A 225,854-nucleotide genomic window follows, 5' to 3' on the forward strand; every position below is an offset into this window, starting at 1 on the left:
GTAATCGCAGATCGCCGGCCCGGGCAGGCCCTTGAAGGTCACCATGCCATCCTCGATGACATGGCTCAGGTCGATCAGCGCGCCGTCCGCATCCGCCATAGCGCATAGACCCCAATGAACAGCCAGATCACGTTGAGCGTCGCCGAGGGCAGCGCATGGTTGGCGACGCCGTTGACGATGAACCCCGCCGCCCCGACGATGTTGAGCAGCTGATAGGTGACCGACTTCGCGGCGATCTTCTCGAGCGACAGCAGCACATACGCCGACAGGATGAGCACCGCGCCCATCCACCCGACGACCTCGACGAACAGCGTCTCGGGGCTCAGGCCTCGCCTACCGTGTCGAGCAGCGCCGCCGCCATCGCGTCTGCCGGGGACTTGCCCGCCCACAGCACGAACTGGAACACCGGGTGATAGCGGTCGCACTCGTCGATCGCCGCCTCGACCAGCATCTCGGCCTGGCCGATGGTCAGGTCGATGTCCTCGTCCTCGTCCTGGCTGTCGAGCAGTGTGGCGTGGCGGAACAGGAGCGCGCCGTCAGCGGACCACATCTCGAAATGGCCGAGCCAAAGCTGCTCGTTGATCAGGCCCAGCGTCTCGTAGATCGCGGCGCGCTTGGCGTCGGGGACCTTGACGTCGGGCAGCGCGATCAGCTGGAGGACGCGCTCTTCCTCGCGCCACAGCGCGCGCAGCTCATAGGTCGTCCACTCGCCCGCGACGGTCGCGGTGATTTCCTCGTCGCCGGTGCGCTCGAAACTATGCCCGTGCAGGTTGAAATAATGCTCGAGCATGTCGATCGGCGCGGCGGGCGGCGCGGTGAACCCCAGATCGATGGCAGTCGTCATGGGCGGCTCCCCCTCAGCACAGGGCAACGCTGACGCGAGTTCGTGGCACGCGCAACCACGCGACTCGGCGCGCCTGCGCAATAACTGTGGATAAGCCTCACGCCGGGGGCACCGGTGCGGCGGACGCCTTCATCGCGGCGATTTCGGCGCGGAGCAGGTCGACTTCGGCACGCGCGTTGGCGGCCATCGCCTTGACCGCTTCGAACTCGTCACGGCTCACCATGTCGAGGCCGCCGACCGCCTCGCGCAGGCGAGCGCGGGTCGCGGTCTCGATCTCGCGGCCGATGCCGGCAAAGGTGCCCATCGCCGATGTCGCGACCTTCGACAGGTCGGCGAATACGCGGTTCTCGGTCTGCATCAGTTACGCTCCTGTGCCAGCACGGTCGGACCGCCGTGCGGATTATCCTGTAGGATCTGCCAGTTGAGCCCGCTCGCGAAGGTCAGCCAGATAAGGTACGGCACCATCAGCCATGCCGCGAGCCGGTTGACCCGCGCGAACGCGAACGTCGTCACCACGCTCGCCAGCCAGATGCAGCCGAGCAGCACCAGGCTCCACAGGATCTGGTGCTCACGGAAGAACAACGGAGCCCAGGCAAGGTTCATCGCCATCTGCGCCGCGAACAGCAGCAGCGCGATCGTCCGCCCCGGCACCTTCGTCGCCCAGACCAGACCGGCGGCGGAGGCGATCAGTGCGTAGAGAATGGCCCAGGCGATGCCGAACACCGGCCCCGGCGGCTGCAGCGCCGGCAGGGTCAGCGCCTCGTACCACGGATTGTTCTGCGCCGATCCGACGCGCGCCGACGCACCACCCAATAGTTCGAGCAGCGGCACGAGCACGATGATCGCGCGGAAAGCAGGGCCGCGAGCGGCTTTGGCAGGCATCGCGCCTCTCTACGCTATCGCTGCAGTGCCGCAAAGTGCACGCGATGCCCCAGCCGTACCCCCTACCCCAGCTGCGCGCGCAACATCCACGCGGTCTTCTCGTGGACCTGCATGCGCTGGGTCAGCAGGTCGGCGGTCGGCTCGTCGTGCGCCTCGTCGGCGGCCGGGAAGACGCCGCGCGCGGTGCGCACCACGGCCAGCTGGTCCTCGGCGAGCTGGCGGACCATCTCCTCGGCGGTCGGCACGCCGTCGGCTTCCTTGACGGTGGCGAGCTTGGCGTACTGCGAATAGCTGCCCGGTGCGGGCTCACCCAATGCGCGGATGCGTTCGGCGATCATGTCGACCGCCAGCGCGAGCTCGGTGTACTGTGTCTCGAACATCGTGTGCAGCGAGTTGAACTGCGGGCCGGTGACGTTCCAGTGGTAGTTATGGGTCTTCAGATACAGCGTGTAGGTGTCCGCCAGCAGGCGTGACAGGCCGTCGGCAATGGCGCGGCGCTGGTCGTCGGGAAAGCCGAAATCGGGGGCAGTTGCCATGGGTGTGCATCTCCTGTTGCGGAGACGTATCTAGGGTCTCGATGCCTCACGAAAAAGGGCCCCGGCGAACCGGGACCCTTCTGTCACATCAGCGCTGCAGGCTTAGCGGCACTGAATATTGTTGCGGTCGATCGAGCGACCCAGCACGCCGCCGCCGACGGCGCCGAGGATCGTGCCGAGCGTGTTCGACCCGCCCGACGTGATCGCGTTGCCGAGCACGCCGCCACCGATCGCGCCGATGATCAGGCCCGTCGTGCCGTCCGGGCGACGGCAATAATAGCGGTTGTCGCGGCCACGATAGATCCGGTCGCTCGCGCTCAGGCGGCGCGGCTGGTAGTAGCGGCCATCACGATAATACTGGTCGGCATAGTAGGCCGACTGGCCGCGGCCCGGACGGTTGTGATCGTAGTTGCGGAAGGTGCGCCAGTCGCGATTGTCCTGACGGTCGTTGCGCAGCTCGTTGCGCGCGTCGCGGACTTCGCGGCGCTCCTCGCGGACATCGCGGCGGTCGCCGTAACGCTGCGCGTCACGCAGTTCACGGCGCTCCTCGCGCAGATCCTGACGGCTGTCGCGGACCTCGGCACGGCTCTGTGCGGTCGCGGCGATCGGCATGGCGAGGATCGAAAGGGCAGAAACGCCCAGAGTGATGGTCTTGAACATAGGGTCCTCCAGATTTGACCTGGAAGTGTAACGGACCGTACCGATCAAGGGTCCATGAACCCAAAACAACATGGTGGGCGCGGCAGGGTTTGAACCTGCGACCCCTCGCGTGTGAAGCGAGTGCTCTACCACTGAGCTACGCGCCCGGGTGCCGGGAGGGGGCCGTCTATGCCGCACGGGCGCGGCTGTAAAGGCCGCCTAGCGCTGGCGCGCCTGCTGCGGCGTCTGCGAGGTTTCGCGTTCGGCCTCGGCGGCCCGCTTGCGCGCTGCCGCCGCGCTGCGCTCACGCGCCTGTTCGGCGCGCCTCAGCCGATCGCGGTAGATGGCCGTCTTGTCCTGCCGCTCGTAGCGCACCTGTTCGTTGATTGTGTTCACGCGGCCGCCCTGGGCCGCAGCACTGCCGCCGGTCGCCAGCAGTGTCAGCCCGATGACCAACCGCAAGCTCATCCAGCTTCCTAGTTGACCGCGTCCTTCAGCCCCTTGCCGACGCGGAACTTGGGCACGGCGCTGGCCTTGATGTCCATCGGCTCGCCGGTGCGCGGGTTGCGGCCCGTCGAGGCCTTGCGCCGCGTCACGACGAAGCTGCCGAAGCCGACGAGCCGCACTTCCTCGCCACCCGCCAGGCTGGCGGTGATCGCATCGAACACCGCCTCGACCGCACGGCCCGCGTCGCCGCGCGCCAGTCCGGTGCGCTCGGCGACGGCGCCGACGAGTTCCTGCTTGTTCATGCGTCGCCGCCCTCGCCCGCGCGTTAGCCCAAGCCGCACATAAGGCGCGGAATGCACCCCCCGGTCAATGCCGCAGCACGACCTCCGCGGCCGCCGGGTCGGGCACCACCGCGAGTTCGGCAGGCTCGACCCAGTCGATCGGGATCAGCGGCGTGACCAGCGCATATTCGAGAACCTGGTCGGCATGCGCGACGGGGATGATGCGCAGCCCTTCCTTGACGTTCGCCGGGATGTCGGCGAGGTCCTTCTCGTTCTCGGCCGGGATCAGCACCGTGGTGATGCCACCCCGCAGAGCCGCCAGCAGCTTCTCCTTCAAACCGCCGATCGGCAGCACGCGGCCACGCAGCGTGACCTCGCCGGTCATCGCGACGTCCTTGCGGACCGGGATGCCGGTCAGCGTCGAGACGATCGCCGTCACCATGCCGACGCCGGCGCTCGGCCCGTCCTTGGGCGTCGCGCCCTCGGGAACGTGGACGTGCAGGTCCTTCTTCTCGAAGATGCTCGGCTTGATGCCGTACTGCACCGAGCGCGCCTTGACGAACGACAGCGCGGCGGCGATCGATTCGGTCATCACGTCGCCCAACTTGCCGGTCGTCTTGATCAGCCCCTTGCCGGGTGCGGTGACCGCCTCGATGGTCAGCAGCTCGCCGCCGACCTCGGTCCACGCCAGGCCCGTCACCGCGCCGATCTGGTCATCGACCTCGCCGACGCCGAAGCGGTATTTCCGTACGCCCGCGAACTCGTGCAGATTGTCGCTGTCGACCGTGACCGTCGTCGCCTGCTTCTCGAGAATCCGCCGCAGCGACTTGCGCGCCAACTTCGCCAGTTCACGCTCGAGCGTGCGGACACCCGCCTCGCGCGTGTAATAGCGGATCAGGTCGCGCAGCGCCTCGTCGGTCACCGCGAACTCGTGCGGCTTCAGGCCGTGGTTCTCGTACTGCTTCGACAGCAGGTGGCGCTTGGCGATCTCGACCTTTTCGTCCTCGGTGTAACCCGACAGCGTGATGATCTCCATGCGGTCGAGCAGCGGCTGCGGCATGTTGAGGCTGTTCGCCGTGGTCACGAACATCACGTCCGAGAGATCATAATCGATCTCCAGATAATGGTCGTTGAACGCCTTGTTCTGCTCCGGATCGAGCACCTCGAGCAGCGCCGACGACGGGTCGCCGCGGAAATCCGCGCCGAGCTTGTCGATCTCGTCGAGCAGGAACAGCGGGTTGGACGTGCCCGCCTTCTTGAGGTTCTGAATCACCTTGCCCGGCAGCGAGCCGATGTACGTTCGGCGGTGGCCGCGGATCTCGGCCTCGTCGCGCATGCCGCCCAGCGACTGGCGCACGAACTCACGCCCCGTCGCCTTCGCGATCGAGCGGCCAAGCGAGGTCTTGCCGACGCCGGGTGGGCCGACGAGGCAGAGGATCGGGCCCTTCAGCTTGTTGGTCCGCACCTGGACACCGAGATATTCGATGATCCGGTCCTTGACCTTCTCCAGCCCGTAATGGTCGTCGTCGAGGATCTTCTGCGCGAGCGCGATGTCCTTCTTGACCTTGGAGCGCTTGCCCCACGGCAGGCCGAGCAGCACGTCCATATAGTTGCGCACGACGGTCGCTTCCGCCGACTGCGGCGCCATCGCCTTCAGCTTCTTGAGCTCGCTGATCGCGCGCTCGCGCGCCTCCTTGGGCAGGCGCGCGCCGGCGATCTTCTCCTCGATCTCGGTGATCTCGTCCTTGGCGTCCTCGCCCTCGCCCAGCTCGCGCTGGATCGCCTTCATCTGCTCGTTGAGATAATACTCGCGCTGCGTCTTCTCCATCTGGCGCTTGACGCGGCTGCGGATCTTCTTCTCGACCTGCATGACGCCCATCTCGCCTTCCATGAAGCCGAAGACGAGCTCGAGGCGCTTGGCGACGTCGGCCTCGCCCAAGATGGTCTGCTTGTCGGCGATCTTCAGGTTGAGGTTCGCCGCCACCGTGTCGGCAAAGCGGCCGGCGTCGTCGATCTGGCCGATCTGCACCGCGATCTCGGGCGCGGTCTTCTTGTTGAGCTTGACGTAGCCCTCGAACTGCTTCGCCGCCGAGCGCACCAGCGCCTCGATCTGCGTCGCATCGCCGAGCACGTCCTCGACCGCCTCGATCTCGGCCGACAGGTAATCGGCACCGGCATCGAGCGAAGTCAGCCGCGCGCGCGACTGCCCCTCGACGAGCACCTTGACCGTGCCGTCGGGCAGCTTCAGCAGCTGCAGCACCGTCGCGACGGTGCCGATGTCGTACAGTTCGTCGGCCTGCGGATCCTCGTCGCCGGGGTTCTTCTGGCTGAGCAGGAAGACGGTCTTGTCGCCGTGCATCACGGCTTCGAGCGCCTTCACCGACTTGTCGCGCCCGACGAACAGCGGCACGATCATCTGCGGGAAAACCACGATGTCGCGCAGCGGCAGGACGGGCAGGGTCTGGGTATCGGTCATTCGAGAAATACTCCCACGCCCGAAGATACGGCGGGCGTCACGAAACTGATATGGGTATTGTGCACGCGCTCATCAATCGGGGGATTTTACGGCTCCGGCGGCGAGCAGCGCGGCGATCGTTTCGTCGTCGCGGCCCAGCTCGCGCAGGATCGCGACCGAGTGCTCCCCAAGGTGCGGCGCCGGTCGGGGAGCCAGTTGCGCGGTCGCCCCGAAGCGCGCCGCACCGCGCGGGGAGCGCACGCGGCCCGTCGCGCCATGGTCGATCTCGGCGACGATGGCATTGTGCCGCACCTGGGGATCGCCGGGCACCTGCGCCAGAGCGTTGACTCGCCCGCCAACCGCGCCTTCGCGGACGAAGCCCGTCATCAGCGTGTCGAGGTCGGTCGCCTTGAGCGCCGCCGACAGGCGCGGCGCCCATTCCTTCTGCAACGCCATGCGCCCCGCGACGCCGCGCAGCCGCGGGTCCTCAGCGAGATCGTCGAGCCCGACCGCCCGCATCAGTGCTGCGAACTCGGCATCCTGCAGCGAGCCGATCGCGACCTGCCCGTCCGCCGCCGCCCATAGCCGCATCATCGCGCCATATTCGGGAAAGGCCGGCGGCGGATCGTCGGCGAAGCCGTGGTTGTACATCCCGTCGGGCCAGTTGAACGCGACCGCCGCGTCGAGCATCGCGATGTCGACGCGCTGCGCCTCCCCCGTCCGCTCGCGGACGAACAGCGCCGCGGTGATCGCCTGAGCGGCGGTCAGTGCGGTGACCTTGTCGGCGATCAGCGAGCGGATCAGCCCCGGCCGCCCCTCGCCGTCGACCTGCGTCGCCGCCAGCCCCGACACCGCCTGCACGACGGGGTCGTAGACGCGGATATTGCTGTACGGCCCGTCGGGGCCGAAGCCCGTGATCGACGCGAACACGAGGCGCGGGTTGAGTGCGCGGCACGCCTCCCATCCGAACCCCAGCCGGTCGATGACCCCGGGGCGGAAATTCTCGATCAGCACATCGGCGCGCGCGATCAGGTCGCGCAACACGGCGCAGGCGGCCGGTTGCTTCAGGTCCAGGGCAATGCCCTGCTTGCCGCGATTGACGGCGATGAACATCGCCGACAGGTCGCCCTTCTTCGGCCCCAGCCCGCGCACCGGGTCACCGCCCGGCGTCTCGACCTTGATGATGTCCGCCCCTTGGTCGGCGAGGATGCACGCCGCCATCGGCCCCGACACGATCTGGCTGAGATCGACGACGCGGATGCCCGCGAGGGGTGGGGTCACGAATGTTTCCGCGGATTGCGACAGACTGCACGAGGTATGAGCCGCATAAAGTGCGCGCGCAATATCGACCGGATCTGATGCGCCTCGACCCGTCAGGCGGCGGTCGGACCGACCCTGCCGAACTCCCGCGGTGCCGTGCCGAACTTCGCCTTGAAGGTACGCGCAAAGTGCGAAGGATCGCGAAAACCGCAGTCGAAGGCGATCGTGCCGAGGCGGTCGCCGCGGCCGTCGAGGATCGCCTGACGCACGGCCTCCAGCCGCGTCGACAGCAATAATCGCCCGAAAGTCGTGCCCATCTCGGCGCAGATCATGTGCACCTGCCGGAGCGAACAGCCCAGCGCGGCGGCGGCATCGGCAGGTGCCAGGCCTTCGGCGCGGAAATTCTCTCGAACGAAACGCCGCATGCGGTCGCCGCGCCCGAAAGCGCGCGCGCCGTCGCCCTCCCTACCGCGACGCGCCCAGTCAAGACTGCGGCCGAGCGCATCGAGAAACAGTCCGGCGACGAACGGATCGTCGCCGCCCTCGGGCTCGTCGAGCAGCGCCTGCGTCGCCGCACCGAGCACCCGCAAAGAACCGAGCGACGCCGCAAGCCGCTGGCCGATCATAGGATCGAGATGATGCCCCGCACTGCCGACGAGGCAATGCCGCGGAACCTTGACGCAGACCTGGGCGAAATTGCCTTCGAACGCCAGCGCATGAGGCCGGTCGGGATCATAGATGACGATGTCGCCGGGACGGAGCCATGCGGTGCCGAGTTCGTTTTCGACACACCCGCGACCTTGGCGCTGCCACACCAGATAGAGATGGTCCGATGGCGAGCGGCGGATCGCGCTGTAATGGCGCTCGACGCGCTGTCCGGCCGCCCGAATGTCGGCGACTTCGAGGTCGGCTCGCCCGGCCATCGTCAACGATCCGCGAAAGCCGCTACGATCGACCGGTTCGACGTGCAACTCGACGAATGCCGACCGGACTGCGGCGCGCCAGGTCTCGACGCGCTCGTCGATCGGCTCACCGGAACCGGGCTGGTCGTACCCCATGCTGCTCCCCCGCGCTGGGGTAAATCCGCCCGATAATCGAGTCAAACCGCGGTTTGCGCGGACAGTCGACTTTCCTGCGCGCGCAGTCGCGCGCCTCGCCCAGGGCACGACTAGAGGGGCGCAGCGCGGACACAGACCGCCAACCCCTAAAAGGAAAGATCATGCACCGTTTGACACTCATCCCGCTTGCCTATCTCGCGATGGCCGGCACCCCCGGACTTGCGCAGACGATGACCGGACCGCGGGTCGAAGCGACGATTGGCTATGACCGCCTGTCGAGCCACGACAATTTCGAGGACCTTCCCGACACGCTGAACGGTGCACGCCTCGGCGGCGCCGTCGGATACGACTTCCCGCTTGGCAGCCGGCTGACGCTCGGCGTCGAGGGCGGCGCGGCGTGGACGGTCGGCGCGGGCAAGACCACCGCGCTTGCCGGCGACCGCCTGCACCAGGATCTCGGACGGGACCTCGACGTCGCCCTGCGCCTTGGGCTTCTGCTGTCGCCGCGCACGCTCGGCTACGTCAAGGCGGGTTATGCCAACAGCCGCTTCGATATTCGCTACGACGTCAAGGTAGCCGGCGGCTTCGAGTCCGAGCGGCTATCCGCCGACCGCGGCGGGCTGAGGCTTGGACTGGGCGTCGAGCGGAACCTGGGCGGGCGCCTTTTTGCGAAGGCCGAGTATCGCTTGACCCGCTATGGGAACGACGGCCCCTATATGGAGGACGTGACGCGCAACCAGCTGCTGATCGGCTTCGGAACGCGCTTTTGAGCAGGCCTCGGCCGCTGGGCGATCGGGCGTCCGATTGCCCAGCGGACACTCACTTGGTGATGTCGCGATGTCGCGTTTCAGGCAGGAAGAACACCGTGACCACCAGCGCCACCGCGACCACCGCAAAAGTGTACCACAGCCCGCCAAAGACATCGCCGGTCGTCACGACGATGTACTGCGCGACAAAGGGCAGGAAGCCGCCGAAATAGCCCGTCCCGATGTGATAGGGCACCGACAGCGACGTGTAGCGAATGCGCGCCGGGAACATCTCGACGAGGATCGCCGCGACCGGGCCATAGGTCATCGCGCTGAGCAGGCCGAGCATGACGCAGCCGAACAGGATCATCAGGTCGTCGCGCGCCTCCGGGTCGGCACGCAGGTCCCACTTGCCCGTCGCGGGGTCGACCGAGCCCGGATAGCCCGCGTCGCGCAGCGCCTCCTGCAACGCCTCCGGGTTCAACCCCTCGACCAGCGTGCCGCCGACCGCGACGGTGGTGCGGCCCTCGCCCGGCAGCTTGGTATAGCCGACGCCCTTCTTGGTGAAGAAGTCGAGCACCTGCGCGCACTCGCTCTCCTGCTTGCCGCTGGCGAACGGGTTGTAGCTGCACGACGCGTTGGCGACCGTCACCGGTGCGCGCTCGGAGGCCTTGGCGAGCGCCGGGTTGGCGGCATCGGCGATCAGGTGGAACAGCGGGAACAGGAAGATCAGCGTCAGGCCGTAGCCGACGACCATCAGCGGCTTGCGCCCGACCTTGTCCGACAGCCAGCCCGCCAGCACGAACAAAGGCGCCGAGATGCACGCCGCGATGCCGAGCAGGATCTGCGCACTAGTCTGGTCGACGCGCGCCGCCTGCTGGAGGAAGTACAGCGTCTGGAACTGCGCGGTGTACCAGATCACCGTCAGGCCTGCCGCGACACCGATCATCGCGATGAGGATCGGGCGCAGATTGCCGGGCTCGCGGATGCTGTCCATCACCGGGTTCTTCGACGTCGTGCCCGCCGACTTCATCGCCGCGAAGATCGGCGATTCCTTGAGCTTGAGGCGGATGTAGAGCGAGATTGCGAGCAGCAGCAGCGAGAACAGGAACGGGATGCGCCAGCCCCAGGCAACGAAGTCCTCCTTGCCGACGATCGCCGTCACCCCGAGCACCACCGCGATCGACAGCAGGAAGCCGCCGACCACCGACGCCTGGATGAAGCTGGTGTAGAAGCCGCGCTTGCCGGGCGGCGCATGCTCGGCGACGTAGATTGCCGCGCCGCCGTATTCGCCGCCGAGCGCGAGGCCCTGCATGATCCGCAGCACGAGCAGCAGGATCGGCGCCCAGATGCCGATCTCGGCATAGGTCGGCAGCACGCCGACGAGAGCCGTGGCGACACCCATCAGCGTGATCGTCGCGAGGAAGGTATATTTGCGCCCGACCAGATCGCCGAAATGGCCGAACACGATCGCACCGAGCGGCCGAACGCCGAAGCCGACGCCGAACGCCGCGAGGCTCTTCAGCAGCGCCGCGCCTTCGTTGTCGGAGGGGAAGAAATAGTTGCCGAGCAGCGCCGCAAGCGTGCCGTAGACGAAGAAGTCGTACCATTCGAACACGGTTCCGAGCGACGACGCGATGATGACCAGCCGGTCGCGCTTGGGATCGAGAACGATACCGTCTGTCGCCGCTGCCGATGCCGTTGCCATGTCGTGTCACGCCCCCCGCCGTCATGCCGGTGTAACCGGTGCGGCGGGGGGGCGACAAGCCTTACAGGCGAACGGGCCGTCCGGTACGCGCCGCCTCGCCGATCGCCGCAATGATGCGCTGGTCGGCCAGCCCCATCTCGCCGGGCGTGCGCACCGTGCCGCCGTCGAGGACGACGTCGGAGAAATGGTCCATCTCGGCGGCGAACTGGTCGATCGCCCGGATCCGCGGTATCTGCGTCCCGTCCTTGGCCGTAAGGCGGAGCTGCTGGCCGTGATAGCTGAAGGCGCTGTCCATATGGACAACGCCGTCGGCACAGGTGACGCGATAGAAGCGGCTCTCGGCAGCGTTGAAGCTGGTATCGCAATGCGCGACGACGCCGCTGGGGTAGCGCAGCGTGTAGCTGACCGACGCCGGCACCTCGCGGAAGCGCGGATCGCCGGCGGGCCGCCATTCTCGCGCGGTCACCTCGACGGGCTCCTCGTTCAGGAACATGCGCGCGGTGTTGAACGAGTAGACACCGGTGTCGCCGACCGGACCGCCGCCGAGCGCCTTCGACAGGCGGATGTTCGGCGCGGTCGTCGTCTGGGCATTGGTCGAGGCGAAGCTGCGGATGCCGCCCATTCCCTTCGCGGCCTCGACGGCGCGCAAATTGTGCGGCTCGAAATGGATGCGGTAGGCGATCATCAGCTTGCGGTTGGCGGCCTTGGCGGCGGCGATCATGCGCTCGCATTCGGCCGGCGTCGTCGCCATCGGCTTTTCGCACAGCACGTGCTTGCCCGCTTCGAGCGCCCGGATCGTATGGTCTGCGTGCATCGAGTTGGGCAGGACGATGTAGACAATGTCCACGTCCTTGTCGTCGCGCAGGCGGCGGTAGTCGTCGTAGCCATAGAGCGACCCCGGCGCGACGCCGTAGACCTGGGCGAGCTGGCGGGCCTTGTCGGGGTGGCCGCTGATCAGCGCGGCGGCGCGCGAGCGCCTGGCGCTGCCGAACGCGGGCAGGATTTCCTCGACCGATAATTTGCCAAGTCCGACAATGGCGTAGCCTGCCTTGCGGACCGGCTGCGGCAGTTTCAGGTCGGGCGGCTGGCGGTCGGGCGGTGCGAGCGGCGGCCCGGGGGTCTCGGCGGCGGCGGCGACGAGGACGCCGCCGGCAGCGGCGGCGGCGAGTTCGCGGCGGTTGAGTTCGGGCATGACAGGGGCTCCTTCGCGGGCCTCAACCCGCGCAGGCCCCGCCCGGGCCCCTCAGAGCAGGCCGAGTGCGACCAAACGCGCCCGCAGGCCGGGCTCGCCGTCGAAGACATGGCCGATCAGGCCGACGCTCTCCCCGCCGCGCACGTTGTCAGCGCGGTCGTCGACGAACAGCGCCTCGCCCGGAGCCAGCCCGAAGCGCCGCATCGCGAGCTCGAAGATCGGCCGGTCGGGCTTGACCATCCGTTCGGTGCCCGAGACGATCACATCGAGGAAGTGGTCGAAGACCGGCGCGGTCGGGCGGAACATCGCCCAGAATTCATCGCTGAAATTGGTGATCGCGAACAGGGGCACGTCGCGCGCGGCTAGTTCCTCGACCAACTCGAGCATGCCCGGCATCGGCCCAGGGATCGTCTCCAGCCAGCGCGGGCCGTACGCGGCGATCAGCGGGGCATAGGCCGGATATTGTCCGGACAACTCCGCAGAAGTGTCGGAAAACGCACGACCGGCATCGTGCTGGAAATGCCACTCGCGCGTCACGACAGTCGCCAGGAACCACTCGAGTTCGGCGGCGTCGGGAATCAGCTTCGCGTAGAGGGTGAGCGGGTCCCAGTCGTACAGGACATGACCGACGTCGAAAACGACGGTCGTAACAGGCACTTAGCCCTGGCGCGCCTTAAAGCGGCGGTTGGTCTTGTTGATCACGTAGGTCCGGCCACGGCGGCGGATGACGCGGCAGTCGCGGTGACGCCCCTTGAGCGACTTGAGCGAGTTACGAACCTTCATGGGGGCACCGGTGCTGTAGGATTGGTCGGAAAGGTCGCGCTCCCTACGGTCGGAGGCCGCGCAAGTCAAGCTGGCGCTCCCATTCGAGCGCATGGGCGACGATGGTCTCGAGGTTGTCGTGCTGCGGCCTCCAGTCGAGTTCGGCGCGGATGCGGTCGGTGCCCGCGACCAGCGTGTCGGGATCGCCGGCGCGGCGCCCAGTGATGGTGCGCTTCAGCTTCATGTTGGTGACCCGGTCGACCGCATCGAGCACCTCCAGCACCGAGAAGCCGCGCGAATAGCCGCAGTTCATCGCGAACGACTTGTCCGGCGCGGCGATCAGCGCGTCGAGCGCCGCGACATGCGCAGCCGCGAGGTCGCTGACGTGAATATAGTCGCGCACCCCGGTCCCGTCGGGCGTATCGTAGTCGGTACCGTACACCATGACGCCGTCGCGCAGGCCGCGTGCGGCCTCGGCCGCGACATGGATGAGGTGGGTGGCGCCCCGCGTCGACTGGCCCGACCGCGCCTGCGGGTCGGCGCCCGCGACGTTGAAGTAGCGGAGAGCGCCGTAGTTGATCGGATGCGCCCGCGCGACGTCGGCAAGCATCATCTCGGTGATCAACTTGGTGTTGCCATAGGGGTTGATCGGCGCCTTGGGCGCGTCCTCGGTGACCGGCACGACCGCGGGAATGCCGTACACCGCTGCGGTCGACGAGAAGATGAAGTGCGGCACGCCGTTCCGGACCGCGCTCTCGACCAGCGAGCGCGAGGCGACGACGTTGTTGAGGTAATATTTGAACGGCTGCTCGACCGATTCGGGCACCAGCAGCGAGCCCGCGAAGTGCAGGATCGCCTGCACCCCCTGCTCGGCATGGATGCGGTCGATCAGCGCCGCGTCGGCGACGTCGCCGTGGTAGAAGGGCACATCGTCGGGCACCGCCCAGCGAAAACCGGTGGCCAGAGTGTCGATGACCGCGACCTTGCGGCCCGCATCGCGCAGCGCGAGCACCGCGTGGCTGCCGATATAGCCGGCGCCGCCGGTGACGAGTACCGTATCCCTGTCCATGCCTGTCCTTGCGAATGCGTCCGTATCATGCGGCGCGCGTTGTAACGGGTACGACAAGAAGTTTTGAGGGCCCAAGTTCCATGACCGTGCGTAACATCCTGATCCCCGCCCTGCTGCTTGGGCTTGCTGCCTGCACCACGAGCAACCCCGGCACCGAGGTGAAGCGCTTCCACCTCGGCCAGCCGATCGCGCGTTCGACGATCCAGCTCGTCCCCGCGGCGGGCCAGCCGTCGGGCCTCGAATTCCGCACCTATGCCGATGCGATCGGCCGCGAACTGTCGGCGCAGAGCTTCGTGCCGACCGCCACCGACCCCAACGCGGCCTATGTCGGGATTATCGAGATCCGCCAGCAGGCGCGCCCCGCACCGCGCCGCGGCGGGCTGTCGATCGGTCTGGGCGGCGGCAGCTTCGGCCGCGGCGGCGGTGTCGGCGGCGGCGTCAGCTTCCCGGTCGGCCAGTCGCGCCCCGGCGACATCGTGACGACCAGCCTCAGCCTGCAGATCAAGCGTCGCGCCGACAGCTCGATCATCTGGGAAGGCACGGCCACGGGTGCCGGGGACAGCCGCGACGGCGGCGGCGACCTGGGCCGGCAGATCCCCGAACTGGCCCGGGCGCTGCTCGCGGGCTTCCCGGGCACGCCGGGGCAGACGGTGCTGGTCAAGCCGCCGCGGCGCTAGGCCTTACTTCGGCATCCCCTGCAGCCCGCTCGCCGTCCTGAGCGCGTTACCGTCGAGGCGGTAACCGCCCAGGAAGACGGTGTGGACGTGGCGCAGGTTGCCGAGGTCCTTCGACACATCGCCCTCGACCAGGATGATATCGGCGGTCTTGCCCGGCGCGATCGACCCCGTGGTGTCGGCCATGCCGACCATGCGCGCGGGCACGATCGTCGCGCTCTGCAGCGCCTGCACATTGGTCATGCCGACCTGCTGGTAGAGTTCGAGTTCGCGGACGAGCTCGAGGCCGTAGCCGTCGGTGCCCGCGACGATCGGTACGCCCGCCTGGTACAGCTTGCCGACGACGCCCGCCATCTTGGCGAAGCTCTTGCGGAAGTCGTCGCGGGTGACGTTGCCGAACAGGGGATAGCCCCCGGTGCGCCAACCGCGCGCGACGCTGGGCGGCGAGACGTCGGCAAACGGCGCGTAGGAGGGCGAGATCGCGCTGCCGTCCGAGGTCATCAGCGATTCCCACACGACGAGCGTCGGGTCGATGATCGTCTTCCTTTTCGCCAGCTCGGCATAGAAGGCCTTCATCGCGGGCGAATCGAGATCGACGTCCTTCGCGTACTGCGCCGGGCCCTCCAGCCGGGCCGCGGTGTTCGCCTTGTCGACGACCGCCTGCGGCATCGCCTGCATCATGATGAAATTGATGTGGGTGATCTCGTCGTAGCCCGCGCGCACTGCCTCGATCGGCCGCATGCCGGCGGGAATATGGCCGTGGACGTGCAGGCCCAGCTTCTTTGCATGCGCCGCCGCCGGGGCGATCCACGCCGGGGTCATCGAGGTGTAGAATTTCACCCCCCACATCCCCGCCGCCTTGATCCGGTCGACCGCGGCGATCGTCTCCGCGAGCGACGAGACCGTCTCGGCACCCTGCGCCGCGAGCGGGTTCTTGCCGTCGACGATCACCGAAACCTTGCCGTCGGGGGCGACCAGCTCGCCCGCCGCGCGGCGCTTGGCCATGCTCTGCGCCTCGTCGATCATCGAGCCCGGGCTGCGGAAATTGGTGATGCCGGTCGCGACGTTCTGCAGCAGGTTCCAGTCGTCGCCGCCGATGTGCAGGTGCGAATCCCACAGGCCCGGGGTCAGCGTCTTGCCGCGCCCGTCGATGACCACCGCACCCGCCGGCGCCTTGATGCTGCCCGCCGCCCCCACCGCGGCGACCTTGCCGTCGGCGATCAGCACCGCGCGGCCGGGCAGATACTTGCCCGCCACCGCGTCGAACATCAGCACATTGTCGACCAGCGTCGGGGTGCGGTTGGCGGGGCTTAGGAAGGTCCGCGCCACGGTGCGCACGGCTTCGGCAATGGCGGCGTCCTGCGCGTCCTTCAGCTTCGGACCGTTCGCCTCATAGCCTTCGGGCAGCAGCGAGACGATGCCGGCGCGCCCGAACATGCCGTTGTCCTTGTCGAGCCACACCGGGAACGGCGAGAAGCCATAGCCGCTGACGAAGCCCAGCCGCACCTGCTCGGGGCCCTTCGGCCCGGTCACCTCGACCGCCTGGCCGATGGTGATCGAGGCGCGGCCCGACGGCAGCATGTCGATCCCCTTGTCGCCCGCCGCGACGAGGGCGCCGATGTCGAGCTCCGACATCAGATAGGGGCCGCCATAGGTGTTGTAGCGCTTGCCGGCGAAGGGTGCCGAGCCCTTATCGACGACGGTCTGCCAGCGCGCGGTGCCGCTCGCATCGACGTTGAAGGTCTCGGTCGCATCGCCCGAATCGGTGAAGCCGCGGATGGCGATCGCGGTCGGCCGCTTGTCGGCGCCCAGCGTGACCAGCGCGTCGACCTCGGTGATCCAGCCGCGCAGGTTCATCGACATGCGGTAGGCGGTGCGCCCGTCGGGCATTGTCCACGCCCAGTTGTCGCCGTGCTTTCCCGCGACCGAGCTCAGCGTGTAGTGGCGCGCGCCGGCGGGCGGGGTGAGCAACTGCTCCTTGGTCGCCGGCCCCGGAGTCGCGGTCGGCGCGGCCTGGTGCGCGGACACGGCGGTCGCCCCCCCGGAAGCCAGCAGAGCAGCAAGCAGCATCAGGCGCATGGATCATCCCCAGGTCGTAACGGCGGCACAATGGCGAGGCGTTTCCACCATGGCAATACTTGCCGCGGCGCCTGCCACGCGCCATTACCCGGGGCATGACCATCGCCGTCTCCGCCGCCTTCGACAGCGGCAATATCGACGTCCTGCGCATCGCGGGGCCGGGCGCCATCGAGCTTGCGATCCGCAAGGACGCGCACAGCGAGTTCTACCAGTGGTTCCACTTCCGCCTGACCGGCGCACGCGGCCAGGCGTGCGCGATCCGCATCACCAACTGCGGCGGCTCGGCCTATCCGGGCGGCTGGACCGACTATCGCGCGGTTGTCAGCGACGACCGCCAGAGCTGGACGCGCGCGCCGACGAGCTACGAGGACGGCGTGCTGACGATCCGTGTCACGCCGCGCGGCGACAGCCTGTGGATCGCCTATTTCGCGCCCTATTCGATGGAGCGGCACCACGACCTGATCGCGCGCATCGGGCAGCGCGAGGGGGTGACCACCGACGTGCTCGGCACCTCGATCGAGGGCCAGCCGATCGACCGCGTGCGGCTCGGCACAGGCCCGCGCATCGTCTGGCTCTACGGCCGCCAGCACCCCGGCGAGAGCATGGCCGAGTGGTGGATGGAGGGGGCGCTCGAGGCGCTGACCAGCGGCGACGACCTCAGCGTCGCCCTTCGCAAGGCGTGCAGCTTCCACATCGTGCCGAACATGAACCCCGACGGGTCCTGCCGCGGCCACCTGCGGACCAACGCCGTGGGCACCAACCTCAACCGCGAATGGGCCGCCCCCAGCGCCGAGCGCTCGCCCGAGGTGCTGTGCACGCTCGCGGCGATGGACGCGACCGGCGTCGACTTCGCGATGGACGTCCACGGCGACGAGGCGCTGCCGCACAATTTCATCGCCGGGTTCGAGGGGATTCCGTCGATCACCGACCGCCAGATGGGCCTGCTGACCGAGTACAAGGAGACGCTGGCGCGGCTCAGCCCCGACTTCCAGACCCGCATCGGCTACCCGGCATCGGCGCCCGGCAAGGCCAATCTGACGATGAGCACCAACCAGCTGGCCGAGCGTTTCGGCAGCCTCGCGACGACGCTGGAGATGCCCTTCAAGGACGTCGCCGAGAACCCCGACGCGCAGGCCGGCTGGTCGCCCGAGCGGTCGAAGGTACTGGCGCGCGACTGCCTGCGCGCGCTGCTGGAGGTCGTGGAGCGGCTGCGGTGATCGTCCGCCGCGACGATGTGACGAGCGACGCCGTGCTGGCGCTGCTCGACCTGCACCTCGCCGACATGCACGCGAATTCGCCGCGCGAGCATGTCCATGCGCTGCCCGGCGACGCGCTGCGGGCACCCGACATCATGGTCTGGACGGCATGGGACGGCGACGAACTGCTCGGCATCGGCGGCCTGCGCTGCGGCGACGGCATGGGCGAGGTCAAGTCGATGCGCACCCACCCGGGCCATGTCCGTCGCGGCGCGGGGGCGGCGATCCTGACGCAGGTCATCGCCGAGGCACGCGCCCGCGGTTACACGCGGCTCAGCCTGGAGACCGGCACGGGCCCGCGGTTCGAGGCGGGGCATGCGCTGTACCGGCGCTTCGGCTTCGTGGACGGCGGGCCGTTCGCCGACTATCAGGCCAACGCCTTCAGCCGCTTCATGCACCTGGATCTTTAGACCCATGCCCAGCCTCGTCCTGATCCGCCACGGCCAGTCGGCGTGGAATCTCGAGAACCGCTTCACTGGCTGGTGGGACGCCGCGCTGACCGACAAGGGCCGCGCCGAGGCGGCCGCCGCGGGCAAGCTGCTCGCCGAGAAGGGCTTCGACTTCGACCTGGTGTTCACCAGCGTCCAAAGCCGCGCCATCCTGACCGCCAACCTCGCGCTGGAGGCGATGGACCGCCTCTGGCTGCCGATGGTCAAGGACTGGCGCCTGAACGAGCGCCACTACGGCGGGCTGACGGGGCTCAACAAGGCGGAGACCGCGGCCAAGCACGGCGAGGAGCAGGTCCTGCTGTGGCGCCGCAGCTTCGACGTGCCGCCCCCGCCGATGGCCGCGGACTCCGAATTCTCGATGACCCGCGACCGCCGATACACCGGGGTGCACATCCCGGCGTCGGAAAGCCTGAAGGACACGATCGCCCGCGTCCTGCCCTACTTCCAGGCCGCGATCGTCCCCGAGCTCGAAGCGGGAAAACGCATCTGTATCGTCGCCCACGGCAACTCGCTCCGCGCCCTCGTCAAGCACCTCTCGGGTATCAGCGACGCGGACATCCTCCACGAGGAAATCCCGACGGGCCAGCCCCTGGTCTACGAACTCGCCGACGACCTGCGCGCGGTGCGGCGGGATTATCTGCGCGACATGACCTGATCTTCGCCGCCTAGCCGATGATGCGCGCCTCGCGAACGTAGGCGAAGTCGCCTGCACCGCCCCACGCTCGCCCATCAGGATAGCGCACTTCCACGCCAGCCAGATCGCGCTCGTCCGCCAGCTGCATGTTCACGCCCATCATGGTGTCGCCGAACTTCGCGACCGCGCGCGCCGTCAAAATGAAGTGCGTCGTCGACCCGCAGGTCGCACAGAAGCGGACTTCAGCCGACGCCTCAGCCTTGTCGGCGCGGGCGTACCCCGTCGTTGCGCCTTTGACCGTCACCTCGGATGGGTGGAAATAGCCCCAGTGCGCGCCGGTCTTGCTGCACAAGGTGCAGTTGCACGCGTGGATGAAGTCGGGGCGCTTGTTAGCATGGACAAGAACTTGGCCGCAAAGGCAGGACATGGTGAGCATTGCAGCGGCATAGCGAACCGGCGGTCTCGTGTCGCGCCTGCGAGCTTGGCGGCTGCGCCCACCACCCCGGCTTGCTCTCTCGACCCGATCCGGGACATTCTGCGCCGGAGCGAAATCTGGACGGTAGGGAGGCCCAAGTTCCAATGCGCGCCAGCATCTTGTGTGCAGCGGCTGCACTGTTCGCAGCCGCGCCTCTCGCCGCGCAGGCGCCGGGCCCGGTCGCGCTTTCACCCGGTGAGGTGCTGGCACAGGTTTCGGGGTCGGGGCAGGTCCGCAGTCGTCCGGACGAGGCGCGCATCCGATTGACGCTTTCGGCGCGCGCCGACACGGACGCCGCGGCACGCCAGGCTGGCCAAACCGCGCTACGCGACCTTCGGGCCAGGCTGCGGGACGCCGGCGTCCCGGAGGCCGCGATCACCGTTTTGCCGTCCGCGGAACAGATGGGCTTCGTCGGCAACGAAGCTTACGGCGATGACGACACCGCCGATACGAGGGCTCTTATGGCCGTGGTGCAGAGGCGCAAGACGGCGAAAGTCGGGGTCCAGATCGGGTTGACCGACATGAGCCAGCTGGCCGCCGTGCGCCGGATCTTGCTCGAGATGGACAACGTCATCGCGCAGCCGGCGATGCTGTCGCTGCGAGACGAGAGGCCCGCACGAGGCGCCGCCATCACCGAAGCGATCGCGAAGGCGCGCGCCGAGGCAGATGCCTATGCCAGCGCGCTCGGCCTTCGCGTCGGCCGCATCGTGCGGGTCTTCAACCCGGCGGCAACTGTCGAACAACCGCCGGTATGGGCTCAGATGGCGGCTTTGGTGAACGGCAGCCGGGGCGACGAGGTGGTGACCGACGCTCGCGTCGGCATGGACGTGGTGCTGGTGGCCCGTTGAGGGCTAGGCCATGTCCCGCACGTACACCCCGCCGCCGTCCGTCCGCCGCACTTCGAAGCCGCCCGACTTTTGCACCAGATCGACGAGCTTGGCGTGCCCATAGGTGCGCGGGTCGAAGTCGGACGCGAGTTCCAGCAGCCGCTTGCCGAGCACGCCAAGCGACACCCAGCCATCCGCGTCTTCGAGCTGCGCGAGCGCGGTGCGGACGAGGCGCATCGCTTCGGCCGGCGGCTGCTTGGTCGCGGCAACGGCGACGGTAACCGGTTTCCCTGGTGCGGGGCGAGGTTCGGGGAGCAGGTTCTCGGTGTAGATGAAGCGGCGGCACGCCTGACGAAAACTCTCTGGGGTCTTCTGTTCGCCGAAGCCATAGACGTCGACGCCCTGTTCGCGGATGCGCGACGCCAGGCGGGTGAAGTCGCTGTCCGACGACACGAGGCAGAAGCCGTCGAAACGCCCGGTGTGGAGCAGGTCCATCGCGTCGATGACCAGCGCGATGTCGCTGGCGTTTTTCCCTGCGACGGCAGCGACATTGTGGTGCGGCAGGATCGCGTGGGTGGCGAGGATGCGCGACCAGGACGCCAGCTGCGGGCCCGAGAAATCGCCGTAGATGCGCCGCACGCTCGCCTCGCCGATCTTGGCGATCTCCTCGAACAGGCCGGTGGCGATTTTCGCCGACGCATTGTCGGCGTCGATCAGCACGGCGAGGCGGGTTCTGTTGTCGGTGGCCATGCTTCGGCTTTTCGGCGCAAAAGCGCGGCGCGGCAAGGTTGCCCCTGCCCTGCCCGCCCCCTAAGGTCCGGCGCTTCCTGCACGGGGGGGCACGCGTGGACGCACCACTGGTCGGCATCATCATGGGCAGCCAGTCCGACTGGGCGACGATGCGCGGCTGCGCCGACACGCTGACGGCGCTGGAGATCGCGCACGAGGTGCGGATCGTGTCGGCCCACCGTACCCCGCAGCGCCTCTACGACTATGCCACGACTGCCGCCGGGCGGGGCCTGCGCGCGATCATCGCGGGCGCGGGCGGAGCAGCACACCTGCCCGGCATGGCGGCGGCGATGACGCGCCTGCCGGTATTCGGGGTGCCGGTCGAATCCAAGGCGCTGAGCGGCATGGATAGCCTGCTCTCGATCGTCCAGATGCCCGCGGGCATACCGGTCGGCACGCTCGCGATCGGGCATGCGGGGGCGGTCAACGCCGCGCTGATCGTCGCGGCGCAGCTGGCGACGACCGATGCAGCGCTCGCCGAGCGGCTCGACGCCTGGCGCGCGGCGCAGACCGCGGCCGTTGCCGAGACCCCGGCGTGACCCCGCCGGGTTCGACGATCGGCATCCTCGGCGGCGGCCAGCTCGGGCGGATGCTCGCGCTGGCGGCGGCGAACATGGGCTACCGTGTCCATATCCTCGCGCCCGAGGACGAACTGCCCGCGGGCGACGTCGCAGCGGAAGTGACGCGCGCCGATTACACCGACCGGGCCGCGCTCGACGCTTTCGCAGCGTCGGTCGACGTCGCCACTTACGAATTCGAGAACATCGATGTCGACGCGGTCTGCTACCTGAGCGAGCGCGTCCCCGTCCTGCCCCACCCCCGCGCGCTCGAAGTCGCGCAGGACCGGCTGGCGGAGAAGCGCTTCGTCGCGGACCTCGGCGGCAGCCCGGCGCCCTACCGCGCGGTCGACAGCCTCGCCGACCTCGAAGCGGCGTTCGGCGCGCTCGGCAGTCTGGTCCTCAAGACGCGCCGCATGGGCTACGACGGGAAGGGCCAGGCGCGCGTGCGGCACGTCGAGGACTGCGCTGCGGCGTGGGAGGCGATCGCCCACGCGCCCGCCGTCGCCGAGGCGCTGGTGGCGTTCGACTGCGAGTTCTCGGTCGTGCTGGCGCGCGGGGCCGACGGCGCGGTCGCCGTCTACGAATGTCCGGACAACCGCCACGACGCCGGCGTGCTCGGTGAGAGCGTCGTGCCCGGCGGCGCCATCGTGGCCGCGCAGGCCCCCGCTGCAGTGGCGCTGGCGCGGCGCGTCGCCGATGCGCTCGACTATGTCGGGGTGCTGACGCTCGAATTCTTCGCGAGTGCCGAGGGCCCGGTGTTCAACGAGATGGCGCCGCGCGTCCATAATTCGGGCCACTGGACGATCGAGGGCGCGCGCGCCTCGCAGTTCGAGAACCACATCCGCGCAATCTGCGGCCTGCCCTTGGGCTCGCCGGCGCTGACCGCGCCGGGGGTGCGGATGCGCAACCTGCTCGGCGACGACGTCCATGATTGGGCGACGATCCTGGCAGACCCCGCCGCGCATTTGCACCTCTACGGCAAGTCGGAGGTCAAGCCGGGGCGCAAGATGGGGCATGTGACGTGGCTGGATTAAGACACGCAGTCGCGATATCCTAGCCACATGGCCACCCAGCTTTCAGATAAGGCAGAGCGCCAGATTGCCGACCGCGTTGCGGCAGGCAAAAGTCCCGATTCCCGTACTGTGGTCGATGAGGCGCTGAGTGCGCTCGACTGGTTCGAGAAGCGCAAGGCGTATGAGCGCGCCTGGTTAGACGAGAAGCTGGCCAGCGCGGTGGAAGCAGCGGACAGAGGCGACGAGTGGCTTAGGGCTGAGGATTTCGAAGCGCGGATGGATGCTCGTCTGAAATCACGAGGTGGCATCGCTGCGTGACCTATCGTCTGCTCGAACGAGCCGATCTGGACATTGCAGAGATTCTCGATTTCATAGCCAACTTCGATGAAGCTGCCGCGGACCGATTAAACCGTCAGATCGTGCGAGCTTTTGCCATCCTCGGCGACAGCCCGATGCTGGGTCACACGCGCACCGACCTGACCACACAGGACCTGCGCTTCTGGCCGGTGCGGCACTGGTTGATCGTGCACCGCGGCCGCAACCCGGTCGAGATCGTCGCCGTGTTGGATGCGCGGCGTGACCTCTTCAGTCTGTTGCCCTGACCGCCCGCTCGTACAGCCACACCCGGATTGCCGAGCACAGGTTTGTCGTGCGCGCCTCGTCGATCTCGGCGACCAGCCCCGCCAGCGGCACGCCGCGCGCCGCTGCGGCGCGCTTGAGCGCGTCCCAGAACACCGGTTCGAGGCTGATCGACGTCGCGTGGCCGGCGATGGTCAGCGAATGCTTGGCGAGGCCGCCCGATCGAGCCTGGCCGACCATCAGTACATGTGCTGCCCGCCGTTGATCGACAGCGTCGATCCATTGACGAAGCCCGCATCGTCGCCGGTCAGGAACACCACGCCGCGCGCGATCTCGCTCGCCTGGCCCAGCCGCCCGGCGGGGATCTTCGCCACGATCTTCTCCAGCACGTCGGCCGGCACAGCGGCGACCATGTCGGTGTCGATATAGCCCGGCGCGATGGCGTTGACGGTGATGCCGAACTTGGCGCCTTCCTGCGCCAGCGCCTTGGTGAAGCCGTGGATGCCTGACTTCGCGGCGGCATAATTGACCTGGCCGTACTGCCCCGCCTGGCCGTTGATCGAGCCGATATTCACCACCCGCCCGAAGCCGCGGGAGCGCATGCCCGCGAAGGTCGCCTTCGCCATGTTGAAGCAGCCGCCCAGGTTGACGCGGATGACCTCGTCCCAAGCTTCATAGGTCATCTTCATCAGCGTGCCGTCGCGCGTAATGCCGGCGTTGTTGACCACAACGTCGACGGGGCCCAGGTCGGCCTCGACCTGCTTGACGCCGTCGAGGCAGGCCTGATGGTCGCCGACGTTCCATTTATAGGCCGCGATGCCGGTGCGCTCGGTGAAGGCCTTCGCCTTGGCGTCGTCGCCGCCGTAGTTCGCCGCGACGGTCATGCCGGCATCCTTGAGCGCCAGGCTGATCGCCTCGCCGATGCCGCGCGTGCCGCCGGTAACGATCGCTACCCGTGCCATGTGTCACTCCCCAGTGATTGATTTCGCGCAAGCCTAGGCGGGGGACACCCAGCCCGCAAGTTCCCGCGCCAGTAAAGCGCGCAGCATCGCGACGCCGCCGTCGTCGGCATTGAGGCACGGCAGATAGGCGAAGTCGGTGCCCCCGGCTTCGGCGAAGATCTCGCGCCCCTCGCGGTCGATCTCGTCGAGGGTTTCCAGATTGTCGGCGCTGAACCCCGGCGACACGACTGCGATGCGCGTGATGCCCTCGCCCGGCAGCTTCGACAGCGTCGCGTCGGTATAGGGCTTCAGCCATTCGGCACGGCCGAGGCGCGACTGGAAGCTGATGCGCAGCGGCAGGTCGAGTTGTTCGCCCAGCAGCCGCGCGGTCTTCTGGCACTGGCAGTGATAGGGGTCGCCCTGTTCCAGCGTGCGACGCGGCATGCCGTGGAACGACGCGAGGATCAGCTGCGGCTCGGAGGGCAGCGCAGCGACGCCCGCGCGCACCGACGCGGCGAGCGCATCGATATAGGCGGGATCGTCGTGGTACGGCGGCATGGTGCGCAGCGCCGGCTGCCAGCGCATCGCCGACAGCGTCTCGAAGACCTGCGCGTTGACCGTGCCCGTCGTGGCGTTCGAATATTGCGGGTAGAGCGGCGCGATCAGGATGCGGTCGCAGCCTGCCGCCTTAAGCGCGGCGAGGCGCTCGGGGATCGACGGCGAACCGTAGCGCATCGCCCAGTCGACGGTGACGCCCGGGAACGCGCCTTGCATCGCCGCCGCCTGGTCACGCGTGATCGTCGCGAGCGGCGAGCCTTCGGGCGTCCAGATGCGGGCGTAGTTGGCGGCGGTCGCCTGCGGGCGGGTGCGCAGCACGAAGGCGCGCAGCACGATCTGCCACAGGATCTGCGGCAGTTCGACGACGCGGCGGTCGGACAGGAACTCCTTCAGATAGGCACGCACGTCGCCAACCTCGGTCGACGCAGGCGTGCCGAGGTTGACGAGCAACAGCCCGACGCGCCCGTACGCGACGGGGGGGTGGTCGGCGGGAAGGACGCTCACGCCAGTGCGAACGGCAGGTCGCGCAGGCGCTTGCCCGTCGCCGCAAAGATGGCGTTGCCGACCGCGGGCGCGATTGGCGGAGTGCCGGGCTCGCCGACACCGCCCAGCGGTCCGGCAGACGGCACGAACAGCACCTCGATCTCCGGCGTGCTCGCGAGGCCCGGCAGCGGGTAGGCGTCGAAATTGCGCTGCTCGACCGCGCCGTCCTTGAAGCTGATCGCGCCGCTCATCGCTGCACTGAGGCCGTAGATGATGCCCCCCTCGATCTGCGCGCGGACGATGTCGGGGTTGACCACCGCGCCGCAGTCGATCGCCGCCCAGACGCGCGTCACCTTGATCGTGGTCCCGGTGACCTCAACCTCGGCGACCTGTGCGCAGACGCTGCCGAAGCTCTCGACCACCGCCAGTCCGCGCCCGACGCCGGGTTCGACCTGGCCGACGGGACCGCTCGCATCGAGCACCGCGCGGATGACGGCGGCATGGCGCGGGCTGTCGCCCAGCATGGCGAGGCGGAAGGCACCCGGATCAGCGTTGGCGGCATGCGCGAGCTCGTCGACGAAGCTCTCGACGAAGAAGCCGGAAAAGCTGTGCCCGACCGACCGCCAGAAGCCGAGCGGCACGGCGGTGTCGACGTACGCATGCTCGGCGACGAACGACGGCACCGCGTAGGGCAAGCCTTGCGTTCCGTCGACCGCCGATGCCCCCGCCTTGCCGTCGCCGCCCATCGCGGGGAGGTTGCGGCGCATGAAGCTGGCGCCGGTGCAGTCGATCGCAACGCGGCTGCCCCAGGCGTCGATGCGCCCGACCTTGACCCGGCCCTGCATGCGCGCCGCGGCGGCGGGGCGGAAGCGGTCCTGCGCGAAGTCCTCCTCGCGCGTCCAGATCAGCTGGACCGGCGCGTTGGTGGCGCGTGCGATCAGCGCCGCCTGCACCGCGACATCGGCCTCTGCCTTGCGCCCGAAGCCGCCGCCGAGCAGCGTCGGGTGGACGGTCACCGCGCCCTCGTCGATGCCCAGCGCCTTGGCGACCGCCCAGGCGGTGAGCGTGATCGACTGGGTCGGCGTCCACACCTCGGCCCGGCCGTCGCCGACGCGCGCGGTCGCGGTCATCGGCTCCATGCAGGCGTGCGCGGCGAACGGCACGCTGTAGTCGGCGGTCAGCGTCCCCGCGCCGAACTCGACCGCGTCGCCGCCGACGACCTCGCCCGGCTTGGCGATCGCGGCGCGCAATGCCGGCTCGATCCACGGCCCCGCCGGTCGCGCGCGTTTGGCAAAGGTCGCGGTGACCTTGTCGAGGCCCGTCTTGGCACCCCAAAAGGTGTCCGCGACCGCCGCGACCCAGGTCGGGCCCTTGACCAGCCGGACGCCCGCAGGCGCGGTCGCCGAAACCAGCGCCGGGTCGCCCGCCGGGCCCGACCGCACACTCGCGTACTTCATGCCCGGCAAGCGGACATCGGCGCCGAAGCGCGCGCTGCCGTCGACCTTCGACGGGATGTCTAGACGCGGTACCGACCTGCCCGCCAGCGTGCGCGACGCCACCGGGCGCAATGTCGGCGACGGCGCGGACTCGGCGCTCGCCTTGGCTGCAAGCTCCGCAAAGCGCGCGCGGTTGGCCTTGTAGGTGACGAAGCCGCCCTTCGCCTCGCACTCGGTCCAGTCGACGCCCCAGTCGCGTGCCGCCGCGCGGCACAGCAGCTCGCGTGCCGCCGCACCCGCCAGTCGGACGGTGTCGTGGAAGCCGCGCACTGAGGTGCTGCCGCCCGTCATCTGCATGTCGAAGCGCTCGATCAGCGCGCCCATCGCCCAGCCGCCGACGCCGCGCAGCGCCGCGGGCATCGCCTCGACCGCGTCGAGCGCCATGCCCTTGTTGGCATAGATCGGATGCAGCGGCGCGGGCTCGACCCCGACCGTCGCCCAGTCGGCGCCCAGCTCGTCGGCGAGGATCTGCGGCAGGCTGGTGAACACCCCCTGCCCCATCTCGGCCTGCGGTACCGCGACCGTCACGCGCCCGTCGGCACCGACCTTGACCCAGCCGTTGAGCAGCGTCTCGCCGTCCGCGGTCGCCCAGTTCAGCGCGCGGTCGCGCGGCCAGGCGGCATAGCCGACCACCAGGCCCACGCCGATGCCGCCGCCGATCAGCAGGCGGCGACGCGTCAGTCCACGCCTCGGCGCAGGCGACGGTTCGGGATCGGAACGAGCCATGCCCCTGACTAGCGTGGCTGCGTCCACTTGTCGAAGGCCCGCGGTTGGCAATTCGTCGCGGCCCGTTCTACATGCCCCCGTAATGGGAAATACCGAATTTGTGGACCTTCCGAGCGGCTTGACGCCGGTCGACGGCCTGCGCCCGCAGACCGAGGCGTCGTTCGCCGCCGATCCCAACGCGGGGCTCGACTTCCGCCTGATGGCCGACCTGATGCCGACACCGTGCTGGATGGCGAACGCCGACGGCTACATCTTCTGGTACAACCGGCGCTTCTACGATTACACCGGCACGACGCCCGACCAGATGGCCGGCTGGGGCTGGCGGTCGATTCATGACCCCGACATGCTGCCCGCCGTGATGGCCAAATGGACCGGCGCGATCGAGCGCGGCGAACGGTTCGAGATGACCTTTCCGCTGCGCGCCGCCGACGGCTCGTTCCGCCCCTTCCTGACGCGGGTCGAGCCGGTGCGCAACGCGAACGGCACCGTGGTGCGCTGGTACGGCGTCAATTCGGATGTCAGCGGCGAGGTCCAGCTGGAGACGCGGCTGAGCGAGAGCGAGGCGGCGCTGCGCGCCTTCTTCGAGACGACGGGCATCTACACCGCGATCATCGACCTCGATCCGGACGATTTCACCTTCGTGCTGGCAAACCGCCGCATGGCGCGCTTCTGGGGCGCCGACGGCGTCACCGGGCGCACCGCGCGCGACCTGTCGGGCGGCCGCCTGCCGCGCAGCATGATGCCCGCGATGCATGCCGCGCATGTCTCGGGCAAGCCGACGACGCTCGAATATCCGTTCAACGGCCCCGACGGCGACCGCTGGTTCACTGCGACGCTGACCCCGATGCCGACGGGCCGCGGCGGCAAGCCGCGCCTGTCGATCGTCAGCCTCGACATCACCGCGCGCAAGGATGCCGAGGCCGCGCTGGCGCAGGCGCTCGAGACCAAGGACACGCTGCTCCACGAGGTCAATCACCGCGTCAAGAACAGCCTGCAGCTGGTCACCGCGCTGCTGTCGCTGCAGGCGGCACAGGCGCGCGAGCCCGCGTTGCGCTCCAGCCTGATCGAGGCACGCGGCCGCGTTTCGGTCGTCGCGTCGATGCACCAGCGCCTCTATTCGACAAGCGCGCACGACCGCGTCGACCTCGTCTCCTACCTGCGCGAGCTGAGCGTCGAGAGCGCCGCAGCGCACGGCTCGGGCATCGCGCTCGACTTTACCGCCGACGACGAGCTGGTGCTGCCGCTGACCATCGCGGTGCCGCTCGCTCTGGTGGTCAGCGAGCTTCTGACCAACGCCTTCAAATACGCCTTTCCGGGCGCCGAGCGCGGTACCGTGCGCGTCACGGTCCATGTCGTCGACGGCAAGGTCTGCCTGATCATCGCCGACGACGGCGTCGGCCTGCCGCCCGATTTCAACCTGGCTCGTGCCGGGTCGCTGGGCATGAAGATCGTGCGGTCGCTGACGCGCCAGGTCGGCGGCACGGTCGAGATCGAGGACAATGCGCCGGGTGCCAAGTTCACCGTCTGCGCGCCGACCGGGATCGTAACAACACCTGCCGCCTGACGCTTGCCGTCGGCTCCGATGTCCCCATATTCGGGGCATGAACATCGAAAAATTCACCGACCGCGCCAAGGGCTTCCTCCAGTCGGCGCAGACCGTCGCCATTCGCATGGACCATCAGCGCGTCACCCCCGCGCACGTTCTCAAGGCACTTCTGGAGGATGACCAGGGTGCCGCATCGGGCCTGATCCGCGCCGCCGGCGGCGACCCCGCCACGGCGACGACCGCCGTCGATCTTGCGCTAGCCAAGCAGCCCGCGGTGACCGGCAGCGGCGCGCAGCAGCTGCAGTGGGACAACGACACCGCCAAGCTGCTCGACAATGCCGAGCAGATCGCCACCAAGGCCGGCGACAGCTTCGTCACCGTCGAGCGGCTGCTGCTGGCGTGCGTGCTCGCGACCGGCACCGATGCAGGCAAGGCGCTGGCGAGCGCCGGGGTCACCGCGCAGGGGCTGAACGCCGCGATCGAAAAGCTGCGCAAGGGCCGCTCGGCCGACACGGCGGGGGCAGAGAACCAGTTCGACGCGCTCAACAAATACGCCCGCGACCTGACGCAGGCGGCGCGCGACGGCAAACTCGACCCCGTCATCGGGCGCGACGAGGAGATCCGCCGCACCGTGCAGGTGCTGGCGCGGCGGACCAAGAACAACCCCGTGCTGATCGGCGAGCCCGGCGTCGGCAAGACCGCCATCGTCGAGGGCCTCGCGCTCCGCATCGCCAACGGCGATGTCCCTGACGGTCTCAAGGACCGCCGCCTGATGTCGCTCGACATGGGCGCGCTGATCGCCGGCGCGAAGTACCGTGGCGAGTTCGAGGAGCGGCTGAAGGGCGTGCTCGACGAGGTCCGCGCCGAGGGCAGCGACGTCGTGCTGTTCATCGACGAGATGCACACGCTCGTCGGCGCCGGCGCGTCCGAAGGGTCGATGGATGCGTCGAACCTGCTCAAGCCCGCGCTCGCGCGCGGCGAGCTGCACTGCATCGGCGCGACGACGCTCAACGAGTATCGCAAATACGTCGAGAAGGACGCCGCGCTCGAACGCCGCTTCCAGCCGGTGCTGGTCGGCGAGCCGACGGTCGAGGACACGATCTCGATCCTGCGCGGGCTAAAGGAGAAGTACGAGCTCCACCACGGCGTGCGGATCACCGACGGCGCGATCGTCGCCGCGGCGACGCTGTCGAACCGCTACATCGCCGACCGTTTCCTGCCCGACAAGGCGATCGACCTGATGGACGAGGCCGCGTCACGGCTGCGCATGGAGGTCGAGAGCAAGCCCGAGGAGATCGAGAACCTCGACCGCCGCATCATGCAGCTGCGCATTGAGCGCGAGGCGCTGAAGCGCGAGAGCGATGCCGCGTCGAAGGAGCGGCTGACCGCGCTGGAGGCCGAGCTGGCGAACCTCGACGAGCAGTCGGGGGCGCTGACGGCGCGCTGGCAGGGCGAGAAGGACAAGCTGGCGGGTGCCGCGGCGTTGAAGGGCCAGCTCGAAGCGGCGCGGCTCGAGGTCGAGCAGGCGCAGCGGTCGGGCGACTATGCCAAGGCGGGCGAGCTGACCTATGGCCGCATCCCCGACCTCGAGCGTCAGCTGACCGAGGCCGAGGGCGCGACCGCGAGCGCGATGGTGCGCGAGGAAGTAACCGGCGACGACATCGCCGCAGTCGTCTCGCGCGCCACGGGCATCCCCGTCGACCGCATGCTGGCGGGCGAGCGCGAGAAGCTGCTGAATATGGAGACCGCGCTGTCGGCGCAGGTCATCGGCCAGGCGGCGGCGGTCAAGGCCGTGTCGGCGGCGGTTCGCCGTGCGCGTGCCGGGCTGCAGGATCCCAACCGGCCGCTCGGGTCGTTCCTGTTCCTCGGGCCGACCGGCGTCGGCAAGACCGAGCTGACCAAGGCGCTCGCACGCTTCCTGTTCGACGACGCCGCCGCGATGGTGCGCATCGACATGAGCGAGTTCATGGAGAAGCACGCCGTGTCGCGCCTCATCGGGGCGCCCCCGGGCTATGTCGGCTATGACGAGGGCGGCGTGCTGACCGAGGCGGTGCGGCGGCGGCCGTACCAGGTTATCCTGTTCGACGAGGTCGAGAAGGCGCACCCCGATGTCTTCAACATCCTGCTGCAGGTGCTCGACGACGGTCGGCTGACCGACGGCCAGGGGCGGACGGTCGACTTCACCAACACGATCATCGTGCTGACGTCGAACCTCGGCTCGCAGTACATCGCGGGCCTGCGCGACGATCAGGCGGTCAGCGAGGTCGAGGCGCAGGTCATGGAGATCGTGCGCGGGCATTTCCGGCCGGAGTTCCTGAACCGGCTCGACGAGATCGTGCTGTTCTCGCGTCTGGCGATGGCCAACATGGGCGCGATCGTCGACATCCAGCTGAAGCGCGTCCAGGCGATGCTCGGCGACCGCAAGATCGGGCTCGATCTGACCGACGCCGCCCGCCGCTGGCTGGCGCGGGTGGGCTATGACCCGGTGTACGGCGCGCGGCCGCTCAAGCGCGCGGTGCAGCGCTTCGTCCAGGACCCGCTCGCCGATCTAATCCTTGGCGGCGAAGTCCCCGACGGATCGACCGTCCACGTCGACGAGGGCGACGGCAAGCTCACACTCAGCGTCGCCTGACCCATCTGCCGCGGACAAAAAAAGGGCGGGTCCCGCAGGACCCGCCCCGATTTGTGGTGCCTTGAAGGCTTAGAAGCTGACTTTCGCGCCGGCACGGAACTGGCGACCGAAGATGCCCTCGCCGCCCTGCACCGCGTTGTACAGATACGCGCCGTAGGTGACGGTATCGACCGGCGGCAGGCGGTTGAACAGGTTCTGGACGTTCACGTAGAAGTTGAAGCGGTCGTTGACCTTGAAGTTCACGTTGGCATCGACCGTCACGTAGCTCTTGACCTTGCAGTCGTTGTAGACCTCCGCACGGCCGCAATCCTTGTAGTCGTCGCCCTGGTCCTGCGCCGACAGGTCGTAGCCCGACGTGTAGTTGACCGTCGTGCTGAGCGCGACGTCGCCGAAGTCGAAGGTGTTGAGCCAGTTGCCCTTCCACTCGAAGGTCCCCGAACCTGCGGTCAGGTTGAAGTTGCCGAGCGTGCCCTCGTAGCGCTGCTTCACGCCGTCGATCGTCGTGCTCAGCTCCAGGATGTAGCTGGCGGCGAGGTTCGACGTCCACTTCACCGGACCGAAGTCGTAGGCGCCGTTGATGCCGAAATCGATGCCCGACGACTTGATCGTGTCGGCATTGATCAGCTGCGAGCGGACGAAGGCGATACGCGGACGGGCGTTCGGGTTGTTGGTATCGACCGCGTCGGCGATGACCTCGAACCCGGCCGGGATGTCCGCACCGGCGTAATAGGCGGCGATCGCCGGCGAGTTGTCGGGCGTGGTGATCGCGCCCGTCTTCTTGATGTTATAGTAGTCGACCGTCAGCGAGACGTTGCGGATCGGGTCGAACTTCACACCTCCGGTGAAGCTGCGCGACTTCTCCGGCTCGAGGTCCGGCGACGCCAGCGTGGTCTGGCCGATCGAGTAGCCGGTCAGGTACGCCGGGCAGCCGTTCGGGGTCGCCTGCGAGCAGCCCGCGCCGTACTGCGCCAGGAAGGCGTTGGGGATGCTCGTGATCGACTGGGTCACGTAACCCGTCGTCGGCAGTGCATTGGCCTCGCCGAAGCTCGGGATGCGGAAGCCGCGCGAGTAGGTACCACGGATGGTGACCTGATCGATCGGGCTGAAAATCGCGCCGATCTTCGGCGAGAAGTTGCTCTGGCCGCTCGAGTAGTTGTCGTAACGGCCCGAGGCGTTGAGCGTCAGCGACTCCAGGATTGGCGCGTTGATCTCGGCAAAGCCCGAGGTGACCGTGCGGTTACCCTTCGTGCCGAAGGCGTTCAGCGTGAAGTAGCGCTGCGTCGGCCCGTTATAATCGTCGTTGGCGCTGGGGGCATCGACCGCTTCGTAGAAGATCGAGCCGCCAACCGCGAGACGCAGGTCACCGCCGGGCAGGGTCGCGAGCGACTTCTGCACCGTCAGCTGCGCCTGATACAGGTCCGACGTGGTGTCGGTGACGTTCTCGGGCGACAGATAATCGCGCGTCGCCTGCGAGTTCAGGCTCGGATTGACGAAGTTGTAGCTGCCGTCGGCGATCACGTTCAGCAGGTTCTGGATGTAGACGTAACCGTTGGTCTTCAGGCGCAGGTCGGTGTGCATCGCCGTCGCGTTGAAGTCATAGTCGACGTCGTCGAAGATCGTGCCCTTCAGGCCGAAGGCCGCCCGGTACACGCGGCTGCGCGTCGAGTTCTCGGTCACCGTGTCGGGCAACGCGCCGACGATGCGGGCGACCTGGCCCTGTGCCGCGAACGGGTTGTTCGGGTTCAGCGTGCCGTTGGTCGCGTTGCAGTTAACCCGCGCGGCGCAGACGAAGACCGGCAGCGCCAGGACGGCCGAGCCGGGCGCCAGCGCCGGCGTCTGGTTCTGCGAGGTCGAGAACTGCGGGAAGAGGATGCCCGCCGGTGCGTTGCCGCGGATCGTCGCCGGGCGCCCCGTGTAGTCGGTCGACGACTGCGCGAAGTTGAACAGCAGATACGCTTCCGAGTTGTCGCCGATCGTCGCGGTGAAGCGGGCCGAACCGCCGAAACGCTCGAGGTTCGGGGTTACCATGTCGTACTGCTGCGTCCCGTCGATCTGGCAGACCGTCGTCGGCGCGGTGACGTTGTTCGCCTGGGCGAGCTGCGCGGCGGTCGGGTTGTACGCCGTGCCGTTGAGGCAACCGGCGCCCGGGTTCAGCAGCTGGTAGCGGCCCGATGCGACGGTGTTCTCGGCGTTCGCCGGACGGACGTAGAAGTTGGCCGTGCCGATAGCGAAGGCGCTGAGGGCCCCGTTGGCGTCGACACTGTTCGCGATGTTGTTGGGACCGCACTCGCGGGCGCCCGTCCGCTCCGAGCAGATGCCGGTCAGGTTGTCCGAGTTGAACGGCGCCGGCAGGTCGCGCTGGAACGTGCCAGCGCTGCGGTAGTAGAAGCCGCTGATATAGGCGTTGTAGCCCTGGTCATCGAGGTCGCCGGTGCCGGCGGTCAGCGTCACGCGCTGGTTGGCGTTGACGCCGTCCTGCGAGATGCCGGCCTCGGCGCGGGCCGAGACGCCGACGAACTGGCGCTTGGTGATGACGTTGACGACGCCCGCGATGGCGTCGGCGCCGTAGCTCGACGAGGCGCCGTCGCGCAGCACGTCGATGCGCTCGACGATGTCGTCGGGGATGGTGTTCAGGTCGACGAAGTTGCGCGAACCGTCATCCGACAGCGGGTAATAGGCGGCGCGCAGGCCGTCGAACAGCACCAGCGTCGAGTTGGTCGACAGGCCGCGCAGCGAAACCGACGAGGCACCCGCCGCGAACGCGCCGTTGGCGGTGAACGAGTTGGTCAGCGCCGGGCCGTTGTTCGACGACAGCGCCTGGATGCCGGCCTGCACGGTGTTGATGCCGCGCGCTTCGAGGTTCTCGGTGGTGACCGTCGTGACCGGCGAGATGCCGGTGTCGGTGCCGCGGATGATCGAGCCGGTGACGACGATCTCGTCGAGATCCTCGGCGCTGGCGGTCTCAGTGGCACCGGCCTGGCTGGCAGCAGCCGGCGGCGTCGGGCCGTTGGCCACCGGCGCGGTGGGCGCGGTCTGCGCGAAGGCGGGAGCGGCGAGCAGCAGCGCGCTGCCGATGATCGTGGAAGCCAGCAGATTGTCTCGAACCGAATAAAACTTACGCATACATAATCCCCTACGCCACAGACGCGACTTGATACCGACGGAGCCGTTGACGACCGGGTGGACCCTCCCCCCCGGCGATGCGGTGCTGGTAGGACCGCGGCGCGGGCGGCGGCAATGGCTGGAAAAGTATCGTCGAGGCAACGACTTAGCGTTGTGACGGAAATACCACGCTTCGAACCGGCGGGACGGCGGCGAGCCTGCAACTGGACAGCGGCGGCACCACGCGGCAATTGCGTGGGCGATGGCCACCGACTTCAACGCGTTGTTCGCCCGCGCCGAAGCGGCGTTTCGCGCCGCACGCTGGGAAGCGGCTCGCGCCGATCTTCACACCGTCTTACGCGGCGTCGGCGACCATCCGGCGGTGCTGCATCTGCTGGCGCTGGTCGAGCAGAATGCAGGTCGCCTTCCCGCGGCGCGCACCATGTTCGAGCGTGCACTGGCGGTCGCCCCCGACGACCCGCAGATCAACAATAACTACGGCAATCTGCTCGACGCGGTCGAGGAGTATGACGCCGCGCTGCGCCATTACGGCCGGGCAATCCTAAAGGCGCCCGACTTCCTCGACGCGCGCCTCAACCGCGCGACGACACAGCAGAAGCTGGGCAACTACACGGCCGCGCTGATCGATCTCGACGTCTTCGTTGCGCGGCATCCGGACGATGCGCGGGTCTGGGAGGCGCGCGGCGCTGTCCAGCGGCTCGCCGGCAATCGCCTCGCGGCAAGGACCGATTTTCAGCGTGCGCTCGATCTCGATCCCGGCCGGCCGACCGCGCTCCATGGCGTGGCCCGGACTGCGCTCGAGCTGAGCGACGACGCCGCCGTGCCGCTGTACCGGGCCGCACTCGCCGCCGATCCAAACGACCCGGAAGTCGCGCTGGGCCTTGCCGAGGCGCTCGAGGCGGCGGGCGATGCCGATTGTGTGCCGACGCTCGAGGCCGCGGTCGCCCGGAACCCGCAATGGGTCGCCGGACAGGACAGCCTGTCTCGCATGCGGGCGGAGGCCGACGCGCCCGGCGACTACGTGGCGTATTATGCAGCGGCGGCGCAGCAGTTCCCCGCCGACCGGGACCTTGCCCTCGGCTATGCGCGCGCCCTGGCGCGCGGCAACCGGCGCACCGAAGCGCTGGCCTTCCTCGATGGCGCCGCCGGACGGATCGGAGCCGATGCAGAGGTCCGGTTGATGCAGGCCGTTCTGGCCAGCGAGGCGGGCGACCTCGACCGGGCCGATGGCGAATTCGCGCGCGCCGGCAGCGACACCCAGGCGCAACTGGCGCGCGGCCGGCATATGCTGCGGCGCGATCCCGAAGCGGCGGCGCGGATCCTCGAGCCGTTGACGCGTGCCGAGCCGGGGCTCGTCGGTGCATGGGCGCACCTCGGGCTGGCGTGGCGGCTGATCGGCGATCCGCGTTTCGACTGGCTGTGCCGGCCCGGCATGTGGCGGGCGCACGACCTCGAGATCGGCGACGAGCGGCTGGCGCGGCTGGCCGACGTGCTGCGCGGCCTGCACCGGACCCGCGCGCATCCGATCGGCCAGTCGCTGCGCGGCGGCACGCAGACGCGCGGGCGGCTGTTCGACCGCCCCGAGCCCGAACTGAAGCTGCTCCACGACGAGCTCGACGCGGCGGTCGCGGCGCATTTCGCCGCGCTGCCGCCGCATGACGCGAGCCACCCGCTGCTCCGCCATCGCCACGACGCGCTGCGGATCGAAGGCAGCTGGTCGGTACGCCTGACCGGGGGCGGATTTCACGTCAACCACATCCATCCGCTCGGCGTGCTGAGTTCCGCATGCTACATCGGCCTGCCCGCGGCCGATTCCGGAGATCCACGCGCGGGGTGGCTGAGCATCGGCTCACCGCCCGATGAGCTGGCGCTCGACCTGGCGCCGCTTGGCTTGGTCGAGCCGCGGCCCGGGCGGCTCGCGCTGTTCCCGAGCTACTTGTTCCACGGCACCCTGCCGTTTGCGACCGGCGAGCGGCTGACGGTCGCCTTCGACGTCATCGCTTGACCCCGCGCGGCGCCTGGTCCGACTTCTGGGCGAGCGCGAGCAGCGACGCCTGCCTGCCCAATGCCCCCCCGCCGGTACGCACCGCGCTGGCGACGGCCTGGGCGGACTTTGCCACGATGCTGCCGTCCGCGGGGCGGGTGCTCGACATCGCGTCGGGCAACGGCGCAGTCCTGCGTGCCCTGCGCGAGGCGCGGCGCGATCTCGTGCTCGAAGGGATCGACTATGCCGATGTCGGCCCGGCGGCGCGTGGACTTGGGATACGCGGCGGGATCGATGCCGACGCCCTGCCCTTTGCCGAAGCCAGCTTCGACGCCGTGACGAGCCAGTTCGGCATCGAATACTGCCCAGCCGGCGCGGTTGCCGAGGCAAGTCGGGTCCTGCGCGTCGGCGGGTACCTGCTGCTCATCATCCATCATGCCGCCAGTCCGGCGATCGCGCATAACCGCGCACGTCACGCGGCGATGGCGGCGCTGGATGAAGCTGGCCTGTTCGCGCTCGCGCAGAGGGTCGCGGCCGGACAGCCGGAGGATCCCCGCACCGCGGAGGCAATCGCGCTCTCGCGCCGTAGGCACGCAGCGCAAAGCATCAGCGACGAACTGCCGATGGCGATCGGTCAGGTGCTGCAGCGTGGTGGCGGTATCGCCGGGGTCGCGACGATAGAGGCGCGCGTGCGTGCCGAGCTCGCGCGCCTGGCGGCAATGATCGCGGCCGCGCGCAATGACGACGGGATCGCGGTGATCGCCGATGGCCTGGGAGCCGCGGGCTGTGTCGTGCATGCGGCACCGCTGCGCACCGCCGCGGGCGAAATCGTCGCTTGGCAGGTCAGCGGGACGCGCGACCGCTAGGGTCAGGCCTCGCCATGGACGGCATCGAGACACGAAAAAGGGCGGCCCGCGCGTGCGGACCGCCCCAATTCGTCGACTGCTTCTCAGCTTAGAACTTGAAGTTCACCGAGACGAAGAAGTCGCGGCCCAGGGTGTCGAAGGTCCCCGGATAGGTGTTGGCCTGCTCGGCGTTGCTGCCGATGACCGGCGGCTTCTTGTTGAGCAGGTTGTTGACGCCCGCGGCCATCGTGAACTGATCGTTGATGTCGAACGAGGTCGACAGATCGAACAGGCTGTAGGCCTTGAGGGTTTCGACGAAGTAATCCGTCGTGTCGTCATCATCGCGCGTCTTCGAGATATAGCGCCAGCGGCCGCTGATCGTCAGAGGTCCACCGACCAGTGTCGCACGGGTCGTGAACTTGTACTTGCCCTGCGGATTACCGCAGTTCAGGCCGAAGAAGCCAGCGCACTCGATCACGTCGGGCAGGCCGTTCACCGGAACGAAGGTGTTACGGTCAGTCCAGGTGCCGAGGAAGTTCAGGTTCAGCTTCGACTCTTCGCTGGCGATCCCGAAGTTCAGCGGGATCGTGTAGTTGACCTCGAGATCGATACCCTCGGTCGACAGCGACGACAGGTTGGCGGCACCGGCGAACACGACGGCGACGCTGCCATCAGGGTTGGTGACGCCGTCGATCGCACCCGTTGCCGAGTTACGCGTGATCAGCTGGCAGAAGCCGTTCGAAGCGTCCCGGAACGTGTTGTAGCAGAGGCTGACGATGTTGGCCGGACCACCGCCCGCGGTGGCGATGGCGTTGCCGATCTCGATGTTGAAGTAGTCCGCCGAGATCGTCAGGCCGGGGATGAAGGTCGGCTGGATCAGCGTACCGAAGGTGTACGAGGTCGACTTCTCGGCCACCAGGTTCGGGTTACCACCGGTCTGCGACTGGATCTGGTCGTTCGGCTGAACAGACGCCTGGAAGACCTGCGAGGCCGGCACGCCGGTTGCGACGCAGAGCGCGCGGAGTGCCGCGGTCTGGTTGGCCACCGCGTTACGCGACGAGCAGGGATCGGTCACGGCCGGGAAGCCCTGCTGCAGACCACCGAACAGCTCGCCGACGTTCGGAGCACGGACGGCGCGGCTGTACTGGCCGCGCAGCGTGATGTCCTTGATCGGCGCCCACTGGACGCCAGCAGCGTAGGTCGAGACGCCGCCCACCGCTTCGAGCGAGTAGTCGGAGTAACGGCCGGCGACGTTGACTTCCAGCTTGTGGAAGAAGGGCTGGTCGGCCGCGATCGGGATGTTGAGCTCTCCGAACACTTCCTTGACGTTGTACTTGCCCTGCGTCGGGTTGCCGGCGTTGAAGCCGATGACGTCACCCGACGACAGCGCGGTGTCGGGGATGAAGCGCGACGCGAGACGGCGATACTCGGCGCCGACCGCGATGCCGACATCGTCACCACCGAGGCCGAAGTTGAACAGCGACCCGTTGACCGAGGCCTGAGCGACCTGCAGCACCGAGATGTCGTTGTTCTGCGCCAGAATGCTGATCTGGCTCACCGAAGCGGGGCTCAGCGCGTCCGGCCCGAAGATGTCGATCGCAGCAGCCGTGCCGTCGAGGCCGGCCTGGAAGGCGCGGCGCGAGATGTTGCCGGCCTGGACGTTGGCGTTCCGGGTGCGGGCATAGCTGTAATAGGCGTCGTAGTTGAAGCCCGACTCGCCGATTGCGCCCTTGACGCCGATCAAGGCACGGAAGGCGTTACGCTCGTCGAGCGTGTTCCGCGAACCGGTCTCGGTGATGCGGCGATTGACACCGATGTTGACAACACCGGCGGCATTCGACGCGGCGTTGGTGCCGGTCAGGAAGTTGCCAAGCCCGTTCGCTGCACGGGCGGCATTAATCGCCGTCTCGTTGGCGTCGATCTGCTGCAGAGCGGCAATGTCGCTGGCCGCCAGGAAGGGCGACACGGCGGCGATGTTGACGTTGAAGTTGCCGGTCACCGGGGTGGCGGCGAGCTCGTTCGGCACGCGGTTGTTGACGAACGTCACTTCCATGTAGGCCGACAGCGAGTCCGAAACTTCGTAGTCGCCGTAGGCACCGATCAACCAACGCTCCTGCGGAACCTGCAGGTAGTTCGCCGGGGCGTAGTTATAAGCGTCGGCCGGGTTGTTGTAGTTGCGGCTGGCACCGGTGGCGCTGCTGAACGTGGCACCGAACGGCGAACCGAAGGTCGTCCCGGCGCCGCGGTTGAGCGTCGGCGCCGTCAGCGGCCCAGCACCATCCGGATCGAGACCGATAACGGCCGTGCCCGGAACCGCGAAGCGGCCCGCAGGGGTAGTCGCCGAACCGCCGGGGACGAGGCCGCCGGCGAAGTTGTCGCTGAGCGCGAATTCCGAGCGAGCACGAGCGCCCTGGAAGATCGACTTGCGCTTGTAGTACTCGGCGAACGCCGTGATGTGGCCCTTGCCGTCGGCGAACTCGGTGCCCATCGCGGCATGCGTCTGCCAGCGTGCGCCGTCGCCCTCTTCGGTGATCGAGTACTGGCTGCCGATCTCGAAGCCGTTGAGGTTGTTGCGCAGGCGGAAGTTGACGACGCCAGTGATGGCGTCCGAACCGTAGATTGCTGAGGCGCCGCCGGTGACAACGTCGACCGCTTCGATGAGGAACTGCGGGATGGTGTTGAGATCGACGATCTGGCTGGTGTCGAAGAACATGTAGCGGCGGCCGTTGACCAGCACGAGGTTGCGGGTCGTGCCGAGGCCGCGCAGGTTCAGCGTCGCGACGCCGCCGCCGGGGTTGTTCGAGAACGACGTGGTGCCCGGCAGGACCTGCGGCAGCACGTTGAGCACCTGCTCGACGTTGACCGCACCGGCGAGCTTGAACTCCTCGGCGTTGACGACCGCGAGCGGCGCGGCGGTGTCGAGGTTGCGGCGCGCGATGCGCGAACCGGTGACGACGATGGTGTCGCCCGCGTCATCCTCGGCAGCGGCCGACGCCTGCGGCGTCACCGAAACGGGGTCGCCCTGCGCGCCCGGACCCGAGGTCTGCGCGAAGGCCGGCGACGCAGCAACGAAGAAGCCCAGCGCCAGTGTCGCGGCAGTGCTGCTGAGCGCAGTCCGTCCGAGAAAATTCTTCTTATCAATCACAATGACTTCCCCTTGTTTGCGTCGGACCCATCGGCCCCGGTCGAAGAGCCAGGGTCCGAAGTAAATTCGCCGGTCCCCTTCGGCATGACTGGGTGATGCATGATTGGCGTTCGTGCTGTAAAGCCATGCGCTCCGAGGCGGTGCGGTTAACCGGCGGTTGTCGCCGAAATGCAACAGGTCTATGCCCGGGCCCTGCCCCTCGGCGCCCAAGGAGACTATCTTGCGTACAGTCCTGCGAATTTCGTTTCTGGCACCACTGGTTGCTTTGACCGCGCTTCCCGCGGCGGCAGCGCCGGTCGCCGAGGCTCCGCCGGCGATCTTCCAGAAGCTGCTCGATTGCCGCGCGATCACGGGGAGCACCGAGCGGCTGGCGTGCTTCGACGCGCAGGTCGCGACGATCGACACCGCGGTCGGCAAGAAGGAACTGGTCATCGCCGACCAGGCTCAGCTGCGCAAGGCGCGCCGCTCGCTGTTCGGCCTGTCGTTGCCGCGGCTGGGGCTGTTCGGGGGCGGCGACGACGACAAGCAGGAGGAGGCCGAGTTCGCCGAGCTGGAATCCACCATCGTCTCGGCGAAGAAGCGGCTCGACCGCAACTGGGCGTTCGTGCTGGAGGACGGTGCGCGCTGGGTGCAGATCGACACGAAGAACATCCCCAGCGATCCGAAGCCGGGCCAGCCGATCCGCATCCGCCGCGCCGCGATGGGCAGCTATCTCGCCAACGTCAACAAGCAGATCGCCGTGCGTGTGCGGCGCGAGAACTAGCGGCTGCGCAGCCAGCCCGTCACGGCGTAGCGCCGGAACGCCGCCGCCGCGGTGACCTGCGTGACGCTGTGCAGGCGCGGCACCGCGAACAGGTCGAGGCTGTTGTAGCCGGGCGACACACCTGTGACCTTATTGCCGGGCTCGTGGAAGAGCAGCAGCCCGCCCCATTCGACGCGCCAGGTCGGGGTCAGCCCCATGACATAGGCGGCGTGGCGCTGCTTGCCGGACACCGCGTCGTCGTGGCCGGTCAGGAAGTCGCCCGGGGAATAGGCGGTCGCCTGCCCGTCGGCGAAATCGATCGGCGCACCGACGATCTGCCGCAGCATGGCGAGGCCCGCACCTTCGGATAGGCTCCGGGTCACTGCCGCGAGCGGCTCGCCGATGTCGGCGGCGTCGCCGTCGGGCAGGCGGATCGTCTCGTAGCGATACTGAAAGCCTTCGCGCGCGCCTGCCATGACGGCGGCGTCGAGCGCAGCCAGCTGCTCGGGTTTCATCGCGGCGCGGTCGGCGCGGCTCAGCTCGAACACTTTGTCGCCGCTGTTGACCACCTGGCGCCAGTCCTCGCGACCACGCAGCTGCGTGTGCAGCGTGGCGGCGACGGCATCGGTGAGGAAGGGCGTCAGCCGGACGTGCCCCGTCTCGGCGAAAACCCGGTGCGCCGTCGCCGCATCGAGGCGCGGGTCGAACGCCGGCGTCATGCGTCGCGGAACCATCCGGTGATGGCGAAGCGCTCGACGGGCGCGAACGGCGGGACGTAGCTGACGCTATGCAGCTGCGGCACGGCGAACAGCGACAGCGAATTGAAGCGCGGCCGCCACCCGGCGATCACGTCGCCCGCGTCGTCGTGGAACAGCAGATAGCCGCCCCAGTCGGGCCGCCAGTCGCGGCACAGGTTCAGGACATAGGCGACGCGCCGGTTCTCGCCCGCCTGGTCGTCGCTGTGCTGCGTCAGGAAATGGCCGGGGGCATAGAGCGTCGCCTGCGCGTCGGCCTTGATCACCGCTTCGCCGGTCACCGCGCGGATCAGGTCCAGCAGCGGCTCGGCATTGATATGCTCGAGCAGCAGGTCGAGCGGATGCCCCGGGTCCCAGCCTTCGCGATAGGCGTCGAGCATCGGGTAGCGGCCGTAGACGAAGGCGAATTCGCCGCGCCGTGCCCGCTGAGGCGCCGCCTCGCCGAGCGCCGCACGCGCCGGCGGCGCGAGGGCGCGCAGCGCCGCACCGCGGATGTTCGCGGCCTCGCCGCCCGCGCCGGTCCAGCCGAGGCCCCAGTCCGTCTCCCGTGTCAGTACGTCGTGAATCTCGGCAGCGGTCGCGTCGGTCAGCACGTCGTCGATGCGCACCCGCCGCTCACGGGCAAACGTCTCGGCAAGCGCCGAGCGATCCGCGCGCGGGGCGAGATCGAACAGCGATTTCATGCCTGGCCATGGGCGTCGAGGCCGACCGTCAGTGCGCGCAACAGGTCGCGCTCGACCGGGTCGATCGCAGGGTTCCAGACATCGAGGATCAGGACCGCGCGCGGCTGGTCGCTGTCGTTCCACGCCTCATGCTCGATCGTGTCGTCGAAGGCGAAGGCGGTACCAATCACCCATTGCCGGGTCAGTGCGCCGATCCGGATGCCGCAGCCGTCGGGCACGACAAGTGGCAGATGAACGACGGCGCGAATGTTGGTGACCCCGACATGGGGCGGAATATGCGTGCGTGGCCGCAGGACCGAGAAAAATGCGGCCGGGCCGCGGCCGGGAACATCGAGCAGCGGCAGCCGGTCGAGCAGTGCCGCCGTCGCCGGACAACGCGCGCAATTGGCGTCGTTGCGGATGCCGTCCTGCCACAGGAAGAGCGCGCTCCAGTCGAGCGAATGGTTGAGTGCCTCCCATTGGTTGACCGGCGTTCCGGCCGGCATCGCGACATAGGGTGCGAAGCCACCTTCGAGCGCTGCGAACTCGCGCTGAATGTCGGCGGTCGCCGCTTCGAGCTCGCTCAGCCACGGCATCAGGGCGCGCGGGAAAATCTCGATGAGCGGCAGGCCGGGATAGCTCAGCCCGGTCGGCTGTGACGGGTAAACGCGGCGCCTGCCGAGCAGCTGCTCGACACAGGCATCGAAGCGCCACGCCGCCTCGTTTTCGACGGCCGCGCGTGGGTCGGCGAGATGGCGGGCCAGCGTCGTCCCAAGCGCCGCGATATTCGCATTGACCACCGCACGCCCGTGTTCGACCTGCGCCGCCAATTCCGGCGGCAGCGGGTTCGAAGCGACGATGTTGAGCACGGCGCCATAGGATTTGGCGGCGTCGGACAGCCGGCCTCGCCGCTCCGCGAACTGCGCTTTGCGCAGCAGCGCGATGACCGCATAAGGCTCGATCGCGAGCGCCGCGTTGAGGCTTGCCAGCTCGCCTGCATCGTCGCCGAGGCGGCGCTGAGCATCGGCGAGATTGAGCCTGAGCTCGATCGCCTGGGGTGCCGCGGCGGCGGCGCGGGTCAGCATTTCGACGGCGGTCTTTGCGTCGCCTGTGGTGAGCGCCTGCAGCCCGAGCATATTCAGCGCCCGCGGCTGGCGCGGATCGATGGCGAGAACGGCCTGAAGGTGGCGCGTGGCGTCGTCGGGGCGGCGCGCCGCACGCGCGGCATCGGCCGCGGCGTAGAGTTGCGCGATCCGCCCGTCAGCCATGGACGCGCTCCGACGCCGGCATGTCCCACGGCTCGGGCGCGGTCGGCGCACCGACCAGCAGGCCGGGATCGACCTTCACGTCGCCCCAGCTGAGTGCCCAGTGCAGGTGCGGGCCGGTGGAGCGGCCCGTCGTGCCGATCGCGCCGATCTGCTGCCCGCGCGTCACGCGCTCCCCCACCACCACGTCGTTGCGCGACAGGTGCAGGAAGGACGAGGTCAGGCCGAAGCCGTGATCGACCATCACCAGATTGCCTTCGAGGCTCATGCGGTCGTTGGCCAGCCGGACGACGCCGTCGGCGGGGCTGAGCACCGGACTGCCTGACGGGGCTGCGATATCGAGCCCGGCATGCGGGCTGCCGGGCACGCCGCCCAGGATGCGCTGCGAGCCGTAGACGCCGCTGATCCGCCCCTTCGCGGGCCAGGCGAAGGCCTGCGTCCAGCCGGTCTCATTTGTCGAGCCGGCGCGCGCGGCGGCGATGCGTGCGAGCTCGGGGGCGCGGATCGCCTCGTACTCGGGGCTCGGCCCGCCCGACGGACGGCGCAGGCCGGGGATGGATTCGATGTTCCAGGCGCGCGGGCGGACGGCGATTGTCCGGACAACTTCGCGTCCGTCGTTCAGCTCGGCGCGCACCTCACCCGCCACCGCGTCACGCCCGAAGCCGATGACGAAGCGCCCGTCGCCCGCCAGCCGCACCGGCCGGTCGTCGAGGGTCAGGCGCGCGGTGCCCGGCGGCGCGGTGCCGAACATCAGCCCGCCCTGCTGCGCGCTGCCCGTCAGCAGGATCGGCCCCGCCGGCGCAGGCTTGGCGCAGGCGGCCGCCAGCAGGCCGAGTGCGACCGCTGCTCCCTTCAAATTCGTCCCTTGGCGCGCATCTCGCCGTAGCGGCGCACGGCGATCTCGGCGCTGGCATAGGCTTCCTGCAGCTCAGCCGACCAATAGCGCAGGCGGTCGAGCGCGACGCGGTTGCCGGTGACTGCGCAGGTGACGTGATCGCCGGGCGCAAGCACGTCGAACGAGCCGGGAAGATAGCGCAAACGTGCCTGACGACTGCCGGTGAAGTTCAACATCACAATAATCTACCCTGCCGCGGAAGGTTCGTCGACACCGTGACTTCGCCGTCATGAAATGCCAGCGTCAGCGCCGGTTCGCTGCGCGCCGCCGCCGCCGCGGTGACGGGGGTGCGGTCGCCGCGCAGCACGATCGCATAGCCCCGCGCCATTACCTGCCGGGGGCCGAGCGTGTCGAGCAGGCGCGCTGCCGCAGCCAGCCGCGTCGTGCTCCGCGCCTGGGTGTTGGCGAGCAGCAGCGGGCGCAGCCGCGCCTCGGTGCGCGTCAGCTTCTGGCGATCGGCTGCCACCAGCCGCGCCAGCGCCGCCGTCAGCCGCGTGTCGAGCCCCGCCAGCCGGTCGCGCGCGGCGGCGACGCGCCGGTCGAGCAGCGCCGGGCGCAGGCTCGCGGTGCTGCGCTCGACGCGCAGGCGCCAGCGCTCGGCTCCACCCCGCAGGGCGCGCGGCAGGCGGTCGGCGAGGTCGTCGTAGCGCTGCTGGCGCAGGCCGAGCAGGACGCGCGGCCCCGGCAGGCGACGCGCCAGCGCTGCGACACGCTCGCCGCGGTTCTCGACCCCCTTGCGGACGCAGCGGTCCTGCCGCAGCCCGAGCGCACCCAGATTATAACGCAGGTCCGCGAGCACCGGCACGGCGCGCTCGGCGGCGGCGGTGGGCGTCGGGGCGCGATGGTCGCTGGCGAAATCGACGAGGGTCGTGTCGGTCTCGTGGCCGACCGCGGTGATGATCGGGATGCGGCTCGCGGCGACGGCGCGCACCACCGCTCCCTCGTTGAACGCCGCGAGATCCTCGATCGACCCGCCGCCGCGCGCGAGGATCAGCAGGTCGGGACGCGGCACCTTGCCCCCGGGCGCAATCGCGTTGAAGCCGGCGAGTGCGGCGACGACCTGGCCCGCCGCCGCATCGCCCTGCACGACCACCGGCCAGACCAGCACGTGACGCGGGAAGCGGTCGGCGAGGCGGTGCAGGATGTCGCGGATCACCGCCCCGGTCGGCGAGGTCACGACGCCGATGACGCGCGGGATGTACGGCAGCGCCCGCTTGCGCGCGGCATCGAACAGCCCCTCCGCCGCGAGCCGCCGCTTCCGCTCCTCGAGTTGCGCGAGCAGCGCGCCGACGCCCGCGGGTTCCATGCGCTCGATGACGATCTGGTACTTCGACCGGCCCGGGTAGGTCGTCAGCTTGCCGGTGACGATGACCTCCAGACCGTCCTCCGGGCGGAACGGCAAAGCGCCCGCGGTCGCCTTCCACATCACCCCGTCGATGACCGCGCCGTCGTCCTTCAGGCACAGGTAGCAATGCCCCGACGCGGCGCGCTTCCACCCGCTGATCTCGCCGCGCACGCGGACATAGCCGTACGCCGCCTCGACCGTGCGCTTGAGCGCGCCGGCGAGTTCGGAAACCGAATATTCGGGCGTGTTTGGAGACGGAGCGTTCACCAATGCCGGTCTAGGGTCGCGTCGGCACGCGTGCAACCGGCGCGGCGCTTGGCCACCCCGCAACGATAGGTTAGGACTTTGTCCACAGGGAGTGGCGCCGTGTCGGAAAAGAGCGGTCTGATCGCAGTCGTCGTCGCACTGATCGGTGCCGGCGGCATCATCGGGGCCAAGTATCTGGAGGTCGGCGCCAAGGCCCCGGTCGCGCCCGCGCCGCAGCCCGGCCCGTCACCGGCCCCGACGCCGACGCCGACCCCCGCGCCGGTCAACGTCGACCCGGCGCCGCGTCCCATTTCGGTCGACCCGGTCGTCAGGCCCGAACCCGCGCCCACGGTGGTCGACATCTCGGGCCCGTGGCACGATTTCCAGCACGCGACCTACGTGATCCAGCAGCAGGGCAACGCGATGCGCATCAGCAGCCCGCAATACCCCGCCGGCATCGGCGCCGGGACGATCATCGGGACCGCCGTGGCGTGGGAGTATCGCGACAACAACGGCGTGCCCGGACGCTGCACCGGCACGGCGACGGGGGACCAGCTGCAGATGATCTGCGCGCAAATGGGCGGCGCGCAGCCCTTCCCGCTCCACCGCCCGAGCAGCGGTTGAGGCGCGGCCAATGGCGACGAGCGGCGAGGCGACCGCGATCAAGGTCGCGCTGATCTCGATGGTCAGCGCGATCGTCGTCGCGCTGATCGCCAACGCCGACAAGTTCATGCCCAGGGCGCCGCCCGCCGCGACGCCGCCAACGGTAGTCGCGGCGCCGCCAAGCGAGATGGCCGTCGCCGACCCCGAACCGCCGCGCGCCGAGCCTCGGGTCGCCGCCGACCCGCCGCCCCGTGCCCAGCCGCAACCGGTCGTTCGCGAGGCCCCGCCGACCCAGCGCGCGGTGCCCGACGCCGCGCCTGCGCTCGCGCCCGGCGACCGGCGGCTGATCGCGGCGTGGGGCCGGTCGAACGACGGCGTCGTGCGGCGCTTCATCATGCGCAACGACACGTCGCAGCCGATGGTCCGCCTGTTCGTCTCGTCCGCCGACGACAGTGCCGATGGCCCCGACCGGCTGGGCGGTGTCGCGGTGCCGCCGGGCGTCTCTATCAGCGTCGACGCCGACGACGGCAGCAAGCGCTGCACCTACGACATGCGCGCGGTCTTCGCCGACGGACGCGAACTGGCGCAGGGCAGCTTCGACGTCTGCAGCGGCCTCAACTACATGTGGCAGTTCGGCGGCGAGCGGCGCTGACGGCGCCTCAGCGTCCGCGCAACAGGCGGCGCGTCGCCTCCAGCACGAGGCCGAACACCAGATGCGAGGCGATGGCATAGGCGTGCGTCGCGGGCGGCGTCTCGGTCGGCGGACCACCGAGGCCGAGCGCCGGGACCATGATATCGTCGGCGATCAGCGCAGTGGCCGCCCCGAACAGCGTGCCGCCGCCCGTCCTGACCGCGTCGCCATATTCGGCGGCGATGCCGTAGGCCGCGCCGAGCGCCGCGCCGAAGCCGTAGTGGACGGCCTCCCCTGCCGCGGGCTTGACGTCGTCGGGCACGTCCTCGCCGGTTGCCGCGCGACTGACCTTGTCGGCCGCCTTCTCGGTCGCAGGCTCGCCGCCGCCGCCGAGCGCATCGGGGAACATCTCGGCGACGCCCGCCTGGAAGCCCGTCATCGCCAGCGACGCGACGAGCCCGGCGAGGACGCCCGCGAGAGCGCCGCGAACGGGATCGGCAGTGGTGCGGTGCATGGCGGGTCTCCTCGGGCAGCGAAGCGCACAGCGTGCCGCCGCACCCGGGGTTCCCCCTAGTGCAGCTTCAGCTTCGGCCGCACGACCTGGTTCACATGCCCGATCAGCAGCAGCGACAGGCCTTTCAGCCAGCCGTGGATCGCCAGCAGATGCATGCGGTACAGCGACGTATAGACCAGCCGCGCCAGCCGGCCTTCGATCGCCATGCGCCCGCCGACGAGGTTGCCCATCAGGCTGCCGACCGTCGTGTACTTCGCCAGGCTGACCAGCGAGCCGTTGTCCTTGTAGACGAAGTCCTTCATCGGCTTGCCGTCGATCGCGGCGCGGATGTTACGGTACGCTGCGCTCGCCATCTGGTGCGCGGCCTGGGCGCGCGGCGGGACCGGGCGCTCGCCGGGGGCGGGGATGAAGCTCGCGCAATCCCCTATGGCGAAGATGCGCGGGTCGCGCGTCGTCTGCAGCGTCGGGCCGACTACCAGCTGGTTGCCGCGCGTCGTCTCCAGCCCGCCGATGTGCGCCAGGAACTCGGCGCCCTTGACGCCTGCCGCCCAGACTTTCAGGTCGGCGGGGATGCTCTCGCCGCCGCTCGTCTCGATCGTGTCGGCGGTTGCTGCGATGACCGGCGTCGCGACCAGCACGCGAACCCCAAGCGCCTCGAGCTCGGCATGCGCGGCGGCCGCGAGCTTCTCGGGTAGCGCCGGCAGCAGGCGCGGGCCTGCCTCGATCAGCGTCACCTGCAGGCGTTTGCTGTCGAACACCTCGAGCCCATAGAAACCCAGCGCATCGGCCGCCGAGTAGAGTTCGGCAGCCAGCTCGACCCCCGTCGCGCCGCCGCCGACAATGGCGACGCGCGCATAGGCGTCGGCGGACGGGTCGGCGGTCATCGTCCGCGAGACGCGCAGGCACTGGTTGAGCAGGCGGCGGCGGAAGCGGTCGGCCTCGGCGCGGCTGTCGAGCGCCAGGCAATGCTCGCGCACACCGGGTGTGCCGAAATCGTTCGACACCGAGCCTACGGCCAGCACCAGATAGTCGAAGCGGATGCGGTGGCGGCCGATGACCTCGACCCCGTCCTCGTCGAGGATCGGCGCGACGACGATCTGCCCGGCGTCGCGGTCAATCCCTTCTAGCGCACCATCGAAGTAACGATAGCCCCAGCGATAGGCATGCCCGCGGTAGCCGACCTCGTCGAGGTTGGCGTCGAGCGACCCGGCGGCGACCTCGTGGAGCAGCGGCTTCCAGATGTGCGTCGGGTTGGGATCGACGAGGATGATGTCGAACTCACGTCGCGGCAGCCGCCCGCCGAGCTTGGCGACGAGCTCGAGCCCACCCGCGCCGCCGCCGACGACGACGATCTGCGTCTTGCGCCCGTCCGCGCGCCGTCCTGCCATTACATCCCCTTGCTCTGCCCGGGGCCAGCCTAGCGGGCGCGGGGCGAAAGCCAAGGGCGTGGACAGGCGGTCCGGTTCGGCTATGTCGGCGACCCATGAATATTCTCGTCATCGGGGGCGGCGGGCGCGAGCATGCGCTGTGCTGGAAACTGCGCCAGTCGCCGCGCTGCGACCGGCTGTTCGCGGCACCGGGCAACCCGGGGATGGCGCGCGAGGCGACCTGCGTCGCGCTCGACCCGGCGGATCATGCGGCCGTGCTGGCGTTCTGCGCGGCGGAAGCGATCGGGCTGGTGGTGATCGGCCCCGAGCAGCCGCTCGTCGATGGCCTCGCCGACGCGCTGCGCGGCGCGGGGGTGCGCGCCTTCGGGCCGAGTGCGGCGGCGGCGCAGCTCGAGGGGTCGAAGGGCTTCACCAAAGCACTCTGCGCGGCGAACGGCATCCCGACGGCGGCCTTCGCGCGCTTCGACAGCGGGGAGGCGGCGCGGGGGTATGTGACGGATCAGTCGTTGCCGGTGGTGATCAAGGCCGACGGGCTGGCAGCGGGCAAGGGGGTGGTGATCGCCGCGACCCGCGCCGAGGCCGACGCGGCGCTCGACGCCATGCCCGGGCCGGTGGTCATCGAGGCGTTCCTGACCGGGCCCGAGGCGAGCCTGTTCGTGCTGTGCGACGGCGCGCACGTGCTGCCGCTCGCCAGCGCGCAGGACTACAAGCGCGTCGGCGACGGCGATACGGGGCCGAACACCGGCGGCATGGGGGCGGTCTCGCCTGCCCCCGCCCTCACCCCCGACCTGCAGGCACAGGCGATGCGCGAGATCGTCGAGCCCACCGTGGCGGCGATGGCGGCGGCGGGGACGCCGTTCCAAGGCGTACTCTACGCCGGGCTGATGTTGACCCCGACGGGGCCGCAGCTGATCGAATACAACGTCCGCTTCGGCGACCCCGAGTGCGAGGTGCTGATGGCGCGCCTCGACGCCGACCTCATCGAGCTGCTGGTTGCGACGTGCGACGGAGCACTTGCCGACATGAAGCCGCAGTGGCGCGGCGGCGCGGCGGTGACGGTCGTGATGGCCGCCGAGGGCTACCCCGGCACACCACGGCGCGGCACCCCGATCGGCGGCATCGTGGACGCCGAGGCGACGGGGGCGATCGTCTTCCACGCCGGCACCTCGCGCGATGGTGACACGCTCGTCGCCGCCGGGGGTCGCGTGCTGGCAGTCACCGCGACCGGCCAAGATGTTGGCGAAGCACGCGCCCGCGCCTATGCAGGGGTCGACAAGGTCGAATGGCCGGGCGGGTTCTGCCGCCGCGATATCGGGGAGGTCTGATGGCGACACGCCAGGAGCAGATGTCGGGCGCGGGTGCCGTGCGCGAGGGGCTGGGCTTTGACGAGGGCGCGCTCGATGCGTGGCTGCGTGCGAATGTCGAGGGCTATGCCGGGCCGCTGACGGTGCGCCAGTTCAACGGCGGCCAGTCGAACCCGACCTACCAGCTGCTGACGCCGACCCGCAATTATGTGCTGCGCCGCAAGCCACCGGGGCAGCTGCTCAAGTCGGCGCATGCCGTCGATCGCGAGCACAAGGTCATCACCGCACTCCACGCCGCGGGCTTCCCCGCGCCGCGCACCTTCGGCCTGTGCACCGACGACGCGGTGATCGGGACGTGGTTCTACGTCATGGACTGCGTCGAGGGACGGATCATCTGGGACAACGCCTTCCCCGACGTGACCCGCGCCGACCGCCCGGCGCACTTCGACGCGATGAACGCGACGATCGCCCAGCTTCACAACTTCGATCCCGAGACCATCGGCCTCGGCGACTTCGGCAAGTCCGGCAATTATTTCGAGCGCCAGATCGGTCGCTGGTCGCGCCAGTATCTCGAGGACACCGACGCCGGGCGCGTGCCGTCGATGGACCGGCTGGTCGAATGGCTGCCCGCCAACATCCCCGCCGACGACGGCCGCGTCAGCATCGTCCACGGCGACTATCGCTGCGACAACATGATCTTCGACGCCCACGAGCCCAAGGTGTTGGCGGTGCTCGACTGGGAGCTGTCGACGCTGGGCCATCCGCTGGCGGACTTCAGCTATCATTTGATGATGTACCGCATGCCCCCCGTCGGCACGCCGGGCCTCGTCGGCCACGACCTCGCCGCGCTCGGCATCCCCAGCGAAGATGAGTATATCGCCGCCTATTGCGCGCGCACCGGGCGGCCGAGCGGCATTCCCGACATGGATTTCTATATCGCCTACAACATGTTCCGCCTCGCCGCGATCATCCACGGCATTCGCGGCCGCGTGGTGCGCGGCACGGCGGCGAGTGCACACGCGAAGAAGACCGCGGAAGGCGTCGAGATCCTCGCCGACCACGCCTGGACCCAGGCGCTCCGCGCGGGGGCGTAAGGCTCAGTCCGCGCGCAACGCCGCCAGCGTCGCCGCCGCGTCGCGGGGGGCGCCGTACAGCGGGCCCTGGGCGAACATGCAGCCGAGGTCCTTCAGCTTCGCCGCCTGCACTGCGGTCTCGACGCCCAGCGCGACGCTGTTGAGGTCGAAGCTCTGCGCGAGGCCGATCACGGCGCGCACGACGGTCTGCTCGCTGCCCGGCGTGGCGACACCCGCGACGAACTGCGCGTCGACCTTGATCGCCGCGAGTCTGAGGCGCGTCAGGTGCGACAGCGACGCCGCCGCGGCACCGAAGCGGTCGATGCCGACGCGCACGCCGTTGCGGCTGAGTTCGTCGATCGTCGCCTCGGCGCGGTCGGCACCGCGACCGCCGTTGAGCCCCGCGTCGAGGATCTCGATGCGCAGGCAGGTGGGCGGAATGCCGTACGCTGCAAGCCGGCCGAGCAGCCGCTGGGCAAAGCCCGCACGGCGCAGTTCGGGCAGCGCGACGTTGATAGAGACGAATTCGGGGGCGAACCCCGCCGCGCGCCAGCCCGCGAAATCCTCCAGCACGCGGTCGAGCAGCAGTTCGCCGAGGCGGATCGCGACCGCCGCGTCGCCGATCACGATGCTGTCGTGCGTGTCGACGATGCTGTCGCCGGGGATGTGTGCGACGGCCTCGAAACCTGCCAGCGCGCCGTCGGACAGGCGGACGATGGACTCGTAGCACGGTTCGATCGTTCCGGCGTCGAGCGCCTCGCGCAGCGCGACGAGCCGCGACGCTTCGTGGCGGACACGCTCGCCGAGCATCGGCTCGAACAGCGCGACGCCGCCGCGCCGGGCATGCTTGGCGCTGTACATCGCGATGTCGGCGCTCTTGAGCAGGGTCGAGGCATCGTCGCCGTGATCGGGCGCGATCGCGATACCGATGCTCGAGCGGCAGCTGAGCAGATAGCCGTCGTGGTCGAACGGCGCGTCGAGTTCGCGGCGCAGCGTGTCGAGCCGTGCCAGCAGCCCGACCGCGTCGCCGCAATCGGGAATGATCAGCGTGAACTCGTCGCCACCCAGCCGCGCGACGGTCTCGCCGGGGCCCGCGAAGGCGCTCAGCCGCTCGGCGAGCATGCGCAGCAGCGCATCGCCGGTGCCATGGCCGCAGACGTCATTGACCGCCTTGAAGTCGTCGATATCGAGCAGTGCCAGCGCGCAGCGCCCGTGCGCGACCGCCTCGTCGAGGCGGCGGCGGAACAGCGTGCGGTTGGCGAGGCCGGTCAGTGCGTCGTGGTCGACCGCCCATTCCAGCTCGGCCTGCGCGCGCTTGCCCTGGTCGATGTTGGTCAGCGTGCCGACCATGTGGGTCGCACGGCCATCGGCATCGCGCGCCGTCGCGGTACCGCGGTCGAGCACCCAGACCCAGCCGCGGTCGCTGGTGCGGACCCGCATCTCGACCGCGAACTCCTTGCTGCGGCCAGCGACGTAATCGTCCATCGCCGCCAGCAGCCGCGGCCGGTCGCCGGGATGGATTGCGCCGCGATAGTCGATCGGCTGATAATCGACGTCGAGGTTGCGGAAGCCCGAGATTGCAAGCGCGCCGCCACTGATCACCACCGTGTCACTGACGCTGTCCCACTCCCAGACGCCGACTCCGGTGCCGTCGAGCGCGCGCGCCAGGCGCATCTGCATCGTCGCGACCTCACGCTCGGCGATCTTGCGCGCATGGATGTCGGTCAGCGACCCGGCATAGCCGATGATGCTGCCGTCGGGGCCGAAGCGCGGCAGACCGGCGCTCATCACCCAGCGCGCCTCGCCGTCGGCACGGCGGACGCGGAAGTCCAGCTCGAAGGGCCGGCCCGCCCTGATCATCCGGCGGATCGGCGCAAGGCGCGGCCGGTCCTCGGGCAGGATCGCGTCGACCCAGCCCAACCCCATCGCCTGCGCCTCGGTCTGGCCGGTGAATTCGTACCAGCGCCGCGACATGTACGTCGTCTGGTTGTCGGCGTCGGTCAGCCAGACCATTACCGGCATGTCGTCGACCAGGCGCTTGAAGCGCATTTCACTCTCGGCCAGCGCAATGCCGGCGAGGTGGCGGTCATGGACATCCTCCGACGTGCCGTACCAGCCGACGACACGGCCGTGCGCGTCGTGGTCGGGCGACGCGCGCAGCCGCGTCCAGCGATACGGCGCCCCGTCGAGCCCGCGCGCGCGGACCTCCAGGTCATAGGCCATCCCGCTGGCGATGGCGTGCTGCCAGGTCGACACCGCCAGCGCGCGGTCGTCGGGGTGGATCAGCTCGGCCTGCGCCGCCTCGTCGTCGAGCGCGACATCGGTGCCCAGCCGTTCGGCTATGCGGCGGCTGGAAAAGATCATCCGCCCTTGCGCGTCGGCGGTCCAGAAGGCGACGTGGCTGATCTCGAAGAAGCGCGCGTGATGCGCCTCCGCGTCGGTGCGCGGCGCGGCGGACGTGGCTGCGGTCAGGTCGACGACGAACGCCGTCGGCGGCCCGGCATCGAGCGTGTAGCCGAATAGCACGGGCATGCGCGAACCATCGGCGCGCCACAGCTGCTTCTGATAGACGACGGCGAAGCCTGTCGTGCGCGAGACGGCAAGTCGCCTGCGGTCCTCGTCGTGCCAGTCGGCGGGCGTCAGGGTGGCCCAGTCGAGCCGCCCCGTTGCAATGTCTTCCCGGCTGTAGCCCGACATCGTCAGGAAACTGTCGTTGGCCCAATCGATCGCCGTGCCGATGCCACCGGTGACGATCCCGATACCGCCACGCAGCATGAACCCGAGCGGATGCCGCACGTCCGCGTCGACGGGCAGTTGAAGCGGCAGGCTGGTGGCAGCCGACCACGCCGTCGATCGTGACATGACGCGCAGGATGCGCCTGTCCTCGGAATCGAGACGCGTCGCCATTGCCCCCTCGTCGCCCCTCCCCAAGTTACGACCGTCGCGTTCGCGACCTGCGTCGGGGTCCTGGCGATCTGCGCGGTGCCCGGCGGCATGGCCTTTCCGGCCGCCCGCATCACTAGTCATGGCAAGAAATGTTTAACAAAGCCCTGTGATCGATGGGCTATACGCGCGAACGGCATCGACAGTTGCGTGAACGGCGCTAGACTGACGCTTTACCGGTCTGGGGAGGTCGGCCTTGCGCATCATTCTATCGTGCATCCTGTTGGCGGCACCGGCGTCCGCACGCACCATCACGATCGCCGCGGGCGATGCCGCGCAGGAGCGGCTGCAAGGTGCGCTGGTCGACGCCAAGCCGGGCGATATCGTTGCGCTCGGCGCGGGCCGCTTCGTGCTGACCGACGGCCTATCGCTCGACGTCGACGACGTCACGGTGCGCGGCGCCGGGGCCGACAAGACCGTGTTGTCGTTCGACGGCCAGAAGGGCGAGGGCGAGGGGCTGCTGGTGACCAGCGACCGCGTCACGCTGAAGGACTTCGCGGTCGAGAATGCGCGCGGCAACGGCATCAAGTCGAAGGGGTCCGACGGCATCAGCTTCGTATCGCTGCGCGTCGAATGGACGGGCGGGCCGAAGGAGACCAACGGCGCCTACGGGGTCTATCCGGTATCGTCGTCCGACGTGCTGATCGACCGCGTGACCGTCCGCGGCGCGTCGGACGCGGGCATCTATGTCGGCCAGTCGAAGAACATCGTCGTCAAGAACAGCCGCGCCGAGTTCAACGTCGCCGGGATCGAGATCGAGAACAGCTACAACGCCGACGTGTTCGACAATGTCGCGACGCGCAACACCGGCGGCATCCTGGTCTTCGACCTGCCCGGCCTGCCGCAGATGGGCGGCCATTCGATCCGCGTGTTCAGGAACGAGGTCGTCACCAACGACACGCCGAACTTCGCCGCGAAGGGCAATATCGTCGCGCAGGTGCCGACTGGCACGGGCATCATGGTGATGGCCAACCGCAACGTCCACGTTTTTGACAACCGGCTCGACGGCAACGGCGGGACCGCGGTGATGCTCGTCGCCTATCGCGCGGCGTTCACCGACGCGACCTACAATCCGCTGCCGCGCGAGGTGGTGGTCCGCGACAACCGCTACGGCCGCAACGGCTTCGCCCCCGCGTTCGAGGGCGGCGCGCAACTTGCTGCAGCCGTCGGCGGCACTCTCCCCAACGCGATGTGGGACGGCGTGACGGGCTACACCGTCCCCGGCGGCGCGCCGGTCACGGGTGCCGCAGCACCGGTCGTTGCCGACACGCCGACACTGACGCTGGGCCTCCTCACGCAGGGCACGCCGGTCAGCGCCGCCAAGCCGGGCATCGCGCCGCCGTCTGCCAAGGGCGCGGTGAAGGAGCCCGCAGCGGTGGTCTTGCCGCCAGCGCAGTTCAAGCGCGCGGCTGGATGAGCTTGCGGGCGCCGCGTGCTGCGCTCGCGGCGCTGCTCTTCGCCCTGACCGGCGTCGCCCCTGCCCCTGCCCCGGTCGATCTCGCGCGCGTCCTCGCCGCCGACCCGGCGCCCGCGCTCGCCGACTACCGCCTGTTCACCGATGCCGGCGCGCGTACCCCCAACACCGGCCTGACGCCGTATGCCCTCGCGACGCCGCTGTTCAGCGACTACGCCGACAAGGCGCGGCTGGTGTTCGTGCCGCCGGGGACTGCGGCGACCTATACCGCGACCGGCGTGCTCGAATTTCCGGTCGGCACCGTGCTGGTCAAGACCTTCGCCTATGGCGCGCGCAAGCTCGAGACGCGGCTGCTGATCCGCAAGGCCGACGGCTGGGTGCCCAACACCTATGTCTGGAACGACGCGCAGGATGCGGCGACGCTAAAGCGCACCGGCGCGCGGATCGCGGTCAGCTGGCAGGGCCGCACGATCGATTATGCGGTGCCGAACGCGAACCAGTGCAAGCAATGCCATCTGAGCGGCGACGCGGTGACCCCGATCGGGCCACGCGCGCGCAACCTGAACGTCGCCTTTGCCTACGCCGGCGGCCGCGAGAATCAGCTCGCGCACTGGACGCGCACCGGCGTGCTGCGCGGCAGCCCGGCCCCCGCACAAGTGACGCGCACGCCGGTGTGGGACGACGCGCGCGAGAGCCTCGATGGCCGCGCCCGCGCCTATCTCGACGTCAATTGTGCCCACTGCCACTCGCGCAAGGGCTTCGCGTCGAACTCGGGGCTGTACCTCGACCTCGAGGAGACCGACCCCGCCGCGCTCGGCGTCGGCAAACGGCCCGTCGCGGCAGGGCGGGGGTCGGGCGGGCACCAGTTCGCGATAGCGCCCGGCGACGCGGCGGCGTCGATCCTAGTCCACCGCATGGCGTCGACCGAGCCCGGGGTGATGATGCCGCAGTTCGGGCGCACCGTCCCGCACGCCGAAGGCGTCGCGCTGATCCGCGACTGGATCGCGAAACTGCCGCCGGGCTAAAGCTCGAGCTCGGCAGGCCGCAGCGCAAATCCGAGCTGCTCGCACCCGCACTGGCGCGGCGCCTTGTCGGGGCGCCAGCGGACGAAGCCGGTGCCGTGGCGGAAGCGTCCGGCGGTGACCTGGTCGAAGCGCACTTCGACGACCCGCTCGGGCCGCAGCGGAAACCACTCTGCCGAGCGGGCATTGGCCCAGCGGCTCGGCCCTCCCGGCGCGTCGCCGTCGAACCCCTCGCCCGCCAGCGCGTGGAGTTCGGCGGTCAGCGCGGCGCGGTCGACGCCGCCGAGCGCCGAGGTGTGCCCGACATGGTTGAGCCGCCCCTCTCCGTCGTACAGCCCGAGCAGCAGCGACGCGACGAGGTCGCCGCCGCTCTCCGCACGCCAGCCGCCGACCACGCAATCGGCGGTGCGGTGGACCTTGACCTTCAACATCGCGCGCTCGCCGCTGTGGTACGGGTCGTCGAGGCGCTTGGCGATCACCCCGTCGAGCGCCCCGCCGGTCGCCGCGAGCCACGCCAGCGCAGCATCGCGGTCGGTGGTAGCAGGCGACAGCAGCACGTCCGCGTCGCCGTGCCTCGCATGCCACGCCTCGAGCACGGCGCGCCGTTCGGCCAACGGCCGCGCGACGAGCGGCGTACCGTCATCGAGCAGGTCGAACGCCATGAAGCGCGCGGGTGTCGCTACCGACAGCTTGGTGATGCGACTGGCCGCTGGGTGCAGTCGCGCCTGTAACGCGTCAAAGGCAAGCGCGCCGCCGGTTTCGATGATCAGCTCGCCGTCGAGCACGAAGCGCTTGGCCGCCAAGCGCGCGAACCGCGCCGCGACCTCGGGAAAGAAACGCTGCAGCGGCTTGCCCGACTTCGACATCAGCTGGACGTCGTCGCCGGCGCGAAACACCAGGCAGCGAAACCCGTCCCACTTCGGCTCGAACTGCCAGCCGTCGCTCTCGGGCAGCGCCTCGACCAGCTTTGCCTCGACCGGCGCAAGGTCGATCGCAAGCGATGTCGGTGGTGCGGCCATGCGCTCACAACCGCTCGGGCGCGGCCCCCGTTCCTACATCGTCGCGCCGAGCCGCCACGGCTGGATCTCGTCGTCGCCGATGCCAAGTTCCTCGCTCTTCGTCAGGCGGCCCGACGCGGTGGCGACGAGCGCCTCGAAGATCTCCTCGCCCATAGCGTCGATCGACATGCCGCCCAGGATACGCCCGCAGTCGATATCCATGTCGCCCGCCATGCGGCGGAACAGGTCCGAGTTGGTCGCGAGCTTCAGGCTCGGCGCGGGGCGGCAGCCGAAGACCGAGCCGCGGCCGGTGGTGAAGGCGATCAGGTTCGCCCCGCCCGCGACCTGCCCCGTCGCGGCGACGGGGTCGTAGCCCGGCGTGTCCATGAAGCTCAGGCCCCGCGCCGTCACGGGCTCGGCATAGCCGTACACGGCGTTCAGCGGCGTCGATCCCGCCTTGGCGACCGCGCCGAGCGACTTTTCCAGGATCGTCGTCAGCCCGCCCGCCTTGTTGCCGGCACTCGGGTTGTTGTCCATCGACCCGCCGGTGGCGGCGACATGCGCCTCCCACCACGCGATGCGCGCCATCAGGGCGTCGGCGACCACAGGCGTGGCGCGGCAGGTCAGCAGATGCTCGGCGCCGTAGATTTCGGGCGTCTCGCTGAGGATTGCCGCACCGCCGTGCGCGACCAGCCGGTCGACCGCCGCCCCCAGGGCGGGGTTGGCGGTGATCCCCGAATAGCCGTCGGAGCCCCCGCACTGCAGCCCCAGCGTCAGGTGCGACAGCGGCATCGGCACGCGCTTCACACCGGTAGCAGCGGCCGCCATCGCCAGGATCCGCTCAAGCCCGGCGGCGATCGTCGCGGCGGTGCCCCCCTCGCCCTGGATCGTCGTCGCGCCGAGCGTGTCGGACTCGCGAAGGCCCTCGGCGGCGAGCAGGTCGGGCAGCTGGTTGGTCTCGCACCCGAGGCCGAGCATCAGCACGCCCGCGAAATTGGCGTGGCGCGCATAGCCCGCGAGCGTCCGGCGCAGCACGTCGATCGCTGCCCCGCGTCCGTCCAGCGCACAGCCGCTGGCGTGGGTGATCGGCACGACGCCGTCGATGCCGGGAAATTCGTGCAGCCGGTCCTCGGCACGCCGCGCCACCGCCCGCGCGACATGCGCCGAGCAGTTCACCGAGGTCACGACCGCGAGATAGTTGCGCGTCGCACCGCGCCCGTCGGCACGCAGATAGCCCTCGAAGGTGCGCGGGGTCACCGGCACCGGCGCCGTCGCGGTGCCACCGCCGGGCAGACGCGGCGCCGCGTCGCCGAGGCCGAGGTTATGGACATGGACCCATGCCCCCGCGGCGACCGCCTGCGTCGTGGCACCGATCGCCTGGCCGTACTTGCGCACGACGCTGCCCGCCGCGAGCGGGTGAAGCGCGACCTTGTGCCCCGCCGGGATCGCCTCCGCCGCGTGGCCGCCACCCGGCAATGCCGCGCCGGGCGCGAGCGCGACGACCGCGACCGCGACGTCATCGTGCGGGTGCAGGCGCAGGGCCGCGACGGCGCTCATGCGGCGCCGGGCAGCACGACCTGGCGGATGGCGTCGCCGCTCGCCAGCCGGTCGAACAAGGTGTTGATCTCGCTCATCGGGCCGACCGACGTCAGCAGCTTCTCGACGGGCAGCCGACCGGCGCGCCACAGGCCGAGATAGCGCGGAATATCGCGCGCCGGGATGGCCGAGCCGAGATACGACCCGATGATCGTCTTGGCATCGCCGACGAGGCCGACCGCGGGGATCGAGAAGCGCTCGCTGGGGTTTGGCAGGCCGACGGTCACGACGCGCCCGCCGCGCCGGGTCAGCGCATAGGCGGTTTCGAGGACACTCGCGCGGCCCACCGTCTCGACGACGACGTCGGGCTTGCCGCCGAGCAGTGCTTCGATCTGTGCTTCCTCGCCCGGCGCAAACGCCGCGGCTGCCCCCAGCTCGACCGCCAGCGCGCGCTTGGCCGGCACGGGGTCGATCGCCACCACCGGCTGACCGCCGCCCGCCACCGCACCGAGCAGCGCCGCCAGCCCGACCCCGCCGAGCCCGTAGACCGCGACGCTCTCGCCGGCCTTGAGCGCCGCCGAGTTGAGCACTGCGCCGACGCCGGTCAGCACCGCGCAGCCGAACAGCGCGGCGATCTCGACGGGCACGTCGGCATCGATCTTCACCGCGGCGCGCCGGTCGACGACGGCGTGCGTCGCGAACGCCGACAGGCCGAGGTGGTGGTGAACATCTGCGCCGCTGTCGTGCAGCCGCCGCCCGCCGCGCAGCATGGTGCCCGCGCCGTTCGCCGCCGCACCATTGGGGCACAGATAGGACTCGCCGCTGGCGCAGCGCACGCACTCGCCGCATGCCGGCATGAAGGACAGGACGACGCGGTCGCCGGGCGCGAACAGCGTGTCCGCCGGATCGCCGGCCTCGATCACCGTCGCCACCGCCTCGTGCCCCAAAGCCATAGGCATGGGCCGCGGGCGGTCGCCGTTGATCACCGACAGGTCCGAATGACAGATGCCGGCCGCATCGATGCGAACGAGCAGCTCGCCGATCCGCGGCGGGTCGAGATCGAGGCTGCGCAGGCTCAGCGGCGCGGTGTCGGCGTAGGGGCCGGGCGTGCCGAGCGTATCGAGTACCGCCGCGACAATCTTCATGCCCGTCTCCCCCGCCACGCGTCCGTCCAGCGAAAGACTCGGGTCGGGGCAGCGGATCGGCCATACGCCATGGCCGGGGCGATCAGCAATGTCGCGGCGGCTCGCGTTCGTCAGGCGGTTACGGCATGCTCCCGCTGGCGGCGGCGGCGGACCGCCGTACCGGCAAGGCCGAAGCCGACGATCATCATGCCCCACGTCGCGGGCTCGGGCACCGCAGCGTTGGCCAGCGTGAAGTCGAGCGACCAGCCCCCGGCGACCGTCCCGACGTCGGCGGCGAAGGTGTCCAGCACATAGAGACGCCACAGGCCATTGGCGCTGGTGCCGTTGAAGTCGGCGAACGCGGTGGCATTGTCGAAGGCGTTGAACGCGAAGCCATAGTAATTCGACGGCAGATAGGTGCCCGATGTCAGCGCCCCATCGACGAACGACTCAGGCGCGAAATCGCCCGCGGCGTCGCTGAACGTCACGGTGACGTTGCTGACTCCGGTGCTGCCGCCGACGCCGCTCATGAACACAAAGCCCAGGTTCGTCGTCACGTTGAGCAGCCCGAAGACAAGGTCATCGGGAAAGGTGTGGCTGAGATTGTTGAGCGTCAGCGTCAGACCGGTGATCGTGCCGGTCGTGCCCGCGACGGTGAGGTCGCTGGTCGTTTCTGCGTCGTCAGGAATGACAATTGGTGCCGGGTTGGTGAATGTCACCGCGCCTGCGGGAACCGCGAGAAGGCTGAGAAGCCCAGCCGAAATTAAGCCTGTCTTCATGTTTAACCCCTTGATTCTCCCCGCAGAAACAAGCTGGTGCGATTCGAGGACGGAGTCAATCTTTTGGTATAGACTTATTTTGCGTGAATTCGTTTCTTGGGCGACGAGGCCGGCTAGCGCGGGGCGCGGTTCCGTCTCAGGACGAAAATGCCGTAGATAATGGTCAGCGTCGTCGCGAAGGCGAACCACTGGAAGGCGTAGCTGAGATGACTGTCGGGCAGGTCGCCCGGCGTCGGCACGCGCGCCGGGGTCAGCGGCGCGACGGCGGTGCGCGGCATCAGCATGAACATCGGCCGGTCCTTGGCGTCGCCGTACGGCCGTTCGATCACCGTCCCCTCGAACTCCTCATCGATGGTCAGCGGGGCGACGTCGGGGCGCGGCGAGAAGCCGGCGACGACGACGATGTCGGGCGCGCGGCCGTTCTGCACCGCGGGCGTGCGGCAGGCGACGAGGACGAGGAAGCCCGATTGGCCGCCGGCACTGGCGCCGCCCTTCAGGTCGTAAGGCGCGACGCGACCCGGCCGGCAGGTGACGACCGCGCGGCGGTACTGGACGCTGCCCTCCCCGACCATCGCCTTGAAGAACTCGCGCGGGGTGACGGGCGGCAGGCGGGGCGCAAGCTCGAGCTTGGTGATCAGATCATGCTTCCACTCGCGGCGCTGGAGCTGCCAGAAACCCGCGCCGATCATGAAGGCGACCGCGACGAGGGTGAACAATGTCGGCCAGAGCGGCAGGCGCTTCACTCGTGGGTGCCCAGCCGCGCGTCGTTGCGGTACTCCTGCGCCGCCAGCACCGCCTTGGCGAACCGCAGCAGCGCGAGCGTGAGGATGACGGTCAGCGGCACCCAGATCAGGACGTGCACCCACCACGCCGGCTCACGCGCCAGTTCGAGCCAGATCGCGCCGACGACGACGACAGTGCCGACCAGAAAGATCAGGAAGGGCGCGGCTGCGTCACCGACATCGAATTCGGTGAAGTCGAGCGCGCAATTGGGGCAGGTCTTGCGGAACGTCGCGACGCGACGGAACAGCGTTCGCTCGCCGCACCGGGGACACAGGCCAAGCAGCCCGATCTTCGCCAGCGATGCGGCAAGCGAGCGCTTCACCCGCTGTGCGCTGCTGCCGCCACCGCCGCGCCGAAGTTCGAACCCCAGACGTAGATCGAGATGAACAGGAACAGCCACACGACGTCGACGAAATGCCAATACCAGGCAGCCGCCTCGAAGCCGAAATGCTGCCGGGGGGTGAAGTCGCCGCGATAGACGCGCGCCAGGCAGACCATCAGGAAGATCGTGCCGACGACGACGTGGAAGCCGTGGAAGCCCGTCGCCATGTAGAAGGTCGCGCCATAGATGCTGCCAGCGAAGCCGAACTCGGCGTGGCTGTATTCATAGGCCTGGACGGCGGAGAAGATCAGCCCGAGCGCGATCGTCAGCCACAGGCCCTGCTTCAGCCCCTTGCGGTCGCCGTGGATCAACGCGTGGTGCGCCCAGGTGACGGTGGTGCCCGACAGCAGCAGGATCAGCGTGTTGAGCAGCGGGTAGATGAACGGGTCGAGCACCTCGACGCCCTTCGGCGGCCAGACGCCGCCGACGACCTCGCCCGCATCGGGGTACAGCGCGGCGGCGAAATACGCCCAGAACCACGCAACGAAGAACATCACCTCGGACGCGATGAACAGGATCATGCCGTAGCGGTGGTGGAGCTGGACGACCGGCGTATGGTCGCCGGTGTTCGCCTCGTGCACGACGTCGGCCCACCAGATGTAGAAGGCGTAGAGGATCGCCGCGGTGCCGATGCCGAAGACCCACGGGCCCCACGCCATCTTGTGCATCCAGCCGATCGCACCGGCGGCCATCACCAGCGACGCGAAGGCGGCGTAGATCGGCTTCCACGACGGGTTGAGGATATGGAATGCGTGCGTCTTGCCGGCAGCCATGACTAGCCCTTGTTGCTTTGGTCGGTCTGTAGCTGCGACCGCTTGCTCTCGTCCACCGGGAAGAAGGTGTAGCTGAGCGTGATTTCGTCGATTTTGCGCGCCTGCGGATCGTTCAGGATCGCCGGGTCGACGTAGTAGGTGACCGGCATCTCGACCGTCTCGCCGGCCTTCAGCGTCTGCTCGTTGAAGCAGAAGCACTGGATCTTCATGAAATACTTGCCCGCGATGTCGGGCATGACGTTGAACGTCGCGGTGCCTGTGGTCGCGGCCGCCGAGAAGTTCGTCGCCTTGTAGAACGCGAGCTTGCGCTCGCCCAGGCGGACGTTGACCTCGGTCGTTTCGGGCTTGAACTTCCACGGCACGCCGGGCGAGGTGTTGCCGTCGAAGCGCACCTTGATCGTGCGGCCGGTCAGCGTACGCTGGTCGGGCACCGTCGACGCCTCGACGCGCATCGTCGTGCCGCCGAAACCCGTGGTCTCGCAGAACAGGCGGTACAGCGGCACTGCGGCGAACGACATCGCGACCATGCCGGCAGCGATCGCAGCGGTACCGACGGCGGTGCGGGTATTGCTCCGGCTCATGTCATGCGCACCACGGTAATGCCGTAGAACAGCAGCACCAGTGCGACCAGCACGAGGCCGAGCGCGAGGTTGCGCGAGCGGCGGCGCGCCTGGAACAGCTCGGATTCTTCGGGCGTCATGACAGGATCAACCGGTCGGCGACGAGGGCTGCGAACAGCAGGAACAGGTAGAGCAGCGAGAATTTGAACAGCCGCTTCTCGGGCGCCATGCCACTGGCGACGGTCGCGGTGTTGCGCGCCACGGCGAGCGCATCGACGATGAACACCGCGCCGAGCAGCGCCGTCACGACGCCGTAGATCCAGCCCGCATGGCCCAACGCGACGGGCGCCAGGCTGACCGGCACGAGGATCAGCGAATAGAGCAGCACCTGCCGCCGCGTCACTGCAGGTCCATGGGTAACCGGTAGCATCGGCACCCCGGCCTTCGAATAATCGGCCTCCATGAACAGCGCCAGCGCCCAGAAATGCGGCGGGGTCCACAGGAAGATGATAGCGAACAGGATGACCGGCATCAGCGTGATGTCACCGGTTACCGCGGCCCAGCCGATCACCGGGGGGAAGGCGCCAGCAGCACCGCCGATGACGATGTTCTGAGGCGTCGCGCGCTTCAGCCACACCGTATAGACGACCGCGTAGAAAAAGATCGAGAAGGCGAGCAGTGCGGCGGCGAGCCAGCCAACCGCCAGCCCCATGATCGACACCGATCCTGCACTGAGTGCGAGCGCGAAGGTCAGCGCCTCGTTCGGCGCGACGCGTCCGGCCGGGATAGGGCGGTTCGCCGTGCGCTTCATCACCGCGTCGATGTCCGCCTCGTACCACATGTTGAGCGCACCCGCCGCGCCCGCGCCGACCGCGATGCACAGGATCGCGACAAAGCCGAGGAACGGGTTGATGTGCCCCGGTGCCGCCAGCAGGCCACAGGCGGCGGTGAACACCACCAGCGTCATTACACGCGGCTTCAACAGCGCGAAATAGTCGCGCCATTCGGCGTAGTGCGCCGTGGAGAGGGCCTGCGTCGTCATCATTGTTCCTGATCGTCATCCCCGCGAAGGCGGGGACCCAAGGTCGCCAGTTCGGGACTTTGGGTCCCCGCCTTCGCGGGGATGACGAGCTTACTTGATCTGCGGCAGAGTCTCGAACTGATGGAACGGCGGGGGCGAGCTGAGGGTCCACTCGAGCGTCGTCGCGCCTTCGCCCCAGTAATTTCCCTCGACGCGGCGGCCGGCGAACAGCGACCAGCCGATGTTGACGAAGAAGAACACCATGCCGACCGCCATCACGGCGTAGCCGATGCTCGACACGTGGTTCCAGTAGGTGAACGCCTCCGGATAGTCGGGCAGGCGCCGCGGCATGCCGTCCTGGCCCAGGAAATGCTGGGGGAAGAACATGATGTTCACGCCAATGAAGAACACCCAGAAGTGCAGCTGGCCGAGGAGCTCGTTGTACGCCCGGCCCGACATCTTGCCGAACCAGTAGTAGAAGCCCGCGAAGATCGCGAACACCGCACCCAGCGACAGCACGTAGTGGAAGTGCGCCACGACGTAATAGCTGTTGTGCATGTACGTATCGACGCTGGCGTTCGACAGCAGCACGCCGGTGACGCCGCCGACCGTGAACATGAAGATGAAGCCGATCGCCCACAGCATCGGGGTGCGGAAGGTGATCGAGCCGCCCCACATCGTCGCGATCCAGCTGAAGATCTTGATGCCGGTCGGCACCGCGATGATCATCGTCGCGGCGGTGAAATACATCTTGGTATTCACGTCGAGGCCGCTGGTGAACATGTGGTGCGCCCACACGATGAAGCCGATGCCGCCGATCGCGACCATGGCGTAGGCCATGCCGAGATAGCCGAACACGGGCTTCTTCGAGAAGGTCGAGATGATCTGCGAGATCATGCCGAAGCCCGGCAGGATGAGGATGTAGACCTCCGGATGCCCGAAGAACCAGAACAGGTGCTGGTACAGGATCGGGTCGCCGCCGCCCGCGGGATCGAAGAAGGTCGTGCCGAAGTTGCGGTCGGTCAGCAGCATGGTGATCGCACCCGCGAGAACGGGGAGCGAGAGCAGCAGCAGGAAGGCGGTGACCAGCACCGACCACACGAACAGCGGCATCTTGTGCAGCGTCATGCCCGGTGCGCGCATGTTGAAGATCGTCGTGATGAAGTTGATCGCACCCAGGATCGACGACGCGCCCGCGAGGTGGAGCGACAGGATCGCCATGTCGACCGCAGGCCCCGGATGACCGCTCGTCGATAGCGGCGGATAGACCGTCCAGCCGGTGCCGGCGCCGTTGAAGCCCGCCGGGCCGGGCACGAACATCGAGCCCAGCAGCAGCAGGAACGACGGCACGAGCAGCCAGAACGACACGTTGTTCATGCGCGGGAACGCCATGTCGGGCGCGCCGATCATGATCGGCACGAACCAGTTGCCGAAGCCGCCGATCATCGCGGGCATGACGGTGAAGAACACCATGATCAGGCCGTGCGCGGTGATGAAGACGTTCCACAGATGGTACGAGGCATCGAGATTGCCCTGCGTCATCATCGTCAGATACTGGATGCCCGGCTGCGCGAGCTCGGCGCGCATGATGCCCGAGATGGCGCCGCCGATCGTCCCCGCGATGACCGCGAAGATCAGGTACAGCGTGCCGATGTCCTTGTGGTTTGTCGAGAACAGCCAGCGCTGGACAAAGCCGAGCTTCGGATGGTCGTGGTCGTGCGCATCGTCGTGCGCGGCGTGGGCGTCGAGGGCGTTGGTAGCCATTGTCGTGGCTCTTCCTTAAGCGGTCGGGGCGGCGGCGGCGGGCGCGGGTGCGGGCGCGACCGGCTCGGCGGGCGTGGGGGTGGTGGCGGCTTCGGCAGCGGCACTGCCACCGGCGGCGGCGGGTGCGGCCGCGGCGGGCGCGTCGGTGATGCCGTTCTCGCGCTTCTTGGCGGCGACCCAGGCGTCGAACTGCGCCTGGCTGACCACCTCGACGGCGATCGGCATGAAGGCGTGGCGCGTGCCGCACAGCTGATAGCACTGGCCGAAGTACACGCCGGGCTTGTCGGCCTTGAACCAGGTCTCGTTGATCCGGCCCGGCACGGCGTCCATCTGGACCCAGAACGCCGGGACCATCCAGGCGTGGATGACGTCGGCGCTGGTCGTCAGCACCTTGACCGTCTTGCCGACGGGCACGACGATGCGGTTGTCGACGTCGAGCATGTAGGGCGATCCGGCCTTCGCGGCCTCGGCCTTGGTCAGCATGATCGAATCGAAGCTGAAGCCGCCCTGGTCGGGATATTCATATTCCCAGTACCATTGATGCCCGGTCGCCTTGATCGTCAGGTCGGCCTTCTGCGGCGCATACTGGTTCGCCAGCAGGCGGAACGACGGCACCGCGATCCAGACAAGAAGCAGCACGGGAACGACGGTCCAGATCACCTCGACCAGCGTATTGTGGCTGGTCCGCGACGCGGTCGGGTTGCGGGCCGCGCGGTAGCGGAAGATCACCCAGCCAAGCAGCGCCAGCACGAAGATCGAGATGCCGATCATCAGCGGGTTCAGGATGCCGTTGACCATGCCGTAGCCGTCGCGGGCGATCTTGGTCACCGGCTGCTGCAGCTGCCAGCTGCCGTTAGGCTGGCCGAAGCCGCTGTCGGGCGCGACGCGAACCGGGGCAGCGGCGCCGGCGGGCACAGCGACAGTCTCGACCGGCGTGACGGGCGCGGCGGCAACCTGCGCGGCGACCGTGACAGGTGCCAGCGCCAATAGTGCTGCAACCAGGAATTTCATTCGAACCATCGTGCCCCTCGGCAGTGCGCGCCGGGTGGGCCCGGCGGAATTGCGACTGCCTATATGCGCCATGGTGCGGTGCGACAAGCGGCGTCGCGGTCGCAGTGATCCGCGTTATGCGTCAGCCGTTGAGGTCTCCGAAGCGTGCGGTCTCGCGCCGCATCTGCGCGCCCACCGCGGCGGGCACATCCTCGCCCTGCAGCATCGCGGCGTTCCACAGCGCGACATACTCCAGCCCGTCGTCGATCGAATGATCGCGGCCGTGGTCGAGCACCGCCTTGATCCCGGCGATGGCGAGCGGCGACTTGGCCGCGATCTCTGCCGCGAGCGCCTGCGCCGACGCGACCGCTGCGGCGTGGTCGGGCTCGACGCGGTTGAGGAAGCCGTAGCTCTTCGCCTCCGCCGCGCCGAACTTGCGGCCGGTGTAGGCCAGTTCGCGGATCAGCCCCTGCGGCAGCAGGTGCGGGATGCGCTGCAGAGTCCCGACATCGGCGACGATCGCGAGGTTGATCTCCTGGATCGTGAAGAAGCAGTCCGCCGTTCCGACGCGCAGGTCGCAGGCGGTGACGAAATCGACGCCCCCGCCGATGCAGCCGCCCTGGATCGCCGCGATCACCGGCACCCGGCACTTGTCGACCACCGTGAAGGTGCGCTGCATCGCGTGGATGTGCCTTCGGAAGGCCTCGCGCGCGCGGCCCGGGTCGCCCGGCGGTCCGCCCAGCCCCTCGGCCGCCAACCCCAGGTCGAGCCCCGCGGTGAAATGCTTGCCGGTCGAGGCGATGACCACCGCGCGGATGCTCATGTCGGCGGCGATCGCGTCGAACACCTCGATCAGCTCGGTCCAGAACGCCTTGTTCATCGTGTTGAGCGCGGGTCCCCGCGTTAGCGTCACCGTCGCCACCGCATCGGCGACGGCAAGGCTCATGGTCGACAGTTCCATCCCCGGCTCTCCTCGGCTATTGTCGCAATCGATGACCAAGTTCACCGTCAACGGCAACCCCGTCGAGTATCTGCTGCCGCGGGACACGCCGCTGTTGTGGGCGCTGCGCGACGCGTCGAACCTGACGGGCACCAAGTTCGGCTGCGGCGCCGGGCTGTGCGGGGCGTGCACGGTCCACGTCGACGGCGTCGCGACACGCAGCTGCCAGGCGACGATCGGCGACCTCGAGGGGACGCTGGTGACGACGATCGAGGGGCTGAGCGACGACCGCTCGCACCCGGTCCAGCAGGCGTGGATCGCCGAGGCGGTGCCGCAGTGCGGTTACTGCCAGTCGGGCATGATCATGGCGGTCGCGGCGCTGCTCAAGACCAACAAGAAGCCGAGCGACGACGAGATCGACGCGGCGATCACCAACCTGTGCCGCTGCGGCACCTACCCGCGCATCCGCAAGGCGATCCACCGCGCTGCGGCCGGCGGCGTCGATGCCGGCGTCGCGGCGCCGGGCACGACGATCAGCGAGGCCGCGCGCGTCGCGCCGTCGATGCTAGCGCGGCCGGAGGCCGCCCCGTCGATGGTCGCACGGCCGGTCGCATCGTGAGCGGCGCCTGGTTCGTCTATGCGAGCACCCCGGGCCGCGTCTCGGGCGCGCCCGCCAACTGGAAGGGCTGGGTTGCACTGCTCGCCTGCCTCGCGCTGACCCTTGTCGCGGCGATGGCGGCGGGCGGCGCGGCGGCCGAACTCCACCCGGTGGCGGGCATCGTCGCGCTCGTTGCGGTCAATCTGGCGGGGATCTACGGCATCGTCCGCCTTGTCCTCGCCAAGGGCCGCCGCGTCGACGTGAAATAAATTCGGCGCGGCGTGAGCCGTGACGCCCCGCGACGGAGCCTAACCCTGTCGACGCGAACCCCCGGCACGGGCGCCGGGAGCGCGCACAAGACAGGGGTGTCATCATGCTGAGAATTCTGGGGGCGCTCGGCCTCGCCATCGCGACGCTGACCGCCGGGGCCGTTCAGGCCGCGACCTACTTCCCGACCTACAACGTCACGTCGAACTTCCGCATCGACTCGATCGTCCTCGCCGGCCGCGGCGACGACGCCAACGAGGGCAAATATCTCGTCAACAGCTTCTCGACCGAACCGGGCTTCACCCAGATCGTCGATCCGTTCGACGACGATTATTTCCCGCTCGAGACCTTCTTCATGGGCGTCAGCAACCTGATCCCTGGCGAGGTCGAGGACAGCGGCGGCGAGCTGCACTTCGTCGTCGCGCTCAACAATTTCTACGCCGCCTCGACGATCAACCAGGAATTCGGCGACATCTTCACCGGCTTCGACGAAGCCAGCCTGATCGCCGCGGCGGGCGTGCTCGACAACCAGTCGTCCTTCACCGAGGAGGAAATCCAGCAGGCGGTCGGGCTGTTGTTCAGCTTCTCCGACTTCGTCAACGCGGCGAACGGCGACTTCCTGATCGGCGAGGGCTTCACGCTCGTCGCCTTCTCGATGGGCCAGGCGATCGGCACCGGCACCGCGACTGCGACCCCGGGCGTTGCCGCGGTCCCCGAGCCCGCCACCTGGGCCCTGCTGATCGGCGGCTTCGGCCTGGTCGGCACCGCAATGCGCCGCCGGCGCGTCACGACCGTCCTCGCCTGAGGGACATGGGGAGGGTGGCGCGACCCCGCCACCTTCCCCATCACCGTTTGCAGAGGAACTCGCCTTCCTTGCCGCTGATCTTGCCGTCCTGGTTCCAGTCTTCGGAATCGAAGTTGAGCGCCGCGACCTTCAGCAGCGCGGCCGTGCTGTCGGGGCCGAAGGTCTGGTATTTCTCGCAGCCCTGCATCTTGCTGAACACCTTGAGCGTCCCGCCCTTGGCGGCGCACAGCTTGGCGAAATCGCCGGCGCACGACGGATCCTTGGGATTGGCGAGGCAGAACAGCGCCTTGCCGACGCCCGCGTAGGGGTTCTTGGGCACCGGAATGCACGGCGCGTTCGGCTTCGACACGCACTGCGGAGCAGGCGGATTGAGTTGCTCGTACGTATAGGGCGTGTTTCCGACCAGGCATTTCGTGACGTCGACGACGCCGATCACCTCGCACTCGCCGCCCTCGAACTTGGTCTCGCCGAGTACCTCGAGGAAGGTCCGCCAGTCGATCGGTGAATGCTTGGCAGGCGTCGTGATCATCTGGCCGGGCTTGGTCTTGTCCTTGACGGTCGACGCCGGCGTGTACTGGTAATCGACGATCACGCACTTCGCGAAGTCGGCAAGGTTCTCCGGCGCGTTCGCCCCCTGCCACGACACGACGCCGTCCTGGTTCCAGTCCTTGTTGCCATGCAGAAACCGCATCTTGTCGAGATACGCGGCGCGCGTCAGCACCAACTTGTTCAGCGAACCGTTGCGGGCCGCCTCGAGGATCGGCTGGTTGCGGATGTTCCGCCGCGGGATGACGCGCTGCACCGGCTTCAAGTCGAGCTTCGCCGACGGCACGGTCGGTGCGGCGGTGGCGCCGACGCTCCCCAGCATCGCCAAGCCCATCGCGAGCATTATCCGGATCATCGCCTGCCCCGCCCTGCCTCTACGCGGAAGCAACCACGAATCGTTACGGAGGGCAAGCGAGCCTAGCGGCCGAGCCGCGCCACCGCAGTCTCGGCCTCGGCCATCGTCCGCCGCACGATCTCGGCGCAGGGCAGGATCTCGGTGATCGCGCCGCCCCCCTGCCCCGCCGCGAGGCACTGGGTGGCAGGGTTCACGTTCTCGACGATGCCCGCGATCGGCCCGAGGCGGTTGAGCTGGACCGACTCCATGACCTGCATCGCGAAGGGCTTGGCCTCCTTGCCTTCCCACTCCCGCGTCGTGTCGTTGGCGATGGCGCGCAGCGTCTTGCCGGTGAAGGCGCGGCTGATCACCGTGTCGCTCTCGCTCATCGCGACGATCGCATCCTTGTATTCCTGCGCGGCGTGCGCCTCGTCGCTGGCGATGAAGCGCGTGCCCATCCAGACGCCCTGGCACCCGAAGGCGAGCGCCGCCGCGAGGCCGCGCCCGTCAAAGAGTCCGCCCGCCGCGATTACCGGCACGTCGACCGCATCGACGATCTGCGGCCATAGCGCGACGCTCGCGACCGATCCGGTGTGCCCGCCCGCCTCGGTCCCCTGCGCGATCACCACGTCGCACCCGGCTTCCGCCGCCTTGACCGCGTGTCGGACGTTGCCCGCCATGCACATCACGACGACCCCTGCGGCACGCAGCCGGTCGACAATCGCCACCGGCACGCCGAGCCCGGCGATGAACGCCTTGGCGCCCTCCTCGATGATGATGTCGACGCTGGCGGTCAGCGACTCGGGCTGCGCGGTCAGCAGGTCGACGCCGAAGGGTTTGTCGGTCAGCTCGCGCACCCGGCGCATCTGGCGGCGAATGCCCTCGGGCCCGACGCCCGCCATGCCGAGCGAGCCGAAGCCGCCCGCTTCGCTGACCGCCGCGCAAACCTCGGCATAGGAGACGCCCCCCATGCCGGCGAGCAGGATCGGGTGCTCGACTCCCAGCATGTCGCAGATCGGCGTGCGCAGGCTCACGATGCCGCCTGCATGTCATTGTCCCGCATCATGTGCTCCCCAGGCTTGCTTTGCCCGAGGGTGTAGCGCGGCCCTGCCGACGCGGCTAGCTCGGCTCCGCCATGCCGGTCAGCGCGCCGACGGGCTGGCTGTCGCCGGTACCGCCCCATTTCTGCCAGGCGCGCTCGTGGAAGAAGAAGGCGACGGCGTTGCAGCACGGCTCGATCAGCGCGATGCCGCCCGCCAGCGCGATACTGCCGGTCATCGCATAGACCACGGTGAACCCGACGGTCAGGTGAACGGCGAGATAGGTCAGCGTCTTGGCGAGTTCGCGCGGCATCGGAAGTCCCTCTTCGGGGGTGCCAACGCGTGTGAGGCCATTCGGTCTCGCGGTCGCACGGGATAGAAACGCGTGCGACGTTGAAGGCCGGGCTATTGCCCTTCGTCCGTCATGCTGGCGAACGCCAGCACCCATCGCGGCGCGATTACAGAGAGTCGAGTTCGCCGGGCAGTGGGTGCTGGCGTTCGCCAGCATGACGAGGGTGGGGTGGCAGCGGGTCATGCCCAAACAGCAGCGCGAGATCGTCCCAGTGGGGATTCGCTTCCTCGATCAGCGCAACCTTCCACGCGCGCTTCCAGAATTTCATCGCCTTCTCGCGCGCGATGGCGGCAACGATTGTCTCATGGTGCTCATACCAGGCTAGGCGGTGAACCCCGTACTGCTTGGTGAAGCCGGGTTTCAGGCCGTGCCGATGCTGCGACAGGCGCAGCGGCAGATCCGACGTCACGCCAAGGTACAGTGTGCCGCGCGGCTGGCTGCACATCAGATAGACGTGTCCGCCCTGATCGAGGCGGCTGAGCGAGCGCATTTGGTAACCCCCGCCCCAAATCTAATCACGTCATGCTGGCGAAGGCCAGCACCCGCGGTGATGCCAACACGGACGTTCGAGTTCGCTCCAAAGTGGGTGCTGGCGTTCGCCAGCATGACGAAGAATTGGGGAGAGAACTCTACCTATTTCCCGACCACGCTCATCGCCGCCGCAGTCATCGCTTCCACCGCCGTCCTGATCGTCGGTGCGGGGTCGGGGGCGAATTTGGCGCTGTGGAGGCCCGGGAGCTTGCGGATGTCGCCGCCGGCGGCATCCCACACCGACTTCGGCTGCGCGCCGACCCAGAAGATCGTGCTTTCGATTGGCTGGTCGCGCGAAAAGGCGCCGAAGTCCTCCGCCGCCATCGACGCCGCGATGCGCACGACGCGGTCCTTGCCCAGCGCGGTCTCGAGCGCGGTGGTGACGGTGGCGGTCAGCTTTGGGGTGTTGAAGGTGGAGGCGCTGGGCTGGCTGGTGGTGACGATCGGCAGCAGCGCCTCGGGCACGCCTGCGGCCTCGGCCTCGGCCTTGGCGACGCGGCGGATGCCGTCGAGCAGCCGCGCGCGGACTTTCGGGTCGTAGCTGCGCACGGTGATCAGCAGCTTCGCCTCGTCGCCGATGATATTGTGCTTCGAGCCTGCGTGGAACGACCCCACCGTGATCACCGCGGGCTGGCGCGGGTCGTTTTCGCGGCTGATCAAAGTCTGCAGCGTGCCGACGATGCGTGCCGCGATGACGATCGGGTCGATGCCGTTCTGCGGCTCCGAGCCATGGCTGCCGATGCCGCGCACCGTCAGATCGATCGAATCGACGTTGGCCAGCGCATAGCCGTCGGTGATGCCGACCTGGCCGGCGGGCAGGCTCGCCGAATCGTGAAAGGCGAGCGCATGGGTCGGCCGCGCGAACTTCGCGTACAGCCCGTCGTCGAGCATCGCTTTCGCACCCCCGACGATCTCCTCGGCGGGCTGCGCGATCATCATCAGCGTGCCCGACCATTTCGCCTTGTTCGCCGCCATCCAGCGCGCCGTGCCGACCCAGCCCGCCATGTGGATGTCGTGGCCGCACGCGTGCATCGTGTTCGGGATCTTGCTGGCATAGGGCAGGCCTGTCGCCTCGGGCACCGGTAGCGCGTCCATGTCGGTCCGGATTAAAAGCACCGGGCCGGGGCCGTTAACCAACATCGCGACGACGCCGGTTTTGCCGACCTTCTCGGTCACGCTGAATCCGGCGGCGCGTGCTTCGGCAGCCAGGATCGCGGCCGAGCGGGTTTCGGCGAAGGCGAGTTCGGGATTAGTGTGGAGGTCGGTGTAAAGCGTGACGAGATCGCCCCCCGGCGCGGCCGATGTGGGCACTGCGGTAATCAATAGTAATGAAAGTGTAATTCCGCGCATGCTAGACACCCTGCCTTACCGATCGATGCCCGACGGTAGCAGTGCGCGTGCGCCTGCCGCCAGCGCCATTGTCACGGCGGCGTATGGGATTCCGGCCTTGCGAATACTGATCCCGACCCTTGCGCTGCTGGCCAGCGCGGCGAGCGCGCAGGTCACCCTGCCCGCCCCCGGCGGCGACCCGCAGCGCATCGATTTCGCGCGCGACGCGGTGCTGGGCTTCGGTCGCGGCGCGACCCCGACGCAGGCGTTCCTCGAGCGGCTGGGCAAGGCGGTCGAGACGCACCCGGCGGTATCGGCCGCGGTCGCCGACCAACAAGCCACCCAGGCGGTGCGCACCCAGGTTCGCGCCGGGCTGTTCCCGCGCCTCGACGCGCAGCTGGTCGGCGCCCGCGCGCTGGCCCGCGATTTCGGCGACCGCGACGCGGTTGTCGAGAGCCTGCAGCCGCGGGGGCGTACCGACGCAAACATCGTCGGCGACCAGCTGCTGTGGGACTTCGGCGCGACCGGCCAGCGCATCGCCGCCGCCACCGACCGCACCCGCGCCGCGCAGGCCGAGGTCGAGCGCGTCGCCGGCGAGACCGCGCTGCGCGCCGTCGCGGCATGGTACGACGTGCTCGGCTACCAGACCCTGTTCGAGATCAGCGAGGCGAGCGTCGCACGGCAGCGCGAGATCCTGGCCGACGTCAAGACGCGCGTCGCGCAGGGGCTCGGCGCCGGCGGCGACACGGCGCGGACCGAGGCGGTGCTCGCCGACGCCGAGGCGCAGAACGCGCGCTTCGAGCGCCTGCTCGCCCAGGCCCGCGCGCGCTACCGAGAGGCGTTCGGCGACGATCCGCCGCCGCGCCTGACGCGCAGCCTGCCGCCGACGAGCGCCGCGCAGAGCCTCGACACCGCGCAGGCACTGGCGCGCCAGTCGCCCGCCGTGCAGGTCGCGCTGCGCCGGGCCGAGGCGGCGCGCCGCGACTATCGCGCGGTCAAGGCGGACGGCCTGCCGCGCCTGTCGGCGGGGGTCAACGGCACCCGCTACGACGTGTTCACCGGATCGGACTACGAGGTGCGCGGCTCGCTGGTGCTGCGCCAGAGCCTGTTCGCCGGCGGGCGGCAGCGCGGGGCAGTCGCCGAGGCCGCGGCCCGTTCGCGCGGCGAAGCGTTCATCGCCGACCGCGTGACCGGCGAGACCGAGCGCGACGCCGGCGCGGCGTTCACCGACGTCCAGGCACTGGTCCGCACCGCGGGCACGCTGGAGACCGCGTACATCGCCAACCGCCGCGCCCGCGACACCTATGTCGAGCAGTTCCGCGTGTCGCGCGGCACGCTGATCGAGCTGTTGCGTGCCGAACAGGCCTATGTCGCCGCGGCGTCCGCCTATCTGCAGGGCATCGTCGAACTCGACGTTGCGCGCTATGCGCTGCTGGTGCGGACAGGGGAAATCCTGCCGGTCGTCGGCGTCAAGATCACCGCGCTTTGAGGGGGCACTGCATGACCGAACAGCCCATCGTCCTTCACAAGCCCCGCGTCGCGGCGTGGCTGATGGACCCGATCCGCGAGAACAAGTCGCTGTACCTGCAGGTCGCGCTGGCGGCGGCGCTGGTCAACCTGTTCGGGTTGGCGACCAGCCTGTTCTCGCTGACCGTCTACAACCGCATCGTGCCGAACAACGCGACCGACTCGCTGATCGCACTGTCGATCGGCGTCGGCATCGTCATGGTGTTCGACCTGATCCTGCGCCTGATCCGCGGCTATTTCATCGACGTCGCGGGCGCGCGGATCGACCGCACCGTCGGGGCGTCGATCTTCTCGCGCATGCTGACGATGCGCATGGGCGACCGCAAGGGATCGAGCGGCGCGTTCGCCGGGCTGCTGCGCGAGTTCGAGGCGCTGCGCGACTTCTTCGCGTCCGCGACGCTCGCGGCCGTGGTCGACGTGCCGTTCATCCTGCTGTTCCTCGTGGTTATCTGGATGATCGGCGGGCCGCTGGTCTGGGTGCCGCTGCTGATGGTGCCGCTGGTCATCCTGACCGGCTGGCTGTCGCAGCCGGCGCTCGCCAGGCTGGCGAGCCAGGGCCTGATCGAGGGCATGGGCAAGCAGGGTGTGCTCGTCGAGGCGATCTCGGGCCTCGAGACGGTCAAGTCGTCGAGCGCCGGGCCGCTGCTCGCACGCCGCTGGGCGCATGCCGTCGACGCGCACGCCGGATCGTCGCTGAAGCAGCGCCTGGTCGCGGCGATCAGCATCAACGTCGCCCAGTCGGCGCAGGGCATCTGCTACGTCGGCGTCGTCATCGTCGGCGTCTTCATGATCGCCAACCGCGAGCTGACGATGGGTGCGCTGATCGCCTGCTCGATCCTCGCCGGTCGCTGCGTCGCGCCGCTCAGCCAGATCGCCAGCCTGTTGACCCGCCTCAGCCACACGCGATCGGCCTACGCCCATCTCGACCGGCTGATGCAGGGCGGCGGCGAGGCGCGAGCCGAAGGCGACTATCTGCGCCGCGCCACGCTCGACGGCGGTATCGAGTTCAAGAACGTCACCTTCAAATACCCGGGCGTCACGGCGCGCGCGCTCGACGACGTCTCGTTCAAGATCAAGCCCGGCGAGCGCGTCGCGATCATCGGCCGCGTCGGCAGCGGCAAGTCGACGATCGCGCGCCTGATCCTCGGCCTCTACGAACCCAGCGACGGCGCCGTGTTCGTCGACGACGCCGACGTCCGCCAGCTCCACCCCGACGACCTGCGCCACAATATCGGCGCGGTGCTGCAGGACGTGTTCCTGCTGACGGGCTCGGTGCGCGAGAACATCAGCCTGGGCGAGCCGTCGGTCGACGACGCCGCGGTGCTGCGCGCGGCGAAGCTGAGCGGCACGCACGACTTCATCGGCCAGGTGCCCAACGGCTACGACCTCCGCCTCGCCGACCGCGGCGAAGGTCTGTCGGGCGGGCAGCGGCAGAGCATCGCGATTGCGCGAGCGCTGGCCCACGAACGCCCGATCCTGCTGTTCGACGAGCCAACCAGCGCGATGGACATCCAGTCCGAAAATGCGTTGATCGCCCGCCTCGAGCCCGAGCTGCGCGGCAAGACCGTCGTGCTGGTCACGCACCGCCAGTCGATGCTGCGGCTCGTCGACCGCATCATCATCCTCGACAAGGGCAAGATCGTCGCCGCGGGTCCGCGCGACGACGTGCTCAAGTCGGTCGCCGTGAACTAGGGGCAGAGCCATGACCTTCGCCGCCACGCTCGACACTGTCCCCGACGAGATCGACGCCTCGCGCGTTTCCAAGATCCTGCTGTGGACGATCGCCGCGATGACCGCAGCACTGCTGATCTGGGCGGCACTCGCCAAGGTCGACGAGGTCGCGACCGCGCAGGGGCGGGTCATCCCCAGCCGCCAGCTGCAGATCGTCTCCAACCTCGAAGGCGGGGTGGTCAAGGCGATCCTCGTCCGCGCCGGAGCGACGGTGAAGGCTGGCCAGCCTCTCGTCCAGTTGGACAGCACGCAGTTCACCGCCGAGTTCGGCAAGACCAGCGAGACCTACAAGGCGCTCGTCGCCCGCGCCGCGCGGTTGCAGGCCGAGGTGTCGGGCCGCGCGCCCGTCTTCCCGGCCGCACTCACCGCGAGCGCACCGCAGCTCGTCGCCACCGAGCGCTCGCTCTATTCGGCGCGTCTCGCCGAAATCGCGTCCGCCACAAGCGTCGAGCAGGCCAAGCTCGACCAGGCATCGCGCGCGCTGGGCCAGGCCGAGGTCGAGGCAGCGACCCGCGCGCAGGGCGCCACCCAGGCCGACCGCGAGGTCGCGATGATCCAGCCGCTCGTCGAGAAGGGCATCGAGCCGCAGATCGAGCTGATGCGCGCGCAGACCGCGCAGTCGCAGGCCCGCGGCGCCGCGCAGGGCACCGCGCTCGCCATCCGCCGCGCGCGTTCGGCGGTAGCCGAGGCCCAGTCGGGCCTACGCGCGGTCCGCGAACGCTACCGCGCGCAGGCGGTCGAGCAGCTGACCGCGACCCGCGCCGAGCTCGCGGGCCAGGGCGTGACGCTGCCCGCGCTGCAAGACCGGCTGACCCGCACCGAGGTCCGCGCGCCGATCGCCGGCACGATCAACCGCGTACTGGTCGCGACCGTCGGCGGCACGGTGCGCCCCGGCGAGCCGATCGTCGAGATCGTGCCGCTGGACGACGCGCTGGTCGTCGAGGCCGACGTCAAGCCCGCCGACATCGCCTTCATCCACCCCGGCCAGCGCGCGTCGGTAAAGCTGACCGCCTATGATTATTCGGTCTACGGCCAGCTTGAGGGCGTCGTCGAGCGCATCTCCCCCGACGCGATCGTCAACGAGCGCACGGGCGAATCGCACTTCACCATCCGCATCCGCACCAAAGATGCAGCGCTGAAGGACCAGGACGGGCGCAAGCTGCCGATCGGCGCGGGCATGATCGCGCAGGTCGACGTGCTCGGCCACAAGCGCTCGGTCCTCAGCTACCTTATGACCCCGGTGTCGAAGCTGAAGGACAACGCCTTCAGGGAGAAGTGAGGGGCTGCGTGGTTTAATCGTCATCCCGGCGAAAGCTGGGACCCATCACCGGAGTTTGAGAGATGGGTCCCGGCGTCCGCCGGGATGACGACCTGCTCTAGTCATCCTCGTCGTCCAGACCCACCAGATCAAGCGCCCGCGCGCGCATCTGGCGCGACTGGCACCAGTGCACCAGCGCCTCCTCGCGGCCGTGCGTCACCCAGACTTCGGACGGCGCGAGTTCGACGCAGGTGTCGGTCAGCTCGCCCCAGTCGGCGTGGTCGGAGATGATCAGCGGCAGTTCGACCTGGCGCTGCACCGCGCGCTGGCGGACGCGCATCCAGCCCGACGCCATCGCGGTGATCGGCTCGGGCAGGCGGCGGCTCCAGCGGTCGTTGAGGGCCGATGGCGGGCTCATCACCACCATGCCCTTCAGCTCGGCGGGCTTCATCCCCGCCGCGGGCCGCAGATCGCCGAGGTCGACGCCGAGCTGCACGTACAGGTCGCACAGCCGCTGCAGCGCACCGTGGATGTAGATCGGCGCATCGTGCCCCAGCGCGCGCAACTCGGCGATGACCCGCTGCGCCTTGCCGAGCGCGTAGGCCCCGATCAGCACGCAGCGTTCGGGGTTGGCGGCGAGCGCGGTCAGAACCTTCGCCGCCTCGCCCGTCGTCGGCGGGTGGCGGAACACCGGCAGGCCGAAGGTCGCCTCGGTCACGAATATGTCGCACGGCACGGGCTCGAACCCCGCACAGGTCGGGTCGGGGCGGCGCTTGTAGTCGCCCGACACGACGATGCGCTCGCCCTTGTGCTCGAGCACGATCTGCGCCGATCCGAGCACATGGCCCGCGGGCACGAAGCGCGCGGTGACGTCGCCGATGCGGTGGGTCTCGCCGTACGCGGCGGGCTGCGCGGTCTGCTGGCCGTAGCGCACGTCCATGATCGCCAGCGTCGCGGGCGTCGCCATCACCTTGCCGTGGCCGCCCCGCGCATGGTCGGCGTGGCCGTGGGTGATCAGCGCCGCGGGCTTCGGCGTCGACGGATCGATCCAGAAGTCGCCGGGCGCGACATAGATGCCCTCGGGGTGGGGCTGGAGCCAGGATCCTGCGGGCATTGCAACAATATAGGGTCGTCGCGCGGGAAGGCGAGGCTCAGGCCGCCTGGCGTAGCCGCCGGTGCAGATAGTTCGCGTCGAAGCCGGCGATCTGGATCAGCTTGCCCGGGTCGGCGATGATCAGGCTACCGCGCGCCAGCGTCATCGCGCCGGCGACGCGCAGCTCCTTGAGCACGCGGTTGAGGTGCACCGGCGTCATGCCGAGCGAGTCGGCGAGCAGCAGCTGCGACAGCGGCAGCGCGAAGGTTTCGCCGTCGGCCAGTCCGATGTTGCGCGCGCGCAGGTACAGCTCGCACATCAGATGCGCGACGCGCTCGATACTGGCCCGCCTGCCCATGCTGGTGATCCAGGCGCGCATGATGCCCTCGTCGACCAGCTGCGCCGTGTACATCGCCTTGGCGATACCGCGATGCTCGTCGAGCAGCGTATCCATCTCGGGGCGCCCGACCATTGCGACGAGCGAAGGGGTGATCGTCTGGATGCTGTGGTCCATCTCGGCGAGCAGACCGATGTGGAGGTCGCAGCAATCACCCGGCATCAGATAGGCGAGCACCTGGCGCGTGCCGCTCGGCAGCACCTTGTAGCGATAGGCCCAGCCTTCGAGCATGACGAACACCGGGCCAGGCCGGTCGCCCTCGCGGATCAGGTCGTGCTTGGCGGGCATCTTGCGGGGACGCGATGTCGCCTTGGCGAGCGCGGCGACAGCCTGGGCGCTCAGGGGGCCGAATGCCTCCAGCTTATCGATGAACCGGTTGGCCATGATCGACCCTCCCACATTGAAGTCCAAGATAACATTGTTCAAAGTTATTGTTCAAAGTTGACATATGTCGTTGTGACAGGCGAAATTTCTCTTAGAACGCAGCACGTCGGTGGCCTGAGAGTCAGGCGCCGGCGACAGAGAGACGCGATGCGCTCTTGCCCGACCGGAGCCGATATGACCGACGCATTTTCGAACGACAACGGCACGCCGCGTGCCGCCAACGACGCACGTGAGCCCGATGCCTATGGCCAGGCGGCACTATTCCTGGTCGAAAGCGTTTTGCATGGCCTGATCGAGCGCTCGGTGTTCTCGATTGAAGAGGCAATCCAATTGGTCGACATCGCTGTCGAAGTGAAAAGCGATCTGGCTGGAGACCTGGGGGATTCACCAGAGACGCTGGCCAAGTCATTGGCCCTGTTATCATCGATCAGTTCCAGCCTGCGTAATGACCTGAAAACGCGCTGACCTTCAAGATAGTTGCGCCTGCGTACGATTTTTGCGCAATATCGATTGATATATGTTCGATAGACTCGGTCGAGTCCGGGTTATCGTGATGGTGCAAGTGGGAGATGCGCCATGATCGACAACTCGCCGACCTATTATCAACACCGCAGCGAGGTTCAGCGCCGGCTCGCCGACGCTGCCGCAAGCCCGCAGATCGCCGAGATACATCGCGATCTGGCGACGCGCTATTCGATGCTGGCGCAGCCCGGCGGCAACCCGGGGTTCAATCGCGAGCAGGCCGACGCGCGCTGACTTTGCCCGTCAGTCCGCTTCGATCCGCCACTTCATGATCGCGAACCCCAGGCCCACGACTGCCGGCAAGCCGATCGCGAGTGCCACCTGCTCGACGCTGAAGTCCGTGCGGAACACCAGCGCTCCCGCGAGGGCAGCGACGACCAAGAACAGCTTGCCATAGCTCATGCGGCCGATGCGCCGGCCGAACACCTGTTTCCGCGACTTTCCCGGCTCGACCTCGGGCCGCCCGGCGAACGCACGCGCCGGCGCATGGCTCGCCCAGCGCAGGAAGAGATACAGGCCGCCCATCGTGATCGTCGCCATCACCACCGCGCCAGCGACCCCGACGGCATCGCTGTCGCTGGTGACAAAGCGGTCGGCGAGCCATGCCAGGCCGATCATGCCGCCGAAATAGAGAAAGAAGCCGAGCACCACCATCCAGCCCATCCAGCGGACATAGCCGTCGCGCTCAGCCGTGGTGGCCGGAATGGCGGCGCCGATCTGGTCGCGGCGGTACAGATAGCCGCCCTTCCCGTCGGGCTTGAACTGCAGCGCCATCCCAAAGCCGAGGCCGTCGATCATCCGATGTCTCCCTGCTTCCTCGACACTGCCTAGCGTAACGACTAAGCTGCTGAAATACATATCGACCTTGGTTAGTAGGCGTTCATGATGCAGTTTCAGCGTGCCCTTCTCCTCCTCGCCGCGGTCGCGGCCTCCCCTGCCGCGGCGCTCGATATCGCGCTCCCGCAGGTCAAGGGCTTCCAGATCGGGCATCAGCAGCGATCGGGGCGCGCCGTGCTCGTCGAGCTGGTTCCGGTCGGCCAGACCGTTCAGAAGTTCGACAAGATGATCACCCTGATGACGACCCCCGGCGCGGGGACGATGCCGAGCGCCAACTTCGTCGCGCTGTTCGCCAAGCGCTATGTCGCGACCTGCCCGGGCAGCATCGCGACGCCGGTGCCGATGGGCAAGGCAGCCGGCGGCATCCGCATCGACTGCTCGCGCCATCCCAAGACCGGCAAGGCGGAGACCGTGTTCGCGCGCGCCCTGCCCGTCGGCCCCGACATGGCGCTGGTGCAGTACATGACCGCCTATATGACCATGCCGGCGGAGGCGCAGTTCGCGCGCAACTATCTCGGCAGCGTGGCGCTGCGCTGATGCGGGCGGCTCTCCTGCTCGCAGCTGGGCTCGCTGCGACCGCCACAGCCGCCGAGGCGGCGGCGTGGAACTTCGCCTTCAACCAGGGCATCGCCGAATACAGCGCCGGATCGTTTGCCGAGGGCGGGAGCAGCGTCGCATTGTCGTGCGCCGAGAGCGGGGTCGCGCCGGGCAGCGTGTCGGTCAGCGTGCGGCGCGCGGGCTTTACGCCGGCGAAGGCCGAGCCCGTCACCTTCCGTGTCGGCACGCGCGAGGTCAGGATGTTCACTGATGCCGGCGGCTCGGTCAGCTATGGCAGCGTCGCCGTCGCCCCGCGCTTCCGGGCCTTGTGGCAGATGCTCGGGACCGGCCGCGGCACGCTGACGGTCAAGTACGGGCCCGGCGCGCCGATGTCCTTCCCGCTGACCGGTGCGGCGAAGCTGTTCGGGCCGGTGCCCTGTCCGAAGCAGCTGTCCTGACGACCTGTCCCTATTGCCGCGCCCCGGCGAGCGGGCGTTTCTGCTCGGCATGCGGCAAGCCGCTCGAGGTCGAGGCGAGCGAGACCGCCGTCGCGCGCGACCTGCTCGGCCTGAGGATGCAGAACCTGCGGCCGCTGGCGCACACCGCGTGGCTGGCGATCGCCGCGCCGCAGACATTGTCCCGCCGCTGGTGCGCGGGCGACCGTCACAATCTCGTCTCCCCCGTCGCGCTGCTGTCGGTGGTCAGTGCACTTGCGGCGACGGTCGCGGTGATCGCCGCGGGCGCGACCGGCAGCCATGCGGCCGAGCAGGCCGACACCGCAGCACTCGGCAATGTCCTCGACGCGCTGCCCTTCCTGAAGCGCTGGTTCCCGGCTGCAGCGGCCGAAGCGGCGGGCGACCCGGCGGCATTCGGCGGCCGGGTCAAGCAGGTCGGGTCATGGCTCGCTGCGATGTGGCCCCTGCTGTTCCTGATCCCCGGCGTCCTGGTGCTCGCCCCGTGGCGGCGCATCTCGCGGCACGACGCGCTGATCGTCGCGTGCGTCGAGACGGTGACGATCATGGCGCTGGCGGGCGTCTATACCGTCGTCCGCATCGTCGCGCCGGGGGTAGCCGCGAGCCCGTTGTTCTCGACCCCGGTCTGGCTGCTGCTGTGCATCCACACCGCGCGCCACGTGCGCGCCGTCGTGCCGGGCGCCAGCCTGCTCTACGCAGCGACGCGGCCCATCCTCGCGACTTTGCTGTTCCCGGCGGTCGTCTATTTCTGGATGGCGGCGGTCGTTGCGCTGACCCTCGCGCTGGCGCCCGCACTCAGGGCCTGACGCTTCAGGGGATCAGCCGGTCGGCGCGCAGCTGCTCGAACAGGTCATAGAAGGCATGATCGGTCGACTGATAGGCGGTGAAGCCCAGCCGGCGGCTCTTCGACATGTCGGTAACCACCTCGATCGGTCGCCCCAGGTCGGCGTCGGTGTGCCAGGCCGAGGCGAGGCGCGACAGGTCGGGCTCGGCCAGCCCCTCGCGCTCGGCGATCTCGCGCCACAGCGAGGCATCGTTCGCCATCTGCTGTTCGAGCGGCCGGACCACGCCGTCGAACGGCGCCGCCTCGACGCCGAACCAGCCGGCGATGCGCTCCCACATCCAGCTCCAGCGGAAGACGTCGCCGTTGACGACGTTGAACGCCTCATCGCGCGCGGCAGGCGTCGTCGCGGCCCATAGCAGATGCTTCGCGAGCTGACGCGCGTCGGTCATGTCGGTCAGCCCGTCCCACTGCGCCGCCGATCCCGGAAAGACGAACGGCCGCCCGGCCTCGCGGCACAGCACGGCATAGACCGCGAGCGTCGTGCCCATGTTCATCGCGTTGCCGACCGCCTTGCCGATCACCGTGTGCGGGCGGTGGACGCTCCAGCCGAAGCCGTCACGCTTCGCCGCCGAAAACACCTCGTCCTCCTGCGCGTAATAAAAATTCTCGACGTCGAGCCGCCCCTGTTCCTCGCGGAACGGCGTCTGCGGCAGCGCACCCTTGCCGTATGCCTCGAACGGCCCGAGGTAGTGCTTGAGCCCGGTGACCAACGCGACATGGGCGGTGCCGCTGCCCCGCAGCCCGTCGAGCAGGTTGCGCACCATCGCCGAATTGACGCGAATATTCTCCGCCTCGCTGTCCTGCCGCAGCCAGGTCGTGACGAACACCGCATCGGGGCGCAGCCCGGCCAGCGCCGCCGCGGTCGCGCCCGCGTCCTGCAGGTCGGCGGCCACCGGCAGCACGCCCGCCTGATCGACCGGCCGCCGCGCGAGGCCGTGGACCGTCCAGCCCTGTTCGAGCAGCAGCGCAGTGGTCGCGCTGCCGACGATGCCGCTCGCGCCGACGACGAGTGCCGTGCCGCTCATATCCGTTCTCCGATGTCGCTGTTCCCGTCCCAACGCGAGCCGGAGCTAAATCTTTCCGCTTGTCATCACTATATCGAGGCAGTGCCGCCACTTCCCCCCCAGATCACCGACTGGTTCGCCGCCAAGGGCTGGGCCGTCCGCCGCCACCAGCTCGAGATGCTCGCCGCCGCGCGCGCGGGCAGCCACGCGCTGCTCGTCGCGCCGACGGGATCGGGCAAGACCCTCGCGGGGTTCCTGCCCAGCCTGATCGAGCTGATCGAGACCCCGCAGGAGGGGCTGCACACCCTCTATGTCTCGCCGCTCAAGGCGCTGGCGGTCGACGTGCAGCGCAACCTGCTCGCCCCGATCGCCGAGATGGGCCTCGACATCCGCGTTGAGACCCGCACCGGCGACACGCCGTCGGATCGCAAGGCCCGCCAGCGCGAGCGCCCGCCGCAGATGCTGCTGACCACGCCCGAATCGCTCAGCCTGCTGATCTCCTACCCCGACGCCGCGCGCATGCTGTCGAGCGTGCGCACGATCATCGTCGACGAGGTCCACGCGTTTGCGACCACCAAGCGCGGCGACCAGCTCAACCTCGCGATGGCGCGGCTGCAAGCGCTGTGCCCCGACCTGCGCCGTGTGGGCCTCAGCGCCACCATCGCCGACCCCGAGGCGTACCAGGGCTGGCTCGCCCCCGACGCCGACGCCGACAGCGTGACCCGCGTCCAGGGCGATCCCGGCGCCGAGCCGCATGTCGACATCCTCGTGCCCGAGGGACGCATCCCCTGGGCCGGGCACAACGGCCGCTACGCCGCGAAGGAAGTCATCAAGCTCATCGGGTCGGCGCGGCTGACGATCGTCTTCGTCAACACGCGCGCGGTCGCCGAGCTGGTGTTCCGCGACCTGTGGGCGGAGAACGACGACGCGCTGCCGATCGGCATCCACCACGGGTCATTGAGCCCCGAGGCGCGGCGCAAGGTCGAGGCGGCGATGGCGTCGGGCCGCCTGCGCGCCATCGTCGCGACCGCCAGCCTCGACCTCGGAATCGACTGGGGCGACGTCGATCTCGTCGTCCAGATGGGCGCGCCGAAGGGCAGCTCGCGCCTGCTCCAGCGCATCGGCCGCGCCAACCACCGCATGGACGAGGTCAGCCGCGCCGTCGTCGTGCCCGGCAACCGCTTCGAATATCTCGAAAGCCTCGCTGCGCGCGACGCCGTCGAGGCGCACGAGCTCGACGTCGACCGCTTTCGCCCCGGCGGGCTCGACGTGCTGGCGCAGCACATCATGGCGTGCGCCAGTGCCGCCCCCTTCGACGCCGACGCACTGTACCGCGAGATCCGGTCGAGCGCGCCCTATGCCGGCCTCAAGCGTGCCGAGTTCGACCGCGTCATCGGCTTCGTCGCCACCGGCGGCTACAGCTTGCGCGCCTACGACCGCTACAAGCGCCTGACGCAAGGGCCCGACGGGCTGTACCGCGTCACCCACCCGCGCATGTCGGCGCAGCATCGCCTCAACGCCGGGACGATCGTCGAGGCGGCCGCCTTGAACGTCAAGTTCGGGCGCAACGGACGCTCGCTCGGCAAGGTCGAGGAGTGGTTCGCGTCGCAGCTGCGCATTGGCGACAGCTTCATGTTCGCCGGCCAGGTGATCGCGGTGACGGGGTTGGACGGCCCCGACATGCACGTCAAGCTGTCGCGCGGCGACCCGCGGGTGCCGACCTATGTCGGCGGGCGGATGCCGCTGTCGACCAACCTCGCGCGCCGGGTCCGCGAACTGTTCAACGCGCCGCATCGCTGGGGCGGCATGCCCGACGACGTTCACGAATGGCTCGACTGGCAGCGCGTCCGCTCGGCGCTTCCCGGGCTCGACGATCTGCTCGTCGAGACCTTCTTCCGCGAAGGCCGCTGGTACATGGTCGCCTACGGCTTCGAAGGCCGCAACGCGCACCAGACGCTCGGCATGCTGCTGACCCAGCGCATGGAGGCGGCGGGGTTGGAGCCGCTCGGTTTCGTCGGCAGCGACTACATGGTCGCGGTCTGGTCCCTGCGCGAAGTCCGCGACCCGAAGCCTTTGTTCTCCCCCGACATCTTCGAGGAGGAACTCGCCGAATGGATCGCCGCGTCGCCCTTCCTCCGCCGCGCCTTCCGCGAGGTCGCGATCATCGCCGGCCTGATCGACCGGCAGCAGCCGGGACAGCACAAGACCGGCAAGCAGGTCACCTTCTCCAGCGACCTGATCTACGACGTGCTGCGCCGCCACGAGCCCGACCACCTGCTCCTCACCGCCGCCTGGACCGACGCGCGTTCGAAACTGACCGAGGTCGAGCGCCTCGCCGGCCTGCTCGACCGCGCGCAGGCGAGCATGGTCCACATGTCGCTCGACCGCGTGTCGCCGCTCGCGGTCCCGGTGCTGCTCGAGGCGGGGCGCGAGCGGGTTTTCGGCCGCGCCGACGATGCACTGCTGCTCGAGGCGAGCGCACTGGCGGCGGAGGCGATGCCGCTGCCTGCGGAGATGGCGCTGCTACCCGGCTAGCCGGGCCCGGGCGTCGCTGATACGCTCGCGTCCGGGGCATTCGGGGGATCATCGTGTTCGCATCGCGCTGGCGGATCTTGGCGTGGCTGCTCGCCGCGGTCGCGTCCGCCCCGGCCGCCGCCGCACCCCGGCCGGCCGCCGATTTCGCCGAACTACCGTTCATCGAAGGGCCGGTGCTGTCGCCCGACGGCAAGAATTATGCCGCCAAGCTCGCGGTCAAAGGGGAATTCATCTTCGCGGTGGTGCCGCTCGACGGCAGTGCGCCGCGCTTGTCGAGAGTCGGCAGCCTCGACCTCAACTGGTGGCGCTGGGTCGACGACAACTGGCTGGTCGTCGGAGTCGGCGATACCAAGCCGATCGCGAGCGAGGACTGGTACTTCCGCCGCGCCGTCGCGGTCAGTGCCGATACCAAGACGATCCGCATGCTCGAACCTCGCGGCGGCACCGGCCAGAACGCCGACGACGTGCTGTGGACGTCGACCGCGACCGGCGAGACGCCGCGGCTGCTGCTCGCGGCGCAGCAGTCGATCTACTTCGACGACCCCGGCTTCTACCCGTCGGTGGTCGAGTTCGACCTTGCCAAGGGCACGCAGCGCACCGTCGTGCGGCCGGTCAACGGCGTCTCCAACTGGTTCGCCGATCCGCAGGGCGTCGTGCGCATGGGCATCGGCTATCTCGCCGACGGGCGCTCGTCGCGCCTGTTGTACCGCGCCCAGCCCAGCGAGGGGTTCCGCACCATCGACCGCGCCGACACGCGCAAGCGGACGACGCTGACCGCGCCGGCGCTGTTCCTGCCCGAACCCGGCAAGGCGCTCGCCTTTCACGACGACGACAAGGGCTTCACCACCCTCTACGAATTCGACCTGACCACCCAGACGCTCGGCAAGCCGGTGATCGGCGTGCCGGACTATGACCTGGCGAGGGTGACCGTCGCGCGCGGCGAGGCCAGGCTGCTGGGCGTCGCCGTCGAGACGACGCGTCCCGAGATCCGCTGGACCGACCCCGACCTCGCCACCCTGCAGGCCGAGGTCGACAAGTCGGTCGGCGCGGGGCGGCACGCCACCGTCATCTCGATGAGCCGCAACCAGCAGCGCCTGATCATCCACGTCGGCACGCCTGCCGAGCCGGGGCGCTATTACGCCATGGACCGCGGCGAGGGGGTGATGCGGCCGATCGGTCATGTTGCGATGAAGTTCAAGAAGCCGCTGCACCCGGTCCGCACCGTCCGCTACACCGCACGCGACGGCGTCTCGATCAGCGCGGTGGTGACCGAGCCCGTCGGCAAGCCGGCCAGGGCGCCACTGATCGTCATGCCGCACGGCGGCCCGTTCGCGCGCGACACCGAGGGCTGGGACTGGTGGGCGCAGTTCCTCGCCGACCGCGGCTATGTCGTCATCCAGCCGAACTATCGCGGCTCTTCGGGTTTCGGCACGGCGTTCACGCAGCTTGGCGAGGGGCAGTGGGGCCTCGCCATGCAGGACGACCTCGACGACGCCGTCGCCTGGGCGGGACGCGAAGGCGTTGCCGATGCGGCACGCGCGTGCATCGTCGGCGCCTCGTACGGCGGCTATGCGGCGATGCGCGCCGCCCAGCGCGGCGGCAAGCCGTACCGGTGCGCGGTCTCCTACGCCGGCGTCTCCGACCTGCCCCGCCTGCGCCGCTATGACAGCCAGTTCCTGCTGGGCGGGGTCAGGTCCGACTGGCTGGCGCGCCAGGCGCCCGACCTGCGGCTCGTGTCCCCGCTCAACTATCCCGAACAGGTATCGCTGCCCCTGCTGCTCGTCCACGGCAAGCTCGACAAGCGCGTGCCGGTCGACCAGTCGCGGGCGATGGCGAGCCGCCTCCGGAAACTGGGCAAGGACGTGACCTACATCGAGCAGCCACTCGCCGACCATCATTTCAGCCGCGCCGAGGACCGGCTGCAGTTTTTGGAGGCGATGGAGGCGTTTCTGAAGGTGCACAATCCGGCCTAATACCGGACAGCAAAACGCCGCCGGACCGTAACGTCCGACGGCGCTGTTGTGACGAATTCTTAGGCGGCGAGCGCGGCGCGGCGGCGGGCGGTGAAGCCGACCATACCGAAACCGGCGATCATCAGGCCCCAGGTCGCCGGCTCCGGGACCGCGGTGACCGAGATGTTGTCGAGGACGACGCCGCCGCTGTTGCCGCCGCCCGTCGCGGTAATCGCGAAGGTCACGGCGCTGCCTGTGCCGACGAAGCTGGTCGTGAAGGTCTGCCATGCACCGGTGCCGACGACACCGCCGATCGATCCACCGTTGACGCTCACGTCGGCGCTGCCGGCGCCGTTGACGGTATAGTCGAGCGAGACATTGTAGACGCGACCGAGGACGGTGCCGGTGCGGCGATGCCGAAAGTAGCCGTGGTGGCAAGCACCAGAACGCTCGCGAGACGGGGCAGCATACGCATCTGAAGATCCTTATGACGCAACGGCGGCGATCGCCCTCTGAAAATCCGATGCAACAGCCGTGCCAGACCGCAGCAGTTCGTTACGGGCAGTTACGGTCATGCGATCTGTAAAATATTCCGACACATTTCGGCCCCGTGACGATGCGAAGCCTTGCCCCGCGCCGTCTCCGCGCTATACCGCGCACATGTCCGCCGTTGCCTTTTCGTTCGCCGGCGAAACCTTTCGCCCGATGCCGTGCGGCGGGCTGTTCTGGGCGGCGCAGCAGGCGCTGCTCGTCGCCGACCTACACTTCGAGAAGGCGAGCTGGTACGCGACGCGGCAGCAGTTCCTGCCCCCCTACGACAGCGTCGACACGCTCAACTGCCTGATCGACTCGATCGAGGCGTCGGGCGCGGCGCGGGTCTGGTGCCTTGGCGACAGCTTCCACGATGCGGGCGGGCCGGCGCGGCTGGGGGACGGTCCGCGTGCCGCGCTGATGCAGCTGACGCGCGGGCTCGACTGGGTGTGGATCACCGGCAACCACGACCACGAGGCGGCGCGGTCGCTCGGCGGGCGGGTGATGGCCGAATGCCACGTGCAGGGCATCGCGCTGCGCCACGAGGCGATCCCGCACGACCCGACGCCCGAGATTTCGGGGCACTACCACCCCAAGCTGCGGCTTACGGTGCGCGGCCGCGGCATCGCGCGGCGCTGCTTCGCGGTGACCCCGACGAAGATCGTGCTGCCGGCGTTCGGCGCCCTGACCGGCGGCCTCGACGTCGGTGACCCGGCACTCGCCCGCGCCATCGGGCGGCCGCTGCAGGCACTCGTCGCGACACCGGAGCGGTTGCTCAGCTTCGCGGTCGCCTGATCTGGCTTGACTTTACGAACCGTATCGGTTAATAGTTGGCCGGTGAGGTGGGCGTGACTTTAGTGTAAATTTAGGGCGAGCAGGTTTTTTGCGAAAATGGGTCGTCATCCCCGCGTAGGCGGGGACCCAAAGTCACAATCGCGACCATAGGGCACCGAGCAACGCCCACGCGCCGTGACCTTGGGTCCCCGCCTTCGCGGGGATGACGAACTTAAGAGCCGCGAAGAGCCGATCGACGAAGTAAAACAAGCCGAAATAGCGTTCGCGACCGTCAAATTCGCTTACTTGTTCATCTTCGCGCGGGTCAGTCCTCGCCGAACTTGGTCTCGACCAGCGTGACGAGCGCCGCGAGCGCCTCGTCGGCCTGTGCGCCGGTGGCGGCGATCTCGACCGTGTCGCCGGTCGCGGCGGCGAGCATCATCAGCCCCATGATCGAGGTGCCGGTGACGCTCGACCCGTCCTTGCAGACGGTGACCACCGCGTCGAAGGTCGACGCGAGCGTGACGAAGCGCGCGCTCGCCCGGGCGTGCAACCCGCGGCGGTTGACGATGGTGACGTTGACCGGACCCGCCACTCAGGCCGCCTCGCCGAGGATCTTGGAAGCGACCGAGATATACTTGCGCCCCGCTTCCTGCGCCGCGACGACGGCCTCGCCCAGCGGGCAGGTCTTGCGGACGCTGGCGAGGCGGATCAGCATCGGCAGGTTGATGCCGGCGATGACCTCCACGGGGCCGCTGCCCATCAGCGAGATCGCGAGGTTCGACGGGGTGCCGCCGAACATGTCGGTCAGCAGGATGACGCCCTTGCCGGTGTCGACGTCGAGCACCGCCTGGCGGATGTCGGCGCGCCGCACCTCCATATCGTCGTCGGGGCCGATGCAGACCGCGACGATCCGCTCCTGCGGCCCGACGACATGCTCCATCGCCGCGACGAACTCGACCGCCAGGCGGCCGTGCGTGACCAGCACAAGTCCGATCATGCGGTGGCGAGCTCCAGCTGGGGGTCGGTCTCGACGGCGGGAAGGATCACGTCGGTCTTGTCGCGGTGGATGACGTGCGGCGCATAGCCCGCCGCCGTCAAGCGCTCCGCCACGCCGCGCGCCACGAACACCGAGCGGTGCCGCCCGCCGGTGCAGCCGAGCGCCACCGTCAGGTACGCCTTGCCCTCGCGGACATAGCCGGGAAGCAGGGTCAGCAGCAGGTCGACGATGCGGTCGAATGCCGGCTGGAACGCCGGGTCGGCGCGGATATGGTCGGCGACCGCAGCGTCCTCGCCGGTCAGCGGGCGCAGCGCCAGGTTCCAGTGCGGGTTGCTCAGGAAGCGCATGTCGAACACCAGGTCGGCATCGCGCGGCAGGCCGCGCGCGAAACCGAACGACAATATGGTCAGCGTCGGGGCATGGCCGGCGCCCGCGTCAAAGCGGTCGGCGATGTGCTGCCGCAGGTCGGCGGCGCGGAAGTCGGACGTGTCGACCACCACGTCGGCCCAGCGGCGCAAGGGACCCAGCAGGGTGCGCTCGGCGGCGATGCCGTCGGCGGCGGGCCGGTCGAGCGCGAGGGGGTGGCGACGGCGCGTCTCGGAGAAGCGGCGCGTCAGCTCGTCGTCGCTGCCGCAGTCGAGGAACAGCAGGCGGACGTCGACGCCCTCCTCGCGCAGCGCCGCAAGCCGTGCGACGATCGCGTCGGCATCGAAGCCGCGCGTGCGCGAATCGATGCCCAGTGCCAGGCGGCGCGGCGGGGTCTTGGTGTCGGGCCCAGCCTCGAGCAGCCGGTCGAACAGCGCCAGCGGAAGGTTGTCGACGACCTCGAACCCCAGGTCCTCCAGCGCGTGCAGCGCGGTCGACTTGCCCGCACCCGACAGACCGCTGACCACCAGCACGGGGGCGGAGTCGACGGACGGAGGCGCTTCGGCGGGCACGGGCGGGGTATCTAGCGCGACTCCCCACCGCGTCAAAGCGGCTTCGACCTTCAGCGGCGCGCTCGCCTCGAAGGGCGCGAGCGCCAGGCAGGGCAGCGCGACCCCGCCGATGGCGCGCGCCTGCGGCTCGGGCAGGCGTTCGGGCACCGCGGTCAGATCGAAGGCGAGCGCCACCGGCACGTCGCCCGTGGCCCGCCGCGTGACCAGCCCGACGCCGCGCATCTCGATCATCCCGGCGATCGTCGGCGGGCACGCGGCGAGCAGACGGTTGCCGTCGCGGCGCAGCTCGACCTGATCGTCGGCGATCAGTGTCCAGCCGCGGTCGATCAGGCGCAGCGCGAGGTCGGACTTGCCGCTGCCCGGCGGCCCCAGCAGCAGCACCGCGCGCTGGCCCCGCGCGACTGCAGTGGCATGGACGCGGATCATGCGGCCGGCAGGTGGACGAGGAAGCGCGCGCCGCCGCCGCTCTCGACATCGTCGACCTCGACATGGCCGTCGTGCGCCTCGACGATGGTGCGGACGATGGCGAGCCCCAGCCCCGAATGCCGCCCGAAGTCCTCGGCCTCGGGCCGCTCGGTATAGAAGCGGCGGAACACGTCGTCGCGGTTGGCGGGCGGGATGCCCGGCCCCGCGTCGTCGACGCGCAGCAGCACATGATCCTCGGCATGGACGACGGTGACCACCACGAGCCCACCGTCGGGCGAGAAGGAGATCGCGTTGTCGACCAGGTTGCGCACCACCTGCTCCAGCCGGTCGCCCTCCCCCATCACGAAGCAGGTCGCCGCCTCGGGCCGGGCATAGGCAAGCTGGACGCCGCGCGGCAGTCCGGCGGTGTCGTAGGCGCGCACCAGCCCGCCCGCGAGCTCGCCGAAGTCGATGCGCTCGAACCGCGTCCGCGACAGCTCGGCATCGAGGCGGCTAGCATCGCTGATGTCGGTGATCAGCCGGGCGATGCGCGCCACGTCGTCACGGATGACGGCGAGCAGCTGGCCGGTCTGGGTCTTGTTGCGTGCCTCTTCGAGCGCATCGACTGCACTGCGCAGCGAGGCGAGCGGGTTCTTGATCTCGTGCGCGACATCGGCGGCAAAAGCCTCGGTGGCGTCGATGCGCGCCCGCAGCGCATTGGTCATGTCGCTCAGCGCGCGCGCCAGCTGGCCGATCTCGTCGCGGCGGGTGGCGAAGCGCGGCACGGTGACCTCGCGGGCGCGCCCCAGCCGCACCCGCTGCGCCGACGCCGCGAGCAGGCGCAGCGGCCGCACGATGGTGTTGGCAAGGAAGTTGGAGAACACCAGGCTGAGCGCCAGCACACCCAGGAAGACCAGCCCCAACGTGCTGCGCTCGCGCCGCACCAGCTTGGTGATGTCGCGCGTGTCGAAGGTCAGCTGCAGCGCGGTCCCGGGGCCGGCGGGCGCGGCGGTGGTGATGATCACGGTGCGGTCGGGGGCGCGGCGGAGGCGGTCGGCGACGCGGCCTTGCAAGGCCTCGCGGACCTCAGGCCAGGCGGCGGCACTGTCGCGGCGCGGCTCGACATAGTCGGCCAGGTCGGGCCCTGATCCGAAGCCCTCGATGACGATGTCGAGGGCGCGCGCGACATCGCGCTTGAAAGGCTCGGTCTTGGGGTCGACGAGTTCGAACGTCGGCCCCGTTGCGGTCCAGCTGTCGCTGATCAGCCGTCCGTTGCGATCGTAGAGGCGCAGGCGCGTGCCACCGGCCTCGCCGTAGCGCGCCGCGACCGCCGCCTGCGCCGCCGGCGGCGACGCCGCGATCAGGTCGCCGATCAGCGCGACCTGGGTGCGCAGCTCGCCGCGCCGCTGCTCGATCAGCCGCTCGCGAAAGCTGTCGAGATAGATGACCGCCAGCGCCAGCGCGACCAGCGCGAAGCCGTTGACCGCAAGGATGCGCGGCGCCAGGCTGAACCACCAGCGCGCCGCCCGGGGCGCGACGGGCTCAGGCCTCGTTGAAGCGGTATCCGACGCCATACAGCGTCTCGATCCCCTTGAAGTCGCCGTCGACGGCGCGAAACTTCTTGCGCAGGCGCTTGATATGGCTGTCGATGGTGCGGTCGTCGACGTAGACATCGTCCTGGTACGCGGTGTCCATCAGCTGGTCGCGCGACTTCACGAAGCCCGGCCGCTGCGCCAGCGCCTCGAGGATCAGGAACTCGGTGACGGTCAATGCGATGTCGTGGCCGTTCCACGCGACGCGGTGGCGTGCCGGATCCATGCTCAGCCGCCCGCGCGCGATCGCCGGGCCGGGCGCGTCGTCGCCCTCCGCCGCAGGCTCACCTTTGCGGCTCGCGGCGCGGCGCAGCACGGCGCGGATGCGCTCGATCAGCAGGCGCTGGCTGAACGGCTTGCCGATATAGTCGTCGGCCCCCATCGCAAGGCCCAGCGCCTCGTCGATCTCGGTATCCTTCGACGTCAGGAAGATCACCGGCAGGTCGGTTTTCTCACGCAGCCGCCGCAGCAGCTCCATGCCGTCCATACGCGGCATCTTGATGTCGAGCACCGCGAGATCGGGCGGGCTGTCGCCGATCGACTTCAGCGCCGCCGCGCCGTCCGAATAGAGGCGCACCGCGAAGCCTTCGTTCTGCAGCGCGATCGACACCGACGTCAGGATATTCCGGTCGTCGTCGACGAGGGCGATCGTGGCGGACATGCGGTTGTCGCCATGCCCCGTGCCGCATCCGCTGGCAAGTATCGGAACATCGGACCGCCATTCGGGGTTGGGGCAATACCTACTAATTCAGGAGCTTAACCTATGATAAGACTGACACTTTTGGCCGCGACCGCCATGCTCGCGACTGCCCCCCTCGCTGCCCAGACCACCCAGGCACCCGAGTTCGTCAAGATGGCTGGCGCCAGCGACCTGTACGAGAAGACGTCGAGCCAGATGGTCCTCAAGACCGCCAAGAACGAGCAGGTTCGCGGCTTCGCGCAGATGATGATCGCCGACCACGGCAAGACCACCGCCCAGGTCAAGGCCGCCGCCAAGACCGACAAGGTCAAGGTTCCCGCCCCCAAACTGATGCCCGAGCAGGCGCAGATGATCGCCGAACTCAAGGCCGCCAAAGGCGCCGACATGGAGAAGGTCTACGTCCGCCAGCAGGTCATGGCGCACGAGAAGGCGCTGGCGCTCCACACCGCCTATTCCCAGGGCGGCGACAAGCCCGCGCTGAAGCAGGTTGCGACGGGCGCGGTGCCGATCGTCAAGACGCACCTCGACCAGGTCCGGTCGATGCAGTCGTCGATGGGCGCGATGTAACCATCAGGCTTAGATGCCCGGAGCGCGGCAATCCCGAGGTCCATGCGACCGATAGGCGGATAGTCGCGCGCCGGGCGTTTGCACCGAATGGTGCCTTGGCGCCGTAGACGCGTCCGATCTCCAGCCAGCCGCGATGACGCAATTCATCTTTGGCAAAGTCGTTTCGATTACTGCCGTTACTCAATCTTTACATGTTTTCAAAGCAGTCTGACCCGATGCGATTTTGACGCCCTGTTGTTCCGGCTGTATGCGGACCCGATCAGGCGGCGGTCCATGGATCGCCGCCGCCTTGCTTTCAGGAGCTTGAATTGACCGCTTCCCGCCACGGCCTCGACACGCAGGGGTTCTCGACTCGCGCCACGCTGCACTGGAACCTCGGCACCGCGCCGCTGATCGAAATGGCGGTGCAGCGCAGCGAGGGATTGCTGTCGAAGGACGGCGCGTTCGTCGTCGAAACCGGTGACCGGACCGGGCGGTCGGCAAACGACAAGTTCATCGTTCAGGACGATGTGACGAGCCCGGCGATCTGGTGGGGCAAGACCAACAAGCCGATCAGCCCTGAGCAGTTCGCCAACATCCGCGCCGACTTCGCAGCCGCGCTGGCCGCCAAGGAGACGCTGTTCGTCCAGGACCTGTTCGGCGGCTCGCAGCCCGAACATCGCGTCCAGGTCCGCGTGATCACCGAACTGGCGTGGCACTCGCTGTTCATCCGCACGCTGCTGGTGCGCCCCGACGCCGCCGACCTGGCGGACTTCCTGCCCGAGTTCACGATCGTCGACCTGCCGAGCTTCGAGGCTTCGCCCGAACGCCACGGCTGCCGCTCCAAGACGATCGTCGCGGTCGATTTCGAAGGCAAGACGATCCTCATCGGCGGTACGCGCTACGCTGGCGAGATGAAGAAGAGCGTCTTCTCGATCCTCAACTACCTGCTGCCGCTGAAGGGCGTCATGCCGATGCACTGCTCGGCGAACATCGGCCCGAACGGTGACACAGCAGTGTTCTTCGGCCTCAGCGGCACCGGCAAGACGACGCTCAGCGCCGACGCCAGCCGCACGCTGATCGGCGACGACGAGCATGGCTGGTCGGATACCGCGGTGTTCAATTTCGAGGGCGGCTGCTACGCCAAGGTCATCCGCCTGTCGGCCGAGGCCGAGCCCGAGATCTACGCGACGACGCAGCGTTTCGGCACGGTGCTCGAGAATGTCGTGATCGACCCCGTGACGCGCGAGATCGACCTCGACGACGCGACGCTGGCCGAGAACAGCCGCGCCTCCTACCCGATCGACTTCATCCCGAACGCCAGCCGCGACAATTTGGGGCCGGTGCCGAGCACGATCATCATGCTGACCGCCGACGCCTTCGGCATCCTGCCGCCTATTGCCGAGCTCACCCCGGCGCAGGCGATGTACCACTTCCTCAGCGGCTATACCGCGCGCGTCGCGGGCACCGAAATGGGCGTCACCGAGCCCGATGCGACCTTCTCGACGTGCTTCGGCGCGCCGTTCATGCCGCGCCACCCGTCGGTCTACGGCAACCTGCTCAAGGAGCGCATCGCCAAGGGCGGCGTCAACGTCTGGCTGGTCAACACCGGCTGGACCGGCGGCATCTATGGCGTCGGCAAGCGCATGCCGATCCGGGTGACCCGCGCACTGCTCAACGCCGCGCTCGATGGCAGCCTCGCCAAGTCCCCGATGCGCACCGACCCCAACTTCGGCTTCCGCGTGCCGACCGCGTGTGCCGGGGTCGACAGCCAGATCCTCGACCCGCGCTCGACCTGGGCCGACGGCGCCGAGTACGACGCCAAGGCGAAAGCGCTGGTCGGCATGTTCGTCGCGAACTTCGAGCAGTTCGAGGATCACGTCGACGCGGGCGTGCGCGAGGCGGCCCCGAAGGCCGCCTGACGCTACCCGCGGCTAGGCCGCCTTCGCGAAGTAATGCGCGTAGGCGGGCAGCGTCAGGAACGGCTCGAGCTCATCGGCCAGCACCAGCGTCGAGAAGATCTGGGCCGCTTCCTCGTACTTGCCGGCGGCGTAGAAATTGTCGCCGACTGCTGCTTTCCATTCGTCGAGCTGCTCGGCGGTGACTCGCTCGATCAGCGCTGCGTCGACCGCTTCGCCGGTGTCGAGCGTCGCGCCGGTCGTGCGCCACTGCCATAGCTGGGTGCGGCTGATCTCGGCGGTAGCGGCGTCCTCCATCATGTTGTGCAGGGGCGCCGCACCGACGCCGCGCAGCCACGACGCAATATAGCCGATGCCGACATTGACGTTGTTGGTCAGACCGGCGAGCGACTTCGGCCCCGGCGGTGCGGCGGTCAGTTCCTCCGGCTTCACCGTGCCGGCGGGCATCACCGACAGCTGGTTCGGGCCGGGCATGACCTTGTCGAACACCTCGAGCGCGACCGGTACGAGGCCCGGATGCGCGACCCACGTCCCGTCATGGCCGAAGTCCGCCTCGCGCTGCTTGTCGGCGCGCACTGCGGCGAAGGCCTTGTCGTTGGCGGCCTCGTCGCCCTTGACCGGGATGAAGGCGCTCATGCCGCCCATCGCGTGCGCGCCGCGCTTGTGGCAGGTGCGGATGACGTGCAGCGCATAGGCCTGCATGAACGGCACGCCCATATTGACCGCCGCGCGGTCGGGCAGGACGTGCGCCGCCGACTTCCGGAAGGTCTTGATGTAGCTGAAGATATAGTCCCAGCGCCCGCAGTTGAGCGCCGCGATGTGGTCGCGCAGCTCGTACAAGATCTCGTCCGCCATGAACGCGCCGGGCAGCGTCTCGATCAGCACCGTCGCCTTGATCGTGCCGAGCGGCAGCCCCATCACCGACTGGGCATAAACGAAGACGTTGTTCCACAGTCGCGCCTCGAGATAATGCTCGAGCTTGGGCAGATAGAAATACGGCCCCGACCCCTTCGCCACCAGCGCGCGGGCATTGTGGAAGAAATACAGGCCGAAATCGAACAGCGCCCCCGACACCGGCTCGCCATCGACGATCATGTGCGCCTCGGGCAGGTGCCAGCCGCGCGGGCGCGCGATCAGCACCGCGGGGTCGGCCTTCAGTGCGTAGGACTTGCCCCTGTCCTCCAGTGTGATCGTGCCCGCCACCGCGTCACGCAGGTTGACCTGGCCGTCGACCATGATCTCCCACGCCGGGGTCGAGGCATCCTCGAAGCACGCCATGAAGCACTTGGCGCCCGAATTGAGCGCGTTGATGACCATCTTGCGGTCGACGGGACCGGTGATCTCGACGCGGCGGTCCTGCAGGTCGGCGGGCGAGCCGGTGATCTTCCAGTCGCCATCGCGGACGCTCGACGTCTCGGGCGCGAAGTCGATGCCGTTGGCGTCATAGTAGTTCTGCCGATGGTCGCGGGCGCGCAGCAGCGCCTGGCGCGTCGGCTCGTACAGCCGGTGCAGATTGGCGACGAACAGCAGCGCGGGGTCGGTCAGGATGGTTTCGAAACCGGGCTTCATCGTGCCGGTGATCTGGACGCCGTCGACGCTCATGGCTGTTCTCCGAATCGGAACGGGGTGATGCCGCGCGTCGCCGCATCGATGACGAGGCGTGTCCCGCGCGGCGGCAGGCTGCGCTGGCGACATGCCGTGCGGCGGCACGATGCGCAACCCAGGCCGATCGGCGTCGCTGCCGTACGTTCGAGGTCGAGGCCGCTGGCATAGACCAGCGGCCGGGCGTGCGCCGCCTCGCAGCCAATCAGGCAGGCAAACTCTGGCCGCGCCTGGCCGAAGGGCATCGCATAGGTTCGCACCGTGCGCGTCACGGTCAGGTACGCAGCTCCATCCTCGGTCTCGACAAGCTGGCGCTGGATGACGCCCGGCCGGTCGAATGCTGCGTGCAGCGTCCACAGCGGGCAGCCGCCACCCCGCGCCGCGAGGGTCGAGCGCGCGCCGCTGAAACGCTTCGACACATTGCCCGCGCGGTCGACGCGCAGCATGAAGAAGGGCACGCCGCGCAGGCCCGGGCGCTGCAGCGTCGTCAGCCGGTGCGCGACCTGCTCGAACCCCGCGCCGAAGCGCGCCTGGAGCAGCTCGACGTCATAGCCGAGCGCCTCGCATGCCGCGTGGAAGCGCGCGTAGGGCATCATGATCGCGGCGGCGGCATAGTTGACGAGGCTTTGGACGATCAGCGCGCGGGTCGCGGGCTCGGTCACTCCGCTGCCCTCCGCGACGCTATCGATCGCGCCGCGCAGTTCGAGGCTCGCGAGCTGCCCCGCGACCGCGAAGGTGCGCGAGGCGGCGTCGAGAAGCTCGGACAACTGCAGTTGGCGCGCGTGCAGGTCGAGGCGGCGCAGCAGGTCTGGCATTGTTCGCACGGGCAGGATGCGGACCGTCAAGCCGTGGCGGACGCGCAGCCGGTCGGCGATCGCTGCCGCCGTATCGCCCGACGCCAGCCGCAGTTCATCGGCAAGCGCTTCGCAAGCCGCATCTAGTTCGGGGAAGTGATTGCGGCGGTCGAGGAGGAACTCGGTGACCGCCTCGATCGGACCCGCCGCCGCCGGGGCGCCGCCGAGCGCGGCGTGAAGGCGCAGCAGCGCCTGCGCGACACCCGGTGCCGCGGCCGCGACCTCGGCGAGTTCGGCGCGGCCGACTTCGATGCCCGCCAGCGCCGGCTCGGCAAAGACGCGCGCCAGCTCGGCGGCGACCGCATCGCCGTCGTCGCCGGTCAGCTGGCGGAGATCGAGGTTGTACGTCGCAGCCAGCTTGAGCAGGAAGGCCGCGGTCAGCGGACGCTGGTTGCGCTCGATCAGGTTGAGGTAGCTGACCGACACGCCGAGGTCGGCGGCCATGCGCGTCTGGGTGACGCCCTGGGCCAGGCGCAGGCGGCGCAGGCGGGCGCCGGCGAAGAGTTTGCGGTCGGCGGTCACGATGTAAAGATTTCGACAATCCTACAAGATTCAGATGACGGTTCTACACATCGTGACACGATTTCGACAAGCGCGCGATTGACCCGCGCCACCGCCCGGCGCACAGGCGCACCAATGGTTTGGGGGAGGATCGGCGGGAGAGGCTAAACAGTCCCCCGCCGCATCATTGTAAAGACCGGTCAAAGGGGTCACCCATGTATCAGGATCATATCGCCGCCGTCGGCGACCTCATCGCGAGCAAGGACGGCACGTGGGACGGCATCGGTGCCGAAGCCGTGGCGCGCATGCGCCTGCAGAACCGCTTCCAGACCGGCCTCGACATCGCGCGCTACACCGCGAAGATCATGCGCGCCGACATGGCCGCCTACGACGCCGATCCGGCCGACTACACCCAATCGCTCGGCTGCTGGCACGGCTTCATCGGTCAGCAGAAATTGATCTCCATCAAGAAGCATTTCGGCACCACCAAAGGCCGCTACCTTTACCTGTCGGGTTGGATGGTTGCGGCGCTGCGCTCCGAATTCGGGCCGCTGCCCGACCAGTCGATGCACGAGAAGACCAGCGTGCCCGCGCTGATCGAGGAGCTGTACACCTTTCTGCGCCAGGCCGATGCGCGCGAGCTGGGCGGCATGTTCCGCGAGCTCGACGCTGCTCGTGCCAGCGGCAACGCGCTGCGTGAGAAGGAACTGCTGGCCGCCGTCGACAAGTACCAGACGCACGTCGTGCCGGTCATCGCCGACATTGACGCGGGCTTCGGCAATGCTGAGGCCACGTACCTCCTCGCCCGCAAGATGATCGAGGCGGGCGCCTGTGCGCTGCAGATCGAGAACCAGGTCAGCGACGAGAAGCAGTGCGGCCACCAGGACGGCAAGGTCACCGTGCCGCACGAGGACTTCCTCGCGAAGGTCCGCGCCTGCCGCTACGCCTTCCTCGAGCTCGGGGTCGAGGACGGGATCATCGTGACGCGCACCGACTCGCTCGGCGCCGGCCTGACCAAGCAGATCGCGGTGTCCAAGACGCCCGGCGACATCGGCGACCAGTACAACAGCTTCCTCGACTGCGAGGAGATCGACCCCGCCACGGCGCGGAACGGCGACGTCATCCTGAACCGCGACGGCAAGCTGCTGCGGCCCAAGCGCCTGCCGTCGAACCTGTTCCAGTTCCGCGAGGGCACAGGCGCCGATCGCTGCGTGCTCGACTGCATCGTGTCGCTGCAGAACGGCGCCGACCTGCTGTGGATCGAGACCGAGAAGCCGCACATCGAGCAGATCGCCAGCATGGTCGACCGCATCCGCGAGGTCGTGCCAAACGCCAAGCTGGTCTACAACAACTCGCCGTCGTTCAACTGGACGCTCAACTTCCGCCAGCAGGTGTTCGATGCCTGGGCCGCCGAGGGCAAGGACGTGTCGGCGTATGACCGCGCGCGGCTGATGAGCGTCGATTACGACGGCACCGACCTTGGCGCCGAGGCGGACGAGCGCATCCGCACCTTCCAGGCCGATGCCGCCAAGCGCGCGGGCATCTTCCACCACCTGATCACGCTGCCGACCTACCACACTGCCGCGCTGTCGACCGACAATCTGGCGAAGGAGTATTTCGGCGACGCGGGGATGCTGGGGTACGTCAAGAACGTCCAGCGCGCCGAGATCCGCCAGGGCATTGCGTGCGTCCGCCACCAGAACATGTCGGGCTCCGACCTGGGCGACGACCACAAGGAGTATTTCGCGGGCGAGGCGGCGCTGAAGGCCGGTGGCGCGCATAATACGATGAACCAGTTCGCGGCGTAGGCCGCTGCGCGGCCGCGCCTAGCGTAGCGAGCGCGCGAGCGTTCGTGAGCTAGGCGCGGACTCGCGCAAGGCCGGCCGGCGGCCCGGGCGGCGCACGCCCGGTGCCGTCCGATGGCGCGGCTTTGCCGCGATGCCCCTACTTCATCGCCTTCGCCACCCCCGGCGCAAAAGTCTCCCCGAAGAAGTCCCCCGCATACCAGCGCGGCCGGTGCTTCGCGTCGGCGATCCGCCGCGTCAGCGCGACATTGAGGTCGGTGAAGCGCGCTGCCGCCTGCCAGTCGAAGGGCAGCGACATGTCGTCCGACGGCTCGTGATACTGGGTCGCGCGGAACGCCTTGTCGGCGGCGCCGCAGCCGTTGCCGCCGCGGTCATCCAAAGGCCCGGTCTTGATGAACAGCGCGGGGATGCCGGCGCGGACCAGCCGGTAATGGTCGGAGCGCGTGAAGATCGCCTCGATCGGCTGCGGGTCGGGGCTGATCTTGACGCCCATCTTCGCCGCGACCGCCGCGACGTCGCGGCCCATCGTCGAGTGCGACGCGCCGTAGGGCACGATGCTGCCGAAGCTGCACGTCAGGATCGGCATGTCGAGGTCGACCTCTGACACGATGCGCGGCAATGCGACGGTCGGGTGGCGTGCGAAGTAATCGGCGCCCTGCAGCCCGACCTCCTCGCCCGTCGTGGCGATGAACATCACCGAGCGTGCCGGGCGCTTGCCCGCCGCGAGATCACGCGCCGCTTCGATCAGCATCGCGACGCCGGTCGCATTGTCCTGTGCGCCGTTGTAGATCGTGTCGCCGCTCGGGTGCGGGCGGATGCCGAGATGGTCGGCGTGGGCAGTCAGCAGCACGACCTCGTCGCGCAGCACCGGCTTGCTGCCGGGCAGCACCCCGATGACGTTGGGACTGGTGATCCGGTCGAGCGAAGTGGCGCGGTCGAGACGCAGCGTACCCGCCAGTGCGAAGCCCTTCGGGCGTGCGATCGGCGACGCCGACACCTCGGCGCGCACCGCCGCGAAGGTCGTGGGCGCCCCGTCGAACAGCGCAGTCGCGAGCCGGTCGTTGGCGGTCGCGGCGAAGCGCAGCGCGGTCGCCGACGGGTCGATGCTGCCGTCGGGATTGAGCCAGTTGAATGCCGGGCGGCGCGCGCCCGGTCCGATCTTGTCCCACGGGCGGCGCACGACATCGGCGGCGCTTCGCACCTGCACCAACCCGATCGCACCGCGCTTCGCCGCCGCCTCGCTCTTCGACGCAGCGAGGCTGGCCCCGACCTCCGAATCGAGGCCCAGCGGCGCGCCCGAGATCGCGACCACGATCTTCCCCCGCACGTCGAGCCCGGCATAGTCGTCGATGCCCAGCGTCGGCGCGTCGAGGCCGAAGCCGACGAACACGAGGCTGCCCTGAATGGTCTCGGGCCCCGCCGCGGTGCCCGGGCCGACGGCGAGGTCGGGGCCGTTGACGAACACCGCTTCGGCGCCGCGCGCCAGGGTCAAAGTCTCGCGCTCGGCCGCCTGGCTGCGGCGCTGGAAGGTGATGCGCTGCATCCAGCCGTCGGTGCCGGCGGGCGTCAGGCCGATCGCGGCGAACTGGCTGGCGATGTAGGCGGCGGCGATCTCGTGCCCGCGCACCCCCATGCCACGCCCTTCGAGCCGGTCGTCGCTGAGGAAGCGGGTGTGTGCCTCGATCGCGCGGGTGTCCGCGGCGGAGGCCGGAGCTGCGACGATCAGGGCGGCGGCGAGGAGGGAGCGTGACACTGGCGCGACGCTAGACGCGCAGCTAGGACGTGTGAAGTCCGGACCACGCGAAGGAAACACATGCGTAACCTGCTGGCGCTGTTGCTCGCGCTGCTGCTGATCGGCGCCGCGCCCGCGCCGACGGCCGATCTGGTCCGGCAGGTCGATATCGCGCACGACAGCTTCACGCTCGACAACGGCCTGCGGGTCATCGTCCACACCGACCGCAAGACGCCCGTGGTCGCGGTCAGCGTCTGGTATCACATCGGGTCGAAGGACGAGCCGGCCGGCAAGACCGGCTTCGCGCATCTGTTCGAGCACCTGATGTACTATGGCTCGGAGAACAACAACGACGTGTTCTTCAAGAAGCTGGAGGAGGTCGGCGCGACCGACGCCAACGGTACGACCTATTTCGACCGCACCAACTATTTCGAGAACGTGCCGACCCCGGCGCTCGAGCTGGCGCTGTTCCTCGAGTCCGACCGCATGGGGCACCTGCTCGGCGCGGTCGACCAGAAGAAGCTCGATGCCCAGCGCGGCGTCGTCCAGAATGAGAAGCGGCAGGGCGACAACGAGCCCTATGGCCTCGTCAATTATGCACTGCTCGAGGGCCTGTTCCCGCCCGGCCACCCCTACCGCCACGATACGATCGGCAGCATGGCCGACCTCGACGCCGCGTCGCTGGACGACGTCAAGAACTGGTTCCGCGCCAACTATGGCCCCAACAATGCCGTGCTGGTGCTGGCGGGCGACATCGACGTCGCGACCGCCAGGCCGCTGGTCGCCAAGTATTTCGGCGATATCCTGCGCGGGCCGGAGCCTCGGCGCTTCGCGGCACCGGTGCCCAAGCGCACGGCGACGACGCGCGAGACGATGCGCGATGCGGTCGCGAACCCGCGGCTGATCCGCGCCTATGTCCTGCCCGGCCGTGCCGACCCTGCGGTGCCGCTGGTCGATGTCGCCGCGACCGTGCTGGCGGGCGGCCAGACCTCGCGCCTGTACGATGCGCTGGTCCGCAAGGAGCGGCTGGCGGTCGGTGTCAGCGGCGGCGTCAATGCGCTGGAGAAGGTCAGCTGGGCGCAGTTCAACATCGACGTCGCCCCCGGCGTCGACCCGGCGAAGGTCGAGGCGCGCGTCGACCAGCTGTTCGCGCAGTTCCTGAAGACCGGCCCGACCGCCGACGAGGTGCAGCGCGTCGCAACCCGTGCGGTGGCGGGTACGATCCGGGGCCTCGAGTCGGTCGGCGGCTTCGGCGGCAAGGCGGTCAGCCTCGCCGAGGGCGCGGTCTATATGAACGATCCCGGCTATTATAAGATCGAGCTGGCGCGCTACGCCGACGCCACCCCCGCGAGCGTCGCGGCGGCGGCGCGGACCTGGCTGGCGCGCGGCGACCATCGCATCGTCGTCCTGCCCGGCACGCGCACCGCGCGCGACATCGCCAAGGCGGTCGAGGGCAAGGCCGACGCCCCCGTCGGCGTCACCGCCCCGCCGGTGCGCGCGGCGAGCACCCAGCCCGGGGTCGACCGGTCGAAGCTGCCGACGGTCGCAGGGCTGCCCGACCTGGTCTTCCCGCCGGTCGAGCGCACGACGCTGTCGAACGGCATGCGCGTCACGCTGGCGCGCCGCACGACCATCCCCGTCGTCCGCGTGCTGCTGTCGTTCGACGCCGGCCTCGCCGCGGACGACCGCGCCAAGCCAGGCACGACCTCGCTGATGCTCGGGCTGCTCGACGAAGGCGCGGGCAAGCGCACAGGCGTAGAGATCGCCGCCGCCAAGGAGCGGCTGGGTGCCGGTATTGGCACGCCCGCGGGGCTCGACCGCACGCGCGTCACGCTCGATGCGCTGAAGCCCAACCTTGCCGCCAGCCTCGACCTGTTCGCCGACATCGTGCGCCGCCCGACCTTCCCGGCGGCCGAGCTCGAGCGGGTTCGCGGCCAGGCGCTGGCGGGCATCGCGCAGGAGCTGAGCGACCCCGGCGGCATCGCGCGCCGCACCCTGCCCGCGCTACTGTGGGGGCCGACGCACCCTTATGCGTCGCTGGGATCGGGGACGCCCGAGGGGGTGAAGGCGGTAACGCGCGCCGATCTGGTCGCCGCCCACGCCCGCACCATCCGCCCCGATACCGGCGAGATCTTCGTGGTCGGCGACACGACGATGGCCGAGCTGCGCCCGCTGCTGGAAGCGCGCTTCGGCGACTGGCGTGCGCCCACCGTGCCGCCGGTTAGCAAGACCTTCCCGACCGTCGCGCCGCCGGCCGCCGGGCGGATCATCCTGATCGACCGCCCGGGGGCGCCACAGTCGCTGATCCGCGGCGGCGTCGTGCTGCCGGTCAAGGGCACCGACGACCTGCTGGCACTGCGTATCGGCAACGACATCGTCGGCGGGCTATCGACCTCGCGTCTCAACACCGATCTGCGCGAGACCAAGGCGTGGGCGTACGGCGTCGGATCGTCGATCGGCGACGCGCGCGAGCAGGTGTCGTTCCAGGTGGTGGCGCCCGTGCAGACCGACCGCACGGGCGACAGCATCGCGGCGATCCGCGACATCCTGGCGAAGGCGAAGGGCGACCGGAAGATCGACGCCGCCGAGGTCAAGGCAGCGACCGAGAACAGCATCCGCACCCTGCCCGGCGACTTCGAGGGCGGCGATACGCTGCTGTCGGCGCTCGAGCGCAATGCGCTGCTGGGCCGACCCGACGACTTCTACACGACCCTGTCGGGGCGATACCGCAAGCTGGGCGCGCGCGACATCAACGCCGCCGCCGCCGCCGCGGTGCAGCCCGACCGGATCATCTGGGTGGTGGTCGGCGACCGGAAATTGGTCGAGCCGCAGCTGCGCAAGCTGGGGCTACCGGTCGAGGTGCGCTGAGCTGCGAAGATGAACAAGTAAGCGAATTTGACGGTGGTGAGGCGCGTTGACGCTTGCTGAGCAGTTGCTCGACTCCTGAAGTCGTCATCCCCGCGTAGGCGGGGACCCAAAGTCACAGAACTCGGTGACCTTGGGTCCCCGCCTTCGCGGGGATGACGGAACTTGGGAGGCCTTCCCCGCACTTCGCCTTAGGACACACTAAGTGAGGCCCACGCACGTACGCTGGCGCCGCCAAAGGCGACCCCAGAACACGTCCAGCCATGAGAAACAGCGAGCAGACCGACAACGATCCCACGTACCGTATTGGTACGTAATTGTCAAGGTCCCCCGCCTAGTTTAGCAATCTGCCCCGGCGGTTGTCGGCGCGGAAGGCATTGAGAAGCTTGATGATTGCAACGGCGCGATTGGTCAGGCCGCCGCGGGTGCGCAGCTCGGCAGGGGTGCTGGCCAGGACGATCTCGACATCGCCGAACTCGGCGAGCAGCCGGTCGACCAGCGGGCCGACGTGGCGGGTGCCTGCGAAGGTCAGCGCAAAGGCGAGCAGCTCGTTGTCGGCGAGATCGGCCTCGACGAGGCGCGGCGGCGTCGCGGGCGCCGGACGAATGATCTCAATCTCACGCATGGCACGGCCCCCCGGCAGCTGAAGTCGCGCACAATCACCGCGTTGCCGCCGATTCGGCAAGCGTCGAATCGCGGTACAGGCGAAACAATTGGCGGGTCAGGGCTCCGGCGTGGCGGGCGCGAACTCGGTCGCGGTCGGCGCACTCCCCTTCAGCGACGCCGCGACCCCCTCCGCCGCCGCCATCGCGCGGAGCAGATTGCCGCCCGCCAGCGCGGCGATGTCGGCATCGCTCCAGCCGCGGCGCATCAGCTCGGCGAGCAGCGCGGGATAGGTCTCGACCCCGGTCAGCCCCGTGGGCGTATCGGGAATGCCGTCGAGGTCGGCGCCGATCCCGACATGCGCATGGCCCGCGACCTTGGCGACGTGATCGATATGGTCGGCGACGACGGTCAGCGGCGTGACGGGGCGCGGGTTGGCGGCCTCCCACGCCTTGAGCGCCGCGGCGGCGCGCTCGGGCTGGCCCGGATAGCCCGTCTTCCCACGTGACTGCTCGGCGCTCTTCGCCTGCTCGTAGGCGAAGCGCGCGGGGTCGATGAAGCTGGGCACCCAGGTCACCATGACCACGCCGCCGTTCGCCGCCATGCGCTTCAGGATCGCATCGGGGACGTTGCGCGGATGATCGTTGAGCGCGCGCGCCGATGAGTGCGAGAAGATCACCGGCGCCTTGGTCGTGTCGAGCGTGTCGGCCATCGTCTTCTCGCTGACGTGGCTGAGGTCGACGAGCATGCCGAGCCGGTTCATCTCGCCGATGACCAGTTTGCCGAACGGCGTCAGCCCGTTGTGCGCCGGCGCATCGGTCGCCGAGTCCGCCCAGAAATTGTTGAGGCTGTGCGTCAGCGTCATGTAGCGCGCGCCGAGCAGGTAGAACTGGCGCAGCGCCGGCAGCGATTCGCCGATCTGGTGCCCGCCCTCGACGCCGATCAGCGAGGCGATGCGCCCCGCCTTGTGGATGCGGCGAATGTCGGCGGCGGTGTACGCCATCTCGAAGCTTGCCGGGTAGCGCGCCGTCAGCCCGCGGACGATGTCGATCTGCTCCAGCGTCGCCTTGATCGCTGCCGGGCCGCTCAGCGAGGCGGGAACATAGACCGACCAGAATTGCGCGCCGACGCGGCCTGCTTTCAGCCGCGGAATATCGGTGTGCATCGGACGCGGACGGCTACGCAGGTCGCTGTTCAGGTCGGCGGTCCACCAGCTCTCGGCGAAGTCGCCGCGCAACCGGCCGGGCCAGTCGTTGTGCCCGTCGATCAGCGGCGTCGCCTTGAGGACGCGGTCGATACGCGCGTCATAGGGGGTGGCAGCGGTCGCCCCGGTGGCGAGCAGCAGGGCAGTCAGGGTCAGGATGCGCATGCGGACACTTTCGGCACGCGGCAACGTAATGGCAAGCGTCAGCCGATCAGGCGCGTGACCGCGGCGGCGAGTTCGGCCTGGCGGAACGGCTTGCCGAGGCTGGGCAGCGTCAGGTCGAGGTCGCGGGCGTCGGCGTAGCCGGTCACCAGCATAGCCGGCAGGCCGGGCCGCAGCCCCTGCGCGGCGCGCGCCAGCTCGGCGCCGTTGGTCTCGGGCATCAGATAGTCGGTGACCAGCATGTCGATCGTCGTCTCGCTGCCGAGCAGGCGCAGCGCCGCCGCCGCCCCGTCGGCCTCGACGACGGTCAGCCCCAGGTCGGCGAGCATCGCCGCGGTCGTCGCGCGGACCAGCGGCTCGTCGTCGACGAGGAGCACCGTGCGCCCTTCCAGCGTGACGCCTGCCGGGCCGGCCGACGCGACCGGCGCCGACGCCGCGATCGGCAGCCACAATGTCGCGACGGTGCCCGCGCCGGGCTCGCTGTCGAGTTCGAGGCGGCCGTCCGACTGCGCCGCCAGCCCGTGCACCATCGACAGGCCGAGGCCGGTGCCGCGTCCGACGCCGCGCGTCGAGAAGAACGGCTCGATGGCGCGCTTGCGCGTCGTCTCGTCCATCCCCTCACCCGTGTCGGCGACGCCGATCTTGAGATAGGGGCGCGCCGGCAGCCCGGCCTCGGGCGGCGGCGTCTCGGCGGCGATCGCCAGCGTCAGCACGCCGCCGCCGGGCATCGCATCGCGGGCGTTGAGGGCCAAGTTGAGCAGCGCGAGTTCGAGCTGCGCTGCGTCGACCTGCGCGGGCGGCAGGTCGGGGGCGGCGTCGACCGCGACCGCGACATTGGGACCGACCGAGCGCACGATCAGGTCGCGCATCCCGTCGACGAGCTGCGGCAGGTCGGTCGGTGCGGCGCGCAGCTGCTGGCGGCGCGCGAAGGCGAGCAGGCGCTGGACCAGCGTCTTGGCGCGGTCGGCGGCGGTCAGCGCGCCCTCGACCAGCCGCGCGCTGCGCTCGTCGAGCCCGCCGCGTCGCTGCATGACATCGAGGCTGCCGATGATGGGGGTAAGCAGATTGTTGAAGTCGTGCGCGACGCCGCCGGTCAGCTGACCCATCGATTCGAGCTGGCGCATCTCCTGCACCTGCGCCTGCGCGCGTTCGAGCTCAATGCGATTGGCCTTGTCGGCGGTGACGTCGCGGCCGCTGGCGTAGATCGCGTCGCCCGCCGGTGCCGCGACCCAGGAGATCCAGCGGATCGACCCATCCTGATGGCGATAGCGCTTCTCGAAGGCCGGCAACGGCCCGTGAGCCGCATCGCCGAGCGAATAGGCGCTCGACGATTGGCCGTCGGTGACGACGAAGTCGGTGTAATGCCGTCCGACGATCGCCTCGACCGGCCAGCCGAGCGTCGCCGTCCACGCCGGGTTGGCGGCGGTGACGACGCCGTCCTTGTCGAGGATGAGCAGGATGTCGCGCGAATTGCTCCACGCGCTGTCGCGCTCCAGCGTGGCCTGCGCGACCCGCGCCTCGAGCGTCGCATTGAGATCGCGCAGCGCGCGTTCGGCGGCGCGCTGCTCGGTGACGTCGGTATGGACGCCGACCCATTCGCGGATCGATCCGTCGGCGGCGAGGGTCGGGATGGCGCGCACCGCGAAGTCGCGCCAGATGCCGTCGTGCCGGCAGACGCGATGCTCGACGAAATAGGGCCGGCGCGCCGCGACCGAGGCGTTCCACGCGTCAATGCTGCGCTGCGCATCGTCGGGATGGACCGCCGCAGCCCAGCCGAAGCCTTCGTATTCGGCGGGAGTCTGGCCGGTCAGCGCGCTCCAGCCGGGCTGGTCGCCGATCATCCGCCCCTCGGCGTCGTTGGTCCACACGACCCCCTCGGTCGCCGCGACCGCGGCGGCGAAGCGGGCGCTGGCGGCGTCGCGCGCGGCTTCGGCGGCCTTCGGGGTGGTCAGGTCGATTTTGATCCCGACGATGCGCTGGCGCTTGCCGTCGGGACCGCGCACGACGCGCGCCCGGGTCGCCAGCCAGCGCCAGCCGCCCGCGGCGGTCCGCACGCGGAACTCGCCGGTGAAGAAATCGGCCTCGGTCTCGCGGCCGAGGCGCAGCGCGGCGTCGCGGTCGTCGGGATGGACGTAGGTCAGCCACTCGTCGACATCCGCCGGGCCCAGCGCGCGGTCGCGGTCGTACAGCGCGAAAACCTCGTCCGACCACAGCATCTCGGGCGGGTCGTAGCGATACTCCCACGTCCCGGCCTGCGCCGCGGCGAGCGCGAGGTGCGAACGCTCGGCCTCCTCGGCGGCGCGCTGGGCCGCGGCGTGCTGTTCGGACAGGTCGTAGATCAGGTTGACCGCCCGCCGCGTCTCGCCGTCGGGGTCGGTGACCAGCGTCGCGTGGACGCGGACCCAGAGCTCGCGGCCGTCGCCGCCGATCAGCCGCGCTTCCTGCTGCGCCGTGCCGGTCGCCGTCAGGCCTGCGTAGAGGTCGTCACGCGCCGCGACGTCGCCTTGATGCACGAGATCGCTGGTCTTTTCGAGCAGCGTCGCGCGGTCGTAGGCCAGCATCGCGCACAGCGCGCCGTTGACCGCGACGAAGCGGCGGGTGGCGATATCGATCTGCGCGATGCCGATATCGGCATTACCGAACAGGGCGCGAAAGTCGGCTGCTAATTCGGCGTCGGTGCCCATCGGCTCACTGCCCCGCAAGGTCGGGTGCGCATGCAAGCCACTCATCAATCCGCCCCGATCGTCGAGAGGCGCCGGGCGCGTCGACTGGATCGCCCGGCAAGATAGCCGGTCGATCGGTGGTGAACGCCGACATGCGGATCTGGTTCCTGACCTGCATCAATGCGGGAACGACTGGCCCGGCCCGCCGTTCGTGACGCCGACGGTTCATCCTGCGGGAAAATGATAATGGCGGCGCGCGCGTATTGGTCCGGACAACTTCGTCTCGCTCTCGTTTCGATTCCCGTCGAGATTTATTCGGCGACACGGTCTGCGGCAACCATCGCGCTCAATCAAATCCACGAACCGTCGGGCAAGCGGATCAAGTATGAGAAGACCGTGCCCGGGATCGGCGCGGTCGACGCTGACGAGATCGTCAAGGGCTTCCAGGTCGAGAAGGGCCAGTATGTCCTGCTGACCGACGAGGAGATCGAGGGCGTCAAGCTGGAGAGCAAGCGCACGCTCGAGCTGGTGCAGTTCGTCGATGCGAGCGAGATCGACCCGATCTATTTCGAGAAGCCCTATTTCGTCGTGCCCAAGGACGAACTGGCCGAGGAGGCGTTCCGCGTCATCCGCGACGCGATGCGCGGCGCGAAGAAGATCGGGCTGGGCCAGCTGGCGATGCGCGGGCACGAGTATCTGGTCAGTCTAAAACCCTGCGGGCGCGGCATGATCCTCGAGACGCTGCGCTATGAGGACGAGGTCAACAAGGCGAGCGGCTTCTTCCGCGCGATCTCCGACGACGAGGCGCCCGAGGAGCTGATGGAGCTCGCCTCCGCGCTGATCGACAAGCGGACGAAGAAGTTCGACCCCAGCCTGTTCAAGGACCGTTACGACGACGCATTGCGTGCGCTGATCGACGCCAAGCGCGGCAAGAAGGGCGCAGTGGTCGAGACCGACAGCGGCGACAAGAAGCCGTCGAACGTCATCGACCTGATGGCGGCGCTCAAGGCCTCGATCGAGAAAGGCGGCGGCAGCGACGCCCCCGCCCCGCCCGACATCAAGCCGCGCGCCGCCAAGCCGCCGGCCCGGCGCGCCCCGGCGAAGGCGCCGGCGCGGAAGCGGGCGTAGGGCGTGGCGCTCGAAAGCTACAACGCCAAACGCGACTTCGCGAAGACGAAGGAGCCTGCGGGCAAGATCGGGCGCAAGACGGGCAACAGCTTCATGGTGCAGAAGCACGCGGCGTCGCGGCTGCACTGGGATTTTCGCCTCGAGCTCGACGGCGTGCTGCTTAGCTGGGCGGTGACCAAGCCGCCGAGCGGCGACCCGTCGGTCAAGCGCCTCGCGGTGCGGACCGAGGACCATCCGCTGAGCTACGCGACCTTCGAGGGGACGATCCCCAAGGGCGAATATGGCGGCGGCACGGTGATGCTGTGGGACCGCGGCAAGTGGGAAAACGAGGCCGACCCGCGCGAAGGCGTCAAGAAGGGCAAGCTGCACTTCAAGCTGACCGGCGAGCGCATGAAGGGCGAATGGGTCCTGATCCGCCTGAAACCCGAGGGCAAGGCGGAGAACTGGCTGCTGGGGAAGATCGCCGACGAGTTCGCGACCGGGGCGGACCTGGATTTCGATACCGGGGTCGCGAGTGGGCTGACGATGGAGGAGATTGCCTCTGGGATCGTGCCCACCCCTAACCCCTCCCGTACCGGGAGGGGAACCCGCCTGAAGGTGAACACTCCCCCCAAACAGATTCCCCTCCCGGTACGGGAGGGGTTAGGGGTGGGCAGTGCCCCGCGCGCGAAGACCAAGGGCAAGGGCACCCCCCCCGCCTTCGTCGAACCCCAGCTCGCAACCCTCGTCGACACGCCCCCCACCGGCAACGCGTGGCTGCACGAGACCAAGTATGACGGCTACCGCGCCGTCCTCGCCGTCGGCGGCGGCAAGTGCGTCGCCTACACCCGCTCGGGCCTCGACTGGACCGACCGCTTCCGCGCGGTCGCCGATGCCGCGGCCGCCCTGCCCTGCGACACCGCGCTGCTCGACGCCGAGATCGTCGCGCTCGACGAGCAGGGCAAGCCGAGCTTCAGCGCGTTGCAGGCGGCACTCAAGGACGGCGGGCCGATCATCGCTTTCGCGTTCGACGTGCTGCACCTCGACGGCGACGACCTGACGAAACAGCCGCTGACCGAGCGCAAGGCGGCGCTCAAGACCCTGCTCGCCGGCGCCCTCTCCCCGCTCCACTACGCCGAACATGTCCGCGGCGGCGGCGAGGCGATGTTCGCGGCGCTGTGCGCGGGCGGCTACGAGGGCGTCATCTCGAAAAAGGCCGATGCGACGTACAAATCGGGCCGCGCGGGATCGTGGCTCAAGGCCAAGTGCATCCAGCGGCAGGAATTCGTCATCGGCGGCTGGTCGAAGTCGGAAAAGGGTCGCGGCTTCGCGTCGCTGCTGCTCGGGGTGCAGGAGGAAGGCGGGCTGCGCTACGCCGGGCGCGTCGGCACAGGCTTCGACGACCGGACGCTCGAGGACCTGACCGAGCGCTTCTCGAAACTGGCCGCCGACGCGTCGCCCTTCGCGGCAAAGCTGCCTGCGCTGGCCAAGCGGGGCGCGCACTTCGTGCGCCCCGAACTCGTCGCCGAAGTCGCCTTCGCCGAGTTTACCGCCGACGGCCATGTCCGCCACGCCAGCTTCATCGGCCTGCGTGGCGACAAGCCAGCGAGCGAGGTGGTCGAGGAAAAGCCCGTCAAGGCGAAGGCCGCCGCCAAGCCCGCCAAGGCAAAGCCCGCGCCCGCCCCCACCCCCACCGGCGTCGTTATCTCCTCCCCCGACCGCATCGTCTTCCCCGAGCTTGGCCTGACCAAGGGCGCGCTTGCCGCCTATTACGAGACCGTCGCCGACGTCATGCTGCCCGACCTCGGCGGCCGCGCGATCAGCCTCGTGCGCTGCCCGCAGGGACGCGCCAAGCAGTGCTTCTTCCAGAAGCACGACAGCGGCATGTTCGCCGACAGCGTCCATTCGGTCGAGATCGCCGAGAGCGACGGCAAGACCGAGCCCTATCTCTACGTCGAGGACGCCAAGGGCCTGCTCGCGTGCGTCCAGATGGGGACGATCGAATTCCACGGCTGGGGCAGCCGCGTCGCCGACCTCGAGCGGCCCGACCGGCTGGTCATCGACCTCGACCCCGACGAGGCTGTCAACTTCGACGTCGTCAAGCTCGCGGCGGTACTGGTCCGCGACCGGCTGAAGGCGGCGGGGCTCGACAGCGCGCCGATGCTGACCGGCGGCAAGGGCGTCCACGTCGTCGCGCCGCTGACCCCCAAGGCCGATTGGCCGGCGGTCAAGGCGTGGGCGCGGGCGTTTGCCGAAAGCCTAGAGGCCGACGAGCCCGACGCCTTCGTCGCGAACATGAGCAAGGCGAAGCGCAAGGGCCGCATCTTCGTCGACTGGCTGCGCAACCAGCGCGGCGCGACCGCCGTGCTGCCGTTTTCGGTGCGGGCCCGCGAGGGCGCAGGCGTCGCGGTGCCGGTGACGTGGGACGAGCTGAAGTCGGTGACGGCGGGGAACGCCTTCAGTGCCGCCGATCCGGCCGCGGTGCTCGCGCACGCGCGGATTGCGCGGCCGAAGGTCAAGGCGAAGGTGCTGCCAAGCTCACCCTGAGCTCGTCACCCCGCCCACCCCCGCCACACCGCCGCGCCGACATCGACGCGCGCCGGGATGCTGGCGTCGCGGAACAGCGCGTCGGCGATCTCCTGCTCGCGGGTGATGATCGCAGCCGTGAGCGGTACCAGCGTCAGGTCCTGCCGCGCCGCCACCCGCGTCGCGACGTTGGGGTGGAGCTTGGCCGCGCGGGTGATCAGCGCCGCCAACGCCGGGCGGTTCGCCGCGGCCCAGCGCGCAGTGCCCGCCAGCGCGTCGAGCGCGGCGGTCAGATCGCGCGGATAGTCGCGCGCGAAATCGCGATTGGCGAGGATGAACGAATTGCTCGCCGCCAGCGGTCGCCCGGGTACGAGGACGCGCGCCCCTTCCGCCTCGGCCGCGGCGAAATACGGGTCCCACACCGCCCAGGCGTCGAGGCTGCCGCCCGCAAAGGCCCCCGCCGCGGCATCGGGCGCGAGGTTGACCGCCTCGATATCGCCGACCGTCAGCCCGGCGTCCGCGAGCACGCCAGCCACCAGCCCCTGCGCCGACGACCCGCGCAGCCACGCAACGCGCCTGCCGCGCAGGTCGGCCGCCGTGCGCAGGGCCGAGCCGCGCGGCACCAGGATCGCCGCCGCCGCGCCGCTGACCGGTTGCGCCGCGACATAGACGATGTTCGCCCCCGACGCCTGCGCGACGATCGGCGGCGTGTCGCCGGTGCCGCCGAGGTCGAGCCCGCCGACACTCATCGCCTCGAGCAGCGGAGGCCCGCTGGGAAACTCGCGCCAGTCGGCGGCGGGCGTCGCACGCTCGCGCGCGATCAGCAGCAGGCCGTTCTTCTGATAGCCGATGCGCAGCCGCGCGGGTCCGCCGCACGCCGCGAGCGCGAGCGGTGATCCGACGACGAGGCGGCGCGTCATCATGGTCCGCGTTTTCGGCGCGTTCGCCGTGCACCGCAACCCCGGCCCCGAACACGGCAAAGGGGGGACATATCGCACCGCCCCCGCTATCGTCGCCCGCGTGTCGATCTACCTCCCCATCGCCGAGATGTCGGTCAACGTCCTCGTCATCATCGGTCTGGGTGCGCTGGTCGGTTTCCTGTCGGGCATGTTCGGGGTCGGCGGCGGCTTCCTGACCACCCCGCTGCTGATCTTCTACGGCATACCGCCCGCCATCGCGGTCGCATCGTCGGCGACGCAGATCACCGGCGCGAGCGTGTCGGGCGCGCTGGCGTACTGGCGGCGTGGCGGCGTCGACCTGAAGATGGGCGCGGTGCTGACCGCCGGCGGCGTGGTCGGTGCGGGGCTGGGGTCGGTGGTGTTCGCTTTCCTCCAGTCGCTCGGCCAGATCGATATCGCGATCGGGCTGATCTACGTGCTGTTCCTCGGCACGATCGGCGGGCTTATGCTGAAGGAGGCGATCGGCGCGGTGCGGCGGGTGCGCGCCGGGGTCAAGCTGCCCGGCCGCCTCCACCCGCACCACCCCTGGATCGCGGCGCTGCCGTGGAAGACGCGCTTCTACAAATCGGGCCTGTACATCTCGCCGCTGGCGCCGCTGCTGCTCGGCGTCGCGGTCGGCATCCTGACGGTCATCATGGGCATCGGCGGCGGCTTCATCATGGTGCCCGCGATGCTCTACCTGCTCGGCATGTCGGCGGGCGTCGTGGTCGGTACCAGCCTGTTCAACATCGTCTTCGTCACCGCCGCGGCGACGATGCTCCATTCGGTCGAGTCGCAGACGGTCGACATCGTGCTGGCGCTGCTGCTGCTGTCGGGGGGCGTCGTCGGCGCGCAGCTTGGAGTACGCGCGGCGCAGAAGCTGCAGCCCGAGAAGCTGCGCCTGTTCCTCGCGCTGCTCGTCGTCGGCGTCGCCATCCGCCTGGCGATCGGCCTGACCTGGACGCCGGCCGAGCTGTTCTCGGTGCAGGAGTGAGGGTCGCCGCCATCCTGGCGCTGTGGCTGGCGCTGAGCGGTGCGGCACCCATCCGCTTGATCACCGACATCAGCCAGCGGCGCATCGACATCGTCTACACCTTCCGCGGCGCCGAACTCCTCGTCTTCGGCGCGATCCAGTATCCGCGCGGCGCGGTGCCCGACGAGCCGCCGGGGCTGGCGATCGTCGTGCGCGGGCCGCCGGTGCCGATCACGGTTCGCAAGAAGGCGCGCGTCGCCGGCATCTGGGTCAACACCAAGAGCGTGCGGTTCGAGACCGCGCCGGGCTTCTACGCGGTGTCGACCTCCGCCCCGATCGCCAGGCTGGTCGATGAGCGCACCGCCGCGATCTACGAAATCGGCGTCGGCTCGCTGCAGCTGTCGCCCGCCAGCGGCAACAGCCCGGAGGAGACCACCGAGTTCGAGCGCGGCCTGATCGACCTGCGCCGCCGCGCCGGGCTGTTCGCCGAGCACGAGGGCGCGGTCGGCGTGACGCAGAACATCCTGTACCGCGCTCGCATTGCGATCCCCTCCGCGGTGCCGGTCGGCGACTACATGGCCGAGATCTTCCTGATCCGCCGCGGCAAGGTGATCGCGCGCAGCGAAACCCCGATCAGCATCGACAAGTCGGGCTTCGAACGCTTCGTCTTCGTCGCGGCGCAGCGGTTTTCGCTGCTGTACGGCCTGTTCGCGGTGGCGGTCGCGCTCCTCGCGGGCTGGATTGCGGGGCTGGTGGTGCGGCGGACCTAGGCGACTTTTCACTCTGCCCCCGAAATGATACCTGTCTGATCGGGCACCGGGTGGGATGGCGACGTGGGCGGCTTAACCCTTTGGCACTGGCTGATCGCGATCCTGGTGCTGGTGTTCATCAGCGCCTCGCTCGGCGACGCATTGAACAAGCGGCGAAATCGCGAGAAGCTGTATCCCGCCAGCGATCCGACACGGATCGTGCTTGCGAGCCTGGTGATCAACGGCTTCCTGTTTCGCCGTCTGATCCTCACCCGGAAGGGCAATCCGTTTCAGGCGCTGGCCCCCGAGCCCGGGCTTGACATGCCGCTGATCCTGGCGGCGTGCCGCGATATCGAGACGCGGGCACGCTGGCTGGCCTGGGCCGTCGTCGCGGCGACGCTGGTCACGGCAATCGTCGCCGAGCCGGCCGGACTGGTCCTGCTCGTCATCGGCCTGCTGACGCTGCGCGGCATCGCGCGCTTCCACGACGCCACCCAGTTTCGCCGCAACCGCTACGATGCGGAGGCACAGCGCCAGCGGTATCTGCCAAAGGGTGTGGCGACGACCGAGGAGGCGGTTCCGGTCTCCTGCTCGGGGGTTGCCGATCCGTTTCTCGGTCTCGGCATCAATCTGGGGTCGTGGAACCTGTCGTTCGACACGACCAGGGGCGCGCGCGGCCGGGATGTACCCCCGGAGCGGCTGGAGGCGCTGGAAGTCGAACTGGCGATGACCCGCGCGGTCGGTCGCCTCCAACTGGCCGGCGCAACCTTGGGCGAGCGGCTGTTCGTCAGCGGCGTCGATGCCCGCGGGGTCGCCGGCTTGCAGGGCAGCTCCTATGCCCGGCCGGCGAGCAGTGTCAGCGTCGAGGTCGCGGCGGCGTATCGCAACGTCAGCAGCGCCCGGGGGCGGCTGTACCGCACGATCACGATCGTCGACTGGGGTGGCGAGGTCGTGCTGACCTACGCGTTCCGCTGCGTGCCCCGCGGCGCCGCGCTGGCGGTCGAGGTCGTCAAGCTCGCGCTCCCGCCGATCGCCAATTCCTATCGCGGCATCGACGAGATGCGGTATCTCGGCGTCTGGGGCGCGATCAAGTGGTTCTCGGTCAGCCTCACCCTCATCCCGCTCGACGTCATCGGCGCGTTCGCATCGGCGGCGGCCCAGCTGCCCGGCGGCGCGCTGAGACTGACGGGCAGCGACGAACGGCGCGAACGCCGCGAGGTCATCGCCAGCCCGGCCTACAACTACGGCGCCACCTGGTCGCTGCGGCAGCATATTTCGGCGAACACTTACCCGAACTGGTTTCAGAAGATCGACGCCGCCCAGCATTTCAGGATCATCGAGGAGCAGATCTTCGCGGCGCTGGTCGACCTGCTCGAGAGCCACGGCATCGATTCCACGGCGATATCCGCCCAGGCAAATGTGCTGCAAACAACCAATATCAGCGTCACCGCCGCGCGTGACGTCACGCTGCAGGGCGTCGCGATCGGTGCCGGTGCGCAGGCGGGCGCAGGCCCGGCACTGGGCCGGCCGGCGTTGCGCAAGGCCGCCTGACTGGAGGAACCATGTCGACGAGTAACATCACCATCTCGGCCGGCCGCGATGCCGTCCTCAGCGCGGTCGCGATCGGCGACGGCGCGCGCGCGATGGTCGCGATCGGCACGCCGGCCCAGTTCGCCGAGGCGTTCACCGCGCTGCGCGGCGGCATCGAGGAGCTGGCGGTGAAGGGTCAGCTCAGCCCGGTGCAGCGTACCGAACTGCTGACGGCGGTCGCGGAAACCGAAACCAGCGTCGCGGCACCGGCGGCGATCGACGCCGACCGCGCGACCAAGTCCCTCACCACGCTGGCTGCCAAGTTCCGGGCATTCTGTTCCGACCAGCAGACGTCCGGCGTGTTCGCGTGCCTGCAGTCGCTGGCCGCCCTGATCGGGCTGCCGGTGGCGCTGGTAACCTAGATCTCAACCTGAGACCCCAGCTCGACCACGCGGTTGGTCGGCAGCTTGAAGAATTCCATCGCGGTTTCGGCGTTCCTGAGCATCCAGGCGAACAGCTTCTCGCGCCAGATCGCCATGCCGGGGCGGTCGCTGGCGAGCAGGGTCTGGCGCGCGAGGAAGAAGCTGGTGTCCATCATCTTCAGCTTCGGGCCGCAGTTCTCGACGGTCTTGAGGACGCCCGGCACGTCGAGCTCCTGCATGAAGCCGTAGCGGATGACGAGGCGGTAGAAGTCCGACCCCAGGTCGCGCACCTCCAGCCGGTCCTCGTCGTCGACGTAGGGCACCTCGTCGATGACTACCGTCAGGATCATGATGCGCTCGTGCAGCACCTTGTTGTGCTTGAGGTTGTGGAGCAGCGCGTGGGGCACGCCGACCGCGCTGCTGGTCATGAACACCGCGGTGCCGGGGACGCGCGTCGCGGCGGTCGCGGCCGACTTGATGAACACCTCGATCGGCATCGCGCTCTCGCGCAGGCGCAGCATCATCAGGTGGCGGCCCTTCGCCCAGGTCGTCAGGAAGGTGAAGGCGACCGCGCCGACGAGCAGCGGAAACCAGCCGCCGTCGGGGATCTTGGTCAGGTTCGACGCGAGATAGGCGAGGTCGATGATCAGCAGCCCGCCGATCAGCGGCACCGCGATCCAGCGGTTCCACTTCCACACGCTGAACACCAGCACCGCCATCATCACCGTGGTGATCGTCATCGTGCCGGTCACCGCGATCCCGTACGCGCTGGCGAGGCTGCTCGACGTCCCGAAGGTCACGACGAGCAGGATAACCATGATCAGCAGCGCCCAGTTGACCGTCGGAATGTAGATCTGGCCCGCGGCACTCGCCGAGGTGTGGACGATCTTGAGACGCGGCAGAAAGCCGAGCTGCACCGCCTGCTGGCACACCGAGAAGGCGCCCGAGATGACCGCCTGGCTGGCGATGACGGTCGCGCAGGTCGCGAGGAACACCAGCGGCAGCCGCGCCCATTCAGGCGCCATCAGGTAGAAGGGATTGACCGCGTTCTGCGGCGCGTCGAGCAGCATCGCGGTCTGGCCGAGATAGTTGAGCAGCAGCGCGGGCAGCACGAACCACAGCCAGCTGACGGCGATCGGCTTGCGCCCGAAATGCCCCATGTCGGCGTACAGCGCCTCGGCCCCCGTCACCGCGAGCACCACCGAGCCGAGCGCGAAGAAGCCGAGCAGCGGGTCGTAGAGGAAGAACTCGACGGCGTAATAGGGGTTGAGCGCCAGCAGGATCTCCGGCGACCGGACCAGCTGGTTGATGCCCATCACCGCGATGACGAGGAAATAGAGCAGCATGATCGGCGCGAACACCGCCCCGACCTTGGCCGATCCGCGCGCCTGGATGACGAACAGCCCGACGAGGATGCCGATCGCCAGCGGCAGGACGTAATCGCTGAAGCCCTGGTCGACGACGGTCAGCCCCTCGACCGCCGACAGCACCGAGATCGCGGGCGTGATGATGCAGTCGCCAAAGAACAGCGCGGTCGCCAGCACGCCGAGCAGGATCAGCCCCTTCGACCAGCTGGCGCCCGGCGTCAGGCGGTTGATCAGCGCGAGCAATGCGAGACTGCCGCCCTCGCCCCGGTTGTCGGCGCGCAGGATGATCAGGATGTACTTGACGGTGACGACCATCATCATGGTCCAGAAGACGAGGCTCATGACGCCGAAGACGTGGAGGTCGTCGGCGGGCATCTTGTGGTGTCCGGTGAAGGTCTCCTTCAGCGCGTAGAGCGGCGACGTCCCGATGTCGCCGAAGACCACGCCGATCGCGCCCATCGCGAGCTTGGCCAGCCCCTGCGGCGGGTGGTGTCCCGTCGCGTAGCTGTTGGGCAGCCCCGCCTCGGCAGCGGTCGACGTCATGCCAGGCGGCTGCCGGCGCGGGTGCGCTCAGGCGGGCGACGGTGCGTCACGACTGCATTGCCTGTTCGCCCCAATCGGTCACGGCGGGCGCGTTAGCATCGTGCCGCGGGCTTAGCAACGAGGCGACAAGGCCTCGCCGCGCCGTTATAGCGACCCGCATAAAATATTGGAGCAATGCCATGCACGTCGGTGTCCCCCGGGAGATCAAGATTCACGAATATCGCGTCGGCCTGACCCCCTCGTCGGTCGCCGAGCTGACCGCCGCGGGGCACCGCGTCACGGTCGAGACGCAGGCCGGCATGGGCATCGATTTCACCGACGACGACTATGTCGCCGCGGGTGCCGAGATCGCCGCGACTGCCGCAGAGGTGTTCGCCACGGCCGACCTGATCGTCAAGGTGAAGGAGCCGCAGCTCCACGAGTGCGCGATGCTGCGCGCCGAGACGACCTTGTTCACCTACCTCCACCTCGCCGCCGACAAGCCGCAGGCGGAGGCGCTGATGCACAGCCACGCGACCTGCATCGCCTACGAGACGGTTACCGAGCGCGCCGGCGGCCTGCCGCTGCTGCGCCCGATGTCGGAGGTTGCGGGGCGCATGTCGGTGCAGGTCGGGGCGCACTACCTGGAGAAGGAACAGGGCGGCCGCGGCATCCTGCTCGGTGGCGTTCCCGGTGTCGCACCGGCGCGCGTCGCGATCCTGGGCGGGGGTGTCAGCGGCATCAACGCCGCGCAGATGGCGGTCGGCCTGCGTGCCGATGTGACGATCTACGACATCTCCACCAGCCGCCTCGCCGAGATCGACGAGATGTTCGAGGGCCGGGTCAAGACCGTCTATTCGTCGAAGGCCGCGATCACCGCGATGCTGGAGAGCGCGCATGTCGTCATCGGCGCGGTGCTGATCCCGGGGGCCGCAGCGCCGAAGCTGATCACCCGCGACATGCTCAAGCTGATGAAGCGCGGCTCGGTGCTCGTCGACATCGCGATCGACCAGGGCGGGTGCTTCGAAACCAGCCACCCGACGACGCACCAGGACCCGGTCTACGTCGTCGACGGGATCATCCATTATTGCGTCGCGAACATGCCCGGCGCGGTGGCACGCACCTCGGCCTTCGCCCTCAACAACGCGACGCTGCCCTTCGTGCTGCGCCTCGCCAATCTCGGGGCGGAAGCTGCGATGGCCGCCGACCCGCATCTCGCCGCCGGGCTCAACGTCGCGGGCGGCAAGATCCGCCATGCTGCGGTGGCCGAGGCGTTGGGGCTCGAATACGTGGCGTAGCGTCTTCTTCCTTCCCCCCTTCCCTCTTCAGGGAGGGGTCGGGGGTGGGTGCGAGCGTCTTCGCGAGCCCTTCCTTTCGAGACAAGAGCGCGGCAAGGACCGCGCACCCACCCCCGGCCCCTCCCTGAAGAGGGAGGGGGGGCGAGAATTATTGCGTGCGGTAGGTCTTCACCACCGACAGGTCGGCCTTGCTCAGCACGACGACCGGTGCGCCGCCCAGCATGTCGGCGGGCAGTTCGTAGGTGAAGACCCAGGTGTCGCCGTCCTCGGTGACCGTCGGGGTCTTGCGGGCGGGCGAGAAGTCGGGAAATTTCTCGGCGACGAGCTTGATGCCGGCCTGCAGCGCCTCGTCGCGCGTATCGTCAGAGGTGGTCGCCATGGTGATCTCCTTGGGCGCGGACTGGCTGCACGACGCAGCGGCACTCGCCAGAAGCACCGCCGCCGCCATGTGCAGTCCCTGCATCAGCGATTGTTAAAATAATACATGCCGTCGTGCGAGCGAATGATGCCGGGGATGCCTGTCGCATCGGCAAAGCGCTGGTCGGCACTGCTCGGCCCCGAGGTATAGCCCTCGGCGCTGGTGTTCGGGTGGGTGTGGAAGAACGCCACCGTGGTCTTGCCGTCGATCGCCGGCGGCGCACCCGGGGTGAGCGAGTCGTTGGTACCGTTCGACGGGAACTGGACCACCGAAAGCGCACCAGTGGCGTTGTCGCGGACCACCCAGAAACCGGTCTCCACCTTCGCACCCGGCGTGTTCGGGTTCGACGCATTCCACGACGCCTCGATCGCCGAGGCGACCACAGGATCGCGCGCGATCGACTCGAGGCCGGGCACCTGCGCGCTGTCGCTCGCGGCCGGGGGCAGCGTCGCGGCAGGAGGCGCGGTTGGGGTGGTCGCCGCAGAGCCGAACAGGCCGTTGAAAAACTTCATGATCGACTCGACCAGCTTCTCGACCGTGTCGGTGATGTCGCGCTGCAGATTGCCCTGCTGGACCGGCGACAGCTGGCTGCCGATGTCGCGGAGCAGGCTGGCATTCGCCGGTCCGCCGGCCAGCATCGGCCCCAGCACCGCCTGCGCCAGCATGCGCGTGTCGATCGTGCCGAAGGCCGTCGTCGCCTGGTCGATCACCGCCTCGGCGGGTGACCGTGTCGTGGGTTGGCTGGTCGTCGCCGACCGAATCCCGATATCGCCCTGCACCTGCATCGCATCTCTCCCAGCCCCCTGGGTTGTCGCTATTTAACGCAGGACGGCGCTTTCAGCCTCTAGTCGTTTCGACTATGCGCCCCGCAACGACACCCGGGAGAGCCGCAATGACGACGCCGTTTCACGTCGGTTTCCTGCTGTGGGACGGGCTGACGCAGCTCGACATGACCGGGCCCGCGCAGGTGCTGCACCGCATGCCCGGGGCGCAGCTGCATTATGTCTGGAAGACGCTCGACCCGGTGATGAGCGACTGCGGCCTGGCGCTGGTTCCGACGGTGACGCTGGCCGACTGCCCGCCGCTCGACATGATCTGCGTGCCCGGCGGCATACCGGTGACGACGGTGATGAGCGACCCGCAGGTGCTCGACTGGCTGCGCACGCAGGCGGCGGGGGCCGAGCTGGTGACCAGTGTCTGCACGGGATCGCTGATCCTCGCCGCGGCGGGGCTGCTGACCGGGTACCGCGCCGGCTGCCATTGGGCGTGGGGCGACCAGCTGGCGCAGTTCGGGGTGGAGTTCGTCGCCGAGCGTACCGTCATCGACCGTAACCGCATCACCGCGGGCGGCGTCACGTCGGGCATCGACTTCGCGTTTCGCGTGATCGAGCAGAAGTTCGGTCGCGATGTCGCCGAGTCGATCCAGCTGTCGCTCGAATATGATCCGCAGCCGCTGGGCGGCGGCACGCCCGCGACGGCACGGCCCGAGATTCTCGCCCGCGTCAGTGCCCTGATGGAGCAGCGCTTGGGTAACCGCCGCGCTGAAATCGCCGCGATCGCCGCGCCTTAAGATTGTTTTAACAGCCAAGTTGTGCCATTTTGTCGCAGTCCGAGGACGGAGGCGGCGATGCGTTGGCTCGTGGCGGGTTTGGCAGCGGCACTGACCTTGGCCGGTCCGGCGCGCGGCGCGGTTATCCATACCGAGACCGTCGGTGCCTTCGGCGGCGAGGCGAACGCGCTCAACGCACTGTACGAGCCCTATGTGCTGCAGGCGGGCACGACCTGGATCACGGTCGATCAAGGACAACTGACCAGCGGCAACTGGACGATCAACGGCCAGCTCGCGAAATTGTGGTGGGACGAGTTCGGGTCGACCGACGAGGAGGGCAATTACGTGCCGGTCCTCACGGGAAACGAATATAGCTATTCGCCGAGCTGCAATTCGACGCTGGCGAACCCGGTGTGCGGGACGACCCCGCTGCGCACGACGCTGAGCGGCAATGTGCTGCGCATCGACTTCGCGCCGCCGCCCGATTTCTACAACTGCACCCCGACCTTTGTCGTGGCCGGCGACTGCGCCGAATCCTACAGCTTCTTCTATGTCGATTTCGACCTGTTCGCGACCGGGGTCGGCGACGAGGCGAGTTTCACCTTCTACGACGCCAACCCGGTGCCCGAGCCCGCGACCTGGGCATTGCTGATCGCGGGCTTCGGGATCACCGGGACGGCAATGCGGCGACGGCGGACCGTCGCCGCCTGAGGCATCAGCCGCGGCGGCCGTTGGCCTTCAACCGGTCGATGTGGCGCGCGGCGGCATCCTGCTGATCGTGGATGATCGCCTTTTCGCGGCGGGTGTAGTTGCCGTCGCGCTCGAAGCGGCGCTTGTTGCGCTCGATGGCGTTCTGCTCGGCGCGCAGCGTGCGTGCCTCGGCGCGGGTCAGCTTGCCGCTGCGCTCGCCCGCATCGATCAGGCGGTCGTGGTTCAGCCCGCGCGCGTTGATGACGGCGCCGGCGGGGGCCGCGACGGCGAAGATCGACAGCGTGGCGGCGATGGCGGTGATGGTACGCTTCATGGCGCTTCTCCTTGTTAAGCCGCCGGCACAATGCGCGACTCCGCACAAAGGTCCGTCAGCCGAGCGCCGCGACCCGCTCCCGGATTGCCGTCAGGTCGGCGACGAAGCGGTCGTATTCGAGATCGGCCGCCGCGCGGTCCTCGATGCGTAGCAGGAAGCTGGGGTGGACGGTGATCCACAGCTCGCTGCCGTCGGCGAGGGTGATCGCGCGGCCGCGCTCGCGGGAGATCGTCACCGTCTTGCCGGTCAGCGACCGCGCTGCCGTCGCGCCGAGCGCCACGGTGACCGCGGGCTTGATCGCCGCGCGCTCCTGGTCGATCCACCATTTGCACGCCTCGATCTCGCCGGTGCCGGGCTTCGAATGGATGCGCCGCTTGCCCCGCGCCTCGAACTTGAAATGCTTGACGGCATTGGTGACGTACGCCCGCGTGCGGTCGATCCCGGCTGCGGCCAGCGCGCGGTCGAAGACCTGTCCCGCGGGGCCGATGAAGGGCTTGCCCGCCAGATCCTCCTGGTCGCCGGGCTGCTCGCCGACGAACATCAGCCGCGCGGTCGGCGGCCCTTCGCCGAACACGGTCTGAGTCGCGGGGCCGTAGAGCGGGCAGCGCGTGCAGGCGGCGGCTTCGGTGCGGAGGGCGTCGATTTCGTCATCCCCGCGAAGGCGGGGACCCAAGGTCGCGCTTTCGGTTGCGGGGATCGCGCCGGTCAGGTCCAAACCCGGTGACTCTGGGTCCCCGCGTTCGCGGGGATGACGACCTTCGCTTACATCGCGCGGCACGGTGTCGATCATCGCCTGCACCCGCTCGCCCGCGCCCGCGATCAGGTCGGGGATCAGCGCCGCCTCGGGTAGGTTCTTCCAGTATTTCTTCGGCATTTCCTTGGTCATCGCGTTCACCTTGAGGCGCGCCGGGTTGAAGATGTGGCTGTAATAGGTCTTCCACACCGCCTCGATCGGGTCGCCCTCGGGGGCGTCGCCGCGCAGCGCACCGGAGGTGAAGCTCAGCTCGGCCGTGTCCCAATGGACGCACAGCAGCGGCGTCAGGATCGACCAGCGCATCTGCGCGAAACGGCGCACGAAGAAGCCGGAGTTGAGGCGGACGATGTGATGCTCGGGCTCGAACCACGCCGCGAAACGCTCGCCCGCCTCGTCCTCGACTTCGCGAAATCGCACGAAGGCGCGCATCTTGTGGACGTCGCGGCGGACGCCCTTGTCGAGCCGGTACAGGCGCTGGACGAGCGGGTCGGCCTGGTCGTCGAGGAGCTTCGGACGGGTGCGCAGCTGCGCAAGTGCTGCGTGGAGCAGCGCGAAACGCTCGGGCTCGACATTGCAGACGACGCGCCGCGCCATGTCGATAAACGCCTTGGGCACGGTGAAGCTGGGGTTGCCCGCCACCGGCGCCGCGTCGCCGCCGAGCAGGTCGCCGCCCTCCCCCGCCACGGTCCAGGTGACCGCACTGGGCGGCGTGCCGTTGGCGACGAGGCTGCGCGCCGCGATGCGCCAGCCATCGAAATCATCGCGGTGAGCGAGGGTGACGGTCGGCAACGGCTCCTCCAAACTCTCGTCATGCTGGCGCACGCCAGCACCCATTGCCGAGCGAACGCGTCAGGCTCGACTTGGCACCACCATGGGTGCTGGCGTCCGCCAGCATGACGGCAAACGGGTCGCGTTCTACCCGAACAGTTCCAGCTGCGACCGTTCGGCCTTGACCAGTCGCGGCCGCAGGTCGGCGCGCTCCGCCAAGGCGACGGGGCGCCAGTCGGCGGCGATCAGGAAGGGGCGCAGCTTCTCGATGCCGCGCGTCAGCCGGCCGATGTCGGCAAGCTCCAGCCGTCGCTGGCGGCGGGCGCGCAGGATGGCGTTGACGCTCTTTACGCCAAGCCCCGGCACGCGCAGCAGCATCTCGCGCGGTGCCTTGTTGACGTCGACCGGGAAGGACGCGCGGTGCTTCAGCGCCCACGCCGTCTTGGGATCGATGTCGAGCGGCAGCATCCCGGCGTCGGTCGCATCCTGCACCTCGCCGACGTTAAAGCCGTAGAAGCGCATCAGCCAGTCGGCCTGATACAGGCGATGCTCGCGCATCAGCGGCGGCTGGACGAGCGGCAGCACCGCGCTCGCATCGGGGATCGGCGAGAAGGCCGAGTAATAGACGCGGCGCAGACCGAACTTGCCGTACAGCGACGAGGCGCTGGCGACGACCGCGCTGTCGTCGGCGGCATCCGCTCCAACGATCATCTGCGTCGACTGGCCGGCGGGCGCGAACTTCGGCGCCGAGCGGAATTTGCGCCGCGCCTCCTTGTTCTCCGCGATGCCCGTCTTGAGCCCGCCCATCGCGAGGCGGATGCGCCCGGCATCCTTGTCGGGGGCGAGCTTGCCCAGCCCCTCGACGGTCGGCAGCTCGACATTGATCGACAGGCGGTCGGCATACATCGCCGCCTGGTCGAGCAGCTCGGGCGCCGCGTCGGGGATCGTCTTCAGGTGAATATAGCCGCGGAAATCATGGTCGAGGCGCAGCGTCTTCGCGACGCGCACCATCGCCTCCATCGTATAGTCCGACGACCCGATGATGCCCGAGGAGAGGAACAGCCCCTCGATGTAATTGCGCTTGTAGAAGCTGAGCGTCAGCCGCACGACCTCATCGACGGTAAAGCGCGCGCGGCGGACGTTCGACGATTTGCGATTGATGCAATAATGGCAGTCGAAAATGCAGCTGTTGGTCAACAGGATCTTGAGCAGCGAGATGCAGCGCCCATCTGGCGCATAGCTATGACAGATGCCCGATCCTTCGGTCGACCCGACCCCCTTGCCGCCGACCGAATTGCGCTTGGCCGTCCCCGACGACGCGCACGACGCATCGTATTTCGCGGCATCGGCGAGAATCGCGAGCTTGGACCGGGTGTCGAGTTGTGCCACCCGTTCGTTCTATGTTCTTGGGTTGACAAGGGCAAGCGGCGCGGTGTCGCGGCGGACCGGCGCGGAACCGGCGGTACGGGAAACGATTGAGGCGACGAAGGAGAACGCAACGATGATCGGCAATCTGATCCGGATGGTAGCGGGACGCGCGGTGGCGCGGCAGGTCGGCGGCGTGTCGGCCGGACCGCTCGGCATGGCGGCGGGCGCGGCGCTGCCGTTCGTGCTCAAGCGCTTCGGCCCGCTCGGCATGATCGGCGCAGCGGTCGGCGGCTATGCGGTCAAGAAGTATCTCGACAAGCGTAATGCCGGCACCGTCGCAGGTCGCCCGGGCGGTACCGGCCCCGACCAGACGCGATACTGATCATCTCGGCGCTGCCCGACTTTGAATTCGAAGGTCTTCACCTCGGACTGATGTGGATCGGCGCGGGGATCATCCTCGCGTTCTGGCTGCCGCGTTGGGTGTCGGGGCGCGAGCCTGCGGCGGCGCCACTGCTCGTCGCGGCAGGATTCCTGGCGTCGCTTCTCGTCCCCGGCCTCGGCGATCTCGTCGACCCGATCCGTCATCCGAAAGGATGGGAGATCGGCAGCGAGATCGTCATCGTCGTCGCGCTGTTCGGTGCAGGCCTGCGGATCGACCGTCTGGTGTCCGCGCCCGAGTGGCGGCCGGCGGCGCGCCTGCTGGTCTTCGCCATGCCGCTGTGCATTGCGGCGGTCACCCTGCTCGGCTGGCAGTTCGGCGGGCTGACGCTGGCGGCGGCGCTGCTGCTCGGATCGGCACTCGCGCCGACCGATCCGGTGCTGGCGGGCGACGTCCAGGTCGGCCCGCCGCTCGAAGGCGGCGAGCACCCGGTGCGCTTCACGCTGACCGCCGAGGCAGGGCTCAACGACGGCCTCGCCTTTCCCTTCGTCTTGCTGGCGATGATCGTCGCCGGGGCGGGTTGGCATCCGGGCGACCGGGGGCTCGAATGGCTGCTGCGTGACGTCGTCTATCGCATCGTCGCCGGGGTCGCGGGCGGCGCAGCGGCGGGCTGGCTGCTCGGCAAGCTGCTATTTGCCTGGCCGCGGGGCAATTCGCTTGCCGAGACAGATGCGGGCGTTGTCGCGCTGGCCGGTGCGATGCTGACCTTCGGGGCGACCGAGCTTGCCGAAGGCTACGGCTTTCTGGCCGCCTTCGTCGCCGGGATCGCGCTGCGCCAATCGGAGCAGAAGCATAAATTCCACCGCACGCTGAACGAATTCACCGGGGCGATCGAACACGCCCTGCTCGCCTTGTTGCTCGTCGCGCTGGGCGCGGCACTGCCGGGCCTGTCGATGTGGCTCGAATGGCCGCTCGCGCTGATCGGCCTCGCGTTGATCTTCGTGCTGCGCCCGCTTGCCGCGTGGCTGTCGCTGATCGGCACCGACCTGAAGGGCCGCGCGCGGCTGGTCGTGTCGTTCTACGGCGTACGCGGCATTGGCACGATCTATTACCTCGCCTTCGGGCTGGGGGCGCTGCCGCTCGCCGACCGGCGCGAGATGTGGGCCGCGGCGGTGTTCGTCATCGTGGTTTCGACGATCGTCCACGGCTTGACCGCTGGCGCAGTCGTGGAGCGGGTCACCGAAACCGAACCAAAGGCCTAGCGCACCGCGTCGAGCAGGTCGGCGACCGCTGCCGCGGCCTCGGGCTCGCTCAGCGTCGGGGCGTGTCCGACGCGCGGCACCACGACCGTGCGCAGCCCCGGGTGCCGTGCCGCCATCGCAGCCTGCGTCGCGGCGCTCAGCACGTCCGAAACGCCGCCGCGCACGCTGAGCACCGGCACGCTCGCCAGCGCATCGAACGCCGTCCACAGGTCGAGTCCCGCATCGCCGCCCGGCAGGCGGAACGCCTCCGCGATGCGCGCATCATAGTCGAACACGATGCGCCCCTGCGGCGTCAGGCGGCATAGGCGCTTGGCGAAGTTCAGCCAGTCGGCGAGGCCCCAGTCGGGATAGATCGCGGCGTTGCGCGTCTGGAAGTCGCGCGCCGCGTGCATCCACGTCGGCCAGTTGGCACCGCGCCCGACATTGCCGCGCAGCCGCGCCTGCCCGCCCGGCTCGACCACCGGCCCGATGTCGTTGAGGATCGCGCCGGCGATGGCATCGCGGTGCGTCGCGGTCATCAGCATGACGAGCAGCCCGCCGAGCGACGTACCGACACCGACGAAGCGCTCGATCCGCGCCGCGGCCAGCAGCGCGTGCAGGTCCTGCAGATAGGTCAGCGGCACATAGCTGAGCGGATCCTTGGCATAGGACGACTCGCCGCGCCCGCGCAGGTCGACCGCGACGACGCGCCAGCGCCCGGCATGCGCCGCGGCGAACGCCTCGAAGTCGCGCGCCGAGCGCGTCAGCCCGGCGAGGCACAGCAGCACGGGCTTGTCCGGCGGCCCGGCATAGTCGCGGTAGTGCAGGCGCAGCCCGTCCAGCGACCAGAACCACTCGTCCGTCCAGGCGGAACCTGCGGCCATCATCCCCCGTTCAGAATTTTTGACTATGACTCAGTTCGAGCGTAAGCGTGCGCGTTGGGGATAGGAGAGATCGGTCACAGTGGCAACGCGTGCACTTGATGCGCGGGTCGATACCCGTAGCCGTCGGTACGACCCGGCCGAAACCCGCCAGCGCGTGCTGGCGGCGGCCAACATGCTGTTTTCCAGCCGCGGTTTTTCGAACACCGGCACCGCCGACATCGCTCGCGAGGCCGAAGTCTCGGAAGGGTCGATCTTCTATCACTTCGGGTCGAAGAAGAACCTGCTCGCCGAACTCGGCCGGAGCTACGGCGAGGCGATGATCGTCGCGATGCAGCAGGGCGACGCGCTCGAGACGCTGGAGCCCGGCATCATCATCCCGCGCGTCTTCGAATTCTGCGCGACGAACAACATGTGGGAAGTGATCACGGGATCCGAGTGCGAGGTCGGCGTGCTGGCCGCCACCAAGAATCCCGAGGGCGAGCCCTTCTACAAGGCGTCGAAGGAGACGACCACCGACTGGATCACGCACCAGATGGAGGTCGCCTTCGCCTATCGCGGCATCACCGGTATCGACGTGCCGATGGCGGCATCGTTCACGCATCACGTCGTCGGCGACGCGATCGAGCTGTATCTGACTGCCCCCGACGATGCGGTGCGCGAGCGCGTCGTCAAGGAAACGGTCCGCTTCGTCCGCGCGGCGTGCGGCTATCCGACGGGCACGTGACGGACTGGAAGCCGTCGCAGGCGATCCTCGAACTCGGCGACGGTTTCTACGATCCGGTCTCGGCGGCCGATTTTCCGCAGACCATTTTGCGGTTTCGTAACGACAGGGCAGCCGCGAGCGTCGGGCTCGATCTCGATGACGCGGCCTGGGTGCAGCATTTCGGGCGGTTCGCGCCCCTGCCGGGTTCGCTGACCACGCCGCTGGCGCTGCGCTATCACGGGCATCAGTTCCGCACCTACAACCCCGATCTCGGCGACGGGCGAGGCTTCCTGTTCGCGCAAGGCTTCGACGATCGGGGCCGGCTGCTCGATTTCGGCACCAAGGGGTCGGGGCAGACGCCGTGGAGCCGCTTCGGTGACGGCCGCCTGACGCTGAAGGGTGGCGTGCGCGAGGTGCTCGCGACGGCGCTGCTCGAGGCACTGGGCGTGAATACGTCGAAGACCTTCTCGCTGATCGAGACCGGCGAGGAGCTGGCGCGCGGCGACGAGCCCTCGCCGACCCGCTCGGCGGTGATGGTGCGCCTCAGCCACAGCCATATCCGCTACGGCAGCTTCCAGCGCCTCGCGACGCTTGGCGATACCGAAGGTCTGGCGCGGCTGACCGATTACGTGCTGCGCCACTATCTCGAGCCGAGCGCCGACCCCTATGCCGCGCTGCTCGACCATGCCGTGACCAACGCCGCGCGCCAGGCGGCGCAGATGATGGCGGCGGGGTTCGTCCACGGCGTCCTCAACACCGACAATATCAACATCACCGGCGAAAGCTTCGACTACGGCCCGTACCGCTTCGCGCAGGATTGGGACGAGGAGTTCACCGCCGCCTATTTCGACCATCAGGGGCTGTATGCCTTCGGACGCCAGGCCGAGGCGCTGCACTGGAACGTCTTCCAGCTGGCGCTCGCGCTACGCACCGTCGCGCCGCTGGAGGCGCTGCGGCCGGCGCTCGAAGCCTATCCGGCGCGCTACGAGGCGGCATTCGCGACCGCGATGCTGGCACGCCTGGGGGTCAGGCCGCGCGGCGACGCCGCCGACGTGGCGCTCGCCGATGCGATGGTCGCGGGGCTGAAGGCGACGGCGATGCCGCTCGACCGCTTCTGGTTCGACTGGCGCGGCGGGCGGCAGCGCGGCCCAAGCGAGGGCGCGACCTACGCGCGGCCCGAGTTTGCGCCGTTCGTCGTGCAGGTCGCCGACTACGAGCCCGCCGCCAGCCGCGACCACCCATACTGGTCGGGCGATGCGCCGTGCGGCCTGCCGATCGGCGAGATCGAGGCGATCTGGGCGCGCATCGCCGACGCCGACGACTGGTCGGCGCTAACCGCCAAGCTGGCGGACATCGAGGCGCTGCGCATCGCGATGGTCTGACCTTCGGGCCATAGTGTAGCGCAGCACCGTTAACGCTCCCGAAACCGGCACGAGCGTGCCGCAGGAGCGTCCATGCAGATCAAGGCCATCCTCTTCGACATCGACGGCACGCTCGTCGACAGCAACGACATGCACGTCCTCGCCTGGGAGGAGGCGTTCCTCGGCGTCGGCGCGCGCTTCGACCGCAAGACCGTTCACGACCAGATCGGCAAGGGCACCGACATGCTCGTGCCGACGCTGCTCCCCGACCTCGACGAGGCGGCGATCGAGGATCTCGGCGACAAGCGCGGTTCGATCTTCAAGGAGTACTACCTCGACAAGGTCGAGCCCTTCCCGGGCGCGCACGACCTGCTCGCGCATGCCGCGGCCAACGGGCAGCAGGTCGTGCTGGCGTCGTCGGCCGCCGGGCCCGAACTCGAGCATTACCTCGACCTGCTCGACGCCCGCGACATCGTCAGCGCGACGACGAGCGGCGACGATGTCGCGCACACCAAGCCCGCCCCCGACATCTTCGCGACCGCGCTGGTCAGGCTCGACGGCATCGGCGCGGGCGAGGCGATCGTCGTCGGCGACACGCCCTATGACATCGAGGCGGCGGCGAAGTGCGGCATCAAGGCGGTCGCGGTGCGGTCGGGCGGGTTCTCCGACGAGGCGCTGGGCGGCGCGGTCGCGATCTACGACGATGTCGCGGCGCTGCTCGCGGGCTACGCCAACTCGCCGCTGGGGCGCTGACCATGCCCGACGAAGCCGTCGTCGCGGAGGTTGCCGGCCAGGCGGTCGTCATCGGCTCGCGCGAACAGCTACTGCACCTGCTCGCGGAAGCCGCGGAGATCGAGCACACCCTGATGTGCAGCTATCTCTACGCGGCGTTCAGCCTGAAGCGGCCGGGCGAGCCGGGGATCAGCGCCGCGCAGGGCGAACTGCTCGACCGCTGGCGCAAGACGATCATGGACGTCGCGGTCGAGGAGATGGGCCACCTCGTCATCGTCGCGAACCTGACCGTCGCGGTCGGCGGCCAGCCGCATTTCGGCCGCCCGAACTTTCCCGTCGCGACCGGCTATTTCCCGAGCGGCGTCGCGGTGCGCCTGACCGGCTTCGACGCCGAGACGCTCAAGCATTTCATCTTTCTCGAGCGGCCGCAGGGCGTCGAAGGCGAGGACAGCGACGCCTTCGTCGGCGACGACTACCGGCGCGAGCAGGCGCACCTCGGCCTGATGCCGAGTGCGCAGGATTACGCCACGATCGGGCATCTGTACGAGGCGATCCGCGCCAACCTGATCGCCCTGTCGGCCGAACTCGGCGAGGCCGGCCTGTTCATCGGCGACGCCGCGAGCCAGGTCGCCCGCGCGGTCATCGACCTCGACGGCGTCGAGCCGATCGTCGACCTCGCGGCCGCACAACGCGCGATCGACGTCGTCGTCGAGCAGGGCGAGGGCTCGTCGGCGGACAGCGAAGAGTCGCACTACCGCAGCTTCCTGACGATCCAGTCCGAACTCGACGCCGCGACCCGCGACGATGCGGGTTTCGCCGCCGCGTGGTCGGTCGCCGACAGCCCGGTGCTGCGCCAGCCGCCCGAGCCTGCGGGCAAGACCTTCGTCGACCACCCCGACGCTGCGCCCCTGCTCGACTTCGCGTGCGCGACCTACGGCCTGCTGCTGCGCTGCCTCGTCCAGTGCTTCGGCCGCGGAGCGGCGGCGGAGAAGGCGCAGGGCGCGCTGATGTCGGCGGCGATCGAGCTGATGCACGTCCTCGGCGAGGCGTCGACCGCGCTCGCCCGCCTGCCTGCCGCCGCCGACGGCGACCATGGCAATGCCGGCATGACCTTCACCATGCTGCGCGGCGTCGAGCCGATCCCCGTCCGCGTCGAGCGGGCGATCCTGCGCGAGCGCGTCGCAGCGCTGTCGGGCACGCGTTGCAACCTGTCGGCCAGGGCACGAACCGCGCTGGAACAGGCTGCCGGGTATCTCGCGTCCTATTGAGAAGCCTGACGACCTTTCAGAGCGCCCGTTATGCTTGACAGAACGAACCGTACTGGTTATACGTAGGATCGGCGGCGAGGCTTCTCAACCCTCGCCACTGCCTGGCGGTCCGGGGGCGCTACCGGATGACCGAGGCGCGAAGCGATGCGGGGGTCAGACGAGGCCCCGCGCCGGCTGGACACCACGACCCGATTTCCCCGACCCTGCCCGTTCAGCCGCCTTGCCCCGCATCGTTCCGCTACCCGGCCCCCCGTCCCGTAAGCGCCGGACGGGGGAACCGCATGAGCCCCTCCGCCCGGCGATAGGACGCCCGGGCGGGGCTTTGCCGCGTCCGCTGCCCTCGACGCTAGCGCGGCCCCCGGCTAGTCTAGAGCCGAAACAAGACGGGGAGGACACGCATGTTTAGCCATATCATGGTCGGCGCCGACGATACTGCAGCGGCGAAGCGCTTCTACGACGCGACGCTCGGCGTCGTCGGTGTGCGGCCGGGGATGGTCGACGACAAGGGCCGCGCAATCTACATGACGCCGACCGGCGTGTTCATCATCACCAAACCGATCAACGGCGAGCCCGCATCGTGTGCCAACGGTGCGACGATCGGCTTCGCCATGACCTCGCCCGAGCAGGCCGACGCGTGGCACGCCGCGGGCATCGCGAATGGCGGCACGACCTGCGAGGACCCGCCGGGCCGCCGCGACGGCGCCTTCGGCCCGCTCTACCTGGCCTATCTGCGCGATCCGGCGGGCAACAAATTGTGCGCGATGCATCGCCTGCCGGCCTGACCCGCAAAATTCATTTCGGGTCGTGATGCAACCGCCCCGGCATGTCATGCGTATTTATGGGTAACCCGGTCTCGTAACCAGCGCCGCACCCCCACGCGCGCCGGACGGGGCCGGGCCGGGTACCATTCGGTAGGGCCGGGCCGTGCGTCGTAGCAGAGTTTTGGCAGCGCACGGTCCTGCTTCCCAACACTAGCGTTAAATTGATAGTTTAATCACATCGTGGCTGGCGATGCGCGTGGCGCTGCGCTAGACGCTCGCCATGGGGTCGCCGTCACCTGCCGAATCCGCTGCGCTGGGGGCCATCGACGGTGCCGCGATGCTGGCGCGCGTCGAGGCCTGGGCAGCGATCAATTCAGGCAGCCGCAACCTGCCCGGCCTCGCGGCGATGGCCGATGCATTGGCGCCCGCGCTCGAAGCACTCGGCCGGGTCCGCCGCGTCGATGCGGCGCCCGCGACGATCATCGGCGCTGACGGCGCGACGCGTCCGCTCGCACACGGACAGAACCTCCACCTCGTCGTTCGCCCCGATGCGCACGTGCGCGTGCTGCTGACGGGTCACATGGACACGGTCTTCCCCGCCGACTCGCCGTTCCAAACGTGCCGCTGGCTCGACTCGACGACGCTGAACGGCCCCGGCTCCGCCGACATGAAGGGCGGCATCGCGGTGATGCTCGCGGCGCTGATGGCGTTCGAGGCATCGCCCTTCGCATCCGCGCTCGGCTACGAAGTCGTGCTGAACAGCGACGAGGAAGTGTCCTCGCCGGGCTCGGCGCCGTTCCTCGCCGAGGCAGCGCGGCGCTGCCACCTCGGCCTGACCTATGAACCCGCCCTGCCCGACGGCACGCTGGCGGGCGCACGCAAGGGGAGCGGCAATTTCTCGGCCGTGGTGCGAGGCCGCGCCGCGCATGCGGGGCGTGAGATCGAAGCGGGGCGCAATGCCGTGCTCGCCGCGAGCGACCTCGCGCTGCGCCTCGCCGCGCTGATGCAGACGCACCCCGGCACCTCGGTGAACCCCGCGAAGATCGACGGCGGCGGGCCGAACAACATCGTCCCCGACCTCGCCGTGCTGCGCTTCAACGTCCGCCCCGCGATGCCCGAAGGGCAGGCGGCGGTCACCGCTGCGATCGATGCCCTGATCGCCGAGGTCGCCGCCGCGCACGACGTCAGCATCACCCTCGACGGCGGCTTCGCCCGCCCGCCCAAGCCGATGGACGCCAACCAGCTGCGCCTGTTCGAGCTGGTCCGCGACTGCGGCCGCGACCTGGGTCTCGGCATCGCGTGGCGCGACACGGGGGGCGTCTGCGACGGCAACAATCTCGCCGCGACCGGGCTTGCGGTGGTCGACACGCTTGGGCCCCGCGGCGGCGCGATCCACAGCCACGACGAATATCTGTGTACTGACAGCCTGGTCGAGCGTGCGCAGCTGTCGGCGCTGCTGCTGATGCGTGTCGCGCAGCATGGCTGGGTGCGCTGATGGGCTGGCGCGTCCGCCCCGCCGCGATCACCGACCTCGACGGTTTCGTCGATCTGGCGATGATGACCGGCGGCGGCTTCACCTCGCTGCCGCAGGACCGCGGCGCGCTCGCCCGCCGCCTCGAACGCTCGGACCACGCCTTCGCGACGCCGATAGAGGCACCCGCCAACGAGGTCTATGTCCTCGTCCTCGAACAGGCCTCGACCGGACGCATCGGCGGCACCGCGGTAGTGTTCAGCCGCATCGGCGTCGACTGGCCCTTCTACTCGTACAAGCTCGGCAACCTGCAGCAGTCGTCGCGTGAACTCGGCCGCACGCTGGCCATCCAGATGCTCAACCTGACCACCGACCACGACGGCGCGAGCGAGGTCGGCGGGCTGTTCCTCCACCCCGAGCTTCGCACCGGCGGGCTGGGCCGCCTGCTGGCGCGCAGCCGCTATCTGTTCATCGCGGCCCACCGCGCTCGCTTCGGCGACAAGCTGCTGGCGGAGCTGCGCGGCGTGCTGGCCGACGACGGCGGCTCGCCGTTCTGGGACGGGCTGGGCGCCAAGTTCTTCGGCATGAGTTTCCAGGAGGCCGACGCCTTCAACGGGCTCCACGGCAACCAGTTCATCGCCGACCTGATGCCCAAGCACCCGATCTACACGGCGCTCCTCGACGAGCCCGCGCGCTCGGTCATCGGCCAGTGCCACGCCAAGGGCCGCCCGGCGCTGGCGATGCTCGAGGCCGAGGGCTTTTCGTACGACGGCTATATCGACATCTTCGACGGCGGCCCGACGGTGACCGCGCGCACCGACCAGGTCCGCACCGTCCGCGACGCCCGCGCCCTGCCCGTCACCGCACTGGTCGAGGGCGCGCACGACATGCCCCGCGCGCTGCTGGCGAGCGGGCGGCTGCGCGATTTCCGCGCGTGGATCGGGCACGCCGATGCGGGCGAGGGGCTGGCTCTGCCGTGCGGCGAGGCCGAGCTGATGACAGTGGGACTGGGCGACGAGGTACGGCATGTCGGGTTCTGATCTGATCTCGCTCGATCCCTGCACCGGCGAGACGGTGTGGGAAGGCCCCGCGGGCGACGTCGCCGCCGCTGTCGCCGCGGCGCGTGCGGCGTTCCCGGCGTGGGCGCGGACAAGCCTCGACGAGCGCATCGCGCACGTGCGCGCCTTTCAGAAGGTCGTGCAGGACCGCGCCGAGCCGTTCGCGCGCCTGATTGCCCGGGAGACCGGCAAGCCGTTCTGGGAGACCAAGACCGAGGTCGCGAGCGTCGCCGCCAAGGTCGACATCTCGATCCAGGCGCAGGCCGAGCGTGCCGGCCAGCGCACCGGCGAGGTCGGCGGCGTCCGCCAGACGCTGCGGCACAAGCCGCACGGCGTGCTCGGCGTGCTGGGGCCGTATAACTTCCCCGCGCATTTGCCGAACGGGCACATCGTCCCCGCGCTGCTGGCGGGGAACACAGTGGTGTTCAAGCCGTCCGAGCTGACGCCCGCGGTCGGCGCGTTCATGATCGACTGCTGGGTCGCGAGCGGCCTGCCCGAGGGTGTGATCACCCTCGTCCAGGGCGGCGGCGACACGGGGCGGGCGCTGGCGGGTGCCGACCTCGACGGGCTGTTGTTCACCGGCTCGCCGCACACGGGTGCTGCACTGGCACGGCAGTTCGCCGAGACGCCGCACCGCATCCTCGCGCTCGAGATGGGCGGCAACAACCCGCTGATCGTCTGGGACGCGGGCGACCTCGACGCGGCGGCGGCGCTGATCGTCCAGTCGGCGTATCTGTCGGCGGGGCAGCGCTGCACCGGCGCGCGGCGGCTAATCCTCGGCCCCGACGGCGACGCGGTGCTCGACCGCGTCACCGCGCTGATCGACCGGATCATCGTCGGCGCGCCGTTCGACGAGCCGCAGCCGTTCATGGGCCCGGTCATCGACGGCCGCGCGGCCGACCGGCTGCAGGCGGGGTTCAGCGACCTGATCTCGCGCGGCGGCGAGGTGCTGCGCCCGCTGTTCCGCCACGACCAGCGCCCCCTGCTCACCCCCGGCCTGATCGACGTGACGCGCGTGGCCGGCCGCGCCGACGAGGAGTTCTTCGGGCCGCTCCTCCAGGTCATCCGCGTCCCCGATTTCGACGCCGCGATCGCCGAGGCGAACGCGACGCGCTTCGGCCTCTCGGCCGGGCTGATCGGCGGCGACGCGGCACTGTACGACCGCTTCTGGCACGAGACCCGCGCCGGCGTCGTCAACTGGAACCGCCCGACCAACGGCGCGGCGTCGAACGCGCCGTTCGGCGGCGTGGGGCTGAGCGGCAACCACCGGCCGAGCGCGTACTACGCAGCGGACTATGTGGCGTTTCCGGTGGCGTCGCTGGAGGCCGATGCGGCGGCGGGGACGATTGCCACGGGGTTACGCGGGTGAGCGGCCCTGCTTCCCCCCTCCCTGAAGAGGGAGGGGAGCAGAGCATGATCCGCGAGATCAATTTCGACGGCCTGATCGGCCCGACCCACAACTACGCCGGCCTCAGCCTCGGCAACATCGCCAGCGCGTCGAATGCCTGGGGCGTGTCGCAGCCCCGTGCCGCCGCGCTGCAGGGGCTCGCCAAAATGCGCGCCTGCCTCGACCTCGGCCTTGCCCAGGGCCTGTTCGTGCCGCCCGAGCGCCCGGCTCGGGCGTGGCTCGACGCCCTCGGCCTGACCGACCCCGCCGCCGACCCGGTGCTGTTCGCGCAGGCCATGTCAGCGTCGAGCATGTGGACCGCGAACGCCGCGACGGTGACCCCCGCCGCCGACAGCGCCGACGGCCGCACCCACCTCGTCACCGCCAATCTGTCGCGCATGCCGCACCGCAGCCTCGAACACGCGGCGACCGAGGCGCAGCTGCACGTCGCCTTCGCGCACCCCGCCTTCAAGGTCCACGCCGCCGTTCCCGCAGCCTTCGGCGACGAGGGCGCGGCCAATCACATGCGCATGGCGGCCAGCCACGACGCCCCCGGCATCGGCATCTTCGTTTACGGCGAGGCGGGCGGCCCCTTTCCCGCGCGCCAGAACCGCCGCGCCAGCGAGGCCGTCGCGCGGCTGTCGGGGGTGCGCCACGCGATCTTCGCGCAGCAGTCCGAAGCCGCGATCGCCGCCGGTGCCTTCCACAACGACGTCGTTGCGGTCGCCAACGAGACCGTGCTGTTCGCGCACGAACACGCCTTCGCCGATGCGCCCGGGTTGTACGGACAAATTCTCGCGGCCTTGCCCGAGGCGACGATCATCGAGGTGCCCGCGGCAGAGGTCAGCCTCGCCGACGCCATCGCGAGCTATCTGTTCAACTCGCAGTTGGTCACTTTGCCCGGCGGCGGCATGGCGCTGATCCTGCCCGCCGAGGCGCGCGCCGCCCCCAGCGTCGCGCGCTATCTCGACACGTTGGTCGCGGGCAACGGCCCCGTGCGCGCGGTGCATTTCGTCCAGGTTCGCGAGTCGATGCGCAACGGCGGCGGCCCCGCCTGCCTGCGCCTGCGCGTCGTCGCCGACCCCGCGCACGTCGACCCGCGCTTCCTCGTCGACCATGCCAAGCTCGACCGGCTCGCGCGCGTCGTCGAGGCGCACTGGCCCGAGTATATCGCCCCCGCCGACCTGCCCGACCCCGCGCTCTGGGCACAGGCGCGCGCAGCCCGTGCCGCCCTGCTTGTCGAACTCGACCTCACCGATGCGCTTTGACCGGCTGGCCCTCGCGGCGGTCGCGCTCGCGACACTGGCGGCGGCCCCGCGCGCGGACAGCCTCCCGACCGGGCGCCTGACCTACCGCATCACCATCGACGGGCAGCCGCACGGCGAGCAGATCCTGACCGTCCGCCGCGCCGCCCCCGACCGCTACGCGATCACGATGGACGCGCCCGCCATCGGCCAGCGCTGGGACGCGAGCAGCGACGGCGACTTCCGTCCCGTCGCGGCGAAGCTCGAGATGCCGACCCGCGCGGGGCCATACGCCATGGCGCTCGACTACGGCGCGGGGCGCGTCACGGGCACGCACGGCACCACGGCCACCCCAGTTGATGACGCGCTGCCGCCCGGCACGATCGACCAGCGCATCGACTGGGCCTATGTCGCGGCCGCCCGCCTGCCCCGCGGCGGCCGCCTGGCGTTCAGGGTCTACGACCCCGCGACCAAGGTCAGCCGCGCCGAGGCGCACGGGCTCGGCCTCCGCTGGGTCGACGTCGGCGGCAGGCGCACGTCGGTCCGCTCGACCGCCTACCGCATCGTCAAGGCGGGCGGCACCGAGCATTATGTCGTCCACGTCGCCGCCGCCGGACCCGCGATCATGGTGCGTGAGGACATGCCGAACGGCCTGCGCATCGACCTGATCGATTTCACCGCGTCGCCGCGCTAACGTCGCCTCCGAAACGGGGGAGGCACATATGCGCAAACGGACCTGGGCACTCGGGGTGCTCGCGGCGCTGATCGTCGCGGGTGGCGGCTGGTACGCCAGCCTCGACCGCGAGACGCGCGGGCTGCTCGCGGCGCTGCCGACGAACACCGATGTCCTGTCGTGGTCGGTCGACCAGCGTGATGCGGCGTTCCGCGCGATGGACCGGCTGACCTTCCTCGCCGACGCCGGGACGATCGAGCCAGGCCCGACGCCCACCCCGCTGCCCGCGGGCAAGCCGCTCGCCCTGCCCGGCATCGACGCCTATTTTGCGGGGCAGCGCGCCGCCGCGCTGATCGTCATCCAGGACGGCAAGGTGCGATACGAGCGCTACGGCCTCGGCTTCGGCCCCGACGGGCGCTGGACGAGCTTCTCGGTCGCCAAGTCCTTCACCTCGACCCTCGTCGGCGCGGCGCTCGCGGACGGGTCGATCCGCAGCCTCGACGACAAGGTCAGCGCGTACATCCCCGACCTGCGCGGCTCCGCGTACGACGACGTATCGGTCCGCCAGCTGCTGACGATGACCTCCGGCGTGCGCTGGAACGAGGATTACGAGGACCCCAAAGCCGACGTCGCGCTGTTCAACGCAGCCACCCCCGACGAGGGCGTCGACGCGACCGTCAGCTATATGCGCAAGCTGCCGCGCGCCCACTCGCCCGGCACCGTCTGGCACTACAACACCGGCGAGACCAACCTGATCGGGGTGCTCGTCTCGTCGGCGACGAAGCAGTCGCTGTCGGCGTACCTCGAGGCGAAAATCTGGAAGCCCGCCGGGATGGCCGCGAAGGCGACGTGGCTGAAGGGCAAGACGAATCACGAGATCGCGGGCTGCTGCATCCAGGCGGCGACGCGCGACTATGCGCGCTTCGGGCTGTTCGTCCTCGCCGACGGGGTGGCGGCGGGCAAGCGCATCGTGCCCGCCGGCTGGTTCGCCGCCGCGACGACGAAGCAGGTCGACATCGGCGATCCGGGCCGCGGCTATGGCTATCAATGGTGGACCTACGACGACGGCTCGGTCGCGGCGCAGGGCATCTTCGGCCAAGGCATCTTCATCGACCGCAAGCGCCGTCTCGTCATCGCGTCGAACGCCGACTGGACCCGCGCCACCGCCGGACCCGAGGGTGCGGCGCGCGAGGCATTCTATCGGCAGGTCCAGGCGGCGATCGACGCGGGTGCGTAACGATAATTACTCAAGTGTGAATTTTTCCGCCAACCGGTTGTTTCGGGTAAAGATTTCTGTACGGTCTGCTAACGCAACTCAGGGGAGTAAGTAGCATGTCGTTCATCAAAGCCTTTGCCGTCGCCGCCGCACTGCTGGCGTCGGGCGCTGCCAACGCCGCAATCACCGTCTATACCGATCAGGCATCGTTCCTTGCCGCCGTCTCGGCGCCGGGTGTCGACGGCTACGACGGCTTCAACATTTTCGGGACCACCAATTCGCCGATCACGCGGAGCGCCGGCAGCTATGGCTATACCGCCAGTGCTGGAAACGGCTTCTTCGGGGCCGGCACCGTCGGTGACCCTTGGCTCTCGACCACTACCGCGACCGATCCGATCGTTCTCAATGCCTTCACGGGTGGCGTGCGCGGCGTGGGCGGCCTGTTCTTCGGCAGCGATATCGGGGGCAGCTTCCAGGCCGGAGACGTGGTGCTGAACGCCACCGACGCCAGCGGCACGGTCACGCGGACCATCCTGAACGCGACGACGAGCAGCTTCCTCGGCTTCGTCACCGACGGCGCGTTCACGTCGATCAGCATCGCGTCCGTGCAGCCGGGGCCGGGGAGCTTCCTGTGGCCGACGATCGAGAACCTGACGCTGGCCGGCGCCGCGGTCGCCCCTGGCGTGCCCGAGCCCGCGAGCTGGGCGCTGATGATCGGTGGTTTCGGCCTCGTCGGCGCCGCGATGCGTCGCAAGGCGCTCGCCGCCGCCTGAACGGACTTTCCGGTGCCGCCCGCCTGAACGGCGGGCGGCATCCGGACCCTCAGCCCGGGCTCGCCGCCGATCCTGCAAGCAGGCCGCCGTCGAGGTTGAACTCCGACCCCGTGACGTACGCGGCCTCGTCCGACGCGAGATAGGCGACCAGCGCCGCGACCTCATCGACCGTGCCGAAGCGTTTGAGCGGCGTATCCTTGACGAACGCCGCCATCGCCGCCTCGCGGTCCTCCGCACCCGCCAACATCGCATCCCAGATCGGCGTCAGGATTGCCGCCGGATGGACCGAGTTGCACCGCACCCGCAGCCCCTGCTGCGCGCAATAGAGCGCCACCGATTTGCTGTGATTGCGCACCGCCGCCTTCGACGAGGCATAGGCCGCGGCACCCGGAATGCCGACCAGCCCCGACCGCGACGAGATGTTGACGATCGACCCGTCGCCCGTCGCCCGCATCGCGCGGATCGCATGCTTGCAGCCGAGGAACACGCCATCGAGGTTGACCGCATGGACGCGGTGCCATTCGGCGAGCGTCGCATGCTCGGGGTCGTGCGCGGCGGGGCCGTCCTCGAAGCCGGTGATGCCGGCATTGTTGACCAGGATGTCGAGTCGGCCGTCGCGCTCCAGTACCTGCGCGAAGGTGGCGACCCACGCCTCCTCGTCGCGCACGTCGAGCCGCGTGAACCGCGCCGCCGCACCCAGTTCGGCGGCGATCGCCACACCCGCGTCGTCGATATCGGTCAGCCACACGATCGCCCCCTCGGCGGCGAAGCGCCGCGCGACCGCTTCGCCAATCCCGCGCGCGGCGCCGGTGATCAGCGCGACCTTGTCCGTCAATCGATGCATGTCCGTCTCCTGCCGGGCACGCGCATAGCAGCGCACCCGGCCGCGCGCTTGGCAAAGCGTCGTGCTGAAACTAGCAAAGCGCGACACATTCGGGGGTTTCGCGTGGACGCTTGCGCCAGCTCGATGATCGCCGCCGGTCGCGGCGATCGACCGTGACGGCCCTGCAGGACCGCCTCGCGGCCATGCGCGAGCGCGCCAGGCAGCGCGCCTTCGTCGCCGACCGTGCCGACTATGTCCGCAGCGTGCCAGTCCTCGCCACGCTGGAAGCCAATGGCGATGCCTACGACTCGTTCGACTATCGCCGCATCAGGGGTCCGCTGAACGAATGGGCGCACGACCCCGCCCGCTGGCCGATCGTCGTCGAGGCATGCCGCGATCTTCCCGCCGGTCCCGCCGAGCGCGATGCAGCGATCGTCGCCGAAGTCGCCCGGGTGTTCGGCGACGTGCCCGAACTGACGGTCATCCTGCGCCGGGAGTCGCTGGTCCTCGAGGTGCCGGTCCCGGTGTTCGCCAGCCGGCTTGCCGTGCTGATCGCCAGCGCCGGGGCGTCCGAAATCGGCGTCACGGCCCCACCCTTCGACCGCATCATCGAGGTGCACCCCCCGACGATCGCCATCGGCACCTTGCCACCGGCGCGCTAATCCTAGCGGCGCCCTAGGCAATCGATCCTTCACCCCGCCGCAGATTTGCTTGCTTTCATCGCGCGCCCCGAGCGCCCATCTGCTCGCCCATGAACATGCCAACCGGGCGCGTCCTGCTCGTCGGAGCCGGACCGGGTGCCCCCGACCTCCTCACCCTGCGTGCCGCGCGTGCCCTCACGAGCGCCGACGTCGTCGTGCATGACGGGCTGATCGACCCGGCGGTGCTCGACCTCGCGCCGAACGCGCGCCGCGTCGACGTCAGCAAGCGGCGGGCGCGCCACACGCTGCCGCAGGACGAGATCGGCGCGCTGCTGGTGCGCGAGGCGCAGGCCGGCAATATCGTCGTGCGGCTGAAGGGCGGCGACCCGTTCGTCTTCGGGCGGGGCGGCGAGGAAGTCTCGGCATGCGTCGATGCCGGCGTTGCGGTCGAGGTCATCCCCGGGGTGTCGTCGGCACTCGGTGCGGCGGCGCAGGCGCAGATGCCGCTGACGCACCGCGATCACGCCTCGACGCTCAGCTTCGTCGCGGGCACCTGCCAGGGCCTCGCCGAACAGGACTGGACGGGGCTGGCGGGCCACGGCCGCACGCTCGTCATCTACATGGGCGTCGCGACCGCGCAGCTGATCGCCGAGAAGTTGATGGCCGACGGCCTGTCGCCCGATACGCCGTGCGCGATCCTCGAGCGCGGCACCCACGACGATGCGCGCGCGCTGCGCACCCTGCTCGCCGACCTCGGCGACGCGGTGGCGCGCGAGGGCGTGCGCTCGCCGGCGCTCATCGTCGTCGGCGCGGTCGCGGCGCTCGGGACCGCGACCGACGTGCTCAACCGATTGAAGGCTTTCGCATGATCAAGCTGCTGACCGGCAACGAGCTTCTGACCGGCGACGTGCTGTGGTGGACGGGCGCGGGGTGGAGCCTCCACCTGCGCGACGCCGTCGCGGTCGACGACCCTGCGCTGCTCGCGCGCATCGTCGCCGAGGAGCGCGTCAACGATCCGACCTTCATCGACGCCGAGCCCGGCAATCCGCCGGTACCGCGCACGGCACGCGAACGCATCCGCGGGGTCGGCCCCTCCGTCCGCCCCGATCTGGCGAGGATCTGATGTACAAGTACGACCAATACGACCAGGCGCTCGTCGATGCGCGCGTCGACGAGTTCCGCGACCAGGTGGCGCGGCGGCTGGCGGGCGAGATCACCGAGGACCAGTTCAAGCCGCTGCGGCTGATGAACGGCCTGTACCTGCAGCTGCACGCGTACATGCTGCGCGTCGCCATCCCCTATGGCACGCTGTCGTCGCCGCAGCTGCGCATGCTCGCGCACATCTCGCGCAAGTACGACCGCGACTACGCGCATTTCACGACCCGGCAGAACATCCAGTACAACTGGATCAAGCTGGAGCAGGCGCCCGACCTGATGGCCGACTTGGCGTCGGTCGAGATGCACGCCATCCAGACCAGCGGCAACTGCATCCGCAACATCAGCAGCGATCAGTTCGCCGGTGCCGCCGCCGACGAGGTGGCCGACCCGCGCCCCTATGCCGAGCTGCTGCGCCAATGGTCGAGCTTCCATCCCGAATTCAGCTTCCTGCCGCGCAAGTTCAAGATCGCGGTGACCGCCAGCGACACCGACCGTGCGGCGATCCAGCTCCACGACATCGGGCTCCAGCTGGTCCGCAAGGACGGGCAGCTGGGTTTCCGCGTCCTCGTCGGAGGCGGCATGGGCCGCACCCCGATGATCGGGCACTGGGTACGCGAGTTCATCCCCGTGTCGCAGTATCTGACCTATTGCGAGGCGATCCTGCGCGTCTACAACCGCTACGGACGCCGCGACAACATCTACAAGGCGCGGATCAAGATCCTCGTCCACGAGCTCGGCGCCGAGGAATTCACGCGGCAGGTCGAGGCCGAGTTCGCGGCGATGTCGGACCTGGGCCTCGACGCCCCGCAGGCCGAGGTCGACCGCATCGCCGCGCAGTTCGCCGATCCGGAGTACGACGCCGGCGCGCCAGACACGCTCGATCGTTCGGACCCCGACTTCGCCGTCTGGGTCGACCAGAACGTGCATGCCCACAAGCATGCCGGCTATGCGATCGCGACGATCAGCCTGAAGCCGCCGCGCGGCATCCCGGGCGACGCGTCGTCGGCACAGATGGACCTGATCGCCGACCTGGCGGAGCGCTACAGCTTCGGCGAGCTGCGCGTCACGCACAGCCAGAACCTCGTCCTCGCGCATGTCCGCAAGGCCGACCTGTACGCGCTGTGGCAGGCACTGGCCGAGGCGGACCTCGCGACGCCGAACCTCGACCTCGTCACCGACATCATCGCCTGCCCCGGCCTCGATTACTGCACGCTGGCTAACGCGCGCTCGATCCCCGTCGCGCAGAAGATCGCGGCGCGCTTCGAAAGCGACCTTGCCCGCCAGCGCGACATCGGCGAGCTGAAGATCAAGGTGTCGGGCTGCATCAACGCCTGCGGCCACCACCACGCCGGGCACATCGGCATCCTCGGCGTCGACCGGAAGGGCGAGGAGAGCTACCAGCTCAGCCTCGGCGGGTCGGGCGCGGAGGACGCGAGCCTGGCGAAGATCCTCGGCCCCGGCTTCAACAAGGCGGGCGTCGTCGATGCGGTCGAGAAGATCATCGAACGCTACCGCAGCGTCCGCAGCGGACCCGACGAGCGGTTCCTCGACACCTATCGCCGCCTCGGCGACGCGCCTTTCAAGGAAGCGGTCTATGGGTAGCCGTGTCGCGGTGTTTCCCGCCGGCCGGCAGGACCTCTATACCCGCAACCGCTACTCGGCGGCGGTCGCGTCGGGTGGCTTCCTGTTCGTTTCCGGCCAGGTCGGCAGCCGCGAGGACGGCAGCCCCGAACCCGATCCGGAGGCGCAGCTGCGCCTGGCCTTCCAGAACCTCAACGCCGTGCTTGTCGCGGGCGGCTGCAGCTTCGACGACGTGATCGACTTCACCATCTACCTGACCGACCCCGAGAATGATTTTGCATATTGGGGGACGGTCGCGCCGGAGTTCTGGGGCGAACCCCCCTATCCGACGCTGACCGGCATCGGCGTGACGTGGCTCTACGGCTTTCGTTTCGAACTCAAGGTCACGGCCAGAATTCCCGGGGAAACCGCATGAGCGACGTTCAAGACCAGTCCCCCGTCGCCGACGCCGCGCCGGTGCCGTTCGACGATGCACCCGCGCGGCTGCGCTTCCGCGACGACGCGCCCGACGACGGCCCGCTGGTGTCGCTGGCGGACCTGCTGCTCGACAGCAATGCCGCCGCGGTCCGTCTCGACCCCGCCGACGACGCGCGCAAGCTGCTGCCGCACCTCGGCCGCCTGCGGCTGATCGAGGTGACCTTCCCCAAGTATCGCGACGGGCGCGGCTATTCGACCGCGCGCATCGTGCGCGAGGCGGGCTTCACCGGCGAACTGCGCGCCGCCGGCGACGTGCTGCTCGACCAGATCGTCTTCATGCGCCGCGTCGGCTTCGACAGCTTCGCGCCGGTCAAGCCGCTCGACCCGGCGCAGGTCGAGACCGCGCTGAAGCGCTTCCCGTTCGTGTATCAAAAGGCCGCCGATGATCAGCAGCCCGTCTGGGCACTTCGTGGCTAATCCGCAGCGCATCCCCGAAATCATCGACACCGCGCCGGCGTTCACCCCCGTCGACGTCGAGCGCCTGACCGCGAAATATGCCGGCGTCGACACCATGACGATGCTCGCCGACCTGCTGACGGGCGAACTGCGCGGGCGCGTCGCGGCGGTATCGTCGTTCGGCGCCGAGAGCGCGGTGCTCCTCGACCTCGTTGCCGCGGTCGACCGCGACGTGCCGGTGATTTTCGTCAACACGCAGAAGATCTTCGGCGAGACGCTGGCGTATCGCGACGAGCTCGCCGAGCGGCTGGGTTTCACCGACCTGCGCGTCTACCGCCCCGATCCGTACCTGCTGGCGCAGAAGGACAAGACCAGCCTGCGCTGGAGCTATGACCCCGACGGCTGCTGCGACCTGCGCAAGGTCGAGCCGCTGCGCCGTGCGCTGGCGCCGTTCGACGCGTGGATCAGCGGCCGCAAGGGTTTCGGCAGTCGCGCCGGGCTGCCGCGCTTCGAGATCGACGAGGGGCGGCTGAAGATCAACGCGCTCGCCGACTGGTCGAAGGCCGACCTCGACGCGCACTTCGCCGCCGCCGCGCTGCCCCGGCATCCGCTGGAAGCACAGGGCTATCCGTCGGTCGGCTGCGTGCCGTGCACCTCGCAGGTCGCGCCGGGCGAGGACCCGCGTGCGGGCCGCTGGCGCGGCTGGGACAAGACCGAGTGCGGCATCCACGAACCGGTGTTCTGATCAGTCCTCGATCAGGCTCTTGTCGCGCGTGTCGGGGAGCAGCAGCGCCACGGTCAGCGATACCGCCAGCATCGCGGTGACGTACCAGTAGAAGCCGGTCTCGATCCCCTCGTCCTTGAACTTGAGCGCGACATATTCCGCCGTGCCGCCGAACAGCGACACCGACACCGCGTAGGGCAACCCGACGCCCAATGCGCGGACCGAGGCGGGGAACAGCTCGGCCTTCACGACGCCGCTGATCGCGGTGTAGCAGCTAAGCACGGTCAGCGCCGCGAGGATCAGCGCGAAGCCTTCGAGATGGTTTTGCGCGGTCGACAGCGCGGTTAGCACCGGCACCGTGCCGATCACGCCGAGCGCCCCGAAGGCGATCAGCTGAGGCCGCCGTCCGAAGCGATCCGACAGCGCGCCGAACAGCGGCTGGATGAGCATGAACACCAGCAGCGTCCCCGCCGACACCAGGCTCGCCTCGGGCTTGGTCCAACCCGCTGTATTGACCAGGAATTTCTGCATGTACGTGGTGAAGGTGTAGAAGGCGAGGCTGCCGCCCGCCCCCAGCCCGACGACGAGCAGCGCCGACTTGCGATGCTCCCACAACCGGCTCCAGCGTCCGCGCGCGGCCTCGGCCGATGCCTCGAAGGCGCTCGTCTCGGCGATCGAGCGGCGCAGCCACAGCGCGACGATCGCCCCCAGCGCACCGATGAAGAAGGGGATGCGCCAGCCCCACTCGGTCAGGTCGGCCTCGCTCATCGTGCGCTGCAGGATCAGCAGTACACCGAGCGCCAGCAGCTGCCCGGCGATCAGCGTGACGTACTGAAACGATGCGATGAAGCCGCGATTACCGGGGCGCGACATCTCGCTCATGTAGGTCGCGGACGCGCCGTACTCGCCGCCGACCGACAGGCCCTGCCCCAGCCGCGCGATGACGAGGATGATCGGCGCCGCGATCCCGATGCTGGCATAGGGCGGGCACACCGCGACGAGCAGCGAGCCGCCTGCCATCAGCAGCACCGACAGGCTGAGCGCCGCCTTGCGCCCGTGGCGGTCGGCGTACACCCCCAGCCACCAGCCGCCGACGGGCCGCATCAGGAAGCCGACGGCGAATACGGCGGCCGCGCTCAGCAGCTGTGCGGTCGTGTCGCCCTTGGGAAAGAAGGCGCTCGCGAAGTACAGCGAGAACGCCGAATAGACGTAGAAGTCGTACCATTCGACGAGATTGCCGATCGACCCCCCGACCAGCGACTTGACGCGCGATGTCTCGCCCGGCCCCCCGGCCACGTCTTATTGCGCGATCGGCACGCCGCCCGGCGCGGGCGCGGCGGGTGCGGGGGTGGTCGGCAGGACCGGCTTGGTCGCGGCAGGCGCGGCGAGGCTGGTGTCGATCTTGCGGACCTTGTTGGTGCCCGCGGCGAGCACCGCCAGCGTGATGCTCGTCCCGATGAACAGCGCCGCGAGGATCGTCGTCGCGCGCGTCAACAGGTCGGCCGCACCACGCGCCGACATCAGGCCACCCGCCGTCCCGCCGCCGCCGATGCCTAGCCCGCCACCCTCGGACCGCTGCATCAGGATGACCGCGCACAGCGCGATGGCGATCAGCGTGTGGACGACGAGGATGAAGGTGGCCATGCGGACTTTCCGGGATCGATCAGGGCGCGCATGTAGCGGCTGGGCGGCGTGGGTGCAACGTTGAGGTCAGGCGGCCCATGGATCGACGAGCGCGATGTCGATACCCGCGAAGTCGCGTGTGTTGCGCGTCGCGAGCGTGAGTCCGTGGACCAGTGCCGTCGCCGCGATCATCGCGTCGCGGTCAGGGCGCGGATCGGGGACGTGCAGCGCCGCACAGCGACGCGCGACGGCAGTATCCACAGCAAGGACACGTCCTGCAAAGCCGGTCAGGACCCGGCGCTCGAGCCAGTCGCGTAGCAACGCGCCCTGCTGCGCATCGCGCCGCTCGATGCGGCGGACGCCCAGATCGAGTTCCAAGACAGTGATCGCGGAAATGAAAAGCGTCGCTGGATCGAGGCTGGCGCTCCACGCGACGACATTCAGGTCGGCGCGACCAGCAGGAGCCTTGCGAAGTTCCGAGACGACGTTGGTATCGAGCAGCAGCATCAGTCGAAGTTGGCCTCACGCAGGCCGAGGCTCGCGCGCGCCGGTTCGAAGTCGATCGCGCCGGCGACTGGATCTCCGATCAGGTCGACAATCGACTGGGGCGACGCGGTCAGCTTCCGGAACGCTTCAATGCTCAGCAGGACGTGCGAGGGCTCGCCGCGGTCGGTGATGATGACCGGCCCAAGGGCAGCGGCGCGTTTGGCGCGAGCCGTATCCTGATTGAAATCGCGGCTTGATAAAGTCGTCGTCATCTCACCTCCTGATATATATGGCAACGTTGCTACATCACCGGTCGCGAGTTTTCAAGAACGCACGCTACACGGCCCCGGCGATCGCCAGCAGGCTGTCCGCGGTCAGGCTCGCGCCGCCGACCAGGGCGCCGTCGACGTTCGCCACCGCCAGGAGTTCGGCGGCATTCGCCGGCTTGACCGAGCCGCCGTAGAGGATGCGGACCTTTGCCCCCGCGTCGCCGAAGCGCGCGACAAGGGCGGCGCGGATGCCGGCGTGCATGCTGGCGACGTCTTCGACCGTCGGGGTGCGGCCGGTGCCGATGGCCCAGACGGGTTCGTAGGCGATGGTCAGGCGGTCGGCGGTGTCGGGGAGCGAGCCTGCGAGCTGCGCCGCGACCACGGTGTCGGCCTCGCCGGCGTCGCGCTGGGCCTCGGTCTCGCCGACGCAGACGATCGCGTCGAGGCCGGCGGCGATGGCGGCGACCGTGGACTCACGGACCTGCGCGTCGGTCTCGTCATGGTCGGCGCGGCGCTCGCTGTGGCCGACGATGACGAGGGTCGCGCCCGCGTCGCGCAGCATCGCCGCCGAGATGTCGCCGGTGTGGGCGCCGTCGGCGGCGGCGTGGAGCGATTGGGCGCCGATCCGCAAGGCTGACCCGGCGGCGGCGCGGGCGGCGCGTTCGATCAGCGTGAAGGGCGGGCAGATCGCCATTTCGACGCCGTCGGGCACGGCGTCGGCGACGCCTTCGATCTCGGACAGGCTCGCCCCGAGCCCGAACATCTTCCAGTTTCCGACGATCAGCTTGGCCATGGCCCCCGGCTAGCCTACGCCCAAGCCGCCGCCAAGTCTTGCCGCTTGAAGGGGCCACCCCTATGGACCGGGAATGATCTCGTTCATTCGCAAATACGTCACCTCGTGGCCGGTGCTGGCACTGCTCGGCCTCGTGCTCGTCGCCTTCGTCGTCACCGGGATCGGCGACCCGTTCGCGGGCGGCGGCACCGGCGGCAGCCTGGCGCGGGTCGGCAAGACCGACATCGCGGAGAGCAGCTTCCTGAAGCAGTACGACCGCGTCGTCACCCAGGCACGCGCGCAGAACCCCGGCCTGACCGCGCAGGAGGCGGCGCGCCAAGGTGCGGTCGAGCAGGTGCTCGACCAGATGACGGGCAGCGCGGCGCTCGACGAGTTCGCGGCGAAGCACGGCATCACGGTCAGCGAGCGGCTGGTCGACGGCGCGATAGCGTCGATCGACGCCTTCCGCGTCGCAGGCAAGTTCGACCAGGCGACCTACATGCGTCTGCTGCAGGCGCGCGGCCTGACCGACAAGGAACTGCGTGAAGGGCTGCGCAGCGACATGATCCGAAAGGCGCTGCTGGTGCCCGTCGCGGCGGGCGCGCAGGTGCCGCGCGAGGTCGCGTTGCCCTACACACGCCTGCTGCTCGACGTGCACGAGGGCGAGGCCGGCATCATTCCGCCGCCGCTCGTCGCAGCGCCGTCGGACGCGCAGGTCAGCGCCTATCTGACCGCCAACCGCGCCCGCTTCATGGCGCCCGAAAGGCGGGGCTTCCGCTTCGCGCTGATCGACCGCGCGACGCTGGCTGCCGCGGTGCCCGTCACCGACGCCGAGGTCGCCGCTTATTATGCCGCGAACCGCGCAACCTACGGCGGCGTCGAGCAGCGCCGCCTGTCGCAGGTCGTGCTGCCCGATGCCGCGAAGGCGCAGGCGTTCGTCGCCGCGCTCGGCAAGGGCGAGAGCTTCGCCGCCGCCGCGCAGCGCCTCGCGGGTGCAGCGCCCGAGGATGTCGCGCTCGGCCTGCTGACCCAAACGAAATACGCCGCCGCGTCGAACGCCGCGCTCGCTACCCAGGTCTTCGCGGCCACGAGCGGCGCGGTCGTCGGGCCGGTCAAGACCGATTTCGGCTTCAACGTCGTCAGGGTCGACGCGGTCGTCGCGCCGGCGGGCAAGTCGCTGGCCGCACTGACCCCCGAGATCACCGCCAAGCTGCGCGCCGACAAGGCCGAGGCCAAGCTCGCCGACATGGTCGCGAGCATCGAGGACGGCTTCGGCAGCGGCGACAGCTTCGCCGATGCGGTCAAGGCAAACGCGCTGACTGCCGTCACCGTCGCCCCCGTCGCCAAGGACGGTGCGGGCGCGCCGTCCGAGGCGCTGCCGGTCATCGCCAAGGCCTTCGACGCCGACCCCGCCGACGGTGCGAGCGTCCAGGACCTCGGCAACGGGCGCTTCGCGGTGCTCGAGCTGGGCCAGGTCATCTCGCCCGCGCCGCTGCCGCTCGCCACCGCGCGGCCCGCCGTCGTCGCGGCGCTGACCGCCGAGCTGCGCGCCCGGGCCGCGAAGGCGACCGCCGACGCGATCACGGCCGACGTCGCCAAGGGCGTCAAGTTCGCCGACGCGCTCGCCAAGCGCGGGCTCGCCAGGCCGCAGCCGGTCAAGGGCCGCCGCATCGACGTCGGCAATCAGCAGCAGGTGCCGCCGATCATCGCGGCGTTCCTGACCATGACCCCGGGCCAGGTGCGCAGCATCCCCGGCCCGGCGGGCTCGCTCGCGCTGATCCACGTCGACCGCATCGTGCCGGGCGACATCGCGCAGGCACCGCCGCTGGTCACCGCGACGCGCCAGCAGCTCGCGCAGCTCGCTCCCGACGAGATCGCCAGCGCCTTCGGCCGCGCGGTCGAGCGCGAGATCGGCATCAAGGTCAATCCGGGCGTGGTCGCCGCCGCCAAGCGCCGCATCCTCGGCGACCCCGCGACGCCGTGATCCTACCCGGCGTCGCGGACTTCGCGCGCACCTACGACGCGGGGCGGCCGCAGCTCGTCTGGCTGCGCATCGTCGCCGATACCGAGACGCCGGTGGGCGCGATGCTCAAGCTGGCGCGGCCGGGCGAAGGCGCCTTCCTGCTCGAATCGGTCGAGGGCGGCGCGGTGCGCGGGCGCTATTCGCTGCTCGGCCTCGATCCCGACCTGGTGTGGCGCGCGACCGGTGACCGGGCGGAGGTCAACCGCCGCTGGCAGACTGACCGCGCCGCCTTCGAGCCCTGCGAAGGCGGCACGCTGGCCGAACTGCGCGCGCTGGTCGCGGCGTGCCGGATGGACGTGCCGCCCGAACTGCCGCCGGCACTGTCGGTGCTCGTCGGCTATATGGGGTACGAGACCGCGCGCCTGACCGAGCCACGCGTTGCGGCGGCGGGGCACGACCCCCTCGGCCTGCCCGACCTGTTGTTCGTGCGGCCCGCGCTGCTGCTGGTCTTCGACCGGCTGAAGGACGAGCTGTTCCTCGTCGCGCCGGTGTTTCCGGGCGAGGCGTCCGCAGCCGAGGCCCACGCGCGCGCCGTCGAGCGGATCGAGACCGCCGCCGCGCGCCTCGCGCAGCCCGTGCCCCCTGCCTCACACGCCCACGCCGACCTGCCGGCGGGCGACCGCCAGGCGGTGCTGCCGCCCGGCCGCTATGCCGAGATGGTCGCCGCGGCGCAGGCCTATATCGCGGCGGGCGACATCTTCCAGGTCGTGCTGGCGCAGCGCTTCACCGTCGACTTCCCGCTGCCGCCGCTCGACCTGTACCGCGCGCTGCGCCGCATCAACCCGTCGCCCTTCCTGTACTTCCTCGACCTGCCGGGCTTCGCGCTGACCGGCTCCAGCCCCGAGATCCTGGTTCGCGTCCGCGACGGCGACGTGACCATCCGCCCGATCGCCGGGACGCGCCGCCGCGGCCGCGACGCGGTCGAGGATGCGGCGCTGAAGGACGAGCTGCTCGCCGACCCCAAGGAGCTCGCCGAGCATCTGATGCTCCTCGACCTCGGCCGCCACGACACGGGGCGCGTCGCGGCGCCGGGCAGCGTCACCGTCACCGACCGCTTCGGCGTCGAATTCTACAGCCATGTCATGCACATCGTCTCAAACGTCCGCGGCCGGCTGAAGGACGGCTGCGACAGCATCGACGCGCTGCTCAGCGGCTTTCCGGCGGGCACGGTCAGCGGCGCGCCCAAGGTCCGCGCGATGGAGATCATCGCCGAACTCGAAACCGAGAAGCGCGGCGCCTACGCGGGCGGGGTCGGCTATTTCAGCCCCGACGGGTCGATGGACAGCTGCATCGTGCTGCGCACCGCGGTGGTCAAGGACGGGGTCATGCACGTTCAGGCGGGCGCCGGCATCGTCGCCGATAGCATCGCTGAGAGCGAGCAGGCCGAATGCGAGGCCAAGGCGGGCGCACTGATCGCCGCGGCGCGCGAAGCGCTCAGCCGGGCGGGCGAGCCGGGGTTCGGGCAGTAGTCGCGCAGATCGACCGCAGCGCCACCCAGTCGGCGTCGCTCATCGCTGGCTGCACCGCGCCCTGTTTCGCCACGGCCGCAGCGACCAGCTTGGCGCGTTCGTCCGCCCCGGGGTGGGTCGCGGCATAGTCGCCGATGCGTTCCGCCAGGCGCTCGGCGACGTCGCTGCGCGGCTTGCGGTCCTCGTCGCGCATCCGCTCGAAGAACGCGGCGAGACCCGCCGGCGAGACGCCCGCACCCTGCAGCAGCCTGACCGCGCCTGCGTCGGCGGCGCGTTCGGCGCGGCGCGTCGAGCTGAGCACCACCGCGAGGTCGGCGTATCCCGCAACGTCGCCGCCCATCGATTGCAGTAGCAGCGAGACGCCGAACTGGCGCAGCAGCGCCTTGGTCGGGTGGCGCAGCTGGACGTGGGTCAGTTCGTGCGCGAGGACGCCCGCGACCTCGTCGGGGTCGCGCGCCTTGTCGATCAGGCCGCGGAAGATGACGATCCGCCCGCCGGGTGCCGCGAGCGCGTTGACCGCACCGGTATTGAGCACGCTGACCTGCAGCGGCTCGACGAAGCCGCCCGCCGGGCGCAGCCGCGCGGTCAGCCGGTCCAGCGCCGCGGCGCCGGCGGCGTTGTTGCACATCCGGCCGCCGAGCGATGCGACGAGCGTATCGCCGATCGGCTGGGTAACGCGCTGCGGCACCAGCGGCGCCATGCGCTCGAGCAGCGCGTCGCCGAACAGCCACAGCCCTGCCGCGACCGCGACCGCCGTGACGCCCGCGCCGATGTAGATCGAGCGGGTCCGCCCAGTCAGCGTGCCGACGTCGGGCAGCGTCCGCAGCCAGTCGCGCGGCACATCCTCGCCCAGCACCAGCCGCCAGTCGGGCCGGTCGACGCGGTGCAGCACGACGCGTGCCCCCGCACGGTCGCCGCGGCGCAGCAGCGCGAGCGGGATCTGCTCCCCCGCGCCGTCGCTGCCGCGCCACTCGACGCCGTCACCGAGCGTCGCCTCGACCGCGTGCGCCCGCGCGCTGAGCCCGTCGTAGAGCGTCGCGCGCATCGATCGCGTCAGAACGACGACGCGTCGAAGGCGTCGGCGAGACCGTCGCCCTGCATCGGCCCCGCGAGGCTGGTCTGCATCAGCAGGTCGACGTCGAGCGTCCCGACCGTCGACAAATGGCTCGCGTAGAAGCCCCAGACGCGGAACGGCAGCACGATATAGCCGAGCCCCAGCGTCAGCACGACGATCGCGATATTGCCGAGGAAGAACTTCAGGAAATCGCCAGTCGTCGCGTCGAAGTGCAGCCCCAGCGTCGCGATCCGCGTCTTGCCGAACAGCTCGCGCACCAGCGCGGCGTGGTACGACAGCAGCAGCAGGCTGATCAGGATCGCCGCACCGATGAGCAGGCCGTAGAGCTTCAGGATGAAGCCGAACGCGGCGGTCGGGTCGGTCGGCGGCGGTGCGCCCGGCACGAACATGCCGAGTTCACTCCGGAACGACATGAACATGAAGACGAAGGTCAGGATGTAGATGACCAGCGCCCCGAGCCACGCGAACAGGAACTTGCCGTAGATCGGCCGCCACTCCGCATCGGCAACGACCGCCGCCGAGCCGAACGACGCGTCGTTCATCTGGGCGTTCCACAGCCGCGTCGAGACATAGGGTGAGGCAAACCCCAGGGTGACGATCTGCAGCAGCAGCATGCCGAGGTACAACAGGCCGTAGCGCCACCCGCCGTGCGCCATGCCGCCGCGGATGCCGCGCCACGCGGTGCGGCTGAACATGTAGCGCTGGGCGCGGTACAGCCCGACGCCAAGGAGATATAGCAGCCCGAAATACAGCACGGTATAAAGCAGGATGACGGTGCCGATGTCGCCGCGCGCGATCGCCGCGCCGGCGAACAGCGAAAAGCCGACCAGGGGCACGATCAGCACCGCGAAGACGATCAGCGCGCCGATGAACTTCTCGATGCCGCGCCCGCGATATTCGAGCGGCTCACCCATGAAGCTGGTGCGCTCCCACAGGAAGCGCCGCACCCGCGTCTTCGCCCAGAAGCGGTAGATGCCGAGCGTGACGATGGTCAGCAGCAGATTGACGATCGCCAGGGGAATGAAATCCCCGATCCGCCCTGCCCAGCCGATCGGCTCCGGCGTCGCCGCCGCGGTCGTGTCCATTCGAATGCCCCCGTTATGCCCGCGCCCATCGTGGCAGAAAAGCGCATTGCCGCAAGCGTTTTGCGCCCCCCGCGGACTGGCGCGGCGCCCCGCGTCACCTATATCGGCGGCGCAACAGCAGGAGCCCCGCCATGCCGTCACCCTGGGAACATCACGCGCAGTCCGGTGTCGCCGACGACATCGATTTCGAGATCAAGGGTCAGGAGCTGCAGTTCGTCGAGATCGAGCTCGATCCCGGCGAGAGCGCGGTCGCCGAGGCCGGTGCCTTCGTGTGGAAGGACGCGCGGATCGGCATGACGACGGTGTTCGGCGACGGCAGCGGCGAACAGGGCGGCGGCTTCATGGGCAAGCTGCTAGGCGCCGGCAAGCGGCTGGTGACCGGCGAGAGCCTGTTCACGACGGTGTTCACCAACAACGGTCAGGGCAAGGCGCGCGTCGCCTTCGCGTCGCCGACGCCGGGCGCGATCCTGCCGCTCAAGCTCGACAAGTACGGCGGGCGGCTGATCTGTCAGAAGGACAGCTTCCTCGCCGCCGCCAAGGGCGTGTCGATCGGCATCGAGTTCCAGCGCCGCGCCATGACCGGCCTGTTCGGCGGCGAGGGCTTCATCATGCAGAAGCTCGAGGGCGACGGCTGGGTCTTCGTCCAGATGGGCGGCACCGTCGTCGAGCGCGAGCTGAAGGCGGGCGAGGAGCTGCACGTCGATACCGGCTGCCTCGCCGCCTATACCTCGACGGTCGACTTCGACCTCGTCATGGCGGGCGGCGTGCGCAGCGCGATCTTCGGCGGCGAAGGCCTGTTCTTCGCGCGCCTGACCGGCCCGGGCCACGTCTGGATCCAGTCGCTGCCCTTCGCGCGCCTGTCGGGCCGCATCGTTGCGGCAGCTGGCGGCACGGGGCAGAACCGCGGCGAAGGCTCGATGCTCGGCGGCCTCGGCGACATCATCGGCGGCAATCGGTAAGAATTGGTCTTACACATTTGCGGCTGAGTGATATCGTGCGGCGATGCTCGCCACCGCCGCACTCGTCATCCCCGCCGCCGCCGTGCCGTTGCCGCCGGCGGTGGCGGCGATGCTCGATGCGGCTGCCGCGACGGGCAATGCCGCGACGCTGAAGTCCGTTGCCGACATGGCGCGCCAGACCAACCCGGGGGCGCGCGCCGATGTCGACGCGCGCCTGGCGGGCTATGCCGCGGCGGCCGCGAAGGCTCAGCAGGAGAGACTGGCGACGCAGGCCTGGCACGAGGGTATCTCGGGCCAGGGCGAGATCGGCCTAACCCGCTCGACGGGCAATACCGACAGCACCGGGGTCGCGCTGCGCGTCAACCTGACCAAGAAGACGCGCAACTGGAAGCACGGCGTTCGCGCCACGGTCGACTATCAGCGGTCGAACGGGGTGACGCGCAAGCAGCGCTATGCTGCGGGGTATGAGGGGAATGTGCGGCTGAACGACCGGCTGTACACGGTCGCGGTGCTGGGCTTCGAGCGCGACAGTTTCGCCGGCTATTCCAGCCGCTTCACCGAGTCGCTGGGCGTCGGCTACAAGCTGGTTTCATCGCGCGCGCTGACCGTGGGGGTCGAGGCCGGCGGGGCACTGCGCCAGACCGCCTATGCGCGCATTCCGGACGAGAACAGCCCGGCCGGGCGGCTGGCGGTCGACACCAACTGGAAGCTGTCGCCCGAGATCGCGCTGACCAGCAACGCCACCGCCTATGTCGAGGACGTCAACACGACGCTGGCCGCGACGACGGCGATGACCTTCAAGGTGACGAGTGCGCTGTCGGCGCGCGCCTCGGTGGTCGTGCGGCACGAGACCGACCCGCCGCCGCTGCTCGACGACACCGACACGACGACCGCCTTCACTCTCGTCTACGGCTTCTGACCCGCCTATATCGGGGACTCAAGGAGACGCGCATGGTCAAGGCAGTGTGGAACGGCGTGACGATCGCCGAATCGGACGACACGGTGGTCGTCGAGAACAACCATTATTTCCCGTTGAGCGCCGTCGACCGCGCGCTGATCAAGCCGAGCGCGACGACGACCGTCTGCGGCTGGAAGGGCACCGCGAACTATTACACGATTGTCGCCGGCGGGGCGGAGAACAAGGACGCCGCCTGGTATTACGACGATCCCAAGGACGCGGCAGCGAACATTCGCGGCCGCGTCGCCTTCTGGAAGGGCGTCCGCGTCGGGTGACCCGCGAGGGCGCGCGCGCCGCGCTGAATGCAGCGGTGGCGCGGCTGGTGGCGCGCGCGGCGGCCGAGCGCTGGCCGATCCGCGCCGATCACTGCTTCCTGCGCATCGGATACGACAATGCGGTCGGGGCGAAGTGGGACACGGTGGTCAAGGCGCCGGCATGGCGGAACCTGCCGGTCGACCGCATCGAGGCGGCGGCCGCGGTGCTGGGGCAGATCGAGGCCGAGGGGCGGGTTGCGCTCGATGCGCTGAACGCGGCGAGCCTCGGGTATCGCGGCAAGCTGCGACCCTGACTCAGTCCGGCAGCGTCGCCACCACCGCTGCCAGCTGCGCCTGGCTCGTCACCCCGACCTTGCGGAACACGCTCTTCAGCAGGAAGCGCACCGCGTTGACGCTGACGTTGCGCGTCGCGGCATAGTCGGCGACGCTCGCGCCCGCCGCGAGGCCCGCGGTCAGCCGCGCCTCCGCCGGCGTCAGCCCGTACCACGCAACCAGCCGCCCGGCATCGAGCGCCGGGGGATCGGTCGCGCCGCCGATCGTGACGATCAGCGCGGTGCCCTCGACCGCGCCGCCCAGCGCCCGCGCCGACTGCGCGGGAACCCGCGCCGCCAGCACGGCGGCGGGCATGCCGTCGGCGGTCTCGAGGCTGAACGCCGCGCTGGCGGGCAGGGTCGCCGCCGCGAGCGTCACCAGCCGCCGCTGCGCACCCGCATCGGTGAAGCGCAGCCGCTCGCCCGCGCAGCTGATCAGCCCGCGCGCCGCAAGCGCCGAGACGTGGCGGTTGGCGGTGACGATGCCCAGGTCGGCGCGCAGGCACAGCACCGCCGAGACCGCGCGGTCGGCGGCACTGCGCGCGGCGGCCGCGTCGAGTTCGGCCGCCGCGATCCGCCGGCTGATCCGCACCGCGCGCTGGATGTGCGGCGCCAGCACGCGCAGGCCCCGGGTCAGCGCGAAGAGGTCGCGCGCCGACGGCCCCGGCATGACCAGCGCCAGCCGCGCCCCGTCGCGCCGGTCGAGGATGGCGATCAGCGCGCGGTCCATCCCCCAGCGGCTGAGGAAGTCGCGGCTCAGGCTGCTCTCGGCGAATTCGGCGCTGTCGATCAGGTCGGCGGTGTCGACGATGCTGCCCGCCCGCAGGTGCGCGACGCGGCGCGACCAGGGGTTCTCGCGCGCATGGACCGCCGAGTAGATCTCGGCGACCCCCGCCGCGACGCCGGCCGCGCCGATGAACTGCGCGCCTGCGATGCTCGGCCCCTCCCACATCAGGAAGGCGACGTCCCAGTGCAGGGGCCCGAGTGCGGCGACGATCCGCGCCAGCGTGTCGCTCCACCGCTCGGGATCGAGCGCGCATTCGTAGATCTCGCCGATCAGCGCGTCGAGCAGCTGCCAATCAGCCGCTGCCGGAGCCGAAAGATCGACGATTTCGCTCATTCGCTACCCGTCCGGGTAGCGCGGTGAACCCCGCGCAGCGTCATGACTCGCCCCGTCAATCAGGGAGTGAGTTATGCGACGTCTTCAAATCTTGGCAATGCTGACCGGAGTCGCGGTTGCGGTACCGGCGGCCGCGGAGCACATCGTGCTCGACACCAGCCTGCTGCCCAGCGCGCAGGGCTGGACCTTCGTCGGGTCCGACGAAGCGGGCGCCTTCGCCGTCGATGGCGGCGAGCTGGTGCAGTCCACCGTGGCGCGCGGCTTCGGTGCCGCCGCCGACGAGGCGTATTACGCCCGCACGATCAGCATCGACCCGTCCGACCGCTTCGCGCTGACGATAGTCGCGTCGATCTCGGCCGCCACCAGCCCCGCAGGCCTCGACTTTCCGTTCGGCTTCTCGTTCGGCGTCGGCACGCCCGCGCAGTACAGCTATGTCGGCGTCGGCGGCCCGCGGGTCGCAGCGACGACGATGCTCCCGGTGCCCGCCTATTTCGATTTCCCGCCGGGCTATGACCCGCTGGCCTTCAACACCTATCGGCTGAGCGGCGGAGGCGGCTTTGCGACGCTGACGATCAACGGCGTGGCGGTGTTCAGCAACGCGGCCTTCACGCCGGTGTTCGGCAGCCAGCTGCTGTTCGGCGACGGCACCTTCCTCGGCAACGCCGACGGGCGCATCCGTTCGCTCGAGTTCAGCAGCGGCGCGGTGCCCGAGCCCGCCAGCTGGGCGCTGATGATCGCAGGCTTCGGCGCGGTCGGGGTGGCAGCGCGGCGGCGGCGTGTCGCAGCCGCGTGACGAGTGCGGCCGCCGCCTGTAAGGGCGGCGGCCATGATCCTCGTCATCGATAACTACGACAGCTTCACCTACAACCTCGTCCATTACCTCCAGGAGCTGGGGGTAGCGGTCGAGGTGGCGCGCAACGATGCGCTGAGCGTCGACGAGGCGCTGGCACTGCGCCCCCGGGCGGTACTTCTGTCGCCGGGGCCGTGCACGCCGAACGAGGCGGGGATCAGCCTCGACCTTATCGCCGCCGCCGCCGCCGCGCGCCTGCCGGTGCTCGGGGTCTGCCTCGGCTACCAGGCGATCGGCCAGGCGTTCGGAGCCAGGGTCGTGCGCGCCGACACGGTCATGCACGGCAAGACGTCGCCTATTCACCACGACGGCAGCGGCGTCTTCGCAGGGCTCCCGAGCCCCTACGAGGCGACGCGCTACCACTCGCTGATCCTCGACGCCGACCTGCCGGACTCGCTCGTCGCCAACGCGCGCACCGCCGACGGCATCGTCATGGGGCTGCACCACCGCGACCTGCCGCTGCACGGGGTGCTGTTCCATCCCGAAAGCATCGCCAGCGAACATGGCCACGCGCTGCTGAGCAATTTCCTGGCCCTTGCGGGCATCGCCCACACGCCGCTGGCCGCCGCCGCGTGATCCGCCTCCCCGATCCCGCCGTCGCGCTCGATGCCGCGGCGGCCGAAGCCGCGTTCGGCGACATCCTCGACGGCCGCGTCGACGACGGCGCGATCCACGACTTCCTGCTCGGCATCACGCTGCGCGACGAGACCGCCCCCGAGATCGCCGGCGCCACCCGGGCGCTCCGTGCGCGCATGATCCGGGTCGCCGCCCCCGCGGGCGCGATCGACGTCTGCGGCACCGGCGGCGACGGCGCGCACAGCCTCAACATCTCGACCGCCGTCGCGATCGTCGTCGCGGCGTGCGGCGTGCCGGTCGCCAAGCACGGCAACCGTGCCGCGAGCTCCAAGGCAGGCGCCGCCGACACGCTGGAGGCGCTGGGCCTGAACCTCGACCGCGCGTCGGCCAGCGCCAAGGAGTCGCTGAACGCGCTCGGCATCGCCTTCCTGTTCGCCCAGAAGCACCACCCCGCGCTCGGCCGCCTCGCCCCGATCCGGCGCGCCATCGGGCGGCGGACGATCCTCAACCTGCTCGGGCCGCTCGCCAATCCGGCAGGGGTCACGCGGCAGCTGATCGGCGTCGCGCGCGTCGACTATCTGCCGACCTTCACCGCGGCGCTGGCGATGTTGGGCAGCGACGCCGCGCTGGTGGTGTCGGGCGAGGACAGCCTCGACGAGCTGTCGATCGCCGGCCCCAGCCGCGCCTTGGCGATCGGCCCGTGCGGACCGCCCGAACAGACAATCGTGCCCGAAGACTGCGGCCTGACCCGCCACCCACTCGACTCGCTGCGCGGCGGCGACCCGGCGTTCAATGCCGCCGCGCTGACCGCGCTGCTCGACGGCGCGCCGGGCGCCTATCGCGACGCGGTCGTCCTCAACACCGCGGGTGCGCTGATCGTCGCGGGACTCGCCGCCGACTGGCCGGCGGGTGCGGCACTGGCAGCGGCGGCGATCGACGACGGGCGCTCGGCCGCGCTGCTTCGGGCCTGGCTGGCGTTCTAGCGGCACTTGACCCGCGGGGCGGAGGGGCAGAAGCTCAGGCCATGACGGGTGAGACCTACGTACTCCTCAGCAGCGCGGTGACCTTCGGCGTGCCGCTCGTCCTCGCGGTGCTTCAGCTGCGCGGCCTCGGCCCCTCGGCGCGCGGCGGCGAGGAACCGCCGCCGCCACCGGTGATCGCACCCCTGCCCCGCCCGCTCCCCGACTGCCTGCTGCCCCGCCCCGTCGCGCGCCCTGCCGCGACTCGCGTCCGCATCCTCGAGGACGCCTGACCGAGGCATCTTAGGCGTTGCCCGATTTCGTTTCGGGGCTAGTGTGCGGGCGTCTGACTAGCCGGGGACTTCGGGATGCGCATCAGCTTTGCGGTAGCGGCCATTTTGCTTGCCGGGGCATCTGCGCTGCCAGCCGCGCCAGCCTTGGCCGCGACGGCTGCTCCTGCGCGCCCGACCTTCACCACGCCTGACGCCTGGACCCGGCGCGACGACCCCAAATTCGTCGAACTGACCGCGCCCGAGGGCGATACCCGCCTCGCCATCGTCGATGTCGCGTCCGCCGCCGATGCCAGGGCCGCCGTCGCCGCGGCGTGGAAGCTGTGGAAGCCCGACTTCGCGCGCCCGCCCAAGCTCGTCACCCTGCGCGCCGCACGCAACGGCTGGGACGAGCGGCAGGTCGTCGACTACGAGGTCTCGCCAAACGAGAAGCGCGGCATCCAGGCGGTCGCCTTCCGCGCCGGCACCGGCTGGACGGTACTGATCCTCGACGGGTCGGAGGCGACGCTGGAAAAGCGCGGTGCCGCCGTCGGCCTGGTCCTGCAGAGCCTGCGCCCCGCGGGCTACGCGCGCGAGACCTTCGCGGGCCGCACCCCACTGCCGATGACACCAGAGCGCATCGCGCAGCTGCAGGCGTTCGTCGGCGAGGCGATGCAGCAGCTCGGCATCCCCGGCGCGGCCTTCGCGCTGACCGACCGCAAAGGCACGATCTATTCCACCGGCCTCGGCGTGCGCGAACTCGGGCGCCCCGCCAAGGTCAGCGCCGACAGCGAATTCATGATCGCGTCGAACACCAAGGGCATGTCGACGCTGCTCCTCGCCAAGCTCGTCGATGAGGGCAGGCTGACCTGGGACCAGCCGGTGACGCAGCTGTATCCCGCGTTCAAGCTGGGCAGCGCCGACACGACGTCGAAGGTGCTCGTCCGCCACTTGGTTTGCGCCTGCACCGGCCTGCCGCGCAAGGACATGGAGTGGCTGTTCAACACCAATTCCGCGAGCCCCGCATCGGGCACCTTCACCCAGCTCGCCGCGACCGCACCGACCAGCGGTTTCGGCGAGGTCTTCCAGTACAACAACCTCATGGCGTCGGCGGCGGGCTATCTCGGCGGCCACCTCGCCTATCCGGGCATGGAGCTGGGCAAGGCCTATGACCGGGCGATGGAGGAGAAGATCTTCAAGCCGCTCGGCATGACCGCGACGACCTTCGACTATGCGAAGGCGATGGCCGGCGACTGGGCGCGGCCGCACGGCGACAGCATCGACGGCGCGACCGTCGCCTTCGGCAACGCGGGGATGAAGCTCAACCGCTCGGTCATCCCGTACCGCCCGGCGGGCGGCGCCTGGTCGACCGCCAACGACCTGATCAAGTACGTGCGCTTCGAACTGAACGAGGGCCGTCTCGACAACGGTACGCAGTGGGTATCGGCGAAGAACCTGCTCGAGCGGCGCGCTCCGTTCGTGCCGGTCGGCGAGGACCGTTTCTACGGCATGGGCATGCAGACCGACCGCGACCTGGGCGTCGACGTCGTCCACCACGGCGGCAGCATGTTCGGCTACAAGTCGGACATCATGCTGGTCCCGTCGGCGGGCATCGGCGCGGTCATCCTGACCAATGCCGAGGACGGCCAGTCGCTGCTGCGGCCGTTCATGCGGCGGCTGCTCGAGCTGATCTACGACGGCAAGCCCGAGGCGGCGGGCGACGTCGCGGCTGCCGCGGCACGGATCAAGGCCGAGTTCGCCAAGGAGCGCCAGCTGATCGCCCTGCCGCCCGACCCGGCCGCGGTCGCGGCGCTGGCGGGTGCCTATACCAGCCCCGAACTCGGGCCGCTCAAAATCGAGAAGCGCGGGCCCGACGTGCTGTTCAGCTTCACCACGGTGACCTCGAAAGCGGCGACCAAGAAGAACGACGACGGCTCGATCTCGTTCGTGATGACCGACCCGACGATCGCCTACGCCCCCGTCGTCGTCGCGAAGGACGGCGACCGGCGCGCGCTGATCATCCGCGACGGGCAGCACGAGTATCGGTTCGCCGAAGTCCGCTAGGTTTCCACCGGCGCGGTCCATCGCTACACGCGGGGGCGATGACCGATCTCCTGACCCGCATCTGCGCCGACACGCGCGCCGAAGTCGACCGGCGCAAGGCCCTGCGGTCGATCGCCGACCTCGACCGTGCCGCCGCTGCACAGTCCGCGCCTCGGGGCTTCCGCGCCGCGCTCGACGCCGCACCGGGGTTCGCGCTGATCGCCGAGGTCAAGAAGGCGTCGCCGTCGAAGGGGGTGATCCGTGCCGACTTCGACCCCGCCGCCCATGCCCGCGCCTATCAGGCAGGCGGTGCGGCGTGCCTGTCGGTGCTGACCGACGCGCCGTATTTCCAGGGACACGAGGACTATCTCGTCGCGGCGCGCGCCGCGTGCACGCTGCCGGTGCTGCGCAAGGATTTCATGCTCGATCCCTGGCAGGTCGCCGAAGCGCGCGCGATCGGCGCGGATGCGATCCTGATCATCGTCGCGGCACTCGACGACGGGGCGATGGCCGAGATCGAGGCGGCCGCGATCGAGCGCGGCATGGACGTGCTGGTCGAGGTTCACGACGCCGCCGAACTCGAGCGGGCATTGCAGCTGAAGTCGCGCCTGATCGGCGTCAACAACCGGAACTTGCGCGATTTTTCGGTCGATTTCGCGCGCACCTACGAGCTCGTCGGGCGGGCGCCGCCGGGGTGCACCTTCGTCGCCGAGAGCGGGCTGACCGGTCACGCCGACCTCGCCGCGATGGCGGAGCATGGCGTGCGCTGCTTCCTCGTCGGCGAGACGCTGATGCGCGCCCCCGATGTCGAGGCCGCGACGCGCGAACTGCTCGGCCGATGACCCGCCTGACGCACCTCGACGAGGCGGGTACTGCACGCATGGTCGACGTGTCGGCGAAGGCCGTCACCGCGCGCGAGGCGACCGCCGAGGGGCGCATCGTCATGCTGCCCGCGACCCGCGCGCTGATCGAGGGCGGCGCGGTGGCGAAGGGCGACGTGCTCGCGGTCGCGCGGCTCGCGGGCATCATGGCGGCGAAGCGCACCGCCGACCTGATCCCGCTGTGCCACCCGCTGCCGCTGTCAGGCGTCGAGGTCGCGCTGGCGATCGAGGACACCGGTGTGCACGTCACCGCGACGGCGCGCACGACGCACACCACAGGCGTCGAAATGGAAGCGCTGACCGCGGTGACCGTCGCGCTGCTGACGATCTACGACATGGCGAAGGCGGTCGACCGCGGCATGGTCATCGAGGGGGTGCGCCTGCTCGCCAAGTCGGGCGGACGGTCTGGAGACTGGACCGCGTGAGCGGGCTGCTGAGCGTTGCCGACGCGCAGGCGCGGCTGCTCGACGGGGTCGCGGCGCTGCCCGCCGAGACGCTGCCGCTGGCCGGGGCGATCGGCCGCGTGCTGGCCGGGGACGTCGTCGCGCGGCTGGCGCAGCCGCCCTTCGCGGCGTCGGCGATGGACGGCTATGCGATCCGCTGGGCCGACCGCGCGGGGCCGTGGCGCGTGATCGGCGAGGCGGCGGCGGGGCGAGGGTTTCCGGGCACGGTCGGCGCAGGCGAGGCGGCGCGGATCTTCACCGGTGCGCCGCTGCCCGACGGCGTGGACACGGTGGTCGTGCAGGAGGAGGTCGCGCGGGACGGCGACACCGCGCGCCTGACCGGCGAGGGGCCGCCGCGCGAGGGCGCTCATATCCGCCCGGCAGGCCTCGACTTCGCGGCCGGCGCGGTCGTCGGTCAGGCTGGCGCTCGCGTCACGCCGGCACGCGCCGGGCTGCTCGCCTCGGCGGGGCACGGCACGGTCGCGGTGCATCGCCGCCCGCGCGTCGTCCTGCTCGCCACCGGCGACGAGCTCGTGCCGCCGGGAACGGTCCCCGCCGCCGACCAGATCGTCAGCTCGAACGGCGTCATGCTCGCGGGGCTGTTGGGGGCCTACGCCGAGGTGATCGACGGCGGCATCGTGCCCGACACGCGCGAGGCGCTCGCCGCCGCCGTGCAGGGGGCCGACGCCGACGTGCTGGTGACCATCGGCGGCGCGTCGGTCGGCGACCACGACCTCGTCGTGCCGGTGCTGCGCGACCTCGGCGCCGAGATCGGCTTCTGGAAGGTCGCGCTGCGCCCCGGCAAGCCGATGCTGAGCGGGCGGCTGGGGGCGACGCGCATCGTCGGCCTGCCGGGCAACCCGGTGTCGGCGTATGTCTGCGCGTACCTGTTCGTCGTGCCGCTGCTGCGCGCGCTGGCGGGCGAGCGCGATGTGCTACCGCCGCTGTTCACCGCCACGCTGGGAAGTCCGCTGCCCGCCAACGGGCAGCGGCAGGATTACATGCGGGGCTGGGCGACCGCCGGGCCGGTGGTCACCGCCGCTGCGCGTCAGGACAGCGCTATGCTCGGGGTGCTTGCGGATGCCAACGTACTGATCGTCCGCGCACCCCACGCGCCCGCCGCGGACGCCGGCGCAACGGTGTCGTGCCACGCGCTTGACTTTGTTCCGGGTGTTGCCTAATCGTTCCCTATTGGTTCCAAGGGGACGATGATGCTGACGCGCAAGCAACATGATCTGTTGACCTTCATCGACAAGCGGCTTGCCGCCGACGGCGTGTCGCCGTCGTTCGAGGAGATGAAGGACGCGCTGGCGCTCAAGTCCAAGTCGGGCGTCCACCGCCTGATCAATGCGCTCGAGGAGCGCGCCTTCATTCGCCGTCTGCCCAATCGAGCGCGCGCGCTCGAAGTGCTTCGCATGCCCGAGGTACGCGAGAACAACGTCGTGCAGGGCGACTTCGCCAAGGCCCGCCGCGAACCCGCCAACGACGTCATCGAGGTGCCGCTGCACGGCCGCATCGCCGCCGGCCTGCCGATGGAGGCACTCGAGAGCGACCGCAGCCTGAGCGTCCCCGCCGCGCTGCTCGGGCCGGGCGATCACTACGCGCTCGAGGTGTCGGGGGATTCGATGATCGACGCGGGCATCTTCGACGGCGACTATGCGCTGGTGAAGCGCTGCGACACCGCGCGCGACGGCGACATCATCGTTGCACTGGTCGACAACAGCGAGGCGACGCTCAAGTATCTCCAGCACGAGAAGGGCATGATCCGCCTCGATCCGGCGAATGCGACGCACCGGCCGCAGCACTATCTGCCGTCGCGGGTGAAGGTGCAGGGCAAGCTCGCGGGGCTGCTGCGGCGGTATAACTGAGCTTGTCGTCATCCCCGCGAAGGCGGGGACCCAAGGTCACCAAGCGTGATCGATGTCGCGTCCCCCTGGGCGAGAATTTGCGAACTTGGGTCCCCGCCTTCGCGGGGATGACGGGGTGAGGGGGTGGCGTGCCCTACCGATCCCCATAGCTCGGCGCCGTCTCGGCCACGCTCGCCCGCGCCCGATACGGCGCCGGCACCGGCAGCCAAGGGTGGTCCCCGATCCGCGCCGCCACCGTCCGTACCTCGGGCTCCGACCCCAGCCAGATCGCCACCGCTCCCGTGGTATTCAGCGTCGCCCGGTCGAGCTTGAGCCAGCGCGGCGCGCACCACGCCGGCAGCCGCCGCGCACTGACCACGATGTCCGCCGCCGCGCACGCGGGCGCGAAGCGTTCCCTCGGCACCCGGTCGCGCGAGATCGTCGCGAGCAGGCGCCAGCGCCGCCCCTCGGCAGCCAGGTCGGCGACGCACGCATCAATGCTGCACCGCGCACCCGGCAGGTCGGCGAGCGCGACATCCGCCGTCGTCGCCGCGGTCGCGTCGCCCCACATGTCGCGGATGTAATCGCCGGCGCGGTCCCGCAGCAGCGCCAGCCGCCCGTCGGGCACCAGGTACGCCGCATGCCGCCCGTCGCCGCTGACCAGCAGGTCGGGCGGCCGCGCCAGCACCGCCGCAACCAGCCCCGCCGCGAGCGGCAGCGTGCCCACAAAGCGCAATCGCCCCTGCCAGATGCACAGCCACAGCCCGCCCGCGACGATCCCGGCATAGGCGAGGTCGGGCATCATCGGCAGGCGGATCACTGCCCCGGGCCACCCCGCGACGACGCGCGCCACATCGACCAGCACGTCGAGTGACTGGCCGAGCAACCACGCCGCCGGTGCCGCGACCCCCACCGCGTCGGCGAGCAGGGTCAGCAGCAGCAACGGCATGACGACGAAGCTGGTCAGCGGGATTGCCACGAGGTTCGCGACCACCCCGAACAGCCCGGCGCGGTTGAAATGGTAAAGCGCGGTCGCCGCCAGCATCGCCTCGGCGACCAGCCCCGTCACGACGAGCGCCAGCAGGTGCCGCGCCAGCCGCGCGCCCCACCCCTGCGACCGCGCAGGGTCGGACAGCCAGCGCCCGAAGCGCGACTGGTACAGCGCGACGATCCCTGTGACCGCGGCGAACGACAGCTGGAACGACGGCCCCAGCAGCGCCTCCGGCCGTACGCACAGGATCAGGAAGGCGCCCGCCGCGACCATGCGCAATGTCAGCGCCTCGCGCCCGATGGCGATGCCGACCAGCACGATCAAAGTCGCGATGCACGAGCGGACTGTCGGCACCTCGCCGCCCGCGAGCAATGTGTACGCCACCCCCGCCAGCGCCGCGACCGCCGCCGCGATCCCCTTGACCGGCCAGCGCAGCGCGATCCACGGGCTCAGCGTCAGGGTCCGCCGCACGAACCACAAGGTCCCCCCGACGACGATCGCGATGTGCAGGCCGGAGATCGACAGCAGGTGCGCCAGCCCCGCGTCGCGCATGTCCTGCGCCACCGGCACCGGGATCGGCCCCTGCTCGCCGGTCACGAACGCCGCGCCGATCGCGCCCGCCGCACCGGGCACGAGCGCGTACAGCCGTGCATTGATCGCCGCGCGCGTCGCCGCCAGCCAGCCGAGCAGCCCCGCGGGCGGCGGCGCGCGCGCGGTCACCGTCACCGGCCCGAGCGGATAGCCCGTCGCCCCCGTCTCGCTGAACCACGCCCGCCGCGCGAAATCGTAGCCCCCCGGCACGCTGGGCCCCGCGGGCGGCATCAGCGCGGCCTTCAACGTCACGCGCGCGCCCGGCACGACGCCGGGGACCGGCTCGCCCTTGGCGCTGATACGGACATGGCGCGGCAGCGCCGGGTCGTCGAGCGTCAGTCGGAAGCGGAAGCGCTCGCCCCCGCGCGTCACCTGCGTCTCTTCGACGACGCCTGCGATCTCGCCGGTAAAGCGGTCCGTCAGCACCGGCGCCGCGACCGACGCGCTGCGCCACTCCGCAAGCGCCAGGCCGAGCAGCACGAGCACCCCGCCCCACAGCAGCAGCCGCGCCGACAGACCGCGCAATGCCAGGCCCGCGACCGCCGCCGCACCCGCGACGACCGCGGCCGCGACACGCTGGTCGTGCCACGGCAGGCCGAACCAAAGCGCAACGCCGGCGCCCAGCGCGACGGGCGCAAGCAGCGGAAGCTGGTGCCGCTCGGACCCCAGCCATGCCTCTATCGCCGCTGCGGGTGCTGCCTGCGCCCAGCGGGTTTGAAGCGCGCCGAACCCCGTGCTAACCCGCACCCCCGTCTCCCCCGACGGGGAACATCGACCACATCGATCTGAGGTGCAATGGCGGAAACCGGCGAGCGCGGGACTGTGGTGACGCGCTTCGCGCCGTCGCCGACGGGCTTTCTTCACATCGGCGGCGCGCGCACCGCGCTGTTCAACTATCTGTATGCAAAGGCGAACGGCGGCCGCTTCCTGCTGCGCATCGAGGATACCGACCGCGCGCGATCGACCGACGCCGCGATCGCCGCGATCCTCGACGGCATGGACTGGCTCGGCCTGACGCCCGACGAGCCGCCGGTCATGCAGTTCGAACGCGCCGCGCGCCATGCCGAGGTCGCGCACCAGCTGCTCGAGCGTGGCCACGCCTATCGCTGCTACGCCACCGCCGAGGAGCTGACCGCGATGCGCGAGGCGCAGCGTGCCGCCAAGCAGCCGATGCGCTACGACGGGCGCTGGCGCGACCGCACCGACACCCCCGACCTGCCCTACGTCGTCCGCCTGCGCGCGCCGCAGGAAGGCAGCGTCACCATCGACGACCGTGTCCAGGGCAGCGTCACTGTGGCGAACGCCGAGCTCGACGACATGGTGCTGCTGCGCTCCGACGGCACGCCGACCTACATGCTCGCGGTCGTCGTCGATGACGAGGACATGGGCGTCACCCACGTCATCCGCGGCGACGACCACCTGAACAACGCCTTTCGTCAGCTCGCGCTGATCCGCGCCGCGGGGTTCCGCGAGCCGGTCTATGCGCATGTCCCGCTGATCCATGGCCCCGACGGTGCCAAGCTGTCGAAGCGCCACGGCGCACTCGGCGTCGACGCTTATCGCGACGACATGGGGATGCTGCCCGAGGCGGTCGAGAACTACCTGCTCAAGCTCGGTTGGGGCCACGGCGACGAGGAGTTCATGGACCGCGCGCGTGCGGTGGAGGTCTTCGATCTCGCCGGGATCGGCCGCGGCCCGGCGCGCTTCGACTTCAAGAAGCTGGAGAGCGTCAACGCCCATTACATGCGCGCCGCCGACGATGCGCGGCTGCTCGCGCTGGTGACGCCGCGGATCGAGGCGCTGCTTGGGACTGCGCTTCCCGACACCGCACGGCTGACCGCGCTGATGCCCGACCTGAAGGCGCGCGCGCGCGACCTGAACGACCTCGCGAACGCCTCGCTCTTCCTGTTCCGCGCCCGCCCGCTGGCGATGGACGAGCGCGCGGCGAAGCTGCTAGACACGGCCCCGGACGGTATCCTGCTCGCGGCGCACGACGTGCTCGCCGACGTGACGGACTGGTCTGCGGTCGCGCTCGAGGCGGCGGTCAAGGCTTTGGCCGAGGCGCGCGAGATCGGCTTGGGGAAGGTCGCTCAGCCACTGCGCGCCGCGGTCACCGGCAGTAACGTCTCGCCGGGTCTGTTCGAAGTGATGGCAGTATTGGGGCGAGACGAAACACTCGGGCGCATCACCGATGCGTGCCGCAGCACAGGGGTTACCGCATGACGAGCGTCAAACTCGAGGCGAACGGCAAGACCTTCGAATATCCCGTGCTGTCGGGCAGCGTCGGCCCCGACGTCATCGACATCCGCAAGCTGTATGCGCAGACCGGCGCCTTCACCTTCGACCCCGGCTTCACCAGCACCGCGGCGTGCGAGTCGGCGATCACCTACATCGACGGCGACGTAGGCGTCCTGCTGTACCGCGGCTATCCGATCGACGCGCTCGCCGAGCATTCGAGCTTCATGGAAGTCGCGTACCTGCTGCTCAACGGCGAGCTGCCGACGCCCAAGGAAGACGCGCAGTTCACCCACCTGATCACGCGCCACACGATGATCCACGAGCAGCTGGCGCAATTCTACCGCGGTTTCCGGCGCGACGCCCACCCGATGGCGATCATGTGCGGCATCGTCGGCGCGATGGCGGCCTTCTACCACGATTCGACCGACATCCATGATCCGCAGCAGCGCGTCATCGCCAGCCACCGCCTGATCGCCAAGATGCCGACCCTGGCCGCGATGGCCTACAAATATTCGATCGGGCAGCCGTTCATCTATCCCGACAACTCGCTGAGCTTCTCGGGCAATTTCCTGCGCATGACCTTCGGCGTGCCGGCGGAGCCCTATGTCGTCGATCCGGTCATCGAGAATGCCATGGAGAAGCTGCTGATCCTCCAGGCCGACCATGAGCAGAACGCCTCGACCTCGACCGTGCGCCTCGCCGGTTCGTCGGGCGCCAACCCTTTCGCGTGCATCTCGGCGGGCATCGCGTGCCTATGGGGTCCGGCGCACGGCGGCGCCAACGAAGCCGCGCTCAACATGCTGCGCCAGATCGGCACGCCCGACCGCATCCCCGAGTTCATCGCGCGGGCGAAGAACAAGGACGACCCGTTCCGCCTGATGGGCTTCGGCCATCGCGTCTACAAGAACTACGACCCGCGCGCGAAGGTCATGCAGAAGGTCGCCGACGAGGTTCTGACCAGCCTGGGCCTGACCGATCCGATCTTCCAGGTGGCGCGCGAGCTCGAGCAGATTGCGCTCAACGACCCGTATTTCATCGACAAGAAGCTGTACCCCAACGTCGATTTCTATTCGGGCGTCGTCATGTCGGCGATCGGCTTCCCGACCTCGATGTTCACCGTGCTGTTCGCCATCGCGCGCACCGTCGGCTGGATCAGCCAGTGGAACGAGATGATCGGCGATCCCGAGCAGAAGATCGGCCGTCCGCGCCAGCTTTACACAGGTCCGGCACAGCGCGCTTTCGTGCCGCTGGCCGAGCGGGTCTGAACTGTCGGTAAGTTTTACAAAGGTCCGATCTGGAACGATGCGCGTCCGTAATGAGTCAGATGGTTAGAGCGGCGTAACGACTTGGCACGATGATTGCATAGGGTCACCTGATACCATTCAGGGGACTATCATGAAGATCAAACTGCTTCTCGCCGCCGCTCTTCTGGGCACCGCCGCACCGTCGGCCGCGCTGACCTTCGTGTTTGCGAAGGCGTCGGGCGGCGTCACCAGCTCGGCGTTTTTGAACGCGACGGCCGGCGGCCGCACGCTGCAGGCGACCGGTAACCGCTACACCGTCGCGCCGACCGCGCTGACCAACGTCTCGCAGTTCACAGGGACCGCAGCGGTCAGCCAGTCGTCCAGCCTCACCGTAGGCGGTGTCGGGGTCAACTCGGAGCAGTCGATCGGCGGCTTCCCGGCCGGCGCCGGCGGCAATGCCCCGGAGCAGGTCGACACCGATGGCACGACCAACGAGGTCCTGCGCATCGCGCTGCTCAACCCCAGCCTGGGCTCAATCCGCATCAACTCGGTCACCCTGTCGTCGGTCGATCCTGACGACACGTTCCGCATCTATACCCTGGGTGCCGGTGGCGCGCTGAATGTCATCGCGTTCGGCGGCGATATCGCCGGCACGGGCGTCAACGCCTTCACCGGCGGCACTGCCACCTATCTCTCGGGTTCGGGCACCAACCAGCAGTGGCGCATCACCTTCGCGCCCTTCTCGACGCCGAGCGACGTGTTCTACCTGACCGCGCGCAAGGACAGCGCCGACGGCTACCGCGTGACGTCGATCGACGCGTCGATCGTTCCGGAGCCCGCCACTTGGGCGCTGCTCATCGGCGGCTTCTCGATGGTCGGTCTGGCATCGCGCCGCCGCCGGATCAGCGTTACCGCCTAACACCTCGACACGGCATAGGCCGCCCGGAGCAATCCGGGCGGCCTTCGCTTGTCCGCGCTACAGGATGAACTTCGACAGGTCGGTGTCGCGCGCGATGCTGCCGAGTTCGCGTTCGACATAGGCCGCATCGACCGTCACCGTCTCGCCGCGGCGCTCGCTGGCGTCGAAGCTGACCGATTCCAGCAGCTTCTCCATGATCGTCTGCAGCCGCCGCGCGCCGATGTTCTCGACCGCCGAATTGACCTCGAACGCCGTGCGCGCGATCGCGCTGATGCCGTCGGGGGTTAGCGTCAGCGTCACGCCTTCGGTGCCGAGCAGCCCGGTGTACTGGCGGATCAGCGACGCCTCGGTATCGGTCAGGATCGCCTCGAAATCCTCGCGCGTCAGGCCCTTCAGCTCGACGCGGATCGGCAGGCGGCCCTGCAACTCGGGCAACAGGTCCGACGGCTTCGAGGTGTGGAACGCGCCGCTCGCGATGAAGAGGATATGGTCGGTCTTCACCGGGCCGTACTTGGTCGCGACCGTCGTGCCCTCGATCAGCGGCAGCAAGTCGCGCTGCACGCCCTCGCGGCTGACCGAGCCGCCGCGCACGTCGCTCACCGCGATCTTATCGATCTCGTCGAGGAAGACGATGCCGTTCGCCTCGGCGTTCTTCAGCGCGTCGCGGGCGATGTCGTCGTCATCGAGGCGCTTGTCGCTCTCCTCGGCGATCAGCGCGGCCCATGCCGCATCGACGCCCATCTTGCGCCGCTTGGTGCGGCCGCCCATCGCCTTGCCCAGCATGTCGGACAGGTTGATCATGCCGACCTGGCCGGGCTGCATGCCGGGGATCTCGAACGCCTGGCCGCCGGTGTCGGCGACCTCGATCTCGACCTCGCGGCCTGCAAGCGCCCCCGAACGGAAGCGGTCGCGGAAGGCAAGGCGCGTCGCCTCGCTCGCGTCCTTGCCGACCAGCACGTCGAGGAGGCGCGCCTCGGCGGCGGCCTCGGCGGCCTCACGCACACCGGCGCGGCGGCTCTCGCGTGTCAGGCGGATCGATTCCTCGACCAGATCGCGGACGATCGAGTCGACGTCGCGGCCGACGTAACCGACCTCGGTGAACTTGGTCGCCTCGATCTTCAGGAACGGCGCATCGGCGAGCTTGGCCAGCCGGCGGCTGATCTCGGTCTTGCCGCACCCAGTCGGCCCGATCATCAGGATGTTCTTCGGGGACACCTCGTCACGCAGGTCGTCGCCGAGACGCTGGCGCCGCCAGCGGTTCCTGAGCGCCACGGCGACGGCGCGCTTCGCATCGGTCTGCCCGACGATATAGCGGTCGAGCGCCGCGACGACCTGAGTGGGGGTCAGCGCATCGAACGGCTGCTGTGCCTCGTCGGCGGCGGCGGGAAAGGGCAAAACACTCATGCGGAAATACTCTCAAGCGTGACCTGGTCGTTGGTGTAGACGCACACCTGCGCGGCGATCTTCATGGCGCGGCGCGCGATCGCCTCGGCATCGTGATCGCTGTCTTCAAGCGCGCGTGCGGCGGCGAGGGCGTAATTGCCGCCCGAGCCGATCGCCGCGATGCCGTTCTCGGGCTCGAGCACGTCGCCGGTGCCGGTCAGCACCAGCGTCACGTCCTTGTCGGCGACGATCATCATCGCCTCGAGCCGCCGCAGGTAGCGGTCGGTGCGCCAGTCCTTGGCGAGTTCGACCGCAGCGCGCGTCAGCTGGCCGGGATAGCGTTCGAGCTTCGCCTCGAGGCGTTCGAACAATGTGAAGGCATCGGCGGTGGCGCCGGCAAAACCGCCGATGACGTGTCCGCCCTCGCCCAGCCGCCGCACCTTCTTCGCATTCGCCTTCATCACCGTCTGGCCCATCGTCACCTGCCCGTCACCGGCGATGACGACCTGAGCCCCTTTGCGCACCGACACGATCGTCGTGCCGTGCCAGTTGGTCGGGTCGGTCAATTCTGTGGTCCTTTCGTCAGGGGACCGATGTAGGAAGCTTGTGCGGCGTCGATAAGGGTCGCCACCGCGCCGCCCGCATGGCAGCTATGCGCGCATGCCCCACTTGCTGATTTTCGGTATCGGTTACACCGCGTCGCGCCTCGCGGACGGCCTGCGCGCGCAGGGGTGGCGCATCACGGGGACCAGCCGGGCAACCCTGCCCCTCGACGATCCCCACGTGGTCGAGGCAATCGGCGATGCGACGCATATCCTGTCGAGCGTGCCACCGAAGGACGACGACCCGGTGCTCGCGCTGCACGGCGAGCGGCTGCGCACCGCGCCCGCGACCTGGATCGGCTATCTGTCGTCGACCGGCGTCTACGGCGACAGCGGCGGCGCGTGGCTCGACGAGAGCGCGGCACTCGACGGCCGGCGCGATGCGCGGGTGGCGGCGGACCTCGGGTGGCAGGCGCTGCGCCCCGACGTGCGGGTGTTCCGCCTGCCCGGCATCTACGGTCCCGGGCGCTCGACCCTCGACCGCGTGCGCGCTGGGTCGGCGCACCGGGTGGACGTGCCCGACACCCAGGTGTTCAGCCGGATCCACGTCGACGACATCGTCGCGGGCGTCGTCGCCAGCTTCGAGCGCGGCGCGCCCGGCATCTACAACCTCGCCGACGACCTGCCCGCCAGCGGCAACGCGGTGACCGAGTTAGCGTGCGACCTGCTCGGCGCGCCGTATCCGCCGCTGGTGCCTGTCACCGCGCTCAGCCCGATGGCGCAGGGCTTCTATGCCGCCAACCGGCGCGTCGCTGCGACCAAGATGTCGCGCGACCTCGGGGTGCGGCTGCGCTATCCTGATTATCGAAGCGGCCTCCGGGCCTGTCTGGCGGAGCAAAGCACATGAAGTTCGGGGTCGGCCAGTCGGTCAAGCGCGTCGAGGATCACCGCCTGCTGACCGGCGGCGGGCGGTTCACCGACGACACCGCGGCGACGCTGTACGCCACCACGCTTCGCTCGCCCTACGGCCACGCCCGGATCGTGAGCATCGACACCGCCGCCGCGAAAGCCGTGCCCGGGGTCGTCGCGGTCTACACCCACGCCGACGTCGCGCACCTCGGCGTCGTGCCGTGCCTGGTGCCGCTGTCGGGGCCGGTGACGACGCCGCGCTACATGCTGACCGGCGACGTCGCGCGCTTCGTCGGCGACGGCATCGCCTTCGTCGTCGCCGAGACCCGCGAGGCGGCGCGCCTGGGCGCCGAGGCGATCGAGGTCGACTATGCCGAACTCCCCGCCGTCGGGTCGATCGAGGCGGCGCTCGCCCACGACGCGCCTAAGATCTGGGAGGCCGCCGCCTCGAACAGCCTGTTCGAGTGGAACGCCGGCAACGCCGACACCGCCAAGGCGGGCATCGACGCCGCCGCCCACGTCACGCGCCTGCGCATCGTCCAGAACCGCGTCGCCCCGACCTCGATGGAGGTGCGCGCGGCGGTCGGATCGTTCGACGACGGCAAGTACACGCTCGTCTTCGGCGGCCAGGGCGTCGCCTCGGCGCAGCAGCAGGTCGCCAAGATCATGGGCGTCGAGCCCGAGCAGATGCGCATCGTCCAGGGCGACGTCGGCGGCGGCTTCGGCATGAAGGCGTTCCTGTACCCCGAGTATATCCTCGTCCTGCACGCCGCGAAGGACCTCGGCCGTCCGGTCAAGTGGACCGGCGACCGCGGCGACGCCTTCCAGTCGGACACCCACGGCCGCGCGATGGTCAGCGACGCGGCACTCGGCTTCGACGCCGATGGCAAGATCACCGCGCTGCAGGTCGAGACTTGGAGCGACCTCGGCGCGTACCAGGCGCAGTTCGGCCCCGCGATCCAGACCTTCGCGGGCGGGCGCATCATGGGCGGCGTCTACCGCATTCCCGCGATCCACAACCGGGTCCACGGCGTCGTCACCAACTGCACCCCCGTCGACGCCTATCGCGGCGCGGGCCGCCCCGAGAGCGCGTACGTCATGGAGCGGCTGATCGAGGCCGCGGCGCGCGAACTGGGCCTGGGCGTCGACGAGATCCGCCGCCGCAACCTGCTGACGCCCGAAGAACTGCCCCACGACAACGGCATCGGGCTGACCTTCGACATCGGCAACTTCCCTGCCGTGCTGGCGAAGGCGCAGGTGCAGGCCGACTGGGACGGGTTCGCCGCGCGCAAGGACGCCGCCGCCCGCAAGGGCCTGCGCTACGGGCGCGGCATGGCATATTATGTCGAGATCGCCGGCGGCGGGTCGACCGAGGAATGGGCCGACGTCCGCGTCGCCAGCGACGGCATCGTCGAGGTCGCGGTCGGCACCCAGTCGAACGGCCAGGGGCACGAGACGGCGTACGCGCAGGTGGTCAGCGAGCGGCTCGGCATCGATGCCGACCAGATCCGGATCGTCCAGGGCGACACCGACCGGCTGAACCAGGGTAACGGCACCGGCGGCTCGCGCAGCATGGCGTGGGGCGGTGCGGCGTGCCAGGTCGCCGCCGACGATATGGTCGAGCGCGGCCGTGCGCTCGCCGCCGCCGACCTGGGGGCCGAGGTGGACTACAGCGAAGGCGTGTTCAGCGCGCGCGGCACCAACCGCACGCTGAGCCTCGGCGAGCTCGCGACCGCCCACCCGGGCGGCCTCGACGGCCGGTCGAGCTTCAAGCCCGCGAAGCCCGCGCCCGCCTTCCCCAACGGCTGCCACATCGCCGAGGTCGAGGTCGACCCCGCCACCGGCAAGATCAATGTCGCGCGCTACAGCCTGGTCGACGACTTCGGCACGCTGGTGAACCCGATGCTCGTCGAGGGCCAGATCCACGGCGGCATCGCGCAGGGCCTGGGCCAGGTCGTGCTGGAGAACGTCGCGTACGACGACGACGCCCAGCTGCTGACCGGCAGCTTCATGGACTATGGCATCCCGCGCGCCGACGACATGCCCGACGCGATCGGCTTCGACACGCTCGGCACGCCGAGCCCGACCAACCCGCTCGGCGTCAAGGGCTGCGGCGAGGCCGGCACGATCGGCGCGATGCCGTCGGTGATGAACGCGATCATCGACGCGCTCGACGGCACGCAGCTCGAAATGCCCGCGACGCCGGAAAAATTGTGGCGCGTGTGCCGCTCGCTCGAGCTGCGGCAGGCTGCGGAGTAGCTGCGAACCGGCGTCAGGCGAACCATAGCAGCGCAAGCGCCGCCAGCCCCACCGCCGCACTCGCGACGAGCGGCAGCGCGGCCCGCCAGCCATGCCGCCAGCCGCCGATCGACACCGTCAGCCCGGCCTTGACCAACGTATTGGCAAGGATCGGCCCGACGAGGATCAGCCCCGCCAAGCGCCCTCCGACGCTGCCCGCCGGCAGGCCATGCATCGTCAGGATCGCCGAATCGACGTCCATCGCACCGGTAATCGCCAGCGCCACCGCCAGCCCCGCGTCGCCGAACCGCGCCAGCGCGGCACGTGATACAAGCGCCAGCGCGGCGACCAGTCCGGCGAGGATCAGCGCCGGGCGCAGGTCGAACGGGTTGCCGACGGGCAGCGCCACCGCCTCTCCCGGCGCCTCGCAGCGGCGGATCACGACGAACGCCCAGCCGGCCGAGACGAGCATCGCCGGGCCGATGACGGTCGCCAGCGAAAGCAGCGCGAACGGCGCGAACAACGCCGTCATGATGAGCGTCCGCGCCAGCATGACCGCCGATGCGACGGCGATCCCCGCGGTCACCAGCGCCCCCGATCCCGCGTCGCCCGCCAGCTGGCGCGCCAGTGCCGCGGTCACCGCGGTCGACGACACGGTCGCGCCTGCCGCCGCCGCCGCGAGCGTACCGCGCGCCGCCCCCAGCCGCCGGACCGCGACGTAGCCAAGCAGCGACAGCGCCGAGACGACCACCACGACCAGCCAGATCTGATGCGGATTCCACGCGGCATAGGGCCCGAACCCCCGGTCGGGCAGCAGCGGCAGCACGACCAGGGTCAGCACCGACAGGCGCGCGATCCCCTTGATCTCCGTGTCGTCGAAGCCGGCGACGAGGCGGTGCAACTCGGTGCGCAACGCCAGCACGCACACCATCACCGCCGCGACCCCCGCACCGACGACCGGCATCCCAGACGCCGCGAGATAGCCGCAGCCGATCGTCAACAGCGCGGCGATCGCCTCGGTCGCGCTGACCTGGCCGTCGCGCCGGGCATCGGCCCGGTAGCCGATCAGCAGCGCCACGGTCGCACCTGCAACGAGGACCGCCGCAACCGCCGCCGCACCATGCGCGGCGAGCACCGCCGCAATGCCGCCGCCGAAGCCGAGCAGGGCGAAGGTCCGCAGCCCCGCGACGCGGCTCCCGCGCCGTTCGTCGCGTGATTGCCAGCCGCGTTCGATGCCGACCAGCAAGCCGATGCCCAGCGCAACCGCCAGGCCGCGCACGTCACTCAGCAGGATGGTCGCGCTGGCCAGACTCCGTGCCCTTCGCCGCCAGCTATCGGCGCGCCGCGCACCGCGGGCAACGCCCTTTCAGCTCCGGCTGCGCAAGGCGATGACGAGGCCGATCAGCGTCAGCACCGCACCGGCGCCGGCGGTCCACGTCCAGACGAAGCCCTCGAAGATCGTCGAGAGCGTCATCGCGACGACCGGCACGACGACGTTGACGAAGGCCGAGCGCGCCGGCCCGATCTCGCGGATCATCGAGTAGTAGAGGCGGAAGGCGAGCGTCGAGGCGATCAGCGCCAGATAGACGATCCCCGCGGCATAGCTGGGGCGCAGGTCGAACTGCGGCGGCCCGGCGCTCGCCCACGCCAGCGCCGCCGACAGGATGCCGCCATAGGTCAGCCCCCACGCCAGCAGCGCCTCGAGCGGCAGCGCCCGCGCGCGCCCGGTCGCCTGCAGGACGTTGCCCGCCGACGCGCACAGCACCGCGATGCACGCCAGCGCCAGGCCGAAGCCGGCGTCCGCCCCCTTCACGTCGAGATCGCGGCCGACGAGGAGTGCCACCCCGGCGATGCCGAGCACGCTGCCCGCCACGAATGCCGGCGCGATCCGCTGCCCCAGGAAGACCCGCGCCAGCACGGTGTTAGGCACGACGATCAGCGAGAAGATGAGCGCGACGAGGCCCGAGGTCAGGTACAGCTCAGACCGGTAGACGAGGTTGAAGTTGGCGACGAACTGCGTCGCCGCGACGAGCAGCGCCAGCGCGTGACCGCTGCGCGGCAGCCGCAGCGTCTTGCGCAGCACGACGCACAGCAGAGCCATCGCTCCGCCTGCGACGAGGAAGCGGTAACTGACCGACCATTCGACCGGCACGTCGCCGATCTGGTCCTTGATGACCAGCCAGGTCGACCCCCAGATCAGCGACAGCGCGACGAATTGCGCGACGACGCCCGCGCGCACCGGCTGCCGCTGCGGCGCAGCGACGACGTCGACTTGCGGAGCGCTCACGCCAGCGCGGCGAGCGCCGCGGCGAGCGCGTCGATCTGCGCGGGCGGGGTATCCCAGGCGACGACGAGCCGCGCCTCGCCCGAGCCCGCAGCACCCCAGTCGTAGAAGTCGAAGCCCTGCGCGCGCAGCGCCGCACCGCCGTGCGGGCCGAGGTTGACGAACAGCTCGTTCGCCTCGACCGGCGCGAGCAGGCGCTGGGGTGCAGCCTGCGCCAGGCGGGTCGCGCCGGCATTGGCGGCGGCGGCATTGCGCGCCCACGCGCCGGTCTCGATCATCGCGAGCAGCTGCGCCGCCTGGAAACGCCCCTTGCTCGGCATCTGCCCGGCGCGCTTGCGGCGGAAGCGCAGGTCGGCGGCGATCTCCTCATCGAACACCACCACGGCTTCCGCCGACAGGCCGCCGTTCTTGATCGTGCCGAGGCTGAGCGCCGCGACGCCGGCGCGCCAGCTGATGTCGCCGGGGTGGCAGCCGAGGTGCACCAGCGCATTGGCGAACCGCGCGCCGTCGAGGTGGACGCGCCAGCCCTTGGCCCGCGCATGCTCGCCGAGCGCCGCCAGCTCGGCGGGCGTGTAGACGGTGCCGCTCTCGGTCGCCTGCGTCAGCGAGAGGACGCGCGGCTGGACCTGATGCACGTCGCCGCGATGGCCGCCGAGCGCCGCGTCGATGCCGGCGGGCGTCAGCTTGCCGTGCGGGCCGGCGGCGAGCAGCAGCTTCGCCCCGCCGGTGTAGAATTCGGGCGCGCCGCACTCGTCGACGTGGATGTGCGCGTCGGCGTGGCACACGACCGCCCCCCACGGCGGCACCATCGCGGCCAGCGCCAGCGCATTGGCGGCGGTGCCCGTCGACACCGGGAACACCGTGCAGGCATGCCCGAACCAGTCGCCGAACACCCCGTCGAGCCGCGCGCTCCAGGCGTCGCCGTCATAGGCGCGGGGGGACGCGACGTTCGCCGCGACCAGCGCGTCGATGACCTCGGGGCAGGCGGCGGCGGCATTGTCGGACAGGAAGTTCATGACGCCGGGGCTAGAGACGCGCGCGCCGGGGGTCAATGCGGCGCGGGCGGGTTGCGAGGGGGCCTGCTCGAGCAACCCGCAGACGCATTGTTCCGGCGGTGCTCGGCGCGTCCGAACGGCTCGATGTCTGACACGGCATCGATAGCAAAGCGCGTCGCGGCCACGCTATTGTCTCGCCGGCGACCGTGCGACCGGCTGTCCTGTCGCCGAGTCCGGGGCCGATTGCGGGAACCCGAGGAGTGACGATCTTGATGACACGCAAGGCGGCTCTCCTGCGCGGCGTCAATCTGGGCGGGCGAAAGCTGCTCATGGCCGACCTGGCCGCGATCTGCACCGACCTCGGCTATCGAGAGCCGACGACGCTGCTGGCGTCGGGCAACGTCGTGCTGGTCACCGAGGACGGCGCCAGCGAGGTGGAGACGGCGCTCGAGGCGGCGCTCGCCCGGTTCGGCCTGGCGACCGACGTGTTCGTGCGCGGATCGGCTGAACTCGAAAAGGTGATCGACGCCAACCCGTTCCCGGAGGCCGTCGAGGACCATCCCAGCCATGTGCTGGTGACCTTCCACCGGGAGCCCTTCCCGCCCGACGCGCTGCACCGGTTGCGAGCTTTCCATGACGGGGCGGAGCGGCTCAGCGTCGTCGGCCGCGAGCTGTTCATCGACTTCGGCGGGCGCAAGGGCATGCGCGCATCCAAGCTCGTGACGGCGATGCGCAGGGCGCGGTTCCCCGCCGTCGCGACGGCACGCAACTGGAACACGGTCCGGAAGCTCGCGGCGATGCTTCGCACAGAGGCGTGAAGCCTGAGAGCCGATGCGCCTACCGCCGGTCGTGACGAAGAAGTTCGACAGCATCAGGCCGCTGACCCCGGCGGCGAGGATGCCGCCTTCGTTGATGGCGATGCTGCCGACGCCCGCTGCAGTGTTGATGCCGACCGTGACGCGACCTTGGTCAAATGCCATCCACCCGATGAGCTGACCGCATCTCCCACGCGGCGGAGGCCTCGGACGACGTGGCCGCACCGAGAATGACAAGGCGGCGAAGGCCAGGGCAAGGCTTCGTCCATATCGCTGCAGCGTACCGCGACGGACGATGCCGGCAACGCAACGTTGCGAGACGCGGCGGGCGCGTCGCCTAGGCCACTCACCCCACAAGCGAACGCCCGGGCCACTTGCGTGACCCGGGCGCTTGCCGTGCGTGTCAGGCGTTAGAACCCAAGCGTGAAAGTCGCCTTTACGCCGTTGTCGCTGTTGTTCTTGCCGATGATGCCGCTGTACCCGACGCCGAGCGAGGCCTTGTCGCCGATGCGGAAGTCGACCCCCGCCTCGCCGACGAAGCTGCTCTTGTCGAGCGCCACGCCGCGGATGGCGGCGTAGCTCGACGTGCCCTGGAACGCCGAGCGCGCGATCGGATCCCGGTCGCCGCTGATGTTCTGGTAGCCGAGCGAACCGCGCAGCGTCGCCGAGCCGCCGATTGCGGTGCTGCCGCGGACGCCGGCCGATGCCACCGTGATGTCGTACTTGGCATCGAGCTGCGTCAGAGCGGCAAACCCGCCCGCTTCGCTGTACCCGTCGAGGTCGTACTTGACGTACGCCAGGCGAGCGAACGGCTCGATCCGGACCGCGTCGGTCGCGGCGAGGTCGTAGGCCACTTCGCCAAACACCTGGTACACCGTGCCGTCGGTGTCGCTGCTCAGCGACTGGGTGATGCGCGCCGTGCCGATACCGCGTGAGGTTTCGCCCTTCACGCTGCTGATCGCCGCACCCGCACCAACCGCGAAGCCGCCCGCCGGACGGTAGCCGATGTAAGCGCCGCCGCCGGTGCTCTCGATGTTGCCCTTGCCGAGCGCCTGCGTGTCCACATCCGAGTGGATGTAGTTGAACATCGCGCCGACCTTCACGTCGCCGAAGCTGTAGTCGATGCCCGCGATGACACCCTTGGCCTCGATGTCGAGTGCCGCGCCGTTGCCGTCACCATCGGTGTCGGTCCACGACCCGATGCCGCGCGCCCACAGCGTCGTCGAATGGTCGCCGTTGGTGGTCGTCGTCGCGGCGTCGCCGTCCTTCAGCGTCGCACCCAGCCGGTCGAACGCGGCCTCGCGGACGTAGCGCGTGTCGGCGAGTGCCGTCCGGCTGTTCGCGGTCCCGATCTCGCCGGTGAACTGGTTGAGCGATGCGGTCAGCGCCGCGCCGTTCAGCAGGTACAGGCCGAAGAAGTTCTGCGGGTTGAACCCGCCCGTCACCGCGGCATCGAGTGCACCGGCGATGGCGTTGGTGTTCGCCGTGCCGCCGGCACCCTGGGCGCCCGCGATCGATCCCGGAGCGAGGCGGATCATGACGTCGTTGGTGCCGTAGATCACCGTCGGAACGAACGCCTGGCCGAACTGCCCGAGGCTAGTCGAGGCGAACGTCCCCGAACGCGCGCCGGTCGAGGTCAGGATCGTGTAGCTGGTGTTGAACAGCATCGGCGCGTTGGTCGGCGAGACCACCAGGTTCGACCCGGCAATGTTCGCAGTCCCCGTCACCGCGACCCGGTCGGACGTCGTCCCGGCGATGTCGATCGAGTAGGTCGAGCCCGCCGCGAGCGTCAGGTTGCCATTTACGTTGACCGTGCCGGCGGTGTTGGCAGTTACACCGGGGGCGAGCGTACCGCCCGACAGGACGCTCGTTGCGCCGACCGTACCGTTGCCGCCGAGCGTTGCGCCCGACTGGACCGTGACTGCCGAGGGGCCGATTGAACCGAGGACAAGGAGGCGCCCCGCAGCGGCCGACGTCGCGCCGGTGTAGGTGCTGTTCCCGGTGAGGATCAGGGTACCGCTGCCGACCTTGGTGATGCTGCCCGTGCCGCTGATCACGCCGCTCAGCGCGAAGATGCCCGTGCCGCTGTCGACACGACCCGCAGCCGTCGTCTGGATCGCGTTGGCGAGGGTCACCCCGGTGACCCCGGCCGCAAGCGTTGCGCCGTTGTTGATGGCGATCGCGCCCGAACCCGCGGCCGTGTTGGTGCCGACAGTGACGGCGCCCTGGTTGATGCCGAGGTTCACGAAGCTGTTGGCACCGTTGAGGACGAGGTTGCCCGTGCCGATTTGGCTGATCGAACCCGCGCCCGTGATCGTGCCGCTCAGCGTAAACACGCCCGCACCGCTGTCGACGCGACCACCACCGGTGGTGACGATCTGGTTGGCGATGGTCAGACCCGAGACGCCAGCGGCGAGGATGCCGCCGTTGTTGATGGCGATCGCGCCGATGCCCGCCGCCGTATTGGTGCCGAGCGTCACCGTGCCCTGGTTGATGCCCAGGTTGGTGAAGCTGTTCGCACCGTTCAGCACGAGGTTGCCCGTGCCGATCTGGCTGATCGAGCCCGCGCCGGCGATTGCGCCCGTCAGCGTGAAGGTTCCGGTGCCGCTGTCGATGCGTCCACCGCCGGTCGTGACGATGAAGTTCGACAGCGTCAGGCCGCTGACGCCGGCAGCGAGAATGCCGCCTTCGTTGATGGCGATGCTGCCAACGCCCGCCGCGGTGTTGGTCCCCACCGTCACGCGACCCTGGTTAATGCCGAGGTTCACGAAGCTGTTAGCGCCGTTCAGCACGAGATTGCCCGTGCCGATCTGCGAGATCGAGCCCGCGCCCGCGATGGCGCCGGTCAGGGTGAAGGTGCCGGCGCCGCTGTCGATGCGCCCACCGCCTGTCGTTATGATGAAGTTCGACAGCGTCAGCCCGCTGACCCCGGCGGCGAGGATGCCGCCGTCGTTGATCGCGATGCTGCCGACGCCGGCCGCGGTGTTGGTCCCGACCGTGACGCGGCCCTGGTTGATGCCCAGGTTCACGAAGCTGTTGGCCCCGTTCAGGACGAGGTTGCCCGTGCCGATCTGCGAGATCGAACCCGCGCCCGCGATCGCGCCGGTCAGCGTGAACACCCCGGCACCGCTGTCGATGCGACCGCCACCGGTGGTGACGATATTGTTGGCGATGGTCAGCCCCGACACGCCGGCGGCGAGGATGGCACCGTCGTTGATCGCAATGCCGCCGCTGCCCGCCGCGGTGTTGGTGCCGAGCGTCACGCGACCCTGGTTGACGCCCAGGTTCACGAAGCTGTTGTTGCCGTTGAGGACCAGGTTGCCCGTCCCGATCGAGCTGATCGAGCCCGCACCGGCGATGTTCCCGGCAAGCGTGAACACACCCGAACCTTGGTCGACGCGGCCCCCGCCCGTGGTGACGATGTCATTCGTCAGCGTCAGGCCCGAAACACCCGCCGCAAGGATCGCGCCGTCGTTGATCGCGATCCCGCCGCTGCCCGCCGCCGTATTCGTGCCGACGGTGACGGTGCCCTGGTTGATGCCGAGGTTCACGAAGCTGTTGTTGCCGTTCAGCACGAGGTTGCCCGTGCCGATCGAGCTGATCGAGCCCGCACCGGCGATATTGCCGGCGAGGGTGAAGACACCCGAACCCTGATCGACGCGACCGCCACCCGTGGTGACGATGCCGTTGCTGATAGTCAGCCCCGAAATGCCCGCCGCGAAGATCGCCCCGTCGTTGATCGCGATGCCGCCGCTGCCTGCTGCGGTGTTGCTGCCGACGGTGACCGTGCCCTGGTTGATCCCCAGGTTCACGAAGCTGTTGTTGCCGTTGAGCACGAGATTACCCGTACCGATCGCGCTGATCGAGCCGGCCCCCGCGATGTTCCCGGCGAGGGTGAACACGCCCGCACCCTGGTCGACCCGACCGCCGCCCGTGGTGACGATGTTGTTCGTCAGCGTCAGACCGGAGACACCCGCCGCAAGGATCGCGCCGTCGTTGATCGCGATGCCGCCGCTGCCGGCTGCGGTGTTCGTGCCGACGGTAACCGTCCCCTGGTTGATCCCCAGGTTCACGAAGCTGTTGTTGCCGTTGAGGACAAGGTTGCCCGTACCGATCGAGCTGATCGAGCCGGCGCCGGCAATGTCGCCGTCAAGCGTGAACACGCCCGACCCCTGGTCGACGCGGCCGCCGCCCGTCGTGACGATGTCGTTGGCCAGCGTGATCCCGGAGACACCCGCTGCGAGGATGGCGCCGCCGTTGATCGCGATGCCGCCGCTGCCGGCTGCGGTGTTCGTCCCGACGGTGACCGTCCCTTGGTTGATGCCCAGGTTCACGAAGCTGTTGTTGCCGTTCAGAACCAGATTGCCCGTGCCGATCGCGCTGATCGAGCCGGCGCCGGCAATGTCGCCGTCGAGCGTGAAGATGCCCGGGCCCGAGTTGACGCGGCCGCCGCCCGTCGTGACGATGTCATTCGCCAGCGTGAGGCCCGAGACACCCGCCGCGAGGATCGCGCCGTCGTTGAGCGCGATACCGCCGCTGCCGGCTGCGGTATCGCTGCCGACAGTGACCGTGCCTTGGTTGATGCCCAGGTTCACGAAGCTGTTGTTGCCGTTGAGCACGAGGTTGCCGGTGCCGATCGCGCTGATCGACCCGGCGCCGGCGATGTCGCCGTCGAGCGTGAACACGCCCGCCCCCTGATCGACGCGACCGCCACCCGTCGTGACGATATCGTTGGCCAGCACGAGGCCCGAGACGCCCGCCGCAAGGATTGCGCCGTCGTTGATCGCGATGCCGCCCACGCCTGCGGCCGTGTTCGTACCGACCGTCACCGTGCCCTGGTTGATGCCAAGGTTCACGAAGCTGTTGTTGCCATTGAGCACGAGGTTGCCCGTGCCGATCTGCGAGATCGAGCCGGCGCCGCCGATGCTGCCGCTGAGCGTGAACACGCCCGAGCCCGAGTCGATACGGCCGCTGCCGGTCGTGACGATGTAGTTCGCGACCGTCAGCCCCGAGACACCCGCCGCCAGGATCGTGCCGTCGTTCAGCGCGATGCCGCCGATGCCCGCTGCGGTGTTGGTGCCGACGGTGACGGTCCCCTGGTTGATGCCCAGGTTGGTGAAGCTGTTGTTCCCGTTGAGCACGAGATTGCCCATGCCGATCGCGCTGATCGAGCCCGCGCCGCCGATGTCGCCGTTGAGCGTGAAGGTGCCCGGGCCCTGGTTAACCCGGCCGTCGCCCGTCGTGACGATGTCGTTGGCGAGCGCGAGGTTGTCGGCTCCCGCTGCGAGGATCGTGCCATCGTTCAGCGCAATGCCGCCGATGCCCGCCGCAGTGTTGGTGCCGACGGTGACGGTGCCCCGGTTGATGCCGAGGTTCACGAAGCTGTTGTTGCCGTTGAGCACGAGATTGCCCGTGCCGATCGCACTGATCGAGCCCGCGCCGCCGATGTCGCCATTAAGCGTAAAGGTGCCGGGGCCCTGGTTGACCCGGCCGCTGCCCGTCGTGACGATGTCGTTCGCCAGCGTCAGGCCGCTAACCCCCGCCGCCAGGATCGTGCCGTCGTTCAGCGCGATGCCGCCGATGCCCGCCGCGGTATTGGTGCCGACGGTCACCGTGCCCTGATTGATACCAAGGTTCACGAAGCTGTTGTTGCCGTTCAGCACGAGATTGCCCGTGCCGATCGCACTGATCGAGCCCGCGCCGCCGATGTCGCCATTCAGCGTGAAGGTGCCCGGGCCCTGGTTGACGCGGCCGCTGCCCGTCGTGACGATGTCGTTCGCCAGCGCCAGACCGTCCGCGCCCGCTGCGAGGATTGTGCCGTCGTTGAGCGCAATGCCGCCGATGCCCGCCGCAGTATTCGTGCCGACAGTGACCGTGCCCTGGTTGATGCCAAGGTTGGTGAAGCTGTTGTTGCCGTTGAGCACGAGGTTGCCCGTGCCGATCGCGCTGATCGAGCCCGCGCCGCCGATGTCGCCATCGAGGGTGAACACGCCCGGGCCCTGATTGACCCGGCCGCTGCCCGTCGTGACGATGTCGTTGGCAAGCGCCAGGCCGGTGACGCCCGCCGCGAGGATCGTGCCGTCGTTGATCGCAATCTCACCGATACCCGCCGCGGTATTGGTCCCGACGGTCACCGTGCCCGCGTTGATCCCGAGATTCACGAAGCTGTTGTTGCCGTTGAGCACGAGGTTGCCCGCGCCGATCGCGCTGATCGAGCCCGCGCCGCCGATATTGCCGTTGAGGGTGAACGTGCCCGGGCCCTGATTGACCCGGCCGCTGCCCGTCGTCGTGATGGCATTGGCCAGCACCAGCCCATCGGCACCCGCGGCGAGTGTCGTGCCGCCGTTGATCGTGATGCCGCCGACGCCGCCCGCGGTACTCGTACCGACGGTGACGGTGCCTGCCACGATGTTCAAGCCGACGTAGCTGTTGTTGCCGTTGAGGACGAGATTGCCTGCACCGACCGCGCTGATCGAGCCCGCACCCGAGATGTCGCCGTTGAGCGTGAACACGCCCGGACCCTGGTTGACCGAAGCGACACCCGCCGTGGTGATCGCGTTGGCAAGCGCCAGCCCGTTCGCACCGGCAGCGAGCGTCGTGCCGTCAGCCATGGCGATGCCGGCGGCGCCGGCGGCCGTGTTGGTGCCGACGGTGACCGTCCCGTTATCGATGGTCAGGCCGGCGAAGCTGTTGTTGCCGTTGAGGACGAGATTGCCTGCGCCGATCGCGGTGATCGAGCCCGCGCCGCCGATGTTGCCGGCAAGGGTGAAGGTCCCCGGCCCGGCGTCGACCTGCGCATTGCCGGTCGTCGTGATCGCGTTCGCAACCGACAGGCCATCCGCCCCGGCCGCGAGCGTCGCATCGCCGATCGTCACTGCACCGGTGCTGAGCGCGGTGTTCGAGCCGACGACGACGGTTCCGCCGGTGATCGTCGTACCGCCGGCGTAGCTGTTCTCGCCGTTGAGAACGAGCGTACCGGCGCCCTGCTTCGCGAGCGAGCCTGCGCCGGTCACCTGCGACGCGATCGTCGCGGTCACGCCGCCGCTCGTCGAGACGAAGGCAGGCACGTTGAAGTTGAGCGCTGCACCCTGGAGGAGGTACCCGTCGGTGGTGAACTGCAGGCCCTGCGCGGTCTGCGCCGTCGCCAGCGTGACCGTGCCCGCGGCCCCCGCGAACACCGCGACGCCACCCTGCCAGTTAGTGTTGAGCGCGCTGGGCGCGTCGGTGGTCCAGTTGGTGTTGAGCGCGTTCCACGTCCCCGTGCCACCATTGATCGCGCCGTTGCCGGCGAAATCGGCGCCGTCCCAGTACTGGACGAGCGTGCCCGGCGCGGTGATGATCAGATTGACCTGGCCCGGCACCAGCGTCTGGACGAGGCCGGTGAAGGCACCCGGCAGGCTGGCGATGCTGAGGCCGTTGTCGACCAGCGCTCCGCCGTAGGTGAACAGGTTGTAGACCCCGAGGCCGAAGGCGTTCGAGTCGGTCACCGTGAGCAGGCCGTCGAGCGTCAGGATGCCGCCGACCGTCGTGCGGTCGTTGAACGCGCCGCCGATGACGTTGGCCTGACCGAGCTCGTAGTTGACGAGCGTGAACGCACTGAGCGTCAGGTTTCCGCCGATCGCCAGCGTGCCGGGCGAGTTGCCGGGCGACAGGATGGCGCCGTTGGCGAGCGATACATTGCCGGCGATCGAGCCCGTGCCCGCCAGCGTCGCGCCACCGTTGACGATGGTGTCGCCGCCGCCGGTGAGGGCGCCGTTGACCTTCAGCGTGCCACCGTTGACCGTCGTCGATCCGGTGTAGGTCGACGTGCCGGTCAGGGTCAGCGTGTCGGTGCCGACCTTCGTGAAGCCCGACGCGCCCGAGATCACGCCGCCCAGCGTCAGGTCGCTCGACCCGCCGATGCTGTTCGAGGCACCACCCAGCGCGATGTTGTTGGCGAGCGTCACCGCACCGCCGCTGTTGTTGCGCAAGCCGGCCTGGTCGGCGAGCGTCAGCGTGCCAGTACCCAGCGAATTGGCGTTGGTGACGAGCACCTGCGCCGTCGTCGCGATCACGCCGCCGGCGAAGCTGTTGTTGCCGGCCAGCGTCAGCGTGCCGAAGTTGGCCGTGGTGATCGAGCCTGCGCCGCTGATCGGCCCGGTCAGCATCAGCGCGCTGCCGTTCGAGGTGTACGACCCCGTCATCTGGTCGATGACCGCCGTCGTGCCGGTCAGGTTGATCGTCAACGCACCGTTGAGCACCCCGGTGTTCGCTAGCGTGATCGCCGGCGCGCCCGAGATCAGCGTCGTGCCGCCGGCAGCGGTCAGCGTGCCCGTCCCGAGCGACAGGTTGTTGGTGACGCGGATCGTCCCGCCGTTGAGGTTGGTGCCGCCCGAATAGCTGTTGGCGTTGGTCAGGTTGATCGTGCCCGGACCGTTCTTCGCCAGCGTGCCCGGGGTCACACCGTCAGCGATGAGACCCGATAGCGTCCAGTTGTCACCGGCACCCTGCGTCAGAATGCTGCCCGTGCCGGCGATCGTGATCGCGTTCGGCGTCGTGAAGGTGCCGCCCGCAGTAACGAGCTGCGTGCCGTCGGACATCGCGATCGTGCCAGTGCCCGCCGAGGCGCCGTTGTAGACGACGACGGTGCCGTTGTTGATGTCGGTTCCGCCGCTGTAGGTGTTCGAGTTCTCGAGGAACAGCACGCCCGAGCCGGTCTTGATCAGGCGCCCGTTGCCCGAAATCAGGCCCGGCGTCGCGAACAGGAAGGCGCCCGTGTCGATCGTCGCTGCACCGTTGAGCGCGATTGCGTTGGCGATGTTCAGGCCCTCGGCGCCCGCGACGAGGGTCGTGGCGTCCGCCATCGCCAGCTGGCCACCACCGAGTGCGGTGTTGGTGAAGATCCGGATCGTGCCGGCGTTGAGCTGCGTGCCCCCGGCGTAGCTGTTGTTGCCCGACAGGTTGAGCGTGCCTGCGCCGGTCTTGGCGATGCTGCCGGTGCCGCTGACCGTGTTGGTCAGGCCGAGGGTGAAGCCCTGCGTGTTGATCGTGGTGGCGCCGGTCACCGTGACCGCATTCGCCAGCGACACCGATGCCGCCGCGAGCAGCCCGGTGGCGTTCGCCAGCGCGACGTTGCCGAGGCCGAGCGCCTGATTGTTTGCGACGCCGATGACGCCCTCGTTGACGCTGAACAGGCCCGAATTGGTGTTCGCGGCGCTGAGGATCAGCGTGCCGGTGCCGATCTTGGCGAGCGGCCTCACGCCGGTCTCCGAGATCACGCCCGACTGGGTCGCGACGGCACTGCCCAGCACCTGGAGGTTTGTGCTGTTGCTGTTGACGTTGATCGTCCCGCCGTTGTCGATGCCGTCGAGGTAATTGATCGTCGAACCCGTCGTCTCGATGCCGCCGGTGCCCGACGCGGTGTTGCTGCCCAGCGTCAGCGTGCCCGCGGTCAGCAGGATGCCGCCCGAGAAGCCGTTGTTGTTGCCCGACAGCGCGAGCTCGCCCGAGCCGACCTTGGTCAGGCGGCCGGTGCCGTTGAAATTGCCGGCGAAGCTGCCGCTATTCGCGCCGGTGTCGATGGCACTGTCTTCTTCCACGATGACGCCGCGCGTCGAGGTCACGGCACCGGTGAGGCGCAGCGTCGCGCTGCTGACGCCGTCGACGCCGAGGCGCAGCACGCCACTCGCCTGGCCGAGATTGGCATCGCTGCCGATCGACAGGGTGCCGGCGGCGGCGTTGGTGCCGCCTTCATAGGTGTTGACGCCGGTCAGCGTCATCACGCCGCTGCCCGACTTGGAGAGCGTTGCCGGGCCGGAAATGACGCCGTTGAGCGTCGCATCGAAGGCGCCCGTATCGATTTCGGCGTTGTTGTTCAGGGCGATGTTGCGACCGCTGGTGAAATTGCCGGTGAGTTGCAGGATCTTCGTCGCGACGCCGGTGAAATCGATCGCGCCGCCCGCCGCGCCGAGATTGCCGTCGTTGGCGACCGACAGCGTGCCCGAGCGGATCGACGTGCCGCCCTGATAGCTGTTAGCGCCCGTCAGCACGAGCGTGCCGCTGCCCTGCTTGACCAGCGTTCCGGTGCCCGAGACGGTGCCGCTCAGCGTCAGCAGATTGTTGCTGGGGTTGATCCCGGCGTTGCCGGTGAGCGCGATGTCGTTCGCGATGATCAGCCCGTCGATGCCGGTGAAGATGCCGGCACCGTCGGCGATCGCGACTGCGCCGGTTCCGAACGCGGTGTTGTCGTCGGCGCGAAGCACGCCTGCGTTGACGAAGGTGCCGCCCGAATAGCTGTTGGCATTGCTCAACCGCAGGTCGAACGCGCCCGTCTTGGTCAGCGAGCCCGTGCCCGAGATGAGGCCCGTGAGCGATGCGTTACCGGTGCCGGTGACGAAGGTCCCGCCGGTGCCACCGGCACCGTTGATCAGGATGTCGTTGGCAAAGCCCGAATCGAGCACGACGGTCGTGCCCGCATTCACGGTGAACTGACCCGCACCCAGCGCGCCCGTCGAGGTCACCTGCAGCGTGCCCGCCACGACGTTCACGCCGCCCAGGAAGCTGTTGGCGCCGCCGAGGACCAGCGTGCCGTTACCTGTCTTGTTGATGCCGTTCGCGCCGCTGATCGCCGCGTTGATCGTCGTCGTGACGCCGTCCTGCGTCTCGATCTCGCCGATCGCGCTGGGGCGCAGCGTGCCGCCGCCGTCGGTCAGCAGATAGTCGGTGACACGGAACGACAGCATGTCGAAATCGAGCGCGTCCGCGACCGACACGGTGCCGCCGACGGTCTGGAAGATGCCCGTACCGCTGCCCCAGGCGCCGTTGACCGCACCGGTCTCGGTCGTCCAGTTCATGTTCGCGGTGTTCCAGGTGCCGCTGCCCCCGTCGACGGTGCCGTCGCCCGCCATGTCGGCGCCGTCCCAATAGACGGTGCTGCCGATGCTGAGGATCAGATTGACCTGGTTCGCGGTCGACGTGTCGATGGTGAAGTTCGTGGCATTGAAACCGATCGGCACGCTGCCGATCAGCAGGCCAAAGTCGTTCAGCGCACCGCCGTAGTTGATCAGGCGGTAGGTGCCGGTGGTGAAGCCGGGCAGTGCCGCGATGTTGATCGTACCGTCGAGCAGCAGGTTGTTGTTGACGACGATGAGGTCGTTCGGCGAGCCGACGACACCCGGCGTCTGCAGACCGAAATTCAGGTTCGTCGCGTCGTCGAGGAAGAGATTGTCGAAAATCAGCGTGCTGGCCGGCGCGAGCGTGCCGCCGTTGCTGCTCGTGGTGCCGACGATCGTCCCCGAACCGGTGAGCGTGCCGCCCGCATTGATGGTGGTGCCACCGCCGCCAACGAGATTGCCCTGGAGGTTCAGCGTGCCACCGTTGACGGTCGCCGAACCGGTGAAGGTGCTGTTGCCGGTCAGCGTCAGCGTGTCGGCGCCGATCTTGATGAGGTTGCCCGTGCCGCCGATCGAGCCCAGCGTGAGGTCGTTCGTGCCGCCGACGGTCGACGTGCCGGTCAGCGAAAGGGCGTTGGCGATCACCAGCGCCGAGCCGCTGTCGTTGCGCAAAGCGGCATTGTCGAGAACGACGCTGCTGTTGCCGAACGCCGCAGCGTTGCCGACACGCACGATGCTGCGATCGACGGTGAAGGTGCCGCCGAAGCTGTTCGCCGCGGCCAGCGTCAGGTCGCTGTACGGGCTGAGCACGATCGGGCCTGCGCCGCTGACCGCACCGTTGAGCGTGACGACGCTGCCGTCGGTCGAGACGACCCCGGTCATGAAATTGTCGAGGATGCTGTTGCCGTTGGTCGCGAACGTCGTCGAGCCGTTGACGATGATCGGGTTGGCGAGGGTCAGCGTGCGCGGCGTCGAGCCGAACTGTACGGTCGTGCCCATCGCCGTGGTCAGCGTGCTCGATGCCGCGCCCAGCGAATCGTTATTTTCGATGACCAGCGTGCCGGTATCGAGCACGACGCCGCCGGAGAAGGTGTTGGTGGCTGCGAGGACCAGCGTGCCGGGACCCGACTTGGTGATGCCGCCAGCGCCGGTGATCGGCGCCGCAACGGTGAAGACGTTTGCCGCGTCGGCGATGTCGATCGCGCCGGTGCCGAGCAGCGTGAACGCGCGGCTCGTCGTGGTGAACGCGGCGCCGGTGACGCGCAGCGCCCCGCCGTCGAAGGTGACACCGCCGGTGGCGTTGCCGAGCCGGTTGTTGGCGCCGACCGACAGCGTGCCGCCGCGCAGGGTCGTGCCGCCCGAATAATTATTGGCCAAAGTCAGCGTCAGCGTCCCCGCGCCAGCCTTGATCAAGCCGCCGGACGTCATCGCCGTCGCGTTGTTGACGTTGTCGGTCAGGACCATGTCGAAACCATTGGTGTCGACGGTCAGGTCGGCGGTCAGCCGGACGAGGTTTTCGATCGATACGTTGTTGTAGGCCTTCAGCGTCGCCGGCCCGGCGACGAGCAGCGCCGTGTCGGCACCGCCGAGGGACAGGTTGTTGCCGACCCCGAGCGTGCCGCCCTGCAGCTGCGTCGTCCCGGTATAGGTGTTCGCGCTGCGCAGGATGACGGTGCCGCTTGCCCCCTGCACGACCAGATTGCCGGTGCCCGACACCACGCCCGCGATGTCCAGAACCTGGGCATCCGGCGCGACGAAGGTCGTCTGCGCATTGGCGACGATGTTGTTCGACAGGAGCGCGCTGACGCCGCTGGTGCCGATCGCCGATGCCGGGCCGACGACGACGGCCTGGGCGACATCGCCCAGCACATTATCGCCGCCGAGACGCAGCGTACCACCCTGCAGGAAGGTGCCGCCCGAATAGGTGTTGCCGGTGTTGGCGATCGTCAGGGTACCGCCGCCGGTCTTCGTCAGCGATCCGGTCCCCGAGATGACGCCGGCCAGAACGGTCGAGGAGCCCGGCTCGATCGTACCGTCGGCGCTCAGGACGATGTCGTTCGCGAGCGTCACGTTGGTGCCGAGCGCCCGGAGGATCGAACCGGCGCCGATGACCTCGACCGTGCCGGTGCCGAGCGACAGGCTGGTGCCGAAACCCAGAGTGCCGCCAGCCAACGTCGTTCCGCCGCTGTACGTGTTGTCGGCGAGCAGGTCCTGGCGGCCCGCGCCGGTCTTCGCCAGGCTGATCTCGTTGCCCGCCGTCTCGACGATGCTGCCCGCGAAGGAGTTGGTCACCCCCGGATTGGTGGTCAGCGTCGCCGTGCCGCCCGAGGTGTTGCGGATGATGCCCGACTGATAGAAGCCGCGTACCGTCTGGTCGTAGCCGGCGAGTTCGAGCACCGCACCGACCCGCAGGCGCGAATTGAACGAGAGGGTGTTGTCCGCCCCGGTGGTCAGCGTCCCGCTGACGATGCTGGTTTCGCCCGAATTCGTGTTGGCACCGGTCAGGGTGACGTTGCCCGAACCGAGCTTGCGGAAGGTGAGGACGCCGCCACCGTCACGGAGCACGCCGTTGAAGGTGAAGTCAGCAGCGCTCGCCAGGTTGAAGACGCCATTTTCGATGAAATCGGATTCCGTCATGGTCGTTGGATCGATGAAATTGGGTCGCGTGACGGTGCCGCCCATCAGGTCGTAGGTGACCGCGCCGACCGGCGTCGCGGTCATTGCCGCGCCAGCCAGGAGAAGTGCGAGAATCGAGCGCTTGCCGCGGCGCGCCATGTCCGTGCCAACCACACCAGCGCCTGAAATCAACGCGCTACGCGATTCGACCATCTGAAATACCCCTCAAAGTGCGGCAATGCCCGTTGCCGATGGGTTACCTAGACCGGATGCGCAACGAATATCAAGCCGGATAAGTCCAATTCGGACAACGTCATGGTGGTGTCATATCTGTTGCGGTGCGGCATGGCTGGTTGCCCGCCGCCGCATAAACGGATAGCGATGTTCTGGGTCCGTTCGGGTGGAGGACGTGAGTGGAAATGATCGTCGCGGCGACTGCCGCACTGATTTTGGCCGGGCTGCTCGGCTGGCTGGCGTGGGGCCGGCCGGCTGCGGCCTTGCGCAGCGAGCGCGACGCGGCACGAGCCGAGGCGGAGGCGCAGCGTGCCGAGGCGGCACGGCAGCGCGAGGAGCGTGGCCGGCATGCGGTCGAGGTCCGGATGCTGCAGGACCGCCTGAACGAACTCGCGGGCGCCGAGACCGGGCGCGCAGCGCTCGCGGCCGAGCTTGCCGCGCAGCAGGCGGCGCAGGGCGAGCGCGACCGGGCGCATGCCGCCGAGGTGGCGCGCACGGCCGAGAAGTTCGAGGCACTCGCGGCAAAGGCGCTCGACGGGGCTCAGGCGCGCATGGCCGAGACCGCCGAAGCGTTGCTGACGCGCCACCGTGAAGTGGCGGGCGTGGGGCTTGAAGCCAATCGCGTACAGCTGGCCGAGCTGATCGCGCCGATGCGCGAGACATTGGGCAAGTACGAGGCGCAGCTCGGCGAGATCGAGAAGGTCCGCGCCGAGGGCTATCACCAGCTGACGCAATTGCTCGATCAGGTCGCCAAGGGACAGGACCGGGTCAGCGGCGCGACCGCGCGGCTGGAGACGGTGCTGCGCTCGTCGGGCAAGGCGGCGGGGCGCTGGGGCGAGGAGCAGTGCCGCAACGTGCTGGAACTCGCGGGCCTGGTCGACGGCATCGATTTCGTCGCGCAGACGTCGGAAGGCAGCGACGACAACCGCCGCCCCGACTTCATCGTCACCCTGCCCGGCGACCGCAAGCTGGTGATCGACGTCAAATGCTCGCTCGACGCATATATGGCGGCGGCGGGATCAGACGCCGACGACGAGCGCGCGCGGCACCTGTCCAGTCACGCACGCGCGGTGCGCAGCCACGCGACCGGTCTTGCCTCCAAGGCGTACGAGAAATCGGTCGGCGGTGCGGTCGATTTCGTCGTGCTGTTCGTGCCCGGCGAGAATTTCCTGTCGGCGGCGTTCGAGCATGACCGGGCGCTGATGCACGACTTCATGTCGAAGCGGCTGGTGCTGGCGGGGCCGATCAACCTGATCGCCGTGGCGCGCACCGTCGCGGCGATGCGCGACCAGGCACGGCTGGCGAAGCAGGCGGCCGAGATCGCCAAGCTGGGGCGCGAACTCTACGATTCGATCCGCCTGATGGGCGGCAGCGCGGCGGCCGTGCAGAAGAGCCTCGAGAGCGCGGTCACCAGCTGGAACAAGTTCTCCGGCCAGCTCAACGGGCGGGTGCTGTCGCGATCGAAGAAGTTTGAGGCGCTCGGCGCGACGACCGGGATCGAGGCGGTTGCCGAACTGACCGCGATCGAGGCGGTGCCGATGCTGCCTTCCGCTGTTGATTTCGCGCCGCCTGCAACGCAGGTCGCCGCATAGCTGCCAGAGCAGAGCCTGACGCCAGTGGAATTGTACGGAACCGTCCCTTATCTGGGCGGTTCTGCGACAGGCGAGAGCATAGGCTTAACTGGAGTTATTGACGTGGACTGGGCGGCGCGAGATGTGTGGACGGCAGCGCGGGGCATCGACCTCGCCGGCCGCCGCGTGCTTGTCGTCGAAGACGAGATCCTGGTCGCCGCGACGATCGAGTGCGAGGTCATGAGCGCCGGAGCGGAGATCGTCGGCCCGGCGTACACGGTCGAGGAGGCGCTGGCGCTTGCCGATGAGCCCGTTGACGTCGCGCTGCTCGATATCAACCTGAACGGCGTGAAGGTCTGGGACGTGGCCCGGAAGCTTTACGAGCGCGGCGTCCCGATCATTTTCGCCAGCGCCAACGTCAACGGCGAGCACGCGATTCCGTCGCCGTTCGACAAGGCGCCGCGCTTCGACAAGCCGGTTCGCATGGCGGCAATGCTCAAGGCGCTCGCTGAACTGACGGCTCGCGACGCGAGCCCCCGGCACGCCTGAGGCTCAGGTGTCCGCCCAGCGGCGGACGAGATTGTGGTATAGACCGGTCAGCTGCACGACATGGGCGCTACCGATGCCGCGTTCGGCGGCAAGAGCCTGGATCGTGCCGTCGAGATCGAACAGCATCGCCCGCGCCGCATCGTCGCGAACCATCGACTGGACCCAGAAGAAGCTGGCCAGGCGGCACCCCCGCGTCACCGGCTCGACACGGTGCAGGCTCGATGCCGGATAGAGTACCAGATCACCGGCGGCGAGCTTGACCGACTGGGCGCCATAGACGGTTTCGACGACCAGCTCGCCGCCGTCGTAGCTGTCGGGGTCGCTGAGAAACAGGGTCGCCGACAGATCGGTGCGCAGCTTGACCGGCGTGCCGCGCACCGGGCGGATCGCGTTGTCTATATGCGTGCCGAACGACTGTCCGCCGGCGTAGCGGTTGAACAGCGGCGGGAAGGTGCGGTGCGGCAGGGCCGCCGAGACGAAAGTCGGCGCGGCGCCGAGCGCATCGAGGATGCGCGCCCCCCACTCGCGCGCCACCGGCGACGCCTCGGGCAGCTGGGCATTGTCCTTGACGGGTGCGGACTGCAACCCGGCGGTCGTCTTGCCGTCGACCCAGTCAGCGGCCTGAAGCGCAGCGGCGCAGGCAACAGCCTCGTGCGGCGGCAGGACGGCGGGGACGACGATCAGCATCCCTTGCCCCTACACCATCGCTGGGCCGGCGTCAGATCTTCACCCGCACCGACAGCAATGCCGACCGGCCCGGCGCGACATAGGCGAACGGCGTGCCGCTGCGGTAGATCGCGTCGTAATAGGTCTTGTTCGACAGGTTCAGCACGTTGAGCTGCACCTCGACCCGGTCGCTGACCATCGCACGCGCCGTCGCGTCGAAGCGCCAATACGCCGGAAGGTTGGCGGTGCCGCCGATCGTCGAGCCGCCGAAACGCTTCGAATTATAGCTCGCCTGCCCGCCGATGGTCAGCCGGTCCATGACTTTCCACGTCGTCAGCAGCGCGGCACTGTGCTTCGGGATGTTCGGAAACACGCCGCCCGCGGTGACCGGATTGGTCGTCGGGCGAACCTTGGCGTCGAGATAGGTGTATCCACCAAAAAAGCTGAGCTGCGGCGTCAGATTTCCCTGCGCGCCGAACTCGAAGCCGTCGACGCGCTGGTTGCCGACGAGCAGCTGCGTGCCGGTCAGCGGATCGACGACGCGGGCGTTGGTCTTGTCGGTGCGGAACACCGCCGCCGTCAGCAGCAGATGACCGCCCTCCCCCGCCTGATACTTGGCACCCGCCTCGTAGCTGCGGTTCTTTTCGGGATCGAGGCCCGCGGTCGGTGCGCCGAGCCCGCCGTAGGTGATGCCGCTGCCGTCGGTCTGCTCACCGCTCGGATTGGAAGATGAGGACGCCGAGACATACAGGGTTGCGGCGGGCACGGGCTTCCAGACGATGCCGGCGTTCCAGTTGAGGAAGTCGCTGTCGTTGCGCAGGTTGGTCACCGCGCCGTTCGCGGCGATGCTGGCGACCTGCACGCGGTAGTCGTCGTAGCGCAGTCCGCCGCTGATCTTGAGTTCGGGCGTCAGGTCGATCGTGTCGAGCGCATAGACCGACTTGGTGATGACCTTGGTCTCGGTACGCGTCCCCGCCAGCGCCCGCACCAGCGGGAAGGCGACGTCCGGATTCGGATTGAACAGGTTCTGGTTGATGATGATCGCCGGCACGATGATCGCGCCTTCGGCTTCCGAATTGGCGAAGGCGTAGGGGCGGTTGTTGATCACCTCGTGGCTGAAGTCCGTACCCGCCACCAGGCTGTGCTGCAGCCCGCCGGTCGAGAAGTCGGCGACCAGCTCGTTGACCGCCGCCCAGGCTTCGCTGGTCGCGTTGCGGTTCTTGGGGTTGGCGCGCACCGTCCACAGGTTCGGATCGGCGTTGGTGATGTTCGGGCTCTCGGGCGCCGAGGCGATATAGCTGTTGCGGTTCTCGCCGTAGCGCAGCTTGGAGGTCAGCTTGAACTTCTCGCTGACCCGCCACTCGGCGCGGACGGTGCCGATGTCGGCACGACCTTCGAGGAAGTCGCGTGCCTTGACGCCGTAGAAGTTGCTGCGGTCGACCTTGAACGGCTGCTGCGAGCGGCTGTCGAACGGAACGCCCCAGTCGGGGATGCCGTCGGCGGTCAAGTGGTAATAGTCGAATACCAGGTCGAAGTTCGGCGCGAGGTCGGCGTTGAGCGACACCGCGACGCCCCAGCGCTCGCTGGTCGTCACGTCGCGTCCGGCGACGTCGGCGTCGTGATACAGGCCGTTGACGCGCAGCTGGACGGTGTCGCTCAGCTCGGTGTTGGCATCGACGGTCAGGCGCTTGGTTTCGTCGGTCCCAGCGGTCGCCTCGACGATCGCGAAGTTGTTGGCCTGGGCGCGCTTGCTGACCAGGCTGACCGCACCGCCGGTGGTGCCGCGGCCGCCGAAGGTCGACGAGGGGCCCTTGACGATCTCGATCTGCTCGACCGCGAAAATCTCGCGGCTGGTCACGCCGGGGTCGCGCAATCCGTCGATATAAACGTCGTTTCGCGCATCGAAGCCGCGGATGAAGATGCGGTCGCCGAACGCGTTGCCGCCTTCGCCGGTGCCGAGCGTGATCCCCGGCTGGGTCCGCACGACGTCGCGGAACGACTTGGCGCCGATGTCCTCGATGACTTCCTTCGGGATGATGGTGATCGACTTGGGCGTGTCGGCGACGGGCTCGGTGAACTTTGCCGAGTCGGTCTTGTCGACCTTGTAGGGCGCCGACGGGTCGGCGAGCGGGTTCGCGGCCGGGCGCTGGCCGGTCACGACGATGTCGGCAGCGGCGGCGTCGTCCTCGGCATGGGCACCCCCTGCGATCGTGAGCGCCAGTGCGGCGGCGGGAAAACGAAGCGATCGGGGGATGCGGATGTTGCTCATGCATCGTTGGCTAATGCGAACGACTATCACACGCAAGTCTTTTGCGACGCATTCGCAACTTTGCCGCAGACGGCGGTGCGGCTATCGTTCCGACTGTGGCAGGGGAGACGCACATGATGTTCGCCAACGGGTTGATGACGGGCCAGAAAATCCTGGTCACGGGCGGTGGCACGGGGCTCGGCCGGTCGATGGCGGAGGCCTTCATGGCCCTCGGCGCGCATGTCGTGATCTGGGGCCGGCGCGGCGCGGTGCTCGACGAGGCGGCGGCCGAGATGCGCGCCGCGACGGGCGGCAGCTGTGACGCGATGGCGGTCGATATCCGCAACGGCGGCGCGATCGACGAGGCGATGCAGGCGGTGTTCGATGCCGCCCCGCTGACCGGCCTGGTCAACAATGCCGCAGGCAACTTCATCTCGCCGACCGAGGATCTGTCGCCCAACGCCTTCAATGCCATCGCCGGCATCGTCGCGGCGGGCACGTTCAACACCACGGTGGCGGCGGGCAAGCGCTGGATCGAGGGCGGGCACAAGGGCTCGATCCTGTCGATCGTCACCACCTGGGTATGGGCGGGCGGGCCGTTTACCGTGCCGAGCGCGATGTCGAAGGCCGGCGTCGCGGCGATGACGACCAGCCTGGCGCAGGAGTGGGGCCCCAAGGGCATCCGCGCCAACGCCATTGCGCCCGGCCCCTTCCCGACCAAGGGCGCGTGGGAACGGCTGATGCCCGCCCCCCTCGCGGCCAAGACAGGGTCGGTAGGCGGCTCGGACGACATCCCGCTGCGCCGCGTCGGCGAGCACAGCGAACTCGCCAACCTCGCGGTCTTCCTGATGGCGCCGGGGTGCGAGTATCTGACCGGCGCGGTGATCCCGATCGACGGCGGTCAGTGGCTCGCAAACGGCGGCAATTTCCACGCGCTGAGCGCGCTCGACCGCGACGATTGGGGGATGATCAAGGGTGCGATCCAGGCCACCAACGCCAAAGACCGCGAGGGGCGAACGGCCTGAGAGCATCCCAGTTAGATGAACAGCTGCCGCGTCAGAGGCTAAGATTTTTTCCTTGCTAAGCTTTATGAATATTCATGTTGCAGTGCACTCGCCAGGTCTTACGATAGTCTTGCCGGGCGAGGGCTGACACTCGCCTCCGGCTGCGGTCGCAGGGGTGGCCGTAGGGAAGATGAGGGGAAATCAGGGCATGACCGGCTATCGGAAACTTGCGCGTCTGGCAGTGCTGGGCTGCATCGGTATCGCGACCAACGCATCGGCAATCACCATCAATCTGATCAATACCGGCGGCGTCGAGGAGGGCACGGCGGCTTTCGTCGGCTTTCGTGCGGCCGCCGATTACTGGGAGACGATGCTCACCGATAATGTCACGCTGACGTTCAACGTCGGCTTCACCACGCAGGGCTTCGCGCCGTCGACCCTCGGATCGACGTCGAGCGCGTCGGGCAACAAGGCGCAAGGCGTGTGGCGCAGCGCGTTGATCGCCGATGCCACGACGGCGCTCGATGCCAGCGTCGTCGCGAACCTGCCGACCTTCAGCAACGCGAACGTCAACCTCAACAACACCGTGCAGAAGGCGATCGGCATCTACACCGGCAACGCCAACACCGTCGACGCGACGATCCGCTTCAACAGCGCGCGCGCGTTCGACTTCGACACCCGCGACGGCTTTGCCACCGTGGCGTCGGACTTCATCAGTGTCGCGGTGCACGAGATGGGTCATGCGCTGGGCTTCACCAGCGCGGTCGGCCAGAACACGACGCTCAACTCGCGGCCCTCGAACACCGACCTGTTCCGCTACAAGAACGGCGCGTGGGACATCACCTACGGCGGCGACCCCTATTTCTCGATCGACGGCGGTGCGACCCAGTTCCTGCGTGCCGATTTCTCGGCGGGTCCCGACGGCTTCCAGACGTCGCACTGGGAGGAAGGCGCGCGCATCCATGACGGCGTGTCGTGCACCGTTCTTCTCGAAGCCCAGATCGGCATCCTCGATCCGACTGGCGGACTGTGTCAGGAAGGCATCGTCACCGCGTCGGATCTCGCCATGTTCGACGCGCTGGGCTGGAACCTGCGGACCGACATCCTGGCGAAGCCGGGCTACCAGATCCGCACGTCGCAGATCCTGTACAATTATCTGAATAGCGTCCCCGAGCCGGGCACCTGGGCGATGATGATCGGCGGCTTCGGCATGGTGGGCGGCGCGATGCGCCGTCGCGCCACGACCGCGACTGCCTGAACCCGCACGCCGCCGGTCCCTCGGGGCCGGCGGCAACGCCTTGCCGAGGACCGTGATCTGTTCGCCGCGCTGCTGATGCTCGCCGCCGCCGCGCCGCTGACCGTGCCGCAGCGCCAGTCGCTCGAACGCGGCTTCATCTGTCCCGAGCGCCTGCCCGACGACGGCGCGCGCCTGTCCGCGATCACGCGCTTCATGGACGAGTACGCGCGGCTCCGCCCGGCCGCGACCGTCAACGACCGCCTCGCGCAGTACGACGAACTGCTCGCCCGCCGCCGCTGCGCACCGCGCGGCGACACCGCGCACTATAGCTTCCCGCAAAGTTGAACCTAGGGCCCGAGCCGCCCGAGGGGTCAGTCCCCCTTTACCGGCGTCGAACTCACCGCCGCCGCCATCTCGAGCATCCGGTCGAGCGGCAGCTTGGCACGCAGGCGAATTTCCTCGGGCACCGTGATCACCGGCTGAAGGTCGCGCAGGCAGAGGTACAGCTTCTCCAGCGTGTTGAGCGCCATGTACGGGCACATGTTGCAGTTGCAGTTGCCGTCCGCCCCGGGTGCGCCGATGAAATTCTTGTGCGGCGCCTTCAGCTGCATCTGGTGGATGATGTTGGGCTCGGTCGCGACGATGATCGTCTGGGCGGGCGACGCGATCGACCATTCGAGGATCGCGGTCGTCGACCCGACGAACTGCGCGTGGTCGAGGATATAGCCCGGGCACTCGGGGTGTGCAGCGACCGGCGCGCCGGGGTGGAGCGCGATCAGCTTGAGCAGCTCGGTCTCCGAGAATGCTTCGTGGACGATGCAGCTGCCGTCCCACAGCAGCATGTCGCGCCCGGTCTTGCGGTTGAGATAGGCGCCGAGATGCTTGTCGGGAGCGAAGATGATCTTCTGATCCATCGGCAGCTGCGCGATGATCTTCTCGGCGCTCGACGAGGTGACGATAATGTCGCTGTGCGCCTTCACCGCCGCCGAGCAGTTGATGTAGGTCAGGCTGATATGGTCGGGATGCGCGTTGCGGAACGCTCCGAAGGCATCGGGCGGGCACGAATCCTCGAGGCTGCACCCCGCCGCCATGTCGGGCAGGACGACGGTCTTCTCGGGCGACAGGATCTTCGCGACCTCCGCCATGAAGCGCACGCCGCAAAAGGCGATGACGTCGGCCGTCGTCGCCGCCGCCTTGCGGCTGAGGTCGAGGCTGTCACCGACGAAATCGGCCAGGTCCTGCAGGACCGGGTCCTGGTAATAATGCGCGAGGATGACGGCGTTCTTCTCCTTGCGCAGCCGGTCGATCTCGGCGCGCAGGTCGACGCCGGTCGGGTTGCGGCCGAAGGGGGTGATGGGGGCGTTCATGCGGCCAGTCTCCAGGTGTCGCCGGTGTCGGCGACCAGCCCGCGCGTGCGCAGGTCGATAAGGTGCGCCAGCACCGAGCGGCCGGCGGCGGGGTGGAGGCGCGGGTCGACGCCAGAGTACATCGACGCGACCATTGCCGGGATGACGTGCGTGCCCTCGCGCAGCAGCTTGAGGATCTGCGTCTCGCGCTGCTTGCGGTGCATGACCAGCCCCCGGACGAAGCGTTGCGGCTCGACCACCGGCGCACCGTGCGTCGGGTAATAGACGGCGTCGTCGCGCGGGATCAGCAGCGCGAGGCTCGCCATGTACGCCGCCATGTCCCCGTCGGGCGGCGCGACGACGGTCGTCGACCAGCCCATGACGTGATCGCCGCTGAACAGCGCGCGCTCCTCGGCGAGCGCGAAGCAGAGGTGGTTTGACGTATGCCCCGGCGTCGCCACCGCGGTCAGCGTCCAGCCGGGGCCGTTGACGCTCTCGCCGTCGGCCAGCACCCGGTCGGGCGCATAATTGGGATCGAAACCCGCATCGGCGCGCGGACCGTCGTCGCGCAGCACCAGCGGCGCGCAGCCCATGATCGCCGCACCGGTTACGGCCTTCAGCGCCGGCGCGGCGGGCGAATGGTCCATGTGGGTATGCGTGACGAGGATGTGGCTGACCGTCTCCCCCGCCACTGCTGCCTGCAGCGCCGCGAGATGCACGGGGTCGGCCGGGCCGGGGTCGATGACCGCGACGGTGCCGCGCCCGACGATGTAGGTCCCCGTGCCGGTATAGGTGAACGGGCTGGGATTGCGGGCCAGCACGCGGCGGACCAGCGGCGAGCAGGTTTCGGCCACCTCGTAGGGGGCGGCGTCGATCAGGGCCTGCGCGTCGCTCACGCCGACCATGTGGCAGCGCGCTCTCGATAAGTGAAGGCTTTCGCGTGCAACACGCCACGCTTACGCTGCCCGAATGATCTCGCGCCGCCTGCTGATCGCGTCGGGCGCCGCCCTGCCGCTGGCTGCGCATGGCGCGCCGCCGCCGGCCCGGCCACCGATCGTCAGTCGCATCGTCGTCGAGACGAACCGGATCTGGACGCCGGTGACGATCGGCGACAAGGGTCCCTTCGCCTTCATCCTCGACACCGGGGCATCGATGAGTGCGATCAACTCCGCCCTGGCCAGGCGCCTCAACCTCAGGCGCGTCGGCCGGCGGCAAGTCAGCGGCATCGGCGGATCGGTGACGCTCGATGTCTATGTCGCCGACACTGTCGTGCTGGGCAACGGGCTGCGCCAGTCGGACAGCGTGTTCGCCGGCATCGACGAACGCAGCAATGCGGGGCTGCTGACCGGCGCGCTGTTTACCAGCGGCGACAGCGACCTTGACTTCGTGACGGGCGAATGGCGGCTATGGCCGAGCGGACGGCCCGACTTCGCTGGCATGAGCGCGTTCGGCGTTATCGAGACGCGCGACGGCGCGCTTACCAACAAAATCCTCGTCGAAGCGACGCTCGATGGCCGCCGGCTGCGCCTGCTCGTCGACACCGGCGCGCCGGGCGAGGTCCTGCTGTTCCCGCACGTCGTCAGGCGTACCGGCCTGTGGTCGGACACCAGGCCGTTCGCGCCGCAGCGACTGCGCGGGATCGGCGGTGCGGCTGCCCGACTGGGACGCACGGTGCGCGCGACGCGGCTGAGCATCGCGGGATTCGACTTCGACCGGCCGCTGGCTGCCCTGCACGATCCTTCCGACACGCTGGATATCGACTACGACGGCCTGCTCGGCCTGTCGGTCATCGAGCGGCTCGACCTTTCGACCGAGGTGCGAAAGGCGCGGCTATGGGCCCGCGCCAACGGCCGCCCCAAGCCCGCCGAGGACTATGGCTATTCGGGGCTGTGGCTCGAACGCCTGCCCGATGCGAAAGCGCGCGTCGCGGTGGTCAGCCCCGGCGCGCCGGCGGCCGAGGCGGGGCTAAAGGTCGGCGACGTGCTGACCGGGGTCGACGACTGGCGCGCTTATCTGCGGCGCTTCGAGGGGGACCCCGGGTCGGTCGTCGAGGTGACCGTCGCAGGCGCCGTCGGCCCCGAGCCGCGACGCGTCATCTTGCGCGCATATCTTTGAACTGGCGCGCGGGTTAGCATCGCCGGCGACTCGGGGGCCGGACAATGACGTGCACGCAACTCATCTACGCCTCGCAGCCCTTCGGGTTCGACGATGCGATGCTCAGCGGCATCCTGCGTCAGGCGCGGCGCAACAACACGCGGGACGGCATCACTGGGGCGCTGATTGTCCGGGACGACCTGTATCTGCAGCTGCTCGAGGGTGAAGCCGAGCTCGTCGAGGCTGCTTACGCCCGCATTGTCCCCGACGACCGGCATTTGTCGCCGCACCTGATCTGGCGCGGCTCGGCGGACGAGCGGCTGTTCCCGGCCTGGGCGATGCGCGACGACCCGGCGCGCACCTGGATGTGGACCGCCGCCGAGGTTCGCGACGGCGCCGCACGCGACGCGACGCCCGACGAGGTCCGCGGCATCTTCGCGCGCATTGCAGCCGAGACGGAATAGGCGCGGGTCGAGCACTTTGCGCGCGGCGCGGCATCGGCATAGACTGGCGCCCAGCCTGGGGAGGCCGGTCAAATGAGCGAGACGTTCGACTTCATCGTCGTCGGAGGGGGCAGCGCGGGGTGCGTGCTGGCGAACCGCCTGTCGGCCGATCCGCGCCACCGCGTGCTGCTGCTGGAAGCCGGCGGCGATCACAACAAGGCGATGATCGACATGCCCGGCGGGCTGACTACGATCATCCCGCCGCAGGTCAGCTCGCCGCACGACTGGGGGTTCTGGACCGTGCCGCAGGCGGCGATGGGCGGGCGAGCGATGTACTGGCCGCGCGGCCGGGTGCTGGGCGGCAGCTCGTCGATCAACGGCATGGTCTATATCCGTGGCCATTCGAGCGATTACGACCGCTGGGCGCAACTCGGCCTGACCGGCTGGGGGTGGGCCGACGTGCTGCCCTATTTCAAGCGCGCCGAGAACAGCGAGCGCGGCGGCGACGAATTTCATGGGCAGGGCGGCCCGCTCCACACCTCGAACCGCTGCCTGCCGCACGTCCTCAATTCGGTGTTCATCGAGGCCGCGGTGCAGGCGGGTTTCGGCCGCACCGACGACTTCAACGGGCCGCGCCTCGAAGGTGCCGGCATGTACGATTCGACGATCAAGGCGGGCAGCCGCTGGTCGGCGGCGCGCGCCTATCTCGACCCCGCCAAGGGCCGCCCGAACCTGACGATCCGCACGAGCGTGCAGGTCGACCGCGTCACCTTCGAAGGCAGCCGCGCCACCGGCGTCGCCTATACCGCGCGCGGCCGCGCCGAAACGGTGCGCGCGCACGAGGTCATGCTGTGCGGCGGCGCGATCGCCTCGCCGCAGCTGATGATGCTGTCGGGCATCGGTCCCGCCGCGCACCTGCGCGAGCACGGCATCGCGGTGGTCCACGACGCCGCCGACGTGGGGGGCAATCTGCAGGACCACCTCGACATGATCGTGCAGTGGAAGTGCACGCAGCCGGTGACGCTCAACGGCAGTGCGCGCTTCGACCGCAAGCTGCGTGCGCTGCTCGAGTGGCGCTTCCGCAAGTCGGGCAACGCGAGCTACATCCCGACGCCCGCGGGCGCCTTTCTGTCGACGCGCGAGGGGCTGGCGGCGCCCGATGTCCAGCTGCACTTCATGCCGGTGCGCGGCAATGCGCACGGCGCGGGGACCTTCACCGCCGAGCATGGCTATCAGATGCACGTCTGCCAGCTGCGCCCCGAGAGCCGGGGGACGATCCGGCTGGGCGGGCCCAATGCCGCGACGGCACCGCTGATCGACCCGCAGTACCTGACCGCGCGCGAGGACGTCGAAACGCTGAGCGCCGGGGTGCGGATCGCCCGCGCCATCGGCAATGCCGCGGCGTTCGACGACTATCGCGGGCAGGAGCTGTGGCCGACCGCCGAGGTCGCCGCCGACCAGGACGCGCTTGTCGCGGCGATGCGGCAATGGGGGGAGACGATCTACCACCCCGTCGGCACCTGCCGCATGGGGGTCGACGAAAAGGCGGTGGTCGACGGCGCGTGCCGGGTCAACGGGGTCCACGGCCTGCGCGTCGTCGACGCCAGCGTGATGCCGTTCCTGGTCAGCGGCAACACCAACGCCCCGACGATCATGGTCGCGGAGAAAGTCAGCGACATGATCCTCGCGGATGCGAAGCAGGCGCTCGCGGCGTGACCGCCGAGCCGTTCAAGGTCCCCGTCAACGAGGCCGAGGCGGCGTGGGTGCGCGAGCGCGTCGCGTCGTACCGCTTCTTCGAGGAACCCGCCGAGTCCGGCTGGAGCCACGGCGCCAACCGCGACTATATGGAGCGGCTACGCACCTACTGGCTCGACAGCTACGACTGGCCCGCCGCGGTTGCCAATCTGAACCGCCTCCCGCATGTCCGGGTCGAGGTCGAGCCGGGCTTTTGCCTGCACGCCGTGCACCGCCGCTCGTCGCGCGCCGATGCGCGGCCGCTGCTGATCGCGCACGGCTGGCCGGGGTCGGTGCTCGAGTTCGATGCCATCGTCGAGCGGCTTGCCGAACCGGAGTCGAAGGATTTGCCGGCCTTCCATGTCGTTGCTCCGTCGCTGCCCGGCTATGCCTGGTCGGACCGGCCGTCGGGGATGTGGGGGCCGCGGCGGGTCGCCGGGCTGTACGATGCGCTGATGCCGGCGCTCGGCTATGACCGGTACGTCTACCAGGGCGGCGACTGGGGCTGCGTCATCGGCGGCTGGCTGGGCCTCGACAGCACGCGGCTCGACGGGCTGCACCTCTCGGGCTTTGGCCTGCGCCCGGCGAATATGTCGCCCGAGACTCCCGAGGACGTGAAGTGGCTGCAGAAGGCCGTGGCGGTGCGCGACCGCGAGACCGGCTACCTCCAGCTGCAGGGCACCAAGCCGCAGAGCCTGGGCTTCGCGATGATGGATTCGCCGATGGGCGTCGCGGCGTGGTTCTGCGAGAAGTTCGTCGGCTGGTCGGACACCGAGGGCAAGGTCACCGACCCGCCCTATGCGATGGACTGGCTGCTCACCAACATCATGATCTACCTGACGACGCGCAGCTTCGCGACCGCGACCTGGATCTATCGCGGCATGTTCATCGAAGGCGGGTTCGCGATCCCCGAAGGGCGGCGGGTCGAGGTCCCCACGGGCGTCGCTGCCTTCCCGTTCGACCTGCTCGCCTTCCCGGCGCGGCGCATCGTCGAGCGCGGCTATAACGTCGTGCACTGGACCGACATGCCGCGCGGCGGCCATTTCGCCAGCCTGGAGGAGCCCGAGCTGTTCCTCGCCGACGTGCGGAAGTTCGCGGGCGCGCTTTAGTGGAGTGGCGCGTCGAGCCGGGGCTGGTCGATTACCGCCACGCGCTCGCCGTCATGGACGCGCGCGTCGAGGCGATCCGCGCCGGCACCGCGGACGAGCTGATCTGGCTGGTCGAGCATCCACCGCTCTACACCGCAGGCACCAGCGCCGCGCCCGCCGAACTGCTCGACGCGCGCTTTCCCGTGTTCGCGAGCGGGCGCGGCGGGCGGTACACCTATCACGGGCCGGGCCAGCGCGTGGTCTATGTGATGATCGATCTCGATCGGCGCGGGCGCGACCTGCGCGCCTATGTGGCCGCGCTCGAGGCGTGGGTGATCGCGGCACTCGCGCGACTGGGCGTGACCGCCCTCACGGCGCCGGGGCGGATCGGGGTGTGGGTCCCGACGTCCGTCGGGGAGGCGAAGATCGCGGCGCTCGGCGTACGCGTGCGGCGCTGGGTGACCTCGCACGGCGTCGCCATCAACGTCGCGCCCGACCTCGCGCACTTCGGCGGCATCGTGCCCTGCGGCCTCGAGGGATTTGCGGTGACCAGCCTGGCGGCGCTCGGTGGCAAAGCCGACATGCCGGCGGTCGATGACGCGCTGCGCGCGTCCGTTCCGTCGCTGATCGATCTTGCTCGCACCGCTGCGCCACTGTAAATTATGCCTGCTAGCTCCAGAGCGTGCGATGGAGATCGGCCTGCGGCGGCGGCGACACACCTTCACGGGCGTTGCGGCGGCGTTGTAATCGCGCTTGAGGGGCGCGCGATTTGTGCTAATGTCCACTCCGGTTAGGGGATAAGGGCTGAACCGAAACCGACGATATCACGCTCGATTCAGAAACTTAGGAGACGAAAATGGGTGACATTCTTTCGAAGCTGAAGACGGTTTCGCTGATCGCCGGTGTTGGCCTGCTCGTCGTCGCTTGCGGCGAGAAGAAGGCCGAGACGACGACGACCGACACCACCACCACCACGACCGAAGCCGCGCCGCCGGCCACCGACGCGATGGCTGCTCCGGCTGCCGACGCGACGACGACCGATGCCATGGCCGCTCCGGCCGCCGGCACGACCGACGCCGCTGCTGCTCCGGCTGCCGATGCGATGGCTCCGGCCACCACGGACGCCGCCACGACCACGACGACGACCGAAGAGACCAAGTAAGCTTCGGACGTTCGAACGTTATGGGGAAGGGCCGCCGCACTGGCGGCCCTTCTTTTTTGTGCGCTATAGCAAGTCGCGTCGCCACGCCGGCGCGCCTTTGGGGAGTATGACGATGAGCCTCGAGCAGATCACCGAACAGATGCGCAGCCGTGTCGGCACCAGCGCCAACCTCCGCAAGTCGGTCAAGTTCGACTTCGGCGATGACGGCGCCGTCCGCATCGACGACACCGTGTCGCCCGCCGTCGTCGACAACCAGAACGTCCCCACCGATTGCACCGTCAAGGTCAGCATGGCGGACTTCACCGACATGGCGACCGGCAAGCAGAACCCGCAGATGGCGTTCATGATGGGCAAGCTGAAGGTCGAGGGCGACATGTCGGTCGCGATGCAGCTGGGCAGCATCCTCGGCTGACTCTGGCGGCGCACGCCGCACCCGGTTATGCGTAGACCGAGCCCGCGTTTCGCGGGCCGGTCCCGGGGAGTAAAATGTGCGTCGATCGACTTATTTCAACAACTTGGCGGTCGTTCTGATCGCCGTGCCGGTGACGGCGGTGGCACAGGCCCCGGCCGCGGCACCCGCCGCGGTCTCCGCCGCACCGCCCGTCGCCGGCACCCTGGCACCCCGCGGCGGCGTGATGACCCCGCAAACCATCCAGCTCCGCCCGATGACCCCGCTCGAGACGGAGGCCAATGCGGTATGGAGCCTTCGCGCCGGCCTGAACGTCGCTGCGCTGCAGTGCCAGTTCTCGCCCTATCTCGCGACGGTGAAGACCTACAACGACCTGCTCAAGCACCATTCAGCCGAGCTCGCGGCGGCGCAGGCGACGATGGTCGCGCACTTTAAGCGCTACGACAAGGCGCGCGCGCTCAACAGCTTCGATCAATATTCGACGAAGATCTACAACAGCTATTCGACCCTCGATGCGCAATACGCCTTTTGCAACGCGGCGTCGGCGGCGGGGCGCGGGACGTTGCTGCTCAGCAAGGGTGGCCTCGGCAAATATGCGATCGCGCAGACGCCGGTGCTACGGACTGCGCTGACGCCCGGCGTCGCGCCTGGCGTGACGATGCTCGAACCGATGCCGATCTTTCCGGTGCCCGAGAAGCCGTAACTTTCGTCGTCGCACTCTGACATGAAAAGGGCCGCCCCGAGGGGCGGCCCTTCGCATTTTGGGCCTGGGCCCCGCTTTTTACTGCGGGGTGCAGGGATAGGCGGCCGGAGCGGGAGCACCACCGAAGGTGATCTCGACGCGGCGGTTCTGCGGCTCACGGACACCGTCGGCAGTGTCGACGAGCGGACGGCTCTCACCGAACGCCTCGGTCGTGATGACGCCATCGGGCACGCCCTTGGTCGCCATGTACGCCTTGACGGCATCCGAACGGCGCTGCGAGAGGCCGACGTTGTACGCATCGGTACCCGACTTGTCGGCGTGACCGGCGAGCATGACGCTGGTCTGGCCCGTCGCGGCGTACTGCTCAGCGGCACGGTCGAGAACCGCGGCGGCCTCGGCAGTGATCACCGACTTGTCCCAATCGAAGAACACCAGGAACGGTCCGGGCGTCACAGCGGCGGGCGGGCAAGGCGGCAGCGGCGGCGGCGGGGGCGGCGGCGGCGGGGGCGGCGGGGGCGGCGGCGGTGCGGCGTCCTCACCGAAGTTGTACGTCAGGCCGACGAGCAGCGAGTGGCTGCGGAAACGCGATTCCGTCTCCAGGCCGTTAAGCTCGAAGGTCTTGACGTTGTCCGCCGTGAAGAAGCGATACTTCAGCGACAGGTCGACACGCTCGGTGATCGGCTTGCGAATGCCGGCGATCGCCTGGTAGGCGAAGCCCGTGTCGCTGTCGTCGAGGAACGCGCTGCCGAACTTGACCAGCTGCAGGTCCGAATACTTCACACGCGCAACGCCGACGCCGCCGCCGACGAAGCCGCTGATGCCGCCATCCTGGCCGCCGAAGTCGAACATGCCGTTGAGCATGAACGACAGCACGCGCGAGTTGCCGTCAGCAGCGTTGAAGGTGCCCGGATTGACGAGCTGCGAGCGGCCGTTGAAGCCGATGATCGGCGAGCCCGACTGGAGGATCTGGACCGAGTCCAGATTAGCGTCCTTGTAGGCGACTTCGAATTCCGTGCGGAAACCGCCGAAATCGTAACCGATCTGACCACCGACATCGAAACCATATTCATGGTTGAGCTGGAGGGCATTGTTGGTGGTCGCGGTGTTCGCCGCGTTACGAACGTCGAACTGAACGTCCTCGACGATCATCCCGCCGGCATCGACACCGATGTACCAGGCTCCGTCCTTGGCCAAAGCCGGTCCGGCGAGTGCGGTGGTGGCTAGCGCCAACGCCACGGCAAATTTCCGCATGTGGTTCCCCTTTCAAAAGGTCGTGCTTCTGTCGAAGCGCACCTAACGCTCTAACTCACGGAATATCCCCCTGCAAGCCGTGAATAAGCCGTCGTGTTGCCAAGAAACAACAGTGCAAAGCGAAGTACAACGCGGGGAGGTCGATCATCCCGCAACAAGCCCCTGAAATCGCAGATCCGCGACCAAGGCGGCAATCGCCGCGCGCGCCTCGGCGTCGACAACGGCGCCACCCTCGACCGGTGGAACCGTACTCATTCCGCCGCCAAGCACGGTCCGGGTGCCGACCCTGAGCGCCGCGACCGGCCAGCCGTCGTCCCGCCAGCCGTCGGCCGTGAAAACCGCAAAGCGCTGGACGTCGCGCAGCCAGGCGACGCATCCCTGCTGCGGCACGGCATAGCGCCAGCCGCCGGTGCCGAAGCTGGCGATCTCTGCCGAGCGCCCCGCCCAGTCGCCGGTCGCACCCGCCGCGACGATCCACGCCTGCCCGGGCACCGGCGCGGCAGGCGGCGCGGCGAGTGTCAGCGTCTCGACCGCGAGGTGGAGCAGCGTGTCGATGCCTGCCACCGCTTCATTGTGGGTGACCTCCTTCTGCGCCTGCCCGACCTGCAGCAGGGGCAGCGCATAGCGGTCCGAAACTTCAGCCATCTCAGTCTCCTCAAGCCAGAATGAAGGTCGCCGACGCAGGCGCGCCCGGCCCGGTCAGCTCGCCGATCTGCGCGACGGTCAGCGTCACGGCGGCGCCGTCCGCGAGGCCGTCGGCAGCGCGGGCAGCGGCGGGATAGCGCCATTCGGGCGCGTCGGTGTCGGCGGTGCGCCGAACGATGCCGCCGCTCGCCAATGTGACGCGATACGCCTCGCGCGCTTCGCCGAGCGACGCGTCGTTGCCGTCGAGCCAGGCGAAACCCGCGCGGCTGCGACGCCGCCAGGTGAAGACGATGTCCTCGCCCTCGGTCCGCCCCGCCAAGAAGACGGGCGCCAGCGGCCGCAGCGCTGCGCCACCCAGCGTCAGCACGACGGGCGGTGTCGCGGCGTCACCCGCCCCCGTCGCGCGCACCCTTATCGTGCGGCCCAACAGCTCGGCAGGCGGATCGACCGCAAGCAGCCGCGTCGCGTCGAGCAGCACGAAGCACGTGCCCGCAGCATGCGCTGCGACCATGGTTCCGCGCCGTGCCCGCAGCAGGTTCGAAAGCCGGAACCGCCCGCCACCGAGCGCCATGGCATCGCCGAACTGGACGATCTCGTCGCCAATCACGGCGAGGTTGGCGCCCGCCAGCACCGCCGCCTCACTGCGGCTTTCGAGCCACATGTCGCCGAGCTGCACGACCACCGCGCTGGCGCGGTCCCAGCGGTCGTCGCAGCCGGTCGGAAGCGGTTCCGCGAGAACGCCGATCGCACTCGCCGCGCCGACCTCGCCGGCCATCGCATAGCTGTCACCGTCGTCGGCGCTGAAGGCGATCCCCGTGCGCCGCCAGCCGGGAGATGCCCCGGCAGCCGCGATCCACAGGCGCGGCGTCGTGCCCCCGCCGTCGAACAGCGGCGGCAGGTCGAGCACCGCCAGCGTCGTCGGTCCCGGCGCGGCGTCACCCGCGTCATGGCTGCGGCCCGGGTCGGCAACCCCGCTGCCCGCGGCGCGCAGCGGCAGGCGCTCGGCATCGAGCGTCACGACGAAGTCGCCGAAGCTCCACCGCCGCACCGCCCAACCCGACATCACCCGGTCGCCCGCGCGTACCCCCAGAGCGCGCCACGGCAGGCGCAACGCAGCTGTCGTCCGCGCTGCCAGCCCGCGCGCCAGCACGTCCGCCGCCAGCCGCTTGGCGTCGTCCGCGGCGAGCACGACCGGCGCGTCGATCTGCCCGGTGCGCCCCCCGCCGCCGCGCCGCGACGCGCGCTGCAACCCCGCCTGATAGTCGCGCGCCGGGTCGAGGAAGCCGATCGCGACCGCATCGTCGAGTGCTGCGGCGGCAGCGCGCGTCTCGCTGCGCGCGGTTTTGGTGTCGCTGCCCGCGGCGACGCTGCCCAGGTCGGCATCGGCGATAGTCGCCGCCGCCCCCGCGCCCGCGCGCATTACCAGCCGCGCGCCGTCGTCGGTGAAGCGCAGGTCGAACAGCCGCGCCAGCTGCGCGAGCGGCTCGCGCGCTGCCCCGCCGCGCGCCGCGACAAAGCCCTCGAACGCCGGGAACACCCCCGCCGCCTGCAGCACGCCGTCGCCAAGATCGACCGCGACCCCGCCCGCATCGACCGCGCCCTCGTCGGCGACAACCTCGAAAGTCAGGTTGGGAATGCGGTTGCCATAGTCGGCGAGCGGCAGGTCCTCGAACACCGCGTACGCCAGCCCGCGATACGCCGGGCAGCCGCCGCCCTCGGCCGCGGCGATCAGCGGATCGGCGCCCTGCCCTTCGCCGCCGGAATGCAGGCGCATCGTTACCGGCGTCAACCAGGCCCCGCCGGCATCGCGGAGCAGCTTGCCGTCCGCCCACACCCGCGCGACGCGCACCACCGCCCGCGCCGACAGGGCGACGGCGAAGGACGCGCTATAGCTGTAACTCGTCGTGCGCGCGCCGCCGCGCTTTCCGCCGCCGCTCGTCGTCGCGGTTTCGGCGATCCCTGCCGTCCAGATCAGATTCCCCGCGACGCGGACGCAGCCATAGACGCGCGGCAGCGGCTCGCCATAGGCCGAGCTCTGCACCGCGAGGTTGCCCAGCCGCGCACCCTCGCGCGCCTTGCCCGACCCCAGGATCGCGCGGTCGAGCGACCCGCCGAGGAACGTCCCCATCAGCCCGCCGATCGGCCCGCCGAGCGCGCGCCCGACGGTGCCCAGCACCAATGTCGCCATGGCCTACTCCTGTGATTGTGCGGGCAGCTGCCAAGCCCCGACGACCGCCCAGTCCGGATCAAGCGGCCCCTCGACGACGCGGCCCAGCCCGGCGTGCGCGTGGACGACGCCGCGCTCGGTCACGACGCCGAGGTGACGGCGCCCCGGGGCGGGTGCGATGACCAGAATGTCGCCCGGCGCAGCGCGCTCGATCGCCACGCACCCCTGCGTGGCGAGCCCCGCGTCGAGCGCCGCCTCGCCGTCGCCACCCAGCCGATAGGGCGGCACGACGAACGAGACCCCGCCCCCGCGCGCCGCAATCAGCACCACCCCGATGCAGTCGAGCGCCACCCCGGGCGTCCGCCCCTGCGGCCGGAAACGTGTGCCGACGCACCCCCGCGCCGCCGCGACGATGGCCAAGGCGCTGGCGTGCATGGCATAGCTCTCCTGCAGACGAGACTGGGGAGTCGAACGATGCGCGTCATGGTGCTGGTCACGGCGACCGAAGACAGCGAGCGCGGCTTCGAGCCGACCGACGAGACGCTGGCGATGATGGCCGCGATGGGCCGCTACAACGACGAACTCGCCGCTGCCGGCATCCTGGTCATGGGCGACGGCCTGCGGCCGAGCTTGGACGGCCGCCGCGTCGCCTTCGACGGCGACACGCGAACGGTCAGCGAAGGCCCCTTCGCCAACCCGCGCGATCTCGTTGCGGGTTTCTGGCTGTGGACCGTCAAGGACCTCGACGAAGCGGTCGCCTGGGTGAAGCGCTGCCCGAACCCGATGCCCGGCCCCAGCGAAATTGAAATCCGCCCGCTGTACGAAGCCGACGACCTCGCCTGATCACGGAGACCGACATGGACGACCTTTTCCTGATGGCGCTGCAGCCCGCGACGCACGATCTCGGCGGCTTCAAGGTGCACCGCACCCTGCCCAACCGCGAGCGCACCACCGTCGGGCCGTTCATCTTCTTCGATCAGATGGGTCCGGCCCATCTGCCGCCGGGCGGCGGGATCGACGTGCGCCCGCACCCCCACATCAATCTGGCGACGGTCACCTACCTCTTCGCCGGCGCGATCGACCACCGCGATTCGCTCGGCACGGTGCGGACGATCGAGCCCGGCGCGGTCAACCTGATGACCGCAGGCACCGGCATCGTCCACTCGGAGCGCTCCCCCGCCCCGCTGCGCGCCGCCGGCCCCGAACTCAACGGCATCCAGACCTGGCTCGCGCTGCCGCAGGCGAAGGAGGAGATAAACCCCGCCTTCGAACATGTCGCGCGCGCCGACCTGCCCGTCGTCGAGGGCACGAACGCGACCGCCCGCATTATCATGGGCAGCCTGTGGGGCGCCACCTCCCCCGTCACCTGCCACAGCCCGACGATCTATGCCGATATCGCGCTCCAGCCCGGCGGCAGCGTGCCGATCGACGCCGACGCCGACGAGCGCGCCGTGTATCTCGCCGCCGGCGAAGCTTCGCTCGACGGCCTGCCGGTGGTCGAGCACGTCCTCTATGTCTTGCGCCCTGGCATCGCCGCGACACTGCGCTCGGCGGCGGGCGGCCGGGTCATGCTGTGTGGCGGCGCTCCGATGGACGGCCCGCGCTACGTCTGGTGGAACTTCGTCTCTTCCAGCCGCGACCGCATCCGCCAGGCCCGCGAGGACTGGACGGCGCAGCGCTTTCCGCTCGTCCCCGGCGATGCCGAGGAGCGGATCGAGATCCCCGAGGTGCCGAAGACCGTCAGCTATCCCTGACCGCGGAGTCAGCGAATATAATACGCGATCAGATAGACATGCGGGCCGGGCCGCACCTCGGGTACCGCCATGGTCAGGAAAGCGCGGCTGTTTCCGTCGATCAGCAAGAGGCGGACGGGCGTGCTCCCGGCGATGCGGTAGTCGGCCATCCACAGCGAGCCGCCGCGGAACGCCTCGATACCGCCGACACTGCCCTTGGCTCGCAGAGCCTGCAGCACGTCCTCGCTGCCTGTCCCGGCGGGCAATTCCCACGCACCCGCGACCGTGGCCGGGTCGACGCGCGTCGCTCCCGGCCCCAGGACCGTTCCATAGCCCTTCGTGATTTTCGGCCCGAGCAGGGGCTCGGCGTATCCCAGCACCCCCGATCCGTCACGGATGGCTTCGTAGGCGATGTCGCGTGCGCCGGGAATGTCGAGGTCGACCTTCTTCGCAGGCGTACAGGCGGCCATTGCAAGCGTCATGATCGCGACGACCCCTTTACCTATACTCATGGGCATGCAGGACTTCGCTGACAGCTGAGTTGAAAGTGCTGCGAGCACCGCCCCCGATCGGCGGAAGGAAACCGTTCGCGTCTCGCGCCATACCCGCTTCACTGATAGCGGCGAAGAAGTCCCCACGATCCTTGCCCGCCCCCTCGAGCAGCGCCGCAACAACCGGCTGACCGACGGTCGAGCCTACGCCCACCGCAATCTGGCCCGCAACGGGCGCTGCTGCAGCGGCTGTGCTGATGCCGCCCGTCACCAAGGACATCGCAAGGGCCTGGCGCTTGCCCGCGTCGAGGTTGACGTTGATCGCTGCGGTCATGGCCGCTCCGGTGAACGCGCCGGAGACGGCGGCATTACGATAGTCGGAGGCGTTGGGATCACGGTCGAAGTCATAGTTGGCCCGGGCAAAATCGCTCTGATCAGTGCCAGGAATAGCCTCTCCGCGCCGCACCGTCATTCCCCACTGACCGATTTCCCGGAAATCGCCCTTGATGACCGCAACCTCGAGGAAATTGGTCAGATCCTGCATCCCGCTCCCGTTTCTCGACATGAGCTCGGTCATGCCCCGCGGATCGCTGGCGAACAGCGATCGCATCGCCGAATAGGGCGTATTCAATGCCGGGAAATCCTGGGAGGAGAAGGGCACCGAGCCCAGCCCGTCGCGGAACTCGGCATTGTGCCGCGCAATCGTCGTGAACGCCTCGGTCCGCTGGGTCAGCGTGCCGTACTGCGCGATCGCGCCGGTTACCTTGTTGAAGGCGGTCGCCTCGATGCCCTTGGGGGTCCACACCGTCTCGTTGAGCATCCGCGCCCGCTGGTCGCTGGTCAGCGCGCCCAGCGCCGTATTGAGCCGGGCTGAGGAATTCATTTCGCCGATCGCGTTCGCCGCAAGATTGGCGTTGTTATTCCACGCCGTCGCGGTGTCGCGGTCGGGGGTCGACAGGACGCTCGATGCAAAGGCACCGACCGTGCCCGCATCGCGGAACGTGCCGACGGCGGTCGCGAAGGCCTGCGCGTCGGTGCCGAAGCGGAACTGCTGTGACACGCGCGCCAGCTGATCCGGGGCGAGGTTCTGCGCAAGGAAGTTGAGCTGATCGCGCTTCTCGTCCGCACTGAGAGCACCCGACAGGCCGTTCATCTCGCCGTTCCACTGGCGCAGCGTGTCGTCCGACAGGCGACTGATGACTTGGTTGACCTGTGTCGGCGTCAAGCCGTTGAGCGCGCTGCGCGCGTCCATTAGGTCACCATGCGAGACATCCCAGTCGGTGATGCCTTCGCTCATCGCGTTGTTGATGCGATCGACCGCCGTCTGCACCGGATCGGCCGTCCGGGCCCGCGTCTGCTGCAGGTCGGGCTGCGACGTGGCGCTCGCCCGGCTGACATCGAAACTCATGGCACTTCGCCTCCGTACGCAACATCTGTCTGCCTTGAATAGAAAGCGCGCCGCGGATCGGCCATAATCGGATCGACTAGGGGGACGTAATCAAACCCCCGGGAAGCGCGTCAGCAGGTCGCCGCCAGGCACGTGGGGCTCGCCGCGAAAGTTGAGCGCGTTGGCGAAGCGGTCGCGGCACGTCGCGAAACGCTTGTCGCAACCCTCGCGGAGCTCGACGCGGGTCCCCGCCGCCAGCGCGAAGGGCAGAGGCTCATCGAGGTCGAGCGTGTCCGCCCCCGTGTCGACGATGCGGCGGTCGAGCCCCGCATTCGGCCCCGCCAGCACGCGCAGACGGCCGCCGGCGAAGCGCGGGTCCGCGGCACTCACCGCCACCCGCCCCGGTTCGGCCTCGCTCGCCGTCGCAGCCACCGTCAGCCCCGCGAGATCGACGCGGCAGCGCGTGTCGCCGAGTTCGGCGCGGCATTCGGGGGAGCAGAGCTCGACGATGCTCGCGTCGAACGAAGCGGTCGGCCCGCGCAGTTCGGCGGTGAAGCTGCCGCCCTGCCCACTGGTGCTTTGCGACACCTCGCCCAAAGTGCCCCGCGCCAGCGGCAGGACCGCGCCGTGGGGCGCGCGCCAGTCGACCATGCTCACCGTCACGCGCGCGCCGTCGTAGCGCCCCGCGCTAAGGTCGGCGGCGGTGATCGCGGCGGCCGACAGCGCGCCCGCGACCTCCATCGTGTCGACCTCCAGCCCGTCGCCGGTCGAGATCGCCGACGGCACCATCCCCGGCGCGCTGTCGTAGGTCATGCCGCCGACGCCCAGCGGCGCATCGTGCGTGGTGAAGCCCAGCGTCACCCCGTCGGCGCGCGCGATGCGCCACAGGATGGCGAGGGTCGTGACTTCGGCGTCGATCATGCCTCACGCACCTCGATCAGCGAGACCGACGGCAGCTCGCCGGCGCGCCACCCCGCCAGCCCGACGTCGATACGGTCGTCGGCGAAACGGACGGGCACATCGAAGGCGAAGCTGGCCGCGACCGCTGCACCGGCGGGCGGCGCGACGGCGAAGTCGATGTTGCCGAAATCTGCGACCGTCCAGCCCGTCGCTGCGACCCCGTCGATCGTCACCGCGACGCTGTCCGCCACCGGCCGCGTGATGCGCCGCACCTGCGCGTCGTCGCCCTCGCCATAGGTCTTCACCAGTTCGAAGCGCGTGCGCACCCCGTCGCCCTGCCCCAGCGGCTCGACGATCGCGTCATTGTCGAGCGGGTCGTTGAAGCGGAAGGCGTGCGCCTGCCCGCGGCGCGCGCGAAAGAAGGCGATCAGCGCGCTCAAATCGGCTTCCGACCGCACCCCGACGCCGGCGTCATAGTGCAGCCGCGCGTCCGCCCAGCCGCTGTTGCGCTGCTCGTACCCCGACCCCGTGGTGACGACCTGGGTCGAGAATTGCGGGCCCCCGGTCGCGCCGTAGCCGAGGTCGAGCGGGAAGCGCACGTCGTGGAAGGCCGGCACGGTCTCGTCTCCTGCGATGTCGAAATAGGTCAGCCCGTCGCGCGCGATCTGCGGCCAGGCCCAGAGGAAGGTCTCGGCGACGGCCCGCGCACGCGCGGCGTCCGCCGCCGCGACGATGCGCGGCCAGTCGGCGGGGCCAAGCGCGAAGCCCGACAGGTAATGCTGGCGCGCGAGTGGATAGCCGAGCGCATCGCCCAGCGCCCGCGTCCGCACCTGCCCTGCGAAGTCGCCGCCGGTGACGAAATCATAGTCCTCGAGCTGGAGGATATCGAACGCGGGACTGGCCCAGGCTGCGGGCAGGTTGGCGCGCACCAGGTCGGGCGCGTCGGTCCGCGCGACTTGCGGGGCGTAGAACAGCAGCAGCGTCTCGTCCGCGTCCGCCGCGTCGCGCAGGGCGAGCGTCGCCGCGCCGAGCTTGATGCCGAGCCAGTCGAGGAAGTCGCGCTTGGCCGCCGTCGTCATGCCGCGCACGTCGCGGATCTCGGGGGCGGTACGCCCGGTATCGGCGAGGTACGCCTCGCGCGTCGCGGCGTCATAGGCGCACA

Annotated in this window: 210 protein-coding genes, 1 tRNA gene and 3 pseudogenes (2 of these 214 cut by a window edge); 107 read left to right on the forward strand and 107 right to left on the reverse strand. The window is 69.3% G+C overall.

The window, feature by feature from the left end; all coding sequences use genetic code 11:
• The 13 genes from FMM06_RS10595 to FMM06_RS10655 all read right to left on the reverse strand — a co-directional run.
• Positions 1 to 99: the 5' end (the start) of a cyclase family protein gene (locus FMM06_RS10595; RefSeq protein ID WP_144237371.1), read on the reverse strand. 570 nt of this gene lie to the left of the window's left edge; 99 of the gene's 669 nt are visible here — the first part of the coding sequence; its start codon is at positions 97 to 99; the stop codon falls past the left edge of the window.
• On the reverse strand, positions 75 to 287 hold the full coding sequence (locus FMM06_RS10600) for a CBU_0592 family membrane protein (protein WP_144237372.1): 213 nt from the start codon (positions 285 to 287) through the stop codon (positions 75 to 77). Before FMM06_RS10600 ends, FMM06_RS10595 begins: the two co-directional genes overlap by 25 nt.
• Positions 288 to 322: 35 nt before the next feature.
• Positions 323 to 844: a type III secretion system chaperone family protein gene (locus FMM06_RS10605; protein WP_144237373.1), complete on the reverse strand. Its 522-nt coding sequence runs from the start codon at positions 842 to 844 to the stop codon at positions 323 to 325.
• A gap of 97 nt (positions 845 to 941) precedes the next feature.
• Positions 942 to 1,202: an accessory factor UbiK family protein gene (locus FMM06_RS10610; protein WP_144237374.1), complete on the reverse strand. Its 261-nt coding sequence runs from the start codon at positions 1,200 to 1,202 to the stop codon at positions 942 to 944.
• Positions 1,202 to 1,726: a TspO/MBR family protein gene (locus FMM06_RS10615; RefSeq protein WP_144237375.1), complete on the reverse strand. Its 525-nt coding sequence runs from the start codon at positions 1,724 to 1,726 to the stop codon at positions 1,202 to 1,204. Before FMM06_RS10615 ends, FMM06_RS10610 begins: the two co-directional genes overlap by 1 nt.
• Positions 1,727 to 1,788: 62 nt before the next feature.
• The gene (locus FMM06_RS10620; protein WP_144237376.1) at positions 1,789 to 2,262 is read right to left on the reverse strand and encodes a Dps family protein; all 474 of its coding nucleotides are present in this window, start codon (positions 2,260 to 2,262) and stop codon (positions 1,789 to 1,791) included.
• Positions 2,263 to 2,364: 102 nt separating this feature from the next.
• A complete protein-coding gene (locus FMM06_RS10625) occupies positions 2,365 to 2,922 on the reverse strand; it encodes a glycine zipper 2TM domain-containing protein (protein ID WP_185965150.1) in 558 nt (185 codons plus the stop codon).
• 71 nt (positions 2,923 to 2,993) lie between these two features.
• A tRNA-Val gene (locus FMM06_RS10630) sits at positions 2,994 to 3,068 on the reverse strand.
• Between the two features lie 52 nt (positions 3,069 to 3,120).
• Positions 3,121 to 3,369 (reverse strand): hypothetical protein, encoded by a 249-nt coding sequence (locus FMM06_RS10635; RefSeq protein WP_144237378.1) that lies wholly within the window; start codon positions 3,367 to 3,369, stop codon positions 3,121 to 3,123.
• Between the two features lie 8 nt (positions 3,370 to 3,377).
• Entirely contained in the window at positions 3,378 to 3,650 is a 273-nt protein-coding gene (locus FMM06_RS10640) for an HU family DNA-binding protein (RefSeq protein WP_144237379.1), read from the reverse strand.
• Positions 3,651 to 3,714: 64 nt separating this feature from the next.
• Positions 3,715 to 6,105 carry an endopeptidase La gene (lon, locus tag FMM06_RS10645; RefSeq protein WP_144237380.1) on the reverse strand — a complete coding sequence of 797 codons (2,391 nt, stop codon included), beginning with the start codon at positions 6,103 to 6,105 and terminating at the stop codon, positions 3,715 to 3,717.
• 72 nt (positions 6,106 to 6,177) lie between these two features.
• Positions 6,178 to 7,365, reverse strand: a complete 1,188-nt coding sequence (locus tag FMM06_RS10650) for a CaiB/BaiF CoA transferase family protein (RefSeq protein ID WP_185965151.1) — start codon at positions 7,363 to 7,365, stop codon at positions 6,178 to 6,180.
• 92 nt (positions 7,366 to 7,457) lie between these two features.
• On the reverse strand, positions 7,458 to 8,402 hold the full coding sequence (locus FMM06_RS10655) for an AraC-like ligand-binding domain-containing protein (protein ID WP_144237382.1): 945 nt from the start codon (positions 8,400 to 8,402) through the stop codon (positions 7,458 to 7,460).
• Between the two features lie 161 nt (positions 8,403 to 8,563).
• Here FMM06_RS10655 and FMM06_RS10660 point away from each other — a divergent pair, with 161 nt between their 5' ends.
• On the forward strand, positions 8,564 to 9,172 hold the full coding sequence (locus tag FMM06_RS10660; RefSeq protein WP_144237383.1) for an outer membrane protein: 609 nt from the start codon (positions 8,564 to 8,566) through the stop codon (positions 9,170 to 9,172).
• Positions 9,173 to 9,221: 49 nt separating this feature from the next.
• On the opposite strand, the gene FMM06_RS10665 is transcribed toward FMM06_RS10660, so the two are convergent.
• The 5 genes from FMM06_RS10665 to galE form a co-directional block, all read right to left on the reverse strand.
• Positions 9,222 to 10,856, reverse strand: a complete 1,635-nt coding sequence (locus FMM06_RS10665; RefSeq protein ID WP_144237384.1) for an MFS transporter — start codon at positions 10,854 to 10,856, stop codon at positions 9,222 to 9,224.
• A gap of 61 nt (positions 10,857 to 10,917) precedes the next feature.
• Entirely contained in the window at positions 10,918 to 12,048 is a 1,131-nt protein-coding gene (locus FMM06_RS10670; protein WP_144237385.1) for a Gfo/Idh/MocA family protein, read from the reverse strand.
• 51 nt (positions 12,049 to 12,099) lie between these two features.
• Positions 12,100 to 12,705 (reverse strand): HAD family hydrolase, encoded by a 606-nt coding sequence (locus FMM06_RS10675; protein ID WP_144237386.1) that lies wholly within the window; start codon positions 12,703 to 12,705, stop codon positions 12,100 to 12,102.
• On the reverse strand, positions 12,706 to 12,831 hold the full coding sequence (gene ykgO, locus FMM06_RS10680; protein ID WP_137676796.1) for a type B 50S ribosomal protein L36: 126 nt from the start codon (positions 12,829 to 12,831) through the stop codon (positions 12,706 to 12,708).
• A 43-nt stretch (positions 12,832 to 12,874) separates the two neighbouring features.
• A complete protein-coding gene (gene galE / locus FMM06_RS10685; RefSeq protein WP_144237387.1) occupies positions 12,875 to 13,879 on the reverse strand; it encodes a UDP-glucose 4-epimerase GalE in 1,005 nt (334 codons plus the stop codon).
• Positions 13,880 to 13,959: 80 nt separating this feature from the next.
• Here galE and FMM06_RS10690 point away from each other — a divergent pair, with 80 nt between their 5' ends.
• A complete protein-coding gene (locus tag FMM06_RS10690; protein WP_185965152.1) occupies positions 13,960 to 14,556 on the forward strand; it encodes a DUF4136 domain-containing protein in 597 nt (198 codons plus the stop codon).
• Positions 14,557 to 14,559: 3 nt separating this feature from the next.
• Here FMM06_RS10690 and FMM06_RS10695 read toward each other — a convergent pair whose 3' ends face one another.
• Positions 14,560 to 16,581: an amidohydrolase family protein gene (locus tag FMM06_RS10695; RefSeq protein WP_235889276.1), complete on the reverse strand. Its 2,022-nt coding sequence runs from the start codon at positions 16,579 to 16,581 to the stop codon at positions 14,560 to 14,562.
• A 146-nt stretch (positions 16,582 to 16,727) separates the two neighbouring features.
• Between FMM06_RS10695 and FMM06_RS10700 the strand changes: the two genes are divergently transcribed.
• Genes FMM06_RS10700 through gpmA form a run of 3 tightly spaced genes read left to right on the forward strand, consistent with a single transcriptional unit; the run spans position 16,728 to position 18,992 of the window.
• On the forward strand, positions 16,728 to 17,849 hold the full coding sequence (locus FMM06_RS10700) for a M14 family metallopeptidase (protein WP_144237390.1): 1,122 nt from the start codon (positions 16,728 to 16,730) through the stop codon (positions 17,847 to 17,849).
• Positions 17,846 to 18,298, forward strand: a complete 453-nt coding sequence (locus FMM06_RS10705) for a GNAT family N-acetyltransferase (RefSeq protein WP_235889277.1) — start codon at positions 17,846 to 17,848, stop codon at positions 18,296 to 18,298. The genes FMM06_RS10700 and FMM06_RS10705 overlap by 4 nt, the downstream gene beginning before the upstream one ends.
• A 4-nt stretch (positions 18,299 to 18,302) precedes the next feature.
• A complete protein-coding gene (gpmA, locus tag FMM06_RS10710) occupies positions 18,303 to 18,992 on the forward strand; it encodes a 2,3-diphosphoglycerate-dependent phosphoglycerate mutase (protein ID WP_144237391.1) in 690 nt (229 codons plus the stop codon).
• A gap of 10 nt (positions 18,993 to 19,002) precedes the next feature.
• On the opposite strand, the gene FMM06_RS10715 is transcribed toward gpmA, so the two are convergent.
• A complete protein-coding gene (locus tag FMM06_RS10715) occupies positions 19,003 to 19,407 on the reverse strand; it encodes a GFA family protein (protein ID WP_144237392.1) in 405 nt (134 codons plus the stop codon).
• A 143-nt stretch (positions 19,408 to 19,550) separates the two neighbouring features.
• Here FMM06_RS10715 and FMM06_RS10720 point away from each other — a divergent pair, with 143 nt between their 5' ends.
• Entirely contained in the window at positions 19,551 to 20,294 is a 744-nt protein-coding gene (locus tag FMM06_RS10720) for an SIMPL domain-containing protein (RefSeq protein WP_144237393.1), read from the forward strand.
• A gap of 3 nt (positions 20,295 to 20,297) precedes the next feature.
• Here the strand turns inward: FMM06_RS10720 and FMM06_RS10725 are convergent, their stop codons facing one another.
• On the reverse strand, positions 20,298 to 21,023 hold the full coding sequence (locus FMM06_RS10725; protein WP_144237394.1) for an NYN domain-containing protein: 726 nt from the start codon (positions 21,021 to 21,023) through the stop codon (positions 20,298 to 20,300).
• 122 nt (positions 21,024 to 21,145) lie between these two features.
• Here FMM06_RS10725 and purE point away from each other — a divergent pair, with 122 nt between their 5' ends.
• The 4 genes from purE to FMM06_RS10745 are packed head-to-tail and all read left to right on the forward strand — an operon-like array spanning position 21,146 to position 23,237.
• Positions 21,146 to 21,601 carry a 5-(carboxyamino)imidazole ribonucleotide mutase gene (gene purE, locus FMM06_RS10730; protein WP_144335443.1) on the forward strand — a complete coding sequence of 152 codons (456 nt, stop codon included), beginning with the start codon at positions 21,146 to 21,148 and terminating at the stop codon, positions 21,599 to 21,601.
• Positions 21,598 to 22,656 (forward strand): 5-(carboxyamino)imidazole ribonucleotide synthase, encoded by a 1,059-nt coding sequence (locus FMM06_RS10735; protein WP_144237395.1) that lies wholly within the window; start codon positions 21,598 to 21,600, stop codon positions 22,654 to 22,656. Before purE ends, FMM06_RS10735 begins: the two co-directional genes overlap by 4 nt.
• Before the next feature lie 27 nt (positions 22,657 to 22,683).
• A complete protein-coding gene (locus tag FMM06_RS10740) occupies positions 22,684 to 22,953 on the forward strand; it encodes a hypothetical protein (RefSeq protein ID WP_144237396.1) in 270 nt (89 codons plus the stop codon).
• Positions 22,950 to 23,237, forward strand: coding sequence for a type II toxin-antitoxin system RelE/ParE family toxin (locus FMM06_RS10745; RefSeq protein WP_185965153.1), 288 nt, complete (start codon positions 22,950 to 22,952; stop codon positions 23,235 to 23,237). The genes FMM06_RS10740 and FMM06_RS10745 overlap by 4 nt, the downstream gene beginning before the upstream one ends.
• Here the strand turns inward: FMM06_RS10745 and FMM06_RS10750 are convergent.
• From FMM06_RS10750 to FMM06_RS10765, 4 genes are read right to left on the reverse strand one after another with little or no spacing between them, the layout of a single operon-like run.
• The gene (locus FMM06_RS10750) at positions 23,221 to 23,454 is read right to left on the reverse strand and encodes a ribbon-helix-helix domain-containing protein (protein ID WP_144237398.1); all 234 of its coding nucleotides are present in this window, start codon (positions 23,452 to 23,454) and stop codon (positions 23,221 to 23,223) included. The genes FMM06_RS10745 and FMM06_RS10750 overlap by 17 nt on opposite strands.
• Positions 23,454 to 24,176 (reverse strand): acetoacetyl-CoA reductase, encoded by a 723-nt coding sequence (phbB, locus tag FMM06_RS10755; protein WP_144237399.1) that lies wholly within the window; start codon positions 24,174 to 24,176, stop codon positions 23,454 to 23,456. Before phbB ends, FMM06_RS10750 begins: the two co-directional genes overlap by 1 nt.
• A gap of 33 nt (positions 24,177 to 24,209) precedes the next feature.
• Entirely contained in the window at positions 24,210 to 25,217 is a 1,008-nt protein-coding gene (gene hemH / locus FMM06_RS10760; protein WP_144237400.1) for a ferrochelatase, read from the reverse strand.
• Complete coding sequence (locus FMM06_RS10765) at positions 25,214 to 27,418, reverse strand: xanthine dehydrogenase family protein molybdopterin-binding subunit (RefSeq protein WP_235889278.1); 2,205 nt, start codon at positions 27,416 to 27,418, stop codon at positions 25,214 to 25,216. Before FMM06_RS10765 ends, hemH begins: the two co-directional genes overlap by 4 nt.
• A 100-nt stretch (positions 27,419 to 27,518) precedes the next feature.
• Between FMM06_RS10765 and FMM06_RS10770 the strand changes: the two genes are divergently transcribed.
• Positions 27,519 to 28,982, forward strand: a complete 1,464-nt coding sequence (locus FMM06_RS10770; RefSeq protein WP_185965154.1) for a sensor histidine kinase — start codon at positions 27,519 to 27,521, stop codon at positions 28,980 to 28,982.
• 37 nt (positions 28,983 to 29,019) lie between these two features.
• Positions 29,020 to 31,596: an ATP-dependent chaperone ClpB gene (gene clpB / locus FMM06_RS10775; protein ID WP_144237402.1), complete on the forward strand. Its 2,577-nt coding sequence runs from the start codon at positions 29,020 to 29,022 to the stop codon at positions 31,594 to 31,596.
• Between the two features lie 69 nt (positions 31,597 to 31,665).
• On the opposite strand, the gene FMM06_RS10780 is transcribed toward clpB, so the two are convergent.
• Positions 31,666 to 34,719, reverse strand: coding sequence for a TonB-dependent receptor domain-containing protein (locus FMM06_RS10780; protein WP_144237403.1), 3,054 nt, complete (start codon positions 34,717 to 34,719; stop codon positions 31,666 to 31,668).
• 241 nt (positions 34,720 to 34,960) lie between these two features.
• Here FMM06_RS10780 and FMM06_RS10785 point away from each other — a divergent pair, with 241 nt between their 5' ends.
• Both FMM06_RS10785 and FMM06_RS10790 read left to right on the forward strand, forming a co-directional pair.
• Positions 34,961 to 36,724, forward strand: coding sequence for a tetratricopeptide repeat protein (locus FMM06_RS10785; RefSeq protein WP_144237404.1), 1,764 nt, complete (start codon positions 34,961 to 34,963; stop codon positions 36,722 to 36,724).
• The gene (locus tag FMM06_RS10790) at positions 36,721 to 37,569 is read left to right on the forward strand and encodes a class I SAM-dependent methyltransferase (RefSeq protein WP_144237405.1); all 849 of its coding nucleotides are present in this window, start codon (positions 36,721 to 36,723) and stop codon (positions 37,567 to 37,569) included. Before FMM06_RS10785 ends, FMM06_RS10790 begins: the two co-directional genes overlap by 4 nt.
• 88 nt (positions 37,570 to 37,657) lie before the next feature.
• Here the strand turns inward: FMM06_RS10790 and FMM06_RS10795 are convergent, their stop codons facing one another.
• Positions 37,658 to 40,693, reverse strand: coding sequence for a TonB-dependent receptor domain-containing protein (locus FMM06_RS10795; protein WP_185965155.1), 3,036 nt, complete (start codon positions 40,691 to 40,693; stop codon positions 37,658 to 37,660).
• 265 nt (positions 40,694 to 40,958) lie between these two features.
• Here FMM06_RS10795 and FMM06_RS16825 point away from each other — a divergent pair, with 265 nt between their 5' ends.
• Positions 40,959 to 41,456: a hypothetical protein gene (locus FMM06_RS16825; RefSeq protein WP_185965156.1), complete on the forward strand. Its 498-nt coding sequence runs from the start codon at positions 40,959 to 40,961 to the stop codon at positions 41,454 to 41,456.
• Here FMM06_RS16825 and FMM06_RS10805 read toward each other — a convergent pair.
• The 6 genes from FMM06_RS10805 to xseA are packed head-to-tail and all read right to left on the reverse strand — an operon-like array spanning position 41,453 to position 46,624.
• Positions 41,453 to 42,154, reverse strand: coding sequence for a 2OG-Fe(II) oxygenase (locus tag FMM06_RS10805; protein ID WP_144237408.1), 702 nt, complete (start codon positions 42,152 to 42,154; stop codon positions 41,453 to 41,455). The two genes, FMM06_RS16825 and FMM06_RS10805, sit on opposite strands and share 4 nt — an antisense overlap.
• Positions 42,151 to 42,873 carry a 2OG-Fe(II) oxygenase gene (locus tag FMM06_RS10810; RefSeq protein WP_144237409.1) on the reverse strand — a complete coding sequence of 241 codons (723 nt, stop codon included), beginning with the start codon at positions 42,871 to 42,873 and terminating at the stop codon, positions 42,151 to 42,153. Before FMM06_RS10810 ends, FMM06_RS10805 begins: the two co-directional genes overlap by 4 nt.
• On the reverse strand, positions 42,870 to 44,120 hold the full coding sequence (locus FMM06_RS10815) for an aspartyl/asparaginyl beta-hydroxylase domain-containing protein (protein ID WP_144237410.1): 1,251 nt from the start codon (positions 44,118 to 44,120) through the stop codon (positions 42,870 to 42,872). The genes FMM06_RS10810 and FMM06_RS10815 overlap by 4 nt, the downstream gene beginning before the upstream one ends.
• Entirely contained in the window at positions 44,113 to 44,973 is an 861-nt protein-coding gene (locus FMM06_RS10820; protein WP_235889279.1) for a M23 family metallopeptidase, read from the reverse strand. The genes FMM06_RS10815 and FMM06_RS10820 overlap by 8 nt, the downstream gene beginning before the upstream one ends.
• Positions 44,970 to 45,188, reverse strand: a complete 219-nt coding sequence (locus FMM06_RS10825; protein ID WP_144237411.1) for a DUF2093 domain-containing protein — start codon at positions 45,186 to 45,188, stop codon at positions 44,970 to 44,972. The genes FMM06_RS10820 and FMM06_RS10825 overlap by 4 nt, the downstream gene beginning before the upstream one ends.
• Positions 45,188 to 46,624, reverse strand: coding sequence for an exodeoxyribonuclease VII large subunit (gene xseA / locus FMM06_RS10830; protein WP_144237412.1), 1,437 nt, complete (start codon positions 46,622 to 46,624; stop codon positions 45,188 to 45,190). Before xseA ends, FMM06_RS10825 begins: the two co-directional genes overlap by 1 nt.
• Before the next feature lie 99 nt (positions 46,625 to 46,723).
• Here xseA and FMM06_RS17340 point away from each other — a divergent pair, with 99 nt between their 5' ends.
• Positions 46,724 to 47,227, forward strand: coding sequence for a hypothetical protein (locus FMM06_RS17340; protein WP_144237413.1), 504 nt, complete (start codon positions 46,724 to 46,726; stop codon positions 47,225 to 47,227).
• 10 nt (positions 47,228 to 47,237) lie between these two features.
• Positions 47,238 to 47,858 (forward strand): hypothetical protein, encoded by a 621-nt coding sequence (locus tag FMM06_RS10840; RefSeq protein ID WP_144237414.1) that lies wholly within the window; start codon positions 47,238 to 47,240, stop codon positions 47,856 to 47,858.
• A gap of 7 nt (positions 47,859 to 47,865) precedes the next feature.
• On the opposite strand, the gene FMM06_RS10845 is transcribed toward FMM06_RS10840, so the two are convergent.
• The gene (locus FMM06_RS10845; RefSeq protein ID WP_144237415.1) at positions 47,866 to 48,351 is read right to left on the reverse strand and encodes a DUF1440 domain-containing protein; all 486 of its coding nucleotides are present in this window, start codon (positions 48,349 to 48,351) and stop codon (positions 47,866 to 47,868) included.
• 56 nt (positions 48,352 to 48,407) lie between these two features.
• Positions 48,408 to 49,739, reverse strand: coding sequence for an NAD(P)/FAD-dependent oxidoreductase (locus FMM06_RS10850; RefSeq protein WP_144237416.1), 1,332 nt, complete (start codon positions 49,737 to 49,739; stop codon positions 48,408 to 48,410).
• Positions 49,740 to 49,834: 95 nt separating this feature from the next.
• Between FMM06_RS10850 and purD the strand changes: the two genes are divergently transcribed.
• Together purD and FMM06_RS10860 are read left to right on the forward strand one after the other, a co-directional pair.
• Positions 49,835 to 51,064: a phosphoribosylamine--glycine ligase gene (purD, locus tag FMM06_RS10855; RefSeq protein WP_144237417.1), complete on the forward strand. Its 1,230-nt coding sequence runs from the start codon at positions 49,835 to 49,837 to the stop codon at positions 51,062 to 51,064.
• Positions 51,064 to 52,137 (forward strand): phosphotransferase, encoded by a 1,074-nt coding sequence (locus FMM06_RS10860; RefSeq protein ID WP_144237418.1) that lies wholly within the window; start codon positions 51,064 to 51,066, stop codon positions 52,135 to 52,137. The genes purD and FMM06_RS10860 overlap by 1 nt, the downstream gene beginning before the upstream one ends.
• A 3-nt stretch (positions 52,138 to 52,140) precedes the next feature.
• On the opposite strand, the gene FMM06_RS10865 is transcribed toward FMM06_RS10860, so the two are convergent.
• Positions 52,141 to 55,023 (reverse strand): PAS domain-containing protein, encoded by a 2,883-nt coding sequence (locus FMM06_RS10865; RefSeq protein WP_185965157.1) that lies wholly within the window; start codon positions 55,021 to 55,023, stop codon positions 52,141 to 52,143.
• 232 nt (positions 55,024 to 55,255) lie between these two features.
• Here FMM06_RS10865 and FMM06_RS10870 point away from each other — a divergent pair, with 232 nt between their 5' ends.
• A complete protein-coding gene (locus tag FMM06_RS10870) occupies positions 55,256 to 56,476 on the forward strand; it encodes a parallel beta-helix domain-containing protein (protein WP_235889280.1) in 1,221 nt (406 codons plus the stop codon).
• On the forward strand, positions 56,473 to 57,498 hold the full coding sequence (locus tag FMM06_RS10875; RefSeq protein WP_185965158.1) for an SO2930 family diheme c-type cytochrome: 1,026 nt from the start codon (positions 56,473 to 56,475) through the stop codon (positions 57,496 to 57,498). The genes FMM06_RS10870 and FMM06_RS10875 overlap by 4 nt, the downstream gene beginning before the upstream one ends.
• Here FMM06_RS10875 and FMM06_RS10880 read toward each other — a convergent pair.
• The 13 genes from FMM06_RS10880 to FMM06_RS10935 form a co-directional block, all read right to left on the reverse strand.
• The gene (locus tag FMM06_RS10880; RefSeq protein WP_144237420.1) at positions 57,495 to 58,514 is read right to left on the reverse strand and encodes an ATP-dependent DNA ligase; all 1,020 of its coding nucleotides are present in this window, start codon (positions 58,512 to 58,514) and stop codon (positions 57,495 to 57,497) included. The two genes, FMM06_RS10875 and FMM06_RS10880, sit on opposite strands and share 4 nt — an antisense overlap.
• A gap of 33 nt (positions 58,515 to 58,547) precedes the next feature.
• Entirely contained in the window at positions 58,548 to 60,050 is a 1,503-nt protein-coding gene (locus tag FMM06_RS10885) for a UxaA family hydrolase (protein ID WP_144237421.1), read from the reverse strand.
• Positions 60,047 to 61,174, reverse strand: coding sequence for a zinc-binding dehydrogenase (locus tag FMM06_RS10890; protein ID WP_144237422.1), 1,128 nt, complete (start codon positions 61,172 to 61,174; stop codon positions 60,047 to 60,049). The genes FMM06_RS10885 and FMM06_RS10890 overlap by 4 nt, the downstream gene beginning before the upstream one ends.
• A gap of 110 nt (positions 61,175 to 61,284) precedes the next feature.
• Entirely contained in the window at positions 61,285 to 61,932 is a 648-nt protein-coding gene (locus FMM06_RS10895) for a PEPxxWA-CTERM sorting domain-containing protein (RefSeq protein ID WP_144237423.1), read from the reverse strand.
• A 113-nt stretch (positions 61,933 to 62,045) separates the two neighbouring features.
• Entirely contained in the window at positions 62,046 to 62,675 is a 630-nt protein-coding gene (locus FMM06_RS10900; protein WP_144237424.1) for an SURF1 family cytochrome oxidase biogenesis protein, read from the reverse strand.
• The gene (locus FMM06_RS10905) at positions 62,672 to 63,037 is read right to left on the reverse strand and encodes a DUF983 domain-containing protein (protein ID WP_144237425.1); all 366 of its coding nucleotides are present in this window, start codon (positions 63,035 to 63,037) and stop codon (positions 62,672 to 62,674) included. The genes FMM06_RS10900 and FMM06_RS10905 overlap by 4 nt, the downstream gene beginning before the upstream one ends.
• Positions 63,034 to 63,870 (reverse strand): cytochrome c oxidase subunit 3, encoded by an 837-nt coding sequence (locus FMM06_RS10910; protein ID WP_144237426.1) that lies wholly within the window; start codon positions 63,868 to 63,870, stop codon positions 63,034 to 63,036. The genes FMM06_RS10905 and FMM06_RS10910 overlap by 4 nt, the downstream gene beginning before the upstream one ends.
• Before the next feature lie 2 nt (positions 63,871 to 63,872).
• A complete protein-coding gene (locus FMM06_RS10915; protein ID WP_144237427.1) occupies positions 63,873 to 64,451 on the reverse strand; it encodes a cytochrome c oxidase assembly protein in 579 nt (192 codons plus the stop codon).
• Positions 64,448 to 64,570, reverse strand: coding sequence for a hypothetical protein (locus FMM06_RS17345; RefSeq protein WP_268900677.1), 123 nt, complete (start codon positions 64,568 to 64,570; stop codon positions 64,448 to 64,450). Before FMM06_RS17345 ends, FMM06_RS10915 begins: the two co-directional genes overlap by 4 nt.
• Entirely contained in the window at positions 64,567 to 65,472 is a 906-nt protein-coding gene (locus FMM06_RS10920) for a heme o synthase (RefSeq protein ID WP_235889281.1), read from the reverse strand. The genes FMM06_RS17345 and FMM06_RS10920 overlap by 4 nt, the downstream gene beginning before the upstream one ends.
• 90 nt (positions 65,473 to 65,562) lie before the next feature.
• Positions 65,563 to 67,215 (reverse strand): cytochrome c oxidase subunit I, encoded by a 1,653-nt coding sequence (ctaD, locus tag FMM06_RS10925; RefSeq protein WP_144237429.1) that lies wholly within the window; start codon positions 67,213 to 67,215, stop codon positions 65,563 to 65,565.
• Between the two features lie 15 nt (positions 67,216 to 67,230).
• On the reverse strand, positions 67,231 to 68,226 hold the full coding sequence (gene coxB, locus FMM06_RS10930; protein WP_235889282.1) for a cytochrome c oxidase subunit II: 996 nt from the start codon (positions 68,224 to 68,226) through the stop codon (positions 67,231 to 67,233).
• 121 nt (positions 68,227 to 68,347) lie between these two features.
• Positions 68,348 to 69,166, reverse strand: coding sequence for a crotonase/enoyl-CoA hydratase family protein (locus tag FMM06_RS10935; RefSeq protein ID WP_144237431.1), 819 nt, complete (start codon positions 69,164 to 69,166; stop codon positions 68,348 to 68,350).
• Positions 69,167 to 69,197: 31 nt separating this feature from the next.
• Here FMM06_RS10935 and FMM06_RS10940 point away from each other — a divergent pair, with 31 nt between their 5' ends.
• The 3 genes from FMM06_RS10940 to FMM06_RS17215 all read left to right on the forward strand — a co-directional run bounded on the left by FMM06_RS10940 (position 69,198) and on the right by FMM06_RS17215 (position 70,815).
• Entirely contained in the window at positions 69,198 to 69,764 is a 567-nt protein-coding gene (locus tag FMM06_RS10940; protein ID WP_144237432.1) for a (2Fe-2S)-binding protein, read from the forward strand.
• Complete coding sequence (locus tag FMM06_RS10945) at positions 69,761 to 70,012, forward strand: hypothetical protein (protein ID WP_144237433.1); 252 nt, start codon at positions 69,761 to 69,763, stop codon at positions 70,010 to 70,012. The genes FMM06_RS10940 and FMM06_RS10945 overlap by 4 nt, the downstream gene beginning before the upstream one ends.
• Before the next feature lie 104 nt (positions 70,013 to 70,116).
• On the forward strand, positions 70,117 to 70,815 hold the full coding sequence (locus tag FMM06_RS17215) for a PEPxxWA-CTERM sorting domain-containing protein (protein ID WP_235889283.1): 699 nt from the start codon (positions 70,117 to 70,119) through the stop codon (positions 70,813 to 70,815).
• 40 nt (positions 70,816 to 70,855) lie between these two features.
• Here FMM06_RS17215 and FMM06_RS10955 read toward each other — a convergent pair whose 3' ends face one another.
• From FMM06_RS10955 to FMM06_RS10975, 5 genes are all read right to left on the reverse strand, one after another.
• Positions 70,856 to 71,716, reverse strand: a complete 861-nt coding sequence (locus FMM06_RS10955; RefSeq protein ID WP_144237434.1) for a hypothetical protein — start codon at positions 71,714 to 71,716, stop codon at positions 70,856 to 70,858.
• 62 nt (positions 71,717 to 71,778) lie between these two features.
• Positions 71,779 to 72,729 (reverse strand): NAD(P)H-dependent flavin oxidoreductase, encoded by a 951-nt coding sequence (locus FMM06_RS10960; protein WP_144237435.1) that lies wholly within the window; start codon positions 72,727 to 72,729, stop codon positions 71,779 to 71,781.
• Between the two features lie 85 nt (positions 72,730 to 72,814).
• Positions 72,815 to 73,048, reverse strand: coding sequence for a DUF2061 domain-containing protein (locus FMM06_RS10965; RefSeq protein WP_144237436.1), 234 nt, complete (start codon positions 73,046 to 73,048; stop codon positions 72,815 to 72,817).
• 145 nt (positions 73,049 to 73,193) lie between these two features.
• Complete coding sequence (locus FMM06_RS10970; protein WP_144237437.1) at positions 73,194 to 73,577, reverse strand: GIY-YIG nuclease family protein; 384 nt, start codon at positions 73,575 to 73,577, stop codon at positions 73,194 to 73,196.
• A gap of 143 nt (positions 73,578 to 73,720) precedes the next feature.
• Positions 73,721 to 74,968 (reverse strand): amidohydrolase, encoded by a 1,248-nt coding sequence (locus FMM06_RS10975; protein WP_144237438.1) that lies wholly within the window; start codon positions 74,966 to 74,968, stop codon positions 73,721 to 73,723.
• Positions 74,969 to 75,065: 97 nt separating this feature from the next.
• Here FMM06_RS10975 and FMM06_RS10980 point away from each other — a divergent pair, with 97 nt between their 5' ends.
• Genes FMM06_RS10980 through FMM06_RS10990 form a run of 3 tightly spaced genes read left to right on the forward strand, consistent with a single transcriptional unit; the run spans position 75,066 to position 79,484 of the window.
• Complete coding sequence (locus FMM06_RS10980; RefSeq protein WP_185965159.1) at positions 75,066 to 76,436, forward strand: TolC family protein; 1,371 nt, start codon at positions 75,066 to 75,068, stop codon at positions 76,434 to 76,436.
• Between the two features lie 11 nt (positions 76,437 to 76,447).
• Positions 76,448 to 78,166, forward strand: a complete 1,719-nt coding sequence (locus FMM06_RS10985) for a type I secretion system permease/ATPase (protein ID WP_144237440.1) — start codon at positions 76,448 to 76,450, stop codon at positions 78,164 to 78,166.
• 10 nt (positions 78,167 to 78,176) lie between these two features.
• Entirely contained in the window at positions 78,177 to 79,484 is a 1,308-nt protein-coding gene (locus FMM06_RS10990; protein ID WP_144237441.1) for an HlyD family type I secretion periplasmic adaptor subunit, read from the forward strand.
• A 97-nt stretch (positions 79,485 to 79,581) separates the two neighbouring features.
• On the opposite strand, the gene FMM06_RS10995 is transcribed toward FMM06_RS10990, so the two are convergent.
• Both FMM06_RS10995 and FMM06_RS11000 read right to left on the reverse strand, forming a co-directional pair.
• Complete coding sequence (locus FMM06_RS10995; RefSeq protein ID WP_144237442.1) at positions 79,582 to 80,577, reverse strand: ligase-associated DNA damage response exonuclease; 996 nt, start codon at positions 80,575 to 80,577, stop codon at positions 79,582 to 79,584.
• Between the two features lie 37 nt (positions 80,578 to 80,614).
• A complete protein-coding gene (locus FMM06_RS11000) occupies positions 80,615 to 81,337 on the reverse strand; it encodes a Crp/Fnr family transcriptional regulator (protein ID WP_144237443.1) in 723 nt (240 codons plus the stop codon).
• A gap of 174 nt (positions 81,338 to 81,511) precedes the next feature.
• On the opposite strand from FMM06_RS11000, the gene FMM06_RS11005 reads away from it, so the two are divergent.
• Complete coding sequence (locus tag FMM06_RS11005) at positions 81,512 to 81,802, forward strand: hypothetical protein (protein WP_144237444.1); 291 nt, start codon at positions 81,512 to 81,514, stop codon at positions 81,800 to 81,802.
• A gap of 111 nt (positions 81,803 to 81,913) precedes the next feature.
• Complete coding sequence (locus FMM06_RS11010; RefSeq protein ID WP_144237445.1) at positions 81,914 to 82,093, forward strand: hypothetical protein; 180 nt, start codon at positions 81,914 to 81,916, stop codon at positions 82,091 to 82,093.
• 9 nt (positions 82,094 to 82,102) lie between these two features.
• Here FMM06_RS11010 and FMM06_RS11015 read toward each other — a convergent pair whose 3' ends face one another.
• Positions 82,103 to 82,657, reverse strand: coding sequence for a hypothetical protein (locus tag FMM06_RS11015; protein ID WP_144237446.1), 555 nt, complete (start codon positions 82,655 to 82,657; stop codon positions 82,103 to 82,105).
• Positions 82,658 to 82,741: 84 nt separating this feature from the next.
• On the opposite strand from FMM06_RS11015, the gene FMM06_RS11020 reads away from it, so the two are divergent.
• From FMM06_RS11020 to FMM06_RS11030, 3 genes are all read left to right on the forward strand, one after another.
• Positions 82,742 to 83,233 (forward strand): hypothetical protein, encoded by a 492-nt coding sequence (locus FMM06_RS11020; RefSeq protein WP_144237447.1) that lies wholly within the window; start codon positions 82,742 to 82,744, stop codon positions 83,231 to 83,233.
• Positions 83,233 to 83,691 carry a hypothetical protein gene (locus FMM06_RS11025; protein WP_144237448.1) on the forward strand — a complete coding sequence of 153 codons (459 nt, stop codon included), beginning with the start codon at positions 83,233 to 83,235 and terminating at the stop codon, positions 83,689 to 83,691. The genes FMM06_RS11020 and FMM06_RS11025 overlap by 1 nt, the downstream gene beginning before the upstream one ends.
• 116 nt (positions 83,692 to 83,807) lie before the next feature.
• Positions 83,808 to 84,512 carry a DUF3667 domain-containing protein gene (locus FMM06_RS11030; protein ID WP_144237449.1) on the forward strand — a complete coding sequence of 235 codons (705 nt, stop codon included), beginning with the start codon at positions 83,808 to 83,810 and terminating at the stop codon, positions 84,510 to 84,512.
• A 4-nt stretch (positions 84,513 to 84,516) separates the two neighbouring features.
• Here FMM06_RS11030 and FMM06_RS11035 read toward each other — a convergent pair whose 3' ends face one another.
• The gene (locus FMM06_RS11035; RefSeq protein WP_144237450.1) at positions 84,517 to 85,575 is read right to left on the reverse strand and encodes an SDR family oxidoreductase; all 1,059 of its coding nucleotides are present in this window, start codon (positions 85,573 to 85,575) and stop codon (positions 84,517 to 84,519) included.
• 81 nt (positions 85,576 to 85,656) lie between these two features.
• Here FMM06_RS11035 and FMM06_RS11040 point away from each other — a divergent pair, with 81 nt between their 5' ends.
• A complete protein-coding gene (locus tag FMM06_RS11040; protein ID WP_144237451.1) occupies positions 85,657 to 88,089 on the forward strand; it encodes a ligase-associated DNA damage response DEXH box helicase in 2,433 nt (810 codons plus the stop codon).
• A gap of 53 nt (positions 88,090 to 88,142) precedes the next feature.
• Complete coding sequence (locus FMM06_RS11045; protein WP_235889284.1) at positions 88,143 to 90,062, forward strand: alpha/beta hydrolase family protein; 1,920 nt, start codon at positions 88,143 to 88,145, stop codon at positions 90,060 to 90,062.
• Positions 90,063 to 90,121: 59 nt separating this feature from the next.
• On the opposite strand, the gene FMM06_RS11050 is transcribed toward FMM06_RS11045, so the two are convergent.
• On the reverse strand, positions 90,122 to 90,376 hold the full coding sequence (locus FMM06_RS11050; protein WP_144237452.1) for a PEPxxWA-CTERM sorting domain-containing protein: 255 nt from the start codon (positions 90,374 to 90,376) through the stop codon (positions 90,122 to 90,124).
• A 325-nt stretch (positions 90,377 to 90,701) separates the two neighbouring features.
• Between FMM06_RS11050 and pdeM the strand changes: the two genes are divergently transcribed.
• A complete protein-coding gene (pdeM, locus tag FMM06_RS11055) occupies positions 90,702 to 91,367 on the forward strand; it encodes a ligase-associated DNA damage response endonuclease PdeM (protein WP_144237453.1) in 666 nt (221 codons plus the stop codon).
• A gap of 304 nt (positions 91,368 to 91,671) precedes the next feature.
• On the opposite strand, the gene FMM06_RS11060 is transcribed toward pdeM, so the two are convergent.
• The 6 genes and pseudogenes from FMM06_RS11060 to FMM06_RS11080 all read right to left on the reverse strand — a co-directional run bounded on the left by FMM06_RS11060 (position 91,672) and on the right by FMM06_RS11080 (position 95,942).
• Entirely contained in the window at positions 91,672 to 91,941 is a 270-nt protein-coding gene (locus tag FMM06_RS11060; RefSeq protein WP_144237454.1) for an HPr family phosphocarrier protein, read from the reverse strand.
• Entirely contained in the window at positions 91,942 to 92,346 is a 405-nt protein-coding gene (locus tag FMM06_RS11065) for a PTS sugar transporter subunit IIA (RefSeq protein WP_144237455.1), read from the reverse strand.
• Positions 92,343 to 93,284: an RNase adapter RapZ gene (gene rapZ / locus FMM06_RS11070; RefSeq protein ID WP_235889367.1), complete on the reverse strand. Its 942-nt coding sequence runs from the start codon at positions 93,282 to 93,284 to the stop codon at positions 92,343 to 92,345. The genes FMM06_RS11065 and rapZ overlap by 4 nt, the downstream gene beginning before the upstream one ends.
• Before the next feature lie 210 nt (positions 93,285 to 93,494).
• Positions 93,495 to 93,710 (reverse strand): annotated as a pseudogene (locus tag FMM06_RS17375) (HPr kinase/phosphorylase); the annotation flags it as partial.
• Complete coding sequence (locus FMM06_RS11075; RefSeq protein WP_144237456.1) at positions 93,707 to 95,263, reverse strand: sensor histidine kinase; 1,557 nt, start codon at positions 95,261 to 95,263, stop codon at positions 93,707 to 93,709. The pseudogene FMM06_RS17375 and the gene FMM06_RS11075, both read right to left, overlap by 4 nt.
• Positions 95,232 to 95,942: a response regulator transcription factor gene (locus tag FMM06_RS11080; protein WP_144237457.1), complete on the reverse strand. Its 711-nt coding sequence runs from the start codon at positions 95,940 to 95,942 to the stop codon at positions 95,232 to 95,234. Before FMM06_RS11080 ends, FMM06_RS11075 begins: the two co-directional genes overlap by 32 nt.
• A 102-nt stretch (positions 95,943 to 96,044) precedes the next feature.
• Between FMM06_RS11080 and FMM06_RS11085 the strand changes: the two genes are divergently transcribed.
• Together FMM06_RS11085 and FMM06_RS11090 are read left to right on the forward strand one after the other, a co-directional pair.
• Positions 96,045 to 96,548: a DUF4142 domain-containing protein gene (locus FMM06_RS11085; RefSeq protein WP_144237458.1), complete on the forward strand. Its 504-nt coding sequence runs from the start codon at positions 96,045 to 96,047 to the stop codon at positions 96,546 to 96,548.
• A gap of 308 nt (positions 96,549 to 96,856) precedes the next feature.
• The gene (locus FMM06_RS11090; RefSeq protein WP_144237459.1) at positions 96,857 to 98,449 is read left to right on the forward strand and encodes a phosphoenolpyruvate carboxykinase; all 1,593 of its coding nucleotides are present in this window, start codon (positions 96,857 to 96,859) and stop codon (positions 98,447 to 98,449) included.
• A gap of 12 nt (positions 98,450 to 98,461) precedes the next feature.
• Here the strand turns inward: FMM06_RS11090 and aceB are convergent, their stop codons facing one another.
• Both aceB and FMM06_RS11100 read right to left on the reverse strand, forming a co-directional pair.
• Positions 98,462 to 100,048, reverse strand: a complete 1,587-nt coding sequence (gene aceB, locus FMM06_RS11095) for a malate synthase A (protein WP_144237460.1) — start codon at positions 100,046 to 100,048, stop codon at positions 98,462 to 98,464.
• Positions 100,045 to 101,424, reverse strand: coding sequence for a helix-turn-helix domain-containing protein (locus tag FMM06_RS11100; protein WP_144237461.1), 1,380 nt, complete (start codon positions 101,422 to 101,424; stop codon positions 100,045 to 100,047). Before FMM06_RS11100 ends, aceB begins: the two co-directional genes overlap by 4 nt.
• Positions 101,425 to 101,618: 194 nt before the next feature.
• Between FMM06_RS11100 and FMM06_RS11105 the strand changes: the two genes are divergently transcribed.
• Positions 101,619 to 103,211 carry an isocitrate lyase gene (locus FMM06_RS11105; protein ID WP_144237462.1) on the forward strand — a complete coding sequence of 531 codons (1,593 nt, stop codon included), beginning with the start codon at positions 101,619 to 101,621 and terminating at the stop codon, positions 103,209 to 103,211.
• Positions 103,212 to 103,347: 136 nt separating this feature from the next.
• Here the strand turns inward: FMM06_RS11105 and FMM06_RS11110 are convergent, their stop codons facing one another.
• On the reverse strand, positions 103,348 to 104,961 hold the full coding sequence (locus FMM06_RS11110; protein ID WP_144237463.1) for a M28 family peptidase: 1,614 nt from the start codon (positions 104,959 to 104,961) through the stop codon (positions 103,348 to 103,350).
• Between the two features lie 60 nt (positions 104,962 to 105,021).
• Between FMM06_RS11110 and FMM06_RS11115 the strand changes: the two genes are divergently transcribed.
• Complete coding sequence (locus FMM06_RS11115; RefSeq protein ID WP_144237464.1) at positions 105,022 to 107,808, forward strand: M16 family metallopeptidase; 2,787 nt, start codon at positions 105,022 to 105,024, stop codon at positions 107,806 to 107,808.
• Between the two features lie 331 nt (positions 107,809 to 108,139).
• Here the strand turns inward: FMM06_RS11115 and FMM06_RS11120 are convergent, their stop codons facing one another.
• The 3 genes from FMM06_RS11120 to FMM06_RS11130 all read right to left on the reverse strand — a co-directional run bounded on the left by FMM06_RS11120 (position 108,140) and on the right by FMM06_RS11130 (position 112,503).
• On the reverse strand, positions 108,140 to 108,430 hold the full coding sequence (locus FMM06_RS11120) for a hypothetical protein (protein ID WP_144237465.1): 291 nt from the start codon (positions 108,428 to 108,430) through the stop codon (positions 108,140 to 108,142).
• A gap of 96 nt (positions 108,431 to 108,526) precedes the next feature.
• Complete coding sequence (locus FMM06_RS11125; RefSeq protein WP_144237466.1) at positions 108,527 to 109,777, reverse strand: dipeptidase; 1,251 nt, start codon at positions 109,775 to 109,777, stop codon at positions 108,527 to 108,529.
• Positions 109,778 to 109,815: 38 nt separating this feature from the next.
• Positions 109,816 to 112,503: a PAS domain-containing protein gene (locus FMM06_RS11130; RefSeq protein WP_144237467.1), complete on the reverse strand. Its 2,688-nt coding sequence runs from the start codon at positions 112,501 to 112,503 to the stop codon at positions 109,816 to 109,818.
• Between the two features lie 180 nt (positions 112,504 to 112,683).
• On the opposite strand from FMM06_RS11130, the gene ku reads away from it, so the two are divergent.
• Entirely contained in the window at positions 112,684 to 113,565 is an 882-nt protein-coding gene (ku, locus tag FMM06_RS11135) for a non-homologous end joining protein Ku (protein ID WP_144237468.1), read from the forward strand.
• Positions 113,566 to 113,568: 3 nt separating this feature from the next.
• Positions 113,569 to 116,091: a DNA ligase D gene (ligD, locus tag FMM06_RS11140; protein ID WP_144237469.1), complete on the forward strand. Its 2,523-nt coding sequence runs from the start codon at positions 113,569 to 113,571 to the stop codon at positions 116,089 to 116,091.
• A 5-nt stretch (positions 116,092 to 116,096) separates the two neighbouring features.
• Here the strand turns inward: ligD and FMM06_RS11145 are convergent, their stop codons facing one another.
• On the reverse strand, positions 116,097 to 116,993 hold the full coding sequence (locus tag FMM06_RS11145) for an aliphatic sulfonate ABC transporter substrate-binding protein (protein WP_144237470.1): 897 nt from the start codon (positions 116,991 to 116,993) through the stop codon (positions 116,097 to 116,099).
• Between the two features lie 97 nt (positions 116,994 to 117,090).
• Here FMM06_RS11145 and FMM06_RS11150 point away from each other — a divergent pair, with 97 nt between their 5' ends.
• From FMM06_RS11150 to FMM06_RS11165, 4 genes are all read left to right on the forward strand, one after another.
• Positions 117,091 to 118,002 carry a sulfite exporter TauE/SafE family protein gene (locus FMM06_RS11150; protein ID WP_144237471.1) on the forward strand — a complete coding sequence of 304 codons (912 nt, stop codon included), beginning with the start codon at positions 117,091 to 117,093 and terminating at the stop codon, positions 118,000 to 118,002.
• Positions 117,999 to 118,751 (forward strand): TIGR02186 family protein, encoded by a 753-nt coding sequence (locus tag FMM06_RS11155; RefSeq protein WP_144237472.1) that lies wholly within the window; start codon positions 117,999 to 118,001, stop codon positions 118,749 to 118,751. The genes FMM06_RS11150 and FMM06_RS11155 overlap by 4 nt, the downstream gene beginning before the upstream one ends.
• A 63-nt stretch (positions 118,752 to 118,814) precedes the next feature.
• Positions 118,815 to 120,281 carry a Sec-independent protein translocase family protein gene (locus FMM06_RS11160; protein ID WP_144237473.1) on the forward strand — a complete coding sequence of 489 codons (1,467 nt, stop codon included), beginning with the start codon at positions 118,815 to 118,817 and terminating at the stop codon, positions 120,279 to 120,281.
• An 11-nt stretch (positions 120,282 to 120,292) separates the two neighbouring features.
• Positions 120,293 to 120,682 carry a hypothetical protein gene (locus FMM06_RS11165; RefSeq protein WP_144237474.1) on the forward strand — a complete coding sequence of 130 codons (390 nt, stop codon included), beginning with the start codon at positions 120,293 to 120,295 and terminating at the stop codon, positions 120,680 to 120,682.
• Here the strand turns inward: FMM06_RS11165 and FMM06_RS11170 are convergent.
• A complete protein-coding gene (locus tag FMM06_RS11170) occupies positions 120,679 to 122,592 on the reverse strand; it encodes a potassium transporter Kup (RefSeq protein ID WP_144237475.1) in 1,914 nt (637 codons plus the stop codon). The two genes, FMM06_RS11165 and FMM06_RS11170, sit on opposite strands and share 4 nt — an antisense overlap.
• A gap of 179 nt (positions 122,593 to 122,771) precedes the next feature.
• Here FMM06_RS11170 and ald point away from each other — a divergent pair, with 179 nt between their 5' ends.
• Positions 122,772 to 123,869, forward strand: coding sequence for an alanine dehydrogenase (gene ald, locus FMM06_RS11175; RefSeq protein WP_144237476.1), 1,098 nt, complete (start codon positions 122,772 to 122,774; stop codon positions 123,867 to 123,869).
• A 148-nt stretch (positions 123,870 to 124,017) separates the two neighbouring features.
• Here ald and FMM06_RS11180 read toward each other — a convergent pair whose 3' ends face one another.
• Both FMM06_RS11180 and FMM06_RS11185 read right to left on the reverse strand, forming a co-directional pair.
• Positions 124,018 to 124,332: an NTF2 fold immunity protein gene (locus FMM06_RS11180; RefSeq protein WP_144237477.1), complete on the reverse strand. Its 315-nt coding sequence runs from the start codon at positions 124,330 to 124,332 to the stop codon at positions 124,018 to 124,020.
• On the reverse strand, positions 124,332 to 125,072 hold the full coding sequence (locus FMM06_RS11185) for a hypothetical protein (protein WP_144237478.1): 741 nt from the start codon (positions 125,070 to 125,072) through the stop codon (positions 124,332 to 124,334). The genes FMM06_RS11180 and FMM06_RS11185 overlap by 1 nt, the downstream gene beginning before the upstream one ends.
• A gap of 107 nt (positions 125,073 to 125,179) precedes the next feature.
• Here FMM06_RS11185 and FMM06_RS11190 point away from each other — a divergent pair, with 107 nt between their 5' ends.
• On the forward strand, positions 125,180 to 125,857 hold the full coding sequence (locus tag FMM06_RS11190; RefSeq protein ID WP_144237479.1) for a DJ-1/PfpI family protein: 678 nt from the start codon (positions 125,180 to 125,182) through the stop codon (positions 125,855 to 125,857).
• Positions 125,858 to 125,914: 57 nt separating this feature from the next.
• Complete coding sequence (locus FMM06_RS11195) at positions 125,915 to 126,547, forward strand: PEPxxWA-CTERM sorting domain-containing protein (RefSeq protein ID WP_144237480.1); 633 nt, start codon at positions 125,915 to 125,917, stop codon at positions 126,545 to 126,547.
• Positions 126,548 to 126,551: 4 nt separating this feature from the next.
• On the opposite strand, the gene FMM06_RS11200 is transcribed toward FMM06_RS11195, so the two are convergent.
• The 3 genes from FMM06_RS11200 to FMM06_RS11210 all read right to left on the reverse strand — a co-directional run bounded on the left by FMM06_RS11200 (position 126,552) and on the right by FMM06_RS11210 (position 129,771).
• Entirely contained in the window at positions 126,552 to 126,860 is a 309-nt protein-coding gene (locus FMM06_RS11200) for a hypothetical protein (protein ID WP_144237481.1), read from the reverse strand.
• A gap of 55 nt (positions 126,861 to 126,915) precedes the next feature.
• A complete protein-coding gene (locus FMM06_RS11205; RefSeq protein WP_144237482.1) occupies positions 126,916 to 128,403 on the reverse strand; it encodes a UdgX family uracil-DNA binding protein in 1,488 nt (495 codons plus the stop codon).
• Between the two features lie 126 nt (positions 128,404 to 128,529).
• Positions 128,530 to 129,771, reverse strand: coding sequence for a putative DNA modification/repair radical SAM protein (locus FMM06_RS11210; protein ID WP_144237483.1), 1,242 nt, complete (start codon positions 129,769 to 129,771; stop codon positions 128,530 to 128,532).
• Positions 129,772 to 129,883: 112 nt separating this feature from the next.
• On the opposite strand from FMM06_RS11210, the gene FMM06_RS11215 reads away from it, so the two are divergent.
• Together FMM06_RS11215 and FMM06_RS11220 are read left to right on the forward strand one after the other, a co-directional pair.
• Complete coding sequence (locus FMM06_RS11215) at positions 129,884 to 130,132, forward strand: hypothetical protein (RefSeq protein ID WP_144237484.1); 249 nt, start codon at positions 129,884 to 129,886, stop codon at positions 130,130 to 130,132.
• Between the two features lie 50 nt (positions 130,133 to 130,182).
• Entirely contained in the window at positions 130,183 to 131,391 is a 1,209-nt protein-coding gene (locus FMM06_RS11220) for a cation:proton antiporter domain-containing protein (RefSeq protein ID WP_144237485.1), read from the forward strand.
• On the opposite strand, the gene FMM06_RS11225 is transcribed toward FMM06_RS11220, so the two are convergent.
• Entirely contained in the window at positions 131,388 to 132,254 is an 867-nt protein-coding gene (locus FMM06_RS11225) for an alpha/beta fold hydrolase (protein WP_144237486.1), read from the reverse strand. The genes FMM06_RS11220 and FMM06_RS11225 overlap by 4 nt on opposite strands.
• A gap of 79 nt (positions 132,255 to 132,333) precedes the next feature.
• Between FMM06_RS11225 and FMM06_RS11230 the strand changes: the two genes are divergently transcribed.
• The 12 genes from FMM06_RS11230 (at position 132,334) to FMM06_RS17220 (ending at position 144,901) form a co-directional block, all read left to right on the forward strand.
• Complete coding sequence (locus tag FMM06_RS11230) at positions 132,334 to 132,978, forward strand: TetR/AcrR family transcriptional regulator (RefSeq protein WP_144237487.1); 645 nt, start codon at positions 132,334 to 132,336, stop codon at positions 132,976 to 132,978.
• A complete protein-coding gene (locus FMM06_RS11235; RefSeq protein ID WP_144237488.1) occupies positions 132,975 to 134,339 on the forward strand; it encodes a protein adenylyltransferase SelO family protein in 1,365 nt (454 codons plus the stop codon). The genes FMM06_RS11230 and FMM06_RS11235 overlap by 4 nt, the downstream gene beginning before the upstream one ends.
• A 72-nt stretch (positions 134,340 to 134,411) precedes the next feature.
• Positions 134,412 to 135,071: an HAD family hydrolase gene (locus FMM06_RS11240; RefSeq protein ID WP_144237489.1), complete on the forward strand. Its 660-nt coding sequence runs from the start codon at positions 134,412 to 134,414 to the stop codon at positions 135,069 to 135,071.
• A gap of 2 nt (positions 135,072 to 135,073) precedes the next feature.
• On the forward strand, positions 135,074 to 136,318 hold the full coding sequence (locus tag FMM06_RS11245) for a ferritin-like domain-containing protein (protein ID WP_144237490.1): 1,245 nt from the start codon (positions 135,074 to 135,076) through the stop codon (positions 136,316 to 136,318).
• 398 nt (positions 136,319 to 136,716) lie between these two features.
• A complete protein-coding gene (locus FMM06_RS11250) occupies positions 136,717 to 137,100 on the forward strand; it encodes a VOC family protein (protein WP_144237491.1) in 384 nt (127 codons plus the stop codon).
• 259 nt (positions 137,101 to 137,359) lie between these two features.
• A complete protein-coding gene (locus tag FMM06_RS11255; RefSeq protein WP_144237492.1) occupies positions 137,360 to 138,574 on the forward strand; it encodes a hydrolase in 1,215 nt (404 codons plus the stop codon).
• Positions 138,574 to 139,590 carry an arginine N-succinyltransferase gene (locus tag FMM06_RS11260; RefSeq protein WP_144237493.1) on the forward strand — a complete coding sequence of 339 codons (1,017 nt, stop codon included), beginning with the start codon at positions 138,574 to 138,576 and terminating at the stop codon, positions 139,588 to 139,590. The genes FMM06_RS11255 and FMM06_RS11260 overlap by 1 nt, the downstream gene beginning before the upstream one ends.
• Entirely contained in the window at positions 139,577 to 140,977 is a 1,401-nt protein-coding gene (gene astD / locus FMM06_RS11265) for a succinylglutamate-semialdehyde dehydrogenase (protein WP_144237494.1), read from the forward strand. The genes FMM06_RS11260 and astD overlap by 14 nt, the downstream gene beginning before the upstream one ends.
• Before the next feature lie 44 nt (positions 140,978 to 141,021).
• Entirely contained in the window at positions 141,022 to 142,263 is a 1,242-nt protein-coding gene (locus FMM06_RS11270; protein WP_144237495.1) for an N-succinylarginine dihydrolase, read from the forward strand.
• Positions 142,253 to 142,933, forward strand: a complete 681-nt coding sequence (locus FMM06_RS11275; RefSeq protein WP_144237496.1) for a hypothetical protein — start codon at positions 142,253 to 142,255, stop codon at positions 142,931 to 142,933. The genes FMM06_RS11270 and FMM06_RS11275 overlap by 11 nt, the downstream gene beginning before the upstream one ends.
• Positions 142,934 to 142,961: 28 nt before the next feature.
• Positions 142,962 to 144,149: a serine hydrolase domain-containing protein gene (locus tag FMM06_RS11280; RefSeq protein ID WP_144237497.1), complete on the forward strand. Its 1,188-nt coding sequence runs from the start codon at positions 142,962 to 142,964 to the stop codon at positions 144,147 to 144,149.
• Between the two features lie 95 nt (positions 144,150 to 144,244).
• Entirely contained in the window at positions 144,245 to 144,901 is a 657-nt protein-coding gene (locus tag FMM06_RS17220; RefSeq protein ID WP_235889285.1) for a PEPxxWA-CTERM sorting domain-containing protein, read from the forward strand.
• A gap of 49 nt (positions 144,902 to 144,950) precedes the next feature.
• On the opposite strand, the gene FMM06_RS11290 is transcribed toward FMM06_RS17220, so the two are convergent.
• A complete protein-coding gene (locus FMM06_RS11290; protein ID WP_144237498.1) occupies positions 144,951 to 145,745 on the reverse strand; it encodes a glucose 1-dehydrogenase in 795 nt (264 codons plus the stop codon).
• Between the two features lie 152 nt (positions 145,746 to 145,897).
• On the opposite strand from FMM06_RS11290, the gene FMM06_RS11295 reads away from it, so the two are divergent.
• From FMM06_RS11295 to FMM06_RS11325, 7 genes are all read left to right on the forward strand, one after another.
• Complete coding sequence (locus FMM06_RS11295) at positions 145,898 to 146,386, forward strand: hypothetical protein (protein ID WP_144237499.1); 489 nt, start codon at positions 145,898 to 145,900, stop codon at positions 146,384 to 146,386.
• An 89-nt stretch (positions 146,387 to 146,475) separates the two neighbouring features.
• Positions 146,476 to 147,234 (forward strand): uroporphyrinogen-III C-methyltransferase, encoded by a 759-nt coding sequence (cobA, locus tag FMM06_RS11300; protein ID WP_144237500.1) that lies wholly within the window; start codon positions 146,476 to 146,478, stop codon positions 147,232 to 147,234.
• Positions 147,231 to 147,488, forward strand: a complete 258-nt coding sequence (locus FMM06_RS11305; protein ID WP_407925197.1) for a DUF2849 domain-containing protein — start codon at positions 147,231 to 147,233, stop codon at positions 147,486 to 147,488. The genes cobA and FMM06_RS11305 overlap by 4 nt, the downstream gene beginning before the upstream one ends.
• Entirely contained in the window at positions 147,488 to 149,125 is a 1,638-nt protein-coding gene (locus tag FMM06_RS11310) for a nitrite/sulfite reductase (protein ID WP_144237501.1), read from the forward strand. The genes FMM06_RS11305 and FMM06_RS11310 overlap by 1 nt, the downstream gene beginning before the upstream one ends.
• Entirely contained in the window at positions 149,118 to 149,519 is a 402-nt protein-coding gene (locus FMM06_RS11315) for a RidA family protein (protein ID WP_144237502.1), read from the forward strand. Before FMM06_RS11310 ends, FMM06_RS11315 begins: the two co-directional genes overlap by 8 nt.
• A complete protein-coding gene (locus tag FMM06_RS11320; RefSeq protein WP_144237503.1) occupies positions 149,516 to 149,998 on the forward strand; it encodes a DUF934 domain-containing protein in 483 nt (160 codons plus the stop codon). Before FMM06_RS11315 ends, FMM06_RS11320 begins: the two co-directional genes overlap by 4 nt.
• Positions 149,991 to 150,722, forward strand: a complete 732-nt coding sequence (locus tag FMM06_RS11325; protein ID WP_144335452.1) for a phosphoadenylyl-sulfate reductase — start codon at positions 149,991 to 149,993, stop codon at positions 150,720 to 150,722. Before FMM06_RS11320 ends, FMM06_RS11325 begins: the two co-directional genes overlap by 8 nt.
• Here the strand turns inward: FMM06_RS11325 and FMM06_RS11330 are convergent, their stop codons facing one another.
• The 5 genes from FMM06_RS11330 to tpiA form a co-directional block, all read right to left on the reverse strand.
• Positions 150,723 to 151,997, reverse strand: coding sequence for an MFS transporter (locus FMM06_RS11330; RefSeq protein ID WP_144237504.1), 1,275 nt, complete (start codon positions 151,995 to 151,997; stop codon positions 150,723 to 150,725).
• Between the two features lie 3 nt (positions 151,998 to 152,000).
• Positions 152,001 to 152,345, reverse strand: a complete 345-nt coding sequence (secG, locus tag FMM06_RS11335; RefSeq protein ID WP_144237505.1) for a preprotein translocase subunit SecG — start codon at positions 152,343 to 152,345, stop codon at positions 152,001 to 152,003.
• A gap of 66 nt (positions 152,346 to 152,411) precedes the next feature.
• Complete coding sequence (locus FMM06_RS11340) at positions 152,412 to 152,831, reverse strand: type II toxin-antitoxin system VapC family toxin (protein WP_185965162.1); 420 nt, start codon at positions 152,829 to 152,831, stop codon at positions 152,412 to 152,414.
• Entirely contained in the window at positions 152,831 to 153,082 is a 252-nt protein-coding gene (locus tag FMM06_RS11345; protein WP_144237507.1) for a type II toxin-antitoxin system prevent-host-death family antitoxin, read from the reverse strand. Before FMM06_RS11345 ends, FMM06_RS11340 begins: the two co-directional genes overlap by 1 nt.
• A 64-nt stretch (positions 153,083 to 153,146) precedes the next feature.
• Complete coding sequence (gene tpiA, locus FMM06_RS11350; RefSeq protein ID WP_144237508.1) at positions 153,147 to 153,872, reverse strand: triose-phosphate isomerase; 726 nt, start codon at positions 153,870 to 153,872, stop codon at positions 153,147 to 153,149.
• Between the two features lie 73 nt (positions 153,873 to 153,945).
• On the opposite strand from tpiA, the gene FMM06_RS11355 reads away from it, so the two are divergent.
• Both FMM06_RS11355 and trpE read left to right on the forward strand, forming a co-directional pair.
• Entirely contained in the window at positions 153,946 to 155,835 is a 1,890-nt protein-coding gene (locus FMM06_RS11355) for a peptidylprolyl isomerase (protein WP_144237509.1), read from the forward strand.
• The gene (gene trpE, locus FMM06_RS11360; RefSeq protein WP_235889286.1) at positions 155,832 to 157,343 is read left to right on the forward strand and encodes an anthranilate synthase component I; all 1,512 of its coding nucleotides are present in this window, start codon (positions 155,832 to 155,834) and stop codon (positions 157,341 to 157,343) included. The genes FMM06_RS11355 and trpE overlap by 4 nt, the downstream gene beginning before the upstream one ends.
• Here trpE and FMM06_RS11365 read toward each other — a convergent pair.
• Positions 157,309 to 158,388, reverse strand: a complete 1,080-nt coding sequence (locus tag FMM06_RS11365) for a M48 family metallopeptidase (protein WP_144237510.1) — start codon at positions 158,386 to 158,388, stop codon at positions 157,309 to 157,311. The genes trpE and FMM06_RS11365 overlap by 35 nt on opposite strands.
• Positions 158,389 to 158,396: 8 nt before the next feature.
• Positions 158,397 to 159,503 carry a YjgN family protein gene (locus FMM06_RS11370; RefSeq protein WP_144237511.1) on the reverse strand — a complete coding sequence of 369 codons (1,107 nt, stop codon included), beginning with the start codon at positions 159,501 to 159,503 and terminating at the stop codon, positions 158,397 to 158,399.
• 131 nt (positions 159,504 to 159,634) lie between these two features.
• On the opposite strand from FMM06_RS11370, the gene FMM06_RS11375 reads away from it, so the two are divergent.
• Genes FMM06_RS11375 through FMM06_RS11390 form a run of 4 tightly spaced genes read left to right on the forward strand, consistent with a single transcriptional unit; the run spans position 159,635 to position 161,988 of the window.
• A complete protein-coding gene (locus FMM06_RS11375) occupies positions 159,635 to 160,462 on the forward strand; it encodes a TIGR00266 family protein (RefSeq protein ID WP_144237512.1) in 828 nt (275 codons plus the stop codon).
• A 43-nt stretch (positions 160,463 to 160,505) separates the two neighbouring features.
• The gene (locus tag FMM06_RS11380) at positions 160,506 to 161,381 is read left to right on the forward strand and encodes a DUF481 domain-containing protein (protein ID WP_144237513.1); all 876 of its coding nucleotides are present in this window, start codon (positions 160,506 to 160,508) and stop codon (positions 161,379 to 161,381) included.
• 32 nt (positions 161,382 to 161,413) lie between these two features.
• Positions 161,414 to 161,695, forward strand: coding sequence for a DUF427 domain-containing protein (locus FMM06_RS11385; protein ID WP_144237514.1), 282 nt, complete (start codon positions 161,414 to 161,416; stop codon positions 161,693 to 161,695).
• A complete protein-coding gene (locus FMM06_RS11390) occupies positions 161,692 to 161,988 on the forward strand; it encodes a GCN5-related N-acetyltransferase (protein ID WP_144237515.1) in 297 nt (98 codons plus the stop codon). Before FMM06_RS11385 ends, FMM06_RS11390 begins: the two co-directional genes overlap by 4 nt.
• Position 161,989: 1 nt before the next feature.
• On the opposite strand, the gene FMM06_RS11395 is transcribed toward FMM06_RS11390, so the two are convergent.
• The gene (locus FMM06_RS11395; protein ID WP_144237516.1) at positions 161,990 to 163,126 is read right to left on the reverse strand and encodes a helix-turn-helix transcriptional regulator; all 1,137 of its coding nucleotides are present in this window, start codon (positions 163,124 to 163,126) and stop codon (positions 161,990 to 161,992) included.
• A gap of 73 nt (positions 163,127 to 163,199) precedes the next feature.
• Between FMM06_RS11395 and FMM06_RS17225 the strand changes: the two genes are divergently transcribed.
• The 9 genes from FMM06_RS17225 to lexA all read left to right on the forward strand — a co-directional run bounded on the left by FMM06_RS17225 (position 163,200) and on the right by lexA (position 171,015).
• Positions 163,200 to 163,919 carry a PEPxxWA-CTERM sorting domain-containing protein gene (locus tag FMM06_RS17225; RefSeq protein ID WP_235889287.1) on the forward strand — a complete coding sequence of 240 codons (720 nt, stop codon included), beginning with the start codon at positions 163,200 to 163,202 and terminating at the stop codon, positions 163,917 to 163,919.
• A gap of 33 nt (positions 163,920 to 163,952) precedes the next feature.
• Positions 163,953 to 164,552: an anthranilate synthase component II gene (locus FMM06_RS11405; protein ID WP_144237517.1), complete on the forward strand. Its 600-nt coding sequence runs from the start codon at positions 163,953 to 163,955 to the stop codon at positions 164,550 to 164,552.
• Positions 164,549 to 165,535, forward strand: coding sequence for an anthranilate phosphoribosyltransferase (gene trpD, locus FMM06_RS11410; protein ID WP_144237518.1), 987 nt, complete (start codon positions 164,549 to 164,551; stop codon positions 165,533 to 165,535). The genes FMM06_RS11405 and trpD overlap by 4 nt, the downstream gene beginning before the upstream one ends.
• Before the next feature lie 41 nt (positions 165,536 to 165,576).
• Positions 165,577 to 165,804, forward strand: coding sequence for a hypothetical protein (locus FMM06_RS11415; RefSeq protein ID WP_144237519.1), 228 nt, complete (start codon positions 165,577 to 165,579; stop codon positions 165,802 to 165,804).
• A 144-nt stretch (positions 165,805 to 165,948) separates the two neighbouring features.
• Positions 165,949 to 167,844 carry a serine hydrolase domain-containing protein gene (locus tag FMM06_RS11420; RefSeq protein WP_207790280.1) on the forward strand — a complete coding sequence of 632 codons (1,896 nt, stop codon included), beginning with the start codon at positions 165,949 to 165,951 and terminating at the stop codon, positions 167,842 to 167,844.
• A 38-nt stretch (positions 167,845 to 167,882) separates the two neighbouring features.
• Entirely contained in the window at positions 167,883 to 168,665 is a 783-nt protein-coding gene (gene trpC / locus FMM06_RS11425; RefSeq protein WP_144237521.1) for an indole-3-glycerol phosphate synthase TrpC, read from the forward strand.
• Complete coding sequence (gene moaC, locus FMM06_RS11430; RefSeq protein WP_144237522.1) at positions 168,662 to 169,129, forward strand: cyclic pyranopterin monophosphate synthase MoaC; 468 nt, start codon at positions 168,662 to 168,664, stop codon at positions 169,127 to 169,129. The genes trpC and moaC overlap by 4 nt, the downstream gene beginning before the upstream one ends.
• A complete protein-coding gene (locus FMM06_RS11435) occupies positions 169,126 to 170,328 on the forward strand; it encodes a molybdopterin molybdotransferase MoeA (protein ID WP_144237523.1) in 1,203 nt (400 codons plus the stop codon). Before moaC ends, FMM06_RS11435 begins: the two co-directional genes overlap by 4 nt.
• 30 nt (positions 170,329 to 170,358) lie before the next feature.
• Positions 170,359 to 171,015 carry a transcriptional repressor LexA gene (gene lexA / locus FMM06_RS11440; RefSeq protein ID WP_144237524.1) on the forward strand — a complete coding sequence of 219 codons (657 nt, stop codon included), beginning with the start codon at positions 170,359 to 170,361 and terminating at the stop codon, positions 171,013 to 171,015.
• A 133-nt stretch (positions 171,016 to 171,148) separates the two neighbouring features.
• Here the strand turns inward: lexA and FMM06_RS11445 are convergent, their stop codons facing one another.
• Entirely contained in the window at positions 171,149 to 173,323 is a 2,175-nt protein-coding gene (locus FMM06_RS11445) for a ComEC/Rec2 family competence protein (protein ID WP_185965163.1), read from the reverse strand.
• A gap of 48 nt (positions 173,324 to 173,371) precedes the next feature.
• Between FMM06_RS11445 and gltX the strand changes: the two genes are divergently transcribed.
• The 3 genes from gltX to FMM06_RS11460 all read left to right on the forward strand — a co-directional run bounded on the left by gltX (position 173,372) and on the right by FMM06_RS11460 (position 176,977).
• A complete protein-coding gene (gene gltX / locus FMM06_RS11450) occupies positions 173,372 to 174,799 on the forward strand; it encodes a glutamate--tRNA ligase (RefSeq protein ID WP_144237526.1) in 1,428 nt (475 codons plus the stop codon).
• Positions 174,796 to 176,079, forward strand: coding sequence for a citrate synthase (locus FMM06_RS11455; RefSeq protein WP_144237527.1), 1,284 nt, complete (start codon positions 174,796 to 174,798; stop codon positions 176,077 to 176,079). Before gltX ends, FMM06_RS11455 begins: the two co-directional genes overlap by 4 nt.
• A 130-nt stretch (positions 176,080 to 176,209) precedes the next feature.
• On the forward strand, positions 176,210 to 176,977 hold the full coding sequence (locus FMM06_RS11460) for a PEPxxWA-CTERM sorting domain-containing protein (RefSeq protein WP_144237528.1): 768 nt from the start codon (positions 176,210 to 176,212) through the stop codon (positions 176,975 to 176,977).
• A 57-nt stretch (positions 176,978 to 177,034) separates the two neighbouring features.
• On the opposite strand, the gene hslU is transcribed toward FMM06_RS11460, so the two are convergent.
• Together hslU and hslV are read right to left on the reverse strand one after the other, a co-directional pair.
• On the reverse strand, positions 177,035 to 178,381 hold the full coding sequence (gene hslU, locus FMM06_RS11465; protein ID WP_144237529.1) for an ATP-dependent protease ATPase subunit HslU: 1,347 nt from the start codon (positions 178,379 to 178,381) through the stop codon (positions 177,035 to 177,037).
• On the reverse strand, positions 178,378 to 178,926 hold the full coding sequence (gene hslV, locus FMM06_RS11470) for an ATP-dependent protease subunit HslV (protein ID WP_144237530.1): 549 nt from the start codon (positions 178,924 to 178,926) through the stop codon (positions 178,378 to 178,380). Before hslV ends, hslU begins: the two co-directional genes overlap by 4 nt.
• A 94-nt stretch (positions 178,927 to 179,020) precedes the next feature.
• Here hslV and FMM06_RS11475 point away from each other — a divergent pair, with 94 nt between their 5' ends.
• Together FMM06_RS11475 and FMM06_RS11480 are read left to right on the forward strand one after the other, a co-directional pair.
• Positions 179,021 to 179,809 (forward strand): Rossmann-fold NAD(P)-binding domain-containing protein, encoded by a 789-nt coding sequence (locus FMM06_RS11475; protein ID WP_144237531.1) that lies wholly within the window; start codon positions 179,021 to 179,023, stop codon positions 179,807 to 179,809.
• A complete protein-coding gene (locus FMM06_RS11480; protein ID WP_144237532.1) occupies positions 179,806 to 182,070 on the forward strand; it encodes a xanthine dehydrogenase family protein molybdopterin-binding subunit in 2,265 nt (754 codons plus the stop codon). Before FMM06_RS11475 ends, FMM06_RS11480 begins: the two co-directional genes overlap by 4 nt.
• A gap of 13 nt (positions 182,071 to 182,083) precedes the next feature.
• Here FMM06_RS11480 and FMM06_RS11485 read toward each other — a convergent pair whose 3' ends face one another.
• The 3 genes from FMM06_RS11485 to FMM06_RS11495 all read right to left on the reverse strand — a co-directional run bounded on the left by FMM06_RS11485 (position 182,084) and on the right by FMM06_RS11495 (position 185,349).
• The gene (locus FMM06_RS11485; RefSeq protein ID WP_235889288.1) at positions 182,084 to 183,328 is read right to left on the reverse strand and encodes an MgtC/SapB family protein; all 1,245 of its coding nucleotides are present in this window, start codon (positions 183,326 to 183,328) and stop codon (positions 182,084 to 182,086) included.
• 87 nt (positions 183,329 to 183,415) lie between these two features.
• Positions 183,416 to 184,336 (reverse strand): DMT family transporter, encoded by a 921-nt coding sequence (locus tag FMM06_RS11490; protein ID WP_235889289.1) that lies wholly within the window; start codon positions 184,334 to 184,336, stop codon positions 183,416 to 183,418.
• Positions 184,333 to 185,349 (reverse strand): threonine aldolase family protein, encoded by a 1,017-nt coding sequence (locus FMM06_RS11495; protein ID WP_144237534.1) that lies wholly within the window; start codon positions 185,347 to 185,349, stop codon positions 184,333 to 184,335. The genes FMM06_RS11490 and FMM06_RS11495 overlap by 4 nt, the downstream gene beginning before the upstream one ends.
• Positions 185,350 to 185,600: 251 nt before the next feature.
• Between FMM06_RS11495 and FMM06_RS11500 the strand changes: the two genes are divergently transcribed.
• Complete coding sequence (locus FMM06_RS11500) at positions 185,601 to 186,146, forward strand: DUF1697 domain-containing protein (RefSeq protein ID WP_144237535.1); 546 nt, start codon at positions 185,601 to 185,603, stop codon at positions 186,144 to 186,146.
• 31 nt (positions 186,147 to 186,177) lie between these two features.
• Positions 186,178 to 186,324, forward strand: coding sequence for a hypothetical protein (locus FMM06_RS16830; protein WP_185965164.1), 147 nt, complete (start codon positions 186,178 to 186,180; stop codon positions 186,322 to 186,324).
• 229 nt (positions 186,325 to 186,553) lie between these two features.
• Here the strand turns inward: FMM06_RS16830 and FMM06_RS11505 are convergent, their stop codons facing one another.
• A complete protein-coding gene (locus FMM06_RS11505) occupies positions 186,554 to 199,735 on the reverse strand; it encodes an autotransporter-associated beta strand repeat-containing protein (RefSeq protein ID WP_185965165.1) in 13,182 nt (4,393 codons plus the stop codon).
• 314 nt (positions 199,736 to 200,049) lie between these two features.
• Here FMM06_RS11505 and FMM06_RS11510 point away from each other — a divergent pair, with 314 nt between their 5' ends.
• Together FMM06_RS11510 and FMM06_RS11515 are read left to right on the forward strand one after the other, a co-directional pair.
• Positions 200,050 to 201,456, forward strand: coding sequence for a DNA recombination protein RmuC (locus FMM06_RS11510; protein ID WP_235889369.1), 1,407 nt, complete (start codon positions 200,050 to 200,052; stop codon positions 201,454 to 201,456).
• Between the two features lie 102 nt (positions 201,457 to 201,558).
• Entirely contained in the window at positions 201,559 to 201,984 is a 426-nt protein-coding gene (locus FMM06_RS11515; RefSeq protein ID WP_185965166.1) for a response regulator, read from the forward strand.
• A 3-nt stretch (positions 201,985 to 201,987) separates the two neighbouring features.
• Here FMM06_RS11515 and FMM06_RS11520 read toward each other — a convergent pair whose 3' ends face one another.
• On the reverse strand, positions 201,988 to 202,671 hold the full coding sequence (locus FMM06_RS11520) for a Fe2+-dependent dioxygenase (protein WP_144237539.1): 684 nt from the start codon (positions 202,669 to 202,671) through the stop codon (positions 201,988 to 201,990).
• Positions 202,672 to 202,702: 31 nt separating this feature from the next.
• Entirely contained in the window at positions 202,703 to 204,919 is a 2,217-nt protein-coding gene (locus FMM06_RS11525; protein WP_144237540.1) for a TonB-dependent receptor, read from the reverse strand.
• 113 nt (positions 204,920 to 205,032) lie between these two features.
• Between FMM06_RS11525 and FMM06_RS11530 the strand changes: the two genes are divergently transcribed.
• The 4 genes and pseudogenes from FMM06_RS11530 (at position 205,033) to FMM06_RS11540 (ending at position 207,484) form a co-directional block, all read left to right on the forward strand.
• Positions 205,033 to 205,923, forward strand: coding sequence for an SDR family oxidoreductase (locus FMM06_RS11530; RefSeq protein WP_207790281.1), 891 nt, complete (start codon positions 205,033 to 205,035; stop codon positions 205,921 to 205,923).
• Positions 205,924 to 206,110: 187 nt separating this feature from the next.
• Positions 206,111 to 206,980 (forward strand): annotated as a pseudogene (locus FMM06_RS11535) (NF038122 family metalloprotease); the annotation flags it as partial.
• A 78-nt stretch (positions 206,981 to 207,058) separates the two neighbouring features.
• Positions 207,059 to 207,160: pseudogene (locus FMM06_RS17420) on the forward strand (PEPxxWA-CTERM sorting domain-containing protein); the annotation flags it as partial.
• 75 nt (positions 207,161 to 207,235) lie between these two features.
• Positions 207,236 to 207,484 (forward strand): hypothetical protein, encoded by a 249-nt coding sequence (locus FMM06_RS11540; protein WP_144237542.1) that lies wholly within the window; start codon positions 207,236 to 207,238, stop codon positions 207,482 to 207,484.
• A 26-nt stretch (positions 207,485 to 207,510) separates the two neighbouring features.
• On the opposite strand, the gene nadA is transcribed toward FMM06_RS11540, so the two are convergent.
• Together nadA and FMM06_RS11550 are read right to left on the reverse strand one after the other, a co-directional pair.
• Positions 207,511 to 208,506: a quinolinate synthase NadA gene (gene nadA / locus FMM06_RS11545; protein WP_144237543.1), complete on the reverse strand. Its 996-nt coding sequence runs from the start codon at positions 208,504 to 208,506 to the stop codon at positions 207,511 to 207,513.
• Entirely contained in the window at positions 208,503 to 209,390 is an 888-nt protein-coding gene (locus FMM06_RS11550) for an MBL fold metallo-hydrolase (RefSeq protein WP_144237544.1), read from the reverse strand. The genes nadA and FMM06_RS11550 overlap by 4 nt, the downstream gene beginning before the upstream one ends.
• 64 nt (positions 209,391 to 209,454) lie before the next feature.
• Here FMM06_RS11550 and FMM06_RS11555 point away from each other — a divergent pair, with 64 nt between their 5' ends.
• The 8 genes from FMM06_RS11555 to FMM06_RS11590 all read left to right on the forward strand — a co-directional run bounded on the left by FMM06_RS11555 (position 209,455) and on the right by FMM06_RS11590 (position 216,118).
• On the forward strand, positions 209,455 to 210,600 hold the full coding sequence (locus FMM06_RS11555; RefSeq protein WP_144237545.1) for an aspartyl protease family protein: 1,146 nt from the start codon (positions 209,455 to 209,457) through the stop codon (positions 210,598 to 210,600).
• A gap of 44 nt (positions 210,601 to 210,644) precedes the next feature.
• A complete protein-coding gene (locus tag FMM06_RS11560; protein ID WP_144237546.1) occupies positions 210,645 to 211,043 on the forward strand; it encodes a BLUF domain-containing protein in 399 nt (132 codons plus the stop codon).
• Positions 211,044 to 211,115: 72 nt separating this feature from the next.
• Positions 211,116 to 212,738 carry a GMC family oxidoreductase gene (locus FMM06_RS11565; RefSeq protein ID WP_144237547.1) on the forward strand — a complete coding sequence of 541 codons (1,623 nt, stop codon included), beginning with the start codon at positions 211,116 to 211,118 and terminating at the stop codon, positions 212,736 to 212,738.
• A complete protein-coding gene (locus tag FMM06_RS11570) occupies positions 212,735 to 213,865 on the forward strand; it encodes an epoxide hydrolase family protein (RefSeq protein WP_144237548.1) in 1,131 nt (376 codons plus the stop codon). Before FMM06_RS11565 ends, FMM06_RS11570 begins: the two co-directional genes overlap by 4 nt.
• Positions 213,865 to 214,503 (forward strand): lipoyl(octanoyl) transferase LipB, encoded by a 639-nt coding sequence (gene lipB / locus FMM06_RS11575; RefSeq protein WP_144237549.1) that lies wholly within the window; start codon positions 213,865 to 213,867, stop codon positions 214,501 to 214,503. Before FMM06_RS11570 ends, lipB begins: the two co-directional genes overlap by 1 nt.
• 197 nt (positions 214,504 to 214,700) lie before the next feature.
• The gene (locus tag FMM06_RS11580) at positions 214,701 to 215,006 is read left to right on the forward strand and encodes a hypothetical protein (protein WP_144237550.1); all 306 of its coding nucleotides are present in this window, start codon (positions 214,701 to 214,703) and stop codon (positions 215,004 to 215,006) included.
• A gap of 112 nt (positions 215,007 to 215,118) precedes the next feature.
• Entirely contained in the window at positions 215,119 to 215,418 is a 300-nt protein-coding gene (locus FMM06_RS11585; protein ID WP_144237551.1) for an SCP2 sterol-binding domain-containing protein, read from the forward strand.
• 76 nt (positions 215,419 to 215,494) lie between these two features.
• On the forward strand, positions 215,495 to 216,118 hold the full coding sequence (locus FMM06_RS11590; RefSeq protein WP_144237552.1) for a hypothetical protein: 624 nt from the start codon (positions 215,495 to 215,497) through the stop codon (positions 216,116 to 216,118).
• A gap of 78 nt (positions 216,119 to 216,196) precedes the next feature.
• Here the strand turns inward: FMM06_RS11590 and FMM06_RS11595 are convergent, their stop codons facing one another.
• The 4 genes from FMM06_RS11595 to FMM06_RS11610 all read right to left on the reverse strand — a co-directional run bounded on the left by FMM06_RS11595 (position 216,197) and on the right by FMM06_RS11610 (position 220,616).
• Positions 216,197 to 217,369, reverse strand: coding sequence for an OmpA family protein (locus FMM06_RS11595; RefSeq protein ID WP_144237553.1), 1,173 nt, complete (start codon positions 217,367 to 217,369; stop codon positions 216,197 to 216,199).
• A 144-nt stretch (positions 217,370 to 217,513) separates the two neighbouring features.
• The gene (locus FMM06_RS11600; RefSeq protein WP_144237554.1) at positions 217,514 to 218,014 is read right to left on the reverse strand and encodes a DUF2793 domain-containing protein; all 501 of its coding nucleotides are present in this window, start codon (positions 218,012 to 218,014) and stop codon (positions 217,514 to 217,516) included.
• A gap of 10 nt (positions 218,015 to 218,024) precedes the next feature.
• Positions 218,025 to 220,202, reverse strand: a complete 2,178-nt coding sequence (locus FMM06_RS11605) for a GTA baseplate fiber-binding domain-containing protein (RefSeq protein ID WP_144237555.1) — start codon at positions 220,200 to 220,202, stop codon at positions 218,025 to 218,027.
• 3 nt (positions 220,203 to 220,205) lie between these two features.
• Positions 220,206 to 220,616 carry a peptidoglycan endopeptidase gene (locus FMM06_RS11610; protein WP_144237556.1) on the reverse strand — a complete coding sequence of 137 codons (411 nt, stop codon included), beginning with the start codon at positions 220,614 to 220,616 and terminating at the stop codon, positions 220,206 to 220,208.
• 39 nt (positions 220,617 to 220,655) lie between these two features.
• On the opposite strand from FMM06_RS11610, the gene FMM06_RS11615 reads away from it, so the two are divergent.
• Both FMM06_RS11615 and FMM06_RS11620 read left to right on the forward strand, forming a co-directional pair.
• A complete protein-coding gene (locus FMM06_RS11615; protein WP_144237557.1) occupies positions 220,656 to 221,024 on the forward strand; it encodes a YciI family protein in 369 nt (122 codons plus the stop codon).
• 14 nt (positions 221,025 to 221,038) lie between these two features.
• Positions 221,039 to 221,935, forward strand: coding sequence for a pirin family protein (locus tag FMM06_RS11620; protein ID WP_144237558.1), 897 nt, complete (start codon positions 221,039 to 221,041; stop codon positions 221,933 to 221,935).
• 8 nt (positions 221,936 to 221,943) lie between these two features.
• On the opposite strand, the gene FMM06_RS11625 is transcribed toward FMM06_RS11620, so the two are convergent.
• The 4 genes from FMM06_RS11625 to FMM06_RS11640 all read right to left on the reverse strand — a co-directional run.
• Entirely contained in the window at positions 221,944 to 222,426 is a 483-nt protein-coding gene (locus tag FMM06_RS11625) for a hypothetical protein (protein ID WP_144237559.1), read from the reverse strand.
• On the reverse strand, positions 222,413 to 223,813 hold the full coding sequence (locus FMM06_RS11630; RefSeq protein ID WP_144237560.1) for a hypothetical protein: 1,401 nt from the start codon (positions 223,811 to 223,813) through the stop codon (positions 222,413 to 222,415). The genes FMM06_RS11625 and FMM06_RS11630 overlap by 14 nt, the downstream gene beginning before the upstream one ends.
• Before the next feature lie 90 nt (positions 223,814 to 223,903).
• Positions 223,904 to 224,713, reverse strand: coding sequence for a DUF2163 domain-containing protein (locus FMM06_RS11635; RefSeq protein WP_144237561.1), 810 nt, complete (start codon positions 224,711 to 224,713; stop codon positions 223,904 to 223,906).
• On the reverse strand, positions 224,710 to 225,854 hold the 3' portion of the coding sequence (locus FMM06_RS11640) for a DUF2460 domain-containing protein (protein WP_144237562.1). It continues 1,090 nt past the right edge of the window; the window shows 1,145 of its 2,235 coding nt (coding positions 1,091–2,235); its start codon lies off the right edge, out of view — the gene reads right to left on this strand; it ends in the stop codon at positions 224,710 to 224,712. Before FMM06_RS11640 ends, FMM06_RS11635 begins: the two co-directional genes overlap by 4 nt.

Origin of the sequence: Glacieibacterium frigidum, assembly GCF_007097155.1 — a bacterium.
GTDB classification, from domain to species: Bacteria; Pseudomonadota; Alphaproteobacteria; order Sphingomonadales; family Sphingomonadaceae; genus Glacieibacterium; species Glacieibacterium frigidum.

Coding starts and splice junctions, on each gene's coding strand:
- FMM06_RS10600 (WP_144237372.1), bottom strand. CDS start 287: ATGGGCGCGGTGCTCATCCTGTCGGCGTATGTGCTGCTGTCGCTCGAG.
- FMM06_RS10605 (WP_144237373.1), bottom strand. CDS start 844: ATGACGACTGCCATCGATCTGGGGTTCACCGCGCCGCCCGCCGCGCCG.
- FMM06_RS10610 (WP_144237374.1), bottom strand. CDS start 1,202: ATGCAGACCGAGAACCGCGTATTCGCCGACCTGTCGAAGGTCGCGACA.
- FMM06_RS10615 (WP_144237375.1), bottom strand. CDS start 1,726: ATGCCTGCCAAAGCCGCTCGCGGCCCTGCTTTCCGCGCGATCATCGTG.
- FMM06_RS10620 (WP_144237376.1), bottom strand. CDS start 2,262: ATGGCAACTGCCCCCGATTTCGGCTTTCCCGACGACCAGCGCCGCGCC.
- FMM06_RS10625 (WP_185965150.1), bottom strand. CDS start 2,922: ATGTTCAAGACCATCACTCTGGGCGTTTCTGCCCTTTCGATCCTCGCC.
- FMM06_RS10635 (WP_144237378.1), bottom strand. CDS start 3,369: ATGAGCTTGCGGTTGGTCATCGGGCTGACACTGCTGGCGACCGGCGGC.
- FMM06_RS10640 (WP_144237379.1), bottom strand. CDS start 3,650: ATGAACAAGCAGGAACTCGTCGGCGCCGTCGCCGAGCGCACCGGACTG.
- lon (WP_144237380.1), bottom strand. CDS start 6,105: ATGACCGATACCCAGACCCTGCCCGTCCTGCCGCTGCGCGACATCGTG.
- FMM06_RS10655 (WP_144237382.1), bottom strand. CDS start 8,402: ATGGGGTACGACCAGCCCGGTTCCGGTGAGCCGATCGACGAGCGCGTC.
- FMM06_RS10660 (WP_144237383.1), top strand. CDS start 8,564: ATGCACCGTTTGACACTCATCCCGCTTGCCTATCTCGCGATGGCCGGC.
- FMM06_RS10665 (WP_144237384.1), bottom strand. CDS start 10,856: ATGGCAACGGCATCGGCAGCGGCGACAGACGGTATCGTTCTCGATCCC.
- FMM06_RS10670 (WP_144237385.1), bottom strand. CDS start 12,048: ATGCCCGAACTCAACCGCCGCGAACTCGCCGCCGCCGCTGCCGGCGGC.
- ykgO (WP_137676796.1), bottom strand. CDS start 12,831: ATGAAGGTTCGTAACTCGCTCAAGTCGCTCAAGGGGCGTCACCGCGAC.
- galE (WP_144237387.1), bottom strand. CDS start 13,879: ATGGACAGGGATACGGTACTCGTCACCGGCGGCGCCGGCTATATCGGC.
- FMM06_RS10690 (WP_185965152.1), top strand. CDS start 13,960: ATGACCGTGCGTAACATCCTGATCCCCGCCCTGCTGCTTGGGCTTGCT.
- FMM06_RS10700 (WP_144237390.1), top strand. CDS start 16,728: ATGACCATCGCCGTCTCCGCCGCCTTCGACAGCGGCAATATCGACGTC.
- gpmA (WP_144237391.1), top strand. CDS start 18,303: ATGCCCAGCCTCGTCCTGATCCGCCACGGCCAGTCGGCGTGGAATCTC.
- FMM06_RS10715 (WP_144237392.1), bottom strand. CDS start 19,407: ATGCTCACCATGTCCTGCCTTTGCGGCCAAGTTCTTGTCCATGCTAAC.
- FMM06_RS10720 (WP_144237393.1), top strand. CDS start 19,551: ATGCGCGCCAGCATCTTGTGTGCAGCGGCTGCACTGTTCGCAGCCGCG.
- FMM06_RS10725 (WP_144237394.1), bottom strand. CDS start 21,023: ATGGCCACCGACAACAGAACCCGCCTCGCCGTGCTGATCGACGCCGAC.
- purE (WP_144335443.1), top strand. CDS start 21,146: ATGGGCAGCCAGTCCGACTGGGCGACGATGCGCGGCTGCGCCGACACG.
- FMM06_RS10740 (WP_144237396.1), top strand. CDS start 22,684: ATGGCCACCCAGCTTTCAGATAAGGCAGAGCGCCAGATTGCCGACCGC.
- FMM06_RS10750 (WP_144237398.1), bottom strand. CDS start 23,454: ATGGTCGGCCAGGCTCGATCGGGCGGCCTCGCCAAGCATTCGCTGACC.
- phbB (WP_144237399.1), bottom strand. CDS start 24,176: ATGGCACGGGTAGCGATCGTTACCGGCGGCACGCGCGGCATCGGCGAG.
- FMM06_RS10765 (WP_235889278.1), bottom strand. CDS start 27,418: ATGGCTCGTTCCGATCCCGAACCGTCGCCTGCGCCGAGGCGTGGACTG.
- clpB (WP_144237402.1), top strand. CDS start 29,020: ATGAACATCGAAAAATTCACCGACCGCGCCAAGGGCTTCCTCCAGTCG.
- FMM06_RS10780 (WP_144237403.1), bottom strand. CDS start 34,719: ATGCGTAAGTTTTATTCGGTTCGAGACAATCTGCTGGCTTCCACGATC.
- FMM06_RS10785 (WP_144237404.1), top strand. CDS start 34,961: ATGGCCACCGACTTCAACGCGTTGTTCGCCCGCGCCGAAGCGGCGTTT.
- FMM06_RS10805 (WP_144237408.1), bottom strand. CDS start 42,154: ATGACGCCGGCGTTCGACCCGCGCCTCGATGCGGCGACGGCGCACCGG.
- FMM06_RS10810 (WP_144237409.1), bottom strand. CDS start 42,873: ATGAAATCGCTGTTCGATCTCGCCCCGCGCGCGGATCGCTCGGCGCTT.
- FMM06_RS10815 (WP_144237410.1), bottom strand. CDS start 44,120: ATGGCTGACGGGCGGATCGCGCAACTCTACGCCGCGGCCGATGCCGCG.
- FMM06_RS10825 (WP_144237411.1), bottom strand. CDS start 45,188: ATGTTGAACTTCACCGGCAGTCGTCAGGCACGTTTGCGCTATCTTCCC.
- FMM06_RS10840 (WP_144237414.1), top strand. CDS start 47,238: ATGGCGACGAGCGGCGAGGCGACCGCGATCAAGGTCGCGCTGATCTCG.
- FMM06_RS10845 (WP_144237415.1), bottom strand. CDS start 48,351: ATGCACCGCACCACTGCCGATCCCGTTCGCGGCGCTCTCGCGGGCGTC.
- FMM06_RS10850 (WP_144237416.1), bottom strand. CDS start 49,739: ATGGCAGGACGGCGCGCGGACGGGCGCAAGACGCAGATCGTCGTCGTC.
- purD (WP_144237417.1), top strand. CDS start 49,835: ATGAATATTCTCGTCATCGGGGGCGGCGGGCGCGAGCATGCGCTGTGC.
- FMM06_RS10860 (WP_144237418.1), top strand. CDS start 51,064: ATGGCGACACGCCAGGAGCAGATGTCGGGCGCGGGTGCCGTGCGCGAG.
- FMM06_RS10865 (WP_185965157.1), bottom strand. CDS start 55,023: ATGGCGACGCGTCTCGATTCCGAGGACAGGCGCATCCTGCGCGTCATG.
- FMM06_RS10875 (WP_185965158.1), top strand. CDS start 56,473: ATGAGCTTGCGGGCGCCGCGTGCTGCGCTCGCGGCGCTGCTCTTCGCC.
- FMM06_RS10880 (WP_144237420.1), bottom strand. CDS start 58,514: ATGGCCGCACCACCGACATCGCTTGCGATCGACCTTGCGCCGGTCGAG.
- FMM06_RS10885 (WP_144237421.1), bottom strand. CDS start 60,050: ATGAGCGCCGTCGCGGCCCTGCGCCTGCACCCGCACGATGACGTCGCG.
- FMM06_RS10890 (WP_144237422.1), bottom strand. CDS start 61,174: ATGAAGATTGTCGCGGCGGTACTCGATACGCTCGGCACGCCCGGCCCC.
- FMM06_RS10895 (WP_144237423.1), bottom strand. CDS start 61,932: ATGAAGACAGGCTTAATTTCGGCTGGGCTTCTCAGCCTTCTCGCGGTT.
- FMM06_RS10910 (WP_144237426.1), bottom strand. CDS start 63,870: ATGGCTGCCGGCAAGACGCACGCATTCCATATCCTCAACCCGTCGTGG.
- FMM06_RS10915 (WP_144237427.1), bottom strand. CDS start 64,451: ATGAGCCGGAGCAATACCCGCACCGCCGTCGGTACCGCTGCGATCGCT.
- FMM06_RS17345 (WP_268900677.1), bottom strand. CDS start 64,570: ATGACGCCCGAAGAATCCGAGCTGTTCCAGGCGCGCCGCCGCTCGCGC.
- FMM06_RS10920 (WP_235889281.1), bottom strand. CDS start 65,472: ATGACGACGCAGGCCCTCTCCACGGCGCACTACGCCGAATGGCGCGAC.
- ctaD (WP_144237429.1), bottom strand. CDS start 67,215: ATGGCTACCAACGCCCTCGACGCCCACGCCGCGCACGACGATGCGCAC.
- coxB (WP_235889282.1), bottom strand. CDS start 68,226: ATGAAATTCCTGGTTGCAGCACTATTGGCGCTGGCACCTGTCACGGTC.
- FMM06_RS10935 (WP_144237431.1), bottom strand. CDS start 69,166: ATGGAACTGTCGACCATGAGCCTTGCCGTCGCCGATGCGGTGGCGACG.
- FMM06_RS10940 (WP_144237432.1), top strand. CDS start 69,198: ATGACCAAGTTCACCGTCAACGGCAACCCCGTCGAGTATCTGCTGCCG.
- FMM06_RS17215 (WP_235889283.1), top strand. CDS start 70,117: ATGCTGAGAATTCTGGGGGCGCTCGGCCTCGCCATCGCGACGCTGACC.
- FMM06_RS10955 (WP_144237434.1), bottom strand. CDS start 71,716: ATGATCCGGATAATGCTCGCGATGGGCTTGGCGATGCTGGGGAGCGTC.
- FMM06_RS10965 (WP_144237436.1), bottom strand. CDS start 73,048: ATGCCGCGCGAACTCGCCAAGACGCTGACCTATCTCGCCGTTCACCTG.
- FMM06_RS10970 (WP_144237437.1), bottom strand. CDS start 73,577: ATGCGCTCGCTCAGCCGCCTCGATCAGGGCGGACACGTCTATCTGATG.
- FMM06_RS10975 (WP_144237438.1), bottom strand. CDS start 74,968: ATGCGCGGAATTACACTTTCATTACTATTGATTACCGCAGTGCCCACA.
- FMM06_RS10985 (WP_144237440.1), top strand. CDS start 76,448: ATGACCGAACAGCCCATCGTCCTTCACAAGCCCCGCGTCGCGGCGTGG.
- FMM06_RS10990 (WP_144237441.1), top strand. CDS start 78,177: ATGACCTTCGCCGCCACGCTCGACACTGTCCCCGACGAGATCGACGCC.
- FMM06_RS10995 (WP_144237442.1), bottom strand. CDS start 80,577: ATGCCCGCAGGATCCTGGCTCCAGCCCCACCCCGAGGGCATCTATGTC.
- FMM06_RS11000 (WP_144237443.1), bottom strand. CDS start 81,337: ATGGCCAACCGGTTCATCGATAAGCTGGAGGCATTCGGCCCCCTGAGC.
- FMM06_RS11005 (WP_144237444.1), top strand. CDS start 81,512: ATGACCGACGCATTTTCGAACGACAACGGCACGCCGCGTGCCGCCAAC.
- FMM06_RS11010 (WP_144237445.1), top strand. CDS start 81,914: ATGATCGACAACTCGCCGACCTATTATCAACACCGCAGCGAGGTTCAG.
- FMM06_RS11015 (WP_144237446.1), bottom strand. CDS start 82,657: ATGATCGACGGCCTCGGCTTTGGGATGGCGCTGCAGTTCAAGCCCGAC.
- FMM06_RS11020 (WP_144237447.1), top strand. CDS start 82,742: ATGATGCAGTTTCAGCGTGCCCTTCTCCTCCTCGCCGCGGTCGCGGCC.
- FMM06_RS11025 (WP_144237448.1), top strand. CDS start 83,233: ATGCGGGCGGCTCTCCTGCTCGCAGCTGGGCTCGCTGCGACCGCCACA.
- FMM06_RS11030 (WP_144237449.1), top strand. CDS start 83,808: ATGCAGAACCTGCGGCCGCTGGCGCACACCGCGTGGCTGGCGATCGCC.
- FMM06_RS11035 (WP_144237450.1), bottom strand. CDS start 85,575: ATGAGCGGCACGGCACTCGTCGTCGGCGCGAGCGGCATCGTCGGCAGC.
- pdeM (WP_144237453.1), top strand. CDS start 90,702: ATGTCCGCCGTTGCCTTTTCGTTCGCCGGCGAAACCTTTCGCCCGATG.
- FMM06_RS11065 (WP_144237455.1), bottom strand. CDS start 92,346: ATGATCGGACTTGTGCTGGTCACGCACGGCCGCCTGGCGGTCGAGTTC.
- FMM06_RS11075 (WP_144237456.1), bottom strand. CDS start 95,263: ATGGCGTCGGATACCGCTTCAACGAGGCCTGAGCCCGTCGCGCCCCGG.
- FMM06_RS11080 (WP_144237457.1), bottom strand. CDS start 95,942: ATGTCCGCCACGATCGCCCTCGTCGACGACGACCGGAATATCCTGACG.
- FMM06_RS11085 (WP_144237458.1), top strand. CDS start 96,045: ATGATAAGACTGACACTTTTGGCCGCGACCGCCATGCTCGCGACTGCC.
- aceB (WP_144237460.1), bottom strand. CDS start 100,048: ATGAGCGTCGACGGCGTCCAGATCACCGGCACGATGAAGCCCGGTTTC.
- FMM06_RS11105 (WP_144237462.1), top strand. CDS start 101,619: ATGTATCAGGATCATATCGCCGCCGTCGGCGACCTCATCGCGAGCAAG.
- FMM06_RS11115 (WP_144237464.1), top strand. CDS start 105,022: ATGCGTAACCTGCTGGCGCTGTTGCTCGCGCTGCTGCTGATCGGCGCC.
- FMM06_RS11120 (WP_144237465.1), bottom strand. CDS start 108,430: ATGCGTGAGATTGAGATCATTCGTCCGGCGCCCGCGACGCCGCCGCGC.
- FMM06_RS11125 (WP_144237466.1), bottom strand. CDS start 109,777: ATGCGCATCCTGACCCTGACTGCCCTGCTGCTCGCCACCGGGGCGACC.
- FMM06_RS11130 (WP_144237467.1), bottom strand. CDS start 112,503: ATGAGTGGCTTGCATGCGCACCCGACCTTGCGGGGCAGTGAGCCGATG.
- ku (WP_144237468.1), top strand. CDS start 112,684: ATGGCGGCGCGCGCGTATTGGTCCGGACAACTTCGTCTCGCTCTCGTT.
- FMM06_RS11145 (WP_144237470.1), bottom strand. CDS start 116,993: ATGATGACGCGCCGCCTCGTCGTCGGATCACCGCTCGCGCTCGCGGCG.
- FMM06_RS11165 (WP_144237474.1), top strand. CDS start 120,293: ATGTCGACGAGTAACATCACCATCTCGGCCGGCCGCGATGCCGTCCTC.
- FMM06_RS11170 (WP_144237475.1), bottom strand. CDS start 122,592: ATGACGTCGACCGCTGCCGAGGCGGGGCTGCCCAACAGCTACGCGACG.
- ald (WP_144237476.1), top strand. CDS start 122,772: ATGCACGTCGGTGTCCCCCGGGAGATCAAGATTCACGAATATCGCGTC.
- FMM06_RS11180 (WP_144237477.1), bottom strand. CDS start 124,332: ATGCAGGGACTGCACATGGCGGCGGCGGTGCTTCTGGCGAGTGCCGCT.
- FMM06_RS11185 (WP_144237478.1), bottom strand. CDS start 125,072: ATGCAGGTGCAGGGCGATATCGGGATTCGGTCGGCGACGACCAGCCAA.
- FMM06_RS11190 (WP_144237479.1), top strand. CDS start 125,180: ATGACGACGCCGTTTCACGTCGGTTTCCTGCTGTGGGACGGGCTGACG.
- FMM06_RS11195 (WP_144237480.1), top strand. CDS start 125,915: ATGCGTTGGCTCGTGGCGGGTTTGGCAGCGGCACTGACCTTGGCCGGT.
- FMM06_RS11200 (WP_144237481.1), bottom strand. CDS start 126,860: ATGAAGCGTACCATCACCGCCATCGCCGCCACGCTGTCGATCTTCGCC.
- FMM06_RS11215 (WP_144237484.1), top strand. CDS start 129,884: ATGATCGGCAATCTGATCCGGATGGTAGCGGGACGCGCGGTGGCGCGG.
- FMM06_RS11220 (WP_144237485.1), top strand. CDS start 130,183: ATGTGGATCGGCGCGGGGATCATCCTCGCGTTCTGGCTGCCGCGTTGG.
- FMM06_RS11225 (WP_144237486.1), bottom strand. CDS start 132,254: ATGGCCGCAGGTTCCGCCTGGACGGACGAGTGGTTCTGGTCGCTGGAC.
- FMM06_RS11240 (WP_144237489.1), top strand. CDS start 134,412: ATGCAGATCAAGGCCATCCTCTTCGACATCGACGGCACGCTCGTCGAC.
- FMM06_RS11245 (WP_144237490.1), top strand. CDS start 135,074: ATGCCCGACGAAGCCGTCGTCGCGGAGGTTGCCGGCCAGGCGGTCGTC.
- FMM06_RS11250 (WP_144237491.1), top strand. CDS start 136,717: ATGTTTAGCCATATCATGGTCGGCGCCGACGATACTGCAGCGGCGAAG.
- FMM06_RS11255 (WP_144237492.1), top strand. CDS start 137,360: ATGGGGTCGCCGTCACCTGCCGAATCCGCTGCGCTGGGGGCCATCGAC.
- FMM06_RS11260 (WP_144237493.1), top strand. CDS start 138,574: ATGGGCTGGCGCGTCCGCCCCGCCGCGATCACCGACCTCGACGGTTTC.
- astD (WP_144237494.1), top strand. CDS start 139,577: ATGTCGGGTTCTGATCTGATCTCGCTCGATCCCTGCACCGGCGAGACG.
- FMM06_RS11270 (WP_144237495.1), top strand. CDS start 141,022: ATGATCCGCGAGATCAATTTCGACGGCCTGATCGGCCCGACCCACAAC.
- FMM06_RS11275 (WP_144237496.1), top strand. CDS start 142,253: ATGCGCTTTGACCGGCTGGCCCTCGCGGCGGTCGCGCTCGCGACACTG.
- FMM06_RS11280 (WP_144237497.1), top strand. CDS start 142,962: ATGCGCAAACGGACCTGGGCACTCGGGGTGCTCGCGGCGCTGATCGTC.
- FMM06_RS17220 (WP_235889285.1), top strand. CDS start 144,245: ATGTCGTTCATCAAAGCCTTTGCCGTCGCCGCCGCACTGCTGGCGTCG.
- FMM06_RS11290 (WP_144237498.1), bottom strand. CDS start 145,745: ATGCATCGATTGACGGACAAGGTCGCGCTGATCACCGGCGCCGCGCGC.
- cobA (WP_144237500.1), top strand. CDS start 146,476: ATGAACATGCCAACCGGGCGCGTCCTGCTCGTCGGAGCCGGACCGGGT.
- FMM06_RS11305 (WP_407925197.1), top strand. CDS start 147,231: ATGATCAAGCTGCTGACCGGCAACGAGCTTCTGACCGGCGACGTGCTG.
- FMM06_RS11310 (WP_144237501.1), top strand. CDS start 147,488: ATGTACAAGTACGACCAATACGACCAGGCGCTCGTCGATGCGCGCGTC.
- FMM06_RS11315 (WP_144237502.1), top strand. CDS start 149,118: ATGGGTAGCCGTGTCGCGGTGTTTCCCGCCGGCCGGCAGGACCTCTAT.
- FMM06_RS11320 (WP_144237503.1), top strand. CDS start 149,516: ATGAGCGACGTTCAAGACCAGTCCCCCGTCGCCGACGCCGCGCCGGTG.
- secG (WP_144237505.1), bottom strand. CDS start 152,345: ATGGCCACCTTCATCCTCGTCGTCCACACGCTGATCGCCATCGCGCTG.
- FMM06_RS11340 (WP_185965162.1), bottom strand. CDS start 152,831: ATGCTGCTGCTCGATACCAACGTCGTCTCGGAACTTCGCAAGGCTCCT.
- FMM06_RS11345 (WP_144237507.1), bottom strand. CDS start 153,082: ATGACGACGACTTTATCAAGCCGCGATTTCAATCAGGATACGGCTCGC.
- tpiA (WP_144237508.1), bottom strand. CDS start 153,872: ATGGCCAAGCTGATCGTCGGAAACTGGAAGATGTTCGGGCTCGGGGCG.
- FMM06_RS11355 (WP_144237509.1), top strand. CDS start 153,946: ATGATCTCGTTCATTCGCAAATACGTCACCTCGTGGCCGGTGCTGGCA.
- FMM06_RS11365 (WP_144237510.1), bottom strand. CDS start 158,388: ATGCGCGCGACGCTCTACGACGGGCTCAGCGCGCGGGCGCACGCGGTC.
- FMM06_RS11370 (WP_144237511.1), bottom strand. CDS start 159,503: ATGGACACGACCGCGGCGGCGACGCCGGAGCCGATCGGCTGGGCAGGG.
- FMM06_RS11375 (WP_144237512.1), top strand. CDS start 159,635: ATGCCGTCACCCTGGGAACATCACGCGCAGTCCGGTGTCGCCGACGAC.
- FMM06_RS11380 (WP_144237513.1), top strand. CDS start 160,506: ATGCTCGCCACCGCCGCACTCGTCATCCCCGCCGCCGCCGTGCCGTTG.
- FMM06_RS11385 (WP_144237514.1), top strand. CDS start 161,414: ATGGTCAAGGCAGTGTGGAACGGCGTGACGATCGCCGAATCGGACGAC.
- FMM06_RS11395 (WP_144237516.1), bottom strand. CDS start 163,126: ATGAGCGAAATCGTCGATCTTTCGGCTCCGGCAGCGGCTGATTGGCAG.
- FMM06_RS17225 (WP_235889287.1), top strand. CDS start 163,200: ATGCGACGTCTTCAAATCTTGGCAATGCTGACCGGAGTCGCGGTTGCG.
- FMM06_RS11405 (WP_144237517.1), top strand. CDS start 163,953: ATGATCCTCGTCATCGATAACTACGACAGCTTCACCTACAACCTCGTC.
- FMM06_RS11415 (WP_144237519.1), top strand. CDS start 165,577: ATGACGGGTGAGACCTACGTACTCCTCAGCAGCGCGGTGACCTTCGGC.
- trpC (WP_144237521.1), top strand. CDS start 167,883: ATGACCGATCTCCTGACCCGCATCTGCGCCGACACGCGCGCCGAAGTC.
- moaC (WP_144237522.1), top strand. CDS start 168,662: ATGACCCGCCTGACGCACCTCGACGAGGCGGGTACTGCACGCATGGTC.
- lexA (WP_144237524.1), top strand. CDS start 170,359: ATGCTGACGCGCAAGCAACATGATCTGTTGACCTTCATCGACAAGCGG.
- gltX (WP_144237526.1), top strand. CDS start 173,372: ATGGCGGAAACCGGCGAGCGCGGGACTGTGGTGACGCGCTTCGCGCCG.
- FMM06_RS11455 (WP_144237527.1), top strand. CDS start 174,796: ATGACGAGCGTCAAACTCGAGGCGAACGGCAAGACCTTCGAATATCCC.
- FMM06_RS11460 (WP_144237528.1), top strand. CDS start 176,210: ATGAAGATCAAACTGCTTCTCGCCGCCGCTCTTCTGGGCACCGCCGCA.
- hslU (WP_144237529.1), bottom strand. CDS start 178,381: ATGAGTGTTTTGCCCTTTCCCGCCGCCGCCGACGAGGCACAGCAGCCG.
- FMM06_RS11475 (WP_144237531.1), top strand. CDS start 179,021: ATGCCCCACTTGCTGATTTTCGGTATCGGTTACACCGCGTCGCGCCTC.
- FMM06_RS11480 (WP_144237532.1), top strand. CDS start 179,806: ATGAAGTTCGGGGTCGGCCAGTCGGTCAAGCGCGTCGAGGATCACCGC.
- FMM06_RS11495 (WP_144237534.1), bottom strand. CDS start 185,349: ATGAACTTCCTGTCCGACAATGCCGCCGCCGCCTGCCCCGAGGTCATC.
- FMM06_RS11500 (WP_144237535.1), top strand. CDS start 185,601: ATGACACGCAAGGCGGCTCTCCTGCGCGGCGTCAATCTGGGCGGGCGA.
- FMM06_RS11505 (WP_185965165.1), bottom strand. CDS start 199,735: ATGACCGCGACGCCGGTCGGCGCGGTCACCTACGACCTGATGGGCGGC.
- FMM06_RS11510 (WP_235889369.1), top strand. CDS start 200,050: ATGATCGTCGCGGCGACTGCCGCACTGATTTTGGCCGGGCTGCTCGGC.
- FMM06_RS11520 (WP_144237539.1), bottom strand. CDS start 202,671: ATGCTGATCGTCGTCCCCGCCGTCCTGCCGCCGCACGAGGCTGTTGCC.
- FMM06_RS11525 (WP_144237540.1), bottom strand. CDS start 204,919: ATGAGCAACATCCGCATCCCCCGATCGCTTCGTTTTCCCGCCGCCGCA.
- FMM06_RS11530 (WP_207790281.1), top strand. CDS start 205,033: ATGATGTTCGCCAACGGGTTGATGACGGGCCAGAAAATCCTGGTCACG.
- FMM06_RS11540 (WP_144237542.1), top strand. CDS start 207,236: ATGCTCGCCGCCGCCGCGCCGCTGACCGTGCCGCAGCGCCAGTCGCTC.
- nadA (WP_144237543.1), bottom strand. CDS start 208,506: ATGAACGCCCCCATCACCCCCTTCGGCCGCAACCCGACCGGCGTCGAC.
- FMM06_RS11550 (WP_144237544.1), bottom strand. CDS start 209,390: ATGGTCGGCGTGAGCGACGCGCAGGCCCTGATCGACGCCGCCCCCTAC.
- FMM06_RS11555 (WP_144237545.1), top strand. CDS start 209,455: ATGATCTCGCGCCGCCTGCTGATCGCGTCGGGCGCCGCCCTGCCGCTG.
- FMM06_RS11560 (WP_144237546.1), top strand. CDS start 210,645: ATGACGTGCACGCAACTCATCTACGCCTCGCAGCCCTTCGGGTTCGAC.
- FMM06_RS11565 (WP_144237547.1), top strand. CDS start 211,116: ATGAGCGAGACGTTCGACTTCATCGTCGTCGGAGGGGGCAGCGCGGGG.
- FMM06_RS11580 (WP_144237550.1), top strand. CDS start 214,701: ATGGGTGACATTCTTTCGAAGCTGAAGACGGTTTCGCTGATCGCCGGT.
- FMM06_RS11585 (WP_144237551.1), top strand. CDS start 215,119: ATGAGCCTCGAGCAGATCACCGAACAGATGCGCAGCCGTGTCGGCACC.
- FMM06_RS11595 (WP_144237553.1), bottom strand. CDS start 217,369: ATGCGGAAATTTGCCGTGGCGTTGGCGCTAGCCACCACCGCACTCGCC.
- FMM06_RS11600 (WP_144237554.1), bottom strand. CDS start 218,014: ATGGCTGAAGTTTCGGACCGCTATGCGCTGCCCCTGCTGCAGGTCGGG.
- FMM06_RS11605 (WP_144237555.1), bottom strand. CDS start 220,202: ATGGCGACATTGGTGCTGGGCACCGTCGGGCGCGCGCTCGGCGGGCCG.
- FMM06_RS11610 (WP_144237556.1), bottom strand. CDS start 220,616: ATGCACGCCAGCGCCTTGGCCATCGTCGCGGCGGCGCGGGGGTGCGTC.
- FMM06_RS11615 (WP_144237557.1), top strand. CDS start 220,656: ATGCGCGTCATGGTGCTGGTCACGGCGACCGAAGACAGCGAGCGCGGC.
- FMM06_RS11620 (WP_144237558.1), top strand. CDS start 221,039: ATGGACGACCTTTTCCTGATGGCGCTGCAGCCCGCGACGCACGATCTC.
- FMM06_RS11625 (WP_144237559.1), bottom strand. CDS start 222,426: ATGAGTATAGGTAAAGGGGTCGTCGCGATCATGACGCTTGCAATGGCC.
- FMM06_RS11630 (WP_144237560.1), bottom strand. CDS start 223,813: ATGAGTTTCGATGTCAGCCGGGCGAGCGCCACGTCGCAGCCCGACCTG.
- FMM06_RS11635 (WP_144237561.1), bottom strand. CDS start 224,713: ATGATCGACGCCGAAGTCACGACCCTCGCCATCCTGTGGCGCATCGCG.